At 71.9% G+C, this 228,919-nt stretch carries 196 protein-coding genes, 2 pseudogenes and 1 riboswitch (1 of these 199 only partly in view); of the genes and pseudogenes, 102 read left to right on the top strand and 96 right to left on the bottom strand.

Annotation, left to right across the window (positions count from 1 at the left end):
* Positions 1–114: 114 nt before the first annotated feature.
* Complete coding sequence (locus OG917_RS04370; protein WP_328316191.1) at positions 115–546, top strand: ATP-binding protein; 432 nt, start codon at positions 115–117, stop codon at positions 544–546.
* Between the two features lie 30 nt (positions 547–576).
* On the opposite strand, the gene OG917_RS04365 is transcribed toward OG917_RS04370, so the two are convergent.
* A complete protein-coding gene (locus OG917_RS04365) occupies positions 577–1,050 on the bottom strand; it encodes a C40 family peptidase (RefSeq protein ID WP_328316190.1) in 474 nt (157 codons plus the stop codon).
* Between the two features lie 973 nt (positions 1,051–2,023).
* Between OG917_RS04365 and OG917_RS04360 the strand changes: the two genes are divergently transcribed.
* On the top strand, positions 2,024–3,532 hold the full coding sequence (locus tag OG917_RS04360) for an alpha/beta hydrolase (protein WP_328321650.1): 1,509 nt from the start codon (positions 2,024–2,026) through the stop codon (positions 3,530–3,532).
* 25 nt (positions 3,533–3,557) lie between these two features.
* On the opposite strand, the gene OG917_RS04355 is transcribed toward OG917_RS04360, so the two are convergent.
* Both OG917_RS04355 and OG917_RS04350 read right to left on the bottom strand, forming a co-directional pair.
* Positions 3,558–4,592: an NAD-dependent epimerase/dehydratase family protein gene (locus tag OG917_RS04355; protein WP_328316189.1), complete on the bottom strand. Its 1,035-nt coding sequence runs from the start codon at positions 4,590–4,592 to the stop codon at positions 3,558–3,560.
* A 65-nt stretch (positions 4,593–4,657) separates the two neighbouring features.
* On the bottom strand, positions 4,658–5,359 hold the full coding sequence (locus OG917_RS04350; protein ID WP_328316188.1) for a lysophospholipid acyltransferase family protein: 702 nt from the start codon (positions 5,357–5,359) through the stop codon (positions 4,658–4,660).
* Positions 5,360–5,576: 217 nt separating this feature from the next.
* Here OG917_RS04350 and OG917_RS04345 point away from each other — a divergent pair, with 217 nt between their 5' ends.
* Complete coding sequence (locus OG917_RS04345) at positions 5,577–5,978, top strand: SSI family serine proteinase inhibitor (protein ID WP_328316187.1); 402 nt, start codon at positions 5,577–5,579, stop codon at positions 5,976–5,978.
* Between the two features lie 18 nt (positions 5,979–5,996).
* On the opposite strand, the gene OG917_RS04340 is transcribed toward OG917_RS04345, so the two are convergent.
* The 5 genes from OG917_RS04340 to OG917_RS04320 form a co-directional block, all read right to left on the bottom strand.
* A complete protein-coding gene (locus OG917_RS04340) occupies positions 5,997–6,158 on the bottom strand; it encodes a hypothetical protein (RefSeq protein WP_328316186.1) in 162 nt (53 codons plus the stop codon).
* A gap of 55 nt (positions 6,159–6,213) precedes the next feature.
* The gene (locus OG917_RS04335; protein ID WP_328316185.1) at positions 6,214–7,167 is read right to left on the bottom strand and encodes a cytochrome c oxidase assembly protein; all 954 of its coding nucleotides are present in this window, start codon (positions 7,165–7,167) and stop codon (positions 6,214–6,216) included.
* A 106-nt stretch (positions 7,168–7,273) separates the two neighbouring features.
* Positions 7,274–8,299: a 6-phosphofructokinase gene (locus tag OG917_RS04330; protein ID WP_328316184.1), complete on the bottom strand. Its 1,026-nt coding sequence runs from the start codon at positions 8,297–8,299 to the stop codon at positions 7,274–7,276.
* Positions 8,300–8,440: 141 nt separating this feature from the next.
* Positions 8,441–9,169 carry a type 1 glutamine amidotransferase gene (locus OG917_RS04325; RefSeq protein ID WP_328316183.1) on the bottom strand — a complete coding sequence of 243 codons (729 nt, stop codon included), beginning with the start codon at positions 9,167–9,169 and terminating at the stop codon, positions 8,441–8,443.
* Positions 9,170–9,186: 17 nt separating this feature from the next.
* On the bottom strand, positions 9,187–10,425 hold the full coding sequence (locus OG917_RS04320) for a MurT ligase domain-containing protein (protein ID WP_328316182.1): 1,239 nt from the start codon (positions 10,423–10,425) through the stop codon (positions 9,187–9,189).
* A 115-nt stretch (positions 10,426–10,540) separates the two neighbouring features.
* On the opposite strand from OG917_RS04320, the gene def reads away from it, so the two are divergent.
* Entirely contained in the window at positions 10,541–11,116 is a 576-nt protein-coding gene (def, locus tag OG917_RS04315) for a peptide deformylase (protein WP_328316181.1), read from the top strand.
* A gap of 13 nt (positions 11,117–11,129) precedes the next feature.
* Here def and OG917_RS04310 read toward each other — a convergent pair whose 3' ends face one another.
* Positions 11,130–11,780 carry a TetR family transcriptional regulator gene (locus OG917_RS04310; RefSeq protein WP_328316180.1) on the bottom strand — a complete coding sequence of 217 codons (651 nt, stop codon included), beginning with the start codon at positions 11,778–11,780 and terminating at the stop codon, positions 11,130–11,132.
* 206 nt (positions 11,781–11,986) lie between these two features.
* Here OG917_RS04310 and OG917_RS04305 point away from each other — a divergent pair, with 206 nt between their 5' ends.
* Positions 11,987–13,216 (top strand): acyl-CoA dehydrogenase family protein, encoded by a 1,230-nt coding sequence (locus OG917_RS04305; protein WP_328316179.1) that lies wholly within the window; start codon positions 11,987–11,989, stop codon positions 13,214–13,216.
* Positions 13,217–13,291: 75 nt separating this feature from the next.
* Here the strand turns inward: OG917_RS04305 and OG917_RS04300 are convergent, their stop codons facing one another.
* From OG917_RS04300 to OG917_RS04285, 4 genes are all read right to left on the bottom strand, one after another.
* Positions 13,292–13,780: a glutathione peroxidase gene (locus OG917_RS04300; protein ID WP_328316178.1), complete on the bottom strand. Its 489-nt coding sequence runs from the start codon at positions 13,778–13,780 to the stop codon at positions 13,292–13,294.
* An 89-nt stretch (positions 13,781–13,869) separates the two neighbouring features.
* The gene (locus tag OG917_RS04295) at positions 13,870–15,024 is read right to left on the bottom strand and encodes a D-alanyl-D-alanine carboxypeptidase family protein (RefSeq protein ID WP_328316177.1); all 1,155 of its coding nucleotides are present in this window, start codon (positions 15,022–15,024) and stop codon (positions 13,870–13,872) included.
* Positions 15,025–15,145: 121 nt separating this feature from the next.
* Complete coding sequence (locus tag OG917_RS04290) at positions 15,146–16,018, bottom strand: acyl-CoA thioesterase (protein WP_328316176.1); 873 nt, start codon at positions 16,016–16,018, stop codon at positions 15,146–15,148.
* A gap of 34 nt (positions 16,019–16,052) precedes the next feature.
* Entirely contained in the window at positions 16,053–18,575 is a 2,523-nt protein-coding gene (locus tag OG917_RS04285; protein WP_328316175.1) for a DEAD/DEAH box helicase, read from the bottom strand.
* Between the two features lie 132 nt (positions 18,576–18,707).
* Here OG917_RS04285 and OG917_RS04280 point away from each other — a divergent pair, with 132 nt between their 5' ends.
* Positions 18,708–19,502, top strand: coding sequence for a metal-dependent hydrolase (locus tag OG917_RS04280; RefSeq protein WP_328316174.1), 795 nt, complete (start codon positions 18,708–18,710; stop codon positions 19,500–19,502).
* Between the two features lie 106 nt (positions 19,503–19,608).
* Here the strand turns inward: OG917_RS04280 and OG917_RS04275 are convergent, their stop codons facing one another.
* The 4 genes from OG917_RS04275 to OG917_RS04260 form a co-directional block, all read right to left on the bottom strand.
* Complete coding sequence (locus OG917_RS04275; RefSeq protein WP_328316173.1) at positions 19,609–21,390, bottom strand: ABC transporter ATP-binding protein; 1,782 nt, start codon at positions 21,388–21,390, stop codon at positions 19,609–19,611.
* Complete coding sequence (locus tag OG917_RS04270) at positions 21,387–23,258, bottom strand: ABC transporter ATP-binding protein (protein ID WP_328316172.1); 1,872 nt, start codon at positions 23,256–23,258, stop codon at positions 21,387–21,389. The genes OG917_RS04275 and OG917_RS04270 overlap by 4 nt, the downstream gene beginning before the upstream one ends.
* Before the next feature lie 147 nt (positions 23,259–23,405).
* Positions 23,406–26,351 (bottom strand): FAD-binding and (Fe-S)-binding domain-containing protein, encoded by a 2,946-nt coding sequence (locus tag OG917_RS04265; protein WP_328316171.1) that lies wholly within the window; start codon positions 26,349–26,351, stop codon positions 23,406–23,408.
* A gap of 103 nt (positions 26,352–26,454) precedes the next feature.
* On the bottom strand, positions 26,455–26,904 hold the full coding sequence (locus tag OG917_RS04260; protein WP_328316170.1) for a MarR family winged helix-turn-helix transcriptional regulator: 450 nt from the start codon (positions 26,902–26,904) through the stop codon (positions 26,455–26,457).
* Between the two features lie 292 nt (positions 26,905–27,196).
* Between OG917_RS04260 and OG917_RS04255 the strand changes: the two genes are divergently transcribed.
* Positions 27,197–28,999, top strand: coding sequence for an ABC transporter ATP-binding protein (locus tag OG917_RS04255; RefSeq protein WP_328316169.1), 1,803 nt, complete (start codon positions 27,197–27,199; stop codon positions 28,997–28,999).
* Between the two features lie 111 nt (positions 29,000–29,110).
* On the opposite strand, the gene OG917_RS04250 is transcribed toward OG917_RS04255, so the two are convergent.
* Positions 29,111–30,220, bottom strand: a complete 1,110-nt coding sequence (locus OG917_RS04250) for an NAD(P)-binding domain-containing protein (protein ID WP_328316168.1) — start codon at positions 30,218–30,220, stop codon at positions 29,111–29,113.
* 99 nt (positions 30,221–30,319) lie between these two features.
* On the opposite strand from OG917_RS04250, the gene OG917_RS04245 reads away from it, so the two are divergent.
* The 3 genes and pseudogenes from OG917_RS04245 (at position 30,320) to OG917_RS04230 (ending at position 32,567) form a co-directional block, all read left to right on the top strand.
* Positions 30,320–30,742 carry a YjbQ family protein gene (locus OG917_RS04245; RefSeq protein WP_328316167.1) on the top strand — a complete coding sequence of 141 codons (423 nt, stop codon included), beginning with the start codon at positions 30,320–30,322 and terminating at the stop codon, positions 30,740–30,742.
* Between the two features lie 533 nt (positions 30,743–31,275).
* A pseudogene (locus tag OG917_RS04240) lies at positions 31,276–31,542 on the top strand (hypothetical protein); the annotation flags it as partial.
* Between the two features lie 242 nt (positions 31,543–31,784).
* Positions 31,785–32,567, top strand: coding sequence for an alpha/beta fold hydrolase (locus OG917_RS04230; protein WP_328316166.1), 783 nt, complete (start codon positions 31,785–31,787; stop codon positions 32,565–32,567).
* A gap of 133 nt (positions 32,568–32,700) precedes the next feature.
* On the opposite strand, the gene OG917_RS04225 is transcribed toward OG917_RS04230, so the two are convergent.
* Positions 32,701–36,135 (bottom strand): GH92 family glycosyl hydrolase, encoded by a 3,435-nt coding sequence (locus OG917_RS04225; protein WP_328316165.1) that lies wholly within the window; start codon positions 36,133–36,135, stop codon positions 32,701–32,703.
* A 710-nt stretch (positions 36,136–36,845) separates the two neighbouring features.
* Between OG917_RS04225 and OG917_RS04220 the strand changes: the two genes are divergently transcribed.
* The gene (locus OG917_RS04220) at positions 36,846–39,224 is read left to right on the top strand and encodes an AfsR/SARP family transcriptional regulator (RefSeq protein ID WP_328316164.1); all 2,379 of its coding nucleotides are present in this window, start codon (positions 36,846–36,848) and stop codon (positions 39,222–39,224) included.
* A gap of 42 nt (positions 39,225–39,266) precedes the next feature.
* Here the strand turns inward: OG917_RS04220 and OG917_RS04215 are convergent, their stop codons facing one another.
* Complete coding sequence (locus OG917_RS04215; RefSeq protein WP_328316163.1) at positions 39,267–40,505, bottom strand: cytochrome P450; 1,239 nt, start codon at positions 40,503–40,505, stop codon at positions 39,267–39,269.
* A gap of 191 nt (positions 40,506–40,696) precedes the next feature.
* Here OG917_RS04215 and OG917_RS04210 point away from each other — a divergent pair, with 191 nt between their 5' ends.
* The gene (locus tag OG917_RS04210; RefSeq protein ID WP_328316162.1) at positions 40,697–41,920 is read left to right on the top strand and encodes a cytochrome P450; all 1,224 of its coding nucleotides are present in this window, start codon (positions 40,697–40,699) and stop codon (positions 41,918–41,920) included.
* On the opposite strand, the gene OG917_RS04205 is transcribed toward OG917_RS04210, so the two are convergent.
* Together OG917_RS04205 and OG917_RS04200 are read right to left on the bottom strand one after the other, a co-directional pair.
* Complete coding sequence (locus OG917_RS04205) at positions 41,875–42,627, bottom strand: 4'-phosphopantetheinyl transferase family protein (protein WP_328316161.1); 753 nt, start codon at positions 42,625–42,627, stop codon at positions 41,875–41,877. The two genes, OG917_RS04210 and OG917_RS04205, sit on opposite strands and share 46 nt — an antisense overlap.
* Entirely contained in the window at positions 42,624–44,231 is a 1,608-nt protein-coding gene (locus OG917_RS04200; protein ID WP_328316160.1) for a (2,3-dihydroxybenzoyl)adenylate synthase, read from the bottom strand. The genes OG917_RS04205 and OG917_RS04200 overlap by 4 nt, the downstream gene beginning before the upstream one ends.
* Positions 44,232–44,380: 149 nt before the next feature.
* Here OG917_RS04200 and OG917_RS04195 point away from each other — a divergent pair, with 149 nt between their 5' ends.
* Genes OG917_RS04195 through OG917_RS04165 form a run of 7 tightly spaced genes read left to right on the top strand, consistent with a single transcriptional unit; the run spans position 44,381 to position 51,231 of the window.
* A complete protein-coding gene (locus OG917_RS04195; protein ID WP_328316159.1) occupies positions 44,381–46,057 on the top strand; it encodes an AMP-binding protein in 1,677 nt (558 codons plus the stop codon).
* Positions 46,058–46,080: 23 nt separating this feature from the next.
* Positions 46,081–46,350: an acyl carrier protein gene (locus tag OG917_RS04190; RefSeq protein WP_328316158.1), complete on the top strand. Its 270-nt coding sequence runs from the start codon at positions 46,081–46,083 to the stop codon at positions 46,348–46,350.
* A 42-nt stretch (positions 46,351–46,392) separates the two neighbouring features.
* Entirely contained in the window at positions 46,393–47,331 is a 939-nt protein-coding gene (locus tag OG917_RS04185) for an ATP-binding cassette domain-containing protein (protein WP_328316157.1), read from the top strand.
* The gene (locus OG917_RS04180) at positions 47,328–48,146 is read left to right on the top strand and encodes an ABC transporter permease (protein WP_328316156.1); all 819 of its coding nucleotides are present in this window, start codon (positions 47,328–47,330) and stop codon (positions 48,144–48,146) included. Before OG917_RS04185 ends, OG917_RS04180 begins: the two co-directional genes overlap by 4 nt.
* Positions 48,143–48,973 carry an ABC transporter permease gene (locus tag OG917_RS04175; RefSeq protein ID WP_328316155.1) on the top strand — a complete coding sequence of 277 codons (831 nt, stop codon included), beginning with the start codon at positions 48,143–48,145 and terminating at the stop codon, positions 48,971–48,973. The genes OG917_RS04180 and OG917_RS04175 overlap by 4 nt, the downstream gene beginning before the upstream one ends.
* A 2-nt stretch (positions 48,974–48,975) precedes the next feature.
* Entirely contained in the window at positions 48,976–50,340 is a 1,365-nt protein-coding gene (locus OG917_RS04170; protein ID WP_328316154.1) for an FAD-dependent oxidoreductase, read from the top strand.
* Positions 50,341–50,361: 21 nt separating this feature from the next.
* On the top strand, positions 50,362–51,231 hold the full coding sequence (locus OG917_RS04165) for an alpha/beta fold hydrolase (protein WP_328316153.1): 870 nt from the start codon (positions 50,362–50,364) through the stop codon (positions 51,229–51,231).
* 84 nt (positions 51,232–51,315) lie between these two features.
* Here OG917_RS04165 and OG917_RS04160 read toward each other — a convergent pair whose 3' ends face one another.
* Together OG917_RS04160 and OG917_RS04155 are read right to left on the bottom strand one after the other, a co-directional pair.
* A complete protein-coding gene (locus tag OG917_RS04160) occupies positions 51,316–52,413 on the bottom strand; it encodes a class I SAM-dependent methyltransferase (protein ID WP_328316152.1) in 1,098 nt (365 codons plus the stop codon).
* A 104-nt stretch (positions 52,414–52,517) separates the two neighbouring features.
* Positions 52,518–52,868: a VOC family protein gene (locus tag OG917_RS04155; protein ID WP_328316151.1), complete on the bottom strand. Its 351-nt coding sequence runs from the start codon at positions 52,866–52,868 to the stop codon at positions 52,518–52,520.
* Between the two features lie 160 nt (positions 52,869–53,028).
* Between OG917_RS04155 and OG917_RS04150 the strand changes: the two genes are divergently transcribed.
* Positions 53,029–54,408 (top strand): FAD-binding oxidoreductase, encoded by a 1,380-nt coding sequence (locus OG917_RS04150; protein WP_328316150.1) that lies wholly within the window; start codon positions 53,029–53,031, stop codon positions 54,406–54,408.
* 102 nt (positions 54,409–54,510) lie between these two features.
* Here OG917_RS04150 and OG917_RS04145 read toward each other — a convergent pair whose 3' ends face one another.
* Genes OG917_RS04145 through OG917_RS04115 form a run of 7 tightly spaced genes read right to left on the bottom strand, consistent with a single transcriptional unit; the run spans position 54,511 to position 71,435 of the window.
* The gene (locus tag OG917_RS04145) at positions 54,511–55,149 is read right to left on the bottom strand and encodes an O-methyltransferase (protein WP_328316149.1); all 639 of its coding nucleotides are present in this window, start codon (positions 55,147–55,149) and stop codon (positions 54,511–54,513) included.
* Positions 55,146–55,937 (bottom strand): thioesterase II family protein, encoded by a 792-nt coding sequence (locus tag OG917_RS04140; RefSeq protein ID WP_328316148.1) that lies wholly within the window; start codon positions 55,935–55,937, stop codon positions 55,146–55,148. Before OG917_RS04140 ends, OG917_RS04145 begins: the two co-directional genes overlap by 4 nt.
* Positions 55,934–57,010 (bottom strand): Gfo/Idh/MocA family oxidoreductase, encoded by a 1,077-nt coding sequence (locus tag OG917_RS04135; protein WP_328316147.1) that lies wholly within the window; start codon positions 57,008–57,010, stop codon positions 55,934–55,936. The genes OG917_RS04140 and OG917_RS04135 overlap by 4 nt, the downstream gene beginning before the upstream one ends.
* Entirely contained in the window at positions 57,007–58,146 is a 1,140-nt protein-coding gene (locus OG917_RS04130) for a saccharopine dehydrogenase NADP-binding domain-containing protein (protein WP_328316146.1), read from the bottom strand. The genes OG917_RS04135 and OG917_RS04130 overlap by 4 nt, the downstream gene beginning before the upstream one ends.
* Entirely contained in the window at positions 58,143–63,545 is a 5,403-nt protein-coding gene (locus tag OG917_RS04125; RefSeq protein WP_328316145.1) for a non-ribosomal peptide synthetase, read from the bottom strand. The genes OG917_RS04130 and OG917_RS04125 overlap by 4 nt, the downstream gene beginning before the upstream one ends.
* Positions 63,542–70,138: a non-ribosomal peptide synthetase gene (locus tag OG917_RS04120; protein ID WP_328316144.1), complete on the bottom strand. Its 6,597-nt coding sequence runs from the start codon at positions 70,136–70,138 to the stop codon at positions 63,542–63,544. The genes OG917_RS04125 and OG917_RS04120 overlap by 4 nt, the downstream gene beginning before the upstream one ends.
* Positions 70,128–71,435 (bottom strand): condensation domain-containing protein, encoded by a 1,308-nt coding sequence (locus OG917_RS04115; protein ID WP_328316143.1) that lies wholly within the window; start codon positions 71,433–71,435, stop codon positions 70,128–70,130. Before OG917_RS04115 ends, OG917_RS04120 begins: the two co-directional genes overlap by 11 nt.
* 193 nt (positions 71,436–71,628) lie before the next feature.
* Here OG917_RS04115 and OG917_RS04110 point away from each other — a divergent pair, with 193 nt between their 5' ends.
* Positions 71,629–73,635 (top strand): amino acid adenylation domain-containing protein, encoded by a 2,007-nt coding sequence (locus OG917_RS04110; protein WP_328316142.1) that lies wholly within the window; start codon positions 71,629–71,631, stop codon positions 73,633–73,635.
* 60 nt (positions 73,636–73,695) lie between these two features.
* Here OG917_RS04110 and OG917_RS04105 read toward each other — a convergent pair whose 3' ends face one another.
* Positions 73,696–74,937 (bottom strand): cytochrome P450, encoded by a 1,242-nt coding sequence (locus OG917_RS04105; protein WP_328316141.1) that lies wholly within the window; start codon positions 74,935–74,937, stop codon positions 73,696–73,698.
* 204 nt (positions 74,938–75,141) lie between these two features.
* Here OG917_RS04105 and OG917_RS04100 point away from each other — a divergent pair, with 204 nt between their 5' ends.
* From OG917_RS04100 to OG917_RS04085, 4 genes are all read left to right on the top strand, one after another.
* Positions 75,142–75,903 carry a thioesterase II family protein gene (locus OG917_RS04100; RefSeq protein ID WP_328316140.1) on the top strand — a complete coding sequence of 254 codons (762 nt, stop codon included), beginning with the start codon at positions 75,142–75,144 and terminating at the stop codon, positions 75,901–75,903.
* Positions 75,896–76,654 (top strand): SDR family NAD(P)-dependent oxidoreductase, encoded by a 759-nt coding sequence (locus OG917_RS04095; RefSeq protein ID WP_328316139.1) that lies wholly within the window; start codon positions 75,896–75,898, stop codon positions 76,652–76,654. Before OG917_RS04100 ends, OG917_RS04095 begins: the two co-directional genes overlap by 8 nt.
* A 73-nt stretch (positions 76,655–76,727) precedes the next feature.
* Positions 76,728–77,969 (top strand): pyridoxal phosphate-dependent aminotransferase, encoded by a 1,242-nt coding sequence (locus OG917_RS04090; protein WP_328316138.1) that lies wholly within the window; start codon positions 76,728–76,730, stop codon positions 77,967–77,969.
* Entirely contained in the window at positions 77,969–78,688 is a 720-nt protein-coding gene (locus OG917_RS04085) for a tryptophan 2,3-dioxygenase family protein (RefSeq protein WP_328316137.1), read from the top strand. The genes OG917_RS04090 and OG917_RS04085 overlap by 1 nt, the downstream gene beginning before the upstream one ends.
* 99 nt (positions 78,689–78,787) lie before the next feature.
* Here OG917_RS04085 and OG917_RS04080 read toward each other — a convergent pair whose 3' ends face one another.
* Positions 78,788–79,297, bottom strand: a complete 510-nt coding sequence (locus OG917_RS04080; RefSeq protein WP_328316136.1) for a helix-turn-helix domain-containing protein — start codon at positions 79,295–79,297, stop codon at positions 78,788–78,790.
* A 421-nt stretch (positions 79,298–79,718) separates the two neighbouring features.
* Between OG917_RS04080 and OG917_RS04075 the strand changes: the two genes are divergently transcribed.
* Positions 79,719–80,915, top strand: coding sequence for an FAD-dependent oxidoreductase (locus OG917_RS04075; protein ID WP_328316135.1), 1,197 nt, complete (start codon positions 79,719–79,721; stop codon positions 80,913–80,915).
* Between the two features lie 100 nt (positions 80,916–81,015).
* Here the strand turns inward: OG917_RS04075 and OG917_RS04070 are convergent, their stop codons facing one another.
* Entirely contained in the window at positions 81,016–81,396 is a 381-nt protein-coding gene (locus tag OG917_RS04070; RefSeq protein WP_328316134.1) for a VOC family protein, read from the bottom strand.
* Between the two features lie 187 nt (positions 81,397–81,583).
* Between OG917_RS04070 and OG917_RS04065 the strand changes: the two genes are divergently transcribed.
* Both OG917_RS04065 and OG917_RS04060 read left to right on the top strand, forming a co-directional pair.
* The gene (locus OG917_RS04065) at positions 81,584–82,243 is read left to right on the top strand and encodes a TetR/AcrR family transcriptional regulator (RefSeq protein ID WP_328316133.1); all 660 of its coding nucleotides are present in this window, start codon (positions 81,584–81,586) and stop codon (positions 82,241–82,243) included.
* A 111-nt stretch (positions 82,244–82,354) separates the two neighbouring features.
* A complete protein-coding gene (locus OG917_RS04060) occupies positions 82,355–83,557 on the top strand; it encodes a cytochrome P450 family protein (protein WP_328316132.1) in 1,203 nt (400 codons plus the stop codon).
* 43 nt (positions 83,558–83,600) lie between these two features.
* Here OG917_RS04060 and OG917_RS04055 read toward each other — a convergent pair whose 3' ends face one another.
* Positions 83,601–84,905, bottom strand: a complete 1,305-nt coding sequence (locus OG917_RS04055; RefSeq protein ID WP_328316131.1) for a mannosyltransferase family protein — start codon at positions 84,903–84,905, stop codon at positions 83,601–83,603.
* A gap of 254 nt (positions 84,906–85,159) precedes the next feature.
* Between OG917_RS04055 and OG917_RS04050 the strand changes: the two genes are divergently transcribed.
* A complete protein-coding gene (locus OG917_RS04050) occupies positions 85,160–85,885 on the top strand; it encodes a hypothetical protein (RefSeq protein ID WP_328316130.1) in 726 nt (241 codons plus the stop codon).
* 14 nt (positions 85,886–85,899) lie between these two features.
* On the opposite strand, the gene OG917_RS04045 is transcribed toward OG917_RS04050, so the two are convergent.
* Positions 85,900–86,112: a hypothetical protein gene (locus OG917_RS04045; RefSeq protein ID WP_328316129.1), complete on the bottom strand. Its 213-nt coding sequence runs from the start codon at positions 86,110–86,112 to the stop codon at positions 85,900–85,902.
* A gap of 267 nt (positions 86,113–86,379) precedes the next feature.
* Here OG917_RS04045 and OG917_RS04040 point away from each other — a divergent pair, with 267 nt between their 5' ends.
* From OG917_RS04040 to OG917_RS04000, 9 genes are all read left to right on the top strand, one after another.
* The gene (locus OG917_RS04040; RefSeq protein WP_328316128.1) at positions 86,380–86,934 is read left to right on the top strand and encodes a YceI family protein; all 555 of its coding nucleotides are present in this window, start codon (positions 86,380–86,382) and stop codon (positions 86,932–86,934) included.
* Positions 86,935–87,013: 79 nt separating this feature from the next.
* Complete coding sequence (locus OG917_RS04035) at positions 87,014–88,135, top strand: PP2C family protein-serine/threonine phosphatase (protein ID WP_328316127.1); 1,122 nt, start codon at positions 87,014–87,016, stop codon at positions 88,133–88,135.
* Positions 88,136–88,264: 129 nt separating this feature from the next.
* The gene (locus tag OG917_RS04030; protein ID WP_328316126.1) at positions 88,265–89,320 is read left to right on the top strand and encodes a chitinase; all 1,056 of its coding nucleotides are present in this window, start codon (positions 88,265–88,267) and stop codon (positions 89,318–89,320) included.
* Positions 89,321–89,498: 178 nt separating this feature from the next.
* Positions 89,499–90,311: an endo alpha-1,4 polygalactosaminidase gene (locus OG917_RS04025; protein ID WP_443059058.1), complete on the top strand. Its 813-nt coding sequence runs from the start codon at positions 89,499–89,501 to the stop codon at positions 90,309–90,311.
* Positions 90,312–90,616: 305 nt separating this feature from the next.
* Positions 90,617–92,836 (top strand): NADP-dependent isocitrate dehydrogenase, encoded by a 2,220-nt coding sequence (locus OG917_RS04020; RefSeq protein ID WP_328316124.1) that lies wholly within the window; start codon positions 90,617–90,619, stop codon positions 92,834–92,836.
* A 378-nt stretch (positions 92,837–93,214) separates the two neighbouring features.
* Positions 93,215–93,469: a hypothetical protein gene (locus tag OG917_RS04015; protein ID WP_328316123.1), complete on the top strand. Its 255-nt coding sequence runs from the start codon at positions 93,215–93,217 to the stop codon at positions 93,467–93,469.
* Positions 93,466–94,461, top strand: a complete 996-nt coding sequence (locus OG917_RS04010) for an ATP-binding cassette domain-containing protein (protein WP_328316122.1) — start codon at positions 93,466–93,468, stop codon at positions 94,459–94,461. The genes OG917_RS04015 and OG917_RS04010 overlap by 4 nt, the downstream gene beginning before the upstream one ends.
* Positions 94,461–95,360, top strand: coding sequence for an ABC transporter permease (locus OG917_RS04005; RefSeq protein WP_328316121.1), 900 nt, complete (start codon positions 94,461–94,463; stop codon positions 95,358–95,360). The genes OG917_RS04010 and OG917_RS04005 overlap by 1 nt, the downstream gene beginning before the upstream one ends.
* 98 nt (positions 95,361–95,458) lie before the next feature.
* Entirely contained in the window at positions 95,459–96,499 is a 1,041-nt protein-coding gene (locus tag OG917_RS04000) for a lactonase family protein (protein WP_328316120.1), read from the top strand.
* Between the two features lie 122 nt (positions 96,500–96,621).
* On the opposite strand, the gene OG917_RS03995 is transcribed toward OG917_RS04000, so the two are convergent.
* The 3 genes from OG917_RS03995 to OG917_RS03985 form a co-directional block, all read right to left on the bottom strand.
* Positions 96,622–97,548 (bottom strand): sirohydrochlorin chelatase, encoded by a 927-nt coding sequence (locus OG917_RS03995; RefSeq protein WP_328316118.1) that lies wholly within the window; start codon positions 97,546–97,548, stop codon positions 96,622–96,624.
* Between the two features lie 95 nt (positions 97,549–97,643).
* Complete coding sequence (locus OG917_RS03990) at positions 97,644–98,705, bottom strand: N-acetylglucosamine kinase (RefSeq protein ID WP_328316117.1); 1,062 nt, start codon at positions 98,703–98,705, stop codon at positions 97,644–97,646.
* Positions 98,702–99,379, bottom strand: a complete 678-nt coding sequence (locus OG917_RS03985; RefSeq protein WP_328316116.1) for a uracil-DNA glycosylase — start codon at positions 99,377–99,379, stop codon at positions 98,702–98,704. Before OG917_RS03985 ends, OG917_RS03990 begins: the two co-directional genes overlap by 4 nt.
* A gap of 251 nt (positions 99,380–99,630) precedes the next feature.
* On the opposite strand from OG917_RS03985, the gene argG reads away from it, so the two are divergent.
* Positions 99,631–101,079 carry an argininosuccinate synthase gene (argG, locus tag OG917_RS03980; protein ID WP_328316115.1) on the top strand — a complete coding sequence of 483 codons (1,449 nt, stop codon included), beginning with the start codon at positions 99,631–99,633 and terminating at the stop codon, positions 101,077–101,079.
* Between the two features lie 119 nt (positions 101,080–101,198).
* On the opposite strand, the gene OG917_RS03975 is transcribed toward argG, so the two are convergent.
* Both OG917_RS03975 and OG917_RS03970 read right to left on the bottom strand, forming a co-directional pair.
* The gene (locus OG917_RS03975; RefSeq protein ID WP_328316114.1) at positions 101,199–102,311 is read right to left on the bottom strand and encodes a sensor histidine kinase; all 1,113 of its coding nucleotides are present in this window, start codon (positions 102,309–102,311) and stop codon (positions 101,199–101,201) included.
* Complete coding sequence (locus OG917_RS03970; protein ID WP_328316113.1) at positions 102,308–103,153, bottom strand: response regulator transcription factor; 846 nt, start codon at positions 103,151–103,153, stop codon at positions 102,308–102,310. The genes OG917_RS03975 and OG917_RS03970 overlap by 4 nt, the downstream gene beginning before the upstream one ends.
* A 132-nt stretch (positions 103,154–103,285) precedes the next feature.
* On the opposite strand from OG917_RS03970, the gene OG917_RS03965 reads away from it, so the two are divergent.
* The 3 genes from OG917_RS03965 to OG917_RS03955 are packed head-to-tail and all read left to right on the top strand — an operon-like array spanning position 103,286 to position 105,416.
* The gene (locus OG917_RS03965; protein ID WP_328321648.1) at positions 103,286–104,005 is read left to right on the top strand and encodes a glycosyltransferase family 2 protein; all 720 of its coding nucleotides are present in this window, start codon (positions 103,286–103,288) and stop codon (positions 104,003–104,005) included.
* Positions 104,002–104,712 carry a TIGR04282 family arsenosugar biosynthesis glycosyltransferase gene (locus tag OG917_RS03960; RefSeq protein ID WP_328316112.1) on the top strand — a complete coding sequence of 237 codons (711 nt, stop codon included), beginning with the start codon at positions 104,002–104,004 and terminating at the stop codon, positions 104,710–104,712. Before OG917_RS03965 ends, OG917_RS03960 begins: the two co-directional genes overlap by 4 nt.
* Positions 104,709–105,416: a class I SAM-dependent methyltransferase gene (locus tag OG917_RS03955; protein ID WP_328316111.1), complete on the top strand. Its 708-nt coding sequence runs from the start codon at positions 104,709–104,711 to the stop codon at positions 105,414–105,416. Before OG917_RS03960 ends, OG917_RS03955 begins: the two co-directional genes overlap by 4 nt.
* A 26-nt stretch (positions 105,417–105,442) precedes the next feature.
* On the opposite strand, the gene OG917_RS03950 is transcribed toward OG917_RS03955, so the two are convergent.
* From OG917_RS03950 to OG917_RS03940, 3 genes are all read right to left on the bottom strand, one after another.
* Positions 105,443–106,123, bottom strand: coding sequence for a GntR family transcriptional regulator (locus OG917_RS03950; RefSeq protein ID WP_328316110.1), 681 nt, complete (start codon positions 106,121–106,123; stop codon positions 105,443–105,445).
* A gap of 113 nt (positions 106,124–106,236) precedes the next feature.
* A complete protein-coding gene (locus tag OG917_RS03945; protein WP_328316109.1) occupies positions 106,237–106,560 on the bottom strand; it encodes an L-rhamnose mutarotase in 324 nt (107 codons plus the stop codon).
* The gene (locus OG917_RS03940; RefSeq protein WP_328316108.1) at positions 106,560–107,423 is read right to left on the bottom strand and encodes a fumarylacetoacetate hydrolase family protein; all 864 of its coding nucleotides are present in this window, start codon (positions 107,421–107,423) and stop codon (positions 106,560–106,562) included. Before OG917_RS03940 ends, OG917_RS03945 begins: the two co-directional genes overlap by 1 nt.
* A gap of 265 nt (positions 107,424–107,688) precedes the next feature.
* On the opposite strand from OG917_RS03940, the gene OG917_RS03935 reads away from it, so the two are divergent.
* The 5 genes from OG917_RS03935 (at position 107,689) to OG917_RS03915 (ending at position 113,183) form a co-directional block, all read left to right on the top strand.
* Positions 107,689–109,116: a sugar porter family MFS transporter gene (locus tag OG917_RS03935; RefSeq protein ID WP_328316107.1), complete on the top strand. Its 1,428-nt coding sequence runs from the start codon at positions 107,689–107,691 to the stop codon at positions 109,114–109,116.
* A gap of 47 nt (positions 109,117–109,163) precedes the next feature.
* The gene (locus tag OG917_RS03930) at positions 109,164–109,919 is read left to right on the top strand and encodes a (Fe-S)-binding protein (RefSeq protein ID WP_328316106.1); all 756 of its coding nucleotides are present in this window, start codon (positions 109,164–109,166) and stop codon (positions 109,917–109,919) included.
* Complete coding sequence (locus tag OG917_RS03925; protein ID WP_328316105.1) at positions 109,916–111,334, top strand: LutB/LldF family L-lactate oxidation iron-sulfur protein; 1,419 nt, start codon at positions 109,916–109,918, stop codon at positions 111,332–111,334. Before OG917_RS03930 ends, OG917_RS03925 begins: the two co-directional genes overlap by 4 nt.
* The gene (locus OG917_RS03920) at positions 111,331–111,960 is read left to right on the top strand and encodes a LutC/YkgG family protein (protein WP_328316104.1); all 630 of its coding nucleotides are present in this window, start codon (positions 111,331–111,333) and stop codon (positions 111,958–111,960) included. The genes OG917_RS03925 and OG917_RS03920 overlap by 4 nt, the downstream gene beginning before the upstream one ends.
* Before the next feature lie 134 nt (positions 111,961–112,094).
* The gene (locus OG917_RS03915) at positions 112,095–113,183 is read left to right on the top strand and encodes a mandelate racemase/muconate lactonizing enzyme family protein (protein ID WP_328316103.1); all 1,089 of its coding nucleotides are present in this window, start codon (positions 112,095–112,097) and stop codon (positions 113,181–113,183) included.
* A 196-nt stretch (positions 113,184–113,379) separates the two neighbouring features.
* Here the strand turns inward: OG917_RS03915 and OG917_RS03910 are convergent, their stop codons facing one another.
* On the bottom strand, positions 113,380–114,174 hold the full coding sequence (locus OG917_RS03910; RefSeq protein WP_328321646.1) for a VOC family protein: 795 nt from the start codon (positions 114,172–114,174) through the stop codon (positions 113,380–113,382).
* Between the two features lie 188 nt (positions 114,175–114,362).
* Entirely contained in the window at positions 114,363–115,442 is a 1,080-nt protein-coding gene (locus OG917_RS03905; RefSeq protein WP_328316102.1) for an NADH:flavin oxidoreductase/NADH oxidase, read from the bottom strand.
* 146 nt (positions 115,443–115,588) lie between these two features.
* On the opposite strand from OG917_RS03905, the gene OG917_RS03900 reads away from it, so the two are divergent.
* Positions 115,589–115,933 carry an ArsR/SmtB family transcription factor gene (locus OG917_RS03900; RefSeq protein ID WP_328316101.1) on the top strand — a complete coding sequence of 115 codons (345 nt, stop codon included), beginning with the start codon at positions 115,589–115,591 and terminating at the stop codon, positions 115,931–115,933.
* A 13-nt stretch (positions 115,934–115,946) separates the two neighbouring features.
* Here the strand turns inward: OG917_RS03900 and OG917_RS03895 are convergent, their stop codons facing one another.
* From OG917_RS03895 to OG917_RS03880, 4 genes are all read right to left on the bottom strand, one after another.
* A complete protein-coding gene (locus OG917_RS03895) occupies positions 115,947–116,561 on the bottom strand; it encodes a TetR/AcrR family transcriptional regulator (RefSeq protein ID WP_328316100.1) in 615 nt (204 codons plus the stop codon).
* Between the two features lie 214 nt (positions 116,562–116,775).
* Positions 116,776–117,465 carry an HAD family hydrolase gene (locus OG917_RS03890; protein ID WP_328321644.1) on the bottom strand — a complete coding sequence of 230 codons (690 nt, stop codon included), beginning with the start codon at positions 117,463–117,465 and terminating at the stop codon, positions 116,776–116,778.
* Between the two features lie 170 nt (positions 117,466–117,635).
* Positions 117,636–118,571 carry a M56 family metallopeptidase gene (locus OG917_RS03885; RefSeq protein WP_328316099.1) on the bottom strand — a complete coding sequence of 312 codons (936 nt, stop codon included), beginning with the start codon at positions 118,569–118,571 and terminating at the stop codon, positions 117,636–117,638.
* Between the two features lie 93 nt (positions 118,572–118,664).
* Entirely contained in the window at positions 118,665–119,243 is a 579-nt protein-coding gene (locus OG917_RS03880; RefSeq protein ID WP_328316098.1) for a DUF5134 domain-containing protein, read from the bottom strand.
* A 206-nt stretch (positions 119,244–119,449) separates the two neighbouring features.
* Here OG917_RS03880 and OG917_RS03875 point away from each other — a divergent pair, with 206 nt between their 5' ends.
* On the top strand, positions 119,450–120,016 hold the full coding sequence (locus OG917_RS03875) for a GNAT family N-acetyltransferase (protein ID WP_328316097.1): 567 nt from the start codon (positions 119,450–119,452) through the stop codon (positions 120,014–120,016).
* 7 nt (positions 120,017–120,023) lie between these two features.
* Here the strand turns inward: OG917_RS03875 and OG917_RS03870 are convergent, their stop codons facing one another.
* Positions 120,024–120,674, bottom strand: a complete 651-nt coding sequence (locus OG917_RS03870) for a glycerophosphodiester phosphodiesterase (RefSeq protein ID WP_328321642.1) — start codon at positions 120,672–120,674, stop codon at positions 120,024–120,026.
* Positions 120,675–121,051: 377 nt separating this feature from the next.
* Between OG917_RS03870 and OG917_RS03865 the strand changes: the two genes are divergently transcribed.
* From OG917_RS03865 to OG917_RS03855, 3 genes are read left to right on the top strand one after another with little or no spacing between them, the layout of a single operon-like run.
* A complete protein-coding gene (locus OG917_RS03865) occupies positions 121,052–122,452 on the top strand; it encodes a DUF6421 family protein (protein WP_328316096.1) in 1,401 nt (466 codons plus the stop codon).
* 26 nt (positions 122,453–122,478) lie between these two features.
* The gene (locus OG917_RS03860; protein ID WP_328316094.1) at positions 122,479–123,225 is read left to right on the top strand and encodes an SDR family NAD(P)-dependent oxidoreductase; all 747 of its coding nucleotides are present in this window, start codon (positions 122,479–122,481) and stop codon (positions 123,223–123,225) included.
* Positions 123,204–124,283, top strand: a complete 1,080-nt coding sequence (locus OG917_RS03855; protein ID WP_328316092.1) for a threonine aldolase family protein — start codon at positions 123,204–123,206, stop codon at positions 124,281–124,283. The genes OG917_RS03860 and OG917_RS03855 overlap by 22 nt, the downstream gene beginning before the upstream one ends.
* A 232-nt stretch (positions 124,284–124,515) precedes the next feature.
* Here OG917_RS03855 and OG917_RS03850 read toward each other — a convergent pair whose 3' ends face one another.
* Complete coding sequence (locus OG917_RS03850; protein ID WP_328316091.1) at positions 124,516–125,244, bottom strand: lysophospholipid acyltransferase family protein; 729 nt, start codon at positions 125,242–125,244, stop codon at positions 124,516–124,518.
* Between the two features lie 361 nt (positions 125,245–125,605).
* Here OG917_RS03850 and OG917_RS03845 point away from each other — a divergent pair, with 361 nt between their 5' ends.
* The 5 genes from OG917_RS03845 to OG917_RS03825 all read left to right on the top strand — a co-directional run bounded on the left by OG917_RS03845 (position 125,606) and on the right by OG917_RS03825 (position 130,194).
* Positions 125,606–125,932 carry a TlpA family protein disulfide reductase gene (locus tag OG917_RS03845; RefSeq protein ID WP_328316090.1) on the top strand — a complete coding sequence of 109 codons (327 nt, stop codon included), beginning with the start codon at positions 125,606–125,608 and terminating at the stop codon, positions 125,930–125,932.
* Positions 125,933–126,144: 212 nt separating this feature from the next.
* The gene (locus tag OG917_RS03840; RefSeq protein ID WP_328316089.1) at positions 126,145–126,708 is read left to right on the top strand and encodes a flavin reductase family protein; all 564 of its coding nucleotides are present in this window, start codon (positions 126,145–126,147) and stop codon (positions 126,706–126,708) included.
* Between the two features lie 201 nt (positions 126,709–126,909).
* Entirely contained in the window at positions 126,910–127,695 is a 786-nt protein-coding gene (locus tag OG917_RS03835) for an electron transfer flavoprotein subunit beta/FixA family protein (protein ID WP_328316088.1), read from the top strand.
* 76 nt (positions 127,696–127,771) lie between these two features.
* On the top strand, positions 127,772–128,734 hold the full coding sequence (locus tag OG917_RS03830) for an electron transfer flavoprotein subunit alpha/FixB family protein (RefSeq protein WP_328316087.1): 963 nt from the start codon (positions 127,772–127,774) through the stop codon (positions 128,732–128,734).
* Positions 128,735–128,895: 161 nt separating this feature from the next.
* Positions 128,896–130,194: a DUF6986 family protein gene (locus OG917_RS03825; protein ID WP_328316086.1), complete on the top strand. Its 1,299-nt coding sequence runs from the start codon at positions 128,896–128,898 to the stop codon at positions 130,192–130,194.
* Positions 130,195–130,297: 103 nt separating this feature from the next.
* On the opposite strand, the gene OG917_RS03820 is transcribed toward OG917_RS03825, so the two are convergent.
* Positions 130,298–131,275, bottom strand: coding sequence for a LacI family DNA-binding transcriptional regulator (locus tag OG917_RS03820; RefSeq protein ID WP_443059057.1), 978 nt, complete (start codon positions 131,273–131,275; stop codon positions 130,298–130,300).
* A gap of 188 nt (positions 131,276–131,463) precedes the next feature.
* Between OG917_RS03820 and OG917_RS03815 the strand changes: the two genes are divergently transcribed.
* Entirely contained in the window at positions 131,464–132,423 is a 960-nt protein-coding gene (locus tag OG917_RS03815) for an ROK family protein (protein WP_328316084.1), read from the top strand.
* Here the strand turns inward: OG917_RS03815 and OG917_RS03810 are convergent.
* Positions 132,413–134,485 (bottom strand): NPCBM/NEW2 domain-containing protein, encoded by a 2,073-nt coding sequence (locus OG917_RS03810; RefSeq protein WP_328316083.1) that lies wholly within the window; start codon positions 134,483–134,485, stop codon positions 132,413–132,415. The two genes, OG917_RS03815 and OG917_RS03810, sit on opposite strands and share 11 nt — an antisense overlap.
* A gap of 225 nt (positions 134,486–134,710) precedes the next feature.
* On the opposite strand from OG917_RS03810, the gene OG917_RS03805 reads away from it, so the two are divergent.
* The 5 genes from OG917_RS03805 to OG917_RS03785 all read left to right on the top strand — a co-directional run bounded on the left by OG917_RS03805 (position 134,711) and on the right by OG917_RS03785 (position 140,785).
* The gene (locus OG917_RS03805) at positions 134,711–136,012 is read left to right on the top strand and encodes an ABC transporter substrate-binding protein (RefSeq protein WP_328316082.1); all 1,302 of its coding nucleotides are present in this window, start codon (positions 134,711–134,713) and stop codon (positions 136,010–136,012) included.
* Positions 136,013–136,034: 22 nt separating this feature from the next.
* Complete coding sequence (locus OG917_RS03800; protein WP_328316081.1) at positions 136,035–136,949, top strand: carbohydrate ABC transporter permease; 915 nt, start codon at positions 136,035–136,037, stop codon at positions 136,947–136,949.
* Entirely contained in the window at positions 136,946–137,863 is a 918-nt protein-coding gene (locus tag OG917_RS03795; protein WP_328316080.1) for a carbohydrate ABC transporter permease, read from the top strand. The genes OG917_RS03800 and OG917_RS03795 overlap by 4 nt, the downstream gene beginning before the upstream one ends.
* A gap of 172 nt (positions 137,864–138,035) precedes the next feature.
* Positions 138,036–139,541: an FG-GAP-like repeat-containing protein gene (locus OG917_RS03790; RefSeq protein ID WP_443058907.1), complete on the top strand. Its 1,506-nt coding sequence runs from the start codon at positions 138,036–138,038 to the stop codon at positions 139,539–139,541.
* Between the two features lie 206 nt (positions 139,542–139,747).
* Positions 139,748–140,785 (top strand): NUDIX hydrolase, encoded by a 1,038-nt coding sequence (locus OG917_RS03785; RefSeq protein WP_328316078.1) that lies wholly within the window; start codon positions 139,748–139,750, stop codon positions 140,783–140,785.
* A 15-nt stretch (positions 140,786–140,800) separates the two neighbouring features.
* On the opposite strand, the gene OG917_RS03780 is transcribed toward OG917_RS03785, so the two are convergent.
* The gene (locus OG917_RS03780) at positions 140,801–142,165 is read right to left on the bottom strand and encodes a dipeptidase (RefSeq protein ID WP_328316077.1); all 1,365 of its coding nucleotides are present in this window, start codon (positions 142,163–142,165) and stop codon (positions 140,801–140,803) included.
* A gap of 166 nt (positions 142,166–142,331) precedes the next feature.
* Here OG917_RS03780 and OG917_RS03775 point away from each other — a divergent pair, with 166 nt between their 5' ends.
* Positions 142,332–143,648 (top strand): geranylgeranyl reductase family protein, encoded by a 1,317-nt coding sequence (locus tag OG917_RS03775; protein WP_328316076.1) that lies wholly within the window; start codon positions 142,332–142,334, stop codon positions 143,646–143,648.
* 168 nt (positions 143,649–143,816) lie between these two features.
* On the opposite strand, the gene OG917_RS03770 is transcribed toward OG917_RS03775, so the two are convergent.
* Positions 143,817–144,266, bottom strand: a complete 450-nt coding sequence (locus tag OG917_RS03770; protein ID WP_328316075.1) for a nitroreductase family deazaflavin-dependent oxidoreductase — start codon at positions 144,264–144,266, stop codon at positions 143,817–143,819.
* 129 nt (positions 144,267–144,395) lie between these two features.
* Here OG917_RS03770 and OG917_RS03765 point away from each other — a divergent pair, with 129 nt between their 5' ends.
* Positions 144,396–145,097, top strand: a complete 702-nt coding sequence (locus OG917_RS03765) for a TetR/AcrR family transcriptional regulator (protein WP_328316074.1) — start codon at positions 144,396–144,398, stop codon at positions 145,095–145,097.
* A 334-nt stretch (positions 145,098–145,431) separates the two neighbouring features.
* Here the strand turns inward: OG917_RS03765 and OG917_RS03760 are convergent, their stop codons facing one another.
* Positions 145,432–146,655 carry an MFS transporter gene (locus tag OG917_RS03760; RefSeq protein ID WP_328316073.1) on the bottom strand — a complete coding sequence of 408 codons (1,224 nt, stop codon included), beginning with the start codon at positions 146,653–146,655 and terminating at the stop codon, positions 145,432–145,434.
* Positions 146,656–146,742: 87 nt separating this feature from the next.
* On the opposite strand from OG917_RS03760, the gene OG917_RS03755 reads away from it, so the two are divergent.
* Complete coding sequence (locus OG917_RS03755) at positions 146,743–147,957, top strand: ROK family protein (protein ID WP_328316072.1); 1,215 nt, start codon at positions 146,743–146,745, stop codon at positions 147,955–147,957.
* A gap of 103 nt (positions 147,958–148,060) precedes the next feature.
* On the opposite strand, the gene OG917_RS03750 is transcribed toward OG917_RS03755, so the two are convergent.
* Positions 148,061–148,828 carry a TetR/AcrR family transcriptional regulator gene (locus OG917_RS03750; protein WP_328316071.1) on the bottom strand — a complete coding sequence of 256 codons (768 nt, stop codon included), beginning with the start codon at positions 148,826–148,828 and terminating at the stop codon, positions 148,061–148,063.
* A 274-nt stretch (positions 148,829–149,102) separates the two neighbouring features.
* On the opposite strand from OG917_RS03750, the gene OG917_RS03745 reads away from it, so the two are divergent.
* From OG917_RS03745 to OG917_RS03735, 3 genes are all read left to right on the top strand, one after another.
* Positions 149,103–150,578, top strand: a complete 1,476-nt coding sequence (locus tag OG917_RS03745; protein ID WP_328316070.1) for an APC family permease — start codon at positions 149,103–149,105, stop codon at positions 150,576–150,578.
* Positions 150,579–150,659: 81 nt separating this feature from the next.
* Positions 150,660–152,294 (top strand): amidohydrolase, encoded by a 1,635-nt coding sequence (locus OG917_RS03740; RefSeq protein WP_328316069.1) that lies wholly within the window; start codon positions 150,660–150,662, stop codon positions 152,292–152,294.
* 132 nt (positions 152,295–152,426) lie between these two features.
* A complete protein-coding gene (locus tag OG917_RS03735; RefSeq protein ID WP_328316068.1) occupies positions 152,427–153,200 on the top strand; it encodes a polysaccharide deacetylase family protein in 774 nt (257 codons plus the stop codon).
* An 88-nt stretch (positions 153,201–153,288) separates the two neighbouring features.
* Here the strand turns inward: OG917_RS03735 and OG917_RS03730 are convergent, their stop codons facing one another.
* Together OG917_RS03730 and OG917_RS03725 are read right to left on the bottom strand one after the other, a co-directional pair.
* The gene (locus OG917_RS03730; protein ID WP_328316067.1) at positions 153,289–153,786 is read right to left on the bottom strand and encodes an ATP-binding protein; all 498 of its coding nucleotides are present in this window, start codon (positions 153,784–153,786) and stop codon (positions 153,289–153,291) included.
* Between the two features lie 139 nt (positions 153,787–153,925).
* Complete coding sequence (locus OG917_RS03725; protein ID WP_328316066.1) at positions 153,926–154,237, bottom strand: hypothetical protein; 312 nt, start codon at positions 154,235–154,237, stop codon at positions 153,926–153,928.
* A 221-nt stretch (positions 154,238–154,458) separates the two neighbouring features.
* Here OG917_RS03725 and OG917_RS03720 point away from each other — a divergent pair, with 221 nt between their 5' ends.
* Positions 154,459–155,592 carry a PLP-dependent cysteine synthase family protein gene (locus tag OG917_RS03720; RefSeq protein ID WP_328316065.1) on the top strand — a complete coding sequence of 378 codons (1,134 nt, stop codon included), beginning with the start codon at positions 154,459–154,461 and terminating at the stop codon, positions 155,590–155,592.
* A gap of 24 nt (positions 155,593–155,616) precedes the next feature.
* On the opposite strand, the gene OG917_RS03715 is transcribed toward OG917_RS03720, so the two are convergent.
* Complete coding sequence (locus tag OG917_RS03715; protein ID WP_328316064.1) at positions 155,617–156,090, bottom strand: SRPBCC family protein; 474 nt, start codon at positions 156,088–156,090, stop codon at positions 155,617–155,619.
* A gap of 181 nt (positions 156,091–156,271) precedes the next feature.
* On the opposite strand from OG917_RS03715, the gene OG917_RS03710 reads away from it, so the two are divergent.
* A complete protein-coding gene (locus OG917_RS03710) occupies positions 156,272–156,658 on the top strand; it encodes a DoxX family protein (RefSeq protein ID WP_328316063.1) in 387 nt (128 codons plus the stop codon).
* A 32-nt stretch (positions 156,659–156,690) separates the two neighbouring features.
* Here the strand turns inward: OG917_RS03710 and OG917_RS03705 are convergent, their stop codons facing one another.
* On the bottom strand, positions 156,691–157,410 hold the full coding sequence (locus OG917_RS03705; RefSeq protein ID WP_443058906.1) for a dienelactone hydrolase family protein: 720 nt from the start codon (positions 157,408–157,410) through the stop codon (positions 156,691–156,693).
* A 233-nt stretch (positions 157,411–157,643) separates the two neighbouring features.
* Positions 157,644–158,477: a DeoR/GlpR family DNA-binding transcription regulator gene (locus tag OG917_RS03700; protein ID WP_328316062.1), complete on the bottom strand. Its 834-nt coding sequence runs from the start codon at positions 158,475–158,477 to the stop codon at positions 157,644–157,646.
* Positions 158,478–158,696: 219 nt separating this feature from the next.
* Here OG917_RS03700 and OG917_RS03695 point away from each other — a divergent pair, with 219 nt between their 5' ends.
* The gene (locus tag OG917_RS03695) at positions 158,697–161,165 is read left to right on the top strand and encodes a hypothetical protein (protein WP_328316061.1); all 2,469 of its coding nucleotides are present in this window, start codon (positions 158,697–158,699) and stop codon (positions 161,163–161,165) included.
* Here the strand turns inward: OG917_RS03695 and OG917_RS03690 are convergent.
* The 4 genes from OG917_RS03690 to OG917_RS03675 form a co-directional block, all read right to left on the bottom strand.
* A complete protein-coding gene (locus OG917_RS03690) occupies positions 161,125–163,578 on the bottom strand; it encodes a right-handed parallel beta-helix repeat-containing protein (protein WP_328316060.1) in 2,454 nt (817 codons plus the stop codon). The two genes, OG917_RS03695 and OG917_RS03690, sit on opposite strands and share 41 nt — an antisense overlap.
* Positions 163,579–163,667: 89 nt before the next feature.
* Positions 163,668–164,273 carry an Rv1733c family protein gene (locus OG917_RS03685; RefSeq protein WP_328316059.1) on the bottom strand — a complete coding sequence of 202 codons (606 nt, stop codon included), beginning with the start codon at positions 164,271–164,273 and terminating at the stop codon, positions 163,668–163,670.
* Between the two features lie 131 nt (positions 164,274–164,404).
* Entirely contained in the window at positions 164,405–165,238 is an 834-nt protein-coding gene (locus tag OG917_RS03680; RefSeq protein WP_328316058.1) for an MOSC domain-containing protein, read from the bottom strand.
* Positions 165,239–165,281: 43 nt separating this feature from the next.
* Positions 165,282–165,716: a DUF6643 family protein gene (locus tag OG917_RS03675; RefSeq protein ID WP_328316057.1), complete on the bottom strand. Its 435-nt coding sequence runs from the start codon at positions 165,714–165,716 to the stop codon at positions 165,282–165,284.
* Positions 165,717–165,999: 283 nt separating this feature from the next.
* On the opposite strand from OG917_RS03675, the gene OG917_RS03670 reads away from it, so the two are divergent.
* Positions 166,000–167,301: a TerD family protein gene (locus tag OG917_RS03670; protein WP_328316056.1), complete on the top strand. Its 1,302-nt coding sequence runs from the start codon at positions 166,000–166,002 to the stop codon at positions 167,299–167,301.
* Between the two features lie 46 nt (positions 167,302–167,347).
* Here OG917_RS03670 and OG917_RS03665 read toward each other — a convergent pair whose 3' ends face one another.
* Positions 167,348–168,595, bottom strand: coding sequence for a glycosyltransferase (locus tag OG917_RS03665; RefSeq protein WP_328316055.1), 1,248 nt, complete (start codon positions 168,593–168,595; stop codon positions 167,348–167,350).
* Positions 168,596–168,653: 58 nt separating this feature from the next.
* On the opposite strand from OG917_RS03665, the gene OG917_RS03660 reads away from it, so the two are divergent.
* From OG917_RS03660 to OG917_RS03640, 5 genes are all read left to right on the top strand, one after another.
* A complete protein-coding gene (locus OG917_RS03660; protein ID WP_328316054.1) occupies positions 168,654–169,439 on the top strand; it encodes a glutamate racemase in 786 nt (261 codons plus the stop codon).
* Positions 169,440–169,497: 58 nt separating this feature from the next.
* On the top strand, positions 169,498–170,019 hold the full coding sequence (locus OG917_RS03655; RefSeq protein WP_328316053.1) for a hypothetical protein: 522 nt from the start codon (positions 169,498–169,500) through the stop codon (positions 170,017–170,019).
* A gap of 113 nt (positions 170,020–170,132) precedes the next feature.
* Complete coding sequence (gene lnt / locus OG917_RS03650) at positions 170,133–171,734, top strand: apolipoprotein N-acyltransferase (RefSeq protein ID WP_328316052.1); 1,602 nt, start codon at positions 170,133–170,135, stop codon at positions 171,732–171,734.
* 34 nt (positions 171,735–171,768) lie between these two features.
* Positions 171,769–172,266 carry an NUDIX hydrolase gene (locus OG917_RS03645; RefSeq protein ID WP_328316051.1) on the top strand — a complete coding sequence of 166 codons (498 nt, stop codon included), beginning with the start codon at positions 171,769–171,771 and terminating at the stop codon, positions 172,264–172,266.
* On the top strand, positions 172,263–173,066 hold the full coding sequence (locus OG917_RS03640; RefSeq protein WP_328316050.1) for a 3-hydroxybutyrate dehydrogenase: 804 nt from the start codon (positions 172,263–172,265) through the stop codon (positions 173,064–173,066). Before OG917_RS03645 ends, OG917_RS03640 begins: the two co-directional genes overlap by 4 nt.
* On the opposite strand, the gene OG917_RS03635 is transcribed toward OG917_RS03640, so the two are convergent.
* Positions 173,063–173,932: a PaaX family transcriptional regulator gene (locus tag OG917_RS03635; protein ID WP_443059056.1), complete on the bottom strand. Its 870-nt coding sequence runs from the start codon at positions 173,930–173,932 to the stop codon at positions 173,063–173,065. The genes OG917_RS03640 and OG917_RS03635 overlap by 4 nt on opposite strands.
* Positions 173,933–174,063: 131 nt before the next feature.
* On the opposite strand from OG917_RS03635, the gene OG917_RS03630 reads away from it, so the two are divergent.
* Together OG917_RS03630 and OG917_RS03625 are read left to right on the top strand one after the other, a co-directional pair.
* Complete coding sequence (locus OG917_RS03630; RefSeq protein ID WP_443058905.1) at positions 174,064–175,314, top strand: EfeM/EfeO family lipoprotein; 1,251 nt, start codon at positions 174,064–174,066, stop codon at positions 175,312–175,314.
* 295 nt (positions 175,315–175,609) lie between these two features.
* On the top strand, positions 175,610–177,463 hold the full coding sequence (locus OG917_RS03625; RefSeq protein ID WP_328316047.1) for a phospholipase C: 1,854 nt from the start codon (positions 175,610–175,612) through the stop codon (positions 177,461–177,463).
* Between the two features lie 125 nt (positions 177,464–177,588).
* Here the strand turns inward: OG917_RS03625 and OG917_RS03620 are convergent, their stop codons facing one another.
* The 4 genes from OG917_RS03620 to OG917_RS03605 all read right to left on the bottom strand — a co-directional run bounded on the left by OG917_RS03620 (position 177,589) and on the right by OG917_RS03605 (position 183,684).
* Positions 177,589–178,356 carry a hypothetical protein gene (locus OG917_RS03620; protein WP_328316046.1) on the bottom strand — a complete coding sequence of 256 codons (768 nt, stop codon included), beginning with the start codon at positions 178,354–178,356 and terminating at the stop codon, positions 177,589–177,591.
* Positions 178,357–178,493: 137 nt separating this feature from the next.
* The gene (locus OG917_RS03615) at positions 178,494–180,869 is read right to left on the bottom strand and encodes a discoidin domain-containing protein (RefSeq protein WP_328316045.1); all 2,376 of its coding nucleotides are present in this window, start codon (positions 180,867–180,869) and stop codon (positions 178,494–178,496) included.
* A gap of 316 nt (positions 180,870–181,185) precedes the next feature.
* A complete protein-coding gene (locus OG917_RS03610; RefSeq protein WP_328316043.1) occupies positions 181,186–183,012 on the bottom strand; it encodes an acyl-CoA dehydrogenase family protein in 1,827 nt (608 codons plus the stop codon).
* 57 nt (positions 183,013–183,069) lie between these two features.
* Complete coding sequence (locus tag OG917_RS03605) at positions 183,070–183,684, bottom strand: TetR/AcrR family transcriptional regulator (protein WP_328316042.1); 615 nt, start codon at positions 183,682–183,684, stop codon at positions 183,070–183,072.
* A 131-nt stretch (positions 183,685–183,815) separates the two neighbouring features.
* On the opposite strand from OG917_RS03605, the gene OG917_RS03600 reads away from it, so the two are divergent.
* The 3 genes from OG917_RS03600 (at position 183,816) to pgm (ending at position 186,872) form a co-directional block, all read left to right on the top strand.
* Positions 183,816–184,628, top strand: coding sequence for a class I SAM-dependent methyltransferase (locus OG917_RS03600; protein WP_328316041.1), 813 nt, complete (start codon positions 183,816–183,818; stop codon positions 184,626–184,628).
* Between the two features lie 65 nt (positions 184,629–184,693).
* Positions 184,694–185,011, top strand: a complete 318-nt coding sequence (locus tag OG917_RS03595; RefSeq protein ID WP_328316040.1) for a hypothetical protein — start codon at positions 184,694–184,696, stop codon at positions 185,009–185,011.
* Positions 185,012–185,231: 220 nt separating this feature from the next.
* Complete coding sequence (pgm, locus tag OG917_RS03590) at positions 185,232–186,872, top strand: phosphoglucomutase (alpha-D-glucose-1,6-bisphosphate-dependent) (RefSeq protein WP_328316039.1); 1,641 nt, start codon at positions 185,232–185,234, stop codon at positions 186,870–186,872.
* Between the two features lie 105 nt (positions 186,873–186,977).
* Here the strand turns inward: pgm and rho are convergent, their stop codons facing one another.
* The gene (gene rho, locus OG917_RS03585; RefSeq protein ID WP_328316038.1) at positions 186,978–188,126 is read right to left on the bottom strand and encodes a transcription termination factor Rho; all 1,149 of its coding nucleotides are present in this window, start codon (positions 188,124–188,126) and stop codon (positions 186,978–186,980) included.
* A gap of 429 nt (positions 188,127–188,555) precedes the next feature.
* Here rho and OG917_RS03580 point away from each other — a divergent pair, with 429 nt between their 5' ends.
* Complete coding sequence (locus OG917_RS03580) at positions 188,556–189,044, top strand: DUF5709 domain-containing protein (protein WP_328316037.1); 489 nt, start codon at positions 188,556–188,558, stop codon at positions 189,042–189,044.
* Positions 189,045–189,068: 24 nt separating this feature from the next.
* On the opposite strand, the gene OG917_RS03575 is transcribed toward OG917_RS03580, so the two are convergent.
* Entirely contained in the window at positions 189,069–190,208 is a 1,140-nt protein-coding gene (locus tag OG917_RS03575) for a baeRF3 domain-containing protein (RefSeq protein ID WP_328316036.1), read from the bottom strand.
* Between the two features lie 97 nt (positions 190,209–190,305).
* Here OG917_RS03575 and glsA point away from each other — a divergent pair, with 97 nt between their 5' ends.
* Complete coding sequence (gene glsA, locus OG917_RS03570; RefSeq protein ID WP_328316035.1) at positions 190,306–191,628, top strand: glutaminase A; 1,323 nt, start codon at positions 190,306–190,308, stop codon at positions 191,626–191,628.
* Positions 191,629–191,717: 89 nt separating this feature from the next.
* On the opposite strand, the pseudogene OG917_RS03565 reads toward glsA, so the two are convergent.
* Positions 191,718–192,608 (bottom strand): annotated as a pseudogene (locus tag OG917_RS03565) (glycoside hydrolase family 16 protein); the annotation flags it as partial.
* A 470-nt stretch (positions 192,609–193,078) separates the two neighbouring features.
* On the opposite strand from OG917_RS03565, the gene OG917_RS03560 reads away from it, so the two are divergent.
* Positions 193,079–193,705: an LAETG motif-containing sortase-dependent surface protein gene (locus OG917_RS03560; RefSeq protein ID WP_328316034.1), complete on the top strand. Its 627-nt coding sequence runs from the start codon at positions 193,079–193,081 to the stop codon at positions 193,703–193,705.
* 114 nt (positions 193,706–193,819) lie between these two features.
* On the opposite strand, the gene OG917_RS03555 is transcribed toward OG917_RS03560, so the two are convergent.
* Genes OG917_RS03555 through dhaK form a run of 3 tightly spaced genes read right to left on the bottom strand, consistent with a single transcriptional unit; the run spans position 193,820 to position 195,844 of the window.
* Positions 193,820–194,224, bottom strand: coding sequence for a PTS-dependent dihydroxyacetone kinase phosphotransferase subunit DhaM (locus OG917_RS03555; protein ID WP_328316033.1), 405 nt, complete (start codon positions 194,222–194,224; stop codon positions 193,820–193,822).
* A complete protein-coding gene (gene dhaL, locus OG917_RS03550) occupies positions 194,221–194,817 on the bottom strand; it encodes a dihydroxyacetone kinase subunit DhaL (protein WP_328316032.1) in 597 nt (198 codons plus the stop codon). The genes OG917_RS03555 and dhaL overlap by 4 nt, the downstream gene beginning before the upstream one ends.
* Before the next feature lie 34 nt (positions 194,818–194,851).
* A complete protein-coding gene (gene dhaK / locus OG917_RS03545; protein WP_328316031.1) occupies positions 194,852–195,844 on the bottom strand; it encodes a dihydroxyacetone kinase subunit DhaK in 993 nt (330 codons plus the stop codon).
* Between the two features lie 523 nt (positions 195,845–196,367).
* Here dhaK and OG917_RS03540 point away from each other — a divergent pair.
* Positions 196,368–197,663, top strand: a complete 1,296-nt coding sequence (locus tag OG917_RS03540; RefSeq protein ID WP_328316030.1) for a PP2C family protein-serine/threonine phosphatase — start codon at positions 196,368–196,370, stop codon at positions 197,661–197,663.
* Between the two features lie 69 nt (positions 197,664–197,732).
* The gene (locus OG917_RS03535) at positions 197,733–198,551 is read left to right on the top strand and encodes an MBL fold metallo-hydrolase (RefSeq protein ID WP_328316029.1); all 819 of its coding nucleotides are present in this window, start codon (positions 197,733–197,735) and stop codon (positions 198,549–198,551) included.
* Positions 198,552–198,562: 11 nt separating this feature from the next.
* Here the strand turns inward: OG917_RS03535 and OG917_RS03530 are convergent, their stop codons facing one another.
* From OG917_RS03530 to OG917_RS03510, 5 genes are all read right to left on the bottom strand, one after another.
* The gene (locus tag OG917_RS03530; protein WP_328316028.1) at positions 198,563–198,871 is read right to left on the bottom strand and encodes a DUF6479 family protein; all 309 of its coding nucleotides are present in this window, start codon (positions 198,869–198,871) and stop codon (positions 198,563–198,565) included.
* A gap of 137 nt (positions 198,872–199,008) precedes the next feature.
* A complete protein-coding gene (locus OG917_RS03525) occupies positions 199,009–199,731 on the bottom strand; it encodes a glycosyltransferase (protein WP_328316027.1) in 723 nt (240 codons plus the stop codon).
* A complete protein-coding gene (locus OG917_RS03520; RefSeq protein WP_328316026.1) occupies positions 199,728–200,345 on the bottom strand; it encodes an SAM-dependent methyltransferase in 618 nt (205 codons plus the stop codon). Before OG917_RS03520 ends, OG917_RS03525 begins: the two co-directional genes overlap by 4 nt.
* Positions 200,342–201,106, bottom strand: coding sequence for a PIG-L deacetylase family protein (locus OG917_RS03515; protein WP_328316025.1), 765 nt, complete (start codon positions 201,104–201,106; stop codon positions 200,342–200,344). The genes OG917_RS03520 and OG917_RS03515 overlap by 4 nt, the downstream gene beginning before the upstream one ends.
* Positions 201,103–202,152, bottom strand: coding sequence for an acyl-CoA dehydrogenase family protein (locus OG917_RS03510; protein WP_328316024.1), 1,050 nt, complete (start codon positions 202,150–202,152; stop codon positions 201,103–201,105). The genes OG917_RS03515 and OG917_RS03510 overlap by 4 nt, the downstream gene beginning before the upstream one ends.
* A 534-nt stretch (positions 202,153–202,686) precedes the next feature.
* Here OG917_RS03510 and OG917_RS03505 point away from each other — a divergent pair.
* The 3 genes from OG917_RS03505 to OG917_RS03495 all read left to right on the top strand — a co-directional run bounded on the left by OG917_RS03505 (position 202,687) and on the right by OG917_RS03495 (position 206,359).
* A complete protein-coding gene (locus tag OG917_RS03505; protein ID WP_328316023.1) occupies positions 202,687–204,096 on the top strand; it encodes a family 2B encapsulin nanocompartment shell protein in 1,410 nt (469 codons plus the stop codon).
* A 156-nt stretch (positions 204,097–204,252) separates the two neighbouring features.
* Entirely contained in the window at positions 204,253–205,479 is a 1,227-nt protein-coding gene (locus OG917_RS03500; RefSeq protein WP_443059055.1) for a family 2 encapsulin nanocompartment cargo protein terpene cyclase, read from the top strand.
* Positions 205,480–205,501: 22 nt separating this feature from the next.
* The gene (locus OG917_RS03495) at positions 205,502–206,359 is read left to right on the top strand and encodes a geranyl diphosphate 2-C-methyltransferase (RefSeq protein WP_328316021.1); all 858 of its coding nucleotides are present in this window, start codon (positions 205,502–205,504) and stop codon (positions 206,357–206,359) included.
* Positions 206,360–206,957: 598 nt separating this feature from the next.
* Here OG917_RS03495 and OG917_RS03490 read toward each other — a convergent pair.
* The 3 genes from OG917_RS03490 to OG917_RS03480 all read right to left on the bottom strand — a co-directional run bounded on the left by OG917_RS03490 (position 206,958) and on the right by OG917_RS03480 (position 210,817).
* Positions 206,958–209,216, bottom strand: coding sequence for a heavy metal translocating P-type ATPase (locus tag OG917_RS03490; RefSeq protein WP_328316020.1), 2,259 nt, complete (start codon positions 209,214–209,216; stop codon positions 206,958–206,960).
* A 107-nt stretch (positions 209,217–209,323) separates the two neighbouring features.
* Positions 209,324–209,590, bottom strand: coding sequence for a heavy-metal-associated domain-containing protein (locus OG917_RS03485; protein ID WP_328316019.1), 267 nt, complete (start codon positions 209,588–209,590; stop codon positions 209,324–209,326).
* 207 nt (positions 209,591–209,797) lie between these two features.
* A complete protein-coding gene (locus OG917_RS03480) occupies positions 209,798–210,817 on the bottom strand; it encodes a cation diffusion facilitator family transporter (protein ID WP_328316018.1) in 1,020 nt (339 codons plus the stop codon).
* 319 nt (positions 210,818–211,136) lie between these two features.
* Between OG917_RS03480 and OG917_RS03475 the strand changes: the two genes are divergently transcribed.
* Together OG917_RS03475 and OG917_RS03470 are read left to right on the top strand one after the other, a co-directional pair.
* Complete coding sequence (locus OG917_RS03475) at positions 211,137–211,643, top strand: hypothetical protein (protein WP_328316017.1); 507 nt, start codon at positions 211,137–211,139, stop codon at positions 211,641–211,643.
* A 98-nt stretch (positions 211,644–211,741) separates the two neighbouring features.
* Entirely contained in the window at positions 211,742–212,386 is a 645-nt protein-coding gene (locus OG917_RS03470) for a DUF305 domain-containing protein (RefSeq protein WP_328316016.1), read from the top strand.
* Between the two features lie 100 nt (positions 212,387–212,486).
* Here OG917_RS03470 and OG917_RS03465 read toward each other — a convergent pair whose 3' ends face one another.
* Positions 212,487–212,876, bottom strand: a complete 390-nt coding sequence (locus OG917_RS03465) for a hypothetical protein (RefSeq protein ID WP_328316015.1) — start codon at positions 212,874–212,876, stop codon at positions 212,487–212,489.
* A gap of 130 nt (positions 212,877–213,006) precedes the next feature.
* Between OG917_RS03465 and OG917_RS03460 the strand changes: the two genes are divergently transcribed.
* A complete protein-coding gene (locus tag OG917_RS03460; RefSeq protein ID WP_328316014.1) occupies positions 213,007–213,837 on the top strand; it encodes a hypothetical protein in 831 nt (276 codons plus the stop codon).
* A 58-nt stretch (positions 213,838–213,895) separates the two neighbouring features.
* On the opposite strand, the gene OG917_RS03455 is transcribed toward OG917_RS03460, so the two are convergent.
* Genes OG917_RS03455 through OG917_RS03445 form a run of 3 tightly spaced genes read right to left on the bottom strand, consistent with a single transcriptional unit; the run spans position 213,896 to position 216,743 of the window.
* Complete coding sequence (locus tag OG917_RS03455) at positions 213,896–214,678, bottom strand: ABC transporter ATP-binding protein (RefSeq protein ID WP_328316013.1); 783 nt, start codon at positions 214,676–214,678, stop codon at positions 213,896–213,898.
* Positions 214,675–215,706 carry a FecCD family ABC transporter permease gene (locus OG917_RS03450; protein ID WP_443059054.1) on the bottom strand — a complete coding sequence of 344 codons (1,032 nt, stop codon included), beginning with the start codon at positions 215,704–215,706 and terminating at the stop codon, positions 214,675–214,677. The genes OG917_RS03455 and OG917_RS03450 overlap by 4 nt, the downstream gene beginning before the upstream one ends.
* A gap of 47 nt (positions 215,707–215,753) precedes the next feature.
* Positions 215,754–216,743, bottom strand: coding sequence for an ABC transporter substrate-binding protein (locus OG917_RS03445; RefSeq protein ID WP_328316012.1), 990 nt, complete (start codon positions 216,741–216,743; stop codon positions 215,754–215,756).
* Positions 216,744–216,747: 4 nt separating this feature from the next.
* A riboswitch (adenosylcobalamin (AdoCbl) riboswitch) is annotated at positions 216,748–216,898 on the bottom strand.
* Positions 216,899–216,974: 76 nt separating this feature from the next.
* Here OG917_RS03445 and OG917_RS03440 point away from each other — a divergent pair.
* The gene (locus OG917_RS03440; RefSeq protein ID WP_328316011.1) at positions 216,975–218,288 is read left to right on the top strand and encodes a PP2C family protein-serine/threonine phosphatase; all 1,314 of its coding nucleotides are present in this window, start codon (positions 216,975–216,977) and stop codon (positions 218,286–218,288) included.
* 39 nt (positions 218,289–218,327) lie between these two features.
* Here the strand turns inward: OG917_RS03440 and OG917_RS03435 are convergent, their stop codons facing one another.
* Positions 218,328–219,041 carry a DedA family protein gene (locus OG917_RS03435; protein WP_328316010.1) on the bottom strand — a complete coding sequence of 238 codons (714 nt, stop codon included), beginning with the start codon at positions 219,039–219,041 and terminating at the stop codon, positions 218,328–218,330.
* Between the two features lie 314 nt (positions 219,042–219,355).
* On the opposite strand from OG917_RS03435, the gene OG917_RS03430 reads away from it, so the two are divergent.
* Both OG917_RS03430 and crcB read left to right on the top strand, forming a co-directional pair.
* Positions 219,356–219,910: a fluoride efflux transporter FluC gene (locus OG917_RS03430; protein ID WP_443058904.1), complete on the top strand. Its 555-nt coding sequence runs from the start codon at positions 219,356–219,358 to the stop codon at positions 219,908–219,910.
* On the top strand, positions 219,907–220,281 hold the full coding sequence (gene crcB, locus OG917_RS03425) for a fluoride efflux transporter CrcB (protein ID WP_328316009.1): 375 nt from the start codon (positions 219,907–219,909) through the stop codon (positions 220,279–220,281). The genes OG917_RS03430 and crcB overlap by 4 nt, the downstream gene beginning before the upstream one ends.
* Positions 220,282–220,335: 54 nt before the next feature.
* On the opposite strand, the gene OG917_RS03420 is transcribed toward crcB, so the two are convergent.
* The 3 genes from OG917_RS03420 to OG917_RS03410 all read right to left on the bottom strand — a co-directional run bounded on the left by OG917_RS03420 (position 220,336) and on the right by OG917_RS03410 (position 222,822).
* On the bottom strand, positions 220,336–220,983 hold the full coding sequence (locus OG917_RS03420) for a phosphatase PAP2 family protein (protein ID WP_328316008.1): 648 nt from the start codon (positions 220,981–220,983) through the stop codon (positions 220,336–220,338).
* Between the two features lie 231 nt (positions 220,984–221,214).
* Positions 221,215–221,943 carry a dipeptidase PepE gene (gene pepE, locus OG917_RS03415; protein ID WP_328316007.1) on the bottom strand — a complete coding sequence of 243 codons (729 nt, stop codon included), beginning with the start codon at positions 221,941–221,943 and terminating at the stop codon, positions 221,215–221,217.
* 66 nt (positions 221,944–222,009) lie between these two features.
* Positions 222,010–222,822 (bottom strand): IclR family transcriptional regulator, encoded by an 813-nt coding sequence (locus OG917_RS03410; RefSeq protein WP_328321633.1) that lies wholly within the window; start codon positions 222,820–222,822, stop codon positions 222,010–222,012.
* Between the two features lie 129 nt (positions 222,823–222,951).
* Between OG917_RS03410 and OG917_RS03405 the strand changes: the two genes are divergently transcribed.
* From OG917_RS03405 to OG917_RS03395, 3 genes are read left to right on the top strand one after another with little or no spacing between them, the layout of a single operon-like run.
* A complete protein-coding gene (locus OG917_RS03405) occupies positions 222,952–223,905 on the top strand; it encodes a DUF1177 domain-containing protein (RefSeq protein ID WP_328316006.1) in 954 nt (317 codons plus the stop codon).
* Positions 223,906–225,282 carry a cytosine permease gene (locus OG917_RS03400; RefSeq protein ID WP_328316005.1) on the top strand — a complete coding sequence of 459 codons (1,377 nt, stop codon included), beginning with the start codon at positions 223,906–223,908 and terminating at the stop codon, positions 225,280–225,282.
* Complete coding sequence (locus OG917_RS03395) at positions 225,279–226,616, top strand: M20/M25/M40 family metallo-hydrolase (RefSeq protein ID WP_328316004.1); 1,338 nt, start codon at positions 225,279–225,281, stop codon at positions 226,614–226,616. The genes OG917_RS03400 and OG917_RS03395 overlap by 4 nt, the downstream gene beginning before the upstream one ends.
* 175 nt (positions 226,617–226,791) lie before the next feature.
* Here OG917_RS03395 and OG917_RS03390 read toward each other — a convergent pair whose 3' ends face one another.
* Positions 226,792–227,253 carry a MarR family transcriptional regulator gene (locus OG917_RS03390; protein ID WP_328316003.1) on the bottom strand — a complete coding sequence of 154 codons (462 nt, stop codon included), beginning with the start codon at positions 227,251–227,253 and terminating at the stop codon, positions 226,792–226,794.
* A gap of 225 nt (positions 227,254–227,478) precedes the next feature.
* On the opposite strand from OG917_RS03390, the gene OG917_RS03385 reads away from it, so the two are divergent.
* Positions 227,479–227,670, top strand: a complete 192-nt coding sequence (locus OG917_RS03385) for a ferredoxin (protein ID WP_328316002.1) — start codon at positions 227,479–227,481, stop codon at positions 227,668–227,670.
* A 49-nt stretch (positions 227,671–227,719) separates the two neighbouring features.
* Positions 227,720–228,919 carry the 5' portion of a cytochrome P450 gene (locus OG917_RS03380; protein ID WP_328316001.1) on the top strand. The gene runs 15 nt beyond the window's last position, so 1,200 of the gene's 1,215 nt are visible here — the first part of the coding sequence; it begins with the start codon at positions 227,720–227,722; its stop codon lies beyond the right edge, outside the window.

Here is a 228,919-nt window from a genome sequence, read left to right as displayed (position 1 = left end):
CGGTACTGCGGTCACTATGAGTGTCACGCTGGCACGCACCACCACCTGAGGCCGCCCTCGCAGGACATCCGTCACGGGGCCGCGCCGGTATCGGTGGGAAAGGGACAGGCCGTTATGGCAGACCACCAGGAAGCATCCGTCACCCTGCCGAGCGAGCCGGCATCGGTCCCGGCAGCCCGCACATTCGTGGCCCGTGTGCTCACCGAATGGGGGCTGCCCTCCGACGCGGAGCTGGCGGACACCATCCGGCTGATCGTCTCGGAGCTCGCGACCAACGCCGTCCAGCACACCTTCGGCGCGTCCCCCACCTTCACGGTGGAGGCCGTCCTGGAGCGGGACGAGCGGCTGTGCGTGGGCGTGACCGACAGCCATCCGCGCTGGCCCCAGCGGCTGCCCGCCGCCGTGCAGCAGGACAACGGCCGGGGCATGGTCATCATCCGCTGGCTGGCAGCGGAGAACGGCGGCCGGCTGACCGTCACACCCACGCGGGAAGGCGGCAAGACGGTATGGATCGCCCTGCCCTGGACCGTCACGGCCCAGGGCTGAACGGCCCCCTGCCGCAGCCGCCTCCGGTACTCAGCCCACCCGGCCGTACCAGACGCTCCTGGACCAGATGTGCTCCAGTCTGACCACAGCTCCGGTCTTTGGGGAGTGCCAGATCTTGCCGTGTCCGGCGTAGATGCCGACGTGGTAGACGCTCCGGCCGTAGTGGAAGAACACCAGGTCACCGCGGTGCCGGCTGAACGCCGGGATATGGCGCACGCGGTTGTACTGGGCCTGGGCGGTGCGCGGCAGCGTTTTGCCGACCTTCTTGAACGAGTAGAGCGTCAGCCCCGAACAGTCGAAGCGCGACGGCCCCGTCGCCCCCCACTGGTAGGGCGATCCCTCCTTGGAAGCCGCGATCTGCACGGCCTGGGCGGCGTGTTCGGCGGCTTGGGCCGCCACGCTCGCTCCCGGTGCCAGTGAGGTCCCCGCGACTGCGGCGAGAGTGAGGGCCGAGGCCGTTCCGGCCCGGGCGAGCAGGGACGGGACGTGAATCTGCGCGGTCATGTGAAACCCTTCGCAAACCGCCTGTGAAGGATGACCTGTCGGGTTCGGGCCGGCGAAGTTGCCCGGCCGTCCGGCAGGGTGGCCGACTGATCGAGTCGGCCGTCCCGCCCGGCGGCTTCACCCCGAGGGACGACGTCACTGTCGCCCCGGACTGCCTGGGTCCTCCACTCCTGCCGATCCGTTCGTGTCGACCAGACATCCGGGTACGGCGGCAGGACTCGGCGTCCGCCCGGACCGCCCCACCGTGGTGGCGGGGGCTTGTCGTCTCCCGGATCTTCACCCATGGCCCGGCGGATTCCCGGGTGGCCGCGCCGCATCGTGAGTCTCGTCGCCGCTGGCCTGTTCGAGTGGACACCGTGCGCCGAGAGCCCTCCGGTTCCGCGCGCCCAGGGCTCCGACCTGGGGCGGAGCAGCCGGCCGGGGGCAGTGCGCCGGTGCGATGCGCAACTCGGCGCGATCGCCTGATCACCCCCCTCCTACGCCGTCCGGTCGGCGTCCATCGGAGTACCGGCCACCGCCGAAAGGCGGACCGGGGCCGGTGTCACGCTCGGTGAAGGTGTTGGTGGAGCGGTTCACCACGGTTCGTGCGCATGCACGCGTACGGATTGCCCCGTGGTGCGAGTGCCTGTGTGCCGGGGCAACTCGGCTCCGGGTGGCGGGATTTCTCCTCCACGCGGGCCAACCTCCGCGGCCCGCTCCCGCATCGCGGGATGTGGCGCCCGGTCCGGCCGGCCGTTACCGGCCACGGGCGGCCGGTGTACCGCTGACCGGGACAGCCCTCTCCGCATTTCGGGTTGGCAAAGAACGCCTGTGCGCCCTGTTGTCAGGGACTGTTCACAGGAAAGGATCCCCGGGACGTACTGGAGGGCGCCGTGCGAACGGCGCTTCGGACAGGGGGAGGTACTACGTGAGACGCACCGCAGTGCTCGGCTCGGCCGGCGCTCTGGCCGCGGCGACTCTCATAGCGGGCGCGATGGCGGCGCCCGCCACCGCCGACGGGCGCGGCCGTGCCGGTTCGGAGGCGCGCGGAGCCGCGGTCGCCGCAGCGCGCGCGGCGAAGGCGGGAATCGACTGGCGGGACTGCCCTGCTGACTGGGCGCTCGCGAAGCCCATCCAGTGCGGCTGGGTGACCGTGCCGGTCGACTACGCACACCCGGACGGCCGGACGGTCGAACTCGCGGTGGACCGCGCCGTGAGCACCGGCAGCAAGGCGGAACGGCAGGGCTCCCTCGTCTACAACCCCGGCGGCCCCGGCGCATCGGGCATGCGCTTTCCCGCCAGGACCACCACCGGCAGCGCACTCTGGGTCAACACCGCCAAGGCGTACGACTTCGTGGGCTTCGACCCGCGCGGCGTCGGTCACTCGGCACCGGTCTCCTGCATCGACCCGCAGAAGTACGTCAGCGCCCCCAAGGCCGACCCGGTCCCGGACAGCCCGGCCGACAAACGGGTGCAGCGCAAGCTCGCCGCCCGGTACGCGGACGGCTGCGAGCAGCGCAGCGGCGCGATGCTGCCGTATCTGACCACCCTGAACACCGCGCGTGACCTGGACGTCATCAGGGCGGCGCTCGGTGAGAAGAAGCTCAACTACCTGGGTGTCTCCTACGGGACCTATCTCGGCGCGGTGTACGGCACGCTCTTCCCGGACCATGTCCGGAGGATGATCGTCGACAGTGTGGTCGACCCGAAGCAGTCGAACATCTGGTACGAGGCGAATCTCAACCAGGATGTGGCGTTCCAGGGCCGCTGGCGCGACTGGCAGAACTGGGTCGCGGCGAACGACGCCTCCTTCCATATCGGCAGGACGGCGGCAGCGGTCGAGCAGCAGTGGGTGAAGCTGCGGGCGGCGGCCAAGAAGCATCCGATCGGCGGGACCGTGGGCCCCGCGGAACTCCTCGGATTCTTCCAGAACGCGCCCTACTACGACTCCTCCTGGGCGCCGGTTGCCAAGGCGTGGAGCCAGTACCTCGCCGGAGACCCCCAGCCCCTGATCGATGCCGCGGGACCCGATATGTCGGACACCGCGGGCAATGTGTCGGCGGAGAACGGCACGGCCGTCTACACCGCGGTCGAGTGCGCCGACGCGAAGTGGCCGACCGACTGGCGGACATGGGACCGGGACAACACCCGGCTCAACAAGGACAATCCATTCCTTACCTGGTCGAATGCCTGGATGAACCTCCCGTGCGCCACCTGGCCCGCGAAGCAGCAGAAGCCGGTGGACGTCCGTACCGGCAAGGGACTCCCGCCCGTACTCATCGTGCAGTCGACCCGTGACGCCGCCACACCGTTCCCTGGAGCCGTCGAACTGCACAAGCGCTTCAAGGGCTCACGCCTCATCGTGGAGAAGGACGCCGGCTCGCACGGGGTGACCGGCCTGGTCAATCCGTGCATCAACAGCCGGGTGGACAGCTATCTGCTCACCGGCAGCACCGACCGCCACGACGTGACGTGCGCCCCGCACGCCACACCGAAGCCGTAACAGCCCGTGCCGGGGGGCCGCGTGGTCAGCGGCTCCCCAGCCAGGCGTCCTCCGCCGCGTAGTCGAACAGGTCGAGGTGCGGGTCGTAGGTCCTGGCCATCGCGGGAAAGGCCGCACGCCAGTCCCCGCCCCGGAGCCGGTCCGTCAGCCACTCGACGGTCGCGGGCAGCGATTCGGCGTACCCGGTCACCGGGCGGTAGCCCAACTCCCGCTCGGCGGCGGACATGTCGTACACCACCGGGTGATCGACACCCCACGGGGTGTTGCCCACCGGGGCGGCCCCCTCGATCAGCACCAACTCGCTCCGCACGCCCATGGCCCCGTCCACCGCGGCACTGATCTCGGCGACCGTCGGTGCGTCCGGATCCGCGCCGTTCAGCACCCGCGACCCCGGGCGCAGCGCCGCGAGCCGGATCATCTCGGCGAGGTTGGAGACATGCACGGGGTGGAAGCGGCTCCGCCCGCCGTGCGCGAGGACACGGACGGGGCGGCCGTCGAGTGCGCGCTTCACGAAGTACAGCTCGCGCGGCGAACGGCCACCCGGTCCGTGGACGGCGCCGGCCCGCACCAGGGTCGCCGGCAGCGTCCCTTCGGCCGCCAGCAGCTCCCGCTCCAGTGCCACCTTGCGGGTGCCGTATGTAGCCGGGCCCGGGTCGACCGTGCGCTGGCTCTCGGGAATCGGCACCGGATAGCGCGGGAAGCCGTCCGGCTCGTCCTGGGTGTCGAAACTGCGCCCCTCCCCGTCCGCGTAGACCGCGCCACTGGAGATCACCACCGCCGAGCCGATCCGGTCCGCGAGGCCCGTCAGCTGCCGGGCATGGTCCGCTCCGTACGCGACGATGTCGACCAGCACATCGCAGCCGTCCCCGAGGGCCGCCGCCAGCTCGCCCTCGCCGTCCCGGTCGACGCGCACCGCGCGCACGCCGCCGGGCAGGCCGTCATCGTGGCCCCCGCGTGAAGCGGCCCGCACATCCCATCCGTCCGAGACGAGCGCGCGCACCGCGGCGCGCCCGATCTGCCCTGTGGCTCCGAGTACGAAAACGCTTCCCCTGCTGCTCATGGGCCCGACGCTACGGTCCTCACCGCGCTCCGGGCCAGACGATTCTGCCCACAGCCGATCCGGCGTCAGTGCGGCTTGCGCGGCTCCTTGCCCGGCTGCGCTGCCTTCACGTCCGCGGCGTACGCGTCGACGTACTCCTGGCCGGAGAGCCCGAGGACCGCGTACATGATCTCGTCGGTGACGGCGCGCAGCGCCACCTTCTCGTTCTCCATGCCCGCATAGCGGGAGAAGTCCAGCGGCTTCCCGAAGCGGATGGTGACCCGCCTGATCTTCGGCATCCGCTGCCCTGGCGGCTGGATCTCGAAGGTGCCCACCATGGCGCACGGCACCACCGGGACCCGGCCCTGGATGGCCATCACGGCAACCCCGACCTTGCCCTTGTAGAGCCTGCCGTCGTGCGAGCGGGTGCCCTCCGGGTAGATGCCCAGCAGTTCCCCCCTGGACAGCACCCCGAGCCCCTCGCGGACCGCGGCCCGGCCCGCCTCCTTGCCCGACCTGTCCACCGGGATCTGCCCGATGCTGCGGAAGAAGGCGGCCGTCAGGCGCCCCTTGATGCCCGGACCTGTGAAGTACTCCTGTTTCGCGAGGAAGGTGATGCGCCGGCTCAGGACGGCCGGCATCAGGAAATGATCGGAGAAGGACAGATGGTTGCCCGCGACGATCGCGGCGCCCTCCTCCGGAATGTGATCGAGCCCTTCGATCCTGGGCCGGAACAGCAGCCTCAGCAGCGGTCCGATCACGGCGTATTTCAGGATGTAGTAAAACAAACGCGATCCCGCCTCCCCGTCGCTCCGTGCCGACGCACAGTAGCTGCCCCACCATTCGCTCCGGAACCCCGTCCGGGGCCGGCCGGGACCGCGGGACGTCCGTTCGGGTGGAAAGGGCGGAGCCGAACGGGTGACCGGACAGCGTGGCGACTTGCCGTCGGTGCGGGGGCCGGATCCGCTTGTCTCCTACCCTTGTGCCGAGTTCCAGGAGGCCCTGATGCGCCCCCGCAGGATGTCCGCCGCAGCGACTCTGCTGGCCGCCCTCGCAGCGGCAGTGCCCGCGCAGGCAGCCGGAGCGCCGCCCATCCGTCCCGGTGGACTCGTCCTCACCGTCGACCCGCAGGCGCACCCCGACCGGGACCGCAGTGTCCTGCTCCGGTGCGCGCCGGAGGAGGACGAGGGTGCGCACCCGGAGGCCGCAGCCGCCTGCCGCGCTCTCCAGCGGGCAGGCGGGCGCTTCGACCACCTCGACGGCGAGCCCCGGGCCTGCACCAGGCAGTCCGACCCGGTCCTCGTCACGGTCGGCGGGACCTGGGGCGGCCGCCCCACGCACTGGGCCCGGACCTTCGCCAACGCCTGCTCGCTCGACGCGGCGACCGGCCCGGTCTTCCGTTTCTGAGCCGCCGGGCCGGCCCGCTCAGCCGCTGCCGCGCGAAGCGATCATCGCGATGGACACCAGCCCCAGCAGCACCCAGCCGAACCACAGCCAGCCGTTGCTGCCGAGTGCCACCGAATATCCCGTCACCGCCACCAGGGCTCCCACGGTGATGACACCCATCGCTTTCACAGAACCGGGCATGGCCGCTCCTCCTCGGGGGTGGAGGGCCATCGTCGCCCGGCAGGGGCCTTCTCCGCTACTGGCCGCGGGCCTGGAGTGACGCCAGGTAGGCGTTGTAGGCCGCCAGCTCCTTGTCTCCGTTGCGGTCCTCGGCCCGGTCGGAGCGCCGCGAGACCCGCTGCTCGGAGCTGTACCACTGGAAGACCAGCGCGATCAGGACCAGCACGGACGGGATCTCACTGAACGCCCAGGCGATACCGCCCGCGGCCTCCTGGTCGGAGAGCGCGTCGATGCCGAGGGAGACCGGCGGGTGCTTGTACACCTGCACCATCGGCTCGGTCGCCATCATCAGCGCGATCCCGAAGAACGCGTGGAAGGGCATCCCGGCGAACAGCTCCAGCATCCGCATGATGTAGCCCGGCCGGTGCGGGCCCGGGTCGACGCCCATGATCGGCCAGAAGAACACCAGGCCCACGAAGAGGAAGTGGACCATCATCGCGATGTGCCCGGTCTTCGAACCCATCAGGAAGTCGAAGAGCGGGGTGAAGTACAGGCCGTAGAGGCTCGCGATGAACAGCGGGATGGTGAACGCCGGGTGCGTGATGATCCGCATGTAGCGGCTCCGGAGCAGCATCAGCAGCAGCTCCCGCGGTCCCTTGCGGTTGCCCCGGCCCGCCACCGGCAGCGCGCGCAGGGCCAGGGTCACCGGCGCGCCGAGCAGTAGCAGGATGGGGGAGAGCATGCTGATGATCATGTGCTGCACCATGTGCACACTGAACATGACCATGCCGTAGTCGTTCAGCTTGGTGCACATGGTCAGGGCGACGGTCAGCACACCCACGACGAAGAGCACGATCCGGTGGACAGGCCAGCTGTCACCGCGCCGGAGCAGCCGCACCACCCCCCAGCCGTACAGGGCGAGACCCAGCAGGCAGCCGATCAGGAAGAACGGGTCCGCGGAGAGACCCAGCCCCCGTCCCAGCGTGAACGGCGGCAGGTCCATCGTCATGCCGTGCCCGCTGTGGTCCATCCACTCACTCCTGATTCGTGCCTGATGTCCGCACCAGAGTAGAACTGCCCCCGGTCGCAGCTGCGACCGGGGGCAGTTCGTACTGTATCGGGCGAATGGGGAACGATCAGAGGACGCACTCGGCTTCCGCGTACCGCTCGGCCGGTACCGTCTTGAGGGTCTCCACGGCCTGCGCCAGCGGCACCATGGTGATCTCCGTGCCGTGCAGGGCCGTCAGCATGCCGAACGCGCCGCGGTGCGCTGCCTCCACCGCGTGCCAGCCGAACCGGGTGGCCAGGACGCGGTCGTACGCGGTGGGGGTGCCACCACGCTGCACATGGCCCAGTATCACCGGACGGGCCTCCTTGCCGAGGCGCTCCTCCAGCTCGATGGAGAGCTGCCTGGCGACACCCGCGAAGCGCTCGTGGCCGTACATGTCCTTGGCGCCCACGTCGAAGCTCATCGAGCCCTCACGGGGCTTGGCGCCCTCGGCGACCACCACGATCGCGAACTTCTTTCCCGCGGAGAAGCGGCGGCCGACCAGCTCGGTGAGCTCACCGATGTCGAACGGACGCTCCGGGACGACGATGGCGTGCGCGCCGGCCGCCATGCCCGAGTGCAGCGCGATCCAGCCGGTGTGGCGTCCCATGACCTCCACGATCAGCACGCGCTGATGCGATTCGGCAGTGGTCTTCAGCCGGTCCAGCGCGTCGGTCGCCACCCCGACGGCCGTGTCGAAGCCGAAGGTGACGTCGGTCGACGCGATGTCGTTGTCGATGGTCTTCGGCACTCCCACGATCGGCAGCCCGGCCTCGGAGAGGAGGTGGGCGGCCTTGAGGGTGCCCTCGCCGCCGATCGGGATGATCGCGTCGAGGCCAAGATCGGCGACATGGCCCCGGGCGCGCTCCACACCGTCGCGCAGATGCGCGGGCTGCACCCGCGAGGAGCCGAGGATCGTGCCGCCGCGCGCCAGAATGCCGCCCACGGCGTCGAGGTCGAGTTTGCGGTAGTCGCACTCAAGCAGACCCTTCCACCCGTCGTGGAAGCCGATGACCTCGTCCCCGTGGTCGGCGACGGCGCGGTGCACGACCGAGCGGATGACGGCGTTCAGGCCGGGGCAGTCGCCGCCGGAGGTGAGCACACCAATTCGCATTGCCCGACTTACCTTTGCAACGTGGGCTTGTGACCGGACCACGTCGTCCGGGCTGGATCCCCGTCACCCTACCGGCGGAGGGCGAGGGAGACGTACCGGGCGTCCGCCTGCTGGACGCCGCTCAGATGTACGTATCAGGCCTCATGCGGGCTGCGTTGCCACCGCGATCCGCTCGGCCCGCAGCGCCTCGTACCAGCGGTCGTCGGTCGGCGGCAGCGCGTTGACATCCAGGGCCAGCTTGAGCAGCAGGTCGGCGATGAGCGGGTTGCGGGCCAGCACCGGGCCGTGCATGTAGGTACCGAAGACCGTGTCGTTGTACGCGCCCTCGGTGCCGTCGCCCGTGCCGTTGCCCCGGCCCAGCTGGACGCGGGCGAACGGACGGGCGGTCGGCCCGAGGTGGGTGATGCCCTGATGGTTCTCGAAGCCGGTCAGCGGCGGCAGGCCCAGCCGCTGGTCGATGTCGCCGTACACGTCGCCGACGCAGCGCTCGCCCTCGCCGCGGGTCGAGATGACGTCGAGCAGTCCGAGGCCCGGTTCCCGCTCGCCGAGGTCGTTGATGAACTCGTGGCCGAGGATCTGGTACCCGGCGCAGACCGAGAAGATGATCGCGCCGTTGGAGGCGGCCCTGCTGAGGCCGCCGTCCCTGCGCAGCCGCTCGGAAGCCAGCCGCTGCGGCCGGTCCTCACCGCCGCCGATCAGATAGATGTCGCCGGACGTGGGAACCGGCTGGTCGCTGCGGACGTCGACACGGGTCACGTCGAGGCCGCGCTGGCGGGCCCGGCGCTCCACCACCAGTGCGTTGCCCTGGTCGCCGTAGGTGCTCAGCAGGTCCGGGTAGACCCACACCAGACGCAGGCTGTTGTCACTCATCATCGTTTCCTCTGAGGTCAGTTGCCGACGCGGCGGCGCACGTCCTGGAACGCGGTGTAGTTGGCGATCAGTTCGATACGGCCGGGCGGGGCGTACTGCACCGCCTCGTCCACCGTCTCGCAGACCCGGAACTGCAGCCCTGCCACCTCCAGCCGGACCGCGAGGTCCAGCTTGCGGTCGCCGATCACGAAGATCGGGTGGCCCGACAGCCGGGTGTAGTCGACGTCCCAGAGCCAGGAGGTGTCGGTGCCGTCGGCGCCACGGGCGTTGACGGCGAGGATCACCGGGGTGGGCGGCGGGTCGATCAGGGAGAACGTCTCCAGCCAGCCGGCCGGGTTCTTGGCGAGCAGCAGCCGCACCTCGCGGCTGAGGAACGACACCACGTCGTAGCGCCCAGCGACGGCCTGCACGCCGTACATCCGCTCCAGGGCGACCTGCGGCGGCACGCCGAAGGTCGCGGCGACGGCGGCCGACGTGGTCGCGTTCGCCTTGTTCGCCCGGCCCGGCAGCTGGAGGTGGATCGGCCAGGCGGAGCCGTGCGGATCGAGGACGTAGTCACCCGAGAGGGCCCAACTGGGCGCCGGGCGGCGGAAACCGCAGTCGGCGCAGAACCACTCGTCGTTCGGCCACTGGAGCACACCGCCGCAGGACGGGCACGACCAGGCGTCGTCCTTCCACTCCTGGCCCGCCGCGACCCAGACCACGGTGGGGGAGGACGAAGCGGCCCACACCACCAGGGGGTCGTCGGCGTTGGCGATCACCACGGCCTTCGTCCCGGCCAGCCCCTCGCGCCACTTCTCGGCCAGCATGCGGGTCTCGCCCGCCCGGTCGAGCTGGTCCCGGGAGAGGTTCAGCAGGGCGATCGCCTTCGGCGTCGTGTCGCGTGCGACCCCTGCGAGGTACTTCTCGTCGACCTCGATCACGCCGAAGCGCGCGTCGGAGCCGCCGGCCAGTGCGGAGGTGATGCCCGCGGGCATGTTGGCGCCCAGGGCGTTCGAGACGACCGGGCCCGCGGCCCGCAGCGCCTCGGCGATGAGCCGGGTGGTCGTCGTCTTGCCGTTGGTCGCCGATACCAGGATCACGTCCAGGTGCTGGGCGAGGCGCCCGAGCAGGTCGGGGTCGAGCCGCAGTGCGACCTTGCCGCCGATCACCGATCCGCTGCCGCGCCCCGCGGCGCGCGATACCGCTGCCGCGGCCTTGCCTGCCGTCACGGCCAGCTTGGCCCGCGGCGACAGCGGCTCCGTGTTGCCGTCCATCGTCCTAGATCCTCCTTGCGTCGGCGCGGGGCTCAGCCTATCGAGATCCGGCCGTCCGCCCGACCTCGGCACCACCGGGGCGGCGCTGTTCCGGCGGGAACGTACGCTTGCCGCCATGCGAAACCGCCCGATCCCCGGCAGTTCCGGAGCCGTGCGGACGATGAGTCCGCACGGCGATCCCGTGCTGCACGCGCCCTGCGAGCCGGTGGCCGGCTTCGACGCCGCACTCGCCCGGCTCGTCGAGGACATGTTCGCGACGATGTACGCGGCGCGGGGTGTCGGCCTCGCGGCGAATCAGATCGGTGTCGGGCTGCGGGTGTTCGTCTACGACTGCCCGGACGACGAGGACGTCCGCCATCTCGGACACCTGGTCAACCCCCGGCTGGTGGAGGCGGACGGGGTCACCGTGCGCGGACCCGAGGGCTGCCTCTCGCTGCCCGGTATCGAGGCGGGCACCCCCCGCTTCGACCGCGCCGTCGTCGAGGGGTTCTCGGTGACCGGCGATCCGGTCCTGGTCAGCGGCACCGGATTCTTCGCCCGCTGCCTCCAGCACGAGTGCGACCACCTCGACGGCCTGATGTACACGGACCGGCTGTCCGGCTGGCGCCGCGGCCGGGCCCTGCGGGCCGTCCGGAGGGCGGCACGGAGCCGTCAGGATCACCCGTCCGGATCAGACCCCGGTTCCGGCTGACCCTGCCGGTGAGTCAGAAGCCCGGCCCGCCCGCGCGGTCGGTGGCGGCAGCGAGCCTGCCCCAGAGGAGGTCGGCCAGGCTGCTGACCAACTGCTCCCGGGGGCAGGGGCGTTCGCCGAGCCACCAGTCGCCCGCCGCGTGCATCATCCCGACGATCCCGTGGCCCCAGACCCGGGCCAGCTGCTCGCTCCCCGGCCCGAGGTCGACGCGTTCGGCGATCACCTTGGCCAGTTCCTCGCCGAGCCTGCGCAGCAGCGGCGCCGAGTGGAGCCCGACGTCGAAGGCCTGCTCGGGCTGGTGCCCGGCGTCGGCCGGGTGCATCAGGAAGCGGTAGACCTGCGGTCTGGCCTCGATCGCCGCCAGATAGGTGTCCAGCGTGGCCTCGACCCGCTCGCGGCGCCCGGCCGGGGCGTCCAGCGCCGCCCGCAGCGCGCTCAGCAGTGCGTCGGTGTGGCGCTTGGCGAGCGCGCGGTAGAGGCCGCCCTTGTCGCCGAAGTGCCGGTAGAGAATGGGCTTGGTGATGCCCGCCTCCGCGGCGATGGCGTTCATCGACGCCCTGGGGCCGTCCCGCAGTACGACCCGGTCGGCGGCCTCCAGCAGCTCCCGGCGGCGGCTGTGCGCCGAGCGCTGCTGTCTGGCCTGTGTGGCCTGTGTGGTCCCCATGGGTACCTCTTCCCCGCCCTGCGATCCTGGCTCTGTGACGCGGACCCGTACGACGTCCGCCGATTGATCCGGCCCCCGTCGAAACGTAACACCCGGCCGGGGGCGCGTGCCGGGCGCGAACGCGGAGGTTGACAGCTCCTACTTGCCAGTAACAGACTGCGGTTACCGCAAGTAACAAGTCGATGGAACGCAGTGCTGGAGGGGACATGGCCGAGTTCACGCTCGAACTCAACGATGACCAGAAGGAGGTCCGCGACTGGATCCACGGGTTCGCCGCCGACGTCATCCGCCCGGCTGCCGCCGAGTGGGACGAGCGTGAGGAGACGCCCTGGCCGGTGATCCAGGAGGCGGCCAAGGTCGGCATCTACTCGCTCGACTTCTACGCCCAGCAGTTCTTCGACCCGACCGGTCTCGGCATCCCGGTGGCCATGGAGGAGCTCTTCTGGGGCGACGCGGGCATCGCCCTGTCGATCGTCGGCACCGGCCTGGCCGCAGTGGGCGTGCTCGCCAACGGTACCGAGGAGCAGATCGGCACCTGGATACCGCAGATGTACGGCGACGCGGCCGACGTGAAGGTCGCGGCCTTCTGCTCGTCCGAGCCCGACGCCGGTTCGGACGTCGCGTCGATGCGGACCCGCGCCGTGTACGACGAGGCCAAGGACGAGTGGGTGCTCAACGGCACCAAGACCTGGGCGACCAACGGCGGCATCGCCAACGTCCATGTCGTGGTCGCCGTCGTCGACCCCGATGCCGGCTCCAAGGGACACGCCTCGTTCATCGTGCCGCCGGGGACGCCCGGCCTCTCGCAGGGCCAGAAGTTCAAGAAGCACGGCATCCGCGCCTCCCACACGGCCGAGGTCGTCCTGGAGGACGTCCGGGTGCCGGGCCACTGCCTGCTCGGCGGCAAGGAGAAGCTGGACGAGCGGCTGGCCCGCGCCCGGGAGCGGGCGAAGCAGGGCGGCGGCGAGCGGGTGAAGAACGCGGCGATGGCGACCTTCGAGGCCTCCCGCCCCGCGGTCGGCGCCATGGCGGTCGGCACTGCCCGCGCCGCGTACGAGGTCGCGCTGGACTACGCGAAGACCCGCACCCAGTTCGGCCGCCCCATCATCGACAACCAGGGCGTCGCCTTCCAGCTCGCCGACATGCGGACGCAGATCGACGCGGCCCGCCTGCTGGTCTGGCGCGCCTCCTGGATGGCAGCGGCGAACAAGCCGTTCACCGCCGCCGAGGGCTCCATGTCCAAGCTGTACGCGAGCGAGACGGCCAAGAAGGTCACGGCCCAGGCCATCCAGATCCTCGGGGGCAACGGCTACACCCGCGAGTACCCGGTCGAGCGGATGCACCGCGACGCCGCGATCTACACGATCTTCGAGGGCACCAGCGAGATCCAGCGCCTGGTGATCGCCAGGACCCTGGCGGGTATGCCGATCCGCTGATCCGGCCGGACACCGGGACAGGCCTGCGGAGGACCACCTCCGCAGGCCTGTCCCGCGCGGGATGGCCGCCGCGGGTCAGGCCGGGAGCTGCGCCTCGATGGCCGCCACGACCTCCGGCGCCTCCGGCTCCGTGCGCGGGCGGATCCGCGAGACGACCTCGCCCGCGGGGGAGATCAGGAACTTCTCGAAGTTCCACTGGACGTCCCCGGCCTCACCCGCGCCGTCGGCCACCCGCGTCAGCTCCGCGTAGAGCGGGTGCTGTCCGGCGCCGTTGACGTCGGTCTTCTCCAGCATCGGGAACGTCACGCCGTACGAGGCCGAGCAGAACGTCCGGATCTCCTCCGCGCTGCCCGGCTCCTGGCCGGCGAACTGGTTGCAGGGCACGCCGATGACGGAGAACCCGCGCTCCCCGTACTGCTGCTGAAGCTTTTCGAGACCGGCGTACTGCGGGGTGAGACCGCACTTGGAGGCCACGTTCACCAGCAGCACCGCCTTGCCCCGGTAGTCGGCCAGGGACGTCGGGTCGCCGGTCAGGGTGCGCAGCGGGATGTCGTACAGGTTCATCAGCAAGCTCCTGTCTAGGTCGGTGGTACGTACTGTTCCAGAGACCTGCGGAGCCCAGGCGACGGCCCCCGCCGCGCCCGTTCACCGCCTCAGGACGATCCGTGCCGCTGCCGGCGGGCGCGCCGCCGGCCGACCAGGAGAGCGCAGGCCAGTGCCGCTGCGGCCAGCCCGCCCGCGAAGGCGAGCGCGGTCCGGCCCGAGACCGATACGTGCGAGGCCTGTGACGCCGCGACAGCGGGGGCGTGCGACGCGGGCACCGGGGTGCCGGCCGGGGACGTGGGCTGCGCCGGGCGGAGCGCCGGCAGCACGCTCACCGGGGACGCGGTGGGCGCGGTGGAGAAACCCCAGTCGAGCAGGGACCGGGTCTCGTTGTAGGCGTCGTTCGGCTGTCCCGACTGCGGGTTCATCACGGTCACCAGCAGGGTGCGCCCGTTCCGCTGGGCTGCGGTGACCAGGGTGTTGCCCGCCTCGGTCGTGTAGCCGTTCTTCACCCCGAGCAGGCCGGGGTACTTCTCGACCCCGTGGGACCCCACGAGCAGCCGGTTGGTGTTCTGGATGCCGAACGCACCGGGGCCTCCCGACGCCGGGAACCTGGCCGTCCTGGTGGAGGCGAAACGCCGGAACTCCGGATTGGTCAGCCCCGCGCGGGCGATCACGGACAGGTCGTACGCCGAGGAGTGCTGCCCCGGGGTGTCGTACCCGTCGGCGGACTTGACGACCGTGTCGCGCGCACCGATCCGGCGGGCGGCGGCCTGCATGTCCTTGATGGTGGCGGGCAGCCCGCCGTTCATCACCGCCAGGGTGTGCACCGCGTCGTTGCCCGAGGCCAGGAACACCCCGCGCCACAGGTCGGCGACCGTGTACCGGGTGCCTTCCCTGATGCCGACCAGGCTGCTGCCCGGCTGGAGCCCCGTGAGGTCCGGGCCGGCCGCCCGGTGCACTTCCTGCGGGGGGAACTTCGGCAGTACGGCCAGCGCGAAGAGCGTCTTGAGCGTGCTGGCCGGCGGGAGCTTCCGGTGTGCGTCCTTGGCGGCCAGGACCCGGCCGGTCCGCACATCGGTCACCATCCAGGACAGAGCTGTCGCCGCGGGCAGTCCGGGGGTTCCGGCGGAGACCTGGACTCCGGTGCGGTACAGCGCGGACACGCCGCTGTCCGCGGCCGGTCGCGGCGCGGGCCGGCTGTCGGCGCGGGCGGCCGGTGAGAGGGGGACGAGTACCAATGCGGGCAGAGAAACGGCCAACACCGCACGGATCCTGACAGAACACCACATCGCTTGGGACATGATCATATCGTATGAGAAGTCCGGAATGGGTGCCCTGTCGCTTAGCCCGACTGCCTGACCACCCGGCGCCGTCCCGCCCGGGTCAGGCGCCGAGCCTGCGGAACAGCCCCTCCTGGACGACCGATACCAGCAGATTCCCCGCGCGGTCGAAGATCCGCCCGCGGGCCAGCCCACGGCCGCCGGTCGCGATCGGCGACTCCTGGTCGTAGAGGAACCACTCGTCCGTACGGAACGGGCGGTGGAACCACATGGCGTGGTCCAGCGACGCCATGTCGAAACCGCGCGGCCCCCACAGCGGTTCGACCGGGATGCGGACCGCGTCCAGCAGCGTCATGTCGCTGGCGTAGGTGAGTGCGCAGGTGTGGATGAGCTGGTCGTCACCGAGCGGCCCGACCGCGCGCATCCACACCGCGCTGTGCGGATCGGCGCCCTTGATCTCCTCGGGGGTCCAGCGCAGCCGGTCCACGTAACGGATCTCGAAGGGCTGCCTGCGGGCCATCCGCTCCAGCGCCTCGGGCAGCTCGCCCAGGTGCTCGCGGATCTCCTCGGCTACCGTCGGCAGCGACTCCGGGTCCGGGACGTCGCGGCCCGGCGGGGCCTGGTGCTCGAAGCTGCCCTCCTCCGGCCGGTGGAAGGACGCCGTCAGATTGAAGATCGTGCGGCCCTGCTGGACCGCGGTCACCCGGCGGGTGGTGAACGAACGGCCGTCCCTGACCCGTTCCACCTGGTAGACGATCGGCACCCCGGGCCTGCCCGGACGCAGGAAGTACGCGTGCAGCGAGTGCACCGGCCGCTCACCGTCGGTGGTACGGCCCGCGGCCACCAGGGCCTGCCCCGCGACCTGTCCGCCGAAGACCCGCTGCAGGGACTCGTGCGGGCTGCGGCCGCGGAAGATGTCGACCTCGATCTGCTCCAGGTCGAGCAGGTCGATCAGCTTCTCCGTGGGATTGGTCATTCGGTGTCCTCCCAGGTCACAGTGGCCGGCCTGCTCACAGCTGGCCGACGGCGGTGACGCGGACGACCGCACGGCCCTCCTCGTCGGAGGCCGCGAGATCCACCTCCGCGCTGATGCCCCAGTCGTGGTCGCCGTTCGGGTCGGCGAAGATCTGCCGCACGCGCCACAGCCCGTGCGAGGTGTTCGCCTCGTCCGCCTCGATGATCAGCAGCTTGGGACCGCGCGCGTCCGGTCCTGTTCCCAGGTCGTCGTACTCGTCCCAGTACGCGTCCATCGCCTCGCCCCAGGCGTCCTCGTCCCATCCCGCGTCGCCGTCCAGCTCGCCGAGCGCGGCCACGTTGTCCAGCGCCGCCAGCTCCACCCTGCGGAACATGGCATTGCGCACCAGGACCCGGAACGCACGGGCGTTGGCGGTGACCGGCTTCACCTGGTCGGCCCGTTCCGCGGCCTGCTCCGCGCTCTCCACCTCCGGGTTGGCCAGCTGCTCCCACTCGTCGAGCAGGCTGGAGTCCACCTGCCTGACCAGCTCGCCCAGCCAGGCGATGAGGTCCTGGAGGTCCTCGGACTTCTGGTCGTCCGGGATGGTGTGGTCCAGCGCCTTGTACGCACCCGCGAGATACCGCAGCACGATGCCCTCGGTACGGGCGAGTTCGTAGTGCGAGGTGAACTCGGTGAAGGTCATGGCCCGTTCGTACATGTCACGGATGACCGACTTCGGGGAGACCGGGTGATCGCCGACCCACGGGTGGCTCGTGCGGTAGACGTTGTACGCGTGCACCAGCAGCTCTTCGAGCGGCTTCGGGTACGTGACCTCCTGGAGCCGCTCCATGCGCTCCTCGTACTCCATCCCGTCGGCCTTCATCTGCCCGATCGCCTCACCGCGCGCCTTGTTCTGCTGGGCGGCGAGGATCTGGCGCGGGTCGTCCAGCGTCGACTCGACCACCGAGACCATGTCCAGGGCGTAGGAGGGTGACTCGGCGTCCAGCAGGTCGAACGCGGCCAGCGCGAAGGTGGACAGCGGCTGGTTGAGCGCGAAGTCCTGCTGGAGGTCGACGGTGAGCCGGATGATGCGGCCCTCGGCGTCCGGAGCGTCCAGCTGCTCCACCACACCTCCGTCGAGCAGCGAGCGGTAGATGGCGATGGCGCGGCGGATGTGCCGCAGCTGCGCCTTGCGCGGCTCGTGGTTGTCCTCCAGGAGGTGACGCATGGCCTTGAAGGCGTTGCCCGGCCGGGCGATCACCGAGAGCAGCATGGTGTGGGTGACCCGGAACCGAGAGGTCAGCGGCTCCGGATCGGCGGCGATCAGCTTCTCGAAGGTGGTGTCACTCCAGGCGATGAAGCCCTCGGGAGCCTTCTTGCGCACCACCTTGCGGCGCTTCTTCGGGTCGTCGCCCGCCTTGGCGAGCGCCTTCTCGTTCTCGACGACGTGCTCGGGCGCCTGCGCCACGACGAAACCGGCGGTGTCGAACCCGGCCCGGCCCGCGCGGCCCGCGATCTGGTGGAACTCCCGGGCACGGAGGGTGCGGACGCGCGTCCCGTCGTACTTCGTCAGCGCCGTGAACAGCACCGTGCGGATGGGCACGTTGACCCCCACGCCCAGGGTGTCCGTACCGCAGATGACCTTCAGCAGGCCCGCCTGCGCCAGCTTCTCCACCAGGCGTCGGTACTTGGGGAGCATGCCGGCGTGGTGGACACCGATCCCGTGGCGTACGTAGCGCGAGAGGTTCTGCCCGAACTTGGTGGTGAAGCGGAAGCTGCCGATGAGATCGGCGATCCGGTCCTTCTCCTCCCGGCTGCACATGTTGATGCTCATCAGCGACTGCGCGCGCTCGACCGCAGCGGCCTGGGTGAAGTGCACGATGTAGACGGGCGACTGCTTGGTCTCCAGCAGTTCGGTCAGCGTCTCGGTGATCGGGGTGCGCCGGTACTCGTACGAGAGCGGTACCGGGCGGTTCGCGGAGCGCACCACGGAGGTCGGCAGGCCGGTGCGCCGCGTCAGGTCCGTCTCGAACCGGGCGACGTCACCGAGGGTCGCGGACATCAGGATGAACTGCGCCTGCGGCAGCTCCAGGATCGGGATCTGCCACGCCCAGCCCCGGTCGGGCTCGGCGTAGAAGTGGAACTCGTCCATCACGACCTGGCCGATGTCGGCGTACTTGCCGTCGCGCAGGGCGATCGAGGCCAGCACCTCCGCCGTGCAGCAGATGACCGGGGCGTCCGCGTTCACCGACGCGTCGCCGGTGAGCATGCCGACGTTCTCGGTGCCGAAGAGCTTGCACAGGTCGAAGAACTTCTCCGAGACCAGTGCCTTGATGGGCGCGGTGTAGAAGGTGACCTTGTCCTGCGCCAGCGCGGTGAAGTGGGCACCCGCCGCCACCAGGCTCTTTCCCGAGCCGGTGGGGGTCGAGAGGATCACGTTGGCCCCGGACACCACCTCGATCAGCGCCTCCTCCTGAGCCGGATAGAGCGTGATGCCCTGACCCTCCGCCCACGACGAGAAAGCCTCGAAGAGAGCGTCGGGATCGGCGGTCGTGGGGAGCTGATCGATAAGGGTCACACCTCCATCTTGCCTGCCTTCCTCCCCGGAGGGGGAACCGGCTGCCCGCACGAAGATCACGAGCGATACGCTTCCCTTTTCGGCAGCCCTCAACTGGGCTTCGGTACAACGGAAAACGGGGCGGAACGAACCATGATGGGACCGGCGCACTCGCTGTCAGGAGCAGCAGCCTGGCTGGGGGTGGGGGCGGCGGCGACCGCGTACGGACACCCGATGCCCTGGCCGGTACTGGTGGTGGGCGCGCTGATCACCGCCGGGGCCGCCCTGGCTCCTGACCTGGATCACAAGGCCGCGACGATCTCCACGGCGTTCGGCCCCCTGTCCCATGGGCTGTGCGCCGTCGTGGACGGGCTGGCGGGCATCGTCTACAAGGCGACGCGCGGCAAGGGGGACCCCCGCAAGGCGGGCGGTCACCGGACGCTCACGCACACGTGGCTGTGGGCGGTCCTGCTCGGGGCGGGAGCCTCCGCCCTGGCGATCTACTGCGGGCGCTGGGCGGTCCTCGGCATTCTCTTCGTCCATCTGGTGCTCGCCATCGAGGGACTGCTCTGGCGGGCGGCGCGTCCCTCCAGCAGTACCGTGCTGGTGTGGCTGCTGGGCGCCGCCGGCGCGTGGATACTGGCCGACATCCTGGACCAGCCGGGCAACGGTGCGGACTGGTTCTTCACCGGCCCCCACCAGACCTACATGTGGCTGGGGCTGCCGGTCGTCCTCGGAGCCCTGGTCCACGACATCGGTGACGCCATCACGGTCTCGGGCTGCCCGATCTTCTGGCCGATACCGCTCGGCCGCAAGCACTGGCGCCATGTGGGGCCGCCCAAGTTCATGCGGTTCCGGGCGGGCAGCTGGGTGGAGCTCAAGGTGCTGATGCCGGTGTTCATGGTGGCGGGCGGGGTCAGCTGCGCGTTCGCGCTCGGCGTCATCTGAGCGCTGCGTGGACGGATCCTGTGGGCCGGGACGCGCAGGACCGGGACGCGCAGGCCGGGACCTGCGGGCCCGGGGCCGGGCGCATCTCCGCCCCCGGCCCCGCCGCTCACCCGTGCCAGGACCGCCACAGCGCCGCGTAGGCGCCGTCCGCCGCGACCAGCTCGTCATGGCTGCCCAGCTCGCTGATGCGTCCTTCCTCGACCACCGCGATCACATCCGCGTCGTGCGCGGTGTGCAGCCGGTGGGCGATCGCCACCACTGTGCGTCCGTCGAGCACCCGGGCCAGTGAACGCTCCAGGTGGCGGGCAGCACGCGGGTCGAGCAGCGACGTCGCCTCGTCGAGCACCAGGGTGTGCGGGTCGGCGAGCACCAGACGGGCCAGCGCGACCTGCTGGGCCTGCGCCGGGGTGAGGGCCAGGCCCCCCGAGCCCACCTCGGTGTCCAGCTCCCCGTCCAGCGCGGCGGCCCAGCCGCGGGCGTCGACCGCGCCGAGGGCAGCCCACAGCTCCGCGTCGTCCGCGCCCGCCCTGGCCAGCAGCAGATTGTCCCGCAGGGAGCCCACGAAGACATGGTGCTCCTGGTTCACCAGCGCGACCTGCTCCCGCACCCGCTCCGCGGGCATCCGGGAGAGCTCCGCACCCCCGAGCGTGACCGCTCCGGTGCGCGGTGCGTAGATCCCCGCCAGCAGCCGGCCCAGCGTGGACTTGCCCGCGCCGGACGGCCCGACCAGCGCCATCCGCGTGCCGGGAGCCACATCCAGGGTCACCCGGTGCAGTACGTCGACTCCCTCCCGGTAGCCGAAGCGCACCGCGTCGGCGCGTACCGCACGCCCGTCGGGGCCGACCGACCCGTCCCCGGCGTCGGGTTCGATCTCCCGCACCCCGACGAGCCGGGCCAGCGACACCTGGGCGACCTGGAGCTCGTCGTACCAGCGCAGGATCAGCCCCACGGGGTCGACCATCATCTGAGCGAGCAGGGCCCCCGTGGTGAGCTGTCCTACGCTGATCCAGCCCTGGAGGACGAAGACCCCGCCGAGCATCAGCACCGCGCCGAGGATGGTCACATAGGTGACGTTGATGACCGGGAAGAGGACCGACCGCAGCCAGAGCGTGTACCTTTCCCACGCCGTCCACTGCGCGACTCGCTGCTCGGAGAGCGCCACCCGGCGGGCCCCCAGGCGGTGCGCCTCGATGGTCCTGCCCGCGTCCACCGTCTCGGCGAGCACCGCGGCGACGGCCGCGTATCCCGCGGCCTCCGAACGGTAGGCGGACGGCGCCCGCTTGAAGTACCAGCGGCACCCGGTGACCAGCACGGGCAGCGCGACCAGCACGGCGAGCGCGAGCGGTGGCGCGGTGACCGTCAGGGCGCCGATCAGCAGCCCCGCCCACACCACCCCGATCGCCAGCTGCGGTACCGCTTCGCGCATCGCGTTCGCGAGCCGGTCGATGTCGGTGGTGATGCGCGACAGCAGATCGCCTGTTCCGGCCCGTTCCAGGACTCCGGGAGGCAGTGCGACCGACCGTACGAGGTAGTCCTCGCGCAGGTCGGCCAGCATCTGCTCGCCGAGCATCGCGCCGCGCAGCCCCGTCAGTCTGACGAAGAAGGTCTGGACGGCCAGGGCAATGGCGAACACCACCGCGACGCGCACCAGATGGAGTTCGTGCTTGCCGTCCGAGAGGTCCTCGACGAGACCGCCCAGGAGGTAGGGGCCGGCCAGTGAGGCGGTCACCGCGATGGCGTTGGCCCCGATGAGCACGGCGAACGCACGGCGGTGACGGCGCAGCAACTCCCGTACGTAGGCCCGCACCGTGGCGGGGGTGCCGACGGGCAGCGTGGTCGCCGTCTCCGGCGCGGCCGGGTCGTGGGCGGGGGGTGCGACGCCGGTCATGCCGACTCCTCGATGTCTGCGAGAGCGGGTGGGGCGGGTGGTCCTGCGGGAGCCGTACCCGCGTTCCTGGCTCCGGGCAGCCCGCCCGCGACGTCTGAGCTGTCCGCTTCCCCTCCGGGATGACGGGTGACGACAGCGCGGTACCGGGCGTCTCCGTGCAGCAGTTCCCGGTGGGGGCCGGTGGCGGCGACGGTTCCCCCGTGCACGAAGACCACCCGGTCGGCGTGGTCGAGCAGCAGCGGCGACGAGGCGAGGACCACCGTCGTACGGCCCGCACGCAGCTCCTTCACCCCCCGGGCGACCCGCGCCTCGGTGTGCGAGTCGACCGCCGACGTCGGCTCGTCGAGCACCAGCACCTCCGGGTCGGTCACCAGCGAACGCGCCAGCGCCAGCCGCTGCCGCTGCCCGCCGGAGAGCGACCGGCCGCGTTCGGTGATCCTGGTCCGCAGCGGATCGCCGCCCGGTTCGACGGCGGCCTGGGACAGTGCCTGGAGCACGTCCGCGCACTGTGCGGCGGCCAGCGCCTCGGCGGCCCGGACCTGGCCGGACGAGGGCACGTCCAGCAGCTCGCTCAGGGTGCCGGACAGCAGCACCGGGTCCTTGTCCTGGACCAGGACGGCCGTACGCGCGGTGTCCAGCGGAAGATCGTCGAGCGCGACCCCGCCGAGCAGCACCGACGGCAGTGTCCCCGCGTCCTCGACGGCGGTCGGATGCCCGCCGAGCCGTTCGGCCAGGGCACCCGCCGCGTCCGGATCGCCGCACACGACAGCGGTGAACTCACCGGCCGGCGCGAGCAGTCCGGTCACCGGGTCGAAGAGATCGCCGTACGGCCGCGCCGACGCCCCGGTCCCGGCGGCCGTGTGCCCGTACGCCGTGCGCTCCAGCGCCAGTACCCGCGCCGCCCGTTTCGCGGACGGCCGGGAGAAGGAGTACGCCATGGCGATCTCCTGGAAGTGCCGCAGCGGGAAGAGCAGCAGTGTCACCGCGCTGTACACGGTGACGAGCTGTCCGACCTCGATCCGCCCCCCGGCGGCCAGCCGGGCCCCGTAGCAGACCACACCGATCAGCAGCAGCCCCGGCAGCAGCACCTGGATCCCCGAGATCAGCGCCCACATCCGGGCGCTGCGCACGGCTGCCCTGCGCACCTCCTGGGAAGCGCTGCGATACCGGCCGAGGAAGAGCTCCTCACCCCCGATACCGCGCAGCACCCGCAGCCCCGCGACGGTGTCGGCCGCCAGCTCGGTCGCCCGGCCCGCCTTCTCCCGCTGGACGTCGGCCCGCGCGGTGGCGGTGGACAGCAACGGCAGGACGGCCAGCGCCAGTACGGGCATGGCGAGCGCCACCACGATGCCGAGCGGGGGCAGGTAGAGGAGCAGACCGGCACAGATGACGACCAGCACGGTGGCCGCGGCGAGGAAGCGCGAGAGCGCCTCGACGAACCAGCCGATCTTCTCCACGTCGCCCGTGGACACCGCGACGACCTCCCCGGCGGCGACCCTCCGGGTCAGGGCCGAACCCAGCTCGGCGGTCTTCCGGGCGAGCAGCTGCTGGACGCGTGCCGCAGCGGTGATCCAGTTGGTGACCGCGGTCCGGTGCAGCATGGTGTCGCCCAGTGCGATCACCGCGCCGAGCAGCATGATCAGACCGCCGGACAGGGCCAGCCGGCCCCCCGACCGGTCCACCACCGCCTGGACGGCGAAGCCGACGGCCAGGGGCAGCCCGGCGATCCCGCACTGGTGCAGCAGCCCCCAGGCGAGCGACCGGCACTGACCGCCGAGCTGGTTGCGCCCGAGCCAGTAGAGGAAGCGCGGGCCTGACCGGACGTCGGGATCGCCTGGGTCCGGATAGGGAAGATCGCGAATCTGCATGGGGTCCCAGAAGTCGATGACGGGCTCAAACCGTGCAAGGTTCGCGCTCCACCACGCTTCGGGGCAATCGATTTTCGCCAGGGAACCGCGGACGACGCGGCCGTTCCGGTGGCTCCGGTCCGGCCACGCCGCTCCGGTGGCGGTGCGTCAGCCGCGTCGCGCCGGTCCGGGTCCGGGCCTGGTCGCCCGCTCCAGCTCAAGCAGGACGGAGTGGTAACTGCGCCCTGTCGCCCGGTCCATGCCGACCTCGCACATCCGGTTGGCGGAGAGATACGCGTCGAAGTCCCTGGCATTGACCTCGGCCGCCTCCGGCGCCGTCGCGGCGTCGGTGAGCTCCTTGTGCAGCATTCCGCGGTCTCCCGCGAAGGCGCAGCAGCCGAGCGTGTCGGGGACGACGACCTCATCGGCACAGGCCTCGGCGACGGCCCGCAACTCGCCCTCGTCACCCAGGTGCTGCATGGAGCAGGTGGGGTGGAGGACAGCGGAACCGGTCCTGCGGAGCACCGTGAGGCGGGGGAGCAGCTCCTCGGCGGCCCAGACGACCGAGTCGACGATCGTCAGCGCGCCGTGCAGCTCACGGTTGTCGTCGGTCAGATACGGGACCACCTCGTGAGCGATACCCAGGGTGCAGGAGGACGCGTCCACGACCAGCGGGTACTTGCCGCCGCCGGTCCAGCCCCAGGCGGCCTCGACGATGCGGTTGGCCATCAGCCTGTTGCCCTCGTCGTACCCCTTGGAGTGCCAGATCGTCGCGCAGCAGGTACCCGCGACATCGTCCGGGATCCACACGGGACGCCCCGCCCGCCCGGCGAGCGCCACGACGGCCTGGGGGAGCGAGGGCCCGTCGAAGCCGGCCGGTCCGCCGAAGATCCGGTTGACGCAGGCCGGGTAGTAGACGGCCGTGTGCCCGCCGCGTGAGGTGCGCGGGAGCCTGGGGGCCGCGCCCGGGATCTCGGGCAGCCAGTCCGGCACCAGGTCGGGGCGGAGGGCCTTGCGTGCGAGGCCGGTGACCGACTCCAGCAGCCGGTCGCTGATCCGGTCCGCCGCGCCGACCGCGAGCCGGGCCGCTGCTTCGACGGCCTTGAAGTTCCGTGCGGTCAGCGCGGCCACCCGCTCCTCGCGCGGGGAGTGCCGCCGGTGGCGGAAGTCCTTCATCATCGCGCCGGTGTCGATCCCCACGGGGCAGGCGAGCTTGCAGGTCGAGTCGCCCGCGCAGGTGTCCACCGCGTCGTATCCGTACGCGTCCAGCAGGCTGTCCTCGACCGGGGACCCGGGGGACTGGCGCATCATCTCGCGGCGCAGCACGATCCGCTGCCGGGGGGTCGTCGTCAGATCGTGGCTGGGACAGGTGGGTTCGCAGAATCCGCATTCGATGCAGGGGTCGGCGATCAGCTCGACCTTCGGAATGGTCTTGAGCCCGCGCAGATGGGCCTCGGGGTCACGGTCCAGCACGATACGGGGGGCGAGCACCCCGCCCGGATCGATGATCTGCTTGATCCGCCACATCAACTCCGTTGCCTTCGGGCCCCATTCGAGCTCCAGGAAGGGCGCGATGTTCCGGCCCGTCGCGTGCTCGGCCTTGAGCGATCCGTCGAAGCGTTCCACCGTCAGCCGGCAGAACTCGTCCATGAACGCGGCATAGCGCGCGACGTCCCCGGGCAGCGCCGCGTCGAAGGCGAGGAGGAAGTGCAGATTGCCGTGAGCCGCGTGACCGGCGACCGCGGCGTCGAAGCCGTGCTCGGTCTGCAGCTCGATCAGTGCCGTGCAGGCGTCCGCGAGCTTCGACGGCGGTACGGCGAAATCCTCGGTGATCAGTGTCGTGCCGGACGGGCGGGCGCCGCCCACCGCGGTGACGAAGGCCTTCCGCGCCTTCCAGTACCCGGCGATGGTCTTCGGGTCGCGGGTGAACGCGTTGGTCACCGAGGCGACCGGCGCCACCAGATCCAGTCCGGCGACGGCCTCGGCCGCCACCCGCTCGTACGCCTCCCTGCCCTCCTCGTCCGGCGCCCGGAACTCGACCAGCAGCGCCGCGGTCTCCTTGGGCAGCGCCGCCCAGTCGGCCGGGACCCCCGCGACGCTGACCGAGGCGCGCAGGGTGTTGCCGTCCATCAGCTCGACGGCCAGGGCTCCGGCCTCGTTGAAGACGGGGACCGCGGCGGCCGCCGCCCGCAGGGACGGGAAGAAGAGCAGTGCGGTGGAGAGCTTGCGGTCGAGCGGCAGGGTGTCGAAGACGACCTCGGAGATGAAGCCGAAGGTGCCCTCGGAGCCGACCATCAGCCCGCGGAGGATCCCGATGGGCGTGGAGGCGTCGAGGAAGGCGTCCAGCCGGTAGCCGTTGGTGTTCTTGATCTCGTACTTGGACCGGATCCGGGCCGTCAGTCCGGCGTCCGCCTCGATCTCCGCCTTGACCGCGAGCAGTCCCGCACAGAGGGCGGGCTCGGCGGAGGCGAGGGCGTCGTCGGCGTCCGGGGCCGCCGTGTCGACCACGGTGCCGCCCGGCAGGACGAAGGTCAGGGAGGCGAGCGTGCGGTAGGAGTTTCGCGTGGTGCCGGCCGTCATGCCCGACGCGTTGTTGGCGACGACACCGCCGAGCGTGCAGGCGATGGCGCTGGCCGGGTCGGGGCCGAGCACGCGGCCGTGGCGCGCGAGCGCCGCATTGGCGCGGACGACGGTGGTGCCGGGCCGGATGCGGGCCCGCGCGCCGTCGTCCAGCACGTCGATGCCGGACCAGTGGCGCCGGACGTCGACGAGGATGTCCTCGCCCTGGGCCTGCCCGTTGAGGGAGGTGCCCGCGGCCCGGAAGACGACCTGGCGGCCGTGGTCCCTCGCGTACGCGAGCACCGCCGCGATGTCGTCGGTGTCCTCGGCGACCACCACGACCTGGGGGACGAAGCGGTACGGGCTGGCATCGGAGGCGTACCGCACGAGATCGGAGACCCGGGAGAGCACCTTCTCCTCTCCCAGCAGGGCGACGAGACCGGCGCGCAGCGGCTCGGGGGTCCCGGCCGACCGGGTGTCGGGCACCCGGTCGGGCGAGGGCGCCCTTCCCGTGCGCGGACGGAGAGCACCGGGCTTCGGGTCGAGCAACGGCATGAAGAAAAACTCCTCGGCTGGGCGGCTGATGGCTGACCGCCGGCCCGGAGGACAGCGGTACGGGGAGAGGCTGGGGGAGAGGGGCCGGTGAGGGCGGAAGGCGTCAGGGGTGGCCGGCGCCGTCCATGAGCGTGGACAGCAGCTCACCGAGGGCTTCACGCTGCCCGGCTGCGAGGGGCGCGAGGATCTCCTCCGCGGCGCGGCGGCGCGCGTCGCGCAGCTCGCGCAGGGTGGCCCGGCCGCTCGCGGTGAGCTCGATCCGCACCACCCGCCGGTTGCTCGGATCGGGCACCCGGCAGACGCTGCCGTGCTCCTCCAGCGCGTCGACGAGGCTGGTCACGGCCCGTGGCACCACTTCGAGACGCTGCGCCAGGTCGGCCATGCGCGGCGGCTCGGCGCAGTGCGCGACCGTACGCAGCAGCCGGGACTGCGCGGGGGTGATGCCGACCGGCTCCAGGTGCTGCTTGTGGATCCGGTGGAGCCTGCGCGTCAGCCGCAGCAGCTGCTCGGCCAGCAGGCCGTCGGCGTCGGGGACACCGGAGGGTGATGACATGCGGGAACAATATCAGGACTATGTGCATTGTGAGCATAGGTAACAGTGGACTATGCTCTACGGCACCCGCCCGGCTCGCCCGGTGCGGGTGCTTCCTGGGCCGTGCGCCCTGCGCCTGCTATGTCTGCACTGCCTGGCCACTGCGTGGACGACGACGACCCGGTGCCGCCGCCCCGCCGCCCCGCCGACCCGACGGACCCCGCACCCGCCGTACTCCGCCCCTCTTCGACCGCCGCCCTGCCCAACCGCGCAAACCGGTGCGGCGTCCTGCCGAATCCCTCCGAAGGAGCTCATGAAACCCGAACGCCCTGACTGGACGCCGCCGCCTCGCGCGGACGGGCAGCCACCCGCCGAAGTGCGGCGCATCGTCCGGCTCTTCCGCCCCTACCGCGCACGCCTGGCCCTCGTCGGGCTGCTGGTCTGCGCTTCGTCGCTGGTCTCGGTCGCCTCACCGTTCATGCTGCGCGAGATCCTCGACACCGCCATCCCGCAGGGCCGCACCGGGCTGCTGAGCCTGCTCGCCCTCGGCATGATCGCCACCGCCGTCGTCAACAGCGTCTTCGGTGTCCTCCAGACGCTGATCTCGACCACGGTCGGCCAGCGCGTCATGCACGATCTGCGCACGGCCGTCTACGCCCAGCTCCAGCGGATGCCGCTCGCCTTCTTCACCAGGACACGCACCGGCGAGGTCCAGTCCCGCATCGCCAACGACATCGGCGGCATGCAGGCGACGGTCACCTCCACCGCGACCTCCCTGGTCTCCAACCTCACCGCGGTCGTCGCCACGGTCGTCGCCATGGTCGCGCTCGACTGGCGGCTGACGGTCGTGTCGCTGCTGCTGCTCCCGGTGTTCGTCTGGATCAGCCGCCGGGTCGGCCGCGAGCGCAAGCGGATCACCACCCAGCGGCAGAAGCAGATGGCGGTGATGGCGGCCACGGTCACCGAGTCACTGTCGGTCAGCGGCATCCTGCTCGGACGCACCATGGGCCGCTCCGACTCGCTCACGGAGGGATTCGCCGCGGAGTCCGAGCGGCTCGTCGACCTCGAAGTGCGCTCCAGCATGGCCGGGCGGTGGCGGATGTCGACCATCGGCATCGTGATGGCCGCGATGCCCGCCGTCATCTACTGGGCGGCGGGCATCGCGCTCCAGGAAGGCGGTCCGCAGGTCTCCATCGGCACACTCGTCGCCTTCGTCTCACTCCAGCAGGGCCTGTTCCGCCCGGCGGTCAGCCTGCTGTCGACCGGCGTGGACATGCAGACCTCGCTCGCCCTGTTCCAGCGGATCTTCGAATACCTGGATCTGCCCGTGGACATCACGGAGCCCGAGCGGCCCGTCCCGCTGGGGCAGGTCCGCGGTGAAGTGCGCTTCCAGCATGTCGATTTCGGCTACGACGAGAAGAGCGGGCCCACGCTGGAGGCCATCGATATCGAGGTGCCGGCGGGTGGCAGCCTGGCGGTCGTCGGTGCGACCGGATCGGGCAAGTCGACCCTCAGCTATCTGGTGCCCCGGCTGTACGACGTGACCGGCGGGCAGGTCACGCTGGACGGCGTCGACGTACGCGACCTCGACTTCGCCACGCTGGCACGGGCCGTGGGCGTCGTCTCCCAGGAGACCTACCTCTTCCACGCGTCGGTCGCCGACAACCTGCGCTTCGCCCGGCCGGACGCCACCGACGCGGAGCTCGAAGCGGCTGCCAGGGCAGCACAGATCCACGAGCACATCGCGTCGCTGCCCGACGGGTACGAAACGCTCGTCGGCGAGCGCGGATACCGCTTCTCGGGCGGCGAGAAGCAGCGCCTGGCCCTCGCCCGTACGATCCTGCGCGACCCGCCGGTCCTGATCCTCGACGAGGCGACCAGCGCCCTGGACACCCGTACCGAACACGCGGTCCAGCAGGCCATCGACGGCCTGTCGGCGGGGCGCACCACCATCACCATCGCGCACCGGCTCTCCACGGTCAGGGATGCCGACCAGATCGTGGTGCTGGACGGCGGCCGGGTCGCCGAGCGTGGGACCCATGACGAACTGCTGGGTCTGGACGGCCGGTACGCCGCACTGGTCCGCAGGGACGGCGAACTGGCCCCGACCGTCTGAAACCCTGCGGCGCCCGCACACCGCGGGGCGAGGCCGCCGCGCCGCGGGGGCAGGCCTTCCGGCGGGCCGGCGGGCCAGGGCCGCGCGCCACGTGTCCGGCTCCCCGCCGGGTCAGGCGGCCGGCGCTCCGGCAGGGGCCGGAGCCCCGGACCGCTCCAGCAGCCGCCCGATGTCCCGGACCGCCGAGCGACCCGCCCGGTTGGCGCCGATGGTGGAGGCCGACGGCCCGTAACCGATCAGATGGACCCGCTCGTCCCGGACCGTGCGGGTCCCGTCCAGCCGGATCCCGCCGCCCGGCTCGCGCAGCCCGAGGGGCGACAGATGATCGATGGCGGCCCGGAATCCAGTGGCCCACAGGATGACGTCGGCCGGCACGGTGCGCCCGCTGTCCCAGGCGACCCCGTCCGGCGTGATCCGGTCGAACATGGGCAGCCGGTCGAGGACACCCCGGTCCCGCGCGGCCCGGATCGCGTCGTTCACGGGCAGCCCGGTCACGGAGACGACACTCTGCGGCGGCAGCCCCCGGCGTACCCGCTCCTCGACCAGCGCGACCGCTCGCCGCCCCTGCTCCTCGCCGAACGGCCCCTCCCTGAACACCGGCGGGCGCCGGGTCACCCAGGTCGTCTCCGCTGCGGTATCCGCGAGTTCCATCAGGTGCTGGGTGCCGGAGGCCCCGCCGCCGACGACCACGACCCGCTGCCCGGCGAACTCCTGCGGACCGCGGTATCCCGAGGTGTGCAACTGCCTGCCGCGGAAGGTCTCCTGACCCGGGTAGCGGGGCCAGAACGGCCGGTCCCAGGTGCCGGTGGCGCTGATCACCGCACGGGTGGCCCAGACACCGCGGGAGGTCTCCACGTTCAGCCGCCCGCCCGCGCCCTCGCGCACCGCGGCGACCTCTACGGGCCGGAGCACCTGGAGGCCGAAGGCCTCCTCGTATGCCGTGAAGTACTCGCTCACCACCTCCGACGAGGGCCGGTCCCCGTCGGCGCCGGTCAGCTCCATGCCCGGCAGCGCGTGCATGCCGTGCACCTTGCCGTAGGTCAGCGAGGGCCAGCGGAACTGCCAGGCGCCACCGGGCCGGGGGGCGTGATCCAGTACGACGAAGTCCCGCCCGGGAACCAGCCCCGTACGCCGCAGGTGGTAGGCGCCGGACAGGCCCGCCTGACCGGCGCCGATGACCACCGCGTCCACTTCCGCTGGGTGCGCCCCGGAGTCGTTCACATTTCATCCAACGGCTCCGGCCCCCGGGATCTTCCCGGCCGGTGAGGTCCGGGCTCCGCGGAGAGGCGTTCGCCTCCCGGGCGCAGGAGGATGGGACGCATGTCAGACACCTTCACCACACGCACCGTGCACATCGAGACCGGCGGCCACGAGACCGTCACCGACCTGACGGGGGAGTGTGAGCGGTTCCTCGGCGAGGCGGCGGCGGGCCGCGACGGGCTGCTGAATGTCTTCGTGCCCCACGCCACGGCCGGTATCGCCGTCCTGGAGACGGGCGCGGGCAGCGACGACGACCTCCTCACCGCCCTGCGCGACCTCCTGCCCGCCGACGACCGGTGGCAGCACCGGCACGGCAGCCCGGGCCACGGCAGGGACCACGTGGTGCCCGCCCTGGTCGCACCGCACGCGACGCTGCCGGTGATCGCAGGACGGCTGGAGCTCGGGACATGGCAGTCGGTCTGCCTGGTGGACACGAACGTGGACAACCCTGACCGTCAGGTTCGGTTGAGTTTCCTGGGCTGACCGAGTTCATCGTCGGGGGTCTGACCGAGTGCGGCGGCTGTCCCGCATGAAGGCGGTGATCTGCTCGCCGGAGGGTCACCGGGAGGACATCCTCACGTCGGCCGCGTCAATCGGTGGTCACATCATCGGTTGGGCGGACGACAGGGAGGCGTGGGGAGCCACGGGCCGATGGCCAGGCCCGGACCGCTTCCCCGGCTCCGCGATGAACGCGGTCCGTACGTCGTCTCGTGGCCGCCGCAGGGGATCGCCTGGGCCGCAACGTCGTCGACCGTCCGAACACCGGCTACAGGATGCGTGACGAGGGGAAGATCTCTGCCACGTACCTCCACACGGGTCCCTGGGATCTCGATGACCCGGGCGACGAGAAACCGCTCCACCAGCGAGGCTTGGGGCGCGGTTACGGACCTGCGAGCCATCCAGCGCCGCAGCCGAAGCGCCACCGTCAGGACGCGCCCGGGGTGACGCCCGAAGGGGAAGCCCTAATAAAGCCCTCATACAGGTTCCCGTTCGTGCGCCTGGTGGTGGGCGGAAAGATGGACCGTGTCGAGTTGCGTCCCCATGCCTCGACGGTGATCAAGCGTCGCCCTGATCACTCGGCTGTGACGCCCGCTCCGCTGTCCGACGCCGCCGGCACCTTCGAGATCGCCGGCAAGAAGGTCGCCCGGCTCGGGTTCGGCGCCATGCGCCTGACCGGGCTCGGGGTGTGGGGTGAGCCCGGCGACCGTCAGGAGTGCGTCCGCGTGGTGCGCCGCGCCGTCGAACTCGGCGTGCAACTGATCGACACCGCGGACTGCCGCGGTCAGGTTCTCCTCCAGGTGCGCGACCTTGGAGGTACCGGGGATGGGCAGGACCACTTCGGAGCGGGCCAGCAGCCAGGCCAGCGCCACCCCTGCGGCTGAGCGACGAGGAAGCCGACGAGCTGACCGCCGTCGCGTGACAACCTCCCCGCGACGGCGGGTCTCCGGCTCCTCCACACCGTGAGCCGGCTGTTTTCCCGTCTCCGCCTCCCACTCCTGCTCCCACCGAAGAAAAGACACGTGCCATGCTGCTGCCCTCCGACGAAGCGGGCCGAGGCCGCCCGGTCGTCCTGCTGCACGCCCGCCCCGCCGACCGCACCATGTGGAACGCCCACCTCCCCGTGCTCGCCGACGCGGGCGTGCGGGCCATCGCCCTGGACCTGCCCGGCCACGGCGACGCACTCGTGCCCGACGGCCGTGAGGTGGCCCCCTGGACGGACGTACTCGACACACTCGACCAGCTCGGGGCCGACCGCTTCGTCCTGGCCGGGAACTCCCTCGGCGCCCTGGTGGCACTCCAGGCCGCCGTCACGGCACCCGAGCGGGTCGAGGGTCTGGTGCTCGTCGGGTACCGGCCCCACGACCAGCCGGCCTCCCCACGTCTGCAAGCCGCCTGGGACGCCGAACGGGCGGCGCTCGCCTCCGGCGACCTGGACGCAGCGGTGACAGCCGGCGTCGGGGCATGGACTTCGGCCGGCGCGACCGACGACGTACGTGCTCGCGCGGCCCGTATGCTCCGCGACCAGCTCACCGGGCAACTCGCCCACGGCGAGCCGCCACTGGCGGCGGATCCGCTCGGCGAAGGTACGGCCGCGCTGCGCACATTGACCGTGCCCGCCCTGATCGGTGTGGGTGAAGACGACATGCCCGACTTCTTCGAGGGGGGCGAGGGACTGGCCCGGGACCTCGACGCCGACCAGCCCGTGGTCATCCCCGGCGCTGGGCACCTCGCGCCGCTGGAACAGCCCGCTGCCTTCTGCGCCCTGCTCCTGGACTTCGTCCGCCGTCTCCCGGAGCAGCAGCTCTGAACCTCACACTTCGAGGCGGTGCCCCCTCAGGAGGATCAGGTGGCCCGCCAGGCCCACATGAGGCCCGGTGCCGGCCGGCACCGGGCCTCCCGTCGACCACCGCGAACCTGTGCGGCAGAGGCGGTTGTGACAGTCAGTGCTCCAGGGTCATCGCGTAGATCTCAAGGTCGCTGTTGCGCTGCCAGTCGAGCCCTCCGGACCCGGGTGCGACCCAGGCCGGCACGGACGGAGTCGCCAGGGAGAGGGACCGTACCTTCTTCCCGGACTCCAGCGGGACGGTCGTTTCGTAGAGTGATGCCTTGGTGGTGGTCTTCCCGGTTCCGGCCCTGAGCTGGTACGCGGTCGTCAGCGCGACGGCGTTGCCGGAGTCCGGAGTCCTGTTCGCCCAGCCGGTGAGTTCGAGCGGAACCGTCGCGGTGCTGCCGTCGGTGTAGCTGACGACGGCGGTGGCCGACGCGGCGCCGGTACTGCCGTTGTCGGAAGCGCCCACGATGTGGAGGCTGTTGTAGGTACCGGAGGGGAGGGCGATCGCCTGACCGGTGGACTTGACGAAGTTCCGGCTGCTTCCGGAGGCCGGGGGTGCCTGGTAGGTCACCCCGCCGAGGGTGACCGGCCCCGGCGCGGGCAGTTGGTCCGCGGCGAAGCTCGTACCTGTGCCGTCGAAGTCGCCCTGGCCCGGCGCAGCGAGTGTGGCGACGCCGTCGTTGTTGTAGGCGGCGTTCAGGTCGACGGCGCACGAGGTCTTCGTCCTGATGGCGCAGTTCCCGGCTGGCCGGACCACGACGGTGACGGTTTTCCTGACCGGAGCGGCTCCGGGGAGTTCGGCGATGACGGACACCGTGTAGGTGCCCGCTCTGGTTCCGGCCGGCGTGGTGATCCGCAACCGGTCGTTCATCCGGGCGGGGAGCCCGTTCGATTCGGCCGTCGCCGTCGCGCTGGACGGGGACACCGACCACCCCTTCGGCGCCTTCGCGGTCACCGCGACCCGCGCGGTGTGCGGAGACGTGGCCAGGAGCGTCAGCTCGGCCTGCTGCCGCGAGGCGTGACCCGCCGCGGACTCCATGACGACCTGGCCGGGCGCGACGTCGGCGCTGAGCCCGCGCTGCGGGTCCTGCGTCGTGTCGATCGACGGCGGGACGTCCTTCCGGGCCGTCGCCCACGCGGTGGGCTCGGTGCTCAGGGCGTAGTCGACGTGCCCGCCGTGGGCGATGTCGGACTGGCCGACCCATGCCTTGTCCCAGGCCCTGCCGTTCACCGTCGCGGAGGCGATGTAACGGTTGGCCATGCTGGTGCCGGGCGCGGAGATCGTCAGCGTCCCGCCCTGTGTCCTGCCGTAGTCACCGATCTGCACCCGGGCGTTCGGGAACTGCGGAGTAGTGATCACGTCGAAGTTGCCGCCGCTGGTCGTGGGGTAGAGCCCCAGCGACGACATCACGTACCAGGAGGACATCTCCCCCATGTCGTCGTTGCCGGGGACACCGCCGGGGCTGTTCGTGAACAGGGTCTCCTGTGCCTTGACCACGGTCGCGGTGTTGCCGGGCCGCCCGGTCCACGCGTAGAGGTAGGGCGCGATGAGGTTCGGCTCGTTGTTCGGGTTGTACTTCGTGGAGCCGTAGTAGTCGTACGGATCACTGACCCAGGCCGTGCGTGCGGTCCCTGCCGGGTCGGTGAGGAGGTCGCTGTAGGCGAAGAAGTCGTTCAGCCGGCTGGTCGTCGCGTCGTCGCCACCCAGCATGCCGATGAGCCCCGCCGGATCCTGGGGCACCAGCCACTGGTACTGGCTCGCGTTCTGCTCGTGCAGCGCGTGGTCGCTCGTGACCGGGTCGTACGGGCTCAGCCAGGTGCCGTCGGACGCGGTGCGCGGCCGGAACTGGCTGGTCCGCGTGTCGAAGACGTTCTTGTACGACTGGCCGCGCCTGGCGAACATCGTGGCGTCGGCCGCGTGGCCGAGCCCCTTCGCCATCAGCGCCAACGACGCGTCGGCCGCCGCGTACTCCAGCGTGGCCGACGTGCCGTAGTAGCAGTCGTTGTCGTTCGTCTTGGTCGGGCAGCAGTTGCCGCTCGTCCCCGCGCCGCAGTCGGCGTTCGGCTTGATGTTGAGGCCGTAGGGGATGTATCCGCGTTCCGCGTAGTACGCGGCGCCTGCCCGCCCGTTCTCCCGGACGTCCGCGGGCGCCGGTTCGGTCGCGTTCGCCCGGAGGTACGTGTACGCCTCCCGGGCGTCCGCTCCGGTCAGCAGGCCTTTCGACCAGCCCTCGACGAGGAACGGCGTGACCGGGTCGCCGGTCATGATGTTGCCCTCCTGGTCCTCCAGGTACCAGCGCGGAAGCGCGCCGCCCTCCCGTGCGATCGCCAGGATCGACATGCCCACATCGTGTGCGACGTGGGGAACGAGCATCTCCAGGAGCTTGTTCTGCGTCCGGTACGTGTCCCACAGCGAGAGGTTGCTGTACGGGGTGTAGCCCCTGGCGGTGTGGGTCTTCTTGTCGGCTCCGACGTAACGGCCGTCGACGTCACCGATGATGTTCGGATCGAGCAGCGAGTGGTACAGCGCCGTGTAGTACGCGACCTGCTGGTCGTGCGAACCACCACCGATCGCCGCCTTGTGCAGCATGGTGTTCCACTCGCCGTTCAGCGCCTTGTGCACGGCGTCGAAGTCGAACCCGAACTTTCCCGTCTCCGCCGAGAGGTTCTTGTGGGCGCCGGCGAGTCCGGTGAAGGAGAGCCCCACCTTCGCGACCACGGGAGCGTCGTTCTTCCTCGTGTCGAACGACACCCACGCCCCGTTGGACCCCTTGGCGGCCGATGCGCGGGACCCCGGGCTCCGGTCGGTGCCCTTCCAGGTGCCGTACGACGCGAACGGCCGGCTGAGCCGAGCGACGAAGTAGGTCTTCTTGGAATCCTCGACCCACCCCTCGACCGTCCGGCTGCCGACGACGTGGATCTCGGAACGGGTCACGCCGGCGCCGGCGTTGAACAGCACGTTCGCCTGACTCGTCCGCGGGAACCTGTACTGCTGCCACCCGGTCCGTGCGGTCGCCGTCAGCCCGGCGGTCACGCCGTACTTGTCGAGCTTCGTCTGGTAATAGTCAGGTCCCGTCGTCTCATTCACATGACTGAAGGCCGACGCGTACTGTGCCGGATCGGTCGAACTCACCGCGCCGGTGGTGGGCATCATCGGCAGATAGTTGAACCGGCACCCGTTGATGGTCGTCTGGCTGAAACCGGTGACCATGCCGGCGGACTCCGTGTCGCACCCCGTGCCGCCGGCCGTCTTCATCAACGGACTCTCCTGCACCAGACCGAACGGCGCGCCCGCGGCCGGGAAGTCCAGCCCCTCGTTCTCGGTCCCGATGAACGGATTGACCCGCTTCGTCAGGTCGGTCCCCGCTCCCGGCGTCGCGTCGGATGCTGCCGCCGACCGGGTGGCGGCGTCCGCGCTCGCCGCGGTCCCGGTGACAGATCCCGCGGCGGCGAGGGCGATACAGAGCGCAGCCGCCCCCAGCCGGTCCCTCAGACGCCGTGCCGCCGACCCGTTCCGGGTCGGTGCGTATCGCGTTGATTGCATACCACTCCCGCCGTGCGCCCACTCGTGGACATCGTTGTCATGCACCGCACGTGACGCTAGATCGTCACCTCCACCCCTGCAAGGGGCTACTGATCCGTCACTTGTGAGGTGGGGGCCGTTGACGCCGGTGGCCCGCGAAGCGGGTGACGGCGTGAGCTGTGGTGTCTCTTCGGCGCCGTGGCCGGCCGGCGCGTCCCCGTTCCCCGCCCGCGGCCGCGCGCCGTGCCCTTCCCTCTGCCGGAGGCGGACCGGGGCCGCGAACCCGGCCGCGCCGGTCCCGCACGCACGCGCACCACCGCTTGCCGGCACCCGGCTCCGCCGTTCCAGGGTGCCCCGCCGGCCGCTCCGCGTGCCACTGAGCAGTGGAAGCCCGCACTCCGGACGATAGGTGCGGTGGACCACCTCCCGGCCGGGTAATTGCCCGTTAGGATCCTAAGTGCGCCCGGGTTCAACGCCCAGCACCACGGGCTGACTTCGGCCTGATCTCAGTCCAAGGGGGAGTGGATGGACCGCCTGAAGTCCGTGCGCATGGTGGCTGGATCGCGGGCCTTACCGGCCCCGGATGCCGCGTCATTCGCCGCAGGATCTGCTGGATCGCAGGTGCCCTTGCACGACAGACCTCGCTTACCGGCCGGCTGCCGATGTCCGGTGACCGCGTCCGCCGCCGGGCAGTGGTGTCCGGGACAGCCCGTGGTCTGCGAGCTGACCCGATGACTCCGGAGGAGGGGGGCCTGCGCTTCCAGGTGCTGGGGTCGGTCGCGGTGCGCTGCGGGGATTCCCCCACCCGGCTGCCCAGCACCGTGGCGCGCCGTGTGCTCACCGTGCTGATGCTGTCCCCCGGCGAGGTGCTCAGCACTCCCCGGCTCGCCAAGGCGGTCTGGGGCTCGTTCGGCCCGGCGACCGCTTCGAATCAGGTGCGCAAGGCGGTCGCCCAGCTCCGCCAGGCGATACCCGGCGCGGGCGCCTACCTCCTCACCGACGGCCCGGGCTACCGGCTGAACGTCGGCGCGACCGAGTCCGACCTCGTGGAGTTCAACCAACGGCGTCTCCGTGTCCGCAGGCTCACCGAGGGCGGAGCCGGCGAAGCGCAGGTGATCGAGGAGCTGCAGACGGCGCTGGCCCTCTTCCGCGGCCACGTCGCCGCGGACGTCGTCGACGGCGACGAGCTCGACAACGGCGTGATCCGTGCCGCCGCCCGGGTGGTGGAAGAACGACGGCTCGCGGTGCAGAAGGAACTGATCACCCTGCAACTGCGCTCGTCGCCACCGGCGCTGGCCATAGGCGACCTCCGGGACCTGGTGGCCCAGCACCCGCTGGCAGAGGACCTGCGTGCGCTGCTCATGCTCGCGCTGTCCCTGTCGGGGAGGCAGGCCGACGCGCACGCCGAGTACGCCGAGATCCGCACCCTGCTCCGCGACGAGCTGGGCATCGACCCCGATCACTCGCTGGCCCAGGTGCACGAAGCGGTGTTACGCGGGGACGCGTCCGCCTATCTGTGGGCCGGCGCGCCGCCCAGGCACGACGGACGGGACACCACGACGGCGGAACGCGACGCGAGCAGACGGTACTTGGCCTCGCTCGTCCAGAAGGCGGACATCCGGGCCACGTGCACCCTGCCCCACGGGCTGACCGACTTCGTCGGCCGCCAGGAAGAAGTGGACTCCCTGCTGCGGACCGCCCGGGCAGGCTCCCGGGGCTCCGGGCCGCTGCTGATATGCGTCGACGGCATGGGCGGCGTCGGCAAGACGGCCCTCGCCCTGCACGCGGCCCACCGGCTGGCGGAGGACTATCCGGACGGCCAGTTCTACGTCGATCTGCACGGGTTCAGCCCCTGCGAGGGGCCTCGCGAGCCGGCCGAAGTACTGCAGGTGCTGCTCCGCTCGCTGGGGACCGACGCGGCGCGGATCCCGGCGGATCTGGACAGCCAGGTCGCCATGTGGCGTGCCCTGCTGGCCGAGTCCAAGGTGCTGTTGCTGCTCGACAACGCCGCGAGCGAGACACAGATCGTGCCGCTGCTGCCGCCCGGCAACGGCTCCCTGGCACTCATCACCAGCCGGCGGCGGCTCTACGGCCTCGACGGCACCGAGCCGTGCCCGGTCTCCCGGATGAGTGCGGCGGACTCCAGGAAGCTCATCGAGCGGTTACTGGGGGACGGGCTGGAGCCGGAGGCGACCGAACGGCTCATCGTGCACTGCGGCGGCCTCCCCCTGGCGCTGCGGCTGGCCGCCGCCAAACTGCGCAGCCGCCCCACGTGGACCTTGTCCCATCTGGTGGAGCGCCTCGGTGACGTGCACCGGCGCCCCGCCGAACTCCAGGCGGGCGACCGGAGCGTCCAGTCGGTGCTCCAGCTCTCCTTCTGCGCCCTGACCGATGCGCAGCGCGACGCCCTGTGCGTGCTGACACTGCTGCCCGACGCGAGCATGGACGCGTACGAGGCGGCCGTCGTGCTCGACACCAGTCCGCCCGAGGCCGAACTGCTGCTGGAGAGCCTGCTCGACGTGAATCTCCTTGAGCAGCCCCGCATCGGCCGCTACTCCCTCCACGATCTCGTGGCCGGCGTCACGGCGGCCATGGGGGAGATCGAGGGGCGCCTGTGCAGTGAGAAGCGGAGCTCGGCCCTCCGCAGGCTGCTCGACTACCACCTGGCGGTCAGCGGACGGAGTTGCACCCTTCTCGGCGGGGAGGGCGGTGCGGCCGGAGCCGGGCACGACACCGTCGCGTACCTCCCCGAGATCAGCAACCGTGAGGAGGCGCGCGAGATCTGCGAGCAGGAGTCACCCGCGATGCTGGCGGCGCTGTGCACCGCCAGGGACGAGGGGTACTTCGTGCCGGCCGCGCAGCTCGCGCGCAACCTGCGGTTCGTCCTGTCGCCGGACGGCTGCCACGCCTTCGACAGCGGCGCGAGCGGTACGAAGTACGGTGACGGAGCCCGCGGGCCTGAGGAGTCCAGGACGTTCCGGACGGCGCTGCTCGGCCTGGCCTCCGCGTGCCGGCGGACCGGCCTGCTGGAGCAGAGCAGGACCCTGACCACCGAGGCGTTGAGCCTCACCGCCCCCAAGGGGGTCCGGTCGGTGGATCCCGCACCGTGATCAGGCGGCCGCGGCCCGGGCGGGACGCAGGCCGGGCCCAGGTCACGGCGAAGGCGCCGTCCGTGGCTCCGGGGCCGGCTCCAGCCTGACGGGGATCGACCGGTAGGCGCGGAAGGTGACGCTGGGGCGACGCTCGATCGCGCCCGCCGCGGCAGGCGTGACCGGTGCGTGCGCCAGCCATCGCAGCACCGCGCGCCCCTCCACCTGGGCCAGCGCCGCACCCAGGCAGTGGTGCACACCGCCGCCGAAGCTCACGTGCGGGTTGGGGTCGCGGGTGATGTCGAGCCGCTCGGGGTCGGCGAACCGCGCCGGATCGTGGTTGGCGGAGCCGAGGAGCAGCACCAGGATGCGGCCCGGGCGCACGGTCCGGCCGTCGATCTCCACCGCTTCCCTGACGTAGCGGGCGGTGGCCTGGATCGGCGCGTCGTAGCGCAGGAACTCCTCCACCGCGGTGACCGCGAGTTCCGGGCGGCTGCGCAACAGGGCCAGCTGGCCCGGGTGTTGCAGCAGCGCCGACCAGATCGTGGAGATCAGGTTGGTGGTGGTCTCGAAGCCCGCGAAGAAGAGGAAGACCACATTGTCCACCAGGCTCTCCCGGTCGAAGCCGGGATGGGTCCGCCGGGCGGCCAGCAGATTGCTCACCAGGTCGTCGGTGGGCTTCCGGGCCCGTTCGTCGACCAGCGCCGAGACATAGGAGCGCAGCCAGGTGACCGCCTCGTGCGCCGAAGCCCGCTCCCCGGGGGGGACGTAGAGGGCGAACGCCTTGGCCAGCTCCACGGCGTGCGGGCGCACCGCGGCACGGTCCACGTCGGGAATGCCGATCAGCTCGCAGACCACGGTGACCGGCAACGGGAAGGCGAGGCCGGTGACCACGTCGAAGACACCGCCGGGGCCCGCGCCTTCCCGGGCCTCGGTCATCAGCCGGTCCACCTGGGATGCGACGTAGTCCTCCAGCCGGCGCATCAGTCCGGGGCTGAAAGAACGCTGCATGATCCCGCGCAGGAACGTGTGCGCCGGTGCGTCCTGGTCCAGGACGATCCGCTTCAGGAAGTCGTTGGCGGGCCCCGCTCCGGTGGAGAACTCGTGGTACTCCGGCGGGTACTCGTGGCCGAGCCGGCGGTCCTTGAGCAGCTGACTGACGTCCTGGTGGTGCGAGACCACCCATTGGCCCGCGGCGCCGCGGGCCAGCCGGCCTGCCGCGCGGAGGCCGGCGTACACCCGGTAGGGGTCCGCGATCACGGCGGGATCGCGGGAGTCGAACTTGGCGGGCAGCTCTCGCATGCGGCCGGCACCTCCTGTGGCTTGCGCGTGGTCTCGCCGTGAGCCTGCCAGCTCCGGGGTGGGGGTGCGGGAACCTGTCGCCAGTCCTTCACCCCCGCCCGTCGCCCCCTGCCGGGCTCGCAGACTGGGCGCGCCAGGGGAACTACCGGACCACAGCCGTGCACCCGTGGGTGCCGGGAGGTGACGCAGCGATGAACACCGTGCTGAACATGCCGCGCTTCCTGCTGGACGACGCACGAGCGGTGCGTGACCCCTATCCGGTCTACCGCCGCCTCCGTGCCTATGGTCCTGTCTGCCGCGGCGGGCCGGGGCAGTGGGTCTTCCCGCGGCACGCGGAGGTCTCCGCGCTGCTGCGCGACCCCCGGCTGGGCCGGGAGTTCCCTGAGGAGTACCAGGCGGTGTCGGTGGGCGCCGGGCCGGCCAACGACTATCTGCGGCGCATCATCGTCGACCGTGACAGGCCCGACCACACGCGGCTGCGCCGGCTGCTGACCAAGTCGCTCAGTCCGGCGATGATCCGCGGGCTCCGTGAGCCCATCGGCCGGCTCGTCGACGGCATGCTGGACCGGTTCGCCGACGAGTGCCGCTTCGATCTCGTCGCCGACCTGGCCGTACCCGTGCCGATGATGGTGATGAGCGAGCTGCTCGACATCCCCCTCCCCGACCGTGAGGGCATCGCCCGCCTGTCCACCTCGCTCGCCCAGGCGTTCGCGGTCTTCATCTCGGAGGACAAGCGCCGCGAGGCGCACGGCGCCGTGGTCGAGCTGCGGGAATACATGGCAGGACTGCTGCGCGAGCGCAGGCGCCGGCCGGGTGAGGACCTGCTGTCGCGGATGCTCGCCGCGGTCAAGGACGGTGAGGAGCCGCTGACCGACGAGGAGATCATCGACAACGCGCTGTTCGTCTACTACGCGGGCTTCGAGACGACCACCAACGTGATCGCCACCGGCGGCGACCTGCTGGTCCGCCAGCCCCACACCCACCGGCAGCTGCGGGCCGACCCGGGCATCATCGGCAGCGCGCTGGAGGAGTTCATGCGCTTCGACGCGCCCATCCACGCCACCACCCGGATAGCGACCGAGCCGATCGAGATCGCCGGCCTGACGGTCCGCAAGGGGCGGGTGGTGGTGCTGCTGCTCGCCTCCGCCAACCACGACGAGCGGGTGTTCCACGATCCGGCACGGGCCGACCTGACCAGGTCGCCCAATCCGCATCTCAGCTTCGGCGGCGGTGTGCACCACTGCCTCGGCGCCGCGCTGGCGCGGGTCGAGGGGGCGGTGGTCTTCGAGCGGCTGATCGCCCGTTTCGCGGACATCGAGTCCGCAGGTGAGGGCGTGTGGGAGCCCAGCGAGGGCGGTTTCCGGTTCCCCTACTGGGCCCACCGGAGTGTGCCGGTGTCGGTGCGTCCCGCCTGACCCGGGCGGGGCAGTGAGCCTGCCGGTGCGGCGATCGCGGTCACCACGAGATCGGCAGAGGCGGCCCAGCGTCCCCGCAGGGCCGGAAAGCCGGTGGCGGCGGGGTCGAACGCCCCGGGCCTGCGGGCCCTGCGCACGCCGCCGGCGACCGGCCGCACCACGAACCCGCCGGAGTGCAGGCCGTGTTCGATGACGACCTCCGCGTCGTCGAAGCCCAGCCAGCACCTCATCGCGGGATACCAGACCTTGTAGTACGACTCCTTGGCGCTGAAGAGCAGCCGGCACCACGGCAGGTCCGCGCCGTCCGCACCCAGCTCGTCGAGGTGGGCCCGTTCGGCCGCCGAGGTCACCTGGTCCAGCACCCGGGCCGGCAGCGGAGCGCGCGGTTCGGCGTCGATGCCCAGTCCGTCGGCATCGCGGGTCCGCGCCACCGCCGCGGCCCGGTAGCCGCGGCAGTGTGTCATGGAGCCGACCGTCCCGGCCGGCCACCGCGGCGCCCCGCCGGCGCCGCGCGCCAGCGGTACGGGCGGGGTGTCCAGCCCGGCCAGGCAGGCGCGCGCCAGCCGCCGGACGGTCGCGTACTCGGCGCGCCTGAGCGGCAGCGCGTCGGCCACCTGCTGCCGTTCGCCCTCGAAGAGTTCAGGGCCGGTCAGCTCACAGGTGGTCTCCCTGGCCACTGTCCAGGCCGGCAGCAGGGTGCGGATCAACCGGGGGCCACCGTCGCCCGCAGGGCCACCTTGTCGATCTTTCCCACCGGGGTACGCGGCAGTACGGGCAGCCCGCGGACCTCGTCGGGCAGCTTGAACGCGGCCAGTCCCTTGCCGGCCAGATACCGCTTGATCTCCACCAGCGTGGGTGCCTGCCCCGCCCGGCGGCCGGGGACCACGAACGCCAGGATGGCCTCGCCGAGTTCCGGGTCGGGCCTGGCCACCACCGCGGCGTCGTCGATGTCCTCGTGGCTGCGCAGATGCCCCTCGATCTCGTCGGCCGAGACCTTCTCCCCGCCCCGGTTGATCACGTCCTTGGCGCGCCCGACGATGACCAGGTTGCCCTCGGGCGTGAGCCTGGCCAGGTCGCCGGTGCGGAAGAAGCCGTCGGGGGTGAACGAGGTGCGGTTCGCGCCGGGCGCGTTCCAGTAGCCGTTGATGGTGTACGGCCCGCGCGTGACCAGCTCGCCCACCGCCCCCGCCGGAACCTCGCACAGATCCTCGTCGACCAGACGGAGCTCGTCGAGAGCGGAGAGAGGCCGGCCCTCGGTGCCGTGCACCACCTCTTCCGGATCGTCGAGACGGGTATAGGTGAGCAGGCCTTCGCCGACGCCGAACCAGTTGGTGATCCGGCAGTCGAGCGCGGACTGCGTACGGACTGCGGCCTGCTGGTCGAACTTGGAACTCCCTACCTGCAGGACGACCCGCTTCATGTCCACAGGGCGGGTCGCGGCGGTCCGTGACCACAGCGCCGCGAGGGCGGGCACCACGGTGGTATGGGTGACCCCCTCCTTCTCGACCAGCGGGAAGACCTCGTCGGGGGAGGGGCTCGCCGCCAGGACGGCCTTGCCCCCCATCAGCAGCGCCCCGAGCACACCCGGGCATCCCAGGGCCGCGTTGTGTGCCGCCGGGTTCGCGGCCAGATAGACGCTCTCGGGGCCGAAGCCGAGTGCTTCCGCGCAGGCGGCGATGTTGAAGGCGTAGTCGTCGTGCGTGCGCGGGATCAGCTTGGGCTTCCCGGTGCTGCCGCCGCTGAGCAGCAGGAACGCGACGCCGGACGGATCGACGTCGGGGAGGGGCCCGGCCCCGGCACCCCGGGCACGTATCCGGTCCAGAGACATGAGGTCCCCGCCGTCGCCGGCCACGATCACGGTGCGCACCCCGGGGAGGGCCGCCGCCCCGCGTGCGAGGGTGCGGTAGTCGAAGCCCAGGAACCGGTCGGCGGTGACATAGCCGACCGCGCCGGAGGCCGCGATCAGATGCCGCACCTCGCTGTCCCGGTGCCCGGGCAGCGCGAGCACCGGGATGATGCCCGCCCGGAACATCCCCACCGTGACGGTGAGGAACTCGATGACGTTCGGCAGCTGGACCACCACCCGGTCGCCCGGGTTCACCCCCTGGGCGAGGAGCCCGCGCGCGATCTCGCCGGCCTCGGCGCGCACCCCGCCGTGGGTGATACGGCGTCTGCGGTCCACGGCGGCGGTCCGGTCCGGGGTGGCTCCTGCGGCGGCGGTCAGCGCGTCGCCCAGTGGCACCCCCCGCCAGATCCCGGCAGCCCGGTAGCGGGCGGCGTCCTCGTCGCTCCACGGGGTGAACTCATCCATGGACGCCAGTGTTCCGGGCCGCCCGGCCGGGACGGCGGGGACGAACAGAGCCGTGAAAGAGACGACGGCCGCCCCCGCGATCGCTCCTAGTGTCACCAGCGTCGCCGAGGAGACCACGCCCCCCGGGGCGCCCCGCTAAGGAGTGGTAGATGAGCCGACCCCAGACGCTGAGCTGGCTCGACGCACCTCGCGACGACACCGGGGTGGAGATGTTCGACGAGGTGTCCTGCGACTACCGGCCCTACTCCGCCATCGCCGCCGCGGCGGGCCGGATCTCGGGAGGGCTGATCGAGGAGGGTGTGCCCCGCGGGGCGATCGTGCCGCTGCTCTGCTCCACCGGCCCCGACCTGATCGCCGCCTTCTACGGCGTGCAGGCCGCCGGGTGCGTGGTGAGCGTTCTGGCACCGCCCAGCCGGGTGTCGGGCGACGCGGGCCGCGAACACATCCGCGCCGTCGTCACCGCCGTGGCCGCCGACGCCGTGGTGGTGGAAGCCGTCCACCACGACTACCTGGCGGACGTACTCGCCGAGGCCGGGCTGCGTACCCGCGTGCTGCTCCTGGAGGAGCTCGGCACGGCCGAGTCCGGCCGCCGTGCCCCCGATGAGCGCGCGCTCGTCCAGTTCACTTCGGGCAGCTCCGGACGGCCGCGCGGGGTGCGGATCAGCCACGCCGCACTCGACGCGAACACCGCCGCGATCCGTGCCTGGGAGCGGGCCGGCCCCGACGACTCCTGGTGTTCGTGGCTGCCGATGCACCACGACATGGGACTCATCGGCTGTCTGGTGGTGCCGGTCTCGGGCAACAACCGGCTTGCGGTGTGCAAGCCCGAGACCTTCCTGCGCCACCCGCTGGCGTACGTCACGCGCTTCGACGCCACGCGGGTGGCTCAGCCGGCCACGATCACCGCCACCCCGGCGTTCGGTCTGCAGCGCATCGTGGACCGGGTCGGCCCCGCAGACCTCGAAGGCGCCGACCTGTCCCGTACCCGGGCGGTGATCGTCGCGGCCGAACGCGTCGATCCCGCGCTCGTGAGCCGCTTCACGGCCCTGATGCGGCCCCACGGGCTGGCACCGGCCACCCTCACCCCGGCGTACGGCCTGGCCGAGAGCACGCTCGCCGTCACCGGCGTGCCGGTCGACCTGGCCCCGCGCGCGGTCCGAGTGCACCGTGACGACCTGCGGGTGGGGGCGGAGGTCCGCCTGCTCGCCGACGACCCGGCGCACGCCGGGGGCCACGACACCGTCCGGGTGATCAGCTGCGGGAAGCCCCTGGAGGGCCTGTCGGTGCAGGTGGCTGACGCCGACGGGAAACCGCTGCCCGAGGGCTGTGTCGGCGAGATGGTGGTCACCGGCTCCTCGCTGGCCGACGGCTACCTCGCGGCGGCCCCGGGATCGGGCACCGCGTTCGAGGACGGCAGGCTCTTCACCCGCGATGTCGCCTTCGAGCTGGAGGGCGAGTTCTACGTACTGGGCCGGCTCGGCGACAGCGTAAAGGTCAACGCCCGCTCGCTCTTCGCCGAGGACGTCGAGCTGATGCTCGGGCAGGCCGGACTCAACCTCAGCAGGGTCTGCGTCGTGCTGGGCGAGGCCGGCGGCCGGCCGCACGCCGTGGCCGTGCTGGAGGATCTCGGCGCCGGCGCCGCCGAGGTGGCCGGGGACGTGCTCGCCGCCGCCTGCCCCGGCACCCGCAGACACGTGGCCGAGGTGCCGCGTGGCGCGATACCCCGCACCAGCAGCGGCAAGAGCCGCCGCCGGCAGTTGTGGCAGCGCCTCAGCCAGGAGCACGCCTTCGACGCGGTGCCCGCCGCGACCGACACACCTGCCTGACCGGCCGAAGAACAGGAGAACTCATGTCCTACTCCAGTGAAGAGGTGCGCGAGACCGTGCTGGCCATCATCGAGCAACTCGCCCCCGAACGGGGGCGGTTCGACGCGGACAAAGACATGCGTCTGATCGAGGACCTGGGCTTCCACTCCCTCGCCCTGCTGGAGATGGCGTTCGCGATCGAGGACGACTTCGACCTGCCGCCGATCGACGAGAAGACCGGCCGCTCCATCCGGACCACGGAGCAGGTACTCGCCTATGTCCTGAGCCAGGTGGAGGTCAGGACGCCGTCGTGATCGCCACCCCCGACCCGAGCACGACGTGACGAAGGAGCCACCATGACCGAGGCGATCTCCCTCTCGGACCTCACCAAGCGATTCGGTGAACACACCGCACTCGACGGTGTGTCGCTGCGGATACCGACCGGAACCGTGGTGGGCCTGCTCGGCCCCAACGGCGCGGGCAAGACCACCCTGATCAACTGCCTGACCACGCTGCTGCAGGCCGACGCCGGCAGTATCCGCGTCCTCGGGCACGACCCCGGGACCGACCCCTCCCTGGTGCGCGCCAACATCGCCGTCACGGGACAGTTCGCCGCCCTGGACGAGCAGATCAGCCCGCACGAGAACCTGGTGTTCTTCGGCCGGCTGCTGGGGCTGAGCAGGAGCGAGGCACAGCAGCGGGCGGGGGAGATGCTGGAGCGGTTCGAGCTGAGCGAGGCGGCCCGCGCTCCGGTGGGGTACCTCTCAGGCGGCATGCGCCGCCGCCTTGACCTCGCGGTCAGCCTGGTGGTCCCCCGGCCGGTGCTGGTGCTCGACGAACCGACCACGGGCCTGGACCCACGCAGCCGCAAACTCCTGTGGGAGATGGTCCGGGCCGAGGCCGCGCGGGGTGTGGCGGTCCTGCTCACCACGCAGTACCTGGAGGAGGCCGACCAGCTCGCCGACCGCATCGTCGTCATCGACAAGGGCCGGGTGCTCGCTGACGGCTCATCGGACGAGCTCAAGCGCGAGGTGGGCGGCGTCATGTGCCGGCTCACCATGACCAGCAGCGCCGACACCGAGGCGGTACGCCTCGCCCTCGGCGACCTGGCGGGTGTGGTCACCGAGGGCGACAAGGTCACCGTGCCGATGTCGCGCCCGGAGGACATCGGCACGGTGATCGGCCGGGTGGACCGGACGGGGCTGCGGATCGCCGACATCGAGGTGACCAAGCCGACGCTCGACGAGGTCTTCTTCGCGCTCACCGAGCCGCTGGCGAAGGAGGCCACCCGATGAGCACCGCGCCCGACACCGCCACCGCGCCCGGCGCCCCGCCGGCCCCGGGCCGGCCGCCCGGCTGGCAGCACGACTTCCACGTGCTCTTCGACCGGGTGCGCGCGCGCTCGTTCTCGCGCGGCGGACTGGTCGCCACCGTGGTGCAGCCACTGCTCTTCTTCGCCATCTTCTACTGCACCTTCGCCGCGATGCTCGACGAGCGGGGCATCGGGTTCGGGCGCTTCGTGACCCCCACCGTCCTGGTGCAGGCGCTGATGTTCGTGGCCATCGGAAGCGCCACCGAGCTGTCGGCCGACCGCACCAGCGGCGTATTCGCCCGGCTGCTGACCAGCCCGGTCGACATGCGTGCGATGAGCCTGGCGCACCTGACCGTGGTGGCGCTGCAGGGCCTCCTGTGCACGGTCGTGATCACCCTCGCCGGGCATGTGACCGGCTTCCGCTTCGACCACGGCGTGCTCGTCGCGCTGGGGTTCGTGGTGTTCGCCATAGCGTTCGCCGTGGCCCTGTCGCTGGCCACGGCCACCATCGCGCTGCGCATCCGCAACGCCGAGGCGCTCAGCGCGGTGCTGCACCTTCCGTACCTGCCGCTGCTGGTGCTCTCCACCGGCTTCGTGAAGGCCGACCTCTTCCCCGGCTGGCTCCAGCCGATCGTCGAGGCCTCCCCGGTCTCCGGGGTGATCGACGCGCTGCGCGCCCTCTCGACCACCGGGCTGACCTGGAGCGCGGTGCTGCCTGGCCTGGCCTGGCTGGTGGCCCTCATCGCCCTCTTCTCGTGGACCACGACCGCCGCGTTCAGGAAGGTGGCCATCCGATGACCGTGCAGTCGCCCGGACCGATCGCACCGACGGCGGTGCCGTCCCCCTCGCCCGACCCGGCCTCGCTGGCCAGGGCCTCCGCGATCATCGGCGGCCGGGTGATCCGGCAGTTCGTCCGCAACCGGATGATGCTCATCGTCACCGTCGCCTTCCCCCTGCTGCAGCTCTTCATGCTGCTGGCGGCCTTCAGCGTGCTGGTGCGCGATACCCAGGACGTCGACTACGTACAACGGCTGGCGCCGCTGATCGTGCTCACCACGGCGTTCTCCTCGATCCTCACCACCGCGATCGCCCTGTGGAGCGACATCCGCAGCGGTGTGTTCGACCGGCTGCGCGCGATGCCGCTGGACATGCGGGCCTACGTGTTCGGGCGGATCGGCGGCGACTTCGTACGGATCATGGGGGTGGCCGTACTGGTCACCCTGGTCGCCCACACGGTCGGCTTCCGGTTCTCCCGGGGGCCGCTGGCCGTCCTCGGCTTCTTCGGGATCGTGGCACTGTTCGGGATGATGTGCAGCGCGCTGGCGGTCGCCGTCGCGCTCGTCGCCCAGCACCCCGGCATCATCGTGCGCTATGTGCAGATGCCCACGCTCGTACTGACCTTGATGTCCAGCGGCTATGTGCCGCTGGAGGCCTTCCCGCACTGGATCCGTCCGGCGGTGAGCGTCAACCCGGTCTCCCTGGCGGCCGACTCACTGACCGGGCTGGCCCACCAGGGGGCACTGACAGCGCCGGTGCTCGGCACCGCGGCCTGGACGGTCGCCATCACGGTGGTGTGCACCGTCGTGGCCACGCGCCGCTTCACGGCGCTGACGAGGCGTGGCTGACCATGGCGGACATCGTCGTGCTGGGCGCCGGGGTGGCCGGCCTCGGGCTGGCGGCCTTCGCCGCCCGCCGCGGACACCGGGTGACGCTCGTCGAGCGGGACGGCCCGCCCCCCGTGGGCGGGCCGCACGCAGAGGTCGCCGACTGGGAACGGGGCGGCGTGCCGCACGCCCGCCAGGGGCATGCCCTGCTCGGCCTGGGCATCGGCGTGCTGCGCCAGGAGTGCCCCGGGGTGCTGGCCGACCTGACCGGCCGCGGCGCGGTGCCCGTGGCTCTGGAGACGGGGGACGGCGACCTCGGCCTGCTGAGCCGCCGGCTGGTCTTCGAGGCCGCGCTGCGGCGCCGGGCCGCCGCCGGTCCCGCGGTCACGCTGCTGCGTGACCGGGCCACCGGCCTGCTCTCCGCCGGGGCGCCGGACGGTGTCCCGCAGGTGCACGGGGTCCGCCTCGCGGAGACCGGCGACGTGGCCGCCGACGTCGTGCTGGACGCCACCGGCCGCCGGTCCGCCGCAGCCGCCTGGCTGACCGGGATCGGTGCCACCGCGCCCCGTGAGACGGTCCAGGCATGCGGCTTCTCCTACATCGCCCAGGAGTTCGCGCTGGGCGAAGGCAGGAGGTTCCCGTCCCTGCGGGCCCCCGTGGTGCACGAGCTCGACTTCGCCACCGTGCTGGCCTTCCCGGGCGACAACGGCCGCTTCCACCTGTCCACGACGGTGGCCTCCCACGACCCCGTGCGGACCAGACTGCTGGACCGCACCGTCTACCTCCGCTTCCTGGCCAGCGTGGCTCCGGTCTGCGAGTGGCTCGAAGGAGCGACCCCGGTCGGTGACCCGATGCCGATGGCCGGACTGGAGAACCGCTACCGGTCACTCCAGGTGGACGGCGCCCCGCTGGTCACCGGCTTTGCCCTGGTGGGCGACGCGTGCGTACAGACCAACCCCACCTTCGGCCGCGGAGTCTCGCTCGCCCTGGCCCACGCCCGCACCGTCGCCGACCAGCTCGGCCGCCTCGACCAGGAGCCGGCGGCCTGGGCGGCGGAGACCCACGAGCGCACCGACCGGTGTCTGGGGCAGTGGTTCGAGCAGCAGGTCGCCACCGATGCCGCCCGGCTCGCCGAACTCGCCGGCGGACCGCACGACGACTCGCTGACCGCCCGCGTACTCACCGCCCTGGCCGTCCTGCGCGAGGACGACGAGCACGTCCGGCTCGCCGCCGAGCGGGTCTACCACATGCTGCTCACCCCCGCGGAGCTGATGTCGGACCGCAAGGTGGCCCGCCGCGTGCTCGCGTTTCTCCGCGAGCACCCCGACCTCCGACGCGACCATGTCGGACCCACCCGTCAGGACTTCGAGCGCCTGGTCGCCGGCTGAGCGCCCACAGAAGGGAACACCATGAAAGTCACCCTGCCCACGGACGTCACGCTGAGCTACGACATCTACGGGCCCGAGGACGGTCCCGTGGTCGTGCTCGTACCCGGGCAGCACCAGGCATCTCTCTTCGAGACCATGCAGGTCCCGCAGCTGACGAAGGCCGGCTACCGCGTCGTCACCTTCGACCTGCGCGGTGTGCATCCGTCGGAGGAGACCCCTCCGCCGTACACCGTGGAGCTGCTCGGACAGGATCTCGCCGCGCTCAACGAGGCGCTGGAGATCGGCCCCTGCACCTACATCGGCTACTCGGTGGGCGCGATGATCCTGCTTGAGCTGGCGATGAAGCGCCCCGACCTGATCGAGCGGGCGGCGCTCATCGGGGTGCCCTGGAAGCCCGGCAAGCTCCAACAGGCCATCCAGGCCGAGGCGGTGGACCGGCTCAAGAACGGCCGTGAGGTCCCGGCCCTGCTGGAGGGCGCCTTCCGGGCCATGTACCTGTTCGGGCCGCGCGCGCTCAACCGTGACCAGTTCATCGCGCCCTACCTGGAAGGGCTGGCCGGCCTGGCGGAGTCGGGCGGTCACGGCGCCATCGGCCACGCCGAGGCGAGCACCGCGTTCCGGCCCGGCGACGAGGAAGTGGCCAAGGTCCGCGTACCGTTGCTCATCGTGGGGATGGAGCACGACATCGTCGCGCCCCGGCACCTGTCGCGGGAGCTCGCGGACCTGATCCCCACCGCGGAGTACACCGAGATCCGCAACTGCGGGCACGCCTCCCTGCTGGAGAAGCCCACCGAGGTCAACGCACTCGTCGCCGACTACCTGAGCTCCGGCAAGGTCGGCGTCCCGCGCGGCTCGCGCCGGCTCTCCGAGGACCGGCCGGGGGCCGTCTGACCACCGGTCACGTCCGCCACGACGACGGCTCCCGGCCTCCCACGGAGACCGGGAGCCGTCGTCGTACGGACGCGGCCCGCTGTCTCACTCCGGGCGCGCCGTGAGCCGGTAGAGCCGGTGGAACGGGTGTCCCACGTCGATCACCCTGCTGTCCAGGCCCGCCTCGGCGGCGTAAGCGCGTACGGTCTCCGGGCGCATCACCGTGCCCGTGGCCGCGCTCGGCGTCCGGCTCATTCCGACGGGCAGGCAGTGCAGCACACTGACGGCGTAGTGGAAGCGTTCGCTGTCCGGCGCGGCCGGGGTGAACCGCTCGCCGACGGACGGCTCCATCAGCAGCACAGCGCCCCCGGGGGCCAGCAGCCGGCGACAGGCCCGGAGCACGCCGACGGGGGCTGACATGTCATGCAGGGCGTCGAACACGCAGACGAGGGTATGGGCGGCCGGCCCGGCCTCGCCGGCGTCACCCGCGCCGAAGCGCACCCGGCCGTGCAGCCCCTCCGCGGGGCTGGTGGCGGCGAGGTTGGCCTCGGCGTCCCGGATCGACGCCTCGTCCAGGTCGAGCCCGTACACCTCGGCGTCGGGGAACATCCGGGCCAGCGCCAGGGTGGAGAGGCCGGAGCCGCAGGCCACATCGGCGATGCTGCTCCCGGGTACCCGCAGCCGGGCGTCGATGTCGGGCAGGTGCCGGCTGATCCAGCCCGGCAGATGGTGCTCGAAGACGCCGCGGTTCAGGCCGGCCTGGCCACCGCGCAGGGCCTCGCCGTAGGCCGCGTAGGGGAGGCCGCGGCGACCGCGGTAGGCCTCCACCAGCTGCGGCAGCACGGCCGCCATGCCGCCGATGGGCATCACCACCAGCGGTGCGATCCAGTTCGGGCTGTCGGCGTCGAGCAGCGCCTCGGCGTGGGCCGGGGGCAGGGTGAACCGCCGTGCCTCCGGGGCGGCTTCGGGCGTGTCGACGGTGAGGACACCGGCGCAGGTCTGCTGTTCCAGCCACTCCCGGACCATCCGGGTGTCGAGACCGCTCTCCTCGGCCACCCGCGCGGCCGGTGCGGCCCCGGTGCGGCGCAACGCGTCGTAGAGGCCCAGTTCCAGGCCCAGGAAGCAGGTCATCAGCTCGGCCGAGGCGAGCCCGGCGCCGAAGAGCCGTACGGAGAACGCCTGCGCGGACTCCTCGGCGGTCACTGCGGGCTTTCCCCGCTGTCCGGGCGGAGCGCCGGGGCCGGTGCGGGGACCGGCAGGGGAGCGTGTTCCGGAGGCCGGGTGGCGGAAGGCGGGAGACACGGCGGTCAGAGGTGGGTGAGGACGTTGACGACGTTGCCGTCGGGGTCCTTGTAGAAGAAGCGCCGGACGCCCCACTCCTCGTCCGCCGGTCCGTACACGATCTCCATTCCGGCGCCGCGGGCCGCCGCCTGGGCCGCGTCCAGGTCCTCCACCTCGATGGAGACCGAGGGGTTCACCGGACCTGTGGGGTCCTTGGTGATCAGGCTGACCTGCACGGAATGGTCCGCGGGCGGGGCGAGTGTGGCGATCCAGCCGTGATTCATGATCACTTCCATCCCGGTGACCCGGACGTGGGCTTCTACTGCGGATTCGAGATCGCTCACGGTGAGCAGCGGCATCGCGCGGAGTACAGACATGTTCGCCAGCGTAACCAGCGCTCCGCGAGGGCCGGGGCGCCTTTCCACCCTCTTTCACCCCCGTGTCGCCGGCGGCCGGGCGACCGTACGTTCTCTCTCAACCGGCGCCCTCGCAGGAGCGTGCGCCGGCCGGAACGCCAACCCCATGAGGAGGACTGACGTGGGACTCGTCACCGCGACCGGTACGGCCATCCCGGAATCCAGGCTCGCGGAGCTGGGTGAGGCGATCAGGGGCCGGACCATCACCCCGCAGGACGCCGACTACGACGAGCGCAAGCAGATCTGGAACGGCTACTTCCAGAAGAGCCCGGGGGCGATCGTCCAGGTGGACGGCGCCTCCGACGTCGTCAAGGTCGTCAACTTCGCCCGCGACAACGGCATCGAGCTTGCCGTCAAGGGCGGTGGCCACTGCTTCGCCGGCACCGGCACCGTCGAGGGCGGGCTGCTGCTGGACACTTCGCGGCTGCGCGGCATCCGGGTCGACCCTGCCAAGCGCCGGCTGTACGTCCAGCCCGGACTCGAACAGGGCGACGTCGACGCCGAGACCACCAGCTTCGGCCTGGCCGTCACCGGCTCCCAGGAGTCCTACATCGGCATCGGCGGGCTCACCCTCGGCGGTGGCCTCGGCTGGCTCGCCCGCTACCGCGGCCTCCTCGTGGACAACCTGGTCTCCGCCGACCTCGTGCTCGCCGACGGCGAGCTGGTGACCACCACGGCGCAGGACCACCCCGACCTCTTCTGGGCGATCCGCGGCGGCGGCGGCAACTTCGGCGTGGCCACCCGCTTCGAGTTCGACCTCCACCCGCAGGGCGACTGCATGGCCGGGCTGCTCGCCTTCCCCATCGACCAGACGGTGCAGGTGGCCCGGCGGCTCGACGAGTTCAACCGGAGCGCTCCCGACGAGCTGACCACCTCCTTCGCCTTCCTCACCGCCCCTGGGGGCGAGCCGGCGATCGGCCTGGGCTTCGTGCACGCGGCTCCCGACGACTCCACCGAGAGCCTGATCGAGCAGATGCGCGGGCTGGGCAACAACGCGCTGCTGGACCACTGCGGTCTGATGCCCTACGTGGCGGTGCAGCGGATGCTCGACGAGAACACCGTCGCCGGTCACCGCTACTACCCGCGCTCCTTCCTGCTGCCCGAACTGCGTGACGAGCCGCTGCAGATCCTGGCCGACGGTTTCGTCAACGCCCCTTCCGAACGCAGCCTGGTCGGAGGCGGTCTGATGGGCGGTGTGATGTCGAAGGTGCCGGCGGAGCAGACCCCCTTCCTGCACCGCGAGGGCTACCTGACCAGCATCCTCACCTCGTGGACCGACCCGGCCAAGGACGAGGAGGCCGTCGAGTGGACCGAGAAGGTCTACGCCGAACTCCTGCCGTACACCACCGGCGCGGTCTACGCCAACCACCTCGGAGCGGACTCCGCCGAGCGGATCGAGGACGCCTACGGGACCAACTTCGAGCGGCTGACCCGGATCAAGGCCGCCTATGACCCCGCGAACTTCTTCCACACGAACAACAACATCAAGCCCGCGAGCTGACGGCCGGGCCGCCCGCCCCACGGCTCCGGGGCGGGCGGCCCGGCGCACGACGGCGCCCGGACCCCTCCAGGAGGTCCGGGCGCCGTCGCTGTGCGGGGGCCGTCAGCCGGCCCGGCGGATCACGGTGACGCCCTCGCGCACGGTGAGCACGCTCTGCCGTACGCGGGCGTCGGCGGCGACGTGGGCGTTGAACGCCCGCATGGCGACGGTGTCGGGCTGCTGGTCCCGCTCGTTGGCGACGCCGCCGAACTGGAGCACGTTGTCGGCCAGGATCAGTCCGCGCGGGGACAGCTTGGGCAGCACCGCCTCGTAGTAGTCGACGTAGCCGGACTTGTCGGCGTCGATGAAGACCAGGTCGAAGGGGCCGGGGAGGCTCTCCACCGACCGCAGGGCCGGGCCCTCCAGCAGGTGGACGCGGTCGGCCCAGGGCGAGGCCGCGAAGTGCTTGCGCGCGATCGAGGCGTGCAGCGGGCTCAGTTCGCAGGTGTGGAGCTCGGCGTCCGCCGGCATCGCGTCGGCCATGCAGAGGGCGGAGTAGCCGGTGAAGGTGCCGATCTCCAGGATGCGGCGGGGCTGCAGCGCGAAGACCAGGGAGGCCAGGAACCCACCCTCCAGGCTGCCCACCATCATGGCCGGCAGGTCGGTCCCGGCCTCCGTGTCGGCGACCAGGCCCGCCAGCCACGGGGGCGCGGGGGATGAGGCCTCCTCGGCGTACTTCTCCACGACGGGTCGTACGATCATCCTCGGTTCCTTCCTGCGGGGTCGGTGGTGGCGTGCCGCGGGTGGCTGTGCAGCCGTTGGTACAGCCAGTCCGTCAACTCGGCCTGGGCGTCGCCGCGCAGGTAGAAGTGGCCGCCCGGAAAGCGGACCAGCTCGGTGCCGGCGGACGTCACCGCCGCCCAGGCCGCCGCGTCCGCCGTGTCGATCTCGGGGTCCTCGGTGCCGTAGCAGACGCTCACCGGCACCGAGAGGTCGCGGCCCGGTTCCGCCTGGTAGGTGCCCACCAGCCGGTAGTCCGCCCGGAGCGCCGGCAGCGCCATCTCGCGTACGCCGGGCATCCGCAGCAGCCACTCGTCGGTGCCGCCGAGCCGGCACACGTCGTGCCAGAGCCGCTCGTCGTCCAGGTGCTTGTCGTCGGGCCGCTGCCGGTCCGGGCCGGGGCGGCCGGAGACGATCAGCCGCTCGGGGAGTGTCCCGCCCGCCGCGCCGAGGTGGCGGGTGACCTCGTGCGCGACGGAGGCGCCCATGCTGTGCCCGAAGAACCACACGGGTCTGTCGTCCAGGTGCGCCAGCGCCTTGGCCAGCGGCTCCACGAGGCCGGGCATGTCCGTGCAGCACGGGTCACCGATGCGGTCCTCCCGGCCGGGGTACTGCACCACCAGGCCCTCGACGTCGTCGGGGAGGTCACGGGCCAGTGGGCGGTAGAAGCTCGCGGATCCGCCGCCGTGCGGGAAGAACACCACCCGCTGCCGGGCCCGGGGCCGGGGGAAATAGCCGCGCAGCCAGGGGTTCGGGACGTCGGTGCTCATGGCTTGACCTCCAGCAAATCCGCTGCGGACAGGAGTTCGGGCGAGTCGGGGTGGTGGAGCCGTACCGGCCCGCACGCCTCGGCCACACTCATCGCCAGCTTGGTCAGGGCGATGTGGTACTGCACATGTCCCCGGCTGTCGGCGCCCGCCCGCACGTCGTCCCAGACCGCGCGCATGGCCCTCGCCGTGGCCTGCGGCCACAGGTCGCGCAGCACCTCGCTGTACGAGGCGCCCTCCGCGGGCCCCAGGTGCTGCACGCTCGGCACCCGGAGGTGAGGGGCGGTGGAGTCGCCGAAGCGCACCAGGTCCTTCATGCCGCCGGGCATGTGCGGGCGCATGCTCCACTCCACCGGGCCGTGCGTGTTGACCAGGGTGAGGTGGCCCCCGTCCGTGCCCAGGGTGATGCGGTGGAACAGATGGCTGTAGTTGTCGGGATCGGCGGGCACCAGCTCGTTCTGCAGCCGGAAGGACATCGGAACGCCGGCGAAGCGCCCGGTGAGGCTCCGGTACGGCGCCCCCTCCGCGCCCGCGAGCGCCCCGTCGATCCCGTGCGGACGGATCGTCCCCAGCGCGTGGCCCAGGATGTCGAAGACCGTGTAGAGCACCTGGAAGGCGCAGGTCACATCGAGGAAGAGCGGGCGCTGCCGGGCCACCAGGTCGCGGGCTACCTCGATGAAGCGGCGCACCGGTTCGACATGGGGGTAGTGGGTGTTCATCCGGAACACCACGCCGGACTCGCTTGCGGCGCGCAGGCACGCGACCAGTTCGCCGGGGTGCAGCGGGTGCTCCTGCAGCACGTGCAGGCCGCGGCGCATCAGTGCCTGGGAGAGCGCAGGACCCGGGCCGCCGTTCATCGCCCCGCCGATGACCACGCAGGCCAGATCGACATCGCCGGGCACCTCTTCGACCGTGGACCACAGGGGCACCCCGTAGTGCTCGGCGCAGGCGCGGCTGCGGCTGCTCCCCGACGCGAGGATCCCGGCCAGCTCGAAGTCGGAGTCCGCCCGTTCGAAGGCCGCCAGATAGGCGCGGCCGAAACCGGTGCCGGCCACCAGGACGCGTGGGCGGGTCACAGTTCGCCCTCCTCCATGGCACGGGCCGCGAGGATCGGCCGTTCGCCGATGTCCAGCACCGACACCGCGGGCTCGGCCCGCAGCGCTGCGAGCACCGAATCGGCGTCGAGCACGTCGGAGCCGAAGTGCACCCCCGGAGGGATCCCCCCGCCGAGTACGGCCAGCACGGCCAGCGCACAGGCCAGCCCGGTCAGGGCGTAGGTGTCGCCCGCCCGCAGGGCCAGACTCCGGGTGGCGGGCCGCCCGGCGTCGGTGCCCGTGACCTCGAAGAGCATCAGCTGGAACGGGTCCTTGCCGAACAGGTCGAGAGCCGCGGCGCGAGTGAGCTCACCGGCCGCCTCGGCGAGCCCGGACTCACCGCGCATCGCGCCCTGGAGCCGGCTCAGGCAGTTCATCATGTGCGCGCCGCCGTCGAAGACGTTGTACCAGTCGATCTCCGTCAGCCCGGTGAGCGCGGGGAGCCGCGCGGACTCGAAGCTGAGGTAGGGATAGACGTCGACCCGGTTGCCGGCGTGGGGGAGTTCGACACCGGTCCGCGGCTCCAGCTCGCGCTCGACCCGGATACCGCCCCTGATCGCGCCCCGGGTCTCGCCGTAGGCGCCGCCCATGGAGAGCAGGTAGTCGGCGGCCCCCGCCGGAGTGAGCCGGTCCATCGTGCCGACATAGGCCGTGAGCCGCTGCGGGTCGCTCATGGTGGTGCACAGATGACGGGGGAGCAGACCGGTCAGCCCTGGCTGCATCCCCGCGGTGATCACGGCGGTGCCGGCGAAGGTGCCCGGCCGGGTCAGCGCCTCCAGGAGCGGCTCGTCGCCGCCCGGGTCGACGTAGTCGGCGCCCGCCGCCGCGGCGGCCCAGGCCACCCGGTCGAGTACGTGGTAGGAGGGGCCCGCGCAGTTGAGCACCACGCGGGCACCGCGGCAGAACTCCGCCAGCGACCTGCCGTCGTACAGGTCCACTTCGACGGCCCGGCCGCGCAGGCCGGACTTGCCCAGCAGGGACTCGGCCTGCGCACGGTCGCGCCCGCCGAGCCGGACGACGGCGTCGGGCCGGCGCTCCGCGATCGCCTGTACGGCGGCGGCGCCGACGGCGCCGTAGGCGCCGACGACCGCGACCGTCGGGGTGATGTGCTCGCTCACGCGTCCTCCTCGGGCAGGTCGATCACACGGGGAGCGACCAGTTCACGGCAGGTGAAGTGGTCGCCCGGAACTGTCTGTCGCCGGAGGCCCCCCACGCACACCGACTCCCACAGCGCGGTCATGTCGGTGGCCATGGCGGGCCAGACCGGGGACTCCTCCTCGTGCACCAGCAGGCGGGCCTCCCCGGTGTAGATCCCCGGATCGTGGGCGGCGACGCAGTCCGCCAGCGCACGGCCCCGTACGAGGCGTTCGGCGATCTCGTCCCCGGTGCGGCCCAGCGCCCGGGCGATCCTGGCGTGCCGCTCCTCGCGCGGGGTCGCGGCGAGTCCGGCCGCGGCCCCGCCCACCGCCCGCAGATCAGGCTCGGCCCGGCCGGCCAGCGAGGCCAGCGCTCCCTGCGGGATGTCACCGGCGGGGGCGAGCGCGGCCAGCGCCCGGCCGAGCGCCGCGACATCCGGATACCCCAGGGCGGCCGGGTCCAGGCCGCGGTCCAGGCAGAGCAGCGCCTCTTCGAGCAGGTCGTCGCGGACCGTGGCCGGCAGCGGGTAGCTGCTCAGCAGGGTCAGCCCGCACACCGGGGCGCCCAGCTCGGCCAGTTGCCCGGCGACCGCCAGGGCCAGTACGCCCCCGCTGTGGGCGCCGATCAGGTGGAACGGACCCGGGCTCAGCGCGCGCACCCTGGCCACGATGTCCTGGGCCAGGTCGTCGAGCGACTGCCCGTCGGCCACCCGGACCGGGGGCACGACGGCCACCGGGTCGAGTTCGCCGAGGCCCGCGGCGAGCCGGTCGGCTTCGTCGCCCAGACCGTCGCCGATGAGGACGTGCACCGGGTTGCCGAGGGCGTCCGCCGCTCCGGCCAGAACGAGCCCGTCGCTCGCTCCGCTCTCCCCGGCCCCCTCCTGCCCCTGCTGGAGGAAGGCGGAGAGCTCGCGCACCGAGGCGCCGCCGAGCAGTTCGCGCAGCAGCTCGTCGAAAAAGACACCGGCCGCGGCCGGCACATGCTCGCGCAGTGCGGTGACGAGCTGGGCGGCGAGCAGCGAGTCCCCGCCCAGGGCGTAGAAGTTGGTTTCGAGCGGGACCTCCGGCGCGCGCAGCACCTCCGCGTACACCTCGGCGACGCTCAGCTCCAGTCCGCCGGCCTCGCGCGGACCGTCCCCGGAGACCGCCGCCCCGGCCGTACGGTGCTGCTCGGCCCAGACGGCGAGGGTGGCGCGGTCGACCTTGCCGTTGCCGGTCAGCGGCACCGCGTCGAGTACCTCGAAGCGCGAGGGGATCATCTCCGCAGGGAGCCGCTCGGCGAGCCGGCGCGTGAGGACCCCGGCGTCGACCTGTTCGCGATCGGTCTTGAAGCGGGCCGCGAAGACGTGCATACCGATACGGGCCAGCTCGTCCTCCGGCGCCGGGACGCACAGCTCCAGATCGGCTCCCGCCCCGGCCAGCAGGTCGTACCACTGGTGGCGGCCGATGAAGGTCTGGTCCTTGCCGTGCCGCACGTCCTGGAAGTCACCGGCGGTGGCGTCGAACAGGAACTCCATCGAGGTGAGGATCTGGTAGTTGTCGCGGGTCGTCTCGATGAAGACCAGCCATCCGCCGGGTACCAGCGCCTCGCGCATCCGGCTCAGGACCGCGCGGGCGTCCTTCGCGTAGTGCATCACGTTGCCGCACAGGATCACGTCCACCGAGTTCGGCCTCACGCCCTGCTCACGGAAGGGCTCGTTGAAGTCGAACAGGGCGTAGTCGACCCAGGGGTGGTCCGCGAACCGCTCACCGGCCTTGTTCAGGAAGAACTGCGACACGTCGCTGAAGGTGTAGCGCACGTTCTCGCCGTCCAGCGCCGGGATGGTGTCGACGCTGGTGCCGCCGACCCCCGCCCCGACCTCCAGCACCCGCAGCGGCCGGCCGGTGGTGTTGCGCCGGGCCACCCCCAGCACGGTGCTGGTGGCCAGCCGGTTGAGGTAGCGGGAGAGGAAGCCCTCCATGTAGGCGGCCTCGTGGATGCTCAGGTCCCCCTCGGGGAAGAGCATCCGCAGCGGATCCCGCTCGTCACGCATCAGCTCCGGCAGGTGAGCGGCGGCGAGCTTGAAGTAGTCCACCAGCTCCGGACGGTCGTTGGCCTCCGGCAGCAGCCGGTCGGCCTCGGCCCAGGCGTGCTCGACGTCCTCGGGGGTGACCAGGCGCAGGCAGCCGAAGGTGCCGTCGTCGTCCTTGTCCAGGTAGCCGTTCTCCACGCACGCGGCCAGCCAGCGGCGCACCAGCCGCTCGTGCTTGGACGCCACCCGGGCGAGGCGCATGATCTCGGATGTGCTGTGGCGCGTCACGGCGTCGGGCCACACGCCCTCCCGGCGCAGGACGTCGACCATGCGGCGCAGGGCCGCGTCGTCGAGCACGGCCGCGAACTCCACGACCTTCGAGACGTCCACCCCGTCGCGGATCTCATCGGCGGCCGCGAGGATCTCGGGCCGGAGGGTGGCGTCGACGGGGTGGCCGGCCGGGTCGGCCTGCGACGGCGCGACGAAGGCGACCAGCCTGCGGTCGTTGCGCTCGCCCTGGGTGGCCACCGCCGCCGCGTCGAGCTGCGGGTCGGCGGCCAGGGCAGACTCCACCTCGGCGAGTTCGATGCGGTGACCGCGGATCTTGACCTGCCGGTCGTCGCGGCCGATGAACTCGATGGTTCCGTCGGGCAGATAGCGGGCGCGGTCACCGGTGCGGTAGACGCGCTCACCGTCCGGCAGTTCGATGAAGCTCGCCGCGGTCTTCACCGGGTCGCCGAGGTAGCCCTCGGCGAGACCGGTACCGGCGATGCAGAGGTCACCGACGACGAGGTCGGGGCTGGGCCGCAGGGAGGCGTCGAGCACATGGAAGCGCTGGTTCTCCAGCGGGGTGCCGTACGGGATGCTCGGCGCCGCGGGGTCGACCTCGCCGATAGGGTGGACGATCGACCAGATCGCTGCCTCGGTGGCGCCACCGAGGCTGTACAGCGCCACCTCCGGAAGGTGCGCGCGCACGGCGTCGGGGAGCGTCACGGGAATCCAGTCGCCGGACATCATCCCCAGCCGGACGCCGGTGCAGTCGCGGCCTTCGCCGCGCAGGTACTCCTCCAGCAGCATCATCTGGGCCGGCACCGTGTTCAGCACGGTCACGCCGTGCCCGGTGATCAGCTCACCCCAGTGCGAGGGGTCGGTACGGCGCTCCGGGTCGGGGAGCACCAGGGTGCCGCCCCGGCCGAGGACGCCGAAGATGTCGAAGACCGAGAGGTCGAAACCGAGACTCGACAGCCCCAGCGCGACGTCGTGTTCGCCGATCCCGAACCGCCGGCAGACGTCGTCGAGGGTGTTCACCGCCGCGCGGTGGCTGATCTCCACGCCCTTGGGCTCGCCGGTCGAGCCCGAGGTGAAGATGACGTACGCCGAGTCACCGGGGGCGACCGGCGCCGTCCCGGGTCCGGTGGAGGGTGTCCCGGGCAGCCGGTCCACATCGATGCGCCCGACGCCATCGGGCAGCCCGGCCCCGACCGTGCTGTGACCGACCACCAGGTCGATGCCGGCGGACTCGATGATCTTGTTGCGCCTGGCATCGGGCTGCCCGGCCTCGATCGGGACGTAGGTGCCGCCGGCCAGCAGCACCCCGAGTGCCCCGGCGATCTGCTCCCAGCCCTTCTCCAGCACCACCGCGACACGCTGGTGCGGCTTGTGGCCGTGCTCGGCCAGCGCCGCGGCCACGCCGGCGGCGCGGCCGGTCAGGGTGGCGTAGTCGACACTCCCGTCATGACCGATCACCGCCGTCGCCTCCGGGCGGCGGCGCGCCTGGTCGAGCAGCGCCTGGTGCAGCAGGGCGTCGCCGACCGGCCGGGCGGTGTCGTTGACCGCCGCCCGGCGCCGCGCCTGGTGGTCGGGGAGCGTCACCGGGTCGCCGGCCCAGGCGCCGTCCTCGTCGGCGAGCCGGAGCAGCAGCGCACGGAACGCGGCGAACATGTCGTCGAGCACCGGGCCCGGCACGGTCTCGTCCCGCACGTCCCAGTTGATGAGCAGGGCGCCTGCGGCCTCCATGGCCTGGCAGTCCACCCAGACCTGCGGCGTCTGACTGATGCCGTTGCGGATCTCCGACCGCATCAGGCCCCGCGGGTCCAGCCCGTCGGAGAGCCCGATGGCGCTGGTGAAGACCACAGGCATCATCGAGCCCTGCTGCCCCCTGCGGCGAGTGAGCTCGCGCAGCACCTCCACGCCCGAGAACAGCCGGTGGTCGAGGTCCTCGAAGAGCTGCTCGCCGGCCTTCCGGGCGCGCTCGGCGAAGCTGTCGGCGCAGCCACCGTCGACGGCCAGCAGCTCGACGGAGGTGAAGTCGCCGACGATGTCGTTGACGTCCGGGTGCAGGGGCAGCCGGCTGAGCACCGTCACATCGAGGGTGAACCGCGGGTTGCGGCTCCAGCGCCCGATGACCTCGGCGTACGCGGCCATCACCGCCGTCGACGCGGAGATGCGGTGCTCCCCGGCGCGGGCCTTCAGCGCCGACCAGACGGCGGGTTCCAGACGCAGCTCGCGGCGGACGAAGCCGGCCGGGCCCTGCCGGCTGGGCCGGGCGACCAGCGGCAGTTCGGGCGCCGGCGGCAGGCTGTCCAGCCGCGCCATCCAGTAGTCGCGGTCACGCTCGTAGGCGGGGCCCTGCCGCACCGCGCGTTCCGCCCGCAGGTAGTCGCGGAACGAGATCGCGGGGGCGGGGAGGCCGGCCCCGGGGTCCTCGTAGAAGGTGCCGAACTCGTCGAGCAGCCGGTAGATGCTCACGTAGTCGGCGATCAGGAAGTCGATGGAGAAGTGCAGGACGGCCCGGTCGGCCAGCTCGGTGACCTCAAGGGTGTACAGCGGGCACGCGGTGACGTCCTTGGACTCGTCGGAGAGCCGGCCGCGGACCTCGCGGAGTGCCTCCTCGCCCGCGGGACCCCGCAGGCCGGTCGCGTCGTGCCAGCCGATGACCGGGGCGGGCGGGTCCTCCAGGACCCGCTGGTAGCCGTCGTAGTCGATGACCACGCGCAGCATCTCGTGCCGGTCCGCCACCCGGCGCCAGGCCCGCAGCAGCCGGTCGCGGTCGAGCGCTGCGAACTCCAGCTCGCCGTAGGCATGGCAGGGCACCGAGCCGTACTCGAAGGCGCCCCGGCGGCCCAGGAGGTAGGCCGACTGGACCTCGGTGAGCGGGAACGGCTCGTGGGCCGATGCGGGGTCGGGCCGCACCTGCTGCGGGCCGCGCTCGCGCAGCACCTGGAGCACGTCCTCCCGCCGGCCGGCGAGGAGCTTACGGCGCTCGGGTGTCATCGCTCCCTCGGGTCCCCGGAAGCGGAGCCTGCCCCCGTCCTCCCACAGGTGCAGGCCGGCCTGTTCGAGTTCGCTGATGATGTCGGCGGTGGTCACAGGACACCTTCTTCCAGTCGGACGGACGCTTCGCTCTGGTGGCTGCCGGAGATCTCGCCGTCGATGACGGCGGCGATCGCGGTGACGGTCGGATGGTTGAAGAGCTGGCGCAGGGAGAGCTCCACGCCGAAGCGCTGGGAGAACTGCTGGATCGCCCGGGTGGCGGTGAGACTGTCGCCGCCCAGGCCGAAGAAGTTGGCCGAGCGGCCCACCCCCGGCGCCTCCAGCAGCGCCGCCCACACCTCGGCCACCGCGTGTTCGGTGCCGCCGCGCGGCTGGTCGTCGGCGGGTGCCGTCCCGGTGCTGCGGCTCGGGCCGTAGGTGCGGGCGACGGCCGCGCGGTCCACCTTGGCGTTGGCGTTCAGGGGCAGCCGGTCGACGACGGTGAGGTGCTCGGGCAGCATGTGGACCGGCAGGTGCCCGGCCAGTGCGGCCAGCAGCCCCGTTTCCGTCGGGGCGCTGCCGGTGCCGGGCGCCGGGGTGACGACCGCGGCCAGGCGGCGCGCCCCCGCACTGCTGTCGACCCACACCACGGCGCTCGCGACACCGGGCAGTTCGCGCAGCCTGGTCTCGATCTCCCCGAGTTCGATCCGGTGCCCGCGCACCTTCACCTGGTGATCGCGCCGGCCGAGGAACTCCAGGGCCCCCGAGGGGTGGTAGCGGCCCAGGTCGCCGGTGCGGTACCAGGTGGCGCCGTCGGCCACCACGAAACCGGCCGCGGTGCGCTCCGGGTCCCCGCGGTAGCCGAGCGCCACGCCGGCGCCCCCGATCCACAGCTCGCCGGGTACGAAGTCGGGCCGGTCACGGCCGTGTTCGTCGACGACGCGGAAGTACTGGTTGGCCAGCGGATATCCGTACGGTATCGACACCCACGCCGGGTCGACGGTCTCCACGTCGAAGGCGTTCGACCAGATCGAGGCCTCGGTGGCGCCGCCCATGGCGACGAGGAGGGCGTCCGGCGCGGCCGCCCGGAGCCGGTCGGGCAGGTCGAGCCCGACCCAGTCGCCCGAGACGATCGCCACGCGCAGCCGTGGCAGGCCCGTGCCCGACTCGCAGGCCACCAGCAGCATGTCGAGCAGGGTGGGCACCGTGTTCCACACGGTGACCCCGTGCTCGGCGGCGAGGCGGGCCCAGGCGGTCGCCTCCCGCCGGATGTCCTCGGTGAGGGTCACCACGGTGCCGCCCACCCCGAGCAGCCCGAACAGATCGTAGACGGACAGGTCGAAGTCGAGGGCCGAGACCTGCAGCGCCACGTCGCCGGGCCCCACGCCGTAGCGGGCGTTCACGTCGTCGATGGTGTTGGCGGCGGCCGCGTGGGTGATCTCCACCCCCTTGGGCTCGCCGGTGGAGCCCGAGGTGTAGATGACGTAGGCGATCTGTGCCGGGTCGACCGGCACGGGCTCCGCCACCGGCTCGGCCCCCAGCGCCTCGTCCACCGGCACCAGCCGCAGCGTCTCGTCCCAGCCCTCGCCGGCGCCCGGTCCGGTCAGGGCCAGACGGGCCCCGGCGGAACGCACGATCCGGTTGCGGCGGCCGGCCGGCTGGCCGACGCCGACCGGCACGTAGCAGCAGCCCGCGGCCAGCACGCCGAGCACCGCGGCCACTTGGCCGGGGCCCTTCGGCAGCGAGACGACCACCGGGTCGCCCGGCGAAGCGCCGAGCGCGAGGAGGTGCCCGGCGACCCTGAGGGCGCGCTCGGCCAGCTCCGCGTAGGTCAGCACGGCGCCGGATGCCGAGCGCACGGCGACGGCGCCTGGCGAGCGACGGGCGAGGTCGAGGACCGGCTGGTGCAGCGTACGGGCGGGGCGGGCGACGGCCGTGTCGTTGACCTCGGAGCGGACCTTCGCCTGGGCCTCGGGAAGCCCGATCGGCGGGGCCGGGCGGGACCAGTCGTGGTCGGCGAGCTCTGTCAGGAGGCGGCGCATCGCGTCCAGGGCCGCGGGGACGACCTGGGGGCTGTAGAGGCCCTCGACGTGGTCCCAGTTGACGGCGAGGCCGCCGTCGCGCTCCACCACCTGGCAGTCCAGGGCGACCTGCGGGCTCTGCGAGAGGCCGCGCCGCAGTTGGCCGAAGCCGAACGTGAGGTCCTTGAAGTCCGCGCTGACCCCGAGGGTGGAGGTGAACACGACCGGCATCAGCATCTGGCCGCCCCCGGTGCGCCGGGCCAGCTGCTGCAGCACCCAGGTGGTCGAGACGTTGTTGTGCCCGATGCCCTCCCAGACCTGTCCCTGGAGCCGCCGTACGGTATCGGCCCAGGAGCCTTCGGGATGGCTGTGGTGGCCCAGCAGCAGCAGCGAGGTGAAGTCGCCGACCACCTGGCCCACCTGGGGATGCACCTCACGCCGGTCGAAGACCGTCAGGTTGAGCGTCAGCGAGCTCTCGGCGCTCCACGCGGCCAGCACCTCGGCGAAGGCCGCCGCCACGACGGTCGAGGCGGTCAGCCCCTCCTCGGCGGTCCTGGCGCGCAGGCGTGCCCAGGTCTCCGGGCCGAGCCAGAACTCGTCCCGTACGAAGCGCGGCCGGTCGATGTGTTCGGGGTCGACGGCCATGGGGAGCGCGGGGGCGGCCGGCAGCTCCTCGATCGCGGTCAGCCAGTACTCCTCGTCCCGCGCCCTGGCCGCGGGATCGGTCCGCCCGGCGAGCAGGTAGTCGCGGAAGGACAGGCCGAGCTCCGGGAGTTCCAGGCCGGGATCCGCGTAGAGCGCGGACAGCTCGGTGAAGATGGTCATGATCGACAGTGCGTCGAGCACGACGTAGTCGAAGCCGACACCGAAGGCGGTGTGCCCGTCGTCGCGCCGCACGGCGCGTACGTCGAACAGCGGCCAGGAGGTCACGTCGAGCACCTGCTGCTCCATGCCCGCCAGCTCCGCGACCGCCTTCTCGTGTCCGGCGGCGGTGGTGCGGGTGACCGCGAAGCGGTAGTGCGGGACCTCGGGAAGGATCCGCTGTCCCCCCTCCCCGTCCAGAACGGCGCGCATCATCTCGTGCCGCCGTACCAGCCGGTTCCAGGCGGTCTCCAGCCGCTCCAGGTCGACGTCGTCGCTCTCGAACTCCCAGTACCAGTAGGAGGCGACACCGCCGAGGGCGAAGTCGGGGTCGCGGCCGAGCCAGTAGGCGCGCTGCACATCGGTGAGGGGGAAGGGCTCGTGCCGGTGCGCCGGGTCGGCCGGGACGACCCCGGGCGCCGCGGCCCCGGCGGGTTCCAGGCTCGCGGCGAACCCGCTCAGCGTGGGCCGCGTGAACAGGTCGCCCAGTCTGGCCTCGTACCCCTCCCGGCGGAGGGCGGCGAGCATGCGGGTGGCCTGCAGGCTGTCACCGCCGATATGGAAGAAGTTGGTGGTCCTGTCCACCTCCGCACCACCGGGCAGCTCCGCCCAGAGCGCGGCGACCGTCTCCTCGGCGGCGCCCCTGGGGGCGGCGCCGGCTACGCCGGACGTCCGCTCGCTCAGCGCCCCGGCCAGCAGCCGCCGGACCCCGGCCCGGTCGACCTTGCCGTTGCGGCTCAGCGGCAGCTCGTCGGTGGCGACGGCACGGGCGGGCACCATGTACTCCGGCACCCGGAGGGCGGCGGTGGCCAGCGCCTCGCCGGTGTCGGCCCCGGCCGGGGTGATCAGGGCGTACAACGCACCGCCGTGCTCGGGAACCGGGACCACGACCGCGTCGCGTACACCGGGGTGCCGGGCCAGGGCGCGCTCGACCTCGCCGGGCTCGATCCGGTAGCCGTTGAGCTTGACCTGGAAGTCGGCGCGGCCGAGGAACTCGACCACGGCCCCTGGCCGGTAGCGGGCACGGTCGCCGGTGCGGTACCAGCGCCCGCCCTCGGCCTCCACGAACTTCGCCGCGGTCAGGTCCGGCGAGCCCACATACCCCCGGGCCACACCGGCCCCGCCGATCCACAGCTCGCCGGCCACCCAGTCGGGGCGGTCCCGTCCGTGCTCGTCGACGATCCGGCAGCACTGGTTGGGCAGCGGCACGTTGTAGGGGATCGAGGTCCAGCCGGGGTCCACCTCCGTGACCTCCTGGACGGTCGAGTGGATCGCGGTCTCGGTGGTGCCGCCCAGCGCGACGAAGACGCTGTCCGGGCGCAGCGCGTGCACCCTGCCGGGCAGGTCGAGCCCGGCCCAGTCGCCACCGAGGAGTTGCAGCCGGAACGGCCAGTCGTGCCACTCCGGCCGGGACTCGGCGGTCGTGAGCGCCATGTCGGCCAGCGCGGGCACACAGTTGAGGACGGTGGCCCGGTGCTCGACCGCTCTGCGCAGCCACACCTCGGGGGAGCGGCGCTCCTCGTCCGTGACCAGGACCAGGGCGCCGCCGGAGGTGAGGGGGCCGAAGATGTCGTAGACCGAGAGGTCGAAGTCGAGCGCCGACAGGCACAGGGTGCGGTCGGCGGTGCCCATCCCGTAGCGGAGGTTCAGCGCTGCCACGGTGTTGCGGGCCGCCCCGTGGGTGAGCTCCACGCCCTTGGGCTCCCCGGTCGAGCCGGAGGTGAAGATCACGTAGGCCGGGTCGTCCGGCGAGACGGCGGCCGGCCTGTCGAGCAGTGGTACCGCGGGATCGGTGCTGCACCGCACGTCGATGCTGAGGATCCCGCCGCCGGAGCCGCCGCGGTCCCGGCCGTCGGTCACCGCGAAGCGGGCTCCGGCCCGGGACCCGACGATGTGCCGGCGCGCGTCCGGCTGGTCCGTCCCCACCGGCACGTAGGCCGCGCCCAGCATGTGCACCGCCAGCACCGCGACCACCTGGCCGACGCCCCTGGGCAGAGTGAGTACGACCCGGTCGCCGGCCGTGACACCCGCGGTGCGCAGGGCGTGGGCCAGCCGCCGCGCCCGCTCCGCGAGTTCGGCGTAGGTCAGCCGCTCGCCGTCACCCCACACCGCCGCCGGCGCGTCGCCCCTCTCGGCCGCCCGCCGGAAGAACTCCTCGTGCAGGGCCCCGCCGGGCAGTTCGGCGCGGGTGTCGTTGGCCCGCCGGCGCGCCTGGACCTGTGGGTCGGGCGGCCGTATCGGCAGGCTCTCCCACCAGGCGCTGGGCTGCGAGGCGAGCAGCCGTACGCGGTTGACGAAGGTCTCGAACATCGCCTCGGGGACCCCGGCCTCGAAGAGGTTCTCGGTGGTCTCCCAGTTGATCAGCATGCCGCCCTCGTGCTCGATCAGCTGGAGGTCGATCCACACGCCGGACGTCTGCGAACTCATCCACACCGGGGAGCCCAGCACCGCGCGGGTCGCCCCGTCGAAGAGCTCGCCGAGGCTGAGCGCGCTCGTGAACACGACGCCGGCCCGCTGGTTCGCGCCCGCGGTGGTCCGGGCCAGGTCGCGGAGGACCGAAGTGCCCCCGTACGCCGTGTGCGTGGCGTCGCGGCGGTACTGCTCCTGCATCGCGCGGGCGCGCTCGGCGAAGGTGCGGCGCGCGTCGGGCGCCACCCGGAGCAGCAGCAGATCCGTGAAGTCCCCGACGACCCGGCCGACTTCGGGGTGCACCGGGATCCGGTTCAGCACCGGCAGGTTGAGCAGGAACTCCGGGCCGTCGCTCCAGGCCGCGAGGACATCCGCGTAGGCAGCGGCGACCGCCATCGACACCGTCAGGCCGTTGCTGCGGGCGTGCTGGCTGAACCGCTGGTACGTCTCCGGGGCCAGCTGGGCATGGCGCCGTACGGTGTGCACCCGCTCGATCCGGTCCGGGGGTGCGGCCAGGGGGAGTTGCGGCGCACCGGGCAGGTCATCGGCGCGGTCGCGCCAGTAGGAGACATCGGCGGCGCGGGGCTCCCTGCCTGACTCGGCGACGAGCCGGCGGTACTCCGGAAAGGTGAGTACGGGCTGCGGCAGCGAGAGGTCCGGGTCCCGGTAGTGGCGGGCCAGGTCGCCGATCACGATGCGGAAGCTCGACGCGTCGCAGACGATCATGTCGATGTCGAGGAAGAGCCGGGCCTTCCCGGCCGGCAGCAGCGCCAGACGCACGTCGAGCCCGCCCCCGCGGCCGACCGGGAGCGTCTGATGGGACAGCTCATCGCGCAGGCCGGCCAGCCGGCGGACCCGCCCGTCCTGGTCGAGGCCGCGCAGGTCGACGACCTCGTCAAGGCCCCGGCACCCGGGGAGAATCCGCTGGCGGCCGTCGGAGCCGACGGCGGCGCGCAGCATGGGGTGCCTGCGGCGCAGCGCCGCGACCGCGCCGTTCCAGCGCTCGACGTCGGCGGTGACGTCGAACTCGAAGTAGAAGTGCGACCCGGTGCCCAGCGGCATCCCCGGCTGCCGGCCCGACCAGTAGGCGTGCTGCATCGGGGCCAGCGCGAACTCACCGGCCTCCGCGGCCGGGTCGCCGCCGGCCTCCGGCCGGACGTCCGCTGTGTCGTCGGTTCCGGACAGGAGCGCGGCCCAGGCACGCACGGTGGGTTCCTCCACCAGGTCACCGAAGGTCACCTCGACGCCGTCCGCCTGCCACGCCGCCGCCAGGGTCATCATCCCGAGGGAATCCAGGCCGAGGGTGACGAGGTCCTCCTCCAGGCCGATCTCCGCGGCGGGGAGCTTCAGCCGCGCGGCGACGGCGTCCCGGATCTCCTCGGCGGACAGTGCGCGTCCGGTGCTCACCTCACTGGTCATCGTGGCCTCCCATGCGCAGCCGGGGCCGGGCCCCGGCTCGGTCGGTGCGGGGTGCCGCGCTGCGGGCGGCGGTGGTGCAGACGCCGACGTACTCGGCGAGCAGGGACTCGGCGAACTCCCGGTCGAAGCGGTCGGGGTTGTAGAAGAGCAGCACCCGCACCGTGTCCCCGTCGGGCACGGCGACCAGCTCCAGCTCGAAGCGGGTGGCGACGTCGTCGGGGACCAGGACCTGGATGTCCAGCCCGCCCGCCCGGGTCGAGTACACCGGGTCGGCCATCATCTGGAAGACCACGTCGTCGAGCCGCCGGGTCGTACCGCCGAGGTTGATCGGAAGCATCTGGAACGGCAGCGCCTGGTGGACGAACGCCTCCATCACCGTGCGGTGCGTGGCCCGGAGATGCCCGGTGAATCCGTCACCGGTGAGCCGGGTCCGCAGCAGGACCATGTTGGCCAGGAAGCCCACGGTCCTGCGGTGCTCGGCGCCGCGGTTGGCGAACAGGGTCGCCACCGCCAGGTCATCGGTGCTGCTGACCGACCTCAGGGCGCGGTAGTAGGCGGTCAGCAGCGCCACGAACATCGTGGACCGCTCCCGTTTGGCCAGCGCGTCGAGCGCGGCGACAGTCGGCGCCTCCAGGATGTCCTGCACGAGTCTGGTGTCACGGGGTGCGCCGGCGGTGGCCTCCCGCATCGGCAGCGGGGGCAGCGTCACATCCTTCAGGCGTTCGCCCCAGAAGGCGCTCAGCCGCTTGCCCGAGGGGCCGGCCAGAGTCTCGCGCTGCTCCTCCGCGAACTGGGAGTAGGCCGTGGCCGCCTCGCCGGCCGGCTCCCCCTCCAGCGCGGTGCACAGATCCTCGAAGATCACGTTGCACGACCACGAGTCGGTGACCATGTGGTGCATGTTGACGCAGAGCACGTGATGGTCCACGGCGAGCCGCCACAGGGTGATCCGTACGGCGCTTTCGGTCGCGTCGATACGGGTGCCCAGCTCCGCCGCGACCGCCCGGTCGGCGGCCGCCCCGGGATCCGGCTCGGCGCTGAGGTCCACCTCGCGGATCTCCGGTGACGCGGCCGGGTGCACCAGCGCCTTGAGCCGGCGGCCACCGCCGGTGAAGGTGGTGCGCAGCGCCTCGTGCCGGGCGGTCACCCGGTCGATCGCCTGGCGGAGCCTGTCGCGGTCGAGCCCGCCGCGCAGTCTGCACAGCACCGGGCAGTTGAGCGCGCCCTCCTCGCCGCGGTAGCGGTCGAGGAACCACAGGAGCGTCTGGCCCACGGACGGACGGATCTCGGTGACTGTCACGTCCGGCAACGTAACGACGGCCACGGCCCTCGCAGCCGGAGCTGAAAGAAAGCTGAGAGGACCTTCACACTCCTTTCTCGCCGCCCGGGCCGGCCGGCCTCCCGGTCCAGGGTGAGGGCACCTGTGTCGCGTGCGGCGCCCTCGCACGGCGCCCGATCCCGTCCTGCGGCACCGTCACACGGGAGGTCGCTCGATGCCAGACAACCCCTTCGAAGTCCCGGACGAGAGCTACCTGGTCCTGCGCAACTCCCTCGGCCAGCGGTCGCTGTGGCCGGCCCGGCTGCCGTACCCCGCGGGGTGGCAGGTGGAGCAGCCCGCGACCTCCCGCGCCCGCGCGGGCGAGCACATCGAACGCGTCTGGCCCGACGTACGACCGGACGTCCCTTCGGCGGCCGGTACCGCGCCCGCGGCAGGCACCCTGCCCGCCCTCTTCGAGCGGGTGGCGGCGGAGCACCCGCACCTGCCCGCGGTGGAGAGCGAGAGCGCCTCCGTGCCCTACGGCGAACTGGCCGGCCGGGTGAACCGGCTGGCCAGGCGGCTGCTCGCGGCCGGTCTCGGCCCCGGGGACCTCGTCGGGATATCGGTCCCCCGCGGGATCGACCAGGTGGTGGCGGCGCTCGCGGTGGCGACGAGCGGCGCGGGCTACGTACCGCTCGACCCGGGCTATCCGACGGCGATGCTGCGCCACATGGTCTCCGACGCGGGGCTCAGGACCCTGCTGCACACCGGTCTGCCACCGGTGGACGTCAGCGGTCTCGAAACGATCGATCTCGCGTCCCCTGACCCCGGATCCCACCCGGCCGAGCCGGTCACCGACGAGGACCGCCGCCGGCCGCTGCGCGCCGATGACACCGTCTACGTGATCTACACATCGGGCTCCACCGGGACACCCAAGGGCGTGGTGATACCGCATGCCGGGCTGGCGGCGCTGGTGGCGGCGCAGCGGCACTGGATCGGCGCCGGGCCCGGGGACCGGGTGCTGCAGTGGGCTTCCTTCAACTTCGACGCCGGCTTCTGGGACGTCACGCTGGCGCTGCTGTCGGGGGCCACTCTGGTCCTCACCGACGACCGTGCGGTGCTGCCGGGTGAGGAACTGCGCCGCACGCTGATCGAGCGGCGGGTCAGCCACGCGGTGCTGCCCCCGGTCGCGCTCACCGCGACCGACCCCGAAGGCGTGCTGCCCGGCGGTGTGGTGCTCTCGACCGGGGACTCCTGCACGCAGGCGCTGGTGGCGCGGTGGGCGGTGGGCCGGCGCATGTTCAACGGATACGGGCCCACGGAGATGACCGTGGGGGTGACCATGGCGGGCCCGGTACGGCCGGGCGAGCCGGTCAGCATCGGGGAGCCGTGGCCCGGCAATGAGGTCCGGGTGCTCGACACCGACCTGCGGCCCTGCCCGCCCGGCGAGGAGGGCGAGTTGTACCTGGCCGGCGAGGGCGAGGCCCTCGGGTATCTCAACCGGCCCAGTCTGACGGCAGAGCGTTTCGTCGCCGACCCGTACGGCCTGCCCGGGCGCCGGATGTACCGGTCCGGCGACCTCGGCCGCCTGGGCGGGGACGGCCTGCTCTACTTCACCGGCCGCGCCGACCGGCAGGTCAAGCTGCGGGGCTTCCGGGTGGAACTGGGCGGGGTGGAGACCGCGTTGGAGGCCTGCGAAGGGGTGCGGCTCGGCGCGGTGGTCGTCACCGGTGAGGTCGACTCGGCGCGCCTGGTCGCCTTCGTGGTGCCCGGCGCCGAGCCGGCGGACGACTTCGCGGAGGCGCTGCGGCGCCGGCTCGCCGAGCGGTTGCCCGCGCACATGGTGCCCGCCCGCGTCGAGGTGACGGCGACCCTGCCGATGACCAGCAACGGCAAGATCGACCGGCGTGCGCTGGAGCGCCGCGCGGCCGGACCCGCCGGCCCTCCGGCGCCGGTCACCCCGGCCTCCGGCCCGGTGAGCGGCGCGGTGGCGCCGGGTGCGAGCGCCCTGTCCGCCGACCCGGCCGACCCGGTGGCCGCGCTGTGCGTCCTGGCCGCCCGGGTGCTTGAGGTGCCCACGGTCGAGCCTGGCGACAACTTCTTCGACCGCGGCGGGCACTCGGTGCTGGCGGTGCGGCTCGCGAAGGCCGTACGTGACGACTGGGGGATGACCCTGCCGGTACGGGCCATCTTCGAGCGGCCCACCATGGCGGAGCTGGGCGGCCTGCTGTCGGCCGGCTGAGCCGGCGCCGGCCGGCCGGGCGCCCGGGCTTCCCGGCCCCGGGCCCCGGCCCGCTGCGGCTCAGTCCAGCCGCAGCCGCAGGGCGCTGTGCCCGAAGAGGAAGTTGGAGTAGACACGGGGTGGCTCCTGCAGGATCTCGATCCGGTGCACCCGGCGGATCAGGGAGTCCAGCACGGCGGAGAGTTCCAGCCGGCCGAGGAATGCCCCGAGACAGAAGTGGGGGCCGTGGCCGAGGGCGACATGCGGGTTGTGCTGCCTGCCCACATCGAAGCGACGGGGCTCCGCGAAGACGGCCGGGTCGTTGTCGGCCGAGATGTTCCACAGGGTGACGATGTCGCCCGCCGACACCTCCGCCGGGCCGATCCGCAGGTCGGTGGTGGCCGTGCGCGCGAAGTGCATGGCCGGGGTCACCCAGCGGAGCACCTCCTCGACCGCGGTCCTCACCTCCACCTCGCCCGCACGCAGCCGCCGCCACTCCTCGGCGTACGTGCCCAGTGCGTGGAGCGCGCCGATCGTGGTCACCCGGGTCGACTCGTCGCCACCGAGAATCAGGCTGTAGCAGTTGAGGGCGAGATCGTCCTCACCCATCGGCTCGCCCCCGACGCGGGCGCCGGCGATCATGCTGATCACGTCCTCGCCGGGGGAGCGGCGGCGCTCGCGCACCACGTCCACGAAGTAGGACAGGATTTCGTTGCGTGCCTCCAGGGCGTCGAACAGGTCCCCTCCCGCGCTGTCCGAGGAGAGGGCGCGCTTGTTCCAGGCGAGCAGCTGGGGCCGGTCCGGCGCCGGCAGCTCCAGGAGGTCGCACACGGTGTTGAGCGGCAGGTGTTCCGCGATGTCGCGCCCGGCGTCGGCCTCGCCCGCGCCGACCACGGCGGCGACCAGGGCGTCGGCCCGCTGCCGCACGGCGTCCTCCACGTACCTGAGGACCCGCGGGGAGAAGGCGCGCAGCATCACCTGACGCAGCTCGCGGTGGCGGGGGCGGTCCATCACCGCCAGCATCCGGCCGCCGGCGGAGTCACCGCCGCGCAGCAGGACGTCCAGCACCGTGCCCCGGGCCGAGCTGAGCCGGGTGGCGTCCTTGTAGCAGTCCTGGACATCGCGGTGCCTGGCCACGGCCCAGAAGCCCGGCCGGTCTCCCACCGGGGGGTGCCAGCGCACCGGGGCGGTGCGGCGCATCCGGGCCCAGTACGCGTGCGGGTCGTGTTCGACGAAGGTGGCCGGGTCGGCGAGGTCGAGAGCGTCACCGGAAGTGTCGTCGTACGGGGGGTCGGAGACGGCGGCGTTGCCGGAGGAGACCACCGGGAGACTCCTTTCGGCCCGGGCGCCGGGCCTGCACTGGGGTGAACTGTCGCCCCGATCCTCACCTTTCGCGCCCGCACCCGAGGTGGCACTGAATGAATGATGACGGATTCGCCGGGGGCCCTCCACGCGGGTGCCATGCTCAAGTCCGCAACGGCGAACGGGAGGTTGGCCATGGGCTTGCACCGCGGATCTGTCCGGACTGTGACGGGCCACCCCCGACCCGATCTCCGGCTCCTCGCGCTGCCGCACTCCGGCGGACGTGCCGAGGGCTTCGCCGGCTGGCGCGCCCTGCTCCCCGCAGCCTTCCCCGGAGTGGCGGTGGAGCTGTGTGCGGCGCAGTACCCCGGACACGGCGACCGGCTGGCCGAGCCGCCGATGGCGGAGGTCGGCAGGATCGCCGACGAGATCGTCGCCGACCTCACCGGGCTGCCGCCGGCGGACCTGGTGCTCTTCGGCCACAGCTTCGGGTCGGCCGTCGCGTGCGAGGTGGCCCGTTGCTGCCCCGGGGCGGGCGTCGACGTCGTCCTGCTCGTGGCGTCCTCGGCCTGGGCCCCCGGTGACCCGTCACGGCCCCCTCGCGACGAGCACCTGCTGCCCGACGAGGAGCTCTGGAAGCGGCTGGTCGCCCTGGGGGGCCTCGACCCCGGCATCGCGGCCGAGACCGAGGTGCGCGATCTGTTGCTCCCCGCGCTGCGCGCCGACATCGGCGCGCACGAACGCTACCTCGCCTGCCCGGACCAGGTTTCGCTGAGCTGCGACATACACGCCTGCATGGGCCGGGGGGACCCTCTCGTGCCGGTCCGTGCAGGTCACTACTGGTCCCGGCTGACCACGGGAAACGCGAGCGTCGATATCAGAGCCGGAGCACACTTCCACGCCTACGACGATCCTGCCGCCCTGCTGGCGGACCTGGCGCGGAGGGTCCCGGCGCACGCGAAGGGAAGGCGTACAGCGCATGAGTAGTCCATGGGATGGCCTGCGGCTGGTCGTCACCGGCGGCGGCTCGGGCATCGGCGCGGCCGTGGTCGCCCGCGCGGCCGGCCTGGGCGCCGATGTCCTCGCGGTCGGGCGGCGGGCCGGCCGGCTGGCAGAGGTGACGGCGAAGGTGCAGGCCGGCGGAGCGGGAAGGGCGGTGCCGTTCGTCGTGGACGTCACGGCCGCCGGCGCCGCCGAGCGGATCGCGGACCGGGCCGGCGAACTGCTCGGCGGCGTCGACGCGTTGGTCAACAACGCGGGGCACGCCGTCTTCGACCGCCTGGAGGACGCCACCGAGGCGGACCTGCGGAGGATGCTCGACACCAACCTGGTGGCCCCCGCGCTGCTGATCCGGGCGCTGCTGCCGGAGTTGCGTACCAGCCGGGGCTGCGTGGTCAACGTTTCCTCGGTCGGCGGCGCCGTGGCGATGCCGGCCAGGTCCTACTACGGGGCCAGCAAGGCCGCGCTGAACTCCCTGACCAGGTCACTGGCGGTGGAGCTGGCGCCCGACGTCCGGGTGAACGCGATCCTCCCCGGCCCGGTCGACACGGGCCTGTGGGACGTGGCGGCGGGCGATGGAGCGGATGCCCTGCGCGAAGGAATTGTCACCGCCACCCCCCTGGGCCGGTTCGGTCTGGCCTCGGAGGTGGCGGCCTGGGTGTGCCACCTCATCGACCCCGGGACCTCGTCCTGGATCACCGGATCCCTGGTGTCCGTGGACGGCGGACGAGCGGCGTGAGCCGGGCCCCAGGAGCACCACCCCGCCGGCCGGTCCCGGCCGGTCCTGCCACCAGCGGAAAGGCAAGAATCAGATGACGCAGACAGCTCCACCGTGGTTCGCCCGGGCCTCGGCGATTCCGTCTTCCTGGCTGTACGAGTCCTTCCGGCTCGCCAACGAGCGCGAGCGGGAGCGCCCCGGGCTGATCAAGCTGCATGTCGGTGAGCCGTCCTTCGGCCCGCCGGATTCCGTGGCCAAGGAATTCGCCGCAGCGGCCCTGGACGGCCGGGCCCGCTACATCGACGTGCAGGGGCTCATGGAGCTCCGGGAGCGTCTCACGGACAAGCTCGCCACCGTCAACGGCATCGACACCGAGCCCTCCCGCCTCTTCGTCACCCCGGGATCGTGCCAGGGGCTCGTCGCCCTGATGCGCTGCCTCGTCGAACCGGGAGCGGAGATCCTGCTGCCGGAGATCCACTGGCCCGTGCACCTGCAACAGGCCCTGCTCGCCGGTTTCCGCCCGGTGTTCTACAAGCTCGACGAGCACTTCGCGCCCGACCCCGAGTCGGTCCGGCAGGTGGCCACCCCGGCGACCCGGCTGCTGTTGCTCAACACCCCGTCGAATCCCGCAGGTGCGGTCGCCGCCCGCCCGCTGCAGCGGGCCCTCTACGAGATCGCCGACGAGCACGGCTGGCAGATCATCAGCGACGAGGCGTACGAGGACTTCGCCTTCTCCGGCCCCCATCACTCGATCGCGTCGCTGGAGCGTGACCGGCCCGCCGCGGAGCGCATCGTCAACAGCGTCTTCACCTTCTCCAAGGGGTCGGCGATGACCGGCTACCGGCTCGGCTACGTCGCGGTGTCACGGCCCGGGATCGCCACCACCATGCGGATGGTGCAGGAGTCGAACATCATCGCGCCCTCCGCGCCCGTCCAGTACGCCGGGCTGGCCGCGCTGGACGCGTCGGGGGCGCTCGCCGGCAACCACGACGCCGTCCGTGGCAACCGGGACGCCGCGCTGCCCCTCCTGGTCGGCGAAGGGCTGCTGCCGGCGCTGCCCGGCGGCGGCTGGTACGCCATGGCCGACATCTCCTCCACCGGCCTGACCGGCGAGGAGTTCAGTGCGGAGCTCATGCTCCGGCACGACGTCGTGGTGGTTCCCGGCAGCGGGTTCTCCGCGCGGCCGGAGTTCGGCCACGACGGTTCGATGCGGCCCCTGCGGCCCGGCGGTGTCGCGTCCGGCCTGGTCCGGATCGCGTTCTGTGTCGACCGCGACCAGCTCACCACCGGGGTGGAGCGCTTGGTCAGCCTGGTCCGCGAGAAGAGGGAACAGTGATGCAGGCAGAGTTGACCTACGCCGCCTACCTGCGGCTCGACGACCTGCTCAAGCTGCAGGAGCCGCGCACAGCCGGCGAGGACGCCGACCTCGCCACGGTGCTCTCCGAGCAGTTCTTCATCGTCAGCCACCAGACCTGCGAGCTGTGGCTGAAGCAGATACTCGGCGATCTGGCCGCTGTGGAGGGCAACTTCCTGACGATGACCACCGCCGACCTGGAACGGTCGGTCGACCTGCTCTACCGGGCCAGTGAGCTGCTGCGCCTGCTGCACGAGCAGCTCATGGCACTCGAACGGCTGCCGCTGGAGGACTTCGCCCACTTCCGGCAGTACCTCGGCTCGGCCAGTGGCGCCCAGTCCAGCCAGTCCCACCAGCTCGAACGGGTGTTGGGCAACGCCAGGCAGCCGGGGTCGCTGTTCCTGGCCTTCCGTACCGGCCTGGACCGGATGGGCGCCGACCTGGAGGAGATCGTCGGAGCCGGCGTCGAGGCGGGCTCCCTCCACCGGGTCATCGAGGGGATGCTGCGGGTCGGCAACGGCTACTTCCAGTGGAAGATCGGGCACGTGGGCCTGGTGACGAAGATGATCGGGGAACAGCGGGGCACCGCAGGCACATCGGGAGCGGCTCACCTCATGGACCGGGCCACGATGCCGTTCACCGAGCTCCACGAGTTGCGCGGCAAGGTGCACGAGCGCCGGCAGAAGCAGATCAGCCAGTGACCTGAGCCGGAGGCCGGCCGTGGAGGCGTCGGCCGGCGGACACGGGAGTGTCCGGCCCCTGGTGACAGGGGCCGGACACCCCGGCTCCGGGCCGGTGGTTCAGGAAGCGGGCTCCAGGATGTAGCCCCGGCCCCACACGGTGCGCAGGCTCAGCCGGACGCCGTCCAGCCGCTGGCGCAGCCGCATGATGTGCAGGTCGATGGCGTTGCTGGTGACGGCTTCGTTGTTGATCCGGCTCAGTGCCTCCTTGAGCCGGTCCCGGCGGACGAGGTGGCCGAAGTCGGCCAGGAAACATCGCATCATCTCGCTCTGAGCCTCCGACATCGGCACCGACTGCCCGCCGTAGTAGAGCACCCCGGTCGGGTCCAGCGCGGGCACGAAGTCGGTCCCGGTCCGCCGCTGCAGGGTGTGCACGCGAGCGGCCAGATCCAGCCGGGCCACCGGAGGCCGCACCCAGTCCTCGGTGGGGGAGATGTCGCTCGGTGGCGCCGTCTGGCCCTCCAGCACCAGCAGGCACGGCAGTCCGGCTTCGCGTAACTGGTCGCGCTCGTGGCTCTGTACCGGCCAGCGGAGAAATCTGACTTCTTGTCTGTGAGCGAGCATGGTCATGGTCGTGACCCCCGTTTCCCGTGACATGGAAGCTGGTGCTCGGAGGCCGGAGCCGTCGTCGGGGTGTGCTCGCGGGCCCGCCTGACGCCGCCGTCGGCGAGTACACCGACGGCGCCGGCCGGAACTGTGCCGCGAAGCGAACGAGACGTTGGCTTTCTCCGTGATTTCGATGCCGGCTCCCGACTGACTTCGTCACCGGCCCCCGTGCGTCAGATCCTGCCGGATCCCGATTCCAGGTCGGTGCCGGGTGGGTTCCGCTGCGGCGGGGCCCGATACCGCGTCGGCCACCCGCCTCCGGGCCCGGGGAAAGGAGGAAAGAAGCGCGACATGACTGGCGGGACGCCCCATCGACCGGCAAGACACCTCATACGGGGGTCGACCATCTGGGACCGCTGACCACGGTCATGATCAGGAGCACGAGATGAAGCACGAGAACAGTACGGAACGCCGACGGGCCGCCGTCGTCGGTGCCGGTATCACAGGGCCTCTCCTGGCCCTCTGCCTGGTGAGGCTGGGCTTCGAGGTGGACATGTACGAGGCGTACGTACGCCGGGTCCAGGACATCGGCTCGTTCCTCAACCTCGCCCCGAACGGACGCGCCGTGCTTGAGCGCCTGGGCCTGGCAGACCGGGTGCTGGATCAGGGCACCGTCGCCGGCTCCATCACCTTCGCGAACCACAAGGGCCGGGAACTCGCACGGAATCCGGAGAGCACCACCAACATCATGCGCGGCGAGCTCAGCGGTGCCCTGCGGGAGGCGGCGACCGACGCCGGAGCGAAACTGCACTGCGCCAAGCGCCTCGTGGCCCTGGACGAGACCGGCGACGCCCGCTGGCGGATCGGTTTCGAGGACGGCACGGAGGCGGAGGCCGACATCGTGCTCGGGTGCGACGGGGTGCACTCCACCACACGCCGGCTGCTGATCCCCGGCGCGCCACAGGCCGGCTACACCGAGGTGGTCGGCTCCGGGGGCAGGTCGGAGATCGGCGCGGGGGAGCTGCCCGTCGACGGACAGTTCCACATGGTGTTCGGACTGCGCGGTTTCTTCGGCTACCAGGTGGTGGCCCCCGGCGTCGTGTGCTGGTTCGAGAACCACCAGGAAGCCCGCGAGCGCGGCTTCGCCGAACTGGCCGGGATCGACGACGCGGAGTGGGTGGCCGCCCTGGCCGAGCGGCACCGCCCGGACCCCGGGGTGGTCCGGCGCATCCTGACCGCCTCCACGGGACCGGTCGGCCGGTGGCCGGTCTACGAGGTGCCGCCCCTGGGGAGCTGGCACCGCGGCGGCGCCGCAGTACTGGGCGACGCCGCGCACGCGGTGGCCCCGCACCTGGGGGCGGGCGCCGCGCTCGGTATGGAGGACGCCTATGAACTGGCCCTGGCCCTGCACGAACACCCCAGTGCGCCGGCGGCGTTCACGGCGTTCGAGGAGTCACGCCGCGACCGGATCACCGCGATGGCGAAGCAGGCCAGGCAGACGGGCGCGGTGATGACCCCGAACCGCTGGGTGGCCCGGGTGATACGGGATCTCATGCTGCCGATGGCCATCAAGCAGGGTGTGCGCAAGGGCACCGAGGCCTATTCCTACCGGCCCTCGCCGTGGCCCGTGCAGGTCGGCTGAGGTGTCGGGGCCTCCTGTCACCGCTGGAAGTGGCTCCAACGCGCGGTGCAGGAGGCCTTGTTGGGCTGTCCCGGCGGTCGAGGACGGCCGGGTCAGCGCTTCAGCGCGGCTCGCCGGTGACGATCCACAGGTGACCGAAGGGGTCTCGGAGGCGTCCCTCCCGCTTGCCGTACGGGCGGTTCTCCACGGGAACGACAACGGTGCCGCCGCCGGCGGCCATCCGCTCGGCGACGGAGTCCTGATCGGTGAACTCCGCCTCCAGGAGCACCGGGGAGCCGCCGACGTCCTCGGGGGAGAGCCAGCCCCACTCCGGCACCGCAGGGGACAGGGAGAACGGGGAGCCGCCGATCTGCAGGACGACAACCATCACCCGGCCGCTGTCGTCCTGGGCGCGGAACACCTCTTCGGCGCCCATCGCCTTCTGGTAGTAGGCCGAGGCGGTGTCGGGGTCCGGGACGATCAATCGTGGCGTCAGACTCATGGGCCGACTCTATTACCCCCGCGGCGGCCGACCGGGGTAATCCGGTCAGTTCGTGTCAGGCACTGCGGACGTCCGCTCGCGTGGGCGGCGAACCGGAGTACGGCAGTGACAGCGGGGCCCGCCACGACGGAAGAAGCCCCCCAGGCCCGGGCGGCCAAGGACATCTGCCGGGACCGCCGCCGATACGATGAGGGGCGTGACTGATGAGCCGGGCCGCCCAGTGCCCTACCGGGAGCCCCGGCAGGCGCGCAGTGCGGCGACGCTGGCCCGCGTGCTGCGGGCGGCCGAGGAGGTCGCTTCCTCGGCCGGCCTGGAGGAGATGACGATCACCGGCGTAGCGGAACGCGCCGGCGTCTCGGTCGGTACGATCTACCGCCGCTTCGAGGACAAGGAACAGCTGATCACCGCCCTGGCCGAGCGGATGCTGGAACGCCGCGAGGAGTACATGGCCGAGCGGCTGCGCACGGCCGATCCGTCACTCTCCGGCGTCCTGGACACCTATGCGCACGCCCTGCTGCAGTCCTTCGCCGACAGCAACAGCCTCTTCCCCGAACTGCTGCGCGTACGCGGGGCCGCATCCCTCGACCGCGGCGCCCGCACCATCACCGAGATCCACCGCCTCCTCCTCGAAGCGGCAGCCCCCTACACCGGCCAGATCCAGCGCTCCCACCCCGGGACGGCGCTGGACACCGCGGCCCGCGCCATCCTCGGCGCCTGCTTCCACAACTCCGTACGCCCCGACCCCGCCACCGGCGAGACAGCGCTGCGCCAATACGCGGACGCACTCGGCGACATGGCGCTCGCGTACCTCCTGACCCCCGACCGCCGCCGCACCGCCTCCCCCTGAACGGCCCCCACCCGGCAGGACCGACAGCTGATACCGGCCCGGTCCCGGCCCCCTGCCGGTTTCACCGCGCTTCACGCCCGGGGGCATCGGCCCCTGACTAGGGTGGAGTCCATGTCCACCACAACGCCCGGTCAGCCGCCCCTCGTTGATCCCGCGGAGCTGGTCGCGGACCCGTACGCGGTGTACGCGCGGCTTCGCGAAGCCGGGCCCGTCCACCGCGTCGCCGGAACGGACGGGCTTCCTGCCTGGCTGGTCACCCGCTACGACGACGTGCGGCAGGCCCTCGCCGACCCCCGGCTCTCCCTCGACAAGCGCAATGCGACACCCGGCGGCTACCACGGGCTCGCGCTGCCGCCCGCGCTGGACGCGAACCTGCTGAACATGGACCCGCCGGACCACACGCGCATCCGGCGCCTGGTGTCGACGGCGTTCACCCCGCGCCACATCGCCCGCCTGCGTGAACCCATCAGGGAAACCGCTGACGCGCTGCTCGACGTCATCGAACCGTCCGGCCACGCCGACCTGATCGCCTCGTACGCCGCACCGCTGCCGATCACCGTCATCTGTGACCTGCTCGGTGTGGCTCCGCACGATCGCCACGACTTCCGTTCCTGGACCGATTCCCTGGTCGCCCCGGACCCGGCGCGACCGGAGGCGGCGAAGGAATCCGTCCGCAGCCTGCTGGCCTTCTTCACCCAGCTCATCGCCGACAAGCATGCCGCGCCCGCCGACGACCTGCTCTCCGCCCTGATCGCCGTACGCGAGGACGCGGACCGGCTGAGCGAGGACGAGCTCATGTCCCTGGCCTTCGTGATCCTTTTCGCCGGGTACGAGAACACCGTGCACCTGATCGGCAACGCCACGCTGGCCCTGCTCACGCACCCCGGCGAACTGAGCGCGCTCCGAGCCGATCCCGGCCGGCTGGGCGGCGCGGTCGAGGAGTTCGCGCGTTACGACGGTCCCGTGCCCCTGGCCATCCGGCGGTTCCCCACCGAGGACATCACCGTCGGCGGGGTCGGCATCCCGGCCGGGGAGACCGTCCTGTTGTCCCTGGCCGCCGCGCACCGGGACCCGCGCCGCTTCGCCGAGCCCGACCGGCTCGACACCGGCCGCGACGCCACCGGTCATCTCGCCCTGGGCCAGGGGATCCACTACTGCCTCGGCGCACCCCTGGCCCGGTTGGAGACCGAGATCGCTCTCGCCGCGCTCCTCGACCGCTTCCCCGCGCTGGCCCTCGACGTCGCCCCGGACGACCTGCGGTGGCGTCCGTCCATGCGCGCCCGCGGGCTGGTCGCCCTGCCGGTGCGCTACTGACCACCCGTGATCCGCGACGGGCCGGCAGCGGGCCTCGCCCCCGTCATCCGGCCCAGCGCCCCGTCAGGAAGGTCAGGGCGACGGCGGTCGTGACCGGGGCGCCGAGGCCGAGGCAGAGAGTCCGGACCGCCGGCCTGCGCAGGCTCCATCCCGCCAGGGTGATCCACAGCGGCCACCACAGGAGGGTGGAGCGGGGTATCGACATGTACCAGTAGGACGTGCCCAGGGCCCAGAGAGTGAGGGCGATGTACAGGGCTTCGGGCCAGCGGCGCTGGCGGACCAGGAGGGCGGTCAGGAGGAGTCCGGCCACCATGGCCAGGAGTTCGGCCTGGAACATGACCGCGTAGCCGGTGGACTGGGCATGGCCGAAGGCGGAGTGCCAGGTCTGGGACCAGGCGTCCCAGGGGGCGTGGAAAGTGCGGTTCCAGCCGTCCTCCTCGGCGTGCTTCCAGGCCATCCAGTCGCCGGTGTGGGCCCGCAGATAGCCGCTGTAGAGCGCCACGGGCACGGCGGGCAGGATCATCCAGGGGAGTTGGCGCCAGTGACGGCCGGCGCGGGCGGTGAGCAGGAAGTGCAGCGCTATGGCGGCCGCGAGGAAGAGGCCGTTCACCCGCACCGTGGTGGCCAGGGCGGTCAGCGTCGCTGCGAGCGGCCAGTTGCGCCGCTGGGCGGCGAGCCAGGCGGGCAGGGCGAGGGCGAGGAAGAGCGACTCGGTGTACCCGGCGGCCAGGAAGACCGCGCACGGCGAGAGCAGCAGGAAGAGCACACTGCGACGGCCCGCCTCGCGGTCGGGCAGATGCAGCCGGGCGATCCGGGAGAGCGCCAGGACGGCAACGGCCCCGGCCACGAAGGAGATCAGCAGGCCGGCCGCGGTCCAGTCCGGGACGACGGTGTGAACGGTCCGCAGAAGCAGCGGGAAGCCGGGCATGAAGGCCTCCCGGTGGTCCAGCGACCTGTGGAGGAGGTCGCCCTGCCCCGGGAAGTAGCCGTCGCGGGCTATGCGGAGGTAGTGGTCCCAGTCCCACTGCTGGAACGGCGCGAGAACCGGGCCCGCCGCATGCGAGCCGGGGTCGGCGGGGAACAGCCACCGGGCGCAGTAGGCCGTCGCCCAGATCCCCAGCCGGGTCGCCAGGTAGAGCCACAGCACGTCGCGGTCGGCCGGACCCACCCGTATGAGGGGCGGGCGGAGCGCGCCCGCCCGCCGGAAGGGGTACGGCCCGGCGCGGCCCGGCAGCCCGCCGCCCGGCCGGGCCCCGTTCCCCGCGGAGCGCTGCCCCCGGTCGGGTGAGCGGGGGGACGGTACGGACGCGCGGGTGCGCTCGCGCAGCCCGGACGGCAAGAACGGCATGGGGTCTCTCTCCTGGGTGTGCGGGGGCGTACCGGGACTCCTGGTGACACCCGCGGTTCCTGCGTCTTTCGCTCTCTCCTGGAGTACGCGCGGGACCGGCCGTCCGGCTGACATCCGCCCCAGTGATGATCGTCACGCAACCCCGGGCGCCGTTCCTCCGTCCGCCCCCCGGCCCTGGCCGACCGGAGCCCAATCCGGCGCGGTGTCGGCTCCGAATCGCTTGTCGTCAGTCCGCAGACGCCGGAGGAACGCCGATGAGCATGTCCTGCCCCGCTGGGCCCCATCACTTCGCAGACGACTGCTTCACCGGCGACCCTGCCGGGTCCGCCGTTCCGTGTTCAGCAGCCGAGTCCGCCGAGCGGGGACTGGCGCGCCACATCGCGCGGGCCGCGCGCGCGGCTGCGCGCGCCGCCGCCTACGGGTGTGCGCAGGCCAGGGACGGTGCCGGACGGACGGCCGCCGACGCTGCCGCGGAGGCCGCGCGCAGCACCACCGCCGGCCGGGCCGCGCTGCTCGCCCGGGACGCGGCGCACCTGGCCCTCGCCACCGCTGTCAACAACACGTCGTCCCGGCGCGACGCCTACGCGGCAACCGCCAAGGGCGCGGCCGGAGCGGCCCATGCCGTCACGGAGTGCGACCCCGGGGGGCTGCGGCTGGTCGCCAATGTTCTGGCCGACGGCTACGAGGCGCTGGCCGGGGCGGCGCTCGGTCCCGGCACCGCGCGGGTCCCGACCCGTGAGGAGGAAGCCGCCATCCGGCGCGGCGAGGGAGAGCCGTACGACCATGTCTACGTCCACCCCGAGGACTCGGCGTCGTACACGGAACGGACCAGGGTCCGTCAGCCCAAGGACGGACGGTCCTACTGCCCCCGGCCCTTCCTGCTCTCCGACGACGCCAGGCGGGTGTCCCCGACCGGCGAGCTGTTCGCGCCCGGCGTCGGCCCGCACTGGCCGGTCGCGTGGCGGCCGCTGTTCACCTGAGGGCGGGGGGCAGCTCAGGCCGCCGCGTACTGATGGGCCCGCCCGCCCCGCCACTTCACCCAGGCCTCGTCGTCGAGCAGGCTGTCCGCGTCCAGCAGCCCGGCCCGTCGCAGGAACTCGACGACGTCCGCGTCACCGTGTGCGAGACCTGCGATCTCTCCTTGGATCGTCACCCGCCGTCCACCGCTCGGGGCGGGCGGGTGCACCACTATCGGTGTGCTGTCCATGTCCTCAGGGTGCGTCCGGCCGCCGGTTCCGGCACTCCGGAGTCGCGGCGGGCACAGGACGCGGGCCCTGCCGGGGATGTTCAGGACCGGTGCGCGAACGGCGGTACGGCAGGCCCTTCCGGGGCGCCGGGCGCGGAGGCCGGGGCCCCGCGTGCGCTTGGCCCATCGGGGTGAGCGGCGGGGATCCGGGTGGCGCGGCCCGGCCCCCGTGCAGCCCGCTCTGCCTAGCGTGAGGTGCCCTCCTCCCGCGACCCCACGGAGTACGCCATGACGATGCCCGCTCTCGCCGACCTGACCGGCACGTATGTGCTCGACCCGGCGCACACCCGGATCGGCTTCGTGGCCCGGCACGCGATGATCACCAAGGTCCGCGGCTCGTTCGGCGAGTTCGATGGCACGCTCGCACTGGACGGCGCGAACCCGGCCGCTTCGCACATCACGGTCACCATCACGACCGAGAGCATCAGCACCGGCAACGAGCAGCGCGACGGCCACCTGCGGACCAACGATTTCCTCGACGCGCCGACCTACCCGCGGATCACCTTCACTTCGTCACGGGTCGAGCAGGTGGACGGCAGCCGGTTCCGGCTGACCGGTGATCTGACGATCAAGGACACCACCAAGCCGATCAGCATCGACTTCGAGCTCACGGGCACCGCACAGGACCCCTTCGGCAACCAGCGGATCGGCTTCGAGGGCGAAGTCGCCATCAGCCGCAAGGAGTACGGCATGACGTGGAACGCCACCCTGGAGGGAGGCGGGGTCCTCGTCGGCGACAAGGTGGTGCTGGAGTTCGACGTCTCGGCGATCAAGCAGAGCTGAGCGGTACGGGGCGGCCGGGCACCGGGGCGGTGCGGACCGTCCGGAGCGCGGGCGGGGGCCGGGTGAGGTAGGCAGGAGTATGCGTTCGCTGCGGTTTCTGTACTCGCTCCAGGAGTCGCCACGGCATACGCGAGTCCTCCTGGCGGTGCCGTTCGCCCTGATCGTGGTTGTCACAGTGGTGGATCTCCTCACCCCGCCCGGCGTGCATCTCGGGCCCTTCCTGGTGGCGGCGCCCGCCATGACGGCGTCGTTCGCCGGGCCCCGGAGCACCGCGTTCGCCGGTGCGGTCGCCCTCGCGGCCGATGCGGTCGTTGCGGACGCGAAAGGTGGCATCACCGATCTCAACCACCTGTACCAGCTCGCGGCGCTCTTCCTGACGTCGGTCTTCGTTACGTTCTTCGCCCGTCTCAGAGTGCGGCGCGAGCGTGAGATGACCCATCTGCGCTGGATGGCCCGGGCGGTGCAGCGCGTGGTGATGCGGCCGTTGCCGGGCCGGACCGGGCCCCTGCGGATCGCGTCGGCCTATCTGGCCGCCGAGACGGAGGCGCCGCTCGGCGGAGATCTGTACGCGGTCACACCCGTGGCGGGCGGGACCCGCGTGATCATCGGGGACGTACGGGGCAGGGGGCCCGACTCCATGGGCGAGGCGGCCGGTGTCCTCGGCGCCTTCCACGCCCTGGCCCGGCGTGATCCGCAGCTGACCGCGTCCGTGGACCGGCTGGATGCGGGTGTCTCGGCCGCCGGGACCGCCGGCGGGCCGCGGGGGAGTGGCGAGGACGCCGGGGAGGCCTTCGTCACCGCGGCTGTCATCGACATCGATCACGCAGGCCCGGAGCTCCGGCTGGTCAGCTGCGGCCATCCGCCGCCGCTGGTCGTGCGCGCCGGCCGGGTGCGCTCGCTCGATGTGCGGGAGTCCGCCCCGCCCCTGGGGCTCGGCCGCCTGGCGGGCGGCGGGTACACGCCGGAGACCTTCGCCTTCGGCGTGGGGGACGTACTGCTGCTGTACACCGACGGTGTCATCGAGGCGCGGGACGCCGCAGGCCGGTTCTACCCGCTGTCCGACCGGGTCGCGCCCTGGGGCGCGAACGGTCCTGAGGCCCTGCTCGAACGGCTCGGCGCGGATCTGCTGCGCCATGCGGGCGGCAGTCTCGGCGGCGATGCGGCGATGGTCGCCATCGAGAGACTCCCCGCGGCCGGTTGAGCGGCTGGAGGAGGTTCCGCCACCCCGGCCCACTTGGTCCAGACCTATTGACCGAAGGTCTGGACCACTTTAGATTGACAGGTACGTGACACTCGTGCGTCAGTTCGCCGGGCCAGGAAGGAACACGACATGATCGGTCGGAGAGTTCGTCTTCTGGGGGTCGGCCTCGCTACGGCCGCCGTGGTGCAGATGCTGGTCGCCGCGGCGCCCGCAGGCGCACCGGCCGCCGACACCTGCGCGGTCAAGTCGAAGCCGGCGGGCAAGGTGCTCCAGGGGTACTGGGAGAACTGGGACGGGGCCGCCAACGGCGTGCATCCGCCGCTCGGCTGGATCCCGATCACCGACGCGCGTATCCCCGCGCACGGCTACAACGTGATCAACGCGGCCTTCCCTGTCATCCGTTCGGACGGCACCGCCCTGTGGGAGGACGGGATGGACTCGACCGTGAAGGTCCCGACCCCGGCCGAGATGTGCCAGGCCAAGGCCTCGGGCCTCACCACGCTGATGTCCATCGGCGGCGCGACCGCGGGTATCGACCTCAGCTCGACCGCGGTCGCCGACCGGTTCGTGAACACCGTGGTGCCCCTCCTGCAGAAGTACAACTTCGACGGTATCGACATCGACATCGAGACCGGACTCACCGGCAGCGGCAACATCAACCAGCTCTCGGCGTCCCAGTCCAACCTCATCCGCATCATCGACGGCGTACTCGCCCGGATGCCGTCGAACTTCGGTCTGACGATGGCGCCCGAGACGGCGTACGTCACCGGCGGCAGTGTCACCTACGGCTCGATCTGGGGCGCGTATCTGCCCATCGTCAAGAAGTACGCGGACAACGGCCGGCTCTGGTGGCTGAACATGCAGTACTACAACGGCAGCATGTACGGCTGCTCGGGAGACTCCTACTCCGCCGGGACGGTCGCGGGGTTCACCGCTCAGACGGACTGCCTGAACAAGGGGCTCGTCGTCCAGGGCGCCACGGTCAAGGTCCCCTATGACAAGCAGGTTCCGGGGCTGCCCGCCCAGCCGGGCGCGGGCGGCGGGTATCTGTCGACCGGCCAGGTCGCGCAGGCGTGGAACACGTACGGCGGCGGCCTCAAGGGGCTCATGGACTGGTCGCTCAACTGGGACGGCGCCAAGAACTGGACCTTCGGCGACAACGTCCGTTCCCTCCAGGGGCGTTGACGGCCGCCCCCTGACACCCCCCACGGCGTCCGCTGCGGTCTTCCACCGCGGCGGACAGCCGGGGTTCGCCGCCGGAGCGGCTCGCATGGTGCAATCACCTTCCCCTGCCCCCTGCCGCGAAAGCCCCGACGTGCTCCCTGTGTTCCGCCGCGCCGCCCATGTCCTCGCTCCCGCGCTGATGGTCCTCCTCGCCGGATGCTCGTCCGGCGACCCGGCTGCCGGCTCCACCCCGGCCGCCTCCGCCTCCGCGCACGGCGGGGTCCGCAAGCCCGCGGCCCGGGCATCCTTCGACTACCAGCTGGGCGGGGCGTACCGGCCGCCGGCCGGGGTGCGTGCGGTATCCCGCGACCGCACCGCAGCCCCGGTACCGGGGCTGTACAACATCTGCTACGTCAACGCCTTCCAGTCGCAGCCCGGTGACGCGATCACCTGGTGGCGGAAGCACCACCCGGACCTCCTGCTGCGCGACGGCGAGGGCAGGCCGGTCGTCGACGAGGACTGGCGGGAGCCCCTCCTCGACATCTCCGGCGCGGCCGAGCGCAAGGCGCTCGCGGACATCGTCGGCCGCTGGATCGACGGTTGCGCCGACGCCGGGTTCGACGCGGTGGAGCCCGACAACCTCGACTCGTACGAGCGCTCGCACCACCTGCTGACCGCCGACGACGCGGCCGACTTCGCCCGGCTGCTGGCCGCGCGGGCCCACCGGCGGGGACTCGCCATCGCCCAGAAGAACACCACCGACCTGCTGGGCGAACGCGACTACATCGGCTTCGACTTCGCCGTGGTCGAGGAGTGCGGCAGTTTCCAGGAGTGCGGCGAGTTCGCCACCGCCTACCGGGGCAGGGCCTTCGACATCGAGTACGGCGCCAAGAGCTTCGAACGGGCCTGCCGCTCCTGGGGCAGCAAGCTTTCGGTCACGCTGCGCGACCGCGACGTGACCCCGGCCGGGGAGCGGGGCCACGTGTACCGGGGGTGCGATTCCTCCGTCTGACGGGGCCGCCGCCGGTCGGGTACGGATCGCCCCCCACGGGGCGAGCCGCCGGCGCCCGGTTTCGGAAGTGTTCGGTCTGCCGTCCATGCGAGCGCTGTCGAGGCCGGAGAAGACCGGACCGGTGTGGGAAATGCTCAGCTGTCCCGGGGCGCCGAGCGGGCGGCCACTTCCTCTCCCGGGGAGTGCCCGCCCGCGGCCGGATGCGTGCGGTCCGCTGTCCCCGGGGGCGGGGCCCTGTCGAGAGGGGGCCACTCAGGAGATATCTTGATGTCGAGCAATGTTGCAGACGTGGAGCGGAGCACCCGGTGACTGACTCGACCATCATCTATACACATACCGACGAGGCCCCGGCCCTGGCGACGTATTCGTTCCTGCCGGTGATCCAGGCGTACGCCTCGACGGCCGGGGTGACCGTGGAGAGCCGTGACATCTCTCTCGCGGGGCGGATCATCGCCAGTTTCCCCGAGCGTCTTGACGAGAGCCGGCGGGTCGAGGACGCACTCGCCGAGCTCGGTGAACTGGCCAAGACGCCCGGCGCGAACATCATCAAGCTGCCGAACATCTCGGCGTCCATCCCGCAGCTGAAGGCCGCCGTCGCGGAGCTGCAGAAGCTGGGCTACGCCCTTCCGGACTACCCGGACGACCCGCAGACCGACGAGGACAAGGACGTCCGCGCCCGGTACGACAAGGTCAAGGGCAGCGCCGTGAACCCGGTTCTGCGTGAGGGCAACTCGGACCGCCGCGCCCCGGCGTCGGTGAAGAACTACGCCAAGGCGCACCCGCACCGCATGGGCGCCTGGACGGCCGAGTCGAAGACGAACGTCGCCCACATGGACGCCGACGACTTCCGCTCCACCGAGAAGTCCGCCGTCATCGCCGACGCGGGTTCGCTCCGCATCGAGCTGGCGGGGGACGACGGCACCACCACCGTCCTGCGCGAGTCGGTGCCCGTGCTGGCCGGCGAGGTCGTCGACGCCTCGGTGATGCGCGTGGCGGCGCTCCGTGAGTTCATCACGGAGCAGATCGCACGCGCCAAGGCCGAGGACGTGCTCTTCTCGGTGCACCTCAAGGCCACGATGATGAAGGTCTCCGACCCGATCATCTTCGGTCACGTGGTGCGCGCCTTCTTCCCGAAGACCTTCGCCGAGCACGGTGCGGCGCTCGCCGCCGCCGGGCTGACCCCCAACGACGGTCTCGGCGGGATCCTCAAGGGCCTGGAGGCACTGCCCGAGGGCGCGAAGATCAAGGAGTCCTTCGAGGCCGAGCTGGCCGAGGGACCCGCCCTGGCGATGGTCGACTCCGACCGCGGCATCACCAACCTGCACGTACCGAGCGACGTCATCGTCGACGCGTCGATGCCGGCCATGATCCGCACCTCCGGTCACATGTGGGGCCCGGACGGCGGCGAGGCCGACACCCTGGCGACCATCCCGGACAGCAGCTACGCCGGGATCTACCAGGTCGTCATCGACGACTGCCGCGCCAACGGCGCCTACGACCCGTCGACGATGGGCTCAGTGCCCAACGTCGGCCTCATGGCGCAGAAGGCCGAGGAGTACGGCAGCCACGACAAGACCTTCGAGATCCCCGTCACCGGCACGGTGCGGGTCCTCGACGGCCAGGGCGACGCCGTCCTCGAGCACGCCGTCAGCGCCGGGGACATCTGGCGCATGTGCCAGACCAAGGACCTGCCGATCCAGGACTGGGTCAAGCTCGCGGTCACCCGCGCCCGTGCGACCGGCACCCCGGCCGTGTTCTGGCTCGACGAGGGGCGCTCGCACGACGCCGCCCTGATCGCCAAGGTCAAGGCGTACCTGCCGGAGCACGACACCGACGGCCTGCAGATCGAGATCATGACTCCGGCGGACGCCATCGCGTTCTCCCTGGAGCGCATCCGCCGCGGCGAGGACACGATCTCCGTCACCGGCAACGTGCTGCGTGACTACCTGACCGACCTCTTCCCGATTCTTGAGCTGGGCACGAGCGCGAAGATGCTCTCCGTCGTCCCGCTGATGAACGGCGGCGGTCTCTTCGAGACGGGCGCCGGCGGGTCCGCGCCGAAGCACGTCCAGCAGCTCGTCAAGGAGAACTACCTGCGCTGGGACAGCCTGGGTGAGTTCCTCGCCCTGGCGGTCAGCTTCGAGCACCTCGCGCAGACGACGGGCAACGCACGCGCCCAGGTCCTCGCGGACACGCTCGACCGTGCGACGGGCACCTTCCTCAACGAGGACAAGTCCCCGAGCCGCAAGCTGGGTGGCATCGACAACCGCGGCAGCCACTTCTACCTGGCGCTCTACTGGGCCCAGGAGCTCGCAGCGCAGACCGACGACGCTCAGCTGGCCGAGGCGTTCTCGGCCCTCGCCAAGACGCTCGGCGAGCAGGAGCAGACCATCGTCGGCGAGCTGATCGCCGTCCAGGGTTCGCCCGCCGACATCGGCAGCTACTACCAGCCCGACCCGGAGAAGGCCTCGGCCGTCATGCGCCCGTCGGCCACCTTCAACCAGGCCATCGCGACGCTCGGCTGACACCCGCAGGACCGGTCGCCCCCACGGGGGCCTGACCGGCGAACCGCACCCTGGCCGCCCCGGCCGGCACCACGCCGGCCGGGGCGGCCGCATGTGCGGGCACTCCGCCCGTGGCGTCCCCGCGCGCCCGGAGGACCACGGCCGGATGCCGGGGACCGCCTTGCGTGGTTCCATGAGAGATGTCAGTGCTTGATGCTCCCGCCGCATCCGCCAGCGGACGCAACGGGGTTGTCCATCAGGCGGATTCCACGACTTTCAGGGCGGCGTGCGGCTGTCCGGCAGGACCGGTGCGAGCCGGCCGCCCTCAGGGACACGCGCCGCTGTCCGGTCCGCGCGCCGTTGGACGCGCGGGCCGGTGGTCCTGGAAGGAGATGCGGTATGTCCACAGCCATCCTCACCGTGTTCAGACACCTCATACGGCTGGTGACAGGCTCGGTCAGAGCCGTCGGCAGTTACGTCGCACAGCGCTTCGCGACCCAGCGGGCCTCCGCGCAGGACATCGGTCACCCACGCCCCGCCGACCTGCTGGCCGGCCGCGTCGGGCAGGCGGAGTACCAGGCGGACCAGGAACAGCTGGCAGTCGCCGACGCATCGGCTCACCCCCTCCATGTGCCCCCGCTGCCGAGACGATGACGCACCCCGCAGGCCGGGAGCGGGTGAAGAGCCCGGCGCCCGGGGCCGCCACCGTCATCCGCGCCGCCGGACTCGCCAAGACCTACCCCAAGGCGTCCACCGCGGCGGTGGACGGTATCGATCTGCAGGTGCGCCAGGGCGAGCTCTTCGGACTGCTCGGGCCCAACGGGGCCGGCAAGACCACGACCGTCGGCATGCTGACGGCACGGGTGGTGCCGACCGCGGGGTCCGCGTACGTCGGTGGGACCGACGTGGTCGCGGACCCGACCCTGGCCAAGCAGCTCATCGCCGTCGTCAGCCAGCAGAACACCCTGGACCGCTCGCTGACGGTGTGGGAGAACCTCTACTTCCACGGTCTGCTGTTCGGCATCCCGCGCCGCGAGTCTCGCAGCACCGCCGACGCACTCCTCGAACAGTTCCATCTGTCCCGGTGGGGCAAGTCGCCGGTGTCCGCCCTCTCCGGCGGGATGGCTCAGCGCCTGATGGTGGCGCGTGCGATCTTCCACCGCCCCGCCGTGCTCTTCCTCGACGAGCCGACGGCCGGGCTGGACCCGCAGGGCAGACTGGCTCTCTGGGAGGCGCTGGAAGGGCTGATCGCCGACGGTCAGACGATCCTGCTCACCACGCACAACATGGACGAGGCGGACCACCTCTGCGACCGCGTCGCGATCATCGACCACGGCCGGATCCTGGCCCTTGACACGCCGGCGGCGCTCAAACAGGGACTCGGCGCGGACGCCGTCGTCACCGTCGCCACCAGCGGCAGCCAGGAAGGGCTCGCGGCCCGCCTGAACAGCGACATCGAGGGGGCCGTCCGTACCCGGCTCGTCGACGGGGCCGTCGAGATGCAGGTCAAGGGCGCTGAACGGCTGCTGCCCCGGGTCGTCACCAGCGCCGAGGCGGGCGGGTTCGAGCTGCTCGACCTCTCGATCGCCGAAAGCACCCTGGAAACGGTGTTCATCAGCCTGACCGGACAGGAGCTGAGGGACTGATGGCCGCGTCACACGCCGCCCCGCCACCCCGGGACGCCCCGTCCGGGCGCCCCATCGGCATACGGCCCGCCCGGTCTGCCGCCGCGTCGAGCCGCTCCGCGCTGAGGGCGCTGGTCCTGCGCGACCTGACCGTCCTGATGAAGAGCTTCGGCGAGTTCGCGGGCCGGACCGTCATGCAGCCCTTCCTGCTGGTCTTCGTCTTTCTGTACGTGTTCCCCCTCATCGGCCAGGGCGTCGGCTCGGGCGGTGGGGCCAGAGGGGAGTCGGCCTTCGCCACCGTGCTGGTCCCGGGCGTGGTCTCCATCGCGATCATGTTCCAGGGCATCCAGTCGGTCGCCATCCAGATGTCCCAGGAATTCGGCTTCACCCGCGAGATCGAGGACAGGGTCCAGGCGCCCTGCCCGATCTGGCTGGTGGCCGTGGCGCGGGTGCTCTCCGGGTCCGCCCAGGGGCTGATCTCGGCCGTGATCGTGCTGCCGATCGCCGCCGTCGTGCACGCCCCGGGTGTCCACCCGCACCTGGCCTTCCACTGGTGGATCGTGGTGACCCTGATCCCCCTGTGCTGCCTCACGATGACCTCGCTGGGGCTGCTTCTCGGCACCTCGTTCCAGCCGAGGAACATCGGCGTGATGTTCGGCTTCGTGGTGCTGCCCCTCGTCTTCCTCGGCGGCACGTACTACCAGTGGACCAAGCTGGCCCCGGTACAGGTGGGAGGGTTCCACTGGCTCCAGGTGCTCGTGCTGGTCAACCCCCTCATCTACATGAGCGAGGGCATGCGGGCCGGATTCACCGACGTCTCCCACATGCACCTGTACGTCGTCTATCCGGTCCTCACCGGTTTCTGCGCGCTCTTCCTCGCCCTCGGTCTGCGCAACTTCCGTCACCGCGTGCTGTCCTGACCCGGCGGCTCACCCGGATTGGTACGGACCGCTGCTGCTACCGTCTGCCGGAGCCCCGGCCACCTGCGGACCGGGCTCCGGCGGAGAGGGGCAGCACGGTGGGCACAGGGGACGGGCGGGCATTCATCGGGTCGTTCACCTCGGCGGGAGGGCCGGGGCTCGTCGCCGCCTCGGTGGACGAGGCGGGGGCACTGACCGTGCTCGGCGCGGTGGACACGCTGCCGAATCCCTCGTACCTGGCCCCGGCGCCCGGCGGCTCGCTCCTGTACGCGGTCTCGGAGACCGGTGCGGGCGCGGCGGCGGCGTTCGACATCACCGGAGTACTGCCCCGGCTGATCGGCGCCCCGGTCGCCGTGGACGGCGCGGACCCCACCCACCTCGCCGTCGCCGGCGGCCATGTCGTCACGGCCAACTACAGCTCGGGAAGCGTCAGTGTGCTGCCCGTACGCGCCGCGGACGGCGGGCTGGACGCGCCCGTCTCCGTCCTGCGGCACGAGGGCCGGGGGCCGGACCCGGCCCGGCAGGAGGGACCGCACGCGCACCAGGTGACGCGGGATGCCACGGGACGGTGGGTGCTCGGGGTCGATCTCGGTACCGACTCCGTACGCGTCTGCGCGCTGGACGCCGTCACGGGCGCCCTGACCGTGCACACGGAGGCCGCGCTGCGGCCGGGCAGCGGCCCCCGCCACCTGGCGTTCCACCCGGCGGGAACGCATGTCTACGTCCTGAACGAGCTGGAGCCCACGCTCACGGTCTGCCGGTGGGACGCGGAAGCCGGAGTGCTGGAGCCGGCCGGCACGGTCGCGCTGCTGCCCGGGGACACGGCGGGGGAGAGCTACGCGTCGGGGGTGGCCGTCGCGCCGGACGGACGCTTCCTCTGGGCGGCGAACCGGGGGCAGGACAGCATCTCGGTCCTCGCACTCGACGACAGCGGGGAGAAGCCCGTACTGACCGGCACGGTGGACTGCGGCGGCCGGTGGCCGCGCGATCTCGTGCTGGATCCCGGCGGCCGGCGGCTCTACGTGGCCAATGAGCGCTCAGGGGACGTGACCTGGTTCGACATCGACCCGCTGACCGGTATTCCGGCCCGCTCGGGCTCCGTCGGCGTGGCCGCCGCCTCGTGCGTGGTGTTCGCCTGACGGCTGCGCCCCACCGGCCCCGCCCGGACATCCAGGGGGCCGGACGGCACGGAGAGGGGCCCGCACCGGCGCTTGTGCCGGTGCGGGCCCCCGCCCGTACGCCGTGATCCGTGCTGTGCGCGTCAGCCGACCGGGGCTCCCTGGGACGGCTGCTGCGGGGTGATGCCCAGTGCGGTCGTGTACTTCGACAGCACCAGCTTGCCGACCGCCGGGTAGGCGCCGAGCGGCCCGGCGGAGGCACAGTCCGCCTCCTTGGCCGCCCCGGCCAGCAGCTCCTCGGTGACCTCGGGGCCGATCAGGTACGGCGCGAGCGCCAGCTGGAGCGAGCCCGAACCCCGCAGCTGCGCGGCGATGGCGGCGACCGAACCCTCCACGTCCAGCGCGGCGGCCATCACCGGCACGGCGAGGCGCGCGGCGAGCAGCATTCCGGTGATCCCGGCGGCCTGCACGGCCTCGTCGCCGCCGACCGTCGCAAGGATGATCCCGTCGGCCGCGGTGGCGACCGTGAACAGCCTGGCCCGGTCGGCCCTGGAGAGACCCGCTTCCGAGAGGCGCACGTGCAGGCCCTCGGCGAGCAGCGGGTGCGGCCCCAGCACCTCGGTCAGCTCGGCCGCTGTCGTGCTGTCCATGACGGCCTGCCGTATCCGCCGCTCGGTGGCGGCGTCGGGGCCCGCGAGCAGGGGCACCACGACGGCGGTCGCGCCGTTCGGCTCCGCCACCTCGCGCCCGGCGGCCCTCGCCTGCTCGTAGCGCGCCACGCGCTCGGCCGCGGTGCTGGACAGGACCGCGTCGAGGCCGGGGAACTCGCCGTCGGCCCCGTCCAGGTAACCGATACGGGCGTCCAGGCCGGGCAGCTCGGAGCGGGCGATGGAGATAACCTCTTCCGCCAGGCTGCGGACAGCGGCGGAAGGCGTGCCGGGAACAGCGAGAACCAGCGCGGGCGCGCCCTCAGGGGCCACCGCGGGTTCCGGACGGCGGTGGCGTCCGGTCTGGCGAGGTCGCGGCATTCGTACAGGCAGGCCGGGTGCGGGCCCATTGGGGGAGCTCATGGCGCCGCATGCTACTGGCTTTGCACGCCCCGCTGTTCGGGGAGGGTACGTTCGCGAGGCGTCTGTCCGTATTTATCCGTTGCGTCGCGGCCGTTTCACGTATCCTGTTCCGCCACCACATGCAAGAGCTGCGGATGTACCGGCAGCCGGAGACTCCCGGTGGCGAGCGCCGAGGCGATCCGTACCGCCCCCACCAGCGGGTCTCCGGCCGCCGGTACCGGTCTGGCGTACGGCAGCAGGGCGGAGAGCTCCTCGCGCACAGGGGTGAGCAGCGGGTCCCCCATCTTGAACAGACCACCCGTGAGGGCTACTTCACAGCCCGTGCCTGACTCGGCGGACTCCGCGGGGCAGACGGCGGCCGCGCTTTGGGCGATCTGCCGGGCCGCGTCCCGCAGGATCGCCGCCGCCACCGGGTCGGTGGGCGCACACCGGGCCACCTCGGGGGCGAACGAGGCGAGCACCGCGGGCCGGTCCGACCGCGGGTAGACGGCGCCCGGCAGGCCGGCCGCCGGTCCGAAAACCGCCTCCAGCCGCTCCAGCAGCGCGGCCGAACCGCCCCGGCGCCCGTCGTACGCACGCATCCCGGCCTCCAGGCCGGCCCGGCCGATCCAGGCGCCGCCGCCGCAGTCACCCAGCAGGTGCCCCCAGCCGTCGGCCCGTCGCCACCGGTGGAGATCCGTGCCCAGCGCGATCATCCCCGTGCCCGCGGCGACGACGGCCCCGGGGCGCTGGCCCAGGGCTCCTGCGTACGCCGTCACACCGTCGGCGGCGAGCGCGAGCCGCCGCACACCGAGCGAGCGGTCCAGCGCCGCAGGAAGCTCCGCGCGCAGATCGTCACCGAGCGTCGCCATTCCGGCGGCGCCGACGGCCACCGCCGACACCGCTCCACCACCCGCGCGAGCGAGCAGCTCACCGGCCATGGGCAGCAACTGCTCCAGCAGATGGGCTGCTTCGATGCCGCGGACCCCTGTCCGTACCGGGACCCGGGAGACAGCGGGCTCGGAGGTGAAGGGCCCGGCGGTGACGGGCCCGGAGTCCGCGGATGCGGAGTCCGCGGAACCTGGCCGCACGGACTCGTCACGCACCGGCGCCGCCACCGGGGCGAGCGCGACCCGGAGACCGGAGCCGCCGGAGTCCACTCCGAGCACCCACGTCACGGCAGCCGCCAGTCCACGGGCTGCGCCCCCTGGCGCACCAGCAGGTCGTTGGTCCGGCTGAAGGGGCGCGATCCGAAGAAGCCGCGATCCGCCGACATGGGGGAGGGGTGGGACGACTCGACCGCAGGGAGGTCTCCCAGCAGGGGCCGCAGGTTGCGGGCGTCACGTCCCCACAGGACGGAGACCAGCGGCTTTCCCCTGGCGGCGAGAGCCCGGATGGCCTGCTCGGTCACTTCTTCCCAGCCCTTGCCGCGGTGGGCGGCCGGTTTGCGCGGCGCTGTCGTCAGCGCCCTGTTGAGGAGGAGTACGCCCTGCTCGGCCCAGGGCGTCAGATCGCCGCTGGAGGGCCGGGGCGCGCCGAGGTCCGTGTGCATCTCGCGGAAGATGTTGTCCAGGCTGCCGGGTACCGGCCGCACTCCGGGCGCCACCGAGAAACTGAGCCCGACGGCGTGACCCGGCGTCGGATAGGGGTCCTGGCCCACGATCAGGACGCGTACCTCGTCGAACGGCTGCTGGAACGCGCGCAGCACGTTCGCGCCGGACGGCAGATAGGTGCGTCCTGCGGCGATCTCGGCGCGCAGGAACTCGCCCATCGCCGTGATGCGTCCGGCTGCGGGAGCGAGCGCCTGCGCCCACCCCGCTTCGACAATCTCGTTCAACGGTCGTGCTGCCACGGGGCGTCACTCTACTGGCAGACCGCGCCGGTCCCGTGCGGGGTGCGGCCGGGCGGGCGCCGCCGCCCGTACACCGGCCGGACCGGCGGGTGCGCGGGTCGGGCGGGGGCCGGGGGCGCGGACCGGCACCACGGCCAGGGAACCGGCGGGCGCACGGCGATCACCGGCAGCCGGACGGGAGCCGCAGCAGGACACGAGGCTTCCGGAGGGCCGACTTTGCATGACCATGCGTTATGACGCATACTCTTTCCATGTCTAAGGTTCTCACCTCCCTGCCCACCGGCGAGCGCGTCGGCATCGCCTTCTCCGGTGGCCTCGACACCTCCGTCGCGGTCGCGTGGATGCGCGACAAGGGCGCCGTCCCGTGCACCTACACCGCCGACATCGGCCAGTACGACGAGCCCGACATCGCGTCGGTGCCCGGCCGCGCGCTGGCGTACGGCGCCGAGATCGCGCGCCTTGTCGACTGCCGTGCGGCGCTGGTCGAGGAGGGGCTGGCCGCGCTCACCTGCGGCGCGTTCCATATCCGTTCCGGCGGGCGCTCCTACTTCAACACGACGCCGCTCGGCCGTGCCGTCACGGGCACCCTGCTCGTCAGGGCGATGCTTGAGGACGACGTGCAGATCTGGGGCGACGGATCGACGTTCAAGGGCAACGACATCGAGCGGTTCTACCGCTACGGCCTGCTCGCCAACCCGCACCTGCGCATCTACAAGCCGTGGCTCGACGCCGACTTCGTCACCGAGCTCGGTGGCCGCAAGGAGATGTCGGAGTGGCTGCTCGCCCACGACCTCCCCTACCGCGACAGCACCGAGAAGGCCTACTCCACCGACGCCAACATCTGGGGCGCCACGCACGAGGCGAAGACCCTGGAGCACCTGGACACCGGCGTCGAGACCGTCGACCCGATCATGGGCGTCCGGTTCTGGGACCCCGAGGTCGCGATCGCCGCGGAGGACGTGACGATCGGCTTCGACCAGGGCCGTCCGGTGACGATCAACGGGAAGGCGTTCGCCTCCCCGGTCGACCTGGTGATGGAGGCGAACGCCATCGGCGGCCGCCACGGCATGGGGATGTCCGACCAGATCGAGAACCGGGTGATCGAGGCCAAGAGCCGGGGCATCTACGAGGCCCCGGGCATGGCGCTGCTGCACGCCGCGTACGAGCGCCTGGTCAACGCGATCCACAACGAGGACACCGTCGCCCAGTACCACAACGAGGGGCGGCGCCTCGGCCGTCTCATGTACGAGGGGCGCTGGCTGGACCCGCAGGCGCTGATGATCCGCGAGTCGCTGCAGCGCTGGGTGGGCGCGGCGGTCACCGGCGAGGTGTCGCTGCGGCTGCGGCGCGGCGAGGACTACTCGCTGATGGACACGTCGGGCCCGGCTTTCAGCTACCACCCGGACAAGCTCTCCATGGAGCGCACCGCGGACTCGGCGTTCGGTCCGGTGGACCGGATCGGCCAGCTCACCATGCGCAACCTCGACATCGCCGACTCCCGCGCCAAGCTGGAGCAGTACGCCGATCTCGGGATCGTCGGCAACACGCACCAGACGCTGATCGGCGCCGCTCAGGCCGCCTCCACGGGGCTGATCGGCGCGATGCCGCAGGGCGGCGCCGAAGTCATCGCCTCCCGGGGCAAAGTGGACAGTGACGACGAGATGCTCGACCGCGCCGCGATGGAGTTCGGCACCGACTGACCCGGCCGGGCGGCGCACCCCGGGGAAGTGAACCCCTCCCGTGCGCCGCGTCACGGCGGACCCGCGGCAGCCGTACCCGGAGTGCCGGGGACGGCTGCCGCGCGCTGCAGTGGGCCGCCTCAGGAGCGGGGCGCGGGCAGGGTGACCTCGAAGCGGCAGCCGCCTGCCACATTGCGCACGGCCGCCCGGCCTGAGTGTGCCTCGACGATGCCGCGCACGATGGCCAGGCCCAGCCCGGCGCCCGCCGGGGGAGTACGGGCCTCGCTGCCCCGCCAGCCGGTGTCGAAGACACGCGCCAGATCGTCCTCGGGGATGCCGCCGCAGCCGTCGGTCACCGACAGGACGACCGAGCCCGCCCGCTGCTCGGCCGCGACCGCGACCGTGCCGTCGGCCGGTGTCCGGTGGATGGCGTTGACCAGCAGATTGGCGAGGACCCTGGTCATCTCCTTGCCGTCCACCTCCACCGGCAGGGCCTCCACCCCGCCGCCCTCCAGCCGGACACCGTGCTCGCGGGCCAGCGGGTCCGCCCCGGCCAGCGCGTCGCCCACCAGGTCGTACACGGACATCCGGACCGGAGTCAGCGTGAGCGCCCCCGCGTGGATGCGGGACAGCTCGAAGAGGTCGCCGACCATGGTGTTCATCCGGTCCACCTCCGTGCGGATCTGCCGGAAGTACCGCTCGGGGTCGGCGGCCATCCCGTCCTCCAGCGCCTCGGACATGGCCCGCAGCCCGGCGAGGGGCGTCCGCAGATCGTGGGAGATCCACGCCACCAGCTCACGGCGTGAGGTCTCCAGCGCCTGCTCGCGGCGGCGCGACACCGCCAGTTTCTCGCTCGTCGCGGCCAGCTCGCGGCCCAGATCGGCCAGTTCGGCGGTGGGTGCGCCGCCCGGGACGGCGAAATCGCCGCCGTCGCCGAAGGAGCGCGCGGCCAGCGTCAGCGCCCTGCTGCCCGCGACGACCCAGCGCCCGAGCAGCAGCGCGGTCGCCAGCGAGACCACTGCGGCCATGGCCACCACCAGGGTCACCACCTTGAGGTCGTGCGGCGACAGGAACATCGCTCTGGCCACCGCCAGCGTCCCCGCCAGCATCGCGGTCACCGCTACGGCCGAGATGACGGTGAGCGAGAGGGCAACCGAGCGGTGACGCAGCCGCCACAGGGCGCCCGCCCCGATCAGCCCGGCCGCGGCGGCGCCGAGGAACGCGTACAGGGCGATCAGTACCAGGTCCTTCATCGCGCGTCCCCCGCCCCGCCCGAGGCGTCCATGCCCTCTGCTCCGGCACCCGTCGTACTGCCCGCCCCGCCCGACGCGTCCCCGCTGCCTGCTCCGTCCGCCCCGGTCGCGCTCGCCGCCCCGCCTGTCCCGCCCGTCCCGTCCTCGAACCGGTAGCCGACCCCCCATACGGTCCTGATCAGCGCAGGAGCCGCGGGATCGTCCTCGATCTTGCCGCGGAGCCTGCGCACATGGACCGTGACCGTCGACAGATCGCCGAACTCCCAGCCCCACACCTCATGCATCAGCTGTTCCCGGCCGCAGGCCTGCCCCGGGTGTCCGATCAGATAGGCCAGCAGATCGAACTCCCGCAGGGTCAGCGCGAGTTCGCGTCCGTCCCTGGTGGCGAGGCGGGCCGCGGGATCCACCGTGATGCCCGCTGCGTGCAGCAGCGGCCCCGGCCGGTCCACGCCCGTACGGCTGCGCCGCAGCACCGAGTCCACCCGGAGGACCAGCTCACGCGGGCTGAACGGCTTGGTGACGTAGTCGTCCGCCCCTATTTCGAGCCCGAGGATCCGGTCGTCCTCGTCCCCGCGCGCGGTGAGCATGATCACCGGGACGGGGCCCCGGGCCCGCAGTACCCGGCACACCTCCAGACCGTCCATCCCCGGCAGCATCAGATCGAGCACCACCAGATCCGGCCTGCGCCGCGCCGCGCACTCCAGGGCGGCCGGGCCGTCGGCCGCGCGGTCCACCGAGTACCCGGCACGGTCGAGATAGCCGGCGACGACTTCGGAGACGGTCGGGTCGTCGTCGACGACCAGTACACGGGGCGAGGGGAGGGCGGGGCGCTCGTTCTGCATGGCCCCAGCGTGTCACCGCGCGGCGGCCGGCGGCGGGTCGCGGATGGGCCGAAGCGCCGACGTCCGCGTTTCGTAAGGAGTGAAAGAGCCATCCCGCGCCGTTCGGTTCGTACGGTGAGGGGCGTGACCGACCTGACGCCCCACAGGCCCCCCAGCCCCGCGCCCCCCACGACGGTGGACGTCGTCCTCCCCTGCCTCGACGAGGCCGGAGCGCTGCCCCACGTCCTCGAACGCATCCCGGACGGCTGGCGGGCACTCGTGGTCGACAACGGCTCCACCGACGGATCGGCCGGCATCGCCGCCGCCCTCGGCGCCACCGTCGTCCACGAGCCCCGGCGCGGCTTCGGCGCGGCCTGCCACGCGGGTCTGCGGGCCGCCACGGCGGAGATGGTGTGCTTCTGCGACTGCGACGGTTCGCTGGACCCCGGGCTGCTGACCGGCCTCGTCCGCCGGGTGGCCGAGGGGGAGTCCGACCTCGTCCTGGGCCGCAGGCGCCCCACCGGGCGCGGTGCCTGGCCGCTGCACGCCCGTGCGGGCAACTACGCCCTCTCCCGGATGCTGCACCGCAGGACCGGGCTGCGCCTGCGCGACCTCGGCCCGATGCGGGCCGCGCACCGCACGGCGCTGCTGGGCCTGGGACTGACCGACCGGCGCAGCGGCTACCCGCTGGAGATGGTCGTGAGGGCGGCCGACGCGGGGTGGCGGATCGCCGAACAGGATGTGCCCTACCGCCCGCGGACGGGGAAGTCGAAGGTCACGGGAACCTGGCGCGGTACCTGGCACGCGGTGGGGGACATGCGGTCCGTGCTGAACCGCCCCGCGGTGGCGCCCGCAGGGACGGCGGTGCGATGACCACGCTGCTCGTCATCGCCAAGGAGCCCCTGCCGGGCCGCGTCAAGACCCGGCTCACCCCGCCCTACACCCCGGAGCAGGCGGCGCTCCTCGCCGAGGCCTCGCTCCGGGACACCCTGGCAGCGGTCCTGGACAGCCCGGCCCGGCGCCGCATCCTGGTGCTCGACGGCGCCCCGGGCAGCTGGCTGCCCCCCGGGATCGAGGTCGTCCCGCAGGGCGGCGGCGGTCTCGACGAACGGCTCGCCGCCGCGTTCGCCCTCTGTACGGGCCCCGCGCTGCTCGTCGGTATGGACACCCCGCAGCTCACTCCGGAGCTGCTGGCCCCCGCGCTCGGGCCCGGCGGCTGGACCGGCTGCGACGCCTGGTTCGGGCCGGCCGACGACGGCGGGTTCTGGGCGCTCGGTTTCGCCGAACCCCGCCCCGGACTGATCCGCGGCATCCCCATGTCGACCCCGCACACCGGCGCTGCGCAGCGCGCGGCGCTGACCGGCGCCGGGCTCACCGTCCGCGATCTGCGGCCACTGCGCGACGTCGACACGGCGGACGACGTACGGACGGTGGCGGCAGCCGTTCCGCACAGCCGTTTCGCGGCGGCCGTCGCGGGCATCGAAGCACCGGATCCGGCAGGGGTCCCGGCCGTCCCCGGCCCGCCCGCCGGTCCCGGCGCCCGGGCCGCCTCCACCCACCGCACCGGCGCCCGCACGTGAGCGCGCCCGTCCGCCCCCGCTGCTGGCAGTCCGATCCGTACTCCGACGCACTGCGTACCGGACGCGGCCCGCTCTTCCTCCGCCGCGCCGACGGCTGGCTCCTCCCGCTCGACGTGGAACGCTGGTGCGCGGGCGCCGACCGCGCCGACATGTCCGTGCTGGGCCGGTGCGAGGGCACGGTCCTCGACATCGGCTGCGGCCCCGGCCGGCTGGTCGCCGCGCTGGCCGGGCTGGGGCGCCGGGCCCTCGGTGTCGATGTCAGCCGTGCGGCCGTCGACCGCACCGCGCGCGCCGGGGCGCCCGCTCTGTGCCGCTCGGTCTTCGACCGGCTGCCCGCCGAGGGGCGCTGGGGCACGGCGCTGCTCATCGACGGCAACATCGGCATCGGGGGTGACCCGGGCACCCTGCTCGCCCGCACCGCGCAACTCGTGGCCCCCCGGGGACTGCTGCTGGCCGAGGCGGCCCCGGTCGATATCGACGAGCGGGTACGCGTCCGGGTCGACGACGGCAGAGGCGGGGCCGGGGCCGACTTCCCCTGGGCCCGGGTCGGCGTACGCGCTCTGCTCGGTCACGCCCGCGCGGCCGGCTGGAGCGCGGCCGGGGAGTGGCAGGAGGAGGGCCGCGCGTTCGTCGCGCTCCGCAGGGCAGACCCCGCCGGGAACGCCGCGTGCTCCGCCGGAGCGGTGCCAGGACAGGGGGGCTGAGCGGGCCCTGCCACAGGCAGCTGACGTCAGCGCTGCTGCTGGCGGCTGAGCTGCCTTTCGATGCTGCGCCGCAGATGGTCCGTCATCGCCTCAGCCGCGCGCTCGGGGCTGCGGCGCAGCACGGCGCGGAGGATGCGGTCATGCTCCGCGAGGGTCGGCCCCGCAGCCCCCTGGATGCTGCTGAGGCGGAAGATGTGCAGATGCGAGTGGAGCCTGCTCACCGCGTCGGCGAGCAGGGGGCGCCCGGCGGCGCGCGCGATCGTGTCGTGGAACCGCTGGTCGCCCGCCGCGAACTCCCGGTACACGGAGTACCGTTCACCCGACCCCGGGCGGTCGCGCATCTCCTCCACCAGGGCCTCGATACGGTCGAGCTGCTCGTCGTCCGCGTGCGTCGCGGCCAGCGCCGCTGCCGTCGGCTCCAGCAGGAGACGCATCTCGAACAGCTCCTCCAGGCCCTGCCGGGTGAGCAGTTCGGTGGCCCGGTACCCGGCGAGGGACCGCTTCGTCACCAGGCCGTCCGACTCCAGCCGTGCCAGCGCCTCGCGCACCGGCGTCGGGGAGACCTGGAGCGTACGGGCGAGCGCCTCGATGCCGACCCGGGCGCCCGGCCTGATCTCGTGGTCCATGACCATCGCCTTGACAGCCTCGTAGACGCTGTCGCCCAGCACCTGGCGCTGTGGTGTCGGCGCTCCGCCGTCCGACAGCATCCGCCCTCCTCCAGCCCGCCGGATACCGCGTACCCGGCGTCCGCCGATTCTATAGGAATCGACGCCGGGAGCCCTCTCGGTACGGCTCCCGGCCGGGCATGGCCCCACCAGGGTTACTCCATGAGGAAGACCTGCTCCATAGGGGCCCACCAGTCGTCAGGACCCGCCTCGGGGACCTTCTGCTGGCAGGGGTCCGTCAGCTCCCACCACGCACGGGTGGCCTCGTCGCGTCCCATTGCCGCGAGGTCCGCGGCCAGGTCGTCGCCGTGGTACTCGAAGTAGCTGAAGAGCCGGTCGCCGAGCAGGTGGATCGAGTAGTTGGCGATACGGCTCGCCCGCAGCCTGGCGAGGACGGCCTCCGGGACCGCCCGGTGCAACGCGCGGTAGTCCGCGAGCCGTTCCGGACGTACGTGGATGACCTGCGCGATCCGCTGCATCAGGCCGGCACCGCCGCTCGTACCGTCTGGCGCTGCGCGCCCAGCCCGTCGATGTCGAGGTCGACCACGTCGCCCGCCGTGAGGTACGGGAAACGGCCGGAGAGTGCGACGCCCTCGGGTGTGCCGGTGTTGATGACGTCACCCGGTTCCAGCACCAGGTAGTGGCTGAGGTGGCGTACGAGCTCATGCACGCCGAAGATCATGTCGGCGGTGCTGGAGTCCTGGCGCGGCTCACCGTTGACGCGGCTGCGCAGGTTCAGTGCCTGCGGGCCGTGGGGGAGGTCTCCGGCCGGTACGAGCCACGGGCCGAGCGGGTTGAACGTCTCGCTCGACTTGCCCTTCGACCACTGGCCGCCCGACTCGTCGAGCTGGTAGGTCCGTTCCGACACATCGTGCGAGACCGCGTATCCAGCGATGCACTCCGCCGCCGCGTCCGCGGATGCGAGATAGCGGGCAGTGCGTCCGATGACGACGGCCAGCTCGACCTCCCAGTCCACTGTCCTCGCGCCGGGCGGGATCAGGACGTCGTCGTACGGGCCGACCACGGTGTTGGGGTGTTTGAAGAAGATGATCGGCGCGGTGGGCGGCTCGCTGCCCGACTCCGCCGCGTGGGCCGCGTAGTTCTGGCCGACGCAGATGACCGCGGCGGGCCGGGCCACCGGCGCGCCGACCCGCAGCCCGTCCGCGCACGGCAGTTCGGTGAGTGTGCCTGCCCGGAGGGCTTCCCGGACCCGGGCGATCCCGCCGGCTGCGAGGAACCGTCCGTCGATGTCCCCGGTCAGCGGCCCGAGATCGTAGAGCACACCGGCTTCGCGTACGGCGGGGCGCTCGCGGCCCGGATCGCCCAGTCGCATGAGCTGCATGTCAGCAGCCTCCTCAATGGTCACAGGGGAGGGGGAGGTCACGGAAGTACCGGGCCGGAGACCGGGCCGGAGACCGTCCCAGAGATCGGATGTTAGTCGGAGGAAAGCTATAGGAAAATTGAACGAGGGAGAACCCCAGTGCTGTTGAAGCCTTCACGGTCCCAGAAATTCAGGGTTGAAGGGTTGACGCGCGTCAGGACCTCAGGGCTAACCTCCGATGATCGTCAATTTCCTATAGGAAAAGTCCGGCCGTTCTGGAGGCGCCATGGCAGACACCCCGCACTCTGTCCCCACCGCGCGGCGAACGTCCGGCGGCAGGCCCGGCCAGGGGCCCGTCCGCGAGCGCACCCCGCCGCTTCCCCGGTTCGTCAAGGCCGTCGCCGTGCTCGGCGGGATGGCCGGTCTGCTGTACGGGTACGACTCGGGCGCCATCGCCACCGCGCTGCCCTTCGCCACCCGCAGGTTCGGTCTCTCCTCCACCGAACAAGGCCTGGTCACCAGCCTGATCCTGCTCGGAGCGCTGCCGTCGATCGTGGTCGGGTCCCTGGCCGCCAAGCGGTTCGACCGGCGGCACCTGCTGATCGCCGCGGGGGCCGTCTTCGCCGTGGGGTCGCTCGGCTGCGCGCTCTCGACCGACGTCACGATGCTGCTCGTCTCGCGGTTCGTACTCGGTCTGGCCGTGGGCCTGGCCAATATGTTCGGCCTCATCCACCTGACCGAACTGGCCCCCAAGCGGATCCGCGGTCTGATCAGCGCCCTCTACCAACTGAGCGTCAACGTCGGCATCCTGATCGCCTACGGCGCCGGTGACGCCCTGCGCGGCTCGGGCTCCTGGCAGTGGATGCTCGGCCTCGGCGCACTGCCGGCCCTGCTCTTCCTCGCCGGCATGGTGCTCAGTCCTGCCAGCCCCCGCTGGCTGAGCCTGCGAGGGCGGGAGGCCGAAGCCCACGCCGTTCTGATGCGGCTGCGCTCGTCACGCGCCGAGGCGGATGCGGAGGCCGCCGAGATCCGGCAGAGCCTCGGGATGCAGGAGGCCGGCCTGCGCGAGCTGCTGCACCGCTACCGCCCGGCGCTGCGGATCGGACTGTTCCTGACCTTCTTCCAGGTGTTCACCGGGATCAACGCGGTCGTCTACTACGCGCCCACGGTCTTCGCGGGCGCCACCGGCCACTCCGCCGACACCGGCATCATCGCCAACTACAGCGTCGGCGGCGCCCTGGTGATCTCCACCGCGATCTCACTGCCGCTGATCGACCGGCTCGGCCGCGTCAGGATGCTCGCCTGGAGCCTCGGCGGCCAGGTGCCGCCCCTGATCCTGCTGGCGCTCTTCCCGCACGCGTCCGCCCTCGACGTCCTCTGCGTCTTCGTCTTCACCTTCGCCTTCGGATTCGGGCTCGGCCCGGTCTTCTGGCTCTACATCCCGGAGATCCTGCCGCTGCGGGCCCGCGCTCTCGGCATGGGGGTCGTCACCTTCACCCAGTACCTCTTCAACTTCCTCTTCTCCCTGACCTTTCCTGACATCCTCGACGCGATCGGCTTCTGGGTCTTCGGTATCTACGCAGTGATCTCCGCACTGGGGCTCGCATTCGTCCTGAACCGGGTACCCGAGACGGCGAACCGCTCGTTGGAGGAGATCGAGGCGGAGTGGCGGCGCAAGGACGCGGCGCCGGCCTCCGCCCCGGCCGCCGCCTGACACCACCGCCGCGGCCCCCCGGCCGCGGACGACCCCGAGAAGGACACATGCGGGTAGGACTCTTCGTGACGTGTGTGAATGACGCGTTGTATCCACGGACCGGCATCGCCGTCGTGAGACTGCTGGAACGGCTGGGCGTGGAGGTCGGCTTCCCCGCCGGACAGACCTGCTGCGGGCAGCCGCAGTTCAACACCGGCTACCGCCGTGAGACCGAACCCCTGGTCCGGCGCTACGACCGGGTGTTCGCCTCGTACGACTACGTGGTCACGCCGTCCGGCTCCTGCGCGGCGATGGTCCGGGACAACTACCCGCGCATCGGCCGCAAGGCGGCGGCCGAGCACCGCGGCCAGGAACTCGCGGACGCTGCGGCCCGCTCGGTGCCCAAGACGTACGAGCTGACGGAGTTCCTGGTGGATGTGCTGGGAGTGGTGGACGTGGGGGCGTACTTCCCGCACCCGGTGACGTACCACCCGTCCTGCCACGGCCTGCGGATGCTGGGACTCGGGGACCGGCCGCGCCGGCTGCTGGAGGCCGTGCGGGGCCTGGAGCTCCGGGAGCTGGAAGGGGCTGAGGAGTGCTGCGGTTTCGGCGGGACCTTCGCGGTGAAGAACGCGGACGTGTCGGCGGCCATGGGTGAGGACAAGGTGCGCAACGCGCTGTCGACCGGCGCCGATGTCCTGTGCGGGGCCGACAACTCCTGTCTGATGCACATCGGCGGCATTCTGCGCCGCCAGGACGCGCCGCTGCGGGCGCTCCACCTGGCCGAGATCCTGGCGAGCACCGAAGAGGAGCCCCACGCATGAGCGGTACCTATGTCGGGATGCCGTCCTTCCCGAAGGCGGCCGCCGAGGCCGTACGCAACGAGACCCTGCGCGGGAACCTCAGGCATGCCACGCACACCATCCGTGACAAGCGGGCGAAGGCGGTGGCCGAGCTCCCCGACTGGGCGCAGCTCAGGGAGGCGGGGAAGCAGATCAAGGACCGGACGCTGCGCCATCTCGACAGCTATCTGGAGCAGTTGGAGGCATCGGTCACGGCCGCCGGCGGCACGGTCCACTGGGCCGCCGACGCCGAGGAGGCGAACCGGATCGTCACCGGGCTGGTGAAGGCGACGGGCGAGCGTGAAGTCGTCAAGGTCAAGTCGATGGCGACCCAGGAGATCGGTCTCAACGAGGCGCTGGAGGCCGAGGGGATCGCCGCGTACGAGACGGATCTGGCGGAGCTGATCGTGCAGCTGGGCGAGGACCGCCCGAGCCACATCCTGGTCCCGGCGATCCACCGCAACCGGGCGGAGATCCGGGAGATCTTCGCCCGGACGATGAGCGAATGGGGGCGCCCGGCGCCCGAGGGGCTGACGGATACCCCGGCCGAGCTGGCCGAGGCGGCCAGGCTGCATCTCAGGGAGAAGTTCCTGCGCGCCAGGGTCGGCATCTCGGGCGCGAACTTCATGGTGGCCGAGACCGGCACCCTGGTGGTGGTGGAGTCCGAGGGCAACGGCCGGATGTGTCTCACCCTGCCCGAGACACTCATCTCGGTGGTGGGTATCGAGAAGACGGTGCCGGCCTGGCGGGACCTGGAGGTCTTCCTGCAGACCCTGCCCCGTTCCTCGACGGCCGAGCGCATGAACCCGTACACCTCGATGTGGACCGGCACCACCGATTCCGACGGGCCGCGCGACTTCCACCTGGTACTACTCGACAACGGCCGCACCGACACACTCGCCGACGAGGTGGGCCGCCAGGCGCTGCGCTGCATCCGCTGCTCGGCCTGCCTCAACGTCTGCCCGGTGTACGAGCGGGCGGGCGGGCACGCGTACGGCTCGGTCTACCCGGGCCCCATCGGCGCGATCCTCAGCCCGCAGCTCCGGGGCACGGAGAGCGAGATCGACGCCTCGCTGCCCTATGCTTCCTCGCTCTGCGGTGCCTGCTACGACGTGTGCCCGGTCGCCATCGACATCCCCGAGGTCCTCGTCCACCTCCGTGAGCGGGTCGCCGGGCAGGGCGGCAGGGGCCACCGGCTGGAGAAGGCGGCGATGAAGGCCGCCGGCTGGGTCCTGGACCATCCGGCGGCACTCGCCGCGGGGGAGAGAGCGGCGTCGATGACCCGCGGCCTGCACCCGAAGCGGCTGCCGGGCGCCGCGGCGTGGACCGACAGCCGTGAATTGCCCGAACTGCCGCCCGAACCGTTCCGTGACTGGTGGAAGAAGAACCGCACATGAGCTCCCGCGATCAGATCCTCGCCCGGGTACGCGCCGCTGTCGCCGACGCGCCGGAGGCCCCCGAGGTCGCCCGCGACTACCTCACCACGCACACCGCCGACGACCCGGCGGCCGTGCTGGACCTCCTCCATGAGAATCTCGCCGACTACCGCGCCCTCGTGCACCGGACCCGTCCCGAAGGCCTGCCCGCACTCATCGCGGGGCTGCTGGCCGCGCGGGGAGCCGCGACGGTGCTGGCACCGGCCGGGCTTCCCGCCGGATGGCTCGCCGAGTCGGCTGCCACCCGGACCGACGACTCCCCGGACATGACCGCGCGGGAACTCGACACCATGGACAGCGTGGTCACCGGATGCGCGGTGGCCATCGCGGAGACCGGCACCCTCGTCCTCGACGGCAGCGCCGGCCAGGGGCGCCGCCGGATCACCCTCGTCCCTGATCACCACATCTGCGTCGTACGGGCCCCCGCCCAGGTGGTCGCGTCGGTGCCCCAGGCCCTGCCGCGTCTCGACCCGGCGCGCCCGCTCACCTGGATCTCGGGCCCTTCGGCGACCAGCGACATCGAACTCGACCGGGTCGAGGGCGTGCACGGCCCCCGCACGCTCGAAGTCGTCCTCGTCGAGGAGTGACGCCGAGGAGTGACGCAGGGAAGGGCGGAGCGCAGGAGGCAGCGACCGGAGGCGGGCCCGCACCGGCGAGCAGCGGCCGGCAGCGCCCCCAGCAGCAACCCGCCGAACGACGGAACCACCGGGAGACCCCACCCATGACCAGGATCACGCGTGTCGACTGCCGGCTCGTCTTCATCGAGCCCGAGACGCTGCGCACCGATGCCACCCAGACCTTCGTACGCCAGGAGACCATCCTCGTCACCGTCGGGACCGACGACGGGCTTTGCGGCACCGGCTACTCCTACACGATCGGCACCGGCGGCAGTTCCGTACTGGCGCTGCTGCGCGATCACCTGGCCGCCACCCTGCTGGGCGCTGACGCGCGCAACGTGGAGGCGGTCTGGGCCCGGATGCTCGCGGCCACCCGTGCCACCGCGTTCGGGCTCCTCACGTCGCTGGCCCTGGCCGCCGTCGACACGGCCCTGTGGGACCTGCGGTGCCTGCGCGCTGGTGAGCCGCTCTGGCGGCTGGCGGGCGGTGCGCACGAGCGGCTGCCCGTGTACGACACCGAGGGCGGCTGGCTGCATCTCAGCACCGACGAGCTGGTGAAGAACGTCTCGGCGGCGCAGGCGTCGGGGCTGCGCGGCGCCAAGCTGAAGGTCGGCAAGCCCTCAGCGGTCGAGGACGCGGAGCGCCTCGCGGCGGTCCGCGAGGCGACAGGGCCCGCGTTCGAGCTCATGGTCGACGCGAACCAGTCGCTGACCGGGGCCGAGGCGATCCGCAGGGCCCGCACCTTCGAGCCGCTCGATATCGCGTGGTTCGAGGAGCCGCTGCCCGCCGAGGACGTCGCCGGCCATCGCAGACTCGCCCGTTCGACCACGGTGCCGGTCGCGGTCGGTGAGTCCGTGTACAGCGTCGGGCACTTCGCCGAGTACCTGTCGGCGGGCGCCGCCGGCATCGTGCAGGCCGACGTGGCCCGGGTCGGCGGCATCACGCCCTGGCTGAAGGTGGCGCACGCCGCCGAGGCCTGCAATGTGCGGGTGGCTCCGCACTTCCTGATGGAGCTGCACGCGAGTCTGGCCTGCGCCGTGCCCGCCGGGATGTACGTGGAGCACATCCCGCAGCTCGGCGCGATCACCCGCAGCGCGCTGGTCATCGAGGACGGCTGCGTCGTCCCGCCCGAGGCCCCCGGGCTCGGCATCGAGTGGGACGAGGACGCCATCGCGGATCTGCGGGTCGCCTGAGGGCTGGTCCGGGGTTCCCGGCGCCCGTCAGGGAGGGCGGACCAGCCCGGGGGAGCGTCCGGGAAGCCGTGTCGTCGGGCCCGGAGCGGCGGGCGCGCGTTCCGGGCGTCGCCGGCCGGACGCGACTGCGCGGACAACCCCGGGCCCGGTCTCCGCGGCCGGCGCACCGCCGCGCCGCCCGCCGGGGAGACACCCGCTAGGCGGACTCGGGCGAGCCCGTCGTGATCACGGCGAAGACGCCGCCCTGCGGGTCGGCCAGGACCGCCATCCGGCCCGCCACCATGTCGAAGGCCGGGGCCATGACCGAGCCCTGGGCGCGGACTGCGGCCGCCTGGACGCTGTCCACGTCGTCGACGTGGAAGTACGGGAGCCAGTTCGGCGGCGTCCCGGGCGGCAGGTTCGCCATGTCCTTCATTCCGCCGACCGCGCGGCCGTCCACCTGGAACTCCGTGTACCCCCCGGCGTCCGGATGCCCGGAAGCGCCGGCGCTGACGGGCAGGATCGACGAGTAGAACGCGCCGGCGGCGGGGATGTCGTCCGTGCTCAGCTCGTTCCAGATGAGTGCGCCCTGCTCGTTGACGATTCCCGCGCCGTTGAAGGAACGGGCCTCCCACAGACCGAAGACGGCGCCCGTCGGGTCGGCGACGACGGCCATCCGCCCGAGCTCCATGACGTCCATCGGGCCCGCCACCACCGTGCCCCTGGCGTCCGTGACGGCCTTGACGGTGGCGTCGATGCTGTCGGTGGCCAGGTAGGTGGTCCACACGGTCGGAGGCATGGGGTCCGGGACCTTGCCGTCGGGAGTCATCGCCTTCATGATTCCGGCGACCGGCTTGCCCTTGAGCGTGCAGACGGCGTAGCCGCCCTGCTCGGCGGGGCCGATCTCGCCCTGCCAGCCGAGCAGGTCACGGTAGAAATCGATGGCCGCCTGCTGGTCGGGGACCATCAGATCGAGCCAGCACGGGGTGCCGGGCTTGTAGGGGCCGTTCATTTCGGGCACGGAGGCCTCCGGATGGCACGAGGGAAGGACGGGCCATCCTTTGCCCGGCCCCCACCCCCCGAACCGGGCCGTCCGGGTGAAACGCCGACGACCCCTCCCCTCAGGGGGGAAGAGCCGTCGCCGCGCGGTCCGCCGGTGTGCCCGGCTCCGGGAGGGCGTCACGCTCTCCCGGCCGGTGGTCAGACCGAGCGGTGGTACTGCTGGGGTACGTGCACGTCGGCGCCGAGCTCACGTGCGGCGAGCCGCGCCCAGGACGGGTTGCGCAGCAGCTCGCGGCCGAGCAGTACGGCGTCCGCCTCGCCGTTGGCCAGGATCTTCTCGGCCTGCTCGACCTCCGTGATCAGGCCGACCGCGGCGACCGCCAGCGGCGTCTCGGCCTTGACCCGGGCGGCGAAGGGCACTTGGTAGCCGGGGCCGACCGGGATGCGGGCACCGGACACGTTGCCGCCGGTCGACACGTTGAGCAGGTCGATGCCGTGCTCGGTGAGCAGCGGGGCGAGGCGCACGGTGTCGTCGGCCGTCCAGCCGCCCTCGTCGACCCAGTCGGTGGCCGAGATACGGAAGAAGAGCGGCAGCTCATCGGGCCACACCGCCCGCACGGCGTCGACGACTTCGAGGGCGAAGCGGGTGCGGTTCTCGAAGGAACCGCCGTACTCGTCGGTGCGGTGGTTGCTGTGCGGCGAGAGGAACTCGTTCACCAGATAGCCGTGGGCGCCGTGGATCTCGGCGACCTGGAAGCCCGCGTCGAGCGCACGCCGGGCGGCGTCGGCGAACTGGCCCACGATGGAACGGATCTGATCGGTGCTCAGCTCATCGGGTACGTGCTCGCCCTCGGCGAAGGGGAGGGGACTGGGGGCGACCGGCTGCCAGCCGTCCTGGTCCGCGCCGACCGGTCCGCCGCCCTTCCAGGGGCGGTCCGTCGACGCCTTGCGGCCCGCGTGGGCGAGCTGGATGCCGGGGACCGTGCCCTGCCCCTTGAGGAAGTCCGTGATCCTGCGGAGCCCCTCCACCTGGGCGTCGTTCCAGATGCCCAGGTCGGCGGGGCTGATCCGGCCCTCGGGGCTGATCCCGGTCGCCTCGACGATGATCAGTCCGGTGCCTCCGGCCGCACGTGCCGCGTAGTGCGCGAAGTGCCAGTCGTTGGCGACGCCGGTGCCGGGCCCCGACGTGGCCGCCGAGTACTGGCACATGGGCGGCATCCACACGCGGTTGGGGAAGGTCAGTGACCGCAGGGTGTACGGCTCGAAGAGGGCGCTCACGACAGGCTCCATTCACATCGGCGTCGGGGCTACTCGTACGATACGCATCGTAGTACGGTGAATGTCAAACTACGAGGAGTCTCGTACAATGAAGCCGACTACGACCCGGCCGCCACCCGCCCGGGCCCGAATGAAGGAGAGCCGCAGTGGTGAGCGCAACGAGCAGCCGTGCACTCGCTCATCCGGCGCGCGACGAGATCCGTCTGGACGGTGTGCTCCACGCGCTCGCCGACCCGATGCGGATGTGTGTGGTGCGTGAACTGGCCTCGGACGGCGGAGAGCTGTCCTGTTCCCGGTTCGTCCTCCCGGTGACCAAGTCGACCACCACCCACCACTTCAGGGTGCTGCGCGAGAGCGGGGTGATCCGGCAGATCTACCGGGGCACCGCGAAGATGAACGTGCTGCGCAGGGATGACCTGGACGCGGTCTTCCCCGGTCTGCTGGACGGTGTCCTCGCCGCCGCCGATGCGGAGGCCGCACGGCAGGCGTGACCTCCTCCGGGCGTCAGCGGGCCGGCCCCGGCCCGTCGTCCGGCGGCGCCCCCTGCCGCCAGCCGAGTCCGTACCGCTGGAAGAGCTCGGCCCGCAGCCGTGCGTGCGGCATGGGCGCCCCGGGCAGCAGCTGCGCGAAGACGGTGCCCATGAGCTGGGCGCGCAGCAGCGGATAGTCGGTGTCCGGGTCCGTGGATCCGTACCGCTCCACGACGGAGCGCAGCACCCGGGCGAGTTCCTGCTGTTCAGGGCACTGCACGAATCCCTGCTCCTGGAGTATTCCGGCCATATGGGTCCGCATCAGTACGGGATGGCCGGTGGCGAGACCCAGGACGGCGTCGATCGCCCGCGCCAGCAGCTCCTTCCCGTCGGCGGTGCGCGGCTCGCGCTCCAGTGCCACGGTGAGCGTGCGGTGCATCAGGCGGTGCACGGCGGACTGCAGAAGGTACCGCTTGCCCGGAAAGTAGTACGAGACGAGGCCGCGGGCGGATCCGGCGCGGTCGGCGATGTCCGCCAGCGTCGTCGCCTCGTATCCGCGCTCACCGACAAGATCCACTGTGGCCTGCAGGAGGCGCTCGCGGGAACGCCGCCGCAACTCCTCATTGACCGATTGGCTGCGCGGGGACATGCTTACTCCTGCGTTGACTGGCTCTCAGCCAACTATAATCAGCGCATCCTGCACAGGGCTGCTTCGGGGGCCGTTCTGCAGGCTTCGCCCGGACCGGGCGACGCGGGGGATCGTCCGGTCCGGGCGTTCTGCTGCCCTGCCGGGCCGGCCGTGCGGCGTTTCCTGCGGTGCCGCCGTGCGCCGGTCCGTCGCGCCGCCCCTCCGGGTCTCCCGCTCAGCGGGCGAGGTCCAGGACCGGCAGGAGCGCGTCCGGGCGCTCCGCGGCCGGCAGGTGGTCCACGAAATGGACGGCGCAGCCCAGATCCCGGGCGCCGCCGTCGGCATGGCGGCTGTCGCCGACCATGAGGGTCTCCCGGGGATCCTGGCCCAGTGCCGCGCACGCGGCGCGGAAGATCCGGACGTCGGGCTTCTGGATTCCGTGCTCGTACGACAGCGTGTAGCCGTCCACATACGGGTCGACCCCATGGGTGCGGAACACCGGCCGGAGGTCCCAGCCGATGTTGCTCACCACGCCGACCCCGATTCCTCGCGCGTGCAGCGTCGCGAGCACCTCCGCCGTGTCCGGGTAGGGGCTCCAGGCGAGCGGTGCCTTGTGGCGGGCGTAGAGAGCGTCATAGAGGGCCGGATCCGGCAGTTCGACCTGGCGGGCGAGGCCTGTGTACGCGGCCTGGTGCAGCTCGGCGCTGCGGTCGCGGGATTCCCAGAGCCCGGCGAGGCCGGGCGGCACCCGCTGAGGGTCAGGACCGCCGGGCAGGGCGCCCGCTGCCGTCAACTCCGCGGCACGGAGGGAGAACTCATCCTGGCTCAGCGTGGTGCCTGTCGCGTCCAGGGCGGCACGCAGCCACGTTGTGACGGGCTCGATCCGGAAGAGCGTTCCGGAGAAGTCGAAGAGTACGGCCTTGATCGTCATGGCGGCATTCTTTCCCGTACGGCCTTCACCGCGCCCTCCGGTCCTGGCGCCACCGCTACCCGAGCGCGCGCAGTCCCGGGACGAACGCCACCAGCAGCGGCACGACCGGGACCAGCGAGGCGGCTGCGGTGAGCCGCAGCCTGCGGCCTGTCCTGGCGCCACCGCTACCCGAGCGCGCGCAGTCCCGGGACGAACGCCACCAGCAGCGGCACGACCGGGACCAGCGAGGCGGCTGCGGTGAGCCGCAGCCTGCGGCCTGCGGTGAGTCGCGGAGTCGCGTTGAGTAGCCGGTCGACGCGGTGCGGCAGCTCGGCGCCGGGGGTCGGGCACGGGCCGAACACCCCTCGGTGCTCGTTGAGTTGGACCAGCGCCAGCGCGATGGTCAGCCGGCCGAAGCGGCGGGACGCCACATCGTCGGCCGCCAGTTCCACGAGCCGGTGCATCTCGTTGCGGAAGGCGGCGAAGACCGGGATCTGCGGGAAGCCCGAAGCCAGCGCGGCCGAGCAGTGCAGCAGCCAGTCGTGCCGGGCGCGCGCGTGGCCCTGCTCATGGGCGAGCACCGCATCCAGCTGACGCCCTTTCAGCCCGCGAAGTGCCGCGGTGGTGATGACCAGTTGGGGGGCCGCGCCGGGGAGCCACCAGGCATCGGGGCGCTCGGCCTCCAGCACCACGAGGCGCTCACCGCCCGGTTCCTCGCCCGGCAGCACGGGGGAGCGGACCAGGAGCTCCCTGCGGCTCTGCCGGCGCGCGGCCCGCGCGCGGCGGATCTCCCGGGTGAGCATCGCGGCCGTCCAGAGGCCCCCGGCGGCCAGCACCGTCGCTGTCGCCGCCGACCACTGTGTGTACGCGCCGAGGGCGTACGCCTCGACCACGGCGTGCGGGGCGGGTGCGAAGACGTTGCCCCGTACGAGCTGCCAGGCCGCGGACGCGCTGAACGTCATCGCCAGCGCGAAGCAGAGCAGGACGGCGGCCACCACGCACTGCCACACCCACAGCGCCACCACGGGCTCCCGCTCGGGCCACTGGGCGCGCGCCAGAAGCCGCGGCGCCGCAACAGCAGCCACGGCTCCGAGTAGCAACAGCGCTAGGGAGACCACCATGGGGGCCAGCTTATGGAGTCGGCGTGTCGCCGGGGTATGGCCTGGCCCCTCAAAGTGACGCAGGACACGGCGGATCCGCGCGCCCGCGCGGGCTCAGAGCGTCAGCAGCATCGCGAACATCCCCGTCCCCATGGCGAGCCGGCAGGCGAGCGCCAGCTCCGGCCGGGCTCCCCAGCCCACGGCCCCGCCGCCGGCCGGGGCCCCTGCCGCCCGGGGCGCCGGCACCAGGGTGGCGCCCGCGCGCAGGACGTACACCGCGTAGTAGACGAGCAGCGCTCCGGTGAGCAGCGGGATCCCGCCCGCCGGCTGCCCCGCGTGCGCCATGTGTTCCATGGGGCCGTCGCTCGCTCCGCCCGCACCCATCCCCGGTGTCATGGTGAGCGCCATGTAGACCATGGCGAGGGAGCCGACCAGATGGTGCAGATGGCGGGTGCCCGCGCGGAGTTGCCAGAGCGCCCGCAGGCCCCCCGCGGCGAAGACGGCCGCCAGCAGCGTCCACCCCCACTGCGGGGGAGCGGCCACCGTGGCGGGCAGGGCCATCGCCGCCATACCGAACCCCATCACCGCCTCGCTCCCCGCGGCGGTCCGCGCCTGCTGCGAAGGACTGCGCATCCGCAGCAGGCAGTAGGACCCCGTCGCCGCACACAGTGCCACCAGAAGCCAGGCGGACATCGCGGATCCGTGCACGGCGTACCTCCCCGTTCGACGGTCGACGCGTTCGGCCATCGGTCTCGACGCATCGATGCCCGGGCGGGACGGAGCGCACGCAAGCGCAGGGGGGCACGGGGGAGCGCGCCACGGGCGCGTTACTGTCTGGACTGCACCTGCCGGCCGGATCCGGTCCGCCCGGCGCCGCCATCGACGGGAGACATCACCCCATGGACACCGCCCCCGACCGGATCACCTTCAGGGACGCGGCCGACACCGACGTGCCGGCGCTCGTCGCCCTGATCGAGTCGGCTTACCGCGGGGAGTCCAGCCGCACCGGCTGGACCACGGAGGCGAACATCCTGGGCGGCAGGCGCACCGACCCGGACGGAGTGCGCGACGTCATCGCGTCCCCCGCCGGCCGGGTGCTCGTGGTGGAGCGCGACGGCGAGCCCGTCGCCTGCTGCCAGCTCGAACAGCGTGGCCACGCGGCCTACTTCGGGATGTTCGCGGTGAGCCCGGCGCTGCAGGGCGCGGGGCTCGGCAAGCGGATCATCGCGGAGGCCGAACGCCGGGTCCGCGCGGACTGGGGGGCCGACGAGATGCAGATGACGGTCATATCGGTCCGGGACGACCTCATCGCCTGGTACGAGCGGCGCGGCTACCGCCGTACGGGGAGGATGTTCCCCTTCCCGTACGGCGACGAGCGGTTCGGGATCCCGCTCCGCGACGACCTGCAGTTCGAGCTCCTGGTCAAGCCGCTTCCGGCCCGGGCCGCCGGCGACGGGGCGCGGTAGCGGGGTCTCAGGCGGTGAACCGCCCGGTGCGCCGGATCTCCGGGTAGTCGGTGGTCGCGCCGTCCAGGTCCAGCGCCCGGACCAGGCGCAGGTGATCCTGGGTGTTCACCACCCAGCCGAGCACCTTCAGGCCTTCCGCGTGTGCCTGCTCGACGGTCTCCAGGGTGAGCCTGCGGATGTTCAGCGCCACCGTCGCGGCGCCGACCGCCTTGGCGCGGGCCACCATGTCCGGACCCCAGCGGCTCGCGATGAGCACCGTCCGCACGTCGGGGACGAGCGCGGCGATCTCGCGGACCGCCTCGTCGTGGAAGGAGGAGACCTCCACCCGTCCGGCCAGATCGTGCCGGAGCATCACGTCGGCGAGTGCCCGCGCCGCGGCGGCGTCCTTGATCTCGGCCTGGATCGGTGAGCGGACCGCGTCCAGCACCTCTTCGAAGACGGGGATCCGCTCGCCCTGTCCGGCGTCGAGCTCCCGCAGCTCGGCGAGCGTCCGGTCGGCGATGGCTCCTTTGCCGTCGGTCGTGCGGTCCACGTCGGTGTCGTGCATGACGACGAGCGCGCCGTCCTTGCTCAGGTGCAGGTCGAGCTCGATGGCGTCCATGCCCGCCTGTTCCGCGTGGCGGAAGGACCGCAGGGTGTTCTCCGGCTCGACGCCCATGACCCCGCGATGTCCGATGATGAGGAGACTCAAGGTTCTCTCGCTTCCGTCGACGGCGGCTCTCGCGTGGCATTGCTACCCAGCTTGCAGAGCCGCAGCCCAACGTTCCGGTTCCCCGTCCCGGTCCCGCGGTACGGCGGGGCGCCCGCTGCCCCGGAAGAGCCCCCGGGCGACGGCCGCCCGGGGGCTCTTCGATCCGCGGATTCTCCGGGCAGCGCTGGGTGGAAGCGGTTCCATCGGGGCAGACGACGGGAAGATTCGCTGCGATCAAGGGGGTTCAGCGGGACAATCTGTTGCATGCGCCTTGAATGAGCGAACCGAAGCCGGATACGGTGTCCCAGCGGTTTGGCGACAAGTTCTGCTGTGGAGGAAGTGACATGACGAAAATTCTTGTGCAGGACACGGTCGAGGGCGGCATATCCAGCGCCCAGCCAGTGATCGAGCACCCGGCCTGGCCCGTGCTCAAGAACGCCGTCGAGGAGATCCGGCCCTGGCAGTCGAAGGACGGCTCCATCGACTTCGGGGTCGACGGGGCCCCCTCCCGTGCTGCCGCCGATGCCGCGCTCGCCCGGGTGACCGGTGCGGTCGAGGAGCTTTCCGCACTGCTGCCGCACGACGCCGCGTACCACCGCGCGCTCGTCGCCGACCTCCGCAAGTGGGCCGACGGCGGATTCGCCGTACCGGACTTCCTGGACTCGCTGCTCGCCTTCCACCCGGCGGATCTGCGGGCCGACGGCCTCCAGCACCTGGTCGTCTTCGCGATGTACACGCAGAACGGCAACCCGGACCGCAATCTCGAAGCCGTCGTGCTGCGCATGGTCTGGCCGGATTGGCTCGCCGAGCTGGAGGCCACGCGCTACGACAACCCGATGTACTGCGGCATCACCTTCGAGGACTTCACCCCCGGGTACGACACCAACTCCGCCGTGCTCTTCCCTGAGACCATCGCCGTGCGCGAAGCGCCCGACCGTTTCACCTGGGGCGGTATCTTCTGCGACCGCGAGGCGGCGCGCTTCCGGACCGTCACGGAGGCAGCCGTCGGCGTCCTGCGGCTCGAACTGCCCGACGACATCCGGGACATGCTCGCCGATCAGGGCCGCTGCCAGCAGGCGTTCGTGCTGTGGGACATGGTCCATGACCGCACCCACAGCCACGGCGACCTGCCGTTCGACCCGTTCATGATCAAGCAGCGCCAGCCGTTCTGGATGTACGGCCTCGAAGAGCTGCGCTGCGACCTCACCGCCTTCCGGGAGGCCGTGCGTCTGGAGGCCGACGGCTTCGGACAGGGCCGCGACGTCCAGTACGCCGTGCTCTTCGACCGCATGTTCCGCTTCCCGGTGACCGGCGAGCGCGTACGCAACTACGACGGTCTCGGCGGCCAGCTGCTCTTCGCCTACCTGCACCAGCACGACGTGGTGCGCTGGACCGACAGCACCCTCAAGATCGACTGGGAGCGGGCCCCCGAGGTCACCAACCAGCTCTGCGCGGAGATCGAGGACCTGTACCGGGCCGGTATCGACCGCCCGAAGCTGGTCCACTGGTTCGCCGCCTACGACCTGGTCTCCCGCTATCTCGCCCCGCACCCCGGATCGCGCTGGGCCAAGGGCCCGGACGCCCTGGACCTGACGCAGCCGCCGCGTAAACTGGTGGACGACGTGCTTCCGGACGAGTTTCCGCTCAGCATGTTCTATGAGGCACTCGCCAAGAAGCTGAAGAGTGTGGTCGCCTCGACCAGGGGCATCACCGCGGCGGGCGCCCCCGAGCGGGAAGCGGCGTGAGCGTCCGCAGGCAGGAGGCGGAGACAATGGGCAAGGGATCACTGGACGGGGCCGTGGTGGCCGTCGCGGGGGCCGCGGGCCCCGCGGGCCGGGCGGCGCTGCTGAGGCTGGCCGAGGCCGGCGCGACGGTGGTCGGCGCCGACGCTGATGTCGCCCGGCTGGCCGAGGCGGTGGACGCCGCCCGCTACGCGCACGGCGGCGCCACCGTGACCGGCGAGGCCGTCGACCTGCTGGATCTGGCGGCGACACGGGCCTGGGCCGACCGTACGGAGGCCGAGTTCGGCCGGATCGACGGTCTGGTGCACCTGGTGGGCGGCTGGCGCGGGAGTGCCGGCTTCGCCGAGACCGGGATCGCCGACTGGAACCTGCTGGAGAAGCTGCTCATCCGTACGGTGCAGCACACCTCACTGGCCTTCCACGACGCACTGCTGCGCAGCGACCGAGGCCGCTACGTGCTGATCAGCGCGGCGGGCGCGTCCAAGCCCACGGCGGGCAACGCCGCCTACGCCGCGTCGAAGGCCGCGGCCGAGGCCTGGACGCTGGCACTCGGCGACGCCTTCCGCAAAGCGGGCGGTGAGGACGGTCCGCGGACCGCGGCCTCCGTCCTGGTGATCAAGGCTCTGGTGCACGACGCGATGCGTGCCGAGCGGCCGAATGCGAAGTTCTCGGGCTTCACCGACGTCGCGCAGCTGGCCGAGGCCATCGCAGGTGTCTGGGACAAGCCCGCCGGAGACGTGAACGGAAAGCGCCTGTGGCTGACACCCGCCCCGTGAGGACCGATGCCGTACGCCACCACGACCCCCAGGTCCGTGGCTTCGCCAGTGACAACTACGCGGGTGCGCACCCGGAGATCCTGGCCGCGCTCGCCGTCGCCAACGGCGGGCACCAGATCGCGTACGGCGAGGACGCGTACACCGAGCACCTCCAGCGGCTGATCCACAGCCACTTCGGCCAGAGCGCCGAGGCGTTCCCGGTCTTCAACGGCACCGGCGCCAACGTCGTCGCCCTGCAGGCGCTGACCGACCGGTGGGGCGCTGTCGTCGCCGCCGAGTCGGCCCACATCAACGTCGACGAGGGCGGCGCACCGGAGCGGGTCGCCGGTCTGAAGCTGCTGACCGTCCCCACGCCCGACGGCAAGCTCACCCCCGAACTGATCGACCGTCAGGCGTTCGGCTGGGACGACGAGCACCGGGCGATGCCGCAGGTGGTGTCGATCACCCAGAACACCGAACTCGGCACGGTCTACACGCCCGCCGAGATCCGGGCGATCTGCGACCACGCCCACGGATACGGCATGAAGGTCCACCTCGACGGGGCCCGGATAGCCAATGCCGCGGCGTCGCTGGACGTTCCGATGCGTGCCTTCACCAACGCGGTGGGGGTCGACATCCTCTCGTTCGGCGGCACCAAGAACGGCATGCTCTTCGGCGAGGCCGTCGTGGTGCTCAACCCGGACGCCGTGCGGCACATGAAGCACGTGCGGAAGATGTCGATGCAGCTCGCGTCCAAGATGCGTTTCGTGTCGGTGCAGCTGGAGGCCCTGCTCACCCGTGATCTGTGGCTGCGCAACGCCCGTCACGCCAACACCATGGCCCGGCGTCTCGCCGCGGGGGTGCGCGACACCGACGGGGTCGAGATCCTGCACGCGGTCGAGGCGAACGCGGTGTTCGCGCGGCTGCCGCACGACGTCAGCGAGCGGCTGCAGAAGCGTTACCGCTTCTACTTCTGGGACGAGCCTGCGGGCGACGTCCGCTGGATGTGCTCCTTCGACACCACGGAGGAGGATGTGGACGGCTTCCTGCTGGCCCTCAAGGAGGAGCTGGCCCGCTGAGGAGTGCGCGGACCTGCGACCGACCGGACAGCATTGAGTCCGTTCGGTCGTACGCGTATGCCTGCGGCCCGGCCGCCGTGAAACCGCCGTGGCCCGGCGCGGGACGTCCCGCGCGGCCGGACCCGCCAGGACGCCCGGGAGGACAGGCCGCCCGCCCGCGGGCGGCCCTCGCTCGGCGGGGAGGCCGCCCGGCGGGCGCGCCGGAAGCCCGGAGGAGGGGCTCCGGACGGCGTCAGCCGGTTCCGGCCTCGCGCACCTGCGCGGGGGTGGGCGCCGTGCCGCCCAGGTGGGCCGGGATCCACCAGGTGTCCGACGCGTTCCTGGGGCGCACCGGATAGGCGCGCTGCGCCGCTTCCAGCAGCTCCTGCATGCGCTCGCGGAGCCTGCGGGTGATCGCTCCCGCGTACTCGTCGGAGGGCGCGTCCATGGGCTCCCCCACCCGGACCGTCACGGGGATGTGACTGCGCTTGAGGTTGCGCGGCCTGCCCTTGGTCCAGATCCGCTGGGTGCCCCACAGGGCCATCGGGATCAGCGGCACGCCCGCGTCCTGCGCCAGCCGCGCGGCGCCGGACTTGAAGCTCTTGAGGGTGAAGGACTCCGAGATGGTGGCCTCGGGGAAGACGCCGATGATCTCGCCGGAGCGCAGTGCGGTCAGGGCGTGCCGGTAGGCCGCCTCGCCCTGCTTGCGGTCCACCGGGATGTGCTTCATCCCGCGCATCAGCGGCCCGGAGATCTTGTGCCGGAAGACGGACTCCTTCGCCATGAATCGCACCAGGCGCTTCTGGGGGAGCGCGGCCAGACCGTCGAAGATGAAGTCCAGGTAGCCGATGTGGTTGCTGACGAGAACGGCACCGCCCGAGCGCGGGATGTTCTCGGAACCCTGTGTATCGATCTTGAGGTCGAGCGCCTTGAAGAGCCCCCGAGCGGCGCCGATGACCGGTCGATAGACGAGTTCTGCCATCTGGAGAAGACCCTTCTGTGCCCGGGGACGCGGCCCCGGGAAGTTACGCTGCCGTAGGTTTTCGGCATGGGGCAGATCGTGCCCCATGCCGACCAGAGTAGCCACCCTTGGTGAGGCGGGGCCGCGAGATCCTCGTCACGTCGCGCCCGGGCCGTCGGCACCACTCCCGAGCAGGGGATACTCCGCCGGGCGCGGCCGGAGCCGCCCCGCGCGCCGCCCCGGGAATCATCCCGGACGGAGAAGCGCTGCACCTCGGCGGAGGCCCGGGGTGTGCCGGGCGGCGGCAGGGACGGCCGGCCGGCAGCGGCGGGGACGTACGGCTTCTCGCAGGTACGGCGGTGGAGCGGGACAGGAGCGCGACGTGCACGAGCAGGATGGCGAAAGGCGGCTGGGGGCCGCGGAGTTGGGTGTGGAGCCGGGGGAGCGGGCGACGCTCGTCCAGTTCTCCACTGCCTTCTGCCGCCCCTGCCGGGCGACCTGGCGGACACTCCAGGAGGTGGCCGCCATGGTCGACGGGGTCACTCATGTCGAGCTGGACGCCGAGGCCCGGCTCGCACTCGTACGGGAGCTGGAGGTGGTGAGCACCCCCACCGTGCTGGTGCTCGACGGGCAGGGCCGCATCGTCGGACGGGCCTCCGGGCAGCCGCGCAAGGTCGATGTCATCGCCGCCCTGGGGCGGGCGGTCTGACCCGCCGTGAGTGATCTCCCACATCCCGGAACGCCCTTGACGGGGTCTCCCTCGAATCGTCAATCTGACGCTATGTCGCTGCTCCCCCCTCCTGACGGCCGGTGCCCCCGCCGCCGGGCCCCCGCGGACCCGGCCCGCAGCTCCGGCGCGCGCTGTCCGGGTGTCTGACACATCCCCGGCCCCGTTGGCTCACCCCGGAGAAGGACACCCGCATGAAGACACCGTCAAGGACACCGAAGAGGCCGGCGCCGTCCGCCGCGCGCACCGCCCCGGAAGCCGCCGGAGGGTCCGCCGCCGACCCGCTCGCCGCCTCCGCACTGCTCCGCTCGGTCTTCCGCCGCCACGCCTCCGGGGTCGCGGTGGTCACCGCGGCCGGGGAGCGGCCGGTGGGTTTCACCGCGACCTCGGTCAGCTCCGTCGCCGCTGAGCCGCCGCTGATCTCCTTCGGCGTCGGCACGGGTTCGTCGAGCTGGCCCGTGGTGGCCGCGGCCGAGCACATCGGGGTCCACATACTCGGCGAGCACCAGCAGGAGCTCGCCGCGACCTTCGCGCGCAGCGGCGCCGACCGGTTCGCCGCGCCGACCGACTGGCGCAGCGGCCCCGAGGGTGTGCCGCTGCTGAACGGCGTACTGGCGTGGCTGGTCTGCCGTGTGGTGGCGCGGGTCCCCGCCGGTGACCACCGCATCGTGATCGCCGAGGTGGTCACGGGCGACCCGGCCGGGTCCGGCCGCCCGCTCCTCTACCACCAGGGGCGCTTCAACGCGCTGCGGGACTGAGAATCTCCCGGGGACCGCGGCTACGGAGCGTTGCTCACATCACAGTTCAAAGCGCTTGCTCAGCGGGTACATTCTGGATGTACTGGCGAGTAATATTTCGGTCGGGGGCGTCGGAACCCCCAACCGGAAATCGCCCCATCAGGCGCCTATGCTGCGAGCAACAAGGCAGCCCGGAAAAGACGATGCAGTAGGAGAGCCGGCGTGAGCTTGAGGATCGTTGTCTGTGTGAAGTACGTGCCCGATGCCACCGGTGACCGGCATTTCGCCGATGACCTGACACTGGACCGTGATGATGTCGACGGGCTGCTGTCGGAGCTCGACGAGTACGCGGTGGAGCAGGCGCTCCAGATCGCGGGCGAGGCCGACGACGCGGAGATCACTGTCCTCACGGTCGGTCCCGAGGACGCGAAGGACGCGCTGCGCAAGGCGCTCTCGATGGGAGCCGACAAGGCCGTCCACGTCGAGGACGACGATCTGCACGGCACCGACGTGATGGGTACGTCGCTGGTACTCGCCAAGGCCATCGAGAAGACCGGGTACGACCTGGTCGTCTGCGGTATGGCCTCGACCGACGGCACGATGGGCGTGCTCCCGGCGCTGCTCGCCGAGCGTCTGGGTGTCCCGCAGGTCACGCTGCTGTCCGAGGTGTCGGTCGACGGCACCACGGTCAAGGGCCGCCGGGACGGCGACTCCGCCAGCGAGCAGCTGGAGGCCTCGCTGCCTGCCGTCGTGTCCGTGACGGACCAGTCGGGCGAGGCCCGCTACCCGTCCTTCAAGGGCATCATGGCGGCCAAGAAGAAGCCCGTGGAGTCCCTGGACCTGGGGGACCTGGACCTTGAGGCCGGCGCTGTCGGCCTGGAGGGCGCGTGGACCAAGGTCGACTCCGCGGCGCAGCGCCCGGCCCGTACCGCCGGGACGATCGTCAAGGACGAGGGCGAGGGCGGCAAGCAGCTCGCCGAGTACCTCGCGGGCCAGAAGTTCATCTGAGGCTCCCGGAGCCCCTCGACCGCCCGAGCGTCCCGAACGCCCCCCAGATTCTTCGCATTCGCAGGAGAGCAATCCCATGGCTGAAGTTCTCGTCTATGTCGATCACCTCGACGGTGCCGTCCGCAAGCCCACCCTGGAGCTTCTGACGCTGGCCCGCCGGATCGGTGACCCGGTCGCCGTCGCGCTGGGTGCCGGTGCGCAGGACACCGCGGCGGCCCTCGCTGAGCACGGCGCGGTGAAGGTCCTGACCGCGGACGCCCCCGAGTTCGCCGACTACCTCGTCGTCCCGAAGGTCGACGCGCTGCAGGCCGCGTACGACGCCGTGTCCCCGGCCGCGGTACTGGTGCCGTCCTCCGCCGAGGGCAAGGAGATCGCCGCGCGCCTCGCGGTGCGTATCGGCTCCGGCATCATCACCGACGCCACCGACCTGGAGGCCGGTGCGGACGGCCCGGTGGCCACGCAGTCCGCGTTCGCCGCGTCGTTCACGACCAAGTCCCGCGTCTCCCGCGGCACTCCGGTCATCACCGTCAAGCCGAACTCGGCACCGGTCGAGGCGGCCCCGGCCGCGGGGACCGTCGAGGCCCTGTCCGTGTCCTTCGGCGAGGGCTCGACCGGTACCAAGGTCGTCTCGCGCACGCCGCGTGAGTCGACGGGCCGTCCGGAGCTGACGGAGGCCGCGATCGTGGTCTCCGGCGGCCGCGGGGTCAACGGTGCGGAGAACTTCCACCTCATCGAGGCCCTGGCCGACTCGCTCGGCGCCGCTGTCGGTGCCTCGCGCGCCGCCGTGGACGCCGGCTGGTACCCGCACTCCAACCAGGTCGGCCAGACCGGTAAGTCCGTCTCGCCGCAGCTCTACATCGCCAACGGCATCTCCGGCGCGATCCAGCACCGCGCCGGCATGCAGACGTCGAAGACCATCGTCGCCGTCAACAAGGACGCCGAGGCGCCGATCTTCGACCTCGTCGACTACGGCGTCGTCGGCGACCTCTTCCAGGTCGTTCCGCAGCTCACCGAAGAGGTCACCGCCCGCAAGGGCTGATCCGACTCTTCTCGGCGGCCGGGGGCCGCGCGGCGAACGACGCCGCGCGGCCCCCGGCTGTTTCGGCCGGGCCGCCGGCCATTGACGCAGGTCATGACCGCCCATTAACTTCACTATGCGGATTGTTGATTCCGTGAAGCGGAAAATAGGAGGGTGCAGGGATGGGTCAGCAGGAGAAGGTGGCGACGAGCCTCGCCGGCGCGGTCAGCGAGGACATCAGCGCTTCCCTGGTTGCGGTCGACGAGGAGCTGGCGAGCCGCTACCCGGGGGACCCCGGCACCCGTCAGCCCGTGCACACCGTGTACGTCCCCGGTGACGTGTTCGACGCCGGCACCCTCCGCTCCTGGGGCGACCAGGCGCTGGCCTCGCTGGACACCCACGCTCCCGACGCGGCCTCCTTCGCCGCGGTTCTCGGCATCGGTGACGACCTCGCCGAGGCCGTCCACGACAGGGTGCGGGCGAAGCTGGAGCGCGAGCCCGTCGAGGACCTGCGCGTCGACTTCGAGGACGGCTACGGCCCCCGCCCCGACGCCGAGGAGGACGAGGCGGCCGCCCGCGCCGCCCGGCTGGTCTCCGAGGCGTACGCGAACGGCACGGCCGCTCCGTACATGGGCATCCGGATGAAGTGCATGGAGGCGGCGGTCCGCGACCGCGGCATCCGCACCACCGACATCTTCCTCACCGGCCTGATGCAGGCGGGCGGACTGCCCGAAGGGCTCGTCCTGACCCTTCCCAAGGTGACCTACCCCGAGCAGGTCACCGCCTTCGTGCGTCTCCTCGAAGCCTTCGAGAAGACACACAGCCTCCCCGCCGGCCGGATCGGCTTCGAGATCCAGATCGAGACCAGCCAGTCCATCCTCGCCTCGGACGGCACAGCGGCCGTCGCCCGGATGATCGGAGCCGCGGAGGGCCGGGCCACCGGGCTGCACTACGGGACCTTCGACTACAGCGCCTGCGTCGGCGTCAGCGCGGCGCACCAGGCCAGCGACCACCCCGCGGCCGACCACGCCAAGGCCGTCATGCAGGTCGCGGCCGCCGGCACCGGCGTACGGGTGTCCGACGGCTCGACCAACGTCCTGCCGATCGGCACGACCGAGCACGTGCACGAGGCCTGGCGGCTGCACTACGGCCTCACGCGCCGCGCCCTGGCCCGCGCCTACTACCAGGGCTGGGACATGCACCCCGCTCATCTGCCGACCCGCTACGCGGCGGTGTACGCCTTCTACCGGGAGGGCCTGGAGCCCGCCGCTGCCCGGCTCGCTGCCTACGTGGCCAAGGCCGCGGGCGACGTCATGGACGAGCCGGCGACCGCGAAGGCCCTCAGCGGATATCTGCTGCGCGGGCTCGACTGCGGCGCCCTCGACGACGCCGAGGTCTCCCGGCTCACCGGTCTGGACCGCGCCGGACTGGAGAGCTTCGCAGGCCCGCGCCGCGCGGACCTGACGATCACCGCTCCCTGACCGGACCCGCGCACGCGCCGGGACCCCGTCCCGCCCCTGCCGGTCGTGGCACTGCCCCCGCCGGATTCCGGCGGGGGCAGTGCCACGACCACCGCGTACTTCGCTACGCGGGCGGGATCTCGCCCGAGCCGCGGGCGATGAGGCGGGTGGGCAGCACCTTCTGCGCGGGTGCGTCGTTCGCGCCGTCCAGCCTGCGGAAAAGTGTCTCGGCCGCCGTGCGTCCCAGCGCGGCCGCGTCCTGGGCGATCACCGTGATCCCCAGCAGGTCGGCCAGCTCGATGTCGTCGAAACCGACGAGGGCGACCCGCTGGTCCCGCTCGGCCAGGACGCGTACGGCCGTCACCGTCACCCGGTTGTTGCCCGCGAAGATCGCGGTGACCGGCGAGGGCCCGTCCAGCAGCGTCTCCACCGCGGCGCGCACCCGTCCGGCCTCCGTGACGCCGAGCGAGACCCAGGCCTCGTCCACGGTGAGGCCGCCCTCGGTCATGGCCGCGTGGTAGCCGCGCAGACGCTCGGTGGCCGTGTGGATGCGCGGCTGGTCACCGATGAAGCCGATCCTCCGGTGACCCCCCGCGATCAGATGGGCGACGCCGTCGCGGGCGCCGCCGAAGTTGTCCGAGAACACCATGTCCGCGTCGATCCTCCCGGCGGGGCGGTCCACGAAGACGGTGGCGACCCCGGCGGCGATCTCCGGCTCCAGATAGCGGTGGTCGTCCCCGGCCGGGATCACGATCAGCCCGTCCACCCTGCGGGCACAGAGGGCGAGGACCAGCTCCTGCTCCCGCTCCGGGTCCTCGGCGCTCGAACCGTTGATCAGCAGGGCGCCGTGGGCGCGGGCCACCTCTTCCACCGCGCGGTTCAGCGGGCCGTAGAAGGGGTCGGCGAGGTCTTCGAGGACCAGCCCGATGCTCGCGGTGCGGCCCTTGCGCAGCACGCGCGCGCTGTCGTTGCGGCGGAAGCCGAGGGCCTCGATGGCCTCCTGCACCCGGCGCTCGGTGTCGGGCGTGACACCCGCCTCGCCGTTCACCACCCGCGACACTGTCTTGAGGCCGACTCCGGCGCGCGCGGCGACATCCTTCATCGTCGGCCGGTTGCCGTAGCGGGGCTCGGAGTGGCTGGCGGTCTGTGCCACGGTGCGCTGTCCTGTCGTCGGCTGGTGTGCTGTGGGAGATGCGTGTCGAGCATAGGGCCTGGACAACGTTGTCAGGTGAATGGAGACTGACCACTTACACTCCTCACCACCCCTTGTCACCTGGAGATCCGACAGCAATGCACAACCACCTCGTAGCCGCGCTGGACATCGGCGGCACAAAGATCGCCGGCGCGCTGGTGGACGGCAGGGGGCAGATTCTCGTACGGACGCAGGCGCCCACACCCGCCAAGGAGGACGGCGACACCGTGATGGGCGCCGTCAGGGAGGTGCTCGACGGGCTCGCGGCCGACCCCCGGTGGGAGCGGGCGACCGCCGTCGGGATCGGCAGCGCCGGGCCGGTGGACGCGTCGGCGGGCACCGTCAGCCCGGTCAATGTGCCCGGCTGGCGCGACTACCCGCTCGTCGACCGGGTGCGCGGCGCGGTGGGCGGCCTCCCCGTCACGCTCGTCGGGGACGGTGTCGCGATGACCGCGGCCGAACACTGGCTGGGCGCGGCCCGCGGGTACGACAACGCGCTGTGCATGGTCGTGTCCACGGGTGTGGGCGGCGGTCTGGTGCTGGGCGGCACGCTGCGCCCCGGCCCCAGCGGCAACGCCGGGCACATCGGCCACATCAGTGTCGACCTGGACGGCGACCCCTGCCCGTGCGGTTCGCGCGGCTGCGTCGAGCGCATCGCGAGCGGCCCGAACATAGCGCGCCGGGCACTGGCCGACGGCTGGCGCCCCGGCCCGGACGGAGACGTCACAGCGGCCGCGGTGGCCGCTTCGGCCCGGGCCGGCGACCGGATCGCTGTCGCGTCCTTCGAGCGCGCTGCGCAGGCGCTCGCCGCCGGGATCGCCGCGACCGCGACCCTGGTCGAGATCGACATCGCGGTGATCGGCGGGGGAGTGGCGGGCGCGGGCGATGTGCTGTTCGTGCCGCTGCGCCGTGCCCTGCGGGACTACGCCACGCTCTCCTTCGTGCAGCAGCTGACGGTGGCGCCCGCGCTGATGGGCAATGACGCGGGCCTGGTCGGAGCGGCTGCTGCCGCCTCGCTCGGCGAGCCGGACGGGGCGGCAGCGGGCGTCAGCAGCTGAGCCGCGCCCCGGCCCAGTCGGCGTGATCGGAGTCGTTCCCGTCCCCGCCGTCCATGACCACCAGACGCACGGTCCGCGCGCCACTGACATCGGCGGAGAGCGGCTGCGCCGGCATGTCGTTGGTGAGGACCCCGGTCGACGCGGCCTTCTTGCCGTCGGCCCAGATCTCGAACGTGACCGTTCCCTTCGTGCTCTTCTCGTCGTCGAGGCCCACCTGCGCACTCACCCGCGAACAGGCGCCGCCCGTGTAGTACTCGACGCTGCTCGGCGCGTGCACCCCGAGCCCCTTGGCGTACACGGTCCCGCCGATGGTGATCGGGTTTCCGTCACCCGCCTGGTCCTCGCCGTTGCTGGTGTCCTTCTCGACCGGGCCCCAGCCGTTGGCCGACGACATCGCCGGCAGGTCGCCGAGGTACGGGCTTCCGGCGGGCGGTGCCACGACGACGTGCACCGGGACGGACTGCCCGGACCGGACGCTCCGGCCGGCCGGTGAGCGGTACGCCGACGCCAGCGTGAGGTCGTAGGCGCCCGCAGGCGTCCCCGCGGGAGCCGTGAGGCGCCAGGAGGTGCGCAGCGTCTTCCCGGACGGCACAGCGGGCGCCGAGGCGCCCGAGAGGGCCTTCACGGTCCAGCCCGCCGGTCCGGTGAGTGTGGCGCTCACCCGCAGCGCCGGGAGCGGGCCGAGATCGGTGACCGTGGTGGTCACCGGAATGGCCTTGCCCGCCTCGGCCAGCAGCGGCCCGCTGACCCCGGTCTCGGCGGCCGGGGGATGCAGGGCCCACGCGCGGTCCGCCGCCACGCGCAGCAGCACCGTGCCGTGGGCCGGCACGGTGGCCGACAGGGTCCCCGCCGTGCTGTACGTGCGGTGCTGCCACAGGTCCCGCATGGTGTACCCGGCTGCGCCTGGCAGACCGGCCGCGGCCGCCGTGGTGGAGATGTGCTGCGGGTTGTCCGACTCGTTGAAGAGCGCCACGGCGCGGCTGCCGTCCTTCATCTCCTTCGAGACCACCCAGCGTCCGCCGTCCGACGAGATCACGGTGCCCTGCTTGCCCAGCGGGTCCTGGTCGACGGCGATGACCTCCTTGTTGGTCACGATGCCGTAGGTCTCGTCGGACGCCTTGCGCAGATCCGTGCCGATCAGCAGGGGCGCCGCCATGACCGACCACATCGAGAAGTGCGTGCGGTACTCGGTGCCGGTCATCCCGCCGTTGCCGACCTCCAGCATGTCGGGGTCGTTCCAGTGCCCCGGCCCCGCTGCTGCGGCGAGCGGCAGGTTCTGCTTGATGATCGACAGCATCGAGCCCCAGTTGTCACTGATGTCACCGGTCGTGCGCCAGAGGTTCCCGACGGAGCCGGCCCACTCCCAGGGCTTGTTGGAGCCCCACTCGCAGATGCTGTAGACGATGGGGCGCCCGGTGGCGGCGAGGGCGTCGCGCATGGCCGTGTAGCGCTTGACCGCGTCCACACCCTGGTTGTTGCAGTTGTCGTACTTGAGGTAGTCGACGCCCCAGTCGGCGAACTGCCGTGCGTCGCTCACCTCGTGGCCCAGCGCCCCGGGCAGTCCGGTGCTGTCGCACGTCCGGGTGCCCGCACTCGTGTAGATACCGAGCTTGAGCCCCTTGGAGTGGACGTAGTCGGCAACGGCCTTGATGCCGTGCGGGAAGCGCACCGGATCCGGGACCAGCTTCCCCGCGGCGTCCCGCTGGGGGAGCGCCCAGCAGTCGTCGAGGTTCACATACTGGTATCCGGCGGCCTTGAGGCCCTTGCTGACGAAGGTGTCGGCGATGCCTTCGACCATCGCCTCGTCGAAGTCCGCGCCGCAGTGCGTGGAGTTCCAGTTGTTGAAACCCATCGGAGGTGTGAGCGCCAGGCCGTTGTCGGCCTTCGGTGTCACGGCCTCCGGTGCGCTGTTTGCCGCTGCGGGTGAGGCGAGGCCACCGGCGCAGAGCAGCGCGGTGACCAGTGCTCCGAGGACTCTTCGAGGCGTGGGGCGGGAGTGGCTGGGGGGAAAGTGACGCGTCGTGACGTTCCTCCGTACGGGCCCGTGATCGGATGTCTTCATGTACGTGTCATGTCGAGCGTTTACGGTAGGGCGTGTTCGAGTCTGTTGGAAGAGGCGGGGTAACGGTTGTTCGATTTCTCGCCAAACCCCTTGACGTGCACGTCACTTGGGAGTGAGATCCAATCCTCGCGTTCGGTTGTGTTGGGTTTCACCCTGGAGGAGGGGGACATGGCGCAGTCTTCGTACAACGGTTCAGTCGTGCCTGGAAGTGTGGCGGGACATCGGATGTCCCGTCTTTCCCGCCGAAGTGTTCTGCGTGGTGCGGCGGCCGGTGCCGGCGCTGTCGCGCTCCCTTCGCTCCTGGCCGCGTGCAGCAGCGGTCCAGGAGGCGACTCCAAGACCATCAAGCTGGGATCCAACTCCTCGGACGCCGTGCCGGAGAAGGCCTTCGCCGCGGCTTTCGACGCCTACGGGAAGCAGTCCACGGACGGCCGCAAGGTCAAGGTCAACACCGTTGACCACAACAGCTTCCAGGAGAACATCAACCGCTATCTGCAGAGCGACCCGGACGAGGTCTTCATGTGGTTCGCGGGGAACCGTATGCAGTACTTCGCCAAGAAGGGCCTGCTGTACGACATCAGCGACCTGTGGCAGGACTACAAGGGTTTCAGTCCCGCGCTCAAGGCCCAGTCGACGGGAGCGGACGGCAAGCAGTACTTCACGCCGTACTACTACTACCCGTGGGCGGTCTTCCACCGGAGGAGCCTCTTCACCAAGTACGGCTACGAGGCCCCGAAGACGCTCGACGAGTACATCGCACTCGCCAGGCAGATGAAGAAGGACAAGCTCGTCCCCATCGGTTTCTGCGACAAGGACGGGTGGCCCGCGATGGGCACCTTCGACTACATCAACATGCGGACCAACGGCTACGACTTCCACAAGTCCCTCATGGCGGGCGAGGAGGCGTGGACCGACAAGCGGGTCAAGGACGTCTTCGACACCTGGCGGCGCCTCCTCCCGTACTGCCAGCCCGGCGCCAACGGGCGCACCTGGCAGGAGACGGGCCAGAGCCTCCAGAAGCGCGAGATCGGCATGGTGGTGCTCGGCATGCCGCACCCGGGCCAGCAGTTCCCCGCCGCCGAGCGGTCCGACATCGACTTCTTCGCCTTCCCGGAGATCGACCCGGCGCACGGCCAGGACGCCGTCGAGGCACCCATCGACGGCTTCCTGCTGGCGAAGAAGTCCAAGGAGCTCAGGAACAAGAAGTCGATGGAGAGCGCGAGGGACCTGCTCAAGTGGCTGGCCACGCCGAAGGCCGAGGACATCTACCTGGCCGGCGACCCCAACAACATCGCGGTCAACAGCGGGGCCGACCTCTCGAAGTACACCGCGCTGCAGAAGAAGTCCGCCGAGCTGATCTCCGGGGCGAAGCAGATCTCGCAGTTCATGGACCGTGACACCCGCCCGGACTTCGCGTCGACGGTGATGATCCCGGCCATCCAGAAGTTCATCTCCACCCCGAACGACGTCGACGGACTCTGCAACGACATCGAGCGGCAGAAGAAGACCATCTTCGCTTCCGAGTGATCAGCCCCCTGGAGTTCAGACCGTGGCGCTCAACACCGCGCGGCGCTCCGCACGACGAGGCCGCCGCCGTTTCACCCGGCGCGACCTCGTCGTTCTCGGGCTGCTGCTGGGCATACCCGTCCTGCTCGACATCGCCGTCGTGTGGGGGCCGACCCTCGCATCCGTCGTGCTCTCCTTCACCAGCTGGGACGGCGTCGGATCCATCAAGTGGGTCGGGACGCAGAACTACGCGAACCTCTTCACCAACTACCCGCCCTTCTGGCCCGCGGTCCGGCACAACCTGCTGTGGCTGGGCTTCCTCGGTCTCGTCGCGGTGCCGTTCGGGCTGCTGCTGGCCGTACTCATCGACCGCGGCGTGCGCTTCAGCCGCTTCTACCAGTCGACGCTCTACATGCCGGTGGTGCTCTCCCTCGCCGTCGTCGGCTTCATCGCCCAGCTGATCTTCTCCCGCGACCAGGGCGTGCTCAACGCCGTCATCGGAGACACCAAGAACCCCACCGACTGGCTCGGTGACCCCAGGCTCAACATCTGGATGATCCTGCTGGCCGCGGCCTGGCGGCACACCGGATACGTGATGATCCTCTACCTCGCCGGGCTGAAGGCCGTGGACCCCTCGCTCAAGGAGGCGGCGGCCATCGACGGCGCGAACGAGGCGCAGACCTTCTTCCGGGTGGTCTTCCCGACCCTGCGGCCGGTCAACGTCATCGTCGGCGTCATCACCGTCATCGAGTCGCTGCGCGCCTTCGACATCGTCTACGCGGTCAACCACGGCCGCAACGGCCTGGAAGTCCTCTCGGTGCTCGTCACCGACAACATCATCGGCGAGGCGAGCAGGATCGGCTTCGGCTCGGCCATCGCCGTGGTGCTGCTGGCCGTCTCCATGGGCTTCGTCGTGACGTATCTGGTGCAGGAGATCCGAGGAGAGAAGGACCGATGACCGTCGACACCGCACCGCCGCCCACCGCGGTCCCGGCGTCCGCGCCCACTGCCGGGCGGCGGAGGACGCGCCCCGGCCGGATCGGCCTGCACATCTTCCTGATGGGCGTCTCGATCGCCTTCCTCGCGCCCCTGCTCCTGGCGGTCTACGCCTCTCTCAGGCCGTACGACGAGACCTCCAAGTACGGATACTTCTCCTGGCCGAGGCACCTCTCCTTCCACTACTACAAGCAGGCCTTCAGCGATTCGGGGATGACGAAGTACTTCGTCAACACGCTGATCATCGCCGTGCCCGGGGTCGTCGTCACGCTCTTCCTCGCGTCGTTCGTGGCGTTCGCCGTGTCCCGGATCAGACTCCGCGGCGGCATCGTCCTGCTGATGCTCTTCACGGCGGGCAACCTGCTGCCGCAACAGGTCATCGTCACTCCGCTGTACGTCGTGTTCAACCGCATCCCGCTGCCGTACTGGATGTCCGACTCGATGACGATGTTCGACTCGTACTGGGCCGTCATCCTGGTCCAGATCGGGTTCCAGATCGGCTTCTGCGTCTTCGTCCTCGCGAACTTCATGCGGACGCTGCCGCAGGAGATCCTGGAGGCGGCGATCGTCGACGGCGCGGGGGTGTGGACCCAGTTCTGGCGGATCACCCTGCCGCTCTGCCGCCCCGCCATCGCGGCCCTGTGCACCCTTGAGTTCACCTGGATGTACAACGACTTCCTGTGGGCCCTGGTCTTCATGTCGGACGGGGACAAGCTGCCAATCACCTCGGCGCTGAACAACCTGCGGGGACAGTTCTTCACGGACTACAACCTGCTGGCCGCAGGCTCGGTGATCGTGGCGCTGCCCACGCTCGTGGTGTTCCTGCTGCTGCAACGGCATTTCATCGCCGGGCTGACGCTCGGCTCCACCAAGTGAGCCGCTGACGAACGGGGATCACGCCGGAGGGGGCCAGGCCCCCTCCGGCGTGACCCCTGACGCCAGGTCAGGGGCAGGCCGTCCCGCGCGGACCGAAAAGTTCCGGCAAAGTGTTGGCGGGTGCAACCATTGCGGGCTCTCGTGTGTCAGGAGAGGTGAATCACTTCTCGAAATGATCGGAGTCCGTGTGCGTTCCCGAGCCCTGGGTACAGGTGTGGCCATCGCCGTAGCAGTGGTGTCCGCCGCTGTCGCCGCCCCCGCAGCCCAAGCCGCACCCCCGTCGTCCATAGGAACCGTGCACGCCGCACCGGCCGCCGGAACCGCCAAGAAGGCCGACTTCAACGGCGACGGCTTTGCCGACACCGCCGTCGCCGCGCCGTCCGCCACCGTCGGTGGCAAGGCGGGCGCCGGATACGTCGGAGTGGTGTACGGCTCCAAGTCCGGTGTGAACAGGGCCTCCAAGCAGGTCATCAGCCAGAACACCGAAGGCATCCCGGACTCGTCCGAGTCGGGCGACGCCTTCGGCAGTGCCCTCGCATCCGCCGACCTCGACGGCGACGGCTACACGGACCTCATCGTCGGCGCCGGTGAGGAGGACTCGGGCCTCGGCAAGCTCGGGACGCTCACCGTGGTCTGGGGCGGCCCCACCGGTCTTTCGGGCGGTGCGGTGCTCGCCGAGGGTGACACCGACACCGGAGGCATCGGCGACAGGCTGGCCGTCGGCGACTTCAACGGCGACGGCGGCCAGGACGTGGTGACCGTCGCGGGCAACCAGCACCTGCGCGTGTTCTCCGGCCCGTTCGGGCGGGACGGGTCGGCGAAGAGCACGTCGGCCGTCCGCGACACCGAGGACACCCGGTACCTGGACATCGCGGCGGGCGACATCACCGGGGACGGCATCACCGACCTGGTCGGCACGGTCAACGACGGTGACGAGTACGACGCGCGCCGGGTGCGGTTCCTGCCCGGCACCGCGGACGGCTTCGCTGCCGCGACGACCGTCGAGGACGCGAAGGGCAACCGGGTCCAGGGCGGCGAGCACGTCACCACGGGCGATGTGAACCACGACGGCTACGCTGACATCGTTGTCGGCCGTCCGGTTGAGGGGGACGACAGCGATGTCGATCTGCCGCTCGCCAAGGGCGGCATGATCACGTACATCCCCGGCGGTGCGTCCGGGCCCCAGGGCACCAAGGCGAAGGCCTTCAGCCAGGACAGCGCGGGTGTCCCCGGAGCGTCCGAGGTCGGCGACCGGTTCGGCGAGGCGGTCTCCGTCGGCGACACCAACGGTGACGGGTACGGCGACATCGCCGTCGGTCTCCCCGGCGAGGCCCTCGGCACCAAGGCGAAGGCCGGACAGGTGATCGTCCTGCGTGGCAGCGCGACCGGCCCCACCGGCACCGGATCCGCTGCGTACAACCAGGACACGCCCGGCGTCGAAGGTGCCGCGGAGGCCAAGGACGCCTTCGGCGCGGCTACTTCCCTGATGGACGCCGACGGCGACGGCCGGGCCGACCTCGTGGTCGGCTCGCCCGGCGAGAACGACAACGCGGGTTCCGTATGGGTCCTGCCGGGCAGCTCCGCCGGCACGACCGGGACCGGGTCGGTGACCTTCGGCTCCGGCACGCTCGGCACGGACCCGGCGAACGCTCTGCTCGGATCCTCCTTCAACCGCTGACACACAGGCAACACCTGCTGACGGCAGAGGATGCCCAGGGCCCCGTGCCCTGGGCATTTCCGCCGTCCGCCGCAGACTCCGCGAGTGTGCTCCGCCGGCCTGCTCCGTCCGGCGAATCGCCCCGCCGATGCACCATGCCGCCCGACCGGGTTTCCGTGGCAGGGTGTTGCGGGCAAGCCACTGGGGCCTAGGCATAAGGGGGAGTCGTGATCGTCTGGATCAACGGTGCGTTCGGTGCGGGCAAGACCAGCGCCGCGCGAGAACTGGTCGATCTGATCCCGGACAGCGCCTTGTACGACCCCGGACTGCTCGGCGGGGCGCTGCGTCTCCTGCTGCCGCAGAAGAGACTCGCCGAGGTGAACGACTTCCAGGATTTGCCCGTCTGGCGCCGCATGGTGGCCGACACGGCGGCGGCGCTCCTCGCCGATGCCGGCGAGGTGCTGGTGGTGCCGATGACGCTGCTGAGGCAGGAGTACCGCGACGAGATCTTCGGCGGACTCGCCTCGCGCCGTATTCCGGTCTGCCATGTGCTGCTGACACCGGAGGAAACGATCCTGCGCGAACGGATCGCCGGGCGCGTGGAGCTGCCCGGCGACCCGGAGGGCAGCGAACGCGCCCGGCAGTGGTGCTACGAGCACATCGAGCCGTACCGGGCGGCGCTCGGCTGGCTCACCGCCGACGCCCACACCGTCGACAACACCGCGCTCACCCCGGCCGAGACCGCCGAACGCATCGCGGAGACACTGCGCTCAGGCGCCGCCGGGGCATGCGACATCGTCCAGACCCCCGAGCCGACCGCCGAGACGCTGGCCGCCGGTGTCCTCCTCTTCGACGAGCAGGACAGGGTGCTGCTCGTCGACCCGACGTACAAGCCGGGCTGGGAGTTCCCGGGCGGAGTGGTGGAGAGCGGCGAGGCCCCGGCGCGTGCGGGCATCCGCGAGGTGGCCGAGGAGATAGGCATAGAGCTCGGCCACGTACCGAGACTCCTGGTGGTCGACTGGGAGCCGCCGAGGCCCCCGGGCTACGGGGGCCTGCGGCTCCTCTTCGACGGCGGACGGCTCGACAGCGCGGCGGCGGAGCGGCTGCGGCTTCCCGGCTCCGAACTGCGCGGCTGGCGGTTCGTGAGCGAGCAGGAGGCGGCCCACCTGCTGCCGCCCGACCGCTATCAGCGGCTGCGCTGGGCGCTGCGCGCCAGGGAACGCTCGGCCGTGCTCAATCTGGAGGCCGGAGTGCCGGTCGGCTGACGCGCCCGCCCCGCCCTACACCTTCTTCGACTGCGCGTAGTTGACGAGGAAGTGCGCCTCGGCGACGGAGAGCCGTTCCAGCTCCTGAGGGGAGACGCTCTCGTTGACGGCGTGGATCTGCGCCTCCGGCTCGCTGAGGCCGATCAGCAGGATCTCCGCCTGCGGGTAGAGCGTGGCCAGTGTGTTGCAGAGGGGGATCGAGCCGCCCAGGCCGGCCGCCTGCATCTCCTCGCCCGGGTACGCGACACGCATCGCCTCGGCCATCGAGGTGTACGCCGGGCTGGTGATGTCGGCGCGGAACGGCTGGCCCTGGCCCACCTGTTCCACGGAGAGCCGTGCGCCCCACGGGGTGTGCGCCGTCAGGTGGGCGGTCAGCAGCTCGGTCGCCCGGGTCGCGTCGGTGCCCGGCGGCACCCGGAGGCTGACCTGGGCCCGCGCGCTCGACTGCACCGAAGGCGTCGAGCCCACGACGGCCGGGCAGTCGATCCCGATCACGGTGACGGCGGGGCGCGCCCAGACCCGGTCCGCCACGGTGCCGCTGCCGATCAGCTCCACGCCGTCGAGCACCTTCGCGTCCTGGCGGAACTCGTCCTCCGGGTACTGGAGTCCGTCCCACGCCGCGTCCGCCGCAAGGCCGTCGACCGTCGTCGAACCGTCCTCGGCGCGCAGCGAGTCCAGCAGCCTGATCAGCGCGGCGAGCGCGTCGGGCGCCGCGCCGCCGAACTGACCGGAGTGCAGGTTGCCTTCGAGGGTGTCCAGCCTGACCCGGAGCATCGTCATACCGCGCAGCGTGGCGGTGACGGTCGGCAGGCCGACACGGAAATTCCCTGTGTCGCCGATGACGACCGCGTCGGCCGTGAGCAGTTCGGGGTGGGCCTCGGCATACCGTTCGAGTCCACCCGTGCCCTGCTCCTCGGAGCCCTCGGCGATCACCTTCACGGAGACCGGAACGCCTCCGTTCGCCCGCAGGGCGCGCAGCGCGAGGAGATGCATGATGAGGCCGCCCTTGCAGTCGGCGGCCCCCCGCCCGTACCAGCGTCCGTTCCGCTCGGTCAGCTCGAACGGCGGGGAGAGCCAGGCGTCCTCGTCGAGCGGCGGCTGGACGTCGTAGTGCGCGTAGAGCAGTACGGTCGGCGCGCCCTCGGGGCCCGGGAGGAGACCGTAGACCGACTGGGAGCCGTCGGGGGTGTCGAGCAGGGCGACATCCTGGAAGCCCTCGGCACGCAGCGCCCCGGCCACCCAGTCCGCCGCGCCCTCGCACTCGCTCCTCGGGAAGACCGCCGGGTCCGCCACCGACTGGAAGGCCACCAGCTCGGTCAGCTCCGCCCGAGCGCGGGGCATCAGCGAGGCGACGGTCTCGGCAATCGGATTCGCGGTCATGGGCACGCTCCTCGTGGGTGCGACGTTGAAGTACGTGTACGTGTGTGCACACATGCGTTCGTTTGCGGGCTGACCGATCCTCCCACAGGGGGGCCGGGCGGCAGCGCGCCGTAGTATGCCGTCGACAAGCACGGGCCACCGGTCGGATCAGGAGCAGCAGCACATCGTGAGCAGCGAGAACGCAGACGCGGGCACGGAGCACGACCGGCCGGTATGGGATGTGGTGGTCGTCGGCGCAGGCCCGGCCGGCGCCTCGGCGGCCTATGCCGCGGCGGTGGCGGGGCGGAGAGTCCTCCTCCTGGAGAAGGCCGAGTTGCCGCGCTACAAGACATGTGGCGGCGGCATCATCGGCCCGTCGCGCGACTCCCTGCCGCCGGGGTTCGAACTGCCGCTGCGGGACCGGGTGTACGCGGTGACGTTCTCGATGAACGGCAGGATGACGCGGACCCGCCGGTCCCGGCAGATGCTCTTCGGGCTCATCAACCGCCCCGAGTTCGACCAGGGGCTGGTGGAGGAGGCGCAGAAGGCCGGCGCCGAGATCCGCACCGGCGCGGCCGTCTCCCGGGTGGAGCAGCACGGTTCGGCCGTGCCCGACCGGCGCACGGTCGCGGTCGTCCTCTCCGACGGTGAGACGGTACTGGCGCGCGCGGTCGTCGGCGCCGACGGCAGTGCCAGCCGCATAGGAGCCCATGTCGGTGTGAAGATGGACCAGGTGGACCTCGGCCTTGAGGCGGAGATCCCGGTCCCGCCGACGGTCGCCGAGGACTGGGCGGGGCGGGTCCTCATCGACTGGGGCCCCATCCCGGGGAGTTACGCCTGGGTGTTCCCCAAGGGCGACACCCTCACGGTCGGGGTGATCTCGGCGCGCGGCGAGGGCGCGGCCACCAAGCGGTATCTGGAGGACTTCATCGCCCGGCAGGGGCTGGCCGGTTTCGAGCCGGCCGTCTCCTCCGGCCATCTGACCCGGTGCCGCAGCGAGGACTCGCCGCTGTCCCGTGGCCGGGTACTGGTCTGCGGGGACGCGGCCGGGCTGCTGGAACCGTGGACGCGTGAGGGGATCTCCTTCGCACTGCGCTCGGGGCGGCTGGCCGGGGAGTGGGCGGTCCGGGTCGCCGAGGCGCACGACGCGGTGGACGCGCGCCGCCAGGCGCTGAACTACGCCTTCGCCATCAAGGCCGGGCTCGGTGTGGAGATGGCGGTCGGGCGCCGGATGCTCAAGCTGTTCGAGCGCCGTCCGGTGATGCTGCACGCGGTGATCACCGGATTCCGCCCCGCCTGGAAGGCGTTCGCCGGAATCACCCGCGGTTCGACCTCGCTCGGCGAGCTGGTGCGTACGCATCCCCTGGCGCAGCGCGCACTGGGTGTCCTGGACCGCAAGGAGACCGGCCGGGCGGCCGGGAAGGTGCAGGATACGGATACGGATACCGAGGCCGCCGAGGACAGCGGTGAGGACGTGGGCCGGGAGGTCAGCCCGGTCGACTAGGTCCCGTCCCGCCGGTCTCCGTGAGGGGGCGGGGACCGGCGGGACGGGACGGTGCGGCCTTCCGTACGGACGGCGCCGGCGAGCCGGGGCCGGCTCGGTACGTGAGGGCGCGCGCGACGGGCGCTGCGCCGCTGCCTGACCGGGACGGCCGGCGGGCTCAGCCGGACCTCACTCCGCCGCCGAGATGCGGAACACGGGGTGGTCCGGGGCGATCCGGCTGAGCTCGGCGTCCGTCGAGTCCGCTCCCACCCCGTCGAAGAACGCCCCGACCTCCGTCTTCCAGCGCCCCAGGTAGGCGCGCAGGATCTCGGGCTTCTCCGCGTCGGGCACCTCGGCCGCGTGGAAGGCCTGGGTCGTGCGGCCGAGCCGCAGCTCGCCGCCCCTTGCCGCGCGCATGTTGTGGGTCCACTGCACGTGGCCCCGTGCGGCGATCAGGTACTGCCCGCTGTCCAGCGTGAGCGGGTTGACCGGGGTGCGGCGCCACTGGCCGCTCTTGCGGCCCCGCACGGCCAGGATCCGGGATCCCCGGACGCTGAGCCCGCGTCGGGTCAGCCAGGCGACCAGGCGGTTGAGGACATTGACGGTGAGCCAGCCGGGCTGCGCGACATAGGTGGTCATGGCGGTCTCCCTCAGTGAAGTGTGAGCGCTGCTCTCGTTCGAGAGCAGTCTGTACCGGATCGGTGATCCAGTGCAAGAGCGGTGCTCTCGTTCTTGGTCGGTGATCTGGAATCTGACAGACTGGCCGCCATGAGCGCTGTCCGAGGAGCCAGAGAACGAGCCCGTACCGAGATCACCGCGGCCATCAAGGACGAAGCGCGCAGACAACTCGCCGACCAGGGGGCGGCGAAACTCTCCCTGCGTGCGGTCGCCCGGGAACTGGGCATGGTCTCCTCCGCGCTCTACCGCTACTTCCCCAGCCGTGACGACCTCCTCACCGCACTCATCGTCGACGCCTACGACGCGATCGGCGACAGCGCGGAGGCGGCTCTCGCGGGAGCGGGCCCGGCCGCCGACCGCACCCGCTGGGTCACGGTCTGCGCGGCGGTCCGCGGCTGGGCCCTCGCCCATCCCCACGAGTACGCGCTGATCTACGGCTCCCCGGTGCCCGGGTACACCGCGCCCAGCGCGACCATCGGGCCGGCGTCCCGGGTCGCACTCGCCCTCATTTCCGTCGTCGCCGACGCCTACCGCACCGACGGCCTCGCGCTCCCGCCGGTGGCCGTCGCGCTGCGGCCGGAGGCGGAGCGGCTCGCCGCGGAGATCACCCCGGAACTCCCGCCCGCCGCCGCCGTTGCCCTCGTCGCGGCCTGGGCCCAGCTCTTCGGGACCATCTCCTTCGAGCTCTTCGGACAGTTCAACCGGGTGGTGACGGACCGCGACGCCTTCTTCGGTCAGACCGCCGAGACCCTCGCCGACTCCGTCGGCCTGCTCCGCGGGGAGCAGGCGTGACCGCCGCGCCGGGCTGATGTTTCCGCCGCCCCCGCCCCCGCCCCCGCCCCCGCCCCCGCCGGTCCGGCCGCCGCCGGTCCGGCGGGGCTTCCATGGACGAGCCCGTCACGGACGAGGGGGACGGAAGCGCGAGGCGCGGCCCGCCCCGGGCGCACGGCAGGGCCTGCCCGAGTGGCATGCGCGGGGCCCGTGCCCAGCTCGTCGTGGCGGCGTATGAGCCGGGGCTGGTGCGCCCCGGCCGCCGGGGCCGAGGAGGGCACGGGCCGAGGAGCAGGGAAGGCGCTGAGGGACCGCGGCCGTCCGTGGCCGGCTGTGGCGCGGTGGCCGCGCGGGCTCAGGCCGCCTCGGGGGCGGACGCGTTGCGGCTGGCGTATCCGATCAAGGCGGCGACCGCGGCGAGCAGCGCCACCGTGGTGAGGGCGAGGGGCAGCGACAGCCAGTCGGCGAGAAAGCCGATCACGGGCGGCCCGATGAGCATGCCCCCGTACCCCAGGGTGGACGCGGTGGCGACACCGCCGGGGCCGGCCAGGGCGCCCGCCCTGGCCACCGCCACCGGAAAGCTGTTGGCCAGCCCCAGCCCGGCCACCGCGAAGCCGGTCAGTACCAGCCAGGTCGTGGGCGCGAGGGCTCCCAGCAGCAGACCGGCCGCCGCCACGGTCGCGCCGCCGACGAGGGCGCGGGTCTGGCCGAGACGCTCCAGGAGCGTGGTGCCGGTGAGCCGGCCGACCGTCATCGCCAGGGCGAAGAGCGAGTACGCGGCGGCGGCGACCCCCGGATGCGCGTGCAGGTCCTGCTTCAGATGCAGGGCGCTCCAGTCGGCCATGGCCCCCTCGCCGTAGGAGGTGCACAGGGCGATCGTCCCGAAGACCAGTACCAGCCGCCGGGTGCGGGCGTCGGCGCGGCGCGGCGCGGTGTCCGCCACCGCGGTCCGCCGGGTCGCCGGGGCCGGATGCCGCAGCAGCAGGGGGCCGGCGACCGCGGCCACCAGCAGTCCCGCGACGGTCAGGCCGAGCAGGTGCGACGCCGCCGAAAAGTGGCTCGCGACCAGCCCGCCCGCGCCCGCTCCGACCATGCCGCCGAGGCTGAAGGCGGCATGGAAGCTCGACATCACCGGGCGGCGCAGCGCGGCGACCAGATCGACGGCGGCGCTGTTCATCGCGACGTTGAGCCCGCCGTACGCGGCGCCGAAGACCAGCAGGACCAGGCCGAGGGCGAGGGCCGAGTGGGTGCGCGGCGGCAGGGCGATGCTGAGGGAGAGGAGGACCGCGCAGATCACGGTGGTCGGGTGGCTGCCGAAGCGGCGGCACAGTCGGCCCGTGAGCATCATCGTGACGACTGCCCCTGCGGACACACCCAGCAGCGCCAGGCCCAGGGCGCTCGACGATGCTCCTGTCTGCTGCTTGATCGCGGGGATGCGGACCACCCAGCCGGCGAAGAGGAAGCCGTCCAGGGCGAAGAAGGCGGTGAGGGTGGCCCGCAGACGGAGCAGCGAGGGTGCGGCGATGTTTTCACCGAGGCCCCCCGGAAGAGCCGTCCCGACTTTGTTTAGATTCGGCACAAAAGAAGGATAGAGGGAGGGGCTGCCGGGGACAAGGGCGGTACCGGATCGCCTTCCGCCGCCCGGGATCATGGGAGACTCGCCCCCATGAACGGCAAGGTGACGACCCACCGGACGAAACTGGAGCGTGGCCGCAGCGCGCTGGGACCGGCGCTGGAGCTGGTCCACACGGGCCGCGCGCCCACCCGGGCGGTGCTCACCGCGGAGCTGGGTGTCACCCGTGCCACGGCCGGCGCCGTCGCCGCCGAGCTCGAATCGCTCGGGCTCATCCGGGTCGACTCCCGCCCCGGCGCCGCCGCCGGCTCCCAGGGCAGGCCCTCGCACCGGCTGTCGGTCGACGACGGCGGGCCCGTCGTACTCGCCGCGCAGGTCCACGCGGACGGCTTCCGCGCCGCGCTCATCGGGCTCGGGGGCCGGGCGGTCGCCACATCGCCCGGTTGTGTCACGGTCTCCGCCGACCCGGCGCAGGTGCTCGGCGCGGTCGTCGACGAGGGGGCCGCGCTGCTGCGCCACAGCGGTCTGCGCTGCGTCGGCGCGGGGCTCGCCGTGCCGTCGGCCGTCGCCGAACCGGAGGGCACCGCGCTGAACCCGCTGCACCTGGCATGGCCCGCGGGGGCCCCGGTCCGCGAAATCTTCGCCGACCGGGTCCGCGCCGCCGGCATCACGGGCCCCGCCTTCACCGGCAACGACGTCAATCTCGCCGCGCTCGCCGAACACCGTCACGGGGCCGGCCGAGGCGCCCAGCACCTGCTCTGTGTGGCCACCGGGCACCGCGGTGTCGGCGGCGCCCTGGTCCTGGACGGCCGTCTGCACACCGGGAGTTCGGGCCTGGCCCTGGAGGTCGGGCATGTCACGGTCGCTCCCGAGGGCCGTGCCTGCTACTGCGGCAGCCGGGGCTGTCTCGATGTCGAGACCGACCCGCTCGCCTTCCTGACCGCGGCCGGCCGGACCCCGGGCCCCGAGGGCTCGCTGCTCCAGCAGTCCCGCGACATCCTCCGCACGGAGTACGGCGACCCGGGGGTACGGATCGCCGCCCAGGAGATCGTCGACCGTCTCGGCCTCGGCCTGGCGGGACTGGTGAACATCCTCAACCCGGACCGCATCATTCTCGGCGGCCTCCACCGCGAACTGCTCGACGCGGACCCGGAGCGGCTGCGCGCGGTCGTCGCCGACCGGAGCCTGTGGGGACGCAGCGGCGGGGTGCCGATCCTGCCGTGCACACTGGACCACAACAGCCTGGTGGGCGCAGCCGAGCTGGCCTGGCAGCCGGTACTCGACGACCCGCTCTCCCTTCTCGGCTGAGCCCGCCCCCGGACGGGGCGCCGGAAGAGTACGGGCCAGGACCGTGCCGTGCGAACCGCGCACCGGAGCACCGCCGGGCGCAGGACGTGCCCGGCCGCCCGCGTCAGGGACCCGGGCAGGGGCGCTCCGGCTCCGCCCCCGCCGCCTCTCCGGGAACCGCGCCGCGCCGCCGGATCCTGAGGCGCGCTGCGGCCGCCTCCAGCAGCAGCTCCAGGCTCTGTGCGTAGGCGGTGCGCTTCATCTCGGCGAGCAACAGCGGCGCGGTGGCCGCGATGTGGGGGTGGGTGGCCGCGGGCAGCGCCGCGTACACCCGGTGCCAGACCTGACGCTCCGCCTCCCGCGCCCGCGCGGGGAGGGCCGCACTGCCGGCGTCGAGGGCGGCGAAGGCCAGACTGGTGTCGACGAAGCTGTGATAGATCCGGACCGCCTCGGGGTCGGTGAAACCGCCCCGGCGCAGCACGCCCAGGATCGCCTCGATCGCACGCACCTCGTGCGGGCGCCCGGTGACCCGGTGCGCCGCCAGCGCCGCCGCCTGCGGGTGCTCCTGATAGGCGGCGTGCACCCGCAGCCCCAGCTCGCGCAGGTCGGCCAGCCAGTCGCCGGTCGGCGCCCAGCCCGTGAACGACTGGCCGATCAGCTCGTCCGCGACGGCCAGCAGCAGCCCGTCGGTGTTCGGGAAGTAGCGGTACAGCGCGCTGGGGTCCGCCCCGAGGGCCGCGCCCAGCCGTCGTACGGTGAGCGCTTCCGCACCGTGCTGACGGATCAGCCGCAGCGCGGTCGCCACGATCAGCGCCTCCGAGAGCACCGTGCCGCCCTTGGTGCGCCGCCGCCGCGCTCCGGTCGTGGCCTGCCGTTCGCTTCGGTCCGTCATGGCGGAGACCTTATGTCAACGCCGTTGACTCCGTAAGAGGCGGCGCGTTTCCATGTGGCTCCGGCAGGCGAAGGCAGTGGCCGGCGCCGCGGCAGGCAGTGTCTGGCCCGTCGCGACGCCCGGCATGTGCTCTCGCCGCACGGGTCGGAAGCCCGAGTACATCCAGGACAGTACGAGGACTTCCCGGCCGCACGCCGAGAGCACGCACCGGACGCCGCTCCTTGACGGGCAAACACTGCCTGCCGCGGCACAGAGCGAAAGCAGCGGTGGCCCGATGGCAGCAGAACTGAGAAAGTCGCTCGGCGTGGTGGACGGCGTGGTGATCGCCGCGTCCAGTACCGCGGCGACGTCGAGCATCGGCATCGGCATGGGCCTGATCGCCGGGGCGGTCGGGCTCCATCTGCCGATCATCATGCTCCTGGCGTTCCTGCCGGTCCTCGGGATCGCCTCGGCCTTCGCCCGCCTCAACCGTACGGAGCCCAACTGCGGCAACAGCTACGTCTGGGTGGGGCGTTCACTCAGCCCGTGGCTCGGTTTCCTGTCCGGCTGGGTGAACATGGTCGGCACCGTCGTCTTCCTCGCCTACACCACCACCGTCACCGGCTCGGTGCTGCTGCAACTCGCGGGCGAGGCCGGGCTGCACTCGCTGGCCGGGCATGTCCTGGACCCCGGCGACACCCTGCAGACCACCCTGATCGGCCTCGTGGTCCTGGCCTTCGTCACCGTCGCCGCGGTCACCGGCATCGACATCGCCGCACGGATCCAGCGCTACCTGCTGGTCTTCGAGTACCTCGTGCTGCTCGGCTTCTGCGGGTACGGGCTCTTCGCGGGGTCCCATCCCTTCAGCTCCGACTGGTTCAACCCCTTCACCCTGCCGTCCGTCTCGGGCCTGGCCCAGGGGATGGTGCTGGCGGTCTTCTGCTACTGGGGCTTCGACGCCGCGTTCAGCGTCACGGAGGAGGTCCGTGAACCGCGCGACGCCTCCCGGGGCGGGGTGATCGCGCTGTTCACCATGCTGGCCCTGTTCCTGCTCGGCGGCACGGCCTTCCAACGGGTGCTCTCCCCGGCGCAGCTGGCCGACCACGGCACCGAGGGCCTGACCTTCTTCGGCAACCTGCTGGCCCACCAGCCGCTGGCGGCGCTCCCTCTCGTGGCGCTGATGTTCTCCGCCGTCGCCTCACTGCAGTCCGGCGTCATCCCGACCGTGCGGGGGATGTTCGCCATGGGCCGCGACCGCACCCTGGGCCGGGTATGGACCCGTGTCAGCCCGAAGTACGGCACACCCGCCGCCGGCACCCTCCTGGTCGGCGCGATCGCCTCGCTGGTCGCGGTGGCCTCGCTGGTCATCCCCCGGGTGAGCGACCTCATCAGCGCGGCGGTCAGCGCCATCGGCATCGTCGTCGCGCTGTACTACGGCCTCACGGCGCTCGCGGCGGCCGTCCGCTTCCGCGGCCTGCTGCGCGGCGCTCGCCGGGAGGCACTGGGCGCGGTGGTCGCCCCGGTGCTGAGCGCCGTTGTGCTGTTCGCCCTGGGCGGTTACATGTGCTGGGGGTACGCGACCTCCACCGACCACTTCGCGCTCCGCGCCGACAACGGCTGGTTCGCGCTGATGGTCCCGGTGCTGATGGTCGCCACCGGCGTGGTGGCCGCGGCCTGGGCCAAGTGGGTCCGCAAGTCTCCCTACTTCAGCACCGGCCTGGCCACCGACGCCGACACCGCCGACCTGCTCGCCCCGCCCTCCGCCGTCTGACCCCCACCGCCGGCTGCCCGTCCCCGGGCGCCGCGCCGTCCGGCCCCACCGCCGGCCTCCGTCCCAGTCAAGGAGTACCGCATGACCACCCACGCCGATCTCGTCTTCACCGGCGGTCCCGTCTTCACCCCCGGCCCGGCCCGTGGCGCCGCCGGCACCGTGGCCGTCCGGGGCGAGCGGATCGTCGCCGTCGGAGGGAGCGAGGTGCGCGAACTCGTCGGCCCCGGAACCGAGGTGATCGACCTCGCGGGGCGGCTGCTCGTCCCCGGTTTCACCGACGCACACGTCCACGCCGTCTTCGCGGGCGTCGAACTGGGGGAGTGCGATCTCACCGGCACCACCGACCTCGGCGAGTACCTGCGCCGCATCGCCGCCTACGCCGCCGCCCACCCCGAACGGGAGTGGATCACCGGCAGCGGCTGGTCCATGGAGTCGTTCCCCGACGGTGTGCCCACCCGCGGGCTCATCGACGGCGTCGTCGCGGACCGTCCGGTGCTGCTGTTCAACCGCGATCACCACGGCGCCTGGGCCAACACCCGGGCCCTGGAACGCGCGGGACTCACCGCGAGCACCGCCGACCCCGCCGACGGCCGGATCGAGCGCGAACCCGACGGCACCCCAGGCGGCATGCTGCAGGAGGGCGCCACCGGCCTGGTCGCGCGCCATGTCCCGCAGACGACCGCCGCCGAGCGCGTCGCCGGGCTGCTGCGCGCCCAGTCGGTGCTGCATTCGCTGGGGATCACGGGCTGGCAGGACGCCATCCTCGGCGTGTTCAACGGCGGCCCCGATGTCTCAGGCGCCTACCTCTCCGCCGCTCGCGACGGACGGCTCACAGCACGCGTCAACGGAGCACTGTGGTGGGACCGTTCCCGGGGCGCCGAGCAGATTCCCGAGCTGTCCGAACGGCGTACGAGGCTGCGCGCCGGGCGCTTCAGGGCGGACTCCGTCAAGATCATGCAGGACGGCATCACGGAGAACTTCACCGCCGCCATGACCTCCCCGTACCTGGACTCGTGCGGCTGCGCGACGGCCAACAGCGGCCTCAGCTTCGTCGACCCGGCCGCGCTCCGCGACCATGTCACCGCGCTGGACGCACTGGACTTCCAGGTCCACTTCCACGCGCTCGGCGACCGCGCCGTCCGTGAGGCGCTCGACGCGGTCGAGGCCGCCCTGACCGCCAACGGCCGCCGCGGCAACCGGCACCACCTCGCTCATCTGCAGGTCGTCCACCCGGACGACGTGGGGCGGTTCGCCCAGCTGGACGCGATCGCCAACCTGCAGCCGCTCTGGGCGGCGCACGAACCGCAGATGGACGATCTCACCATCCCCTTCCTCGGTGGCGAACTCGCCTCGCGCCAGTACCCGTTCGCCGATCTGCTGCACGCCGGGGCCACCCTGGCGGCGGGCAGCGACTGGCCGGTGAGCAGCCCGGACCCGCTCCAGGGCATCCATGTCGCGGTCAACCGGATCGCCCACGGTGAGGACCGTCCTGCGTTCCTCCCCGGGCAGCGCCTCGACCTCGCCACCGCGCTGACCGCCTATACGGCGGGCTCTGCGTACGTGAACGGCCTCGACGACGCGGGCACGATCCGGGTGGGCGCGCTCGCGGACCTGGTGGTGCTCGACCGCGACCCGTTCGCCGGACCGCCGGAGGCGATCGGGGAGACAGGTGTGGAGCAGACGTACGTGGGCGGCGAGTGCGTCCACGCGAACTGAGGGAGTTGTCCGCGGACTCTCCCGGAATTGTCCGTGATCGGTAACGGACGCATCCTCCGGCCCGTGTGTCTCGTCCTGTCAAGTGGTCGCCGGGCGACCGGGATCGGCGACGTACTGGGACAAGGGGCGGACATGGCACGGCACGGCGGCGGGCGGGGCTGGTACGGCAGAGTGATCGGGGCGGGGCTCGGGGTGACGCTGCTCGCTGCCGGTGCCTCGGTGTGGACCGCGCAGGCCGGTTCCGCGGCCGGCGCGGCACCGAGGGCTGCCGCGCAGGCCACGCGGGGAAGCGCCGCCAAGGCGGTCGCGGTGACCATCGCGCATGCCTCGGAGGCGGGGGCGCGCGGCGTCAACATCACCATTGACGACGGCCCCGACCCCGTGTGGACCCCTCAGGTGCTCGACCTCCTGCGGGAGTACGGGGTGAAGGCCACTTTCTGCATGATCGGCCCGCAGGCGCGGGCCCACCCGGACCTCGTGAAGAAGGTGGTCGCGGCCGGGCACCGGCTGTGCGACCACACGGTGTCGCACAACACCGGCATGGACAAAAGGTCCCAGACCTACCAGTCGCAGCAGATCCTCGACGCCGAACGCATGATCACCAAGGCGTCCGGGGGCGTACGCCCGGTGTACTACCGGGCGCCCGGCGGCGCCTTCACCCCCTACAGCCGCAAGCTCGCCGCTTCCCGGGGCATGCGCCCGCTGGGCTGGAACGTGGACAGCAAGGACTTCGAGCGTCCTGGCACGGACGCCATCGTCGCCACCGTCGAGAAGGAACTGCCCAACGGGCCGACACTGCTCTTCCACGACGCGGGCGGCGACCGTAGCCAGACCCTCGGAGCCCTGCGCCGTATCCTTCCCCGGCTCAGGGAGCAGGGCTACTCCTTCGGCTTCCCGGTGCGCTGAGCCCCGGCTCAGGCCTGGCCCGCCTCGCGCCGCCCCGGCCGTACCGCGGGCGGGCCCGCGAGCCCGGCGCCGCACGCGGACGGCCGGGTCAGCTCACCAGAGCGGACTGGGCGGCCGGGAGGTCGTCGGCGAACGGCCCGGACGTCGTCGCTCCGTACACCGGTGTGTGATGGGCGAGCGGCCCTGCGGGCGGTGCGGCCGGCAGCGTGAACCACACGGTTTTCCCTGTGGTCCCGGTCGGCCGTACGCCCCAGCACTCGCTGACGGCCGCGATCATCGAGAGGCCGCGCCCGCAGGTGGCGAACTGCTCGGCGTCGCGCACCAGGGGCATCCGGGGGTCGTGGTCGTGGACGGAGACCGTGAGCCGGTCGAGGAGCAGGTCCATCTCGACGGTGCACAGCTTGTCCGGCTGGGCGTGCCGGTGGACATTGGTGAGCAACTCGGTGACGCCCAGCGCTGCTTGGTCGATCAGAGGATCGAGATGCCAGTAGCGCAGTTGCGCCGATACGATTCTGCGGACTTGCCCGATGCGTGAGGGCAGGGCCTGGAGCTCTACTGCGCAGTGCCTGGTCGGCTGGGTGATCACGCTGCGACTCCCCGAATGAGGTCCGGAAGAAGACGAAGTGGCCCGGCGGCAAGCTGTCCTCAGGGTGACCGCCGGTAAACCGTTAGTGATGTGACTCCAGAGTCGCCCAGGGGGTGTGGCTCCGCAACTCGCGCCCGCGTCAGCGCCTGCTTCCCCGGTGCACCGCGTCCAGGAACCGGGAGGCCGGGCCTGAGGTGTCGAGCGGCAGATTCCGCTGGCCCATGGTCAGCCGGTAGCGGGTGCCGTTGACGGTCGCCACCATGCGGCCGACCTTGGCGAACCACGGCTTCCCCGCGCTGACGGTGGTCAGTGGGGCGCTGTCGATCTCGCGCCCGCTGCTGGTGAGCAGGGCCAGCCTGCCGTCCTTGATCAGTACCTGACCGGCCCGGGTGAGCGAACGGGTCCACCGTTCGATCCGTACACCCGTCGCAGTGAATTCAGCCTCGGACATCGTTCTCCCCGCCCTCTTCCGCTCGTCTCCCTCCGGGAAGTGTGCCGGTGCGCGGCCCCGTGCACCAGTACACCCGGGGTAACCGTGGCGCATTGGCATGTGCCGGTATGTCCCGGAGTTCCGCAAGTCAGCCCTATGGGTGGTCAAAGTGAATGTTTGTGCAGGTGGGGCGGGTATGGTCACGGACGGAGACCGAGCGGCAACCATGAGGGGCGGCAGGCGTGAGTACGAGCGCACAGGGACCGGGAGGCGGGGCTGTGGCGACCGCCGACGTGGACCGCAGCGACCTGGAATACCGGGCCTGGCTGAAAGAGGCCGTCCGCAAGGTCCAGGCCGACGCGAACCGGTCCGCCGACACTCATCTGCTGCGTTTCCCGCTCCCGGAGGAGTGGGGCATCGATCTCTACCTCAAGGACGAGTCGACCCACCCCACGGGCAGCCTGAAGCACCGGCTCGCCCGGTCGCTCTTCCTCTACGGGCTCTGCAACGGCTGGATCCGGCCCGCCAAGCCGGTCATCGAGGCGTCCAGCGGTTCGACGGCGGTCTCCGAGGCGTACTTCGCCAAGCTCATCGGGGTCCCCTTCATCGCCGTCATGCCGCGCACGACCAGCCCGGAGAAGTGCCGGCTGATCGAATTCCACGGCGGGCAGTGCCACTTCGTGGACGACTCCCGGAAGATGTACCAGGAGGCCGCCTCGCTCGCCGCCTCGACCGGCGGCCATTACATCGACCAGTTCACCTATGCGGAGCGGGCCACCGACTGGCGCGGCAACAACAACATCGCCGAGTCGATCTACCAGCAACTGCGGCTCGAACGGTACCCCGAGCCCGCCTGGATCGTCGCGACCGCGGGCACCGGGGGCACCTCGGCGACCATCGCCCGCTATGTGCACTACATGCAGTTCGACACCCGGATCTGCGTCCCCGACCCGGAGAACTCCTGTTTCTTCGAAGGCTGGACCCGGAACGACCTGACGGCCACCAGCGACTGCGGATCGCGCATCGAGGGCATCGGCAGGCCCCGGATGGAGCCGAGCTTCGTCCCCGGGGCCATCGACCGGATGATGAAGGTGCCGGACGCGGCCAGTGTCGCCGCCATCCGCGCCCTCGACCGGGTCAGCGGCCGCAAGGCGGGCGGATCGACCGGGACGGGGCTGTGGAGCGCGCTGAAGATCGTCGCCGAGATGGTGGCCGGGGGCCGCACGGGCAGCGTGGTCACCCTGCTCTGCGACCCGGGCGACCGCTACCTGGACAAGTACTACTCCGACAGCTGGCTGGACGAGCAGGGCCTGGACATCACGCCGTACAGTGCGGCCATCGACAGGCTGCTGGCCACCGGCGTCTGGACGGAGTGAGCCCGCCCGCCGGCCGGATACCGCCTAGGCGGCGGCCCGGGTGATCCTGCCGTCGAGCTTGCGGGTGGCGTCGCGGAAGGCGCGCCCCAGGCCGGGCCGCGCGAACCGGAGGCCGGCCAGCAGGGGAGCGGGTCCGTCCGCGGTGAACGTCCACTGGACGCGGGTCCCGGAGTCCGTCGCGGTGAGCCGCCACTCCTCCAGCAGGGCCCGCAGGCCAGGTGCGTTGGTCTCGTCCACCCGGTAGGCGTACCGGGCTGCGGGATCGGCCGCGAGCACCGTCTCCCGGAAGCGGGTGCCGCCCCTGAGCCGCACCTCCCGGCCGCCCTCGGTGGCGCGGGCCATGGTGACCGCGGTGAACCAGGCCGGCCAGCCCGCGACATCTTCGGCCAGAGCCCGGTAGAGGGCGTCGGGGGAGGCCGACACTCCTGCGGCGAAGACCAGGCGCAGCGGGGCCGTCTCGGCGAAGTCGAGGCCGACGGGGCGGAGTCGGTGAGCCATCGGGCCGCACCTCCAGAGGTCGGTGGGGACGGGCCCGCATACCATAGCTGACGGCTGATCAGCTGTCTGTACCCGGGTAAGTCACCGGACCGGTGGACACGGCCGGGGCAGTCCCGGCATGCTACCGGGCAGTAAGAATCAGATCCGTACGCGCGGATGAGTGCCGATCCCTGGAGGCCCCATGCCGGCTGCCGACCGTCCGACGAAGTCCCTGGTCGCGCTCCTGGCCGGGGCGGGAGCGACCCACTTCCTCGTCCCGGGCTGGTTCGACGCCACGGTGCCGCCCTGGCTTCCCGGCAGGGCGCGGACGTACACCCAGGTCAGCGGAGTGATCGAGCTGCTGCTCGCGGCGGGTGTGGCCGTGCCCGCGACCCGCAGGGCCAGCGCACGGGCAGCGGCCGGCCTCTTCGTGGCGGTCTTTCCCGCGAATCTCCAGATGGCATACGACTGGCGGCACCGGCCCGCCCCGCTCAGGGCGGCGGCGCTCGCCCGGCTGCCGCTCCAGCTGCCGCTGATCGCCTGGGCGGAGAAGGTGAGCCGCACCGCGCCCGGTGCCGCCGGGCGCTGAGCCCCCCGGTGGCCGGCCCGGCGACGGCGTCCTCACACCAGCCGCACAGCCCCTGAGTCCAGCGCCTGACTCACCGCCGGTGGCAGCGGGGACAGCCCCAGCAGCCCGGCGACCGTGCCGGCCGTGAGCGCGTGCCACACACCGGGCCTGCGCAGCATCGCGTGATCCCCGCCCGCGACGGTGAGGGCACATGCCCGCGCCCCGGATTCCCGCGCCCTGCGCACGAAGTCGGCGCTCCCCCTGGGGTCGGTCGTGCGGTCCCGGTCCCCGTGCAGCACGACCACCGTGCGGCCGCCCAGATGACCGGCCGCCTCGTCGGGAGGGCACCAGGGCGCCAGGCCCACCACGGCCCGTACCAGCGGATGCGACGCCGCACTGAGCGCCGCGCGGCCGCCCATGGAGTGCCCCACGAGGACCACCGGGAGGCTGCCTGCCGTCCCGGGCGGCCCGGCGAGTCCGGCGAGTTCGTCAAGGGCGCGACGTGCGTCGTACGCGGCGTCCGCGCGCACGCCGTTCCAGCCGCGGTGGCGGTAGCGGACCCGGCCGATCAGTACGGAGTGCCGGGCGGTCACCTCCGCGATCCGTGAGCCGATGGGGCGCATCCTGGCCTCCGGCAGGTTCCACGGCGGCGGTGGGCGCAGCCCGTCGGCCCGGCCACCGTGGAGCAGGAGCACCGCGGCCTTCGGGGCCGCGCAGGGGCTGGTGACTATCAGAGCGGGCTGCCGCACGCCGTCGTTCCGCGGTTCGGACACGCGGGACTTCCTTTCCTGGCCGGTGGATCGGCGGGATCCGTACGGCCGCACCGGCCGGGACCCCGCAGGTGCTTCGTGGCCGGCGGCGTTGCGGATTGCTCCCCGTGGACAGGACCGTGCGCGTACCGGCCGGGCTGACCCTGCTCCGCAAGGATCTCGGCCTGCCCGCGCTCAGCCCGGCGCACCGGCTGACCGCGGGCCTTGTGCTGTTCTCCGTGCGGCCGCGCCGTTCGTCAGCCGTTCGCCTCGCGTCCGCCCGCCACGACGAGCCCCGGGAGGTACTCGCTGATCTCCTCGCGTGCTTCCGCGGACAGCCCGGAATCGGTGACGAACGCGTCCACGTCCTCCAGGGTCGCGAACGAACTCAGCCCGACCGTGCCCCACTTGGTGTGGTCGGCGACCACCACCACCCGCCGCGCGGACTGCACGAACCTGCGGTTCGTCTCGGCCTCCGCGAGATTGGGCGTGGAGAGCCCCGCCTCCGCCGATATGCCGTGCACACCGAGGAACAGCACATCGAAGTGGAGCGAACGGATCGCCTGGTCGGCCACCGGGCCCACCAGCGAGTCCGACGGCGTACGCACTCCGCCGGTCAGCACCACCGTCGCGGCCCCCGGCCGCTGCCCGCCCCCGCCCGAGACCCGCTGAGCGGCGTGGAAGACATCGGCGACACGCACCGAGTTCGTCACCACGGTCAGATCCGGCACGTCGAGCAGCTGCTGGGCGAGGGCGTACGTCGTGGTCCCGCCGGACAGGGCGATGGCGCTGCCCGGCGCGGCCATCACCGCCGCGGCCCGCGCGATGTCCTCCTTGGCGCTGAGTTCGAGCCCCGACTTGGCCTCGAATCCCGGCTCGTGCGCGGACGCCTCGACGACCGGTACCGCGCCTCCGTGCACCTTCTCGATGACGCCCTGGCGCGCCAGCGCGTCCAGGTCACGGCGGACCGTCATGTCGGAGACATTGAGCTTGCGGGTGAGTTCGTTGACGCGGACGCCGCCCCTGCGCCGTACCTCGTCGAGGATGAGGGCGCGACGCTGCTCCGCGAGCAGATTCTGATTGTCGCTCACCGCAGGATCCGGTCCTTCCACGCGCCGATGCGGTGCCAGGGGCTCGTCCCTCCGGCCACCGGGGATCCCTCATCCTCGCATGCAGAGTTCCCCGGCGTGCCACTGGTTGCCGCTCCTCTTCCGGGGGGAGATTCAGTGAGAGCCGTGCGGCGGCCGGCAGCCGTCCTGGATCCTGGACGCACCCCGCCGGCCGCCCCTCCAGGAGAGAGAGCCACCGCAGTGTCCCCAGCCACGCCCCCCGGTGCGAGCAGTGCCCCCACCCTCGAACTCCTCGTTCACGGCGTCGGCGGGGCGACCCCGCAGGAGATGCTCGGAGACGCGCGCACCGTCCGGGTCTCCGGCGACGAGACGGCGGCCGTCTACCGCCGCGCGGGGGACGCCGGCCCCGGGGCACACCCGCAGGTGCCCCGGGACCGCCCGGTCCCCGAGGCGTACGTCTGGTCCAACCTCACCTCGGGCAACAGCGCCCGCGCCCTGTGGCTGCTGCTGCTCCCCTTCATGGTGGTGAACCTCGCCCACTGGATGCTGCCGTCCGGCCGTGGCGGGGCCCGGACGGTCCGGCTGTACGGCGTGCTGGTGCGGCTGGTCGCGCTCACCCTCACCGTGCTGCTCGTCGCGGCGGCCTGCGAAGTGGCACTCGACCTGACGGCCTGGCAGTGCGCGGGGTCGGCCGGCTGCTCCGGCGGGAAGTCCTGGCTCGGCTTCCTGGCCGCCTCGCACGGCGGCTGGTGGGCCCAGCCGGGCCGGAGACTGGTGGCGGCCGCGCTCGTCCCCGCCGCCCTGACAGCGCTCCTCTGGTACCTCTCCAACCGCACGTGGAGCGCGTACGAGTCCCAGCAGCCGCTGGGCGAGGACGCGCGGGCCGCGGGCGCGGGGGAGGCCGCGGATCCCCCGGACGCCGAGGACGGGGACGCCTGCCGTCCGGCGCTCGGCAGGCCCGGATTCTGGTACGGACGCAGGCTCGTCGCGCGACTGCGCGCCGCGCACACCGCGGCCGGCTTCCTGACCGTCGCCGCCGCGCTCACCGTCGCGTCCGCCGCCTTCGACCGGCGTTCATCGGCGACCCTCCTGGAGGCCGTCGGATGGCTGCTCGAAGCAACGCTGGTCGTGGCGGCCGGAGTTGTGGTCTGGGTCGTCTGCCGCAGGGGCCGCACCGAGACCCGGCTCGACGAGGAGCTCGACCGCGCGGTGGTCACCCTGCTGCCGGGCGGCGCACTGACCCTCCTCGTGCTGTCCGCCGTGTACGCGGCCTGGTCCCGGCCGGGCTGGCGGTCGGGCGGCCCGCTCCCCGGCGACCGCGCCTTCGGCATCCTGACCCTCGCCCAACTCGCCCTCGTCGTCGTCCTGGCGGCCGTCGCCATGGCGATGTACCGCGGGGCGCCACACGCCCGTACCGCGCTGCGCGGACTCGGCGGCCCCGCGGTGGCCCTGCTCGCCTGCGCGCTCGGCGGTGTGATGACCGGCGGTGTCGCCCAGCGCGTGGCCGACTGGCTCGACGGCCCCGGCACCCCGGGCATGGGCAGGAAGAGTTCCATCCCGGGGCCGCCGGTCCTGCTCAGCTGGCAGGCGTCCGTCATCCCGGTCCTGCTGCTCCTGCTTCTGCTCCCGGTCGCGTACTACGCCCTGCGTACGCTGCGCAGGGAGGGCCGTATCGCGCGGACCCTCATGACGGACTATCCGCGGGAGAAGCCGGACACCGTGCGCACCCGGCAGATCGCCGGAGTGCGCGCCCGCGCCCAGCTCACCGACGCCGCGCCGCCGTTCGTCGGCATCGTCTCGCTGGCCACCCTGCTGCTCGGCGGGGGCGCGCTCGCCGGCTCCTGGCTCAGCGACCAGGTACCGGGCAGGGCGGCCGACACGGCGCCCTCCTTCATCGCGTCCGCCACCGACGCCGCGCAGGCGGTGGGATCCTGGCTGGTCGGCCTCGGCTTCGTCCTGTTCGTCACTCTCGGCAGACGCGCCTACCGTGACGCGTCGGCCCGGCGCAGTGTGGGCATCCTCTGGGACGTCGGCACCTTCTGGCCGCGTGCCGCGCACCCCTTCGCGCCGCCCTGCTACGCCGAGCGCGCCGTACCGGACCTGACCTGGCGGATGTTCACCTGGACCGATCTCACCGGCGGCAGGCTCGTCATCTCGGGTCACTCGCAGGGCAGTGTCCTGGCCGCTGCAGCGGTCTGGCAGCTGCCCGCCCGTACCCGCCGCAGGGTCGCGCTGCTCACCTACGGCTCACCGCTGGAGCGGCTGTACGGGAGGTGGTTCCCGGCGTACTTCGGGCCCGGCTGTCTGGAGGGGCTGCACCAAGAGGTGCCGTGCTGGCGCAATCTGTGGCGGGCCACGGACCCCATCGGGGGCTGGGTGCTGCGCGGCAGCGATGTCGACCGGGGGCCGCTCCTGGATCCGGCTGCCTATGGCAGGACCCGCGAACACCCGCTGCCGGACCCGGTCCTCGGCCACTCCGATTACCAGGCGGACCCGGCCTTCGCCGAGGAGCGCGCCGCGCTGCTGAGCCGGCTGGCGGCGACGGTGCCGCGCCAGGCTCCGTACCAGGCGCCGCCGCGGAACACGCCGCGGCCCCCCGGCGGAGAGCAGGACCCGGGGCAGGCCGGTTCCGCGCGGCCCGGCTCCGCGGAGGACGGATCCGGCCGTGTCACGGCAGTTCGGGAAGATCCTCCGGAAACAGCAGACTGAGGTCGTCGGTCGACATCTCGGTGAGCTGGGCCACCCGGCCCGCGTGCCGTTCCACCATCGACTCGAACGTCTGCCGGGCGGTCCTTCCGTTGCCGAAGGCGGGGCCCTTCGGCAGTACCGTGAAGTACTTCAGCAGGGCGTCCGGCGCTCCGTCGCCGAGCCGGTACTCGTGCTCCTCGGCCTGCTGCTCGACGATCCGCAGCAGCTCATCGGGGGCGTAGTCCCCGAAGGTGATGGTCCGGGAGAAACGGGACGCCACACCGGGGTTGACCCCGAGGAAGCGCTCCATCTCGGCGGTGTAACCGGCGACGATCACCACCACCGCTTCCCGGTGGTCCTCCATCAGTTTGACCAGGGTGTCGATGGCCTCCTTGCCGAAGTCCCGGCCGGAGTCCTCGGGGGAGAGGGCGTACGCCTCGTCGATGAAGAGCACTCCGCCCCGGGCCCGGTCGAACGCCTCCTGGGTGCGGATGGCCGTCGAGCCGATGTGCTCGCCCACCAGGTCGACCCGGGAGACCTCGACGAGGTGCCCGCGCTCCAGCACCCCGAGGGAGGCGAGGATCTCGCCGTACAGCCGGGCCACGGTGGTCTTGCCCGTACCGGGGGAACCGGTGAACACCAGATGGCGGCGGGCAGACGCGGCCTTGAGGCCGGCGGCGGCGCGCCGCCTGCCGATCTCGATCATGTCGGTGAGGGCGCGCACCTCGCGCTTCACGCTCTCCAGACCCACCAGGGTGTCGAGTTCACCCAGGACGTCCACCGACGAGCGTATGGGGTCGTCCGCGGTGACCGCGCCGGGGGCGGCGGCCTGCGCCGCGGGCCGGTCAGGGCGGGGCCCGGGGAGCGAGCCGAGCAGACCGGCCGTCTGTGTCGCGGTCGCGACGGCCGGAGCCCCGCCCCCCGCCTGGCCCTCCGTCAGCAGACCGCTCTCGTCGCTCGTGCAGTCCTCGACCAGCGGGCCGCCCGCGCCGCCCTCGGCCAGGGCGCCGTCCGCGAACTCGTAACCACTGCGGGCGCACCGTTCGGTACGGCAGCGGGTGAGGGTCGTGCGGCAGCCGTCTATGACATGGAAGCCGTACCCCGCGCTGCCCGTGACCCGGCAGTTGTGGAACGTGCCGCGCCCCTCGGCCGAGACATAGAAGCCGGCCTCGGCGGGCGAGGTCACGGTGCACCGCTCGATCCTCGGATCGGCGCCCTTGGTGACGATGACACCGGTCTGCGCCGCGTCGATGGTGCAGCCGCTGAGCGTGCCGCCGCTGCCGTGATCCCGGAACCAGGCCCCGGTGGAAGCCTCCCGGATGCGGCAGTCGTCCAGCTGCGCGGTGGCGCCGTCGCTCACCGAGACCGCTGTGTTCCGCACCTGGGAGAGGTCGCTGTCGACCACGTCGGCCCGTGAGCCGCGGTCGAGTACGAAGATCGCGTCCGGTACGTCGTGCACCCGGCAGGCGTCCAGCACCACCGTCGCCCCGTCGCTGACCCAGACCGCCGGGTAGTCACCGGTGCTGTCGTGGATCTCGCACTGGTTGGCGTCCACCCGGGTGCCCGGATCCCAGACCGAAAGACCGTTGCGGCCGAAGCGCCGGACGGTCGAGCGGGTGAGCGTGAGCACCGAACGGGACCGCAGGTCGACCGCGTTCTCCGGGATGTCGTGGATGTCGCAGTCCGACAGCGTCAGCACCGCGTCGGTGTCCAGAGTGACCCCGTCGGCCGATGTGCGGTGGACGGTGCAGTCGGTGAGATGCGCCGACGCGCGCGCGGCGACCTGCACGCCGGTGCCCTTGACCTCGTAGATCTCGCAGCCGAAGGCCTCCAGGCCGCTGCCGTCGCCGGAGACGCTCAGTCCGGCCCCGGACGCGTGGTGGACCCGGCAGCGCTCGATCCTGGGGTGCGCGCCGCCGTGCACCGAGATGCCCGACTGGCCGGCCGCGACCACCTCGCACTCCTCGAACACCCCGCCCGCGCCGTCCAGTACGCCGATGCCGACACCGGCCGGATTGTCGACGGTGCAGCGGCGCACGGTGGGCCGGGCCGCTCCGCGCACCTCGATACCGACGGCGGAGCGGGTGACGATCCGCAGATCCAGCAGCTCGGGGGTGCCCTCCTCGACGAGCAGGGCCGGCGCGGACGAATCCTGGCCCTCGATCTGGAGGTCCTGGACGACCGCGGACGCCCGCACGGTCAGCGGGATGCCGTCGGCGGGCGCGATCCGGACGGACCCGGCTGCGCCGTCGGTCCCGCGCAGCGTGATCGCGTGCTGGACGACGAGGTTCTCGCGGTAGGTGCCGGGAGTGACCGTGAGGACATCGCCGTCACCTGCGGCCTCCAGGGCTGCGGAGAGGGAGACGTACTCACCTGTGCGGCGCCGCCACCTGGATGTTCCGGTGTACGTCACCTGGACCGTGCCCTGTGCCATGGCGCTGTTGTGCCCCCACCTCGTGTGCCCGACGGATGTGGCCCCACCGTAGCGCGCGCGGGACGCGGGAGTTGACGCGAGAGCCGGTCTCAGCTGCCTGCGCCCGCGCGTCCCCAGTCGGGACCGGCTTCACTCCACGCGCGGTCGAGCCTGGCGTACCGCCGCTGTACCAGCCGCCATACGACGACCCGGCGCCCGCCCACGATGAGCACGGCCGTCGCGGCCCCGGCCCCGAAGCCCGCGAGCACGGCGTGCGCCGTCACCGTGCGTGGTCTCATGGGTCTGTTGACGAGGCGTCCGCGGTCGTCCGTCCAGATGCGCAGCCGGTCGCCGGCGTGGTTGTCACCCTTGAACGTGGACAGTGCCCCGCGGTGGCGGCTGCCGTCCGTACCCGTCCAGACCGCGGCGGCCCGGCCGCGGGGCACGGCGTCCGATATCCCGTCCGGGTTGGCCGCCACCGGCCGGTCGTGCAGCGCGCGCACGACGGTGGCGGTCGTCATGTGCCGGTGCCGGCGCTGGTCCCGTGCGGCGTCCTGGAGGGCGCTCTCGGTGAGGGAACCGCAGAGCCAGGCCACGAGCGGCCCCGCGACGGCGATGAGGACCACAGCGACGAGCGCCACCCACGCCTCGGTGAGATCGGTTCCGCGGCGCAGGGGATTGCGCCGCCAGCGCCACACGCCGGCTGCTGCTCGCACGGTCCCGCACCCCCTTCCGCATCCGTCCACGACCTCACTGGGCACGGCCCGGGTACGACGGGCGCGGCGAGGGCCGTCTCACGCCGTACAACGAGCCTGTCGTCTCTGTGGGTTCCCTGAGGACCGGGGTCTCATTCAAGGATGTGCACCGGATCACCGACGTGCAGGACACCGGTCCCCTCGGGGATGAGATTCTGGCCGAACGGCAGGTCATTGTCCACGCGGCGGTGGAGCGCGAGGGTCCGCAGCGGTTCTCTGCCGCGCTCGGACGTGCGCTGGTCGATCGTGGTGATGACGCACCGCCCGCAGGCCTTGGCGACCCGCAGGACGACGGCGCCGATCGCGATGCGGGACCAGCCGTCCTCGGCCCAGGGCGGGGTGCCCGACACGACCACGGTCGGCCGGAACCGGTCCATCGGAAGGGGCCCCTCCTCCGGCAGGTCACCCCGCGCGACGAGGGAGTTGAGGGCGTCGAGCGAGGAGAGCGTCGTGAGCAGCAGGGGATAGCCGTCAGCCAGGTTGACGGTATCGCCGGGCCGCGCGTACTTCGGATTGACCGGGCGCCGCACTGCCGGGTCGTCGAGATGGACCAGGCGTACGGCCGCGCCGAGGTACGCACTGAACCAGGCGTCCGCCGCCGGACCAGCGGGGATGACGTCGATCTTGTCCCGGAAGAGCTGCACCCCGATCGTGCCCACCGGCTCCGGCACGGTGACCGTGAGCGGTTCGAGTCCGGGGGCGGACAGCCTGACACCGCCGCACGGCAGCGGCTGCGCGGCAGCCAACGCCAGCCGTGCGTGCTGACGTTGGGTGACGGCCTTTCCCGTCTCGTCCACGAGCATCCACCGCCGGTCTCCGGCCAGCCCCCAGGGCTCGACCGTGGCCGAACCCTGCGCACACCCCGTGAGGGACTTGACCGGATGGATGTGGATCTCGTGCAGAACTGCGTTGACCGGTTGCGACACGGCAGTCATCCTGCCATCCGCTTCCGGCGCGCCGGAAGGCCGGTCAGTACCCGCGGCCCTGGTAGGGCCGGTTGTACGGATCGTCGTAGGGCGAGGGGGCGGGCCGCTGCGCGGGACGCATCGCCTCGTACCCGGCGCCGGGCCGCTGCTGCTGTTGCTGCTGTCCCGGGTAGCCGCGGGGCGCCGTGGCCTGCTGCGGGATGTACGGCGCGGGCGCGTGCTGCATCGGCGCGGACTGAGCCATGGGCTGCGGATAGCCGTAGGACGGCGCCTGCTGCGAAGGACCGGCGGGCAGCGCGGGCAGCGCCGAGGGCAGCGCAGGGAGGTAGCTGTTGCCGGTGTCGTACGCGGAAGGCACTCGGATCGGAGCGATCTGAGGGGTGCCCCGCTCTGCGACAAGGGAATCGTAGATCGGGGTGTCCGGGAAGGACGGCGCGGAGTAGTAACCGCCGCCGTAGGTCGCACGGGGGGACGTCATGGCACATAAGTAAAGCCCACGATGTGCTGATTGGGGAGCCCGATAAGAGGGTTGTTTTGCGCGTTCCGGGTGACTGTGGATCCCCAATGCGAGCGAACTTGCCAAAATCGGTCGTCAAGTGGCGCTGTGATCGGGTACAGGCCTGCTCGCGGGCCGGTTACCGACGGGTTGCCGCCGGATGGAGCGACGATCTTCCCGCGCTCCTCGGGAGCGCTCGCCGGTGGCTGCGATTAGGTTGGCCATACGCAGATCTACGGCTTCACGACGCCAGTTGGGGGCGAGCATGTCAATGCTTAAGGGAACCAATGTTCCGGTGTCGGCTCAGGCCGTGCGGGTCGAATTGGGATGGCGGCCGGGCCCGGGGGTACCGGACGTCGACGCGTCGGCGCTGTTGCTCGCATCGGGAAAGGTCCGCACGGACGCCGACTTCGTCTTCTACAACCAGCCGCGGCACGCGTCGGGCGCGGTCGGCCACGAGGGCAAGACGACCGCGCAGGGCCTCGCTACGGACACCCTCTCGGTCGACCTCTCGCTGGTGGAGCCCGCCATCGAGCGCGTGGTCCTCGCGGCATCCGCCGACGGGGGCAGCTTCGGCAAGGTGCCCGGTCTGTACGTCCGGGTCCTCGACGCGGCGGACGGCACGGAGATCGCCCGCTTCGACAGCCAGGACGCCACGGTCGAGACGGCCTTCCTCCTCGGCGAGCTCTACCGGCGGCAGGGGGCCTGGAAGTTCCGGGCGGTCGGCCAGGGGTACGGCACCGGGCTCGAAGGGCTGGCCACGGACTTCGGGATCAGCGTGGACGACGCGCAGCGGCCCGCCCCGCAGACCCGGGCAGCGGCCCCGCAGGCACCACCCGCCCCACCGGTTCCTCCCGCTCCCGGGACCCGGCCTGCCGCGCCGCCGCCGGCCGAGCCCGTCGCCCCGCAGGCGCCGCCCGCTCCCGTACGGCTGAGCAAGGTCACCCTGACGAAGGAGGCGCCGGCGGTCTCCCTCGCGAAGCAGGGCGGGACTTCCGGTGCCATGCGGGTCAATCTCAACTGGGAGTCCCGCCGGCCACAGCCGAAGGGCTGGGCCGCGAAGCTGGGCAAGGCCGTCGCCGGGAACGGCGGCGTCGACCTCGACCTCTGCGCGCTCTACGAACTCACCGACGGCCGCAAGGGCGTCGTACAGGCCCTGGGCAACGCGTTCGGATCGCTCAGCAGCGCGCCGTACATCCATCTCGACGGTGACGACCGCACGGGCTCCGTCTCGGCCGGCGAGAATCTCACGGTCAACCTCGACCAGAAGAACAGCATCCGGCGGATTCTCATCTTCGTGACGATCTACGAGGGCGCGAGGAGCTTCGCCGATCTGCACGCCACCGTCACGCTCCAGCCGCAGAACGGCGCGGCCATCGACTTCTCGCTCGACGAGTGCACCGTGCCTTCCACCGTCTGCGCGCTCGCACTGATCACCAACAACGCCGGGGACCTCGTCGTCCAGCGGGAGGCCCGCTATCTGGTGCCCGACAGGGGAGTCAGTCCCCAGCGCACCGTCGACCGTGCCTACGACTGGGGCATGAACTGGACGCCCGGCAGGAAGTGAGCCTCCCCGCCGCGCCCTGAGCGGGCGCGGCTGGCCGGGGCGGCGCTCAGAGATCCTGCGCCGCCCCCGGCGGGAGGACGGGCCCGTTCCCGGCGTCGTCCGTACCGGCGGAGGCTGCCGGGCCGGGTGCCGGGTCCGGCTCCGGCCTGGAGTAGGTCCGGCCCTTCCAGGCGGCGCCGCGACCGCGGTAGTGCTGGACCGCCGAGTCGGCCGTCATCAGCAGGTACAGCAGCGCCGTGAAGGGCAGGGCCGCGCCGAGCAGGGGCGACTGCCGGTAGTAGCGCAGCATCGGCAGATACGTGCCCGCCATCACCAGCCAGGCGAGCCCGCCCGCCCACGCGGCGGGTGCGTCACCGGACAGCAGGCCGGCGGCCAGCGTCACCGGCGGCGCGAGATAGACCAGAGCGAGGCCGAGCACGGTACCGGTGAGCAGCAGCACGTTGTGCCTGAGCTGGGCGTACGCGCTGCGCGAGACCATCCGCCAGAGGTCGCGGAGCTGTGGGTAGGGGCGCACGCTGTCCACCCGGTCGGCGAGCCCCAGCCAGATGCGGCCGCCGCTGCGCTGCACCGCGCGGGCCAGCGACACATCGTCGATCACCGCCTGTCTGATCGACTCCGGGACACCGGCCCGTTCGGCTGCCTCGGTCCGCAGCAGCACACAGCCACCGGCCGCGGCCGCCGTACGGCCCCCCGGCCGGTTGATCCACCGGAACGGGTACAACTGAGCGAAGAAGTACACGAACGCCGGCACGATCAGCCGCTCCCAGGGACTCTCGACGCGCAACCGCGCCATCTGGGACACCAGGTCGAGCCGGGCCGAACCGGCGGCGGCCACCAACTCCCGCAGGCTGTCCGGCGCATGGGCGATGTCGGCATCCGTGAGCAGCAGATACTCGGGGCCCCGCGCACGGGCCAGCGCGATCCCGTGCCGCAGCGCCCAGAGTTTCCCCGTCCAGCCGGGCCCGGGCTCACCGGGGGAGACGACGGTCAGCGGAAGCCCGCCGTGGCGGGCCGACAGCCGCGCGGCCAGTTCCCCGGTGCCGTCCGAGCTTCCGTCGTCGACCAGGAAGATCTCCGCATCGCCCGGATACTCCTGACCCAGCAGCGACGGCAGACTCAGCGGCAGGACCCCTGCCTCGTCCCTGGCGGGCACGATCACCGCCACGGAGGGCCAGACCGCGGGAGCGGCACGCGGCGGCAGCCGCTGGTCCGTCCGCCAGGAGAAACCCTGCCCGAGCAGCAGCCACGCCCACGCGGCCAGCGAACACACGGCGATCCAGGCAATGGCGCTCATCTGCCGAAGTCTGCCCCACCCGGGCGGGCCCGGACGAGCGGTCGACTAGGGTGACCGGGTGAAGATCGCGCTCATGGACTCCGGAATCGGCCTTCTCGCGGCCGCGGCCGCGGTACGCCGTCAGCAGCCCGACGCCGATCTGGTGCTCTCCAGCGACCCCGGCAGCATGCCGTGGGGCCCCAGGTCGACCCAGGACATCACGGCCCGCGCCCTGGCGGTGGCCCGCGCCGCCGCCGCGCACCGGCCGGACGCGCTGATCGTCGCCTGCAACACCGCGTCCGTCCACGCCCTGCCGGCCATCCGCGCCGCGCTGGAGCCGGCGATTCCGGTCATCGGCACGGTGCCCGCCATCAAGCCGGCCGCGGCCGGCGGCGGCTCCGTCGCGATCTGGGCGACCCCGTCGACCACCGGCAGCGCCTATCAGCGCGGGCTGATCAGCGAGTTCGCCACGGGCGCGGATGTCACCGAGGTGCCCTGCCCCGGGCTGGCCGACGCCATCGAGTACGCCGACGAGGCCGCTATCGACGAGGCCGTCGCCGCGGCTGCCGCGCTCACCCCGTCCGGCGTAAGGGCCGTCGTCCTTGGCTGCACCCATTACGAACTGGTCGGTGAGCGGATCGCCGACGCCGTACGGCGGCACGGCAGCCCCGCCGCCGAGCTCTACGGATCGGCGGGCGCCGTCGCCGCCCAGGCGCTGCGCCGCATCGGGGACCGGCCCACGTCCGGCGGTACATCCGGCGCCGGCCTGACGGTGCTCCTCAGCGGAGAGCAGGGACCCCTCCCCGTCGCCGCACTGACGTATGTGGAAGGGCGCCTGCTGCAGGCCGTCAGCCCCGCCCGCTGAACGCGCGCCCCCCGCCGGACCGCCGCCGCCCCCGGGGAAGGTGGGTAGGCTGCTACGCATGAGGGACCACAGCGAGCCCGGCTCCCGGGTCTGGACCGGCCAGGCGACCAACCGTGTGCAGTGGCTGCTCTCGTTCGCCGGGGCGGCGTGCCTGGCGCTCGGGATCGAACTGGCTGTGGACTCCGCCTGGACATCGGACCGGGCGCCCCTGCTGATGGCCGTGATCGGCTGCGTGCTGGTCGGCCTCCTGATGCTGTACGGCACCCTGGCCTTCGTGCACGTCTCGGTGAAGGTGGACGACCACTCCTTCGAGGTGCGCTGCGGCTATATCGGTCTGCCGCGCCGCCGCATCCTCCTCGACCACGTGGTGGGCGCCGACTTCGACCCGGCCGTGACCCCGCGCCAGTGGGGCGGCTGGGGATACCGGTGGCGCCCCGAGAAAGGGTCCGCCGTGGTGGTGCGCCGCGGGGAGGGCCTGGTGCTCACCCTCGGCGACGGCCGCAGCTTCACCGTCACCGTCGACGACGCGGAGGCCGCCGTCCGGATCATCCGCGACCGGCTGCGGCTCTCGCCGGGCTGACCGGCCCGCAGGGAGCGGACTGCCTGTGGCCGCGGCGCTCCGCCGCGTCCTTCGCCGCCGCCCGCGGGCCCGCACTTGCCGGACGCACAGCCCGCCACCGTAGACTCCGCCTGGTGAGCGCCCCCACCACCTCCACGGACGAGCCCGAGCGGCTCTCCCCGCAGCCCTCCGAAGAGCCGCGCGGACGACGTCTGGCCCGCCGCCTCGTACGGCCCGCCGCCGCTGTCGCGTCCGGCCTGCTGCTCTACGCGAGTTTCCCGCCACGGCCCCTGTGGTGGCTGGCGCCCGTCGCCTTCGCCGTGCTGGGGCTCGCCCTGCACGGACGCAGGGCCAGGGCCGGGCTCGGTCTCGGCTATCTCGCGGGCCTCGGCTATCTGCTGCCGCTCCTCGTCTGGACGGGGGTCGAGGTCGGCCCCGTTCCCTGGCTGGGCCTCGTGGCGGCCGAAGCGGTCTTCGTCGCTGTCGCCGGCGCGGGAATCGCGTACGTCTCCCGGCTGCCGCTCGGGCCGCTCTGGGCCGCCGCGGTGTGGATCGCCGTCGAGGCGGCCCGCGCCCGGGTGCCGTTCGGAGGGTTCCCCTGGGGGAAGGTCGCCTTCGGGCAGCCCGAGGGCGTGTTCCTGCCGCTGGCCGCCGTCGGCGGGACACCGCTGCTCGGCTTCGCCGTCGTGCTGTGCGGTTTCGGCCTGGGGGAGCTGGTACGCCGCCCGGCGGCCCTGCGGCAGTTCGCGGACCGCCGGATCGTCACCGCCGCCGTCCTCGCCGTCGCGCCGGTCGCCGCAGGCTTCGCGGCGCTCCCGCTGGTCGGCACGGGGGCCCAGGACGGGACCGCGACGGTCGCCCTCATCCAGGGAAACGTCCCGCGGATGGGGCTCGACTTCGCCACCCAGCGCCGCGCGGTGCTCGACCACCACGTGAAGGAGACGCTGAAGCTGGCCGCCGACGTGAAGGCGGGCCGGGCCGAACAGCCCGACCTGGTGCTCTGGCCGGAGAACTCGTCGGACATCGACCCGTACCTCAACGCCGACGCCTACGACGAGATCGACCGAGCGGCCAAGGCGATCAAGGCCCCCATCTCGATCGGAGCCGTCGTCACCCCGGACAACGGCGCCGGATCCCCGCTCAACCAGCAGATCCTCTGGGACCCCAGGAAGGGCCCGGTCGACACCTACAACAAGCGCCGGCTCCAGCCGTTCGGCGAGTACATGCCCTACCGGTCCTTCTTCCGGCTGTTCAGCTCCGACGTGGATCTGGTCCGCAAGGACTTCGTACCCGGGCACAAGGCGGCCGACTTCGACATGGCGGGGACCAGGGTCGGCCCCGTCACCTGTTACGAGGCCGCCTTCGACTGGGCCGTGCGGGACCAGGTCAGGGCCGGGGCGCAGATCATCTCCGTACCGAGCAACAACGCCACCTTCGACCGCAGCGAGATGACCTACCAGCAGCTCGCGATGTCGCGGGTGCGGGCCGTCGAGCACAGCAGGGCGGTGATGGTCCCCGTCACCACGGGTGTGAGCGCGGTGATCCGGCCGGACGGCTCGGTCGCGCAGAAGACCAGGATGTTCACCGCCGACGCGCTGGTGGCGAATGTGCCGAAGCGCTCGTCGCAGACCCCGGCCACCCGGCTGGGGACGCTCCCCGAGTGGCTGCTCGTCGCGCTCGCCGCCGGCGGTGTCGGCTGGTCGGTCGTGCGCACGGTGCAGCGGCGCAAGCCGTGAAGGAGCCCGGCTGAGCGACGGTTAGGGTCGGGGCATGGCTACTCCTGACTTCATCCGAGAGATCCGGGCCACCGCCGGGCACCAGCTGTTGTTGCTGCCCGGCGTGAGTGCCATCGTCTTCGACGAGCAGGGGCGCGTGCTGCTCAACCGGCGCGCCGACACCGGCCGGTGGGCGATCATCGGCGGCATCCCCGAGCCGGGCGAGCAGCCCGCCGACACGGCGGTCCGGGAGGTCTACGAGGAGACGGCCGTACGGTGTGTCGTGGAGCGGGTGCTCCTCGTCCAGGCGCTCAAGCAGATCGAATACCCGAATGGCGACCACTGCCAGTTCATGGACATCAGCCTGGTCTGCCGGGCCACCGGGGGAGCGCCCCGGGTCAATGACGACGAGTCCCTGGACGTCGGCTGGTTCGCGGTCGACGCCCTTCCGGAGCTGGCCGAATTCGCGCTCGCCCGGATCAGGCGGGCGCTCACCGACGGCCCGACGTGGTTCGAGCCCGCCGCCCCCGGCGCGCTGGAGCAGAGCGCGTGACCACACACCCGGCGTCCTCGGCCGCGCACGCCCCCCTCGGTCTTGATCTCGCCGGCCGCACCGCGCTCGTCACCGGAGCTGCGGGCGGCATCGGCGCCGTCTGTACGCTGCGCCTCGCCGCCGCAGGCGCCACCGTACGGGCCGCCGACCGCGACGAGGCCGGACTCGGAGCACTCGCCGGCCGGGCGGCCGGGCTCTCCGGCGCCGTCGTTCCGTACCCGCTCGACCTGACCGATCTCGAAGCCGCCGAGCAGGCGGCGGCCGGTACGGACATCCTCGTCAACAACGCGGGCCTGCAGCTCGTCCGGCCCATCGAGGACTTCCCGCCTGAGGTCTTCCACACCATCCTGACCGTGATGCTGGAAGCACCCTTCCGGCTGATCAGGGGCGCGCTCCCGCACATGTACGGACAGGGCTGGGGGCGGATCGTCAACGTCTCGTCCGTGCACGGGCTGCGCGCCTCCGCGTACAAGTCCGCGTATGTGGCGGCCAAGCACGGGCTCGAAGGCCTCTCCAAGACGGCGGCCATCGAAGGCGCTCCGCACGGGGTGACGTCGAACTGTGTGAACCCCGGCTATGTGCGCACCCCGCTCGTGGAGCAGCAGATCGCCGATCAGGCCGCCGCGCACGGGATCCCGCGCGAGCGCGTGGTCAGCGAGGTCCTGCTCAAGGAGTCGGCGGTCAAGCGCCTCGTGGAACCCGAAGAGGTGGCCGAGGCGGTCGCCTACCTCTGCACCCCGCAGGCCGCGTTCATCACGGGGACCTCACTCGCGCTCGACGGCGGGTGGAGCGCGCGTTAGCGGGCCGGGTCCCGGTCTTTCGCGATATAAGCGCGCGCACCGTCCTCCAGCCGCGTGCGGAGCGTGAAGAACAGTTCGGCCGCCCGGATGCCGACCCACTGCTCCGGAAGCAGTTCCGCGGGGAGACCCGGGTCGAGATAGGGGAGCTGCCGCCAGTCGGTCAGCACCCGGACGTAGTCCACGAACGCGTCACGCCCGGCGGCCCCCGCGGCTTCGGCGTGATCCGGCAGGCGCTCCAGGACCTTCTCGTGCTTTCGGACGAACTCGCCGTACAGGTGCTCCAGTTGATCGAGATCCCACCACTGCCGCACTTTCTCGTCCAGCGGGCCGAACGCCAGGTGGTCGGCGCGGAAGAGGTCCGCGTAGCCGTCCAGCTCCAGCCGGCGCAGCATCCCGGCGGTGGCGTCGTAGAGATGCGCGGGCGCGATGTAGACACCGGCGGACGCCGTGCCGAACCCGAGCCTGGTCAGCCGGGAGCGCATCAGGTGCCGCTTGCTGCGCTCGGACTCCGGCACCGAGAAGACCGCGAGCAGCCACCCGTCGGCCGGTGTCGCGCGGTCACGGCGGAAGATCCTGAGGTCGCCCTCCCGCAGGACCGAGAGACCCTCGTCGGAGAGGGCGTACCCGGCGGATCCGCCGCGCCGTTCGGCCCGCAGGAGCCCCCGCCGCTTCAGCCGCGAGATCGACGACCGCACGGCGGGAGCCTCGATGCCCAGGTCGGCGAGCAGGGCGATCAGGGTGGCCACCGAGAGCCAGCCGCCATCGCTCCTGGAGCAGAGGCCGTACACCGTCACGATGAACTGGCGGGGCTGCGCGGAACCGGCTGCGGGCTCGCCCTTCGCGGGTTCATCCGCCTCTGCTGCGATCGTCACCCGGGGAGGTTACCAACGGGCAGGCCGGAGCCTGTGCCACCGGGAGCTGCGGACCGCGGGCGGGGAGTCCCGCCGGCGGGCAATTCGGCCCGCGCCCCGTTCCGTTGATCCACCGGGGGTCTACGATGTCGCTTCCGCGTGCTGCTGCGTCAGGAGGCCGGGTGCCGGACAGGAGGACCGTACGGCGTTCGCGCCGTGCGCTGATCACAGGTGGTGCGGCGCTGGCCGCCGTGCTGGCGCTGGCGGGCGCCGGGGCAGCGGGTCTGCTGGGCTCCCACGGCCGCTCCGCAGGCGCCCCCGGCGGTCCGCCGCACACGGATGTCGACGCGTCGGCTGGGAGCTGCGGGGCCGGGTGGCGGCACCCGCGCCCCGGCACCCAGGTCTTCGATGTGCACAACACGTCGGGTACGCCGGTCGAGGTGTATCTGAAGGACACGGCGAGCGGTGCCGTGTACGGCGAGCTGGAAGGGCTCGGGCCCGGAACCACCCGGGCCCTCCGGGTGACGATCGCGGGCGGTTCCTACGCCTTCGGCTGTTTCCCCGACGACGCCGCGTCCGTCACGGGACCCACCGTGCGCGTGCCGGGCGGCAGCGGCGGCAGCGGTCCGGCCGCGGTGCCCGTCAGCCAGCACGATCTGATCCCGCCGACGCTGAGCTACCAGAAGTGGGTCACCGGCCGGATGGGGTCGCTCGTCGGCGCCGTACGGAAGCTCGACACCGCGATCCGCTCCGGCGACCCGGCGCGGGCCCGGGAGGCCTGGCTCACGGCCCACCTCGTCTACGAACGGCTGGGCGCCGCCTACGGCACCTTCGGCGACGCCGACGCGGCGGTCAACGGAACGACCGCGGGTCTGGCCGGCGGTGTCCACGACCGCGAATTCACCGGATTCCACCGCATCGAGTACGGGCTGTGGCACGGCGAATCCGCCACCGCCCTGCGCCCGTTCGCAGACCGGCTGGTCAAGGATGCGACGGCCCTGCGCACGTCGTGGCGGCAGGCCCGGATGGACCCGCTCGACCTCGGGCTGCGGGCACACGAAATCCTGGAGAACACCGTGCAGTTCGAGCTCACCGGCCGAACCGACTACGGCAGCGGCAGCAACCTGGCGACAGCCCGCGCCAACCTCGACGGCACCCGGGTCGTCCTCTCCCGGCTGAGGCCGGTCCTCACCGGCAGGTATCCGCGGCTGGCGGAGCTGGACGCCGCACTCGACAGGACCGGAGCGGTGCTGGACCGTCAGGAGCACGGAGGGCACTGGCTCCCGCCCGCCCGGCTGGGCCGCACGGAACGCGAGAAGGTGAACGCGGCAGTGAGCGGTCTGGTGGAGCGGCTCGCGGACATCGCGGCGCTCTGCGATGTACGGAGGTCCTCCTGACGCTCCGTCGCGACCGGCCGCGCCGGGTCCGCACTGGGCCGACGGCAGGGAATCGGCCCGGACACGCGGTCACTGACGTGCCATGACCCGGGCCGCGGCCGACGATGGCCCGGTCACAAGGGTGCTGACGGGGCATCGACGGGGTCAGGCCGGCGGACTCAACGGTTTGTTTGCTCAATTTTGTTTGTCCACCGGATGTCAGATGTTCACTCCCGTGTCATGGTGATGGATCGTGTCAGGGTGTTGAGAGGTGCATGACAGGATGCGCCGGGCCGGACGTGGAAGGCGGAACCGTATGGGCAGCAAGGGCAGAGGAGCAGTCGCGCGCCGCTGGGGGGCCCTGGCGGGAGCCGCCGCGCTGACCGTGTTCGGCGGCGCCGCGCCCGTCCGGGCGGCGCCGCACGCGGCCGGCCACCACGGGAGCCCGACGGCGACCCCGGTCAAGCACCTGGTGGTGCTCTTCGACGAGAACATCTCGTTCGACCACTACTTCGCGACCTACCCGCACGCCGCGAACACCGACGGCACGAAGTTCACGCCGTCGCCGCGCACGCCCCGCGACATCGACAACCTCCGCACGGCCGGTCTGCTCGACAGGAACCCCAACCAGTACCTGCCCAAGCGGCTCGGCCCCGACCAGGCCATGACCTGCGACCAGAACCACTCGTACGGTCCCGAGCAGTACGCGTACAACGGCGGCAAGGCCGACAAGTTCGTGGAGAACACCGACTCGGGCAAGTGCTCGGGCAACCTCTTCGGCGAACCCGGCCTGGCGATGGACTACTACGACGGCAACACCGTCACGGCGATGTGGAACTACGCCCAGCACTACGCCCTGAACGACAACTCGTTCGGCTCGGCGTACGGCCCCTCGACCCCCGGCGCCATCGAGCTGGTATCGGGACAGACGCACGGTGTGGTGTCCACCGACCCGGCCTCCTCCACCGAGCACCCGGAGCGGACCCGCGAACCCGATCCCGCCGCGGTCGCCTCACCGGACGCCCACGGCGTCGGCACCATGATCACCGACCCTGACCCGGCCTACGACGACTGCTCGGGCAACGACCACACCAGCAAGTCCTCCCTCGCGGAGCTGAGCGGCAAGAACATCGGCGACCGCCTCAACGAGAAGAACGTCAGCTGGGGCTGGTTCCAGGGCGGCTTCCGGCCGAGCACCCCGTGGAGCGGCAATCCGGATCAGCTCGCCAAGTGCGGCGGAACCACACACGCCAACGCAGGCGGCGAGCAGGTCGTGGACTACAGCCCGCACCACGACCCCTTCCAGTACTACCGCTCGACGGCGAACCCGCACCACGTGGCACCGGAGTCGGTCGCCGAGATCGGTCACGCGGGGCAGGCCAACCACAACTACGACCTCACGGACTTCGACGCCGCCCTCACGTCGGGCAACCTGCCGTCGGTGAGTTTCCTGAAGGCGCCCTCCTACCAGGACGGACACGCCGGATACTCAGACCCGACCGACGAACAGGACTTCCTGGTCGGCCAGATCAACAAGATCCAGCAGGCTCCGCAGTGGAAGGACACGGCGGTCGTCCTCGCCTACGACGACTCGGACGGCTGGTACGACCACGTCTACGCCAAGCCGCTCAACGGCTCGAAGGACACGACCGAGCAGACGAACGGGAAGACGGTGGACTCACCGGCCTGTCAGAAGGGGCCCGCGGCTGCGGGAGGCTACGCCGACCGGTGCGGGCCGGGCGCACGCCAGCCGCTGATGGTCATCTCCCCCTTCGCCAGGGTCAACGCGATCGACCACACCCGGACCGAGCAGACCTCCATCATCAAGTTCGTCGAGGAGAACTGGCACACCGGCCGTATCGGCGACCACTCCTTCGACACCCGGGCCGGGTCGCTGGAGGGGATGCTCGACTTCCGTCACCCCAATGGCAAGCAGGTGCTGCTGAACAAGGACGGGTCCGTCAGGTCGTCGGGGCCGATCCGCTCCGTGGCGCCTGTCGCCGCGCGGATCACCGACCCGCAGCGGCAGAGGGTCGCCATCCAGGAGCTCTCCACCAGCGGGAACTCCCAGCCCGTCCTGGTGACCGCGGGCGTCCTGGGCGCGGTGGTGGTCTGCGGCGCGGGCGTCGCCCTGGCGGTCCGCCGCCGCACCGGACGCGGCGCGGTCTGAACCGCGCGGTGTGACGCCGCGCGCGGCGTCACACCTCCCGGATGCGGCGATGCGCCGGGGAACGGGGCCGTGCGGCCCGTTCCCCGGCGCGGTGTCGCCGGACAGCCCGCGGCTGTCCCGGCGCCTCAGGTGGAGCCCGCGGGGCCGACCTGGGTGCGCAGCCGGGAGATGTTCACTGCCTGGCCGGGCGAAGGGGTGCTCGTCGGCACCGGCTTGTCGAAGTCGGAGAAGCCCACGGTCGCCAGGGTGGTCTTGTCCCTGGCCTTCACCGTGACCTGGACGGGGTAGGGCTTGCCGTGCGCCGCCACGGACAGGATCTCCTGCCGTCCGCCGCGCACCCCGCTGACCGGGATGACATCGACGCCGTGCAGCTTCATCGCCTTGCCCTTGGTCAGCGGGCCGTCGCCCGAGGTGGCCCGTGCCGTGCTGCTCTTGAGGAACGAGTTCAGATCGCAGATGTTCGCGATGCCCTGCAGCGGCGGGTCCGTCTTCGTCCCCTCCAGATAGCGGCCGTCGAGCACCGACTCGGCCGCGCTGCCTCCGGGCACCTGGTTCTTCCAGAACGCGGCGTCCGGCTTGATCCAGATCTTGTTGCCCCGCTTGATGATCTTGACGGAGCCCTGGCTGCCCAGGCTCAGCGAGCCGCGGCAGTTGGCCTGCCGGTCGAGAGTGAGGTCCATGTGGGTCGGAGTGCCCCTGGTACCGAATCTCCCGCGGACGTTGATGTGCAGGGACGAGGTCCCGAAGAGGGCGTCATGCGCCTTGTTGGCGATCTCCTGGGCCGGCAGCGATCCTGTCCCGCCGTCCGCGACGGCTGAGCTGCCCGTCGCGATCGTCAGAACGACCGCCGCTGAGCATGCCGCCAGCGGCTTGGCCATGCGGTGTCCTGTCAACGTCGCCTCCTGCAGATATGCCTGGTCAGGCCTGTGGGACGTTCACGACGAGGCTACGCCCGCCGTGCGAGTGACGCACGGCGGGCGTAATCGTGGTGGTCACGGGGGGTGCCGGCCCCGGTGGCCACGGGGGCCGGTCAGCCCGTGTACGCCTCCAGCTCGGAGAGCTGCGCGGCCGGCCAGCCGGTGTTGGCGGTGACGGTCACCCGCAGATAGCGGACCGCCGTCCCTGGCAGGGTGAGCGTGGCCGTGTTGCCGCTCGCCGGGTCGAAGGTGTAGCCCGCGGATGCCTTGAGCGTGCTGTACGAGGCGTTGTCGGTACTGCCCGACACACTCAGGGTCTGCGTACGCGTGGCCCACGCCGCCGACGGGGGCACCTTCAGGACGACCCGCTTCACGGCCTTCGCCGCCCCGAGGTCCACCGTGATGGTCTGCGGGAAGGCGTGATTGGTGCTCTCCCAGTAGGTGTCGGCGTTGCCGTCGACGGCCTTGGCTGCCGGGTACACATCGGCGTGTCCCGACTCGGTGACGGGGCGGCCCTTGGCGAGGTTGCCCGGGTCGGCGGGCGGGGTCGTGGGCGGGTCCGTCGGCGGGCTGGTCGGGGGATCGGTCGGCGGGTCGGTCGGGGCGCCGCCGCCCTGTGGCACCCCGCCGTTCGTCCACACCGGGGTGGGCCAGGTGCCGGTGCAGACCGGCGGGTCGGCGTACCAGCCGGAGTTCCCGGTGCCCTGGGTGATCTGGAAACCGGAACCGATGCAGTTGTGGATCGGGTTCTGCTGCGCGATATGGGTGGCGGTCACGTTGGTGAACGAGGCCGTGCCGGGCGCCTGGATCTGCAGTGCGTATGTACCCGCGCCGTCGATCTTCACGTTCTTGAAGTGCAGCCCGTTCGTGGCCCCCTCGATCAGCATGATCGCGGCGTACGAACTGTCCAGGATCTCGGTGTCGGTGATGTTGATGTTGCCGTTCACCGGTTCGTTGAGCCCGCTGAACCAGACGGCGCCCACGCCGAACTGCCAGTTGAAGTCGTTGTTCCCGGTCCGGATCAGGGTGTTGCGCGCGGCTGTCGTCGTGCCGGAAACCGCCGTGCCCTGCCCGGAGTTGACACCGGGATACCGGTTGGCGATATGCAGGCCACCGCCGTTGGTGATGGTGTCGGCCATCACGTTGTCGGAGATGGTGATGTCCTTGCCGCCGTACGTCACGATGTTGTTCGCCAGGATCGGCAGGACCACGGTGTTGAACGTGAACTTGTTGTTGACGTTCGGGACGTTCTCCGCCCACATGGCCAGGCCGTCGTCACCGGTGTTGCGTACGAAGGTATTGGTGACGGTGGAGTTGGTGACGCCCATGTGGAAGTTGACGCCGTCGGCGGTCTGGTCGAGGATGCGGCTGTTCTTGATGGTGAAGTTGTCCATCGGGCCGTCCATCCAGGCGCCGACCTTGGTGTGCTGCATCCACACGTCGTCGACCGTGGAGTCCGAGAGCGCGCCGCCGATCGCGTTGACCTGGTCGTTGTCCTCCCGCTCGCGGATGTCGCCCATGATGGCGAAGTCCTTGAGGGTGACTCCGCTGCTGCCGCCCGCCGACGCGTACTTCCCGTACACACCGACGGCCTTGCTGCGGTCGGCCGGATCGCGCCCGGTCAGCACGCTGTACCAGGGGCCCGCCCCGGCCAGTGTCACCTTGTCGACCACGATGTGGTCCCGCACCTGGAAGGTGCCCTGCGGGATGTACACCGTCTTGCCCTGGGCCTTGCCCGCGTCGACGGCGGCCTGGATCTTGGCGGTCGAGTCGGCGGCCCCGGTCGGGTCGGCTCCGTAGTCGCTCACCACGTCCAGCGCCCCCGCCGGCTTGGCGATCGGGGCGGCCACCTGCTCGAAGTCGGCCAGGTCGATGGTGAACGTCGGCGACTGCGCGGTCGACGACACCTGGAGACGGATCTTGGTGCCCGCCGGCAGGGTCGAACCGAACATGGTGCGTGTCTCGTCGTAGAAGTGGTGCGGATTACTGTCGCCCGGGTTGTTGTTGAAGGGGTAACCGCCGTAGTACCAGCTGTACTTGGAGGTGACCGGCACACTCTTGAGCTGGTTGCCGTTGACCTTCAGATCGATCGAGGCGTCCCGCCCCGCGCCGTCCGATGTGTCGGGCAGGGAGTAGCGGAACGACATGGCGTTCGCGGGCGAGGCGAGGGTGAACTCGACGTACTCGCCGGTCGCGTCGAGGGTCACGGCCTGACGTCCCGACGCCTCGGACGGCAGATGGCCGTAGAGACGGTCGGGCCCGATCAGGGTCCCGTTGGTGGCTGCGTACTCGGCTTCCTGTTCCTTGAAGGGCACGGTGGCGCCCCGGCCGGGAACGCCCACGGGGGAGGGGGCGGGCACCCCTGCCGCCTGGGCGGAGGGGGCGCTGGAGAGCACGACGGCTGCGGCCGTCCCGGCCACGGCGAGTGCCATGGAGAGCGATGCGGAGAGGCCGCGCCGGAGCAGGCGGCGTCTTGGGGGAGGTGTCACAGACATACGTCCTTGCGGCTCGTGGGGACTCTGCGGACGCCGAAAGGCTAGAAGTGGTTCCGCAGGAAGTCTATGAGTCTGCGCAAGAAACAACGACTCGCATGCAAAATACTGACTGCTCGGCAGTATTAGATCGGTGCATATGGGTGCTGATCCTTCAACTGCTGTCGGGTGGGCGGTAGTTGCGAGACGTTCCGTATGGGCGGTTACCGGCCGAGCGCCCCGCGCCGCGTCGCGATTTTGCGCGGAAGTGATCGCGGCGCGCGCCACCCTCGTGCGGACAGCGGCCTGACCGGACGAGCCCCCGGGTGGCGCGTCAGCCCGAAGTCGGGTCAGGGGTGTTCGCTCCCGAGGCGGGGGAACGCCGGCCGCGCGGGGTGAGCGGGCGCGGCCCGCGTCCGGACGCGGGCCCGCCTGCCGGCCCTCCGGCGTCAGGCCGGGGAGCGGTCTCCGCGCCGGAGTGGCGCGCCACGATCGCCGCCGCGTCCGTGCCGCGCGGCAGGACCCCATACTGGTGGCCCCGCTCCTCACCAAGCCGCGCGCCGATGAAGGCCTCCGCCGAGGCGTCCGGTGCGTACCGCAGCATCAGCGACGACTGGAGTGCCAGCGCCATGCCCTCGACCGTGGCCCGGGCGCGGGTCTGCGCGGCGACGGGGTCGCGCAGGTCCTCGGCCAGATTCCGGCGCAGCCGCACGATGTGCGCGTCCAGGACCGGATGCGCGCCCGAGGTCCCCGCCAGCTCGGACCAGAAGGCGTCGAGGGAGTGCGGTGTCCGGGCGATCCCGCGCAGGACGTCGAGCGCGATCACATTGCCCGATCCCTCCCATACGGCCATGACGGGCTGCTCGCGGTAGCGCCTGGCCAGCGGCCAGTCCTCGGTGTAGCCGTTGCCGCCCAGGCACTCCAGTGCCTCATAGGCGTGGTGCGGGCCGCGCTTGCAGATCCAGTACTTGGACACGGCCGTGGCCAGCCGGCGGAACACCGCACCGGACTCGCCGCTGTCCTCCTCGTAAGCGGCGGCGAGCCGCATCGAGGTCCAGGTGGCGGCCTCCGTCTCCAGCGCCAGATCGGCGAGTACGGCGGTCATCGCCGGCTGGTCCACCAGCCGGGCGCCGAAGGCGGAACGGTGGGTGGCGTGCCACACCGCCTCCGACAGGGACTGCCGCATACCGGCCGTGGAGCCCAGCACGCAGTCGAGCCGGGTGTGGTTCACCATCTCGATGATGGTCGCCACCCCGCGGCCCGGCTCGCCGACCCGCTGGGCCCAGGTGCCGTCGAACTCGACTTCGGACGACGCGTTCGACTTGTTGCCCAGCTTGTTCTTGAGGCGCTGGATCCGCACGGTGTTGCGGGTGCCGTCCGGCAGTACCCGGGGGACGAGGAAGCAGGTGAGGCCCGCCCCGGCCTGCGCGAGGACCAGGAAGGCGTCGGACTGCGGAGCGGAGAAGAACCACTTGTGGCCGGTGAGCAGATGGGCCCGCCCTTCGGGGTCCGAGGGCAGCGGTACGGCGCGGGTGGTGTTCGACCGAACGTCGGAGCCGCCCTGCTTCTCCGTCATGCCCATGCCGAACGTGAGTCCCGCCTTGCGGCCCGGTGCGATCAGCCGGGGGTCGTAGGTACGGCTGAACAGTCCGGGGAGCCAGTCGCGGCCTGCGTCGGGGTCGCGCTGGAGCACCGGGACCACGGCGTGCGACATGGACATCGGGCAGGCGTGGCCCGGTTCGATCTGGGCGAACAGCATGAAGGAGGCGGCCCGCGCCACCGCGGCGCCGGGCTTCGGGTCCGCCCAGGCGGCCGTGTGGGTGCCGTACCGCACCGCGGCGCCGATCACCTCGTGGTAAGCGGGGTGGAAGTCGATCTCGTCGACGCGGTTGCCGTAGCGGTCGTGGGTCCGCAGCACGGGCGGGCTGGTGTGGGCCAGTTCGGCCCACTGCTGGAACTCCCCGGAGCCCACGAGGGATCCGATCCCGTGCAGCTCGGGTGTGTGGCGGTCAGCGCCGAACTCCCGGACGGCCGCCACCAGGGGGGTGTTGACGGCATACTCGTCGATGCCGGAGCGGGGCGGCACCTGGTTGACGACCTCATGGGTGAGCCGGGGTGCGGGGGCGGCCGGAAGGCCGCCGGGGGACGGGTGCTCCGTCATGGCTGAATCCTGTCTGCTGTCGGAGGGTTGCCGGCCGGTGTGGCCGGTGCGCTCGTGTCAGGGGCGGTGGCCCGCGCCGACGGCCCGGAGGCAGAAGGCGGTGATCCCGGCGACCACGGGCCCCGCCTCGCTCCGCTCGCCGACCGGCGAGAGCGGCCCGAGCAGTGCCTCGCTGATGGCTCCGATGACGGCGGCCGCGGAGAGGTCCGGGTCCTGCGCGGGCAGTTCGCCCGCCGCGATCCCGGCTGCGACGATCTCCCCGGCCAGTGCGTGGTAACCGCTGCGGTAGGTGCGGCGCTCCGCCTCCACCAGGGGGTCCACCCGCTCGGCAAGCAGGGCCCAGGCCGTCGTCGGTGACTTGAGCGCACGGGAGGAGAAGACCTCGATCAGCGCTCCGAGCCGGGCCTCGGTGCCGCTCCCGGCCCGCACCGCTTCCCGTACGGCCGCGAGTTCATGGCCTGCGGTGTGCCGGAAGACCGCCGCCAGCAGCTCCTGCTTGGAGCGGAAGTGCTGGTACACGCTTCCGGTGGAGACGCCGGCGCGCGCGGCGAGTGCGGCGACCCCCGCCGCGGCATAGCCCCCTTCGGCCAGCAGGCTCCGGGCGGCTTCGAGCAGCCGCTCGCGGTGGGCGGCGCGGGTCGCCTCGGTACGGGCCGTCTGCCGGTAGACCATGATCTGAACCCCGATTCATCTCTTCCAGGTCCACTGAACCACCGGTGCCTGCCCCGCGCAAGGACGGGCGCGGACGGGGCCCCACCGGTCGCCGGGTGCGTAACCTGAAGGCTCTGAAAGGTGGACCGGCCATGTCCTCACTCCCCGAAGGGGCCGCGGAACGCGGCACCCCGGCGTCCGCCTCCCGCGCCGCAGCCGTGCTCACGGGCCTGCGCCGGCCCTTCGCCCCGCAGGGCCCGTCCCTCCGGGAGCTGACCGTGCAGGCGCTCTCCTCGATCGAGCAGGGCTACGACCTGCTGGCGCCGAAGTTCGACCTGACCCCGTTCCGTACGCCCGACCGCGTCCTGGAAGCGGTCGGCGGCGCGTTGCGCCCGCTCGGCCCGTTCGGCGCGGGACTCGATGTCTGCTGCGGGACGGGGGCTGGCGTGGGAGTGCTGCGCTCCCTCTGCGCGGACCGGGTCACCGGGGTGGACTTCAGTGCCGGGATGCTGGCGGCAGCCCGCCGTTCCGGGGCAGGTACGGGGTCCCCGGAGGCGCAGTGGGTGCGCGCCGACGCCCGGGACCTGCCGTTCCGGGCGGAGTTCGATCTGGCCGTGAGCTTCGGTGCGTTCGGTCATTTCCTGCCCGCCGAACGGCCGGGACTCTTCGCCGGGGTCCACCGGGCGCTGCGGCCCGGTGGTGTCTTCGCCTTTCCCGTCGGGGCACCGCAGCCCTTCCGCTCCCCGCAGTACTGGACGCTGCTGGGCTTCGACGCGGCGATGCGGGTGCGGAATGTGCTGTGGCGGCCGCAGTTCGTCATGTACTACCGGACGTTCCCGCTGGGCGCGGTGCGGGACGACCTGGTCCGGGAGGGTTTCTCGGTGGAGCTGCTGCCGCTGGAGGAGTTCGGCCGGCGCCCGGACGGCAGCCCCCGCTGTCGCCTCGTGGTGGCCCGGCGGACATGAACAGGGCGGAGCGCAATCACAGGTGACGGGTCGTCAGTGAGGGTGCCCGGTATGGGCGTCTCGACATGGGCATCGACGACTTCGGGGCCGCCGGCGGGCCGCACGCGCTCAAGGCGCCCCCGACCTCGTCACAGCTCGGGGCGTGCGCCCAGACGGTCGAGCCGGCCCCCAACACCAAGTACACCCTGAGAGGTTGGGCCCAGGGCTCCTACGCCTGCCTGGGCGTACGGGGAGGGGTGACCGGAAGTGCCTGGACCAGTGCGGGCGACTGGTCGAAGCTGACGGTCCCGTTCACCACGGACGCCTCGGGCACCGCCACCGTCTGTCTGCACGGCTGGTACGGCCAGGGCACCGTCTGCGGAGACGACTTCACGCTGAGCTGAGCCGAACCGAGCCGGGTCGAACCGCACCGGGCCGAACCCGGCCGGGAGGGGCCCCGGGCTGAGCCGCGCTCTCCCGGCGCGGCCGGTGGCAGGGGAGTGTCGCGCCTCCCCTGCCACCGGCCGTGCCCGCCGCACGGCGGGGCATCCGCCGAACACGTCGCAGACCCGGGAGGATGAGCTGACAAACTGAGTGCAACGACCGACGTGGAGGAGTGGGCAGATGCCGCACGAACGAGCGGGGCAGCCGGCGCGGCCGGAGGACCTCACCGATGTGGCCCGGCTGGTGACCTCGTACTACGCGCTGCACCCGGACCCCGGCGAGCCCGCCCAGCGCGTGGCGTTCGGTACCTCAGGGCACCGCGGATCGTCCTTCGCCACCGCGTTCAACGAGGACCACATCGCCGCGACCAGCCAGGCCATCTGTGAGTACCGCGCACAGCAGGGCACCGACGGGCCGCTCTTCATCGGCGCCGACACCCACGCGCTCTCCGAGCCCGCCAGGGTGACCGCCATCGAGGTGTTCGCCGCCAACGGAGTGACCCTGCTCATCGACTCCGACGACGGATACACCCCGACTCCGGCGGTCTCGCACGCCATCCTCACGTACAACCGCGGCCGGACATCGGCGCTCGCCGACGGTGTGGTGGTGACCCCGTCGCACAACCCGCCCGCCGACGGGGGGTTCAAGTACAACCCGCCGAGCGGCGGCCCGGCCGGATCCGACGCGACCGGCTGGATCCAGGACCGCGCCAACGAGATCATCGCCGCCGGGCTGAAGGACGTACGAAGGCTGCCGTACACCCGCGCGCTGTCGGCCTCCACGACCGGGCGCTACGACTTCCTCGGCACGTACGTGAGCGATCTGCCCGCGGTGCTCGACCTGGACGCCGTGCGCGCCGCCGGTCTGCGGATCGGCGCCGACCCGCTGGGCGGCGCATCGGTCGCGTACTGGGGGCGGATCGCCGAACAGCACCGGATCGACCTCACCGTGGTCAACCCGCTCGCGGACCCGACCTGGCGGTTCATGACCCTGGACTGGGACGGCAGGATCCGGATGGACTGCTCGTCGCCGTACGCGATGGCCTCGCTGATCGAGCGGGCCGGCGAGTACCGGATCGCCACAGGCAACGACGCCGACGCCGACCGGCACGGCATCGTCACCCCGGACGCCGGGCTGATGAACCCCAATCACTACCTGGCCACGGCGATCTCCTACCTGTTCACGCACCGGGACCAGTGGCCGTCGCGAGCGGGTATCGGCAAGACGCTGGTCTCCTCCGGAATGATCGACCGGGTGGCGGCCGACCTCGGCCGCGAGCTGGTCGAAGTGCCGGTCGGCTTCAAGTGGTTCGTCGGCGGTCTGGTGGACGGCTCGCTGGGATTCGGCGGAGAGGAGTCGGCCGGAGCCTCGTTCCTGCGCCGTGACGGGTCGGTGTGGACCACCGACAAGGACGGCATCATCCTGGCCCTGCTCGCATCCGAGATCCTCGCGGTCACCGGGAAGACCCCGTCCGAGCACTACACGGCGCTCACCGAGCGTTTCGGCGCGCCCGCCTACGCGCGGATCGACGCCCCTGCCGACCGGCAGGAGAAAGCGGTACTGGCCAGGCTCTCGCCCGAGCAGATCACCGCGGACACTCTGGCGGGCGAGCCGGTCACGGCCGTGCTCACCGAGGCGCCGGGCAACGGTGCGGCGATCGGCGGCATCAAGGTCACCACGGAGAACGCCTGGTTCGCCGCACGGCCCTCGGGCACCGAGGACGTCTACAAGATCTATGCCGAGTCCTTCCTGGGTGCCGGCCATCTCGGCCGCGTCCAGGAGGAGGCGAAGGCGGTCGTCTCGGCGGCCCTGTCGGGCTGACGCTCCGCAGGGAGTCAGGGAGTCAGGGAGTCAGGGAGTCAGGGAACCAGGGAACCCGGTCCCGGTGCCGGCGGTCCCGGCCGCTCGCAGTCGCGCGCCGGGCGGTCAGGCGCCGGGGACGGTGCGGTGGATCTGGCGCAGGAAGGCGGCGTTGTCGGGCGTGTGCCGGATCTTTTCCAGCAGCGCTTCGAGCATCGGCTGTCCGTCCCTGCTGCGGAGCGCCCGGCGCAGCCCCTGCACCGCCGCCAACTCGCTTTCTGAAAGGAGGAGTTCCTCGCGCCGGGTGCCAGAGGGCGCAATGTCGACGGCAGGGAATACGCGCTTGTCGGACAGAGCGCGGTCGAGCCGCAGCTCCATGTTGCCTGTGCTCTTCAGCTCTTCGAAGAAGTAGTCGTCGGCGCGGGAGCCGGTGTCGACCAGGGCGGTCGCGAGGATGGTCAGCGAGCCGCCCTCCTCGGCGAGGCGCGCGGCGCCGAAGAGCCGCTTGGGACCCTGCACCGCCGAGGCGTCGACACCGCCGGACAGGGTCCGGCCGCCCGACGCCGCCGCGTTGTTGTGCGCCCGGCAGAGCCGGGTCAGCGAGTCGAGCAGGATGACGACGTCCTCGCCCTGTTCGACGAGGCGCTTGGCGCGCTCCACCGCGAGGTCGGCGAGTGCGATGTGCTCCTTCGCGGGCCGGTCGAAGGTCGAGGCGAGGACGTCGCCCCGTACGGAGCGGCGCATGTCGGTGACCTCCTCGGGGCGTTCGTCGAGCAGCACCACCATCAGGTGGCACTCGGGGTGGTTCTCCGCGACGGCGGCCGCGAGCCGCTGGAGCAGTACGGTCTTGCCGGTTCTGGGCGGTGCGACGATCAGGCCGCGCTGCCCCTTGCCGACCGGGGCGATCAGGTCGATGAGGCGGCCCGTCGTGCCGCCCCCCTCGGACTCGAGCCGCAACCGCTCGCGCGGGTGCAGAGGTGTCAGGTCGCGGAAGTGGCGGCGGCCCCTGAGTGCCTCAGGCGGGCGGCCGTTCACGCGGTCGACCCGGGCAGGGGCGCCCGGGCGTGTGGAGGTGCCTTCGATGAAGTCGCCCGTCCGCAGGCCGAATCGACGGATCTGATCGGCGGTCACCTGGACATCGCCGGGAGACGGGCGGGACGCGGGTGCGCCGTGGGTACGTAGCAGGCCGTGGCCCTTGCCGGTGACGTCGAGTACACCGGAGGCCGGGACGGAGAGGTCCTGCTGGACAGGGGGACGTTCGAGTGTGGTGGTCATGCGAATCCTTTCGCGGGCATGCCCTTTCCCGGACATGCGAGGGGGAGACCCGGCGGGGGCGGCTGTGTCACGCCCCGTGCGGCGGGCAGGAGAGCCCGGGCCGGGAGAGGTGGTGCGGGTGGGCCGGATTGCCGGTCGTGAGAACAACGGCACAACGGCGAGAGATGCGATAACTGGCACGGGCGCCTTGAGAGGCGTTCACACGTGCTGTCTGCACCGTACCACATCACCGGTTCGGCCCCGCCCGGCCGGTATCCGCCGGTGGCCGGCCGGGGCTCTGTCGCCCCGCTGCCGGGCCGTCCGGGAGCTGCGACGTTGTCGGGACACGGATATGCGAGCACGCTGGAGGGGCGAGCGGTCCTCCCGGGCGAGCTGCCCGGAGGCACGAACGGACGCACCGAGTGACGGACGAAGGAGCACACCGTGGCGATGGGAGCGGAAGACTCCAGGGGTGACGACGTCTACCAGCCGGACGGCAGCGAGGTCACCGAGGACTCGGGCATTCTCGACCGCGAGGACACTCTGAACGGCCGGGCCTCCGACCCGTACGACGAGGGCTGGTCCCCGCCGGAACGGCCGCTCGGCGTGGACCATGTGGGTACCACCCAGGGGGAGCAGGAGGAGGGCGAGACGCTGGACCAGCGCCTCGCCGAGGAGACGCCCGACCCGGCGCTGCTCCGCAGGCCGCACGGGGACGGCATCGGCGACGCGTCCGACAGCGACGGGGAGCCGCTGGACGACGAGGTCGGTGACACCCGTTCGGGCCGGCTGGTGGCGCCGGACGAAGGGGCCCACGAGGAGGCCGAGAAGGACATGCTCGCGGAGGACGTGGGGATCGACGGGGGAGCGGCCTCCGCGGAGGAGGCCGCCGTGCACGTCGTCGCTGAGGACGAGGGCGGCTCGCCGGGGCGTCAGTAGCGCAGATCGGCCGCGATCCGGGCGTCAGTAGCGCAGATCGGCCGCGATCCGGTCGTGGTCGGCGAGCGTGTCGTCGCGGACGAAGACGACCTCGGCCCCGGTGTCGAGGGCCAGCTCCACGAGTTCGTCGACGATGTCCTCACGGACCGTCTCGCCGTCCGGGAGGGGCGCCGCGTCCGGATCCTGCGGGCCGGCCGGGACCAGATGGCCGTCCTTCACCCGTACGGTCCGCTGGAAGTTCTCCTCGACCGCGACCAGGGCGACCCGCCCCTCGCGTACGGACTCCCACACCTCGTCCAGACCCGCTGCGAAGGTGCGCCTGCTGCGCGCCGCGTCGAGCCGCTCCGCCGTCCGTTCGGCGATCCGCTGCCGGGTCTCCCGGAGGCTGGGCTCCAGCTCCTTGTACAGCTCGGGCCCGGGGCCGTTCACCAGCCCGCCGGTGAGGACCCTGCCCGCGGCGTCGCCCGTCGCGGTCCCCACGTCCGCCAGGAGGCTGAGCGCGGGCGCCAGGCCCACCACGTACAGCGGTCGCGGGGTCGCGGCGAGGACCGCGGCGAGACGGCTGTCCACGTCGCGGAGGAACCGCCGGGTCTCCTCGTCCTGGAAAGTGCTGGCCACGTCGCCGATGCGCTCCTCGCGCTCCACATCGGTCTGCACTTCGTCGGGGGTGACCGGGAAGCCGTTGCCCGTGTGCTCGCGCACCGTCCCCGGGGATCCGTGCCAGAGCGTGGCGCGGTTCGCCGCGACGGCGAGCACCCAGTAGGGGGTGGCCCGGGCGCGGGCGGCGACCAGGTTCCTGGTCAGGTAGCTGTCGCTGATCACGACGCGCTCCGGTACCCCGCGGGGCAGTACCCAGGTCTGGTACTCGTCGGTGCTCGCGAAGATCACCAGCCCGTCCAGGGAGTACCGCAGGTCGACCTCCGCGTGCGCCCGGTCGAGCTGGGTCCTGAGCGCGGTCCTCACCTCCCGGGAGACCGGCTCGCCGGCTTCGGCCAGGGCGTCGATCCGGCGGCCCGCCTCGCTCACGAGATTGCGCAGCCGCACCGCGTCCTGGGCGTTGTCCGGCTCGCGCCGGTGCGTCGGCATGCTCACGGACACCACCGGGTGGGGCTGCTTCTTGCGCAGGCTCTGCAGGAGCGCAGGCGTCAGAGCGTTGGTTTCCATGACTCCCTTTCTGGTACTGGTGCCCCTTCACGATCCATCAGCCGTCGCACGGCTGCATCCGGACGCGGACCGCCCGTATCCGTGATTAGCATGACGAATGGCGAAGGACGGCCCCGTACTCGACGTGGTGACGGAATCCCTGGCGGAGCTCCACGACCGGCTCGGCGCGCTGCGGGACGGTGTGGTCGCCGACTACATCCCGCAGCTGGCGCTGGCGGACCCGGACGCCTTCGGGCTCTCCCTGGTGAGCATGTACGGGCACCGGTACGAGGCGGGTGACGCGGGGCTCCCCTTCACCATCCAGTCCGTTTCAAAGCCGTTCGTCTACGCCCTCGTGCTCTCGCTGCTCGGGCTGGACGAAGTGACCCGCTGGGTGGGGACGGAGCCGAGCGGCGAGGGATTCAACGCGATCAGCCTGGAGCCGGACACGGGTCGCCCGGACAACGCGATGATCAACGCGGGGGCCATCGCCACCACGTCCCTGGTGCCTGGGGCGACCGACACGGAGCGGTTCGAGCGCATCCTGGACTGCCTGAGCCGTTTCGCGGGGCGCACTCTGGACGTCGACGAGACGGTGCACGCGTCGGAGGCCGAGACGGGCGACCGCAACCGTGCGCTGGCGTATCTGATGAGCAGCCTCGGGGCGCTGCCCGGCCCGCCCTCGGTGGTGGACACCTACTTCCGGCAGTGCGCGGTACGGGTCACGACCGGTGACCTCGCGGTGATGGCGGCGACGCTGGCCAACGGCGGGATCAACCCGGTGACCGGTGAGACGGTGGTGTCCGAGACCGTGGCCTGCCAGGTCCTCGCCGTGATGGCGTCCTGCGGAATGTACGACGCGTCCGGTGCGTGGCTGCTCCGGGTGGGCCTGCCCGCGAAGAGCGGGGTGTCCGGCGGTCTGATCGCCGTGAGTCCCGCCCGCTTCGGGGTGGCCGTCCACAGCCCGCCCCTGGACGGCACGGGGACCCCGGTACGGGGCATCGAGGCGCTGCGGGAGCTCTCCGAGCGGTTCGGGCTCCATATGATGCGCCATCCCACGCTTTCGGCCCCGACCATCACGGAGGCGGACCACGGAAAGCGGAGGGGGCTGGTGGCGGCTCAGGGAGCACTCGACTTCACCGCGGCCGAACGGCTGCTGCACGGGCTGTCCGAAGTGGTCCCGGAGTCCGGCGGCTGGGTGGTGCTGGACCTGCTCGACGTCACCAGTATCGAACCCTCGGGCGCCTCGGTCGTGGCCTCCGCCCTGGCGCGTCTGGAGAGGGAGGGGCACCGGGTGGCCGTCGTGGTCGATCCGCGTGCCCCGGCCGGGGCGGGACTGACGCCCTGGCGGAGGTTCCCTTCCCGTGAGGAGGCTGTCGCCTGGTGCGAGAGCGGCCGGGCCTCCGGGAGCGCGGGAGCCCCGCGTCCCGGAGCGGACTGAGGACGCGGGGGCACAGCTGCGGCGTCGGGCCGCCCGGGGCGGGCCCGCGTGATCGCGGTCCGGCCCCGGGCGGTGGCTCAGCGCCCCCGGGCCGCGCCTGCGGCGGGCGCGGCGTTGCTGGTGGTCACCTTGACCTCGTCGACGACCAGCTGCTGCGGGAAGGCGGTGCTGCCGTCCGGGTCTCCGGGCCAGTATCCGCCGACGGCCAGGTTGAGGATCAGGAAGAAGGGCTTGTTGAACACCCACTGGTTGCCGCCCACATCGGCGGGCGTCCGGGTCTGGTACGTGTTCCCGTCCACGGACCAGGTGATGGAGTCGGGGGCCCAGTCGACGGCGAAGGTGTGGAAGTCGTCGTAGAACGCCTGGCCGCCCGGGAGGGTGTAGCCGGCGCCGATGCCGGCCGAGCCCGAGTAGCCGGGGCCGTGGATCGTGCCGTGGACGGTCGACGGTTCGAAACCGACGTTCTCCATCACGTCGATCTCACCGGAGTTGGGCCACCCGACCTGTCCGATGTCGTCCCCCAGCATCCAGAAGGCGGGCCACATGCCCTGGCCCTTGGGGATCTTCATCCGGGCCTCGACATGGCCGTACGCGGCCGAGAACTTGCCCGAAGTGTTCAGCCGGGCCGAGGTGTACTCGCACGAGCCGTACCAGCACTGGTAGTTGCCCGGGTTCTCCTTGCGTGCCGTGATGACCAGATGGCCCTGGCCGTCGAGAGCGGCGTTGTTGCTGCCCGATGTGTAGTACTCCCGCTCGTGGTTGTCGACGTTGTCGCCGGTCTCCGTCTGCCACTTGCTGCCGTCCACGGCGGAGCCCGCCGGGCCGTCGAAGGTGTCGGAGAAGGCCCCGCCCGCGAGCTGCGCGGCGGGTCGGCCGGCGGGGGAGTTGTCGGCGCTCGCGGTGGAGGCGAGGACCGGCGCGAGGAGCAGGGCGGACGCGGTGGCGACCAGGAGCCGCCGGGTCAGGCGAGTGGAGCCCATGGTTCTCCCTTCCGGTGCACGGATCAGGTGCACTGAACGGGCATGTTTGACATGTATATGACAGACATGCGCAACGGGGTCGCCCGTGCGGTGCGGCGACCGGGGTGGGGGGTGCGCGGTTCACTTCGAGATTTAAGAAGTGAACCCACTCCCTGTCAAGGCCTTGGTCTGTACCACTCTGCGGAAAGGTGAATTCATGCCTGAACGCATGGAAATGAAAAGAGGCAGGTGTCCGGGTTGTGCATTCGGGAATTGAAAGAAACGCCGGCCGGGAGCGGGTGACGACCCGTCGGCAGGACAGGCGGTCAGCCCGGGCCGGGGAGTCCGGAACGCCGTCCGCCAACTGGACGAGGACCGGCAAGCGTTGGTCGTCCGAGTGAACTGCGGGGCCTCTGTGCGGCCCGTGGCCCCGGGGCGGTACCCTGCGCGCGCACCGCCAAACGGGCGGCGCAGCAAGTGTGGAGGATTTTGTGACCGTAACCAATAGATCGTGGCGGCTCCGGGGGGCCTTCATAGCCGCGGCGGCCAGCGTGGTCGGCGTCGGTCTGTGTGCTGTCCCGGCTCAGGCACACACCCCGACGTGGAGCGTTTCGTGCTCCGAGGTCACCCTTGACCTGACGGCGTACAACGCGGGCGTCACCAACACCGTGACCGTCAGCGTGGACGGGAAGGACATCCTCCCCGCGGAGACGTTCGGTTCGTCGATCAGCAAGACCCTGCCGCTGGGTGAGCACACGAAGCCGCTCACCGTGCACCTGGTCGTCAAGGCCGGCGACGGTGACCAGTTCTCCAAGGACGACACGAAGACGGCGCCCGTCTGCGAGACGCCGGCCTCCCCGGCGCCGCCCGCCACCAAGCCTCCGAAGCAGACCCCGAGCGCCCCGGCTTCCGCCCCGGCCGACAAGCCGAGCTCCGGAGCCAGCAGCCCGGCGGCCGCGGCCCCCGCGCCGTCGCCGAGCGCCTCCGCGCCGACGGACCTGGCCGAGACCGGATCCTCCAGCTCCACGCCGCTCATCGCGGGTGCGGCTGCCGTGGTCATCCTCGCCGGTGGCGGCATCATGTTCGCCGCGCGCAAGCGTCGCAGCAGCCAGAACTGATCCATCACGACTGCCGGCGCCCCGCACGGGACGCCGGCAGTTCTGTTGTGCGGAGCCTGTGACCGTTCTGTTCCGGCTGCGCAGCTCGAAGGGGCCGGCGAATCCCGGCCGCCCTCATGCCTTCCGGTAGTCGTACGCCTCGACGGCCGCGGCCTCCACCGCGTCCAGGCCGCCGCCTGCCGAAGCGGTGACCATGGCCGCCACCGCGCCCTCCAGGAAGGGGGCGTCCACCAGCCGGGTGTTCTCCGGGAGTTCGTCACCCTCGGCCAGCAGTGCCTTCACCGTCAGCACGGCGCTGCCGAGATCGACGAGGACCGCGACACCCGCACCCCGGTCCACTGCCGCTGCCGCAGCCGCGATCAGCTCCGAACTGGTGCCGAGCCCCCCGTCCGGCGTGCCGCCCGCCGCGGCGACCGGAGCGGTCGTCGACCCGCCCGTCAGCCCGGTCGCCAGCTCGGCGACGGCCGCGGCGACCGGCGCGCTGTGGGACACCAGGACGATCCCCACGAGCGCGCTCACGCCGCGGCCTCCGCCAGGGCGCTGAACAGCAGCGCCGATGACGTCGCCCCGGGATCCTGATGACCGACGCTGCGCTCGCCGAGATAGCTCGCCCGGCCCTTGCGGGCGAGCAGCGGTACGGTCGCGAGCGCACCCGCGTCCGCTGCCTCCGCCGCAGCCGCGAAGGACTCACCCAGTGCGTCCGCGGCCGGCAGCAGCGCGTCCAGCATCGTCTTGTCGCCCGCGGCGGCGCCGCCGAGCCTGCTCACCGCCTCGATCCCGGCCTTCAGCGCCGTGGCCAGCTGTTCCCTGTCCACGGCCGGGGTGTCGCCGAGCGCCTTCCCGGTACGGCGCAGCAGTGTCCCGTACAACGGGCCGGAGGCCCCGCCGACGGTGGAGATGAGCTGCCGGCCGGCCAGCGCGAGGACCGCGCCAGGGGTCTGCGGGTCCTCCTTCTTCAGCGTGTCCTGCACCGCGGCGAACCCGCGCCGCAGATTACTGCCGTGGTCGGCGTCGCCGATGGCCGAGTCCAGATCGGTCAGCCGGTCCGCCTCCCTGTCGACGGCAGCGGCCGTCCCGGCCATCCAGCGGCGGAAGAATTCGGCATCGAGCACAGGTCCTCCTTGGTGAGTCGGTGTACGGGACGGTTCAGCAGCCCCAGCGCAGCGCGGCCGTACTCACCGGCGCGTCCCACAACCGCAGCAACTCCTCGTCCACCTGGCAGAGCGTCACCGAGCAGCCTGCCATGTCGAGTGAGGTCACATAGTTCCCCACGAGGGTACGGGCGACGGTCACGCCACGCTCGGCCAGGACCCGCTGCACCTCGGCGCTGAATCCGTACAGCTCCAGCAGGGGGGTGCCCCCCGCGCCGTTCACCAGCGCGATCACCGGAAGGGTCGGCCGCAGATCCTCGAGGACGGCGTCCACCGCATAGTCCGCGATCTCCCGCGAGGTCATCATCGCGCGCCGTTCACGGCCGGGCTCACCGTGGATCCCGACCCCCAACTCCAGCTCCCCGGGCGGCAGATCGAAAGTGGGGCCGCCCTTGGACGGGGTACTGCAGGCACTCAGGGCGACCCCGAAGGACCGCGCACTCGCACTCACCTGACGAGCGATGGCCTCGACCCGCTCCAGCGGGGCGCCCTCGTCGGCCGCCGCCCCCGCCAGCTTCTCCACGAAGAGAGTGGCGCCCGTGCCGCGCCGCCCGGCGGTGAACGTGCTGTCGCTCACCGCCACGTCGTCATTGACCAGCACCTTGGCGACCTGAATGCCCTCGTCCTCCGCGAGCTCGGCCGCCATGTCGAAATTGAGCACGTCACCCGTGTAGTTCTTCACCACGAACAGGACACCGGCCCCGCTGTCGACCGCTGCCGCGGCCCGCACCATCTGATCGGGCACCGGCGACGTGAACACCTCGCCCGGGCAGGCGGCGGAGAGCATGCCCCGCCCGACGAACCCGCCGTGCAGCGGCTCGTGCCCCGACCCGCCGCCCGAGACCAGTCCGACCTTCCCGGCCACGGGTGCGTCACGCCGCACGATCACACGGTTCTCGACGTCGACGGACAGCTCCGGATGGGCGGCGGCCATTCCCCGCAGGGCGTCCGAGACCACGGTCTCCGGGACGTTGATCAGCATGTTCATAAGTACCTCCTGGTGAGGCCGGCGTCCCGGGACCGGCCCGGGTGCGTACGGGCCTGACCGGGTGCGGGCGGTGGTCGGTCGTTGACGCCTGCGAGCGCTGTCGGGCGGATCCGGCGGAACGGACGCCGGCCGGGCTTCACCCTGCCCGACGGCGGCTCAGTTCCGATGGCGGGCCCCTCGGGTGGTGCGTACAGACGGCAACCCAGTATCGAACGGCTGACTCCGAAGGTCACGCTTCGCTGCGATGTGTCCGGACGAGTTGTCCGTGCCGCGCGGTACCGGCGGGCCGGGGCCGTCCGCCGTATGGACCAGTCGAATGGCGCCGGGCGCCGTACCGGCACTTGGCTGGGGAGCAGCATGCCCCGCGTCTGCTCGGTGCCGGACCGCCGGTACCCGGTCCTGCCCCGCCTCCCGTGGAGAACCCCATGTCCCGCGCACCCGCTCTCCCCGCCCCGGACACCGCCTGCCGGTCCTCGGCACGCCCGGGAGACACGACTCGCGGGCGGCCGGGCGGACGCCAGGGATGACGAGTCCCGAAGTGGGCCGGGGCGAGACCCTGCTGCAGGAGTTCCTGGCTGCCGTGCACCTGACCGCACCCACGAAGCTGCCTTCGCTGGTCGACGGCTACGCCGTGAAACTCGGCATGCGCAGGGTCGTCATCTACCTGGTCGACCTTCAGCAACGCCGGCTGACGCCACTTTCCGGCGCAGGGCAGTTCCTCGTGGACCAGTCCCAGGCGGGCCGCTGTTACCGCGCGCTCGACATGCGGGTGGAAGCATCCGACGACGGTGAGCTGATCGTCTGGCTTCCCCTGGTCGACGGCGTGGAGCGGCTGGGGGTCATCGGTGTGCACATGGACTCCCTGGACAGCGCACTGCTGGACCGCTGCCGCGCCCTGGCCTCGATCCTCGCGATGGTCATCACGTCCAAGCGGGCCGTCAGCGACCGGCTCGTGCAGCGGGCACGCAGCGGCACGATGACACTCCCGGCCGAAATGGTGCGCGCCCTGCTGCCCCCGCGCACCATCGGCAACGAGTGGGTCATCTCCACGGCGGTACTGGAACCCGCCTACGAGCTCGGCGGGGACGCCTTCGACCACTCGCTGACCGAGTCGACGCTGAACGTCGTGATCCTCGACGCGATGGGGCACAACCTCGCTTCCGGGCTGACGACCGCGATCGCGATGGCCGGCTTCCGCAGTGCCCGCCGGAACGACGCCGGGCTGGAGGAGTGCGTCGGCACCGTCGACGACGTGCTCGCCGAATGGCTGCCCGACCAGTTCTGCACCGGGATCGCCATGCGGCTGGACCTGCTCAGTGGTGTCCTGCACTGGGTCAACTGCGGTCACCCCCCGCCCCTGCTCATCCGTGATCAGCAGGTACTCGACCAGGCACTCGAATACTCCGGGGAGCCTCCGCTCGGGATGCCTGCCAAGCTGGCGGGCACGTCGCGTGAGGTGCACCGGACAGTGCTCGAACCGGGCGACAGGGTTCTGCTCTACACCGACGGCGTGACGGAGGCGCGCATCGCCGACGGCGGCGAATTCGGGCTGACCGGTTTCACCGGCTCCATCATCCGTGCCACCTCGGCGGGAGAGCTCGCCTCCGAGGCGCTCCGCCAGCTGATCCACGCCCTTCTGGAGCGCCAGGGCGACGGGCTCCGTGACGATGCCACCATCCTCCTCCTCGAATGGCGGCCGCCCGCGCAGGACGCGGAGACCCCCGGGAGCGGAGAAGCGGACCGGAGACATGACGGTGTGTGGACAGGCGAGGAGACGGCCCGGGGCTCCGGTGGAACCACGGGTGCTGAGGGGTGCTGAGGGGCACTTGGGGTACTGAGAGGGGGCTTCCACGAGAGGAGGGGGAGCTGCTGAGAGGAGACCGGCCCCGTGCCTGCCTGGATCTGTGTGACCTGCGGAGTGCAGTACCCGGATGCGCGACACCCGCCCGCGCACTGTCCCGTCTGTGAGGACGAGCGGCAGTACGTCGGCCCGCGGGGACAGAGCTGGACCACGGCGGCCGAACTGGCCCGTGACCATGTCAGTGAGGTGCGGGACGAGGAGCCGGACCTCGTCGGTGTCGGCGTACGGCCGTCGGTCGCGATCGGCCAGCGCGCGCTCCTGGTCCGTACACCGCACGGCAACGTGCTGTGGGACTGCGTCCCCCTGCTCGACGACGACGCCAGGCGGCGCATCACCGGGCTGGGTGGTATCGACGCGATCTGCATGTCCCACCCGCACTTCTACGGCGCCCACATCGACTTCGCCGAAGCCTTCGACGCCCGTGTCCTGATCCCGCGGGCCGACCGGCAGTGGATCCAGCGGCCCTCACCCCGGATCGAGTTGTTCGACGACGAGGCCGAGCCCGTCCCCGGGGTCACGCTGGCACGGATCGGCGGCCACTTCGACGGTGCCTCGGTGCTGCACTGGCCGGCGGGCTCCGGCGGGAAAGGAGCGCTGCTGACCGGCGACACCGTCGCCGTCGTCCAGGACCGTCAGTGGGTGAGCTTCATGTGGAGCTTCCCCAACTTCATCCCCCTCGACGAGGACACCGTGGCCGGCATCGCCCGCAAGGTCGGGCGCTTCGCCTTCGACCGTGTCTACGGTGGCTGGTGGGGGCGTGTCGTCGTCGGTGACGGCGCCGCGGCCGTCCGCCGCTCGGCCGACCGCTACATCGCGAGGCTGCGCGGCGAACGGCCGCCCGGCTGAGCGGACAGAGGTCAGTCGCGCGGTTCCGCCGGGCCGCTCGGCTCTGTGCGGCCGTACCCCTTCAGCTGATGGGGGGTGAGCCGGCCGTGCTCCTGGCGGGGCACCTCGCGGGGCTCCTGGATCTCGCTGGTTTCGAAGACCGGGCCGCTCTCCGGCTTCCGGGGCTGCTCCTCGGGCAGGGGCTTGGGGGACTCCCGTGCACTGAGCCTGCGCCCCCAGAGAAAGGCGGCGACGAGGACGCCGACCACGACCAGCCCGGCAACGGGGAACAGCACCACGCTCATTCCGGGTGAAGCGGCAATTTCCGAGTAGGAAGACATACCCGGCGGCTACCCGGAAGCAGAGGCCCATAACATGCAGTTCAGCGCTGACCGGGCGCCGCATGGAATGCCGGGCCCGGCCCGCCCGGCCTCCGGCGCGGACGTGGAAAGGCTCCGGAAAACGGGCGGCCCCGCCGTCAGGAGACCGCCCCTTTCTCTGTTGCCAGCCGGGCCAAGTGGTCGCCGAAGCCCCCGGCGGCCCGGGGGCGCAGCCGGCTCGACGTCTCGACGGGACAGCCATGAGTGCGCAGAACCCGGTGGCCCCCGCGTTCGAGAGCTCTGACCAGAGCATGGTCCTCGCCCACGGGAAGAGCGGGATATCCGCCGGCGTCCAGGTAGGCGCCGGCGGCCACCCCCAGATTGGCGCCGTGGACATGGGGATGGCGCCAGGGCTCTCCGCCGGCGGGCCGCGAAGCGTCGTACAGCAGGCGGTGGCGGTCGGCGAGTTCGGGCACCGGTGGCCAGTGGGCCACGGTCACCGTGCCGACCACCGCGTCCCAGCCGGCCCGTGCCTGATCGAGCTGGAACGCGAGCCAGTCGGGCGGGACGGTGCTGTCGGCGTCGGTGGAGGCGAGCCAGACCGCGGCGGGGGGAGCCGCCAGCGTGGACAGGGCGCACCGGGCGGCGGCGGCGCGCGCCAGCCCAGGGTTCCGGGACCCGAGGTGCAGCACGCTCGCCCCCGCCCCGGCGGCCACGTCCGCCGTGGCGTCCGCGCAGGCGTCGGCCGCGACGACCGTGATCACGTGCAGCCCCGCGAGCGCGGGATGGCGGGCAGCGGCACCGACGGCGGCGAGCGCACGGGGCAGCAGCTTCTCCTCGTTGTGCGCGGGGATGAGGACCGCTACGGCCTCCGGCTTCATACCAGCCCTTCTCTCTCGGCGGGCGACGGCGGCCGGATCCCGTCCGGACCGGGGCGGCCGAAGGTCTGGAGGACGAAGTCGTCCTCGCGGTGCTCGGCTGCCGGTGTCAGACCGGGTATCCGGGCGATGACCGGGGCGAGCTCGGCCCCGGTGGCAAGGTGCCCGTCGGCCGGATGGTTCCAGTGGACGGCGATGAGGGTGCCACCGGGCTCCAGGGAGGCGACCGAGCGCCGCAGCAGCAGGTCCAGCGCGGCGGGGTCGAAGTAGTAGAGCAGTTCGGACAGGACGATGAGGTCGAAGGTGCCGTCCGGCCACTCCTCGGGCAGGACCCGGTGCTCCACCGTGACGTGGGAGTACCCGGCCGTGCGCTGCGCGGCCGTGGCAGCTGCCGAGGCGACCCGGTCGCATGCGAGCAGGGCGTCGCACCGTCCCGCGAGCCGCAGCGTCAGTTCCCCGACGGAGCAGGCAGGTTCGAAGGCGCGGCGGTATCGCGGCCGGGGGAGAGCGGCGACGGTGAGGTCGTACTTGCGCTGTTCGTACCAGCGCTCGGCCAGGTGCCAGGGGTCACTCGCGTGCCGGTACATCGATTCGAAGTACGAGGCGGGTGTGCTCACGTGAACACCACCTCGGCGGAGCGCAGGTGGTGGGCGATCTCCTCCGGCGGAAGGATCGCGGCGTCGCCCGGCTCAGGTCCGAGCGGGCTGATCTGGCTGGTGAAACGGTTGATCGCGGCGGTCTTGCGGTCCAGTGCGGCGGGCGGCAGGACGATACGGGCAGCCGCCGTCCAGGGCACCCGGGGATCGCCGGGGCGCGCCCAGTGCCACATCCAGACCGGGTAGTGCAGGCACGCGGCCCCGGCCGCGCCGGACGCGCGGAGCGCGGCGCGGCCCGCGGCCTCGTGGTCCGCGTGGATGTCCCCGGTCCAGGGCGCGGCGCAGAGGACCGCGCCCGCCACGACGTCGGCCAGCGCGTCGGCGACACGGTCCTCGTGGCGGGCGACCTCGGTGTCCGGGACATGCAGCGGGACGATGTCCGCGTCCGCCGCACCGAGGTCGTCCAGCGCGGCACGTGTCTCCTCGGCGCGTATGCGTGCCAGGGAGCCAGGGGTCTCCACCCGGCTGTGGGGGTGGGAGCGCTCACCATCGGTCACGGTGACGACCGTGAGGTCGAGCCCCGAGGCCGCCAGCAGACTGATGGAGCCGCCGAAACCCAGGACTTCGTCATCCGGGTGCGCCGCGACCACCACGGCACGTCCCGAGGACGGCAGGGCCAGCTCCGGCAGCCCCTCCCAGCCGTCCCACCTCCGCCACTCGCTCTCGTCCGTACCCCGGGCCTGAATCGGGTCGGCGGCCCGCGCCGGGTCCTGGCGCGTCACCGGGCGTCCTCCCCGGGGCGGGCGACGAGGCCGCCGAGCTCAGCGAGGTTGCGCTCGGCGTGGTGCTGGCGGAGGTAGACGGTCAGGTCGGCCACATTGCGGGCGTGGCGCAGATCGTGGCAGAGCGGCCCCGCGCCGGTCGCCCGGCCGACGTGCTCCAGCGTCGCGCTGCAGGCCTCTTCGACGAACGCGCGCAGGCGCAGACTCCGCACCCTGGCCGTCCCGTTGCGGTCCAGCGGGTCCCGGTCGATCTCGGCCGCCGCCTGGTAGAGGAGCGAGCCCGCCGCGTGGAGCCGCGTGTCCACGGCGCCCAGATGGGCGTCGGTGTGCGGATCAGGCCTGCGGTGCGCCGCGCTGCGCAGGGTCTCGGCGACCGCGAGCGCCCCGCCGTACCAGCAGGCGGCCACACCGATGCCGCCGTGCTGGAAGCCCGGGCGCCGTACGTACGCCTCCACGTCTCCCACGGGTACCGCCGGCAGGTCGCTGATCCGTACGTCGGGGGTGTCGCTGCCGGCCATACCGATCGCCTGCCAGGTGCCGGTCACCGGACTGCAGCCGGGGCCCTGCGTGCTGATCGCGAAGAGCCGCCTGCCGTCATCGGCGGCGGCGGTGACCAGGGCGTGGGTGCAGCTGTGTGCGCCGGAGCAGTACTGCTTGAGACCGTTCAGGCGCCAGCCGTCCCCGGTGCGGGTGGCGGTGACACCCTCACCGGGCGGCTCGGCCGCCCACACCCCCCAGCGCTCGCCGGGGCCGGGGGCCGGGCTCCCGAGTTCGGCGAGGATCGCCGTCGCGTCGACGTGGCCCTCCACGAGCCGCGCCAGGCAGATGTCCCGCTGGGCGACGGACCACAGGGCAGCCAACCGCTGCGGAGTGCTTCCCGAGCCGGGCAGCGGAAACTCCAGAGCGCCGGACGCGATGTCCTCGACCACGGCGGCGAACTGCCCCGCGGTCTCCCGGCGGGCCGCCCCGGGGCTGAGCCCGGAATCCTCGTCCAGGCCGGCGGGCCATTCGAATCCGGCGCCCGGCGGGGTGGTGACCTCACGCATGGGAGGCCTCCCCGGCGTGCGCGGAGAAACTCACGGACGGACGCTCGCCGGCGGCGTGAGCCGGGCGGGCAAGGGAATTCCAGCAGGGTCGGCCGGGGGTTCGGTGCATGTCGGTCTCCTCTGCCGTGGACAGATAAAAGATGGCGTACGGCGCGCACGCCCTCAGCGTCCTGCCGGTGTATCGATTCCGTTGTCGAGGGCAGTGCCGCGGGCGTCCGGGAAAGGGCCGACCTTCGTACTGTGACACGTGAGTGCGAAGTCGGCTCGCTGCCTCCGAGTGCCCCTCCCGCCCCGATACATGCACCTGACCGTGCGTTCTTCCATGGCCGTGCCATCCGGAGCGGGGACGGGATTCCCCGGGAATCCCCCGCCCGCAGGGGAGTAACCGGATGGGGACATGTGCGCGAAGAAACGAAACATCTGACGCGCTACCCGGAACGGCCGATGGCATTCGCCTTCTTTCGTGTGATGACAGGAGAAGCGATGAAGCAGGAGGGTGATCCGGCGTACCTACAGGAGGACTGAGGAACATTTATGACCGTTGAAGCCGGCCGGGAAGCCGAACCCGTACAGGCGTCCGCACAGCAGAGCCTGTCGACGTCGGCCGCGCGGAACCTGACGACGACCGCCAAGTCCGTTCCGCAGACCCAGGAGACCTCGTCGAGGTGGCTGCTGCGAATGCTGCCGTGGGTGGACGTACAGGGCGGGACCTACCGGGTGAACCGGCGGCTGAGCCACGCCGTGGGGGACGGGCGGGTGACGTTCGTGCAGACCGGCGGACAGGTCTCCGTCATCCCGGCCGGGCTGGGGGAGCTGCCGGCCCTCAGGGGGTACGGCGACGAGGCGGTGCTGCGGGAGCTGGCCGACCGGTGCGAGCAGGTCGACTGCGCTCCGGGCACGGTACTGGCGCGGGCGGGCGAGCCCAAGGACCGGGTCTTCCTGCTGGCGCACGGCCGCGTCGACAGGGTCGGCGCCGGACCGTACGGCGCGGAGGCCGTGCTGGGGTTCCTGGCCGACGGTGCCCACTTCGGCGACCGGTCCCTGACCGCGTCGGAGCCGGCCTGGGAGTCCACGTTCCGTGCCACCACAGCGTGCACGCTCCTGACGCTGTCCAGGAGGGACGCCGACAACCTCGTGGCACGGGCACCATCACTGGGCAGTCACCTGGCAAGGGCCGCGGCGGTTCCCCGGCAGCGCACCAACAGCTACGGCGAGGCGGCCATCGACCTCGCGGCGGGACACACGGGCGAGCCACGCGTTCCCCACACCTTCGTCGACTACGAGCCGGAGCCGCGTGAGTACGAACTCTCCCTCGCACAGACGGTCCTGAAGGTCCACACCCGTGTCGCCGACCTCTACAACGAACCGATGAACCAGACCGAGCAGCAGCTGCGGCTCGCCCTGGAGACGATGCGCGAACGCCAGGAGTACGAACTCCTCAACAACCGCGACTTCGGGCTGATCGGCAACTGCGACTACGGCCAGCGCGTCCAGCCCCACGACGGGGTGCCGGGCCCCGACGACATGGACGAGCTGCTCTCGCGACGCCGCGACAACCAGTTCTTCCTCGCCCACCCCCGGGCCATCACGGCTTTCGGCCGTGAGTGCAGCAGACGCGGTCTGATCCTCAGGCCGGTCGAGGTCGGCGGCCACCGCGTCCCGTCCTGGCGCGGTGTGCCGATCTATCCCTGTGGGAAGATCCCCGTCACCGCGGCCCGGACGACCTCGATCCTGTGCATGCGCACCGGCGAGGACGACCAGGGCGTGATCGGCCTGCGGCAGCCGGGGCTCCCCGACGAGATCGAGCCGGGCGTCTCGGCCCGCGTCATGGGCATCGACGAGCAGGCGATCACCTCCTACCTCGTGACCGCCTACTTCTCGGCCGCGGTCCTGGTCCCCGACGCCCTCGGCATCCTGGAGAACGTCGAAGTCGGGCGCCGCTGACCGGATTCCGCGGCCGGCCTGCCGAACCACCCGGCTCACACCCTCCGTGAGCGTCCGCGCCGGCGCCCACCCGCGCGCCCGGCCCGTCTGCCGGCGTGCTCACCCGCCGCCCCACCGAAAGGCACTCCTCGCATGACCCGAACCAGTGGTGCCGGGATCCCCCCGTGGACGTGGAAAGGGCCACCGACAGGGCACCCACCGGCCCTCACCGGGGCCCCGGCCCTCCGCACGGCCGCGCAGGCCTCACCGGCTACGGCCCCGCCCGCCGCACTGCAGCGCCTGGTCACCGGACCGGAAGGGCTGGGCACGGCCGCCGCCCGTGCTTTCCGTACCCTCACTACGACCGTCGCGAGCCCGGACGGGCAGCCCGGACGGCAGGACGGAGCCCCGCCGCCATCGGGGGACGGCCCCTCGCCCGGCCAGGACACAGCCGTGCGGATCCCGCAGCTGTACTGCCCCGATGCGGTACGCGACGACCCGGCGCTCGGGGAGGAGGTCAACAACCGCCTGGTCGACTGGGCCGAGGAGACCGGTATCTTCGCCGGCCGCCTCGAACGCCTGCGTTCGCACCAGTTCGGGCGTCTGTTCATGCTCGCGCATCCCGACTGCGACGACCCCGACCGCCTGCTGGTCGCGGCCCGCTGCGGACTCGCGGAATGGTCCGTCGACGACCACTGGGTCGACGAGGGCGAGGACACGGAACCGGAACTCCTCGGCTCCCGGCTCGCGATGGCCCACGCGGTCATCGACCCTGTCCGGCTGCCCGCCCGCTACCTCGCACAGTTCGAGGAGGTCGTCCGCCAGCAGCCCGTCCTGCGCGCCTTCCGGTCCAGTCTCGCCCACCTCTCCGAGATCGCCGGCACCACCCAGGTGGCACGGCTGCGGCACGAACTCGCGGTGATGTTCGTCGCCTACGGGCAGGAAGCCGAATGGCGCGGCAGCGGGCGCAAGCCCGCGGTGTGGGAGTACCTGCTGCACCGCTACGAGAACGCCTTCTACCCCTGCATGGTGCTGATCGACCCGGTGGGCGGCTACGAACTGCCCGCCCACGAGTTCGCCGATCCCACCGTGCGCCGCACCTACCTCTACGCGGGCATGGCCAACGTCCTGCTCAACGACGTCTATTCGATGGCCAAGGAGGACCCGGGGGACACCAACCTGCCCAACCTCATCGCAGCCGAGGACAACTGCTCCCTCCAGGAAGCTGTCGACCGCACCGCGGCCATCCACGACGAACTCATGCACACCGTCGAAGCCGACTGCGCCGTCCTGGCGGCAGCCGGCTCCCCTCAGCTGCGCCGCTACCTGGCCGGACTGTGGGCGTGGATGGGCGGCAGCAAGGAGTGGCACGCCACCAGCGCCCGTTACCACAGCGCCAACTGACCCCGTAACGAAGGAGATACCCATGACCGTTCAGGACACCGTCGCCCACCCGCTGCGCAGTCTTTACCAGAAGTCCGTCGCCAACTACTGGAACCGGGAGGAGAACCCCGTCAACCTCCGCCTGGGCGAGGTCGACGGCATCTACCACCACCACTACGGCATCGGGGAGGCGGACTGGTCCGTCCTCGACGGTCCGGAGGAGACACGTCAGGAGCGCCTCACGGCCGAGCTCCACCGCCTGGAGTGTGCCCAGTCCGACCTGTTGATGTCCCACCTCGGCGACATCGCCCCGGGCGACCGCCTCATGGACTCCGGTTCCGGCCGCGGTGGCAGCAGCTTCGTCGCTCACAGCCGCTTCGGCTGCCGCGTCGACGGCGTCTCCATTTCCGAGACCCAGGTCGCCTTCGCCAACGGCCAGGCCAAGGAACGCGGAGTGGACGACAAGGTCGGCTTCCACCTCAAGAACATGCTCCACACCGGCTTCGAGAGTGACAGTTTCCAGGCCATCTGGAACAACGAGAGCACGATGTACGTGGATCTGGCTCTCCTGTTCCCCGAGTATGCCAGGCTCCTCAAGCACGGCGGCCGCTATGTGACGATCACCGGCTGTTACAACGACGCCTACGGTCTGCCGTCCCGGGCCGTCAGTGAGATCAACGCCCACTACATCTGCAGCATCCATCCCCGCAGCAGCTACTTCAAGGAAATGGCCGCCAACCGGCTGGTACCCGTGAGCGTCGTCGATCTCACCGCGGCCACCATCCCCTACTGGGAGCTGCGGGCGAAGTCCCCTCTGGCCACCGGCATCGAGGAAGCCTTCCTGGACGCGTACAAGGGCGGCAGTTTCCAGTACCTGCTGATCGCGGCGGACAAGGTCTGAACCGCGCTCTCCGCGGGGGCCGGGCCGCCGGCCCCCGCGGAGGGAGCAGACGGCCGACCGCTACCGCGAGCCGGTACGGGAGTACCTCGCCCACGGGAAGCCGGTCGCCGTCACGGAGGCGGGCTGCTGCGCCTACCGGGGGGCCGCCGCCTTGGGCGGGCGCCGGGGGCTGGACCGTCATCGGTGCGGACGGGCTCGTCGCGGAAGGCACCGTGCGCGACGAGGGGGAACAGGTCCGGTACATGAACGATCTGCTGCCGTTGTTCGAGGAGGAGGGCATCGACACCGCCTTCTGGTTCGGCTTCGCCGGCTTCGGACTGCCGCACCGGGCCGACCCGCGCAGGGACCTGGATCTCGGCTCGTACGGCATCGTGAGGATGCTGGACGGCACCGGTCCGGACACACGGCCCCCGGGTCACGCCCCGGGAGGCGCTGGGAGCCGAAGGAGGCGTTCCATACCCTCGCGGAGCACTACGGGGGCAGCGCCCGGCGTGAGGGCCCAGGGGGCCACGCATCCGGGCCCGGAGGGGGCTGAGCGGGACCGGGCGGGACCGGTGCGAGGGAGGAGGCCCCACGGCGGGCCTCCCCGTACGCCGGGTCACTTGAAGGAGCGCAGCCGGAGGCTGTTGGTGACGACGAAGACCGAGGAGAAGGCCATCGCGGCACCGGCGATCATCGGGTTCAGCAGCCCCGCGGCAGCCAGCGGCAGGGCCGCCACGTTGTAACCGAAGGCCCAGAACAGGTTTCCCCTGATGGTGCCGAGGGTCCTGCGGGAGAGCCTGATCGCGTCCGCGGCCACCCGCAGGTCGCCCCGTACCAGGGTCAGGTCCCCGGCCTCGATGGCCGCGTCCGTACCGGTGCCCATCGCCAGCCCCAGATCAGCCGTGGCCAGGGCCGCCGCGTCGTTCACACCGTCCCCCACCATCGCCACCGAACGGCCCTCGCCCTGCAGCCGCTTGATGACATCCACCTTGTCCTGCGGGAGTACCCCGGCGATGATCCGGTCGATACCGACGGCGCGGCCCACCGACTCGGCCACCGCCTGGTTGTCGCCGGTCAGCAGCACAGGGGTGAGGCCGAGTGCCCGCAGCCGGGCGACCGCTTCGGCGCTGGTCCCCTTGATGGCGTCGGCGACGGTGAGGACGCCCCTGGCCTCGCCGTCCCAGGCGACGACCACCGCCGTGCGGCCGTCAGCCTCCGCGGCGGCCTTCGCGTCCGCCAGCCCGGGCGGCAGCACGATCGCCGACTCCGCCAGCAGCTGCTCCCGGCCGACGAGCACCACCTGCCCGTCGACGACGCCCCGCACCCCGAGCCCCGCGACGTTCTCGAACTCCCCGGGTACGGGGAGGGGGCCCGCGATCTCCTCGGCCCCCGCCGCGACGGCCCGCGCGATGGGGTGCTCGGACGCGTGCTCCAGGGAGCCCGCGAGGCGCAGCAGTTCCCTCTCCTCGACGCCCGGCGCGGCGAAGACGTCCTGCAGCGCCATCCGGCCGGTCGTGACGGTGCCGGTCTTGTCGAGTACGACGGTGTCGACCCGGCGGGTGGACTCCAGTACCTCCGGGCCCTTGATCAGAATGCCGAGCTGAGCGCCGCGCCCGGTACCGACCATCAGTGCGGTCGGTGTGGCCAGGCCCAGGGCGCACGGGCAGGCGATGATCAGTACCGCGACGGCGGCGGTGAACGCGGCCGTCGCGTCGCCGGTCACCAGCAGCCAGGTCAGCAGTGTGCCCAGCGCGATCACGAGGACGACGGGCACGAAGACCCCGGAGATCCGGTCCGCGAGACGCTGCACCTCGGCCTTGCCGTTCTGGGCATCCTCGACGAGCCTCGCCATCCGGGACAGCTGGGTGTCCGCACCGACGCGGGTGGCCTCGACGACCAGCCGGCCCGAGACGTTCACGGTGGCCCCGGTGACGGAGTCGCCCGCGTACACATCGACCGGCACCGACTCACCGGTCAGCATCGAGGCGTCGACGGCGGAAGCCCCCTGCACCACGCGGCCGTCGCCCGCGATCTTCTCCCCGGGGCGCACGACGAAGCGGTCGCCGACCGCCAGCCGGGAGACGGGAATACGGGACTCCCGGCCGTCCCGGAGCACGGTCACGTCCTTGGCGCCCAGCTCCATCAGCGCACGCAGTGCGGCGCCCGCCTTGCGCTTGGACTTCGCCTCCAGATACCGGCCCGCGAGGATGAACGTGGTGACCCCGGCCGCGGCCTCCAGATAGATGGAGGACGACCCGTCCGTGCGGGACACCGCGAAGTCGAATCCGTGCCGCATGCCCGTCATCCCGGCGCTGCCGAAGAACAGGGCCCACAGCGACCAGCCGAATGCGGCGAGAGTGCCGATGGACACCAGGGTGTCCATCGTCGCGGCGCCGTGCCGGGCGTTCGTCCAGGCCGCCCGGTGGAACGGCAGCGCACCCCAGACCACGACCGGGGCGGCGAGGGTGAGCGAGAGCCACTGCCAGTTGTCGAACTGCAGGACCGGCACCATCGCCATCAGGACGACGGGCACGGACAGCACCAGCGAGACGAGGAGCCGCTGCCCCGGCGGGACCGGGTCACCGCCGGCTCCAGGGGGCGCGGCTTCCGTACGCTCCTCGGCCGGCGGCGGCGCGGGCTGCTCGGCGGTGTAGCCGGTTCTCTCGACGGTGGCGATCAGGTCCGCGACATCCGTGCCCGCGCCGTACGAGACCTTTGCCTTCTCCGTGGCGAAGTTGACCGTGGCGGTGACCCCGTCGAGCCGGTTGAGCTTCTTCTCGACGCGTGCCGCACACGAGGCACAGGTCATTCCACCGATGGAGAGCTCGACTTCGGCAGCCGCAATCACTGGATTCTCGTGGGCCGTGCTGGTCATGGCGTATCTCCTGGGGGAGGCCGGTCGCACGGCGTCCGTATGAGCGGGGCGGTACGGACCGGCGGGTAAACCGCGGCCCGGGGCGGAGTGGCCCCGGGAGAGGGAGGTCAGACGCGGCCGGCGAACTCGTAACCCGCTTCGTCGACGGCGGCGCGTACGGCTTCGTCGTCCAGTGCCGCGTCGGAGACGACCGTGACCTGGCCGGTGGCTGCCACGGCCTTGACCGAGGCGACACCGCCGATCGCCGAGATCTCCTCCGAGACCGCTCCTTCGCAGTGGCCGCAGGTCATGCCCGACACCTGGTACGTGAGGGTGACGCGGTCGCCTGTGACGTCCGTGGCTGCGCCGGAACGGGGGTCTGCCTGGGAGGTCATTGCTTCGTCCTTACGATTGCTGGGGCCGGTGTCCGGGCGGCACAGGGTGTTCCCTGTCGCTCCCGCACAGGAGAACACCATACCCAAGGGGGGTATTCCCCGTCCTCCGGCCCGCCCTCCTCCGGCCCGCTCTCCTCCGGCCCGCTCTCCTCCGGCCCGCCCTCGCGGTCCGCCCTGCTGCGCCCGGCCCCGGCGCCGTCTGCGCGATCAGTGGTCGTGCGGTCCCGCGTGATGCGTGGGGCCGTGGGCGTCCTCGCAGTGTGCGCCGGCGCCGGCGCCGGGCGGCGGGGCCGATCCGATGATGACGTCCTGCCGGGCGGCGGCCGTGTGGGCGTGGTCCACCTGGAGGGTGGTGTGGGTGATGGACCACCGCTCCGCCAGCACTCGTTCGAGGTCCCGGCGTACGGCGTGACAGTCACCCGCGGGGGTGACCAGCACATGGGCGGAGAGCGCGGTCTGCTCGGAGCCGATCTGCCAGACATGCAGGTCATGGATCTCCACCACGCCCTCCTGGGCCGCGAGCTGGTCTCCGAGGAGGTCGGGGTCGGTGCCGGCGGGTGCGGCTTCGAGGAAGATCCTGCCCGAGGCCCGGGCGAGGCCGGTTCCGGCGCGGAGCATGAGCGCCACCACGATCAGGGTCGCGATGGCGTCGGCCCTGGCGAATCCGGTGGTCAGTACGGTCACACCGGCGACGGCGGTGGCGACGAAGCCGTACAGGTCGGTGAGGATGTGCTGGTAGGCGCCCTCGACGTTGAGACTGGTGCGGTTGGCCCGGGAGATGCACCACGCGGCCAGAAGGTTGACGGCGATGCCGACGAGCGCGGTGACCAGGACCGGGCCGCCGGTCACCGGCGGCGGGTCGATCAGGCGGCGGACGGCTTCGTACGCCAGCCAGACGGCGAGCAGCAGCAGGGTGATGCCGTTGGCCTGGGCGGAGAGGATCTCGGCGCGTTTGAGTCCGAAGGTGTAACCGCCCCTGGCGGGGCGGGCTGCCAGGCGCATCGCGATCAGCGCCAGGACGATGGAGGCGGCGTCGGTGAGCATATGGGCCGCGTCGGAGAGCAGGGCGAGCGAATGCGATGCCAGGCCGACGAGGACTTCGCCCGCCATGAAGGCGACGATCAGGGCGAGGGCCGCGCCCAGCCAGCGGCGGTCCGCGTCCTTGGCCACGCCGTGGCTGTGCCCGTGGTCACCCGTGCCCGGATGGGCGTGGTCGTGGCTGCTCACGTGGTGCCCCCTGTGCGGTCGGAGACCGGCAGTGAACCGCAGTACGGCCCCTCGGTGCAAAGGCTGCACCGATGTCGGTTACCAGTGTCATTACCGGTCACGGCGGTTCACCTCTCCGGACGGCGGTCCGCCCGGCCGTCGGCGGGGCGTCCTCCCGTACGGGCCGGGCGCCCTGCTCCGCGCCCGGCACCCGGTCACGGCGCGGCGCGCCCCGGCCATGCGGGAGGATACCGGCCCGGGGTATGGTCGGCGCGGGGCGGCGACTTACCGTCGCCGTCCCGGACCGGACCATGGCGCAGCGAGGGGAACGGGGAGCCGGGTGAACAGCGGAACCACACGCGGACGGGCCACGGCCCGGCTGGCCATGGTGTGCGCGGTGCTGTTCGGGCTCTTCCTCATGCACGGCGCGCCCGCCTCCGCGGCCGGCGGCTGTCACGGCGCCCTCGCTCCGGGCGCCGCGCAGGACAGTGGCGCCGCGCGTACCGGGCACCCCCTGCATGACGCGGGCTCCGCGTGGTCCACGATGCCCGCCGGACACGGTGGATCCGCGATGGCGCCCGTCGCCGCACGCCAGGACGCCGCCCGGCCCGAGGCCACGGCCGGCGGCGCTTCCGGGGCGGGGAACCACGGCGTGGTCTGTGTGTCGACGCCCGCACGGCACCCCGCTCTGCTCGGGCCGGCCGGTGCGAGCGGCCTCGCCGCCCTCGCCCTCCTGGCCGCCCGCGGACCGGCAGGCCGGCCGCCGCGCCCGGTCAGGACCGGGCGCAGAGGGCCACCGGTGAGCGGGCGGAGTGTGCTGCTGCGGGTGTGTGTCGCGCGGGTGTGACAGGGCCTCGCCGGACCCGGCCGACAAGGCCGTGGTCTCCGGCAGCGGACCCGTTCACCTGCGCGCCAGGAGGCGCGCCCACCCGGAAAGAACCCGCCATGTCTGTTCTCCCGCACTTCTCCGCGCGCCGTCGCGCCATCACCGCCGGCGCCGCCGCCGCTCTCGCTCTCGCACTCACGGCCTGCGGGTCGTCCGGCGGTGACCACGCGTCCGCGTCCGGCCACGACCGGGCAAGCGGCGCTGCGGCCCCCGCGCCGGGGAAGTTCGACCAAGCGGACATCGCGTTCGCGCAGATGATGATCCCGCACCACCAGCAGGCCGTGTCGATGGCGCGGCTGGCCGGGGGCCGGGCATCGGACGGGCAGGTCAAGAGCCTGGCCGTGGACATCGAGAAGGCGCAGGGGCCCGAGATCCGCACGATGAAGGGCTGGCTGGCCTCCTGGGGCAAGCCGGCTTCCCCGTCGGCGGACCACAGCATGCCGGGCATGCGTCACGGCAGCGGTGCGTCGATGCCCGGCATGATGACGGGCGAGGCCATGTCCGCGCTGAAGGCCGCCAGGGGTCACGACTTCGACCGGAAGTTCACCGAGATGATGATCGGGCATCACCGGGGCGCGATCACGATGGCGCAGGAAGAACGCAGGAACGGCAGCAACGCGGCAGCCAGGAAACTCGCCGCCGCCGTGATCGAGGACCAGCGGGCCGAAGTCGGCACGATGCGCAAGATCCTCGACCGGCTCTGACGCCGTTCGTGGCCGGGGTGCGGTAGCCGGCGCGCCCTGATCGCGGTTGCCCGGCCCCTGCCCGGCGCTCCTGGGGGGAGCGCCGGGCAGGGGCTCGCTGTCACATGTCCGGTGCCCGGTGCTGCCGGGCGGGCAGCAGGCGGGTCTGCGGTGCCCGGTGGGGGCGCAGATCGCTGAGGACGGACTCGACTTCGGCGAGGAGGGACTCGTAGGAGACCAGGCGCTGCCACTCGGGGTCGGGGGCGCCCGGCACCGTGGCCCCGCGGGCCGTCCACTGGGTGGCCAGCTCGGAGTAGAGCGGTGTCCGGGCGTCCGTGCGGCCGGGCAGGTGCGCGCCCGCGTGCCGCCCGGGCGGCGGAGGCCCCTGGGGCGTCGCCGGCTGCGGCACGGGTACCGGTTCCGGCATGGGGACCCGGGTGGCCTGCGCGGGAAGCGGGATGAATACCGCCGAGCCTCGGGCCGTGGTGGTGGCGGGCGCGCGTGCGTTCATGACGGGGGTAACGACCACCACCCGCTGGGGTAACTCCGGGCGGCACAGAACGATAAACTGCGCTTTAGTCTCATGCGGTGTAATTCGCTGACACTCGTTTCAAAACGGGCATCACTTCGTTGGTGCGGGCATGGATCCGAGGGAGCTGTGGGAGCGCCATGCAGTGCTGGCGCAGGCGTTCTGCGCGAACGACGAAGAGGTGCGCCGCGCTCAGGGTGCGCTGGATGAGGGACACGCGGTGCGGACCCGCACGCTGGCCGCGTTCGCCGTGACGCTGGGAAGCGACGGGACCGTCGCCGGGCTGCTGGGACTGACCGAGCGCGAAGTGCGCCTCGCCCGGCGGACCGTGGGCAAGGACGACGCCCGGGCGGTGGCACAGGCGCTCCTCGCGGAGCAGGCGGTCGAGCAGCCCGAACCGTGTCCGGTGGAGAACCCGGACACCGGACAGATGCAGCCGGAACCGGAACAGGAACCGGCGCAGCAGTACCGCGCCACCATCCCGGTGCCACGCCCCCCGCAGGCGCCGGGCGTCGCCTCCGTGCCCGATGAGCAGGTCCAGGAACCCGCGTCGTCCCCCGCGATGGACGCTGTCCTCGTCGGGGCCTGGAGCACCGGAGTCGACCTGTCCGTACTGGCGAGCGAGCTCGGTCTCGATCTGCCCCACCTCGTGGCCAGGGCGCGATATCTGGAGACCCAGGGCCGTCTCACCTACGCCCAGCCCCCTGCCGACCAGTCGGGGCGCCATCGCCGCTCCGCCGCCGAGGCGTCTGCGGCCTCGGCCTCCCAGGGCTGGTATCACCCTGCCCAGCACCAGCAGAGCCCGTGGGACCAGCAGACGTCGTGGGATCAGCAGACGCCGCTCGCCGATTTCACCACCGCGCCGATGCACGACTGGGACGGCATCCTCAACCAGTGGGACACCACCCCCAACCCGACGGTCTCCTGGCAGGGACGCATGTGAACGGCCCGCTCCCGCCCAGCCCCGCGGCGCGCACGGTCGCCGCTGAGCACGGGGCGGCTCAGGGCAGCGGAAGGTAGACGACGTGCGGCACGCCCGTGGCCGGGTGGGCGCCGATACGGGCGGTGACGCCGTACACCGTGGCCAGCAGCTCCTCGGTCAGCACCTCGGCGGGCGTCCCCGCGCCCACCACCCGGCCGTCCTGCAGCACGACGAGCCGGTCGCAGTAGGCGGCGGCCAGATTCAGGTCGTGCAGCACCAGGAGATTGGTGGTGCCGAGACCGCGGACCAGTGCGAGGACTTCGAGCTGGTAGCGGATGTCCAGATGGTTGGTCGGTTCGTCCAGGGCCAGCAGCCCGGGTTCCTGGACGAGCGCACGGGCGACGAGTGCGCGCTGGCGCTCGCCGCCCGAGAGCGCGTCGAAGCGCCGCCGGGCCAGCGTCTCCGCCCCGACCCGGCGCAGCGCCTCACCGACCCGCCGGGTGTCGTCGGGCCCGTCCTGCTCCCAGAACCTCTTGTGCGGACTGCGCCCCATCGCCACCACTTCGTGCACGGTCAGCCCGAAGACCCCGGTCGCGTCCTGGGGCACCACCGCCATCAGCCGGGCGCGTTCCTTGACACTCAGCCCCGCGGTGTCCACGCCGCCCAGCAGCACCCGGCCGGCGGCGGGCCGCAGCGCGCCGTGGACGCAGCGCAGGAAGGTGGTCTTGCCGCTGCCGTTGGGGCCCACCAGGCCGACCGTCTCGCCCGGCAGGGCGGTCAGGCCCACCGAGTCGAGCAGGGTGCGGCCGTCCACCTCGTACGAGAGGTCCTCGACCGTGAGCCGGGACGGTGTCGCGGTCATCCGGCGATCCCCTCGGTCCTGGCGGAGCGCCGCAGCAGCCACAGGAAGAACGGGCCGCCCGCGAGCGCGGTGACGACTCCGGCGGGGATCTCCTGCGGGGCCGCCGCCGTGCGCGCCAGGAGGTCGGCCAGCAACAGGAAGACCGCGCCGCCGAGCGCCGCGACCGGAAGCAGCCTGCGGTGCCCGGCCCCCACGGTCAGCCGGGCGGCGTGCGGCACCATCAGGCCCACGAAGCCGATCGCCCCGCTGCAGGCGACCAGAACCCCGATCACCAGGGAGACCAGCACGAAGACCCCGCCCCGGAAACGGCCGGTGTCCAGCCCGAGGGTGTGCGCCGCCTCCTCGCCCGTGAGGAGCAGGTCGAGCGGGCGCGCCAGTGCGGCCAGCAGACCGATACCGAGCACCAGCACGGCGGTGGGCAGGGCGAGTTGGTCCCAGCGCGCGGCCCCGAGCCCGCCCAGAGTCCAGAACAGGATCGAGCGGGCGTGCTCGGCCTCGGCGGAGAGGACGAGCACGAGACTGGTGAACGCGGACAGGATGTACTGGATCGCCACCCCGGCCAGGATCAGCCGCCCGGTGGTGACGGTGCCGCCGCGCCTCGCCATCACGTACACCGCCACCAGCGCCCCCATGGAACCGGCGAACGCGGCGGCGGGCAGGGCCACGGTCGTCGCCGCGCCGGCGCCCAGGACGATGACCGTGACGGCTCCGGCCGAAGCCCCCGACGAGGCGCCCAGCAGGAACGGGTCGGCCAGCGGATTGCGTACGAGCGCCTGCAGGACCGTGCCGGTGACCGCGAGACCGGCACCGACCACCGCCCCGAGCACCACCCGGGGAGCCCGCACGTCCCACACGATCGAGGCGTACGCACCCTTACGGGGACGGCCGAACACGGCCTGCAGGACCTCGCCCGGCGGGATCCGGACGGGACCCAGGGCGAGCGCGGCCACTGCCACCACCAGAAGAAGGACGACCAGCCCGGCCGTCACCGCGGCGAACCGCGCGGCCGAAGGCGCGCCGTGCTCCACCGCGCCGTGCTCCACCGTGCCGTGCTCCACCGCGCCGTGCTCCGCCCTCACGCCACGCCCGGGTGCAGCTGCCCGGCCAGGTCCTCCACCGCGTCCGCGACCCGGACCCCCACGACGGCCGACGACAGCGGCAGGACGGCGAACCTGTTGTGCTTGATCGCGGGGACCCCGGCGAGCGCCGGGTCCTCCCGGAGTCTCTTCTTCTTCGCCTCGACCGGGGTCCCGCCGTAGTCGTAGATCACAATGACGTCCGGCTCGCGCTTGACGACCTGCTCCCACGACACGGTGCCGAAGGCGTGGTGCACATCCGAGAAGATGTTCCGGCCGCCCGCCAGGGAGATGATCCGGTCGCCGATGCCGTAACCGCCCGCCGTGAACGGGGAGCTGTCGCCCGAGTCGTAGACGAAGACGGAGGGCCGCGGGCTCTTCCGCAGTCCCGCCTCCACCGTGTCGATCTTCCGCTGCTGCCCGGCGATCAGTCTCCTGCCGCGCGCCGGTACCCCGAAGGTACGGGCGACCTCGGTTATCTCGGTTCTGACCGCGTCGAGTCCGGCCGGCCCCCGGGTGCAGGACTCGACGTTCAGCCGGGTGGCGATACCGGACTCCTCCAGCCCGGCGCGGTCCCGGCCCTCGCCCTTGTCGAAGGCGCTGGCGTAACCGCCGTACACGAAGTCGGGGTTGACGCCGAGCAGCGTCTCCTTCGACGGGTACTCCTTCGCCAGCACCCGGGTCCTGGCGTAGGCGGACCGGTATCGGGGGAGCACCGCGTCATCCGCGTAGGCCGTCCCCGCGATGCGCTGCCCCAGCCCGAGGGCGAGCATCACCTCGGTCGCGTGCTGGTTCATGGTGACGGTGCGCTCCGGGGGAGCGTCGAAGGTGGTCCGCGTACCGCAGTTGGAGACCGTGTACGGGAAGCCGGCCGCGGTCCTGGCGCCTTGCGGACGCTCCGTCCCGGTGCCGGGCGAGCCGCAGGCGGCGAGCGGGAGGAGAAGTGCGGCGCTCATCAACAGGCGCGGCGCAGTACGGAACGTGGGCATGGCCCTGCCTCTCCCGGGGAGTCCTCGTCCCCTGGTGACGGTGGAGAAGGCGGCGCGTCAGTGTCTGACTCCCGGGCCCGGAGGCCTGGTCACAGTGGCGGGACCGTACCGGATTCGCACCGGTTTCCTGGCCTGCGCCGCCTGGGTGAACGGCCCCAGTGTGTCAGACCGTCCGGCCGGGGCCGCCGCGCCGTCCGTCCGGCCGGGGTGCGTCTCGTGCAGACTGATGGTGTGGCCACAGACGATGCGCAGGACAGGCTCGCGGCGGTCAGGCAGGACCTGGAGCGCGCGACCGCCCGCCTGCGGCTGCTCTCCGACGTCAGTACCGCCCTGTCCAGCGTGCTCGACGCCGAGGAGGCGCTCGGCCGGCTGGCGCGGCTGATCGTCCCTCAGCTCGCTGACGCGTGCGTGGTGGATCTGGTCGAGGGTGACGGGGTGCGCCGCCGGACCGCTGTGCACCGCGACTCCGCACGCGAGCTGCCGGAGCAGCCGGACAGCCTGCCGTGGTCCGAAGAGGCTGCCGCCCCGCTGGCCCGGGTACTGCGCGGCGCTGGGCCGGTGACCGTGACGGACTTCGGGGCTCCTGCGTCCGCGGGGTCCCTCCAGTCGGCGCAGCTGGAGCTCTACCGCGTACTCGGCGCGAAGTCGGTGCTGATCGTGCCCCTCCAGGTGCGCAGAGAGGTGTTCGGCGCGCTCAGTCTCGTCCGCACCGAGTCGGCCGAACCCTTCGGAGACGAGGAGATCTCCCTCGCCGCCGACCTCGGACACCGGGCCGGGCTCGCAGTCGAGAACGCCCGGCTGTACGCGGTCCAGCTCCGCACGGCCGAGCAGCTGCAGCTCTCGCTCCTGCCCGACCTGTCGGGAATCGAGCACCTGGAACTCGCGGCACGCTACGTGCCCGCGCGGGAGGGAGCCGAGGTCGGCGGCGACTGGTTCGACGCCTTCCGGCTGACCGACGGCTCCACCGTGCTGGCCATCGGCGATGTCGTCGGCCACGACCTCTCCGCGGCCGTGGGCATGGGACAGCTGCGCAACATGCTGCGGTCGCTTGCCTACGACAGCGGTGACTCGCCCGCAGGCGTGATGCGCCGCCTGGACGGCGTCATGCAGGGGCTGAGCACGACCGAACTGGTCACCGGTGTGATCGCACGCATCTACACGCCCCCCACCGGGCCGTGGTTCATGCACTGGACCAACGCGGGGCACCCGTCCCCGGTACTGACCGGCCCCGCCGGGGGCAGCCGGCTCCTGGAGGAGGGGCTGGCCCCGGTCCTGGGGGTCGATCCGGCCATCGAGCGGGAGGACGCACTGACCGTGCTGGAGCCGGGCTCCACCCTGCTGCTGTACACGGACGGGCTCATCGAACGGCCGGGTGAGGACATCGGCCGGGGCTTCACCAGACTCCGCCAGCACGTGGCGAACCTGGCCGAGGAGCCCCTCCAGACCTTCTGCGACGAACTGCTGGCGCGACTCATGGACGGCCACTTCGACGACATCGCGGTACTGGCCCTGCGCGTTCCGCCGGTGGAGCAGGGCCCGGGGTGACACAGGCCCGGGGTGACACAGGGCGGCAGCCGCGCGCGCTCATTCGCCGCGGCCGGGGGTGCCGGTCCCGCCGGCGCCGTCCCCGGGCTCACCGGATGTGCCACCGTCCGCAGGCGTGTCCGCCCCGTCGGCCGGGCCCCCGCCCGCGCTGTCGCCCCTGCGGCGCCGCCGGACGTATCTGATCACCAGCACGACGACGACCAGTCCCACGAACAGCAGCGCGGCGCCCCGGCCGACGAAGTTCTCGATGCTGCTGTAGGCGTTGCCCGCCGCGTAGCCGACCAGAGTGAAGCCGGCCCCCCAGACCAGGCCGCCCAGGGCGTTGAAGAGGAGGAAGGTGCGGTAGGGCATGCCCGACGCGCCCGCGAGCGCCGGCATGACCGCGCGGAAGAACGCCACGAAACGGCCGAGGAACACGGCCACCGGCCCCCGCCGCCGGATCAGGTCCCGGGCGGACTCGATGCTGTTCCGGTGGCGGCGCAGCGATCGCGCGGCCAGCAGCCGCGGACCGAATCTGCGGCCGATCTCGTAGCCGACGGAGTCCCCGGCGATGGCGGCGAACACCACGATGAGGGCGAGCCAGACCACGGAGACCTGGCCCTTCGCCGCGAGCACGCCCCCGATCACGACAGCGCTCTCGCCCGGGATGACGAAGCCGAAGAACAGCGCGTCCTCACAGAAGACCAGCCCGGCGACGACCGCGTAGACGGCGGCGCCCGACAGCCCGGACAGCCAGCCGGTGACCGTGCCCACCGCGGCCTCCTCCCTTGTCGTCGTGCTCCTGCGGCCCGTGCGCACGTCCCCCGGAGCGTGCGAGGTGTGTGGTGTCCGAGGCTGTCAGCCGACGCGGTGTTCCGCATCGCGGGGGCGGCCACCGCGGGGCCGTCCGCGGCTGGAGCGGGCGCTGCGCCGCACGGTATGATCCACCGGAGCGAGGAGGCCGGTGTCCCCGCGCGCGGCGGTGGGGCCCGCCGTATCCGAACTGCGGCGATCGTGCCGCCGACGGTCCCTACTTGCGATGGTGTGCGCCCCGGGCGCGCGCCGTGACCGCCGAGTAGGAGAACCACGTGACTGAGACCCCCGCCCCCGTGGTGGACGACCCCGTCGGCTCCGCCACCGCCCGCCCCGCCCCCGTACCGCGCGAAGAGCGGCAGGCCGCCCAGTGGCCCGTCCTCGCGGTGGTCTCGCTCGGCGGTACGGCCGGGGCATCGGCACGGTACGGCGCCTCGCTCCTGTGGCCCACGGCCGGCGGGGCCTTCCCCTGGACGACGCTGGTGATCAACACCGTGGGCTGTGCGGTCATCGGCGTGTTCATGGTGGTCATCACCGAGGCCCGGTCGGTCCACCGTCTCGTACGCCCCTTCTTCGGCACCGGGGTCCTGGGCGGCTTCACCACCTTCTCGACGTACGCCATGGACATCAGGGGGCTGGTGGCCGCCGGGCAGGCCCGCACCGCGCTCGCCTCTCTGGCGCTGACGCCGCTGGCGGCGCTGGCGGCGGTCTGGGCCGCGGCTGCCCTGACCCGCCGCTTCTGCGTCCGGAAGGCGTCCCGGTCCCGGGACGTCACTGCGGTCGCCCGTGAGAGCGCCGGCCGCACCGGCCGCGGAGCGGAGGAACGTTGAACTGGCTTCTCCTGATGGCGGGAGCCGCGGTCGGCGCCCCGCTGCGCTATCTCGCCGACCGCAGGATCCAGGCGTCGCACGACACGGTCTTCCCCTGGGGCACCTTCGCGGTCAATGTCGTCGCCTGCCTGATCCTGGGGCTGGTCACCGGGGCAGTCGCTGCCGGCGCTGCCCCGTCCCCGGTCCAGGTGCTGGTCGGGACGGGGTTCTGCGGGGCGCTGTCGACGTACTCGACGTTCTCGTACGAGACCCTGCGCCTGGCACAGGACGGGGCCCGCTTCTTCGCCGCGGTCAATGTCACGGCCAGTGTGGTGGCCGGTCTTGGTGCGGCCTTCGCGGGGGCCTCCGCCGCCCAGGCGCTCTGGGGCTGAGGGCCGTCCGCGAAGTCGCGTCGTCGGCCGGGGGCGGGATGGCGGCGGCGGGTATCAGCCGGCCGTGTGCGCCCCGGCCGGACGCGCGGTCAGAACGGGGGCCAGGACTCCTGGCCGAAGCCGCTCGACCAGGGGAGTGGCGAGGCGGCGCAGGGCCAGGCTGGTCAGGAACGCGACAGGCAGGGCGAGGAGCGCCGAGCCCAGGACGTCATGGGGGTAGTGCGCGCCGACGTAGACCCGGGTGAACCCCTCGAAGAGGGCGAAGAGCGCTGCGACGGCGCACAGCTTCCGGTTGAGCAGCCAGAGGGCCGCGACGGTCGCCGCCGCCGTCGTGGTGTGTCCGCTGGGGAAGGCGAAGTCGGACCGGACCGGGCAGGTCTCGACGATGAACGCGTGCGGCATCGAGCGGCAGGGCCGTACTTCGGAGATGAGTTTCTTCACGACCTCGGCCACGCCGAAGGCGACCACGACACTCACCGGCGCGGCCAGGGCCAGCGCCATCGACGCGCTGTCCCGGCGCCTCGCCTGCCACCAGCCGATGACCATGAGGACCGCGAAGACGCCCAGGCCGATGCCGGTCCACGACTCCAGCGGGCCGTTCAGCCACCGGGTGTCCCGAGCGAAATCGGTGACGGTGGTGAACAGCGAACCGTCGATGTGCGAGCCGTCGAAGGCCAGCGGCACCAGGGAGGCAGGGGTCATCAGGCGGAACTCTCAGGCTCGGTCGGCGGACCGCTCCGGGGGGAGGCGCGCGGCATCCGCGGTCGGAACGTTCGGTCGGACATGTATCTACAGGACTGTAGACGGTGGCCTGGGGGGAGCCAAATCATGGACAGCGGGAAACGCTGACCGGAACAGCGGGCGGTGCCGGCCGGCGGAGCGCGGTGCGCGGCCGGTCCCGTGCTCCGCCGGGCCCTCACCCCGCGTGGACCGTCACACGGCGGGGGAGTCGAAGCGCGGCACGGTGGCGAGCAGCTCGGAGACGTCACTGTCCACCGGGAGCTCCCGGGCGGGTGCGCCCCGTGTGAACAGGACGCCAGGGCGCTCCCCGGCGAGCGTGGCCGCCGCCCCGTCCACCCGCAGCCAGCTGCCTTCACGCAGCCCCAGTACGGGCACGTCGTTCTCCTCGAGGAACTCCCCCAGACGCTCCGCGCGCGTCTCGCCCTTGTGTGTGCTCTCCGGGTCCGGGTCGAGGTAGTGCGGGTTGATCTGGAAGGGCACGAGCCCGAGCGTGTCGAAGGACGGCGGCTGCACGATGGGCATGTCGTTGGAGGTGCGGAGCGTGGGCGCCGCCATGTTGGTGCCCGCGCTGGCGCCCATGTAGGGAAGGCCGCCGCGCACGGCATCGCGTACGGCCTCGCGCAGACCCGTACGGTACAGCGCGCTCAGCAGCCGGAAGGAGTTGCCGCCGCCGATGAACACGGCGTCGGCGGCGGCCAGTCCGGCGACCGGGTCGCCGCTCTCGTGCACCCCGCGCACGGAGATCCCGGCCGGTTCCAGGGCGCCCCGCACGCGTGCGGTGTACGTGTCGTGGTCGGCCAGGGCGTAGGGGACGAAGGCGAGCCTGGCGCCCTGTGGCAGGAAGCCGGTGACGGTGTCCAGGGCGTGTTCCAGGTAACCCCGCCCGTACTGGGTGGAGTTGGACAGAAGCAGCAGGTTCACGGTGGCGCTCTTTCAGTGATGGGACGTGATCGGGGGAAGGTCCGGGCCCGGAAGGGTCCGGTGGTGTCAGCCGCGGGGGCGCCGGGTGCGCTGGGGCGGATGGGTGAGCCGCTTCTCCAGCAGCTGGGCGGCCTGTCTGAGGCTGTCGAGCCGGGGCTCGGGGCCGTCGGGGAACCGCTGCTCGGCGCCGCCCAGGCTGAGGCTGCCGTACGGCTCCCGGCCGAGGAAGACCGGGACGGCGAGCGTGGCGATCCCGCTGTCGTACTCGCCGACCGTCCACGCGTATCCCTGGGCGCGGATGCGCAGGAACTCCTGCTCCAGCAGATCCGCGTCGGTCACCGTCCGGTCGGTGAAGCGGGCCATCGGGCGGGCGCGGAAGAGCCGGTGGCGCTGGTCGTCGGCGAGGAAGGCGTAGTACGACTTGCTGGTCGCGCCCGCGTGCGCCGGATACAACTCGCCGACCAGCGGGTAGTACCGCAGCGGCCCCGCCTCGCCCTCCTCCGCCGCCACGCAGCGCATGTGGAAGCTGTCCGGCAGACAGAACAGCACGGTGTCGCCGGTGGCGCGGCAGAGGTCCTCCAGTACCGGCCCGGCCAGCAGTTCGAGTGAGCCCGAGCGCTCCCACTGCCGGCTCAGCCGCAGGACGGCGGGGCCGATGCGGTAGCGCCTGGTGGCCGGGTCGGAGACCAGGAAACCGCGGCCTGCCAGCGTCGACAGCAGGCGCTGGGCGACGGAGGTGTCCCAGCCGAATTCGGCTGCCACCTCGGTGACCCCCCAGTCCGGCCGGGTCCGCTCGAAGGCCAGCAGGACGAGCAGCGCCCGGTCGACGGTCTGCAGCGCCCCCGCGGGCTTGCGGCGGTCCAGGTCGATCTCGGCCATCGTCATCTCACCATCCAGACCCGAATTGCAAATACAGGGAAACAGTTGCGCTCAACGCTATCGGATCCCGAATCTGCTGTCAGCACCCCCGGAACGCAGCGGGTGCTGACGCAGCGAGAAAGGCCCCTCATGTTGAAGTACGTCCTGGACATCGTGGATCTGCTGGACGATCCCGCGGCCGACGGCAAGCGCGTCGTCGCGTACCTCGACGCGGTGGCGGGCCCCGGGGGGTCGGGGGCGTCGGTCACCTCGGTGACCGGCGAGCGCGGCTCCACCGACTTCGTGCAGATCCGTATTCCGGGCCGCCACGGCCGCTCCTCGGGTGGAACGGCCCGCACCCTCGGCGTGGTCGGCCGGCTCGGCGGGGTCGGTGCCCGGCCCGAGGTGACCGGACTCGTCTCGGACGCCGACGGAGCGGCCGCCGCGCTCGCGACGGCCGCCAAGCTGCTCGACATGCGCCGGCGGGGAGACGTGCTGCCCGGTGACGTGATCGTCGCCACCCACGTCTGCCCGGACGCGCCCACCGAGCCGCACGACCCGGTGCCGTTCATGGGCTCGCCGGTGGACATCGCGACCATGAACCGCCACGAGGTGACGGACGAGATGGAGGCGGTGCTCTCCATCGACACCACCAAGGGCAACCGCATCATCAACCACAAGGGCCTCGCCCTGTCGCCCACCGTCAAGGAGGGCTGGGTGCTGCGGGTGAGCGAGCAGCTCGGTGAGCTGCTCGCGGTCGTGACGGGTGAGCCGTTGGTCACTTACCCCGTGACGACCCAGGACATCACTCCGTACGGTAATGGGGCACACCACATCAATTCGATCCTGCAGCCTGCCACGGCGACCGCCGCTCCGGTCGTCGGCCTCGCGATCACGTCGGCTGCCGCGGTGCCCGGCTGCCAGACGGGCGCGAGCCACGAGACGGACATCGCCTCCGCCGCCCGCTTCGCCGTCGAGACCGCCAAGGTCTACGCCGCAGGACAACTCGACTTCCACGACGCAGTGGAGTTCGGCAACCTCGTCAACCGCTATGGGTCGCTGTCGCACCTGCAGACCCTCGGCCGCCAGCCCAGGGAGTCATGAATGGCAACCTCACCACCCGCTGACGAAGCCACCAAGGGCATCGGAAGCGACGACTACGCACTCTCCCGCGTCCCGCGCGACAAGCGCTTCGGTTTCGGGAGCATGCTGCTCCAGTGGCTGGCCCAGTCCGGGTCCATCTCCCAGTTCACGCTCGGCGCCACCATCGGCGTCGGGATGACCTTCGGCCAGGCGTTCCTCGCCTTCACGCTGGGCGCGGTGACCCTGGAGGTCGTGATCTTCGCCATCGGCCTGGCCGGTATGCGCGAAGGGCTGGCGACCCCGCTGCTCACCCGCTGGGTCGGCTTCGGCCGCAACGGCTCGGCGCTGGTCAGCTTCGTCATCGCGGTCAGCCTGGTGGGCTGGTTCGGTGTGCAGAACACGATCTTCGGAGACAGCGTCTCCTCGCTGGTCGGCGGCCCCTCCTGGATGTGGTGCGTGATCGCCGGACTTGCCGTGACGGCGCTGGTGATCTTCGGCTTCAAGTACATGGCGGTCTTCGCGAAGATCGTCACCCCGCTGTTCTTCGCACTGGTCGCCTGGTCGGTCATCTCCACCCTGACCAAGCACTCCTTCATGGACCTGGTCCACTCGCCGGCGCCGGCCCACCACATATCGCTGGCCGTGGCCGCCACCGCCATCGCGGGCGGGTTCATGACGGGCGCGATCGTCGCGCCGGAGATGACGCGCTTCAACAGGAAGGGCTCACACGTCTTCCTGCAGAGCGCCTCGTCCATGATCCTCTCCGAGTACATCGTGGGTATGACGGGCGTCCTGCTGGGCCACCTGGTCAAGAGCAACCAGGTCTCGGACATCGTGCTGAGCACCTCGGGCGCGGTCGGTGTGATCGTGGTGCTGATGTCCACCGCCAAGGTCAACGACTGGAATCTGTACGGCTCCTCGCTCGGCGTCGTCAACTTCTTCCAGGTCGTCTTCGGCAAGCGTCTGCACCGCGGCGCGGTCACCATCGTGCTGGGGCTCGCGGGCACCCTCCTGTCGGCGGTCGGCATCATGACCCACTTCACGGACTTCCTGTCGCTGCTGGGCGTCGCCATCCCGCCGATCGGCGGGATCATCGTGGCCGAGTACTGGATCGTCCGGCGCATGCGCAAGCCGCTGGACGAAACCCGCGAGGCGCAGATCCTGCCGGCCACCTCGCCCACCTGGGTCCCGATGTCCCTGGTCATCTGGATCGCGGCGTTCTGCGTCGGCAAGTTCTACGACGGCGGAATCCCCGCGCTGAACTCGCTGATCACTGCCTTCGTGCTCTATGCGGCGCTCGGCCTGCTGGGCTGGATCAAGCCGTACGGCACCTCGACGCTGGAGGCCTCCCCGGACCTCGCCGTCGCCGACAACAACACCCCCGTGGGAGCGGCATGAACACCCCTGAGACCGGAACGACCACTGCCGGACCGGCCCCCGCGTCCGAAGAGGCGCAGCGCGAGGTGGTCGATCTCTGCGCGGAACTCATCCGCTTCGACACCTCCAACCCCATCAGCAACGAGCGCGCCTGCGCCGACTGGGTCGTGGCCCGGCTGGCCGAGGTGGGTATCGCGTCCGAGCTGATCGAGAGCGCGCCGGGACGGGCCAGTGTCATCGCCCGCATCGAGGGTGCGGACCGGGAGCGCGGCGCACTGATGGTCCACGGCCACCTCGACGTCGTGCCGGCGGACGCGTCCGAGTGGCAGGTGCCCCCGTTCTCGGGGGAGATCCGCGACGGCTACCTCTGGGGCCGCGGCGCGATCGACATGAAGGACACGGTGGCCGTCATGCTGGCCACCGCCCGCCACTTCGCCCGGACCGGCACCCGGCCGTCCAGGGACCTGGTCCTGGCCTTCCTCGCGGACGAGGAGGCGGGCGGCAGGTTCGGCGGCCACTGGCTCGTCGAGCACAGGCCCGAGCTGTTCGCGGGTGTCACCGAGGCGATCGGTGAGGGCGGCGGATTCTCCTTCGCCATCGACGGCACACGCAGGCTCTACCCGATCGAGAACGCCCAGCGCGGGATGGCCTGGATGGAGCTGACCGCCATCGGCAGGGCGGGCCACGGGTCGTCGCCGAACGACGAGAACGCCGTCACCGATCTCGCCGAGTCGCTCACCCGCATCGGCCGCCACACCTTCCCGGTCCGTCTCATCGAGCCGGTGCGTGCGCTGCTCGCCGAGGCCGCCAGGCTCTACGGCGTCGAGTTCGACGAGGACGACATCGAGGGCAGCCTCGCCCGGCTCGGCCCGGTCTCGGACTTCATGCAGGTGGTGCTCCGCAACTCCGCGAACCCCACCATGTTCCAGGCCGGCTACCAGACGAACGTCATCCCCGGCCGGGCCACCGCCCGGATCGACGGCCGCTTCCTGCCCGGCCACGAGCAGGAGCTGATCGACACCATCGACGCCCTGCTGCTGCCGTCGGTCAGCCGGGAGTGGGTCAACCACGACCTCGCGATGGAGACCGCGTTCGACGGTCCGCTCGTCGACGCGATGTGCGACGCGGTGCGCGCCGAGGACCCGGACGGCCACCCGGTGCCGTACTGCAATCCGGGCGGTACGGACGCCAAGGCCTTCACCCGCCTGGGCATCCGGTGCTTCGGCTTCAAGGGGCTCAAGCTCCCGCACGACCTGGACTACGGGCGGCTCTTCCACGGAGTGGACGAGCGGGTGCCCCTCGAAGGACTGCGGTTCGGTGTACGGGTGATGACCCGGCTCTGGCAGAGCGCCTGACCGCCCGGAACGGATCCCGCACCGGTCCGCGTTCCGCGTACGCCCCCGACGTCACGGACGCCGGGGGCGTACTGCGTGTCTCCCGGCGCGGCGCCGGGGACCCCCGGGATCGCGCCATTCGTCCGCCGTCCTGCGCCGCCGGCCTGCCCCCGCTCAGGGGGTGCGCCCGCCCCGCTCAGGGGTTGCGGTAGGCCTCGACGACACGGCTGATCACCGCAGCCGCGGTGATCAGGTCGTCCGGGGCGAAACCGTGCAGGGCCTCGTCGAGCCAGCGCCTCCCTGCCTCCTCCGCGCGCTCCACCACCTCGCGCCCGTCCTGGGTGACGGCGATGAGGCGGGCCCGCTGGTCGCCCGGCTCCCGGACCGTGCGCACCAGCCCGCGCTCCTCCAGGCTTCGGATCTCGCGGCTGACATGCGGCGCCTGGACCAGCAGGGCCTGGGCGATCTCGCCCATCCGGAGCGGTGAGGGCGCAGCGGCGAGCGTGCGCAGCAGGGCGAGCGAGGCGCGGTCGACCGCCACCTCGGCCTGGACGCGCAGCCGCATGTGCGCGCGGTTGCCCGCCATCGTGTAGGCGAGGTCGGCGAGGGATCTGTAGAGGTCTTGGGCGGCGGGGCTGCCGGGTTCGGGATGGTCCACGCCACGATGATCCCGTACACCGGCCGCTCGGGACCCCCGTCCGCGCGGACCTGGCAGGACCGCTGGCCCCGCGCGGACCTTCCGGTGCGGGGGCCCGGGGTTGGCCAGAAAGATGCCCTGTACATGAACAGGGGGTTCCCCGGGACGTGAGCGGAGTACTACCGTCCGCGATGAGAAGTTACTTTGGTTAAGTAACGCGCTCATCCCTACTGCTGGAGGAACGACGTGCAGATCACCGTTGACACCGACAAGTGCTGCGCCGCGGGCCAGTGCGTACTCGCTGCCCCCGACGTGTTCGACCAGCGGGACGAGGACGGGATCGTCGTCGTACTGGACAGCCGGCCCCCCGCCGCACAGCACGCCGCCGTGGAGGAGGCCGCCCAGATCTGTCCGGCCGCGGCCATCACGCTGTCCTGACCCCGCCGCCCGGCCCCTGGAACACCTCACCCCCTGTGGAAGGACGACGATGACCGAAGCCCCCACCGCACCTCCCGCGTACACCACCAGCCGCGCCGCCGGATGCCCCTTCGACCCTCCGCAGGCGATGTCCGGGCTGCTCGGCTCCGAGCCGATATCCCGGGTCACGCTCTGGAACGGCGCCACCGCCTGGTACGTGACGCGCCACGCCGACCAGGTGGCCCTGCTGCGCGACGAACGCATCAGCGCCGACAACAGGCTGCCCTCCTATCCGAGCATCAGCGCGGGCAGCGAGGCCACCCGCGCCCACAACCGCTCCTTCATCACGATGGACGAGCCGGAACACAACGAGCAGCGCAAACGGTTCACCGGTGACTTCACCATCAAACGGACCAAGGCCCTGCGGGAGCGCATCGAGCGCATCATCGGTGAGCTGCTGGACGGGATGGAGAAAGCCGGATCGCCGGCCGACCTGGTCACGTCCTTCGCGCTGCCGCTGCCCTCCCTGGTCATCTGCGAGCTGCTCGGTGTCCCGTACGAGGACCACGGATTCTTCCAGCGGGCGAGCGCCGTCATCATCGACACCCGCAGCAGTGCGCAGGACGCCCTGGACGCCTCGCAGGAACTGGTCGACTACCTGGGCGACCTGGTCGAGAAGAAGGTCCGGCACCCCGGCGACGACCTGCTCAGCCGTCTCGCCGCGGACTATCTGGTGACCGGGATCAGCACCCGCGACGAATGCGCCAAACAGGCGCGGCTCCTGCTCGTCGCAGGGCACGAGACCACGGCCAACATGATCGCCCTCGGGACCTGCGCGCTCCTGCAGAATCCGGAGCAGCTGGCCGCGGTCCGCGACGGAGACCCCCGGCGGGTCGCGGGCGCCGTCGAGGAACTGCTGCGCTATCTGACCATCACCCACCTGGGCCGGCGCCGCGTCGCCACGCAGGACATCGAGGTCGGCGGACAGCTCATCAGGGCCGGTGAGGCCGTCATCTGTGCCACCGACGTCGCCAACCGCGACCCGGCGGTCTTCGAGGACCCGGACAGGCTCGACATCGACCGGAACGCCCGCAGGCACCTCGCGTTCGGATCGGGACCGCACCAGTGCCTCGGTCAGAACCTCGCCCGGATCGAGCTGCAGCTCGCCTACCCGGCTCTGCTGCGCCGCCTCCCGGGCCTGCGGCTCGACCGCCCGCTGGAGGAGATTCCCTTCCGCACCGACATGGCCGTCTACGGCGTCCACGAACTG

Source organism: Streptomyces sp. NBC_00388 (genome assembly GCF_036061255.1).
Taxonomy (GTDB): Bacteria; Actinomycetota; Actinomycetes; order Streptomycetales; family Streptomycetaceae; genus Streptomyces.
Note: the sequence above shows the minus strand (reverse complement) of the source record. Positions and strands in the feature narration are given on the sequence as shown.

Coding starts and splice junctions, on each gene's coding strand:
- OG917_RS03455 (WP_328316013.1), bottom strand. CDS start 214,678: ATGACCGCGACACCGTCCCGGCTCACGGTCGAGGACCTCTCGTACGAG.
- OG917_RS03885 (WP_328316099.1), bottom strand. CDS start 118,571: ATGGTGGTCTCCCTAGCGCTGTTGCTACTCGGAGCCGTGGCTGCTGTT.
- OG917_RS03505 (WP_328316023.1), top strand. CDS start 202,687: ATGACCGTTGAAGCCGGCCGGGAAGCCGAACCCGTACAGGCGTCCGCA.
- OG917_RS04310 (WP_328316180.1), bottom strand. CDS start 11,780: ATGGGGACCACACAGGCCACACAGGCCAGACAGCAGCGCTCGGCGCAC.
- OG917_RS03525 (WP_328316027.1), bottom strand. CDS start 199,731: ATGAAGCCGGAGGCCGTAGCGGTCCTCATCCCCGCGCACAACGAGGAG.
- OG917_RS03595 (WP_328316040.1), top strand. CDS start 184,694: ATGGGCATCGACGACTTCGGGGCCGCCGGCGGGCCGCACGCGCTCAAG.
- rho (WP_328316038.1), bottom strand. CDS start 188,126: ATGACCACCACACTCGAACGTCCCCCTGTCCAGCAGGACCTCTCCGTC.
- OG917_RS03865 (WP_328316096.1), top strand. CDS start 121,052: ATGACGAAAATTCTTGTGCAGGACACGGTCGAGGGCGGCATATCCAGC.
- OG917_RS03420 (WP_328316008.1), bottom strand. CDS start 220,983: ATGACCCCTGCCTCCCTGGTGCCGCTGGCCTTCGACGGCTCGCACATC.
- OG917_RS04060 (WP_328316132.1), top strand. CDS start 82,355: ATGTCCACCACAACGCCCGGTCAGCCGCCCCTCGTTGATCCCGCGGAG.
- OG917_RS03400 (WP_328316005.1), top strand. CDS start 223,906: ATGGCAACCTCACCACCCGCTGACGAAGCCACCAAGGGCATCGGAAGC.
- OG917_RS03805 (WP_328316082.1), top strand. CDS start 134,711: ATGTCCCGTCTTTCCCGCCGAAGTGTTCTGCGTGGTGCGGCGGCCGGT.
- OG917_RS04195 (WP_328316159.1), top strand. CDS start 44,381: ATGAGCCGACCCCAGACGCTGAGCTGGCTCGACGCACCTCGCGACGAC.
- OG917_RS03645 (WP_328316051.1), top strand. CDS start 171,769: ATGGCTACTCCTGACTTCATCCGAGAGATCCGGGCCACCGCCGGGCAC.
- OG917_RS03530 (WP_328316028.1), bottom strand. CDS start 198,871: ATGTCTTCCTACTCGGAAATTGCCGCTTCACCCGGAATGAGCGTGGTG.
- OG917_RS03945 (WP_328316109.1), bottom strand. CDS start 106,560: ATGCAGCGGATCGCGCAGGTCATCCACGTACGTCCGGAACGGCTCGCG.
- OG917_RS03510 (WP_328316024.1), bottom strand. CDS start 202,152: ATGCGTGAGGTCACCACCCCGCCGGGCGCCGGATTCGAATGGCCCGCC.
- OG917_RS03820 (WP_443059057.1), bottom strand. CDS start 131,275: ATGAAGGATGTCGCCGCGCGCGCCGGAGTCGGCCTCAAGACAGTGTCG.
- OG917_RS04170 (WP_328316154.1), top strand. CDS start 48,976: ATGGCGGACATCGTCGTGCTGGGCGCCGGGGTGGCCGGCCTCGGGCTG.
- OG917_RS04340 (WP_328316186.1), bottom strand. CDS start 6,158: ATGCCCGGTTCTGTGAAAGCGATGGGTGTCATCACCGTGGGAGCCCTG.
- OG917_RS04255 (WP_328316169.1), top strand. CDS start 27,197: ATGAAACCCGAACGCCCTGACTGGACGCCGCCGCCTCGCGCGGACGGG.
- OG917_RS04055 (WP_328316131.1), bottom strand. CDS start 84,905: ATGCCGTTCTTGCCGTCCGGGCTGCGCGAGCGCACCCGCGCGTCCGTA.
- OG917_RS04045 (WP_328316129.1), bottom strand. CDS start 86,112: ATGGACAGCACACCGATAGTGGTGCACCCGCCCGCCCCGAGCGGTGGA.
- OG917_RS03395 (WP_328316004.1), top strand. CDS start 225,279: ATGAACACCCCTGAGACCGGAACGACCACTGCCGGACCGGCCCCCGCG.
- OG917_RS04290 (WP_328316176.1), bottom strand. CDS start 16,018: ATGACCAATCCCACGGAGAAGCTGATCGACCTGCTCGACCTGGAGCAG.
- OG917_RS04070 (WP_328316134.1), bottom strand. CDS start 81,396: ATGAGTCTGACGCCACGATTGATCGTCCCGGACCCCGACACCGCCTCG.
- OG917_RS03725 (WP_328316066.1), bottom strand. CDS start 154,237: ATGTCCGAGGCTGAATTCACTGCGACGGGTGTACGGATCGAACGGTGG.
- OG917_RS04095 (WP_328316139.1), top strand. CDS start 75,896: ATGAGTAGTCCATGGGATGGCCTGCGGCTGGTCGTCACCGGCGGCGGC.
- OG917_RS04270 (WP_328316172.1), bottom strand. CDS start 23,258: ATGCAGATTCGCGATCTTCCCTATCCGGACCCAGGCGATCCCGACGTC.
- OG917_RS03675 (WP_328316057.1), bottom strand. CDS start 165,716: ATGACGTCCCCCCGTGCGACCTACGGCGGCGGTTACTACTCCGCGCCG.
- OG917_RS03630 (WP_443058905.1), top strand. CDS start 174,064: ATGTCGCTTCCGCGTGCTGCTGCGTCAGGAGGCCGGGTGCCGGACAGG.
- OG917_RS03765 (WP_328316074.1), top strand. CDS start 144,396: ATGAGCGCTGTCCGAGGAGCCAGAGAACGAGCCCGTACCGAGATCACC.
- OG917_RS03975 (WP_328316114.1), bottom strand. CDS start 102,311: ATGAAGGACCTGGTACTGATCGCCCTGTACGCGTTCCTCGGCGCCGCC.
- OG917_RS03755 (WP_328316072.1), top strand. CDS start 146,743: ATGAACGGCAAGGTGACGACCCACCGGACGAAACTGGAGCGTGGCCGC.
- OG917_RS04085 (WP_328316137.1), top strand. CDS start 77,969: ATGCAGGCAGAGTTGACCTACGCCGCCTACCTGCGGCTCGACGACCTG.
- OG917_RS04210 (WP_328316162.1), top strand. CDS start 40,697: ATGAACACCGTGCTGAACATGCCGCGCTTCCTGCTGGACGACGCACGA.
- OG917_RS03870 (WP_328321642.1), bottom strand. CDS start 120,674: ATGGGCGTCGAGCCGGAGAACACCCTGCGGTCCTTCCGCCACGCGGAA.
- OG917_RS03405 (WP_328316006.1), top strand. CDS start 222,952: ATGTTGAAGTACGTCCTGGACATCGTGGATCTGCTGGACGATCCCGCG.
- OG917_RS03625 (WP_328316047.1), top strand. CDS start 175,610: ATGGGCAGCAAGGGCAGAGGAGCAGTCGCGCGCCGCTGGGGGGCCCTG.
- OG917_RS03860 (WP_328316094.1), top strand. CDS start 122,479: ATGGGCAAGGGATCACTGGACGGGGCCGTGGTGGCCGTCGCGGGGGCC.
- def (WP_328316181.1), top strand. CDS start 10,541: ATGCGAAACCGCCCGATCCCCGGCAGTTCCGGAGCCGTGCGGACGATG.
- OG917_RS03960 (WP_328316112.1), top strand. CDS start 104,002: ATGACCACGCTGCTCGTCATCGCCAAGGAGCCCCTGCCGGGCCGCGTC.
- OG917_RS04365 (WP_328316190.1), bottom strand. CDS start 1,050: ATGACCGCGCAGATTCACGTCCCGTCCCTGCTCGCCCGGGCCGGAACG.
- OG917_RS03790 (WP_443058907.1), top strand. CDS start 138,036: ATGATCGGAGTCCGTGTGCGTTCCCGAGCCCTGGGTACAGGTGTGGCC.
- OG917_RS03460 (WP_328316014.1), top strand. CDS start 213,007: ATGGATCCGAGGGAGCTGTGGGAGCGCCATGCAGTGCTGGCGCAGGCG.
- OG917_RS04155 (WP_328316151.1), bottom strand. CDS start 52,868: ATGTCTGTACTCCGCGCGATGCCGCTGCTCACCGTGAGCGATCTCGAA.
- OG917_RS03745 (WP_328316070.1), top strand. CDS start 149,103: ATGGCAGCAGAACTGAGAAAGTCGCTCGGCGTGGTGGACGGCGTGGTG.
- OG917_RS03940 (WP_328316108.1), bottom strand. CDS start 107,423: ATGCAGCTCATGCGACTGGGCGATCCGGGCCGCGAGCGCCCCGCCGTA.
- argG (WP_328316115.1), top strand. CDS start 99,631: ATGTCTAAGGTTCTCACCTCCCTGCCCACCGGCGAGCGCGTCGGCATC.
- OG917_RS04220 (WP_328316164.1), top strand. CDS start 36,846: ATGACTCCGGAGGAGGGGGGCCTGCGCTTCCAGGTGCTGGGGTCGGTC.
- OG917_RS03750 (WP_328316071.1), bottom strand. CDS start 148,828: ATGACGGACCGAAGCGAACGGCAGGCCACGACCGGAGCGCGGCGGCGG.
- OG917_RS04025 (WP_443059058.1), top strand. CDS start 89,499: ATGGTCCTCCTCGCCGGATGCTCGTCCGGCGACCCGGCTGCCGGCTCC.
- OG917_RS04030 (WP_328316126.1), top strand. CDS start 88,265: ATGATCGGTCGGAGAGTTCGTCTTCTGGGGGTCGGCCTCGCTACGGCC.
- OG917_RS04010 (WP_328316122.1), top strand. CDS start 93,466: ATGACGCACCCCGCAGGCCGGGAGCGGGTGAAGAGCCCGGCGCCCGGG.
- OG917_RS04090 (WP_328316138.1), top strand. CDS start 76,728: ATGACGCAGACAGCTCCACCGTGGTTCGCCCGGGCCTCGGCGATTCCG.
- OG917_RS04005 (WP_328316121.1), top strand. CDS start 94,461: ATGGCCGCGTCACACGCCGCCCCGCCACCCCGGGACGCCCCGTCCGGG.
- OG917_RS04265 (WP_328316171.1), bottom strand. CDS start 26,351: ATGCCGTTGCTCGACCCGAAGCCCGGTGCTCTCCGTCCGCGCACGGGA.
- OG917_RS03410 (WP_328321633.1), bottom strand. CDS start 222,822: ATGGCCGAGATCGACCTGGACCGCCGCAAGCCCGCGGGGGCGCTGCAG.
- OG917_RS03445 (WP_328316012.1), bottom strand. CDS start 216,743: ATGCCCACGTTCCGTACTGCGCCGCGCCTGTTGATGAGCGCCGCACTT.
- OG917_RS03605 (WP_328316042.1), bottom strand. CDS start 183,684: ATGGTCTACCGGCAGACGGCCCGTACCGAGGCGACCCGCGCCGCCCAC.
- OG917_RS04145 (WP_328316149.1), bottom strand. CDS start 55,149: ATGATCGTACGACCCGTCGTGGAGAAGTACGCCGAGGAGGCCTCATCC.
- OG917_RS04345 (WP_328316187.1), top strand. CDS start 5,577: ATGCGCCCCCGCAGGATGTCCGCCGCAGCGACTCTGCTGGCCGCCCTC.
- OG917_RS03600 (WP_328316041.1), top strand. CDS start 183,816: ATGTCCTCACTCCCCGAAGGGGCCGCGGAACGCGGCACCCCGGCGTCC.
- OG917_RS04065 (WP_328316133.1), top strand. CDS start 81,584: ATGAGGGGCGTGACTGATGAGCCGGGCCGCCCAGTGCCCTACCGGGAG.
- OG917_RS04360 (WP_328321650.1), top strand. CDS start 2,024: ATGGCGGCGCCCGCCACCGCCGACGGGCGCGGCCGTGCCGGTTCGGAG.
- OG917_RS03815 (WP_328316084.1), top strand. CDS start 131,464: ATGCACAACCACCTCGTAGCCGCGCTGGACATCGGCGGCACAAAGATC.
- OG917_RS03950 (WP_328316110.1), bottom strand. CDS start 106,123: ATGCTGTCGGACGGCGGAGCGCCGACACCACAGCGCCAGGTGCTGGGC.
- OG917_RS03740 (WP_328316069.1), top strand. CDS start 150,660: ATGACCACCCACGCCGATCTCGTCTTCACCGGCGGTCCCGTCTTCACC.
- OG917_RS03925 (WP_328316105.1), top strand. CDS start 109,916: ATGAGCGGTACCTATGTCGGGATGCCGTCCTTCCCGAAGGCGGCCGCC.
- OG917_RS03495 (WP_328316021.1), top strand. CDS start 205,502: ATGACCGTTCAGGACACCGTCGCCCACCCGCTGCGCAGTCTTTACCAG.
- OG917_RS04080 (WP_328316136.1), bottom strand. CDS start 79,297: ATGACCATGCTCGCTCACAGACAAGAAGTCAGATTTCTCCGCTGGCCG.
- OG917_RS03920 (WP_328316104.1), top strand. CDS start 111,331: ATGAGCTCCCGCGATCAGATCCTCGCCCGGGTACGCGCCGCTGTCGCC.
- OG917_RS04140 (WP_328316148.1), bottom strand. CDS start 55,937: ATGAGCACCGACGTCCCGAACCCCTGGCTGCGCGGCTATTTCCCCCGG.
- OG917_RS03665 (WP_328316055.1), bottom strand. CDS start 168,595: ATGAGCGCCATTGCCTGGATCGCCGTGTGTTCGCTGGCCGCGTGGGCG.
- OG917_RS04300 (WP_328316178.1), bottom strand. CDS start 13,780: ATGAACCTGTACGACATCCCGCTGCGCACCCTGACCGGCGACCCGACG.
- OG917_RS04355 (WP_328316189.1), bottom strand. CDS start 4,592: ATGAGCAGCAGGGGAAGCGTTTTCGTACTCGGAGCCACAGGGCAGATC.
- OG917_RS03895 (WP_328316100.1), bottom strand. CDS start 116,561: ATGTCCCCGCGCAGCCAATCGGTCAATGAGGAGTTGCGGCGGCGTTCC.
- OG917_RS04185 (WP_328316157.1), top strand. CDS start 46,393: ATGACCGAGGCGATCTCCCTCTCGGACCTCACCAAGCGATTCGGTGAA.
- OG917_RS04215 (WP_328316163.1), bottom strand. CDS start 40,505: ATGCGAGAGCTGCCCGCCAAGTTCGACTCCCGCGATCCCGCCGTGATC.
- OG917_RS04325 (WP_328316183.1), bottom strand. CDS start 9,169: ATGAGTGACAACAGCCTGCGTCTGGTGTGGGTCTACCCGGACCTGCTG.
- OG917_RS03840 (WP_328316089.1), top strand. CDS start 126,145: ATGAAGACACCGTCAAGGACACCGAAGAGGCCGGCGCCGTCCGCCGCG.
- OG917_RS04200 (WP_328316160.1), bottom strand. CDS start 44,231: ATGGATGAGTTCACCCCGTGGAGCGACGAGGACGCCGCCCGCTACCGG.
- OG917_RS04335 (WP_328316185.1), bottom strand. CDS start 7,167: ATGGACCACAGCGGGCACGGCATGACGATGGACCTGCCGCCGTTCACG.
- OG917_RS04370 (WP_328316191.1), top strand. CDS start 115: ATGGCAGACCACCAGGAAGCATCCGTCACCCTGCCGAGCGAGCCGGCA.
- OG917_RS03970 (WP_328316113.1), bottom strand. CDS start 103,153: ATGCAGAACGAGCGCCCCGCCCTCCCCTCGCCCCGTGTACTGGTCGTC.
- OG917_RS03670 (WP_328316056.1), top strand. CDS start 166,000: ATGTCAATGCTTAAGGGAACCAATGTTCCGGTGTCGGCTCAGGCCGTG.
- glsA (WP_328316035.1), top strand. CDS start 190,306: ATGGCGAAGGACGGCCCCGTACTCGACGTGGTGACGGAATCCCTGGCG.
- OG917_RS04280 (WP_328316174.1), top strand. CDS start 18,708: ATGATGGGACCGGCGCACTCGCTGTCAGGAGCAGCAGCCTGGCTGGGG.
- OG917_RS04040 (WP_328316128.1), top strand. CDS start 86,380: ATGACGATGCCCGCTCTCGCCGACCTGACCGGCACGTATGTGCTCGAC.
- OG917_RS03825 (WP_328316086.1), top strand. CDS start 128,896: ATGGGTCAGCAGGAGAAGGTGGCGACGAGCCTCGCCGGCGCGGTCAGC.
- OG917_RS03540 (WP_328316030.1), top strand. CDS start 196,368: ATGACGAGTCCCGAAGTGGGCCGGGGCGAGACCCTGCTGCAGGAGTTC.
- OG917_RS04245 (WP_328316167.1), top strand. CDS start 30,320: ATGTCAGACACCTTCACCACACGCACCGTGCACATCGAGACCGGCGGC.
- dhaK (WP_328316031.1), bottom strand. CDS start 195,844: ATGAACATGCTGATCAACGTCCCGGAGACCGTGGTCTCGGACGCCCTG.
- OG917_RS03485 (WP_328316019.1), bottom strand. CDS start 209,590: ATGACCTCCCAGGCAGACCCCCGTTCCGGCGCAGCCACGGACGTCACA.
- OG917_RS04050 (WP_328316130.1), top strand. CDS start 85,160: ATGAGCATGTCCTGCCCCGCTGGGCCCCATCACTTCGCAGACGACTGC.
- OG917_RS03995 (WP_328316118.1), bottom strand. CDS start 97,548: ATGAGCTCCCCCAATGGGCCCGCACCCGGCCTGCCTGTACGAATGCCG.
- OG917_RS04260 (WP_328316170.1), bottom strand. CDS start 26,904: ATGTCATCACCCTCCGGTGTCCCCGACGCCGACGGCCTGCTGGCCGAG.
- OG917_RS03610 (WP_328316043.1), bottom strand. CDS start 183,012: ATGACGGAGCACCCGTCCCCCGGCGGCCTTCCGGCCGCCCCCGCACCC.
- OG917_RS04320 (WP_328316182.1), bottom strand. CDS start 10,425: ATGGACGGCAACACGGAGCCGCTGTCGCCGCGGGCCAAGCTGGCCGTG.
- OG917_RS03780 (WP_328316077.1), bottom strand. CDS start 142,165: ATGACCGCGAATCCGATTGCCGAGACCGTCGCCTCGCTGATGCCCCGC.
- OG917_RS04305 (WP_328316179.1), top strand. CDS start 11,987: ATGGCCGAGTTCACGCTCGAACTCAACGATGACCAGAAGGAGGTCCGC.
- OG917_RS03735 (WP_328316068.1), top strand. CDS start 152,427: ATGGCACGGCACGGCGGCGGGCGGGGCTGGTACGGCAGAGTGATCGGG.
- OG917_RS03875 (WP_328316097.1), top strand. CDS start 119,450: ATGGACACCGCCCCCGACCGGATCACCTTCAGGGACGCGGCCGACACC.
- OG917_RS03770 (WP_328316075.1), bottom strand. CDS start 144,266: ATGACCACCTATGTCGCGCAGCCCGGCTGGCTCACCGTCAATGTCCTC.
- OG917_RS04175 (WP_328316155.1), top strand. CDS start 48,143: ATGACCGTGCAGTCGCCCGGACCGATCGCACCGACGGCGGTGCCGTCC.
- OG917_RS04120 (WP_328316144.1), bottom strand. CDS start 70,138: ATGACCAGTGAGGTGAGCACCGGACGCGCACTGTCCGCCGAGGAGATC.
- OG917_RS03850 (WP_328316091.1), bottom strand. CDS start 125,244: ATGGCAGAACTCGTCTATCGACCGGTCATCGGCGCCGCTCGGGGGCTC.
- OG917_RS04275 (WP_328316173.1), bottom strand. CDS start 21,390: ATGACCGGCGTCGCACCCCCCGCCCACGACCCGGCCGCGCCGGAGACG.
- OG917_RS03690 (WP_328316060.1), bottom strand. CDS start 163,578: ATGGCACAGGGCACGGTCCAGGTGACGTACACCGGAACATCCAGGTGG.
- OG917_RS03810 (WP_328316083.1), bottom strand. CDS start 134,485: ATGAAGACATCCGATCACGGGCCCGTACGGAGGAACGTCACGACGCGT.
- OG917_RS04330 (WP_328316184.1), bottom strand. CDS start 8,299: ATGCGAATTGGTGTGCTCACCTCCGGCGGCGACTGCCCCGGCCTGAAC.
- OG917_RS03490 (WP_328316020.1), bottom strand. CDS start 209,216: ATGACCAGCACGGCCCACGAGAATCCAGTGATTGCGGCTGCCGAAGTC.
- OG917_RS04225 (WP_328316165.1), bottom strand. CDS start 36,135: ATGCAATCAACGCGATACGCACCGACCCGGAACGGGTCGGCGGCACGG.
- OG917_RS03910 (WP_328321646.1), bottom strand. CDS start 114,174: ATGAACGGCCCCTACAAGCCCGGCACCCCGTGCTGGCTCGATCTGATG.
- OG917_RS03575 (WP_328316036.1), bottom strand. CDS start 190,208: ATGGAAACCAACGCTCTGACGCCTGCGCTCCTGCAGAGCCTGCGCAAG.
- OG917_RS03880 (WP_328316098.1), bottom strand. CDS start 119,243: ATGTCCGCCTGGCTTCTGGTGGCACTGTGTGCGGCGACGGGGTCCTAC.
- OG917_RS03795 (WP_328316080.1), top strand. CDS start 136,946: ATGACCGTCGACACCGCACCGCCGCCCACCGCGGTCCCGGCGTCCGCG.
- OG917_RS03930 (WP_328316106.1), top strand. CDS start 109,164: ATGCGGGTAGGACTCTTCGTGACGTGTGTGAATGACGCGTTGTATCCA.
- OG917_RS03715 (WP_328316064.1), bottom strand. CDS start 156,090: ATGGCTCACCGACTCCGCCCCGTCGGCCTCGACTTCGCCGAGACGGCC.
- OG917_RS03655 (WP_328316053.1), top strand. CDS start 169,498: ATGAGGGACCACAGCGAGCCCGGCTCCCGGGTCTGGACCGGCCAGGCG.
- OG917_RS04165 (WP_328316153.1), top strand. CDS start 50,362: ATGAAAGTCACCCTGCCCACGGACGTCACGCTGAGCTACGACATCTAC.
- pgm (WP_328316039.1), top strand. CDS start 185,232: ATGCCGCACGAACGAGCGGGGCAGCCGGCGCGGCCGGAGGACCTCACC.
- OG917_RS04110 (WP_328316142.1), top strand. CDS start 71,629: ATGCCAGACAACCCCTTCGAAGTCCCGGACGAGAGCTACCTGGTCCTG.
- OG917_RS04035 (WP_328316127.1), top strand. CDS start 87,014: ATGCGTTCGCTGCGGTTTCTGTACTCGCTCCAGGAGTCGCCACGGCAT.
- OG917_RS04015 (WP_328316123.1), top strand. CDS start 93,215: ATGTCCACAGCCATCCTCACCGTGTTCAGACACCTCATACGGCTGGTG.
- OG917_RS04075 (WP_328316135.1), top strand. CDS start 79,719: ATGAAGCACGAGAACAGTACGGAACGCCGACGGGCCGCCGTCGTCGGT.
- OG917_RS03830 (WP_328316087.1), top strand. CDS start 127,772: ATGGCTGAAGTTCTCGTCTATGTCGATCACCTCGACGGTGCCGTCCGC.
- OG917_RS03935 (WP_328316107.1), top strand. CDS start 107,689: ATGGCAGACACCCCGCACTCTGTCCCCACCGCGCGGCGAACGTCCGGC.
- OG917_RS03710 (WP_328316063.1), top strand. CDS start 156,272: ATGCCGGCTGCCGACCGTCCGACGAAGTCCCTGGTCGCGCTCCTGGCC.
- OG917_RS03580 (WP_328316037.1), top strand. CDS start 188,556: ATGGGAGCGGAAGACTCCAGGGGTGACGACGTCTACCAGCCGGACGGC.
- OG917_RS03465 (WP_328316015.1), bottom strand. CDS start 212,876: ATGAACGCACGCGCGCCCGCCACCACCACGGCCCGAGGCTCGGCGGTA.
- OG917_RS04180 (WP_328316156.1), top strand. CDS start 47,328: ATGAGCACCGCGCCCGACACCGCCACCGCGCCCGGCGCCCCGCCGGCC.
- OG917_RS04230 (WP_328316166.1), top strand. CDS start 31,785: ATGCTGCTGCCCTCCGACGAAGCGGGCCGAGGCCGCCCGGTCGTCCTG.
- OG917_RS03470 (WP_328316016.1), top strand. CDS start 211,742: ATGTCTGTTCTCCCGCACTTCTCCGCGCGCCGTCGCGCCATCACCGCC.
- OG917_RS03915 (WP_328316103.1), top strand. CDS start 112,095: ATGACCAGGATCACGCGTGTCGACTGCCGGCTCGTCTTCATCGAGCCC.
- OG917_RS04190 (WP_328316158.1), top strand. CDS start 46,081: ATGTCCTACTCCAGTGAAGAGGTGCGCGAGACCGTGCTGGCCATCATC.